Genomic DNA, 224,096 nt, shown 5'->3' on the forward strand with positions numbered 1-224,096 from the left:
CCCGCCGCAAGGAACACCAGGCCGAACGCCCGCGCGCGGTCCGGGCGTTCGCGCCAGAACATCCAGGCCAGGCCCGCGGCAAAGAGCGGACATGCGCCCGCCATGAAGACGCCCATGTGCGCCGAAGGAGCGAACCTGGTGCCGCTCATCGCCACCAGCCCGAAAGGCAGCCCCGCGCCAAGCACCATCCCGGTCAGCCACCGCAGCGGCACCCCGCGCGGCAGCAGGCCGACGCGCAGCCACACGGGCATGAGCACGATCGCCGGTATGCCGTAGCGCAGGATCGCCAGGTCGGCCGGAGCGATGGTGGTGGTGGTCGAATGGCGCGTGGCCACCTGCCAGATGCCCGCGATCAGCGCCGAGGCCACGCCGGCGGCCAGGCCGGCTGAAAGGCGCACATTGACCGTCATCTGCTGGCTCCGTTGATTGCGAAGCCCGCAGTGTTCTGTCAATGCAGGCGGCGCGCTTCCAGATTCGTGCGCATCTGGCTCGGCGCCATGCCGAAGGCGCGCCGGAAGGCCACCGTGAAGTGCGCATGGCTTGCAAAGCCCAGGTCGGCCGCAAGCGCGCTGATGCTTGGCTCGCCTTCGCGCAGGCGATCGAGCGCGAGCGTCATGCGCAGCTGGTTGCGCAGGCCATGCAGGCTCGTTCCCGTGTGCATGCGGAAGCGGCGCGCCAGGTGGAAGGCCGAGCAGTGGACCGCCTTGGCGATTTCGTCGAGCGTGTCGCTGCGCTCCGGTGCCGCGGCGATGTAGTCGCGGGCGCGCTCGACCGCGCGGTGGACCTTTGGCGGCGCCGGCCGGTCGGCCGGCCGCACGCTCTGGACCAGGCCGGCCAGATGCTCCTGCACCTCGAGCGCATCGATCGCCTGCATCGCATGGGCCTGCAGGCATTGGCGCAGCAGCAGTTGGCCGCCCAGCGGCAGGAACACCCGGCCCGCCGGCGCCAGGTCTTCGACGAGCGTGACCACCACGCTGCGCTGGCCCGCCATCGGGTGCTTCAACTGGTAGGGTCCGTCGGGCGACAGCCACAGTGCGGCCGCGGGATCGCAGACGAAGGCGTCCGCGCCCAGCCGGCATTCGAAGCGCTGGCTCAGCGGCAGCAGCAGGCGCGGCCCCTGCACGCGATAAGGCGGGCTCCAGCCCGGCTCGGCCGCCTCCAGCGTGGCCAGCTGGCAGCTGATGGAGCCGCTTTCGAAGAGCAGGCTGCGAAGGTAGGTCATGGGTGTGAAGAGCAGCAGTGCCGCCCGTCCGGATTCTGCCAGCCGGGTCACAGGCCCTGGTGTTTACCCCGAAGGCGCTGAAGGCCGATTGACAGCCTCGCTGCCTACGATCGAGGGAATTTCATCCGGAGACACCATGAAGACCACCCCCACCTTCTCGCTCGCCCGCCTGACCCGCCGCGCCAGCCTGCTGGCTGCCGCATCCGTTCTTGCCGCATGCGGCAGCTTCGGCATCGCACCGCCCGCGGCCGGCGACATCCACGTGATGACCTCGGGCGGCTTCACGGCCGCGTACAACGATTTGCGCCCCGGCTTCGAACGCGGCAGCGGCCGCACGGTCAAGACCGCGTATGGCGCCTCCATGGGCAATGCCGAAGATTCCATTCCGAGCCGCCTCTCGCGCAACGAGCCGGCCGACGTGGTGATCCTCGCGCGGCCCGCGCTCGATTCGCTGGTGGCGCAAGGCAAGGTGGTGCCCGGCAGCCAGGTCGACCTGGTGCGCTCGTCGATCGGCTTTGCGGTGCGCAAGGGCGCGCCCAAGCCCGACATCTCGACGGTCGATGCGCTCAAGCGCACGCTGCTGGCAGCGCCTTCCATCGCCTATTCGGCCAGCGCCAGCGGCACCTACTACGAGACCGAACTGCTCAAGAAGCTCGGCATCGAGGACCAGGTCAAGCCCAAGAGCAAGCGCATCCTGAGCGAGCGCGTGGGCACCGTGGTGGCGCGCGGCGACGCGGCGCTCGGGCTGCAGCAGGTGAGCGAGCTGCTGCCGATCGCGGGCATCGACTACATCGGGCCGCTGCCCGCGGAGGTGCAGCAGGTGACGGTGTTCTCGGCCGGCATCGCCACCGCCTCCAAGCAGCCCGATGCGGCGCGCCAGCTGATCCGCTATCTCAATTCGCCCGAGGCGGCACCGACCATTGCAAAGACGGGGCTGGAGCCGCTGACGGCGCGCTGAGGCGGCAGCCCGGGCTCAGTAAACTGGCGTCCATCATCTTTCCCGGACGATGCACGCCATGAACCCAGCTGTTGCCCCTGCCCTTGTCTCCGCCTTCGCGCCCGGCGGCACGCTGCGCGCATCGATCAACCTCGGCAACCCGATCCTCGCGAACAAGGACGCGGCCACCGGCGAACCGGTGGGCGTATCGATCGATCTCGCGCGCGAGTTCGCGCGGCGGCTTGGCGTGGGCATCGAGCTGGTGGTGTTCGAGAAGGCGGCGGCCTCGGTCGACGCGGTGAAGAACGAGAAGGCCGACATCGGCTTCTTCGCGATCGACCCGGCGCGCAGCGAAGGGCTGCTGTTCACCGCGCCTTATGTGCTGATCGAAGGCAGCTATCTCGTGCGCGAGCCATCAGCGCTCACCAACAACGCGCAGGTCGATGCAAAGGGCCACCGCATCTCGGTCGGCGCGGGCAGCGCCTACGACCTGTTCCTCACGCGCGAGATCGAGCAGGCCGAGATCGTCCGGCTCCAGGGCGCGGCCGCCGCATTGGCGGCGCTGCGTTCAGGCGCGGTCGAGGTGGCCGCCGGCATTCGCCAGCTGCTCGAAGCCGAGGCGCGGCGCGAGCCGGGCGTGCGCCTGCTGCCCGGCCGCTTCATGGTGATCCAGCAGGCCATGGGCACGCCCGCGAGCCGCGGTGCGCAGGCGCAGGCGCTGCTGTCTTCCTTTGTCGAGGAGATGAAGGCGAGTGGCTTTGTTGCCGATGCACTCCAACGTCATCGCATTGAAGGTGCGATCGTGGCGCCGGCTTCAACTGGCCCTTAGTTCTCGGCGCTGTTTTTCAACGCGCGTGCACAGGCCACCGGGTACTCCCCTCCGCGAATGTCCCCCGGGGCTACGCCCCTCCTCCTTGATTTCGCTGCGGGGAGCACCCGATGCCCTGTGCACCGGGGCACGCTGCTGGTGTATCGCTGATCAACCAGTGCCCTGATCACGCTCCCCGCGCCCCTCAACGCAGGCGCCGCATCACAGCTTGTACGCCTCCACCGGCCCCTGCGAATAGAACAGGAAGTAGCCGGTCTCCGTCTTGAAGCTGTTCTTCTGCCACCCCGGCGGCACCTTGAAGATCGCGAGCTGGTCGCTCGACACGCCGACGAACTCCGTGTTCGCGGTGTCGGTGGTGATCCGGTTCCAGCGCTCGCGCGTCACCGGCTGCATCTGCATCTTCGGCTCGCTCCACTCGGGGGTGCGTACCTTGTCTCGCATGATGTAGCGGCCGCCCTGGCGCTCGATCTTGACCAGCTCGCGCAGCGTGCCGTTCGTCTTCACGGCGTAGACGCCGACCAGCTGCGCCTCCGGCTCGGCGCGCGGGCCGCAGCCGGCCAGCAACAGCAGCGACGACAGGCCGGCCGCAACACAGTTGAGTGCATTTTTCATGATCGTGCGGCCTCGACTCAGCGCTTCTCGTTCTCGCGCAGCTTCATGCTGCCCTGGTAGCGCAGCGCGTGCGGATAGTCTTCCTTGCCGCCGGCCTCCTGCGCCACCATCTTCTGCTGGCTTGCCTCGGTCTTCGCGAGCAGCGTCGTCGGCAGATTGAGAACGCCCTTGATCTGGTCGTACTGCCCCTGCGTGATGCGCCCCACCGACAGCAGCCGGAACGCGTCGCGCTCGATGTTGAGCAGGAGCGGCTTGTTGTCTGCAAAGTTCTGCGCCTTGGCCAGCAGGTCGCTCCACGACTGCGTGCTGTAGTTGCTCACGTAGTAGTCCTGCCCCGTGGGCCCGGCCAGCACCGCGGTGCAGCCCGGGAGCTCCAGCTGCGTGGTACTGGTGGCCATGACGAAGGTCTTGCGCTGCTCCATCGCGTCGCCGTAGGCCAGCGTCACGGGAATGGTCCAGGTCGAGGCCGGATAGGCGTTCTGGTTCGGGAACGACTCCTGGCTGATCGACACGAAGGTGCGGTCGCCCGCGCATTGCGCGTCCACCGTCAGCAGCGGCACGCCGGTCTGGCGAATGAAGCTGTCGCCGATGTCCGCCACCTTCTTGCCGCCGCTCGCCTTCTCCAGCGAGGTCCACAGCCGCGACGGCGTCGCGTTGCCGAAGGCATAGTCCTTCAGGTAGATCTGCAGGCCCTTCTGCATCGCCTCCTCGCCGATGTAGTTCTGCACCGTCTCCAGCACGTGGCTGCCCTTGTTGTAGACGAAGATCGACGGGCTGATGAAGCCGAACGAGCCCGCATCGTTGAGGTTGCGCTGCACCGGCACCGCCGTGTCCTTCAGGTCGGCCACGATCACGGTGTGCTTGTCGAGCACGTAGTCGGAAAAGCTGTAGTAGTCGGGATGGAATTTGATCGTGGTGCGGCGGTCGAACCAGCGCGCGAACGATTCGTTGAGCCACACGTTGTCCCACCAGTCGAGCGTGACGAGGTCGCCGAACCACTGGTGCGCAATCTCGTGCGTCACCACCGTCACCGAATACAGCGTGGGCGTTTCGCCCGGCTTGGTCAGCACGCGGTCGGCAAACTCGAAGATCGAACCCCAGTTCTCCATGCCGCCAAAGCCGGTGTTGGGCTTGTTGTTGTAGCTGTCGTTGGCCGCCACGGTGTCGAACTTCTTGAACGGCAGCGCAATGCCGGTGTAGTTGTAGTAGTAGTCCATCGCCACCTTGGTCCACTCCATCGCAAAGTTGGCCCAGGTGGAGCGGCCCGGCGGCGTGAACCAGCGCAGCGGCATCTCGCTGCCGTCGAGCGGGTTCTTGAAGGTGTCCGACAGAACGTCGAACTTGCCGCCGCCGAAGAACGCGAGGTACATCGGCATCGACGGCGTCTTCTCGAACGACACCTGCTGGTAGCCGTCGGGCAGCTTGACGGCCGACTTCTGCGCGGCGTTCGACACGGTCTGCCAATCGCCCGGCACCTCGGCGGAGATCTCGAAGCTGTGGCGGAAGGCCGGCTCGTCCCAGCCCGGGAACCACTGCCGCGCATAGTTGGTTTCGCCCTGCGTCACGATCGCGTCGCTGCTCACGCCCTCGGGCGTGGAAAGGCCCACCTTGAAGATGCCGGTCGCCGCCGAGCAGAACGGATTGCGGGCCATCTCCTCGGGCGGGCAATATTCCGCATCGGAGAACTGGATCTTGCCGTCCCACTCCATGTGCAGCAGGTACTTGCCCTTGGCGATCTGCCCGTCGTTGCGCCGCAACTGTACGAAATCTCCCAACGTCTGCGGCGTGGGCACCAGCGCAATCACCTCCGAAGGATTCGACAGCTTGCGCAAGGTGGTGCGGCCGTTCGCAAACTTGAGGTTGTGCGCGGCAACCACGATGGCATCCACCGGCTTGAGCACCTCGATCTCCACGTCGCCGCGCCCCACGAAGGTCTTCAGCGCCGCATCGGGCCTGAACCACAGCTTGTAGTTGACGGGCCAGACGGTGTCGGGCAGCTCCATCGGCTTCACCGAGCGGTCGACCGCGGCCACGGCCGATTCCTGCGCCGAGGGCGCGCCGTCCTCGGGTGCCTTGGCGGGATCCTGCGCGCCGGCCGTGAGCGTCGACGACGCGCCAAGGCCGGCGCCGCCAAGCGATGCGCCGCCGCCGCCGCCGCCGTCTCCGCCACCGCCGCACGCCGTCAAGGCGGCAAGCATCACGGCGGAGAGGGCCAGGTGGTGAACGACGGGTGTATTCAGTTTTTTCATGATCGCCTCTGGGTGCTCTGGGTAAGGAACATGCGCAGCACTGCGAACGCCAGCGGATAGCCGGCGCTGCACATGGCACGCGGGATGAGATGAAAAGCCAACCGCGGAAAACGGCGGGCGGCACGGCGCCCTCCCGCCGAACACCGGGTTCGTCAGGAACGCACGCTCAGGCCGGATCGCACCGCTCGGGCTTCGGCGGTCCCAGGATGCGCGGAGTGACCGGAGCCATTTCCGTCAAGGCGCGGTGATGGAAGGAGTGCGGGCGCGGATGGCGGCGCGTGGGAGCGGGCTCAGTGCCCGCGCATCGATGCGACGCTCTGCCGCGTCGAAGGAAGAACGGCCGGCGCCGAAACGGCAGGCCTGCAAGCGGCTCTTGTCTTTGTTTTCACGCGCATTCCCTCGTCCGTTGAAGTGCGCACAGTTGTAGCTGATCGAATCTGGCAGCTCAACGACCCGCGGAACTTTTCTCTCTCAAAATGTTCGCGCGCCATAAGTCGAATGGCGTCATGGCCCGCGCTGCGGGCCATGCGATACGAAGATGGTTCTGCGCCCGCAGCATCGGCTCGCGTGGTCTGCAGGCACGGGGCCTGTTCGCTGTGACGCAACAGCCACAGTACGAAGGTTCCAGCGCGCGCCGCCGCTACGAAAGCTGTGAACCAGAGACTGCAGTCATGCGCTGCGCGCGTTCGCGCCACCACAGCAGCAGTCCGCAGGCGAACACCACCGCCTGCGTGCCGATGAGCAGCGCAAAGCCCGCGAAGAAGCCCGCCGCCGACGAAGCTGCGGTGACGGCCGCACCCGCGCCGCCGCCATGCGACACCGCGCTGATCACGCCGCCCATCAGCGCCGGCATGAAGGCCGCCACCAGGCTGCCCGCGCCGTTCGTCACGCCGAAGGCGCTGGCCGTGTGCTCGGGCCGCGAGCAATGCTGCACCGTGCTCGGAATGGCCGGGCTCTGCAGGCCCCAGAAGAAATTGGCCGCCACCAGGCAGCATGCGGCCGCATACGGATCGCGTGCGTTGATGGCCATGAGCACCGACAGCGCCACGCCCGCGCTCGCGCCCATGAAGATGAACGGCACGCGGTCGCGCCCGAGCCTGTCGATCAGCACGCCGCCCACGAACACCGCAAGCACCGTGGCGTACTGCGGCGCCGACGCGATCCAGCCCATCTCGCGCAGCGAGAAGCCGCGCGCCTCGCGCAGGTAGGTCGGCAGCCAGTTGCTGCTGCCCCAGAGATAGGCCAGCGCCGCCGAAGTGAGCAGCGTGATGATGAACAGGTTGCGCGTGTGCAGCGCACCCCGCACGATGCCGCCGACGCGCGCCATCGCCTCGCCAAGGGAAGACGGCCTGGCCCCGTCTTCATGCCCCGCCGGCATGCGCACGAAGGCCAGCACCAGCGGAATGCCCAGTGCGATGTTGAGCACCCCCAGCACATGGAAGGAGCTGTCCCACGCGAAGCGCGTGAGCAGGTAGCCCACCAGCGGATAGCCCACCGCCAGCCCGAGCCCCGTGCCCATGTTCACGAGCGCATTGGGCTTGCCGTTCTCGTCGCTCCTGAAGTGCGCCTTGATGTAGGACGACGCGAGCGAGAACAGCGGTCCTTCCGACACGCCCAGCAGCACGCGCGAGGCCAGCAGCAGGCCGTAGCTGTCGAACAGGGGCGAGGCCCAGGTCACCACGCCCCACAAGATGAGGCCGTAGACCAGGCTGCGGCGCACGCCGAACAAGGCCGAGCAGAACGGCGTGAGCACGAAGGCCGATACGCCGTAGCCCAGCATGAAGGCCGTGGCCAAAAAACCCTGGCTCACGCGGTCGGAAGCGGCAATGCCCGCGTGGCTGAGAAACGCGGCGTCGGTGATCAGCACCGCGATGTTGATGCGGTCCACGTAGGAGATCGCGACGATCACGAACAGCGTGGCGACGCCGTACCAACGAAAGTTCTTGCTGTGCATGGCCCGGGCCTTTTTTGCGTGGATGGTGCTGGCGCGCCCTGCGCCTAGAACATGTGCCGCATGCCCAGCTCGATGCCGCTGGACGAGCGGCCCGGCATGGTGATGGCACCCGCCAGCGCCTGCGCGGCGCCGTTCCTGTTGCTGATGCGCGCGAGCGTGCCGTACAGCGCGCTGCGCCTGGACAGGTTGTGCACGTAGCCGATGGCCAGTTTCGACGAGGTGGGCTCGCGCACCGCGTTCGCGGGTTCCAGCTTGTAGCGTGCATACGAGGCCTTGATCTCGCCCGGCCCGATGGGCAGCTGGAAGCCGACGAGCACGCCCTTGGCGTCGGTGCTGCCTTTCGATTCCTTGTACAGCTCGCTCGTGAGCTTGAGGTTCATGAGCGAAGGGCCGAAGCTGTAGGCCGCGCCCAGGTTGGTCACGCGCAGGTCGCCGCTCGCATAGCGCGTGCGGCCGGTGGCAATGGCCACGTGCAGGCCGCCGCTCTGGTAGCCGAAGCGCGCGCCGGTGTGTTCGCCGTCATGCTTGCTTGGCACCCTGGTGCCCGGCAGCAGCGCGTTCGAATCGTTCTCGCCCATCGCATACATCACCTGCCCGTAAAAGCCGCCGAGGTTCGCGGGCAGGAAGTAGCCGATGCTGTTCGAGGCGCGCGTGCCTGTCGGTGCGGCCAGGCCGCCCAGGCCCGAGAAATAGATCTGGTTGGCGCCGATGCCGCCGCCCGTGCCAAAGGGATCGAAGATGGCCGTGTTCCAGAATGCCGGCACGTAGTCGCGGCCCAGGCGCACTTCGCCGAACGGGCCCGCGAGGCTCACCGTCGAGCGGCGGTTGAAGCTCAGCACGCCCGCCGGGCCGTTGCCGCTGGCCTGGTTGTTCGAGTTCGACGGAAAGCCCGTGCCGCTGTCGTTCTGCAGGCCCATCTCCATCCAGAAGTTGGCCGAGTACCCGCCGCCCAGGTCTTCCGTGCCGCGAAAGCCGAGGCGGCTGAACATGTTGCCGCTGTTGGTCAGCTGCGCCTTGTGGGCCGACCCATCGCCGCTGCCGCGCGTGTAGGTGACGGCCGCGTCGACCACGCCGAAGAGCGTGACGGAAGATTGGGCCAGCGCTCCGCCAGCCGCGCTGGCCGCGGCCAGCGTGATCAAGTATTTTTTCATCGGATTTTTGGGTTGGTTTTTCTCTGGCCGGCGGCCTCAGATGTCGAGCACCAGCCGCTCGCCCTTGCAGCGAGAGACGCAGATCATCATGGTCTTGTTGGACGCGCGTTCGATCTTGGTGAGGATGCCGTCGTGGTGGTCGATCTCGCCTTCGAGCACCGCGGTTTCGCAGGCGCCGCAGACGCCTTCCTTGCAGCTGTGGTCGGGGTTCAGGCCGGCATCGATCAGGCTGTCGAGGATCGACTTGCCGGGCGGCACCTCGACGCTCCTTCCGCTCTTGGCGCACTCGACCACGCAGCTTTGCGTCGCGCTCGGCGCCTCCACGTGCACCGCGGCAAAGCGCTCGATGTGGGCATGGGCATAGCCCAGCGTCTCGCAGCTCTTCTCGAAGGCATCGAGCATCGGCGTGGGGCCGCAGCAGTAGTAGTGGCTCGCGGCACCCTTGCCGGCCAGCAGCGCGGCCAGGTCGGGCGGCGCGCCCTTCTCTTCGTCGAAATGCCAGGTGACCGGCACCGCATGCTCGCGCGCCAGCGCCTCGATCGCATCGCAGAAGGCGGCCTCCTTGCGGGTGCGCGCGCAGTAGACCAGTTCCACCGGCCTGCCCAGGGCCGCGAGCCGCTGCAGCATGCACCAGATGGGCGTCACGCCGATGCCGCCGGCCACCAGCACCGAATGGTCCGCGCCCTCTTCGAGCTTGAAGTTGTTGCGCGGCACCGAAATCGGCAGCGTCATGCCCACGCGCAATTGCTGGTGCACATAGCGCGAGCCGCCGCGGCTCTTGCGGTCGTTGAGCACGCCGACCACGTAGCGCTGGCGGTCGCTCGCCGGGTTGCACAGCGAGTAGCTGCGCACCAGCCCGTTGGGCAGGTGCAGGTCGATGTGGGAGCCGGCCTCGAAGGCGGGAAACTCCGTCTCGGGCGAAGCCGGCCGGAACTCGACGCTGACGATGCCGTCGGCCTCGTAGCGCATCGTGTGCACCAGGGCGTTCAGCGTGGGGGAAGACATGGCAAGGCTTTCTATGGATCAGGCCGCGGCCGCGGCAGCTTCTGCGAGCTGTGCTTGCGCGAGATTGCGCATGTGGCGGCGCAGCCGCACGATGCCCAGGTCGTGCTGGTAGAGGTTCTCGTGCTGGTTGGCGTCGGGCTCCATCTCTTCGAGCATCACGCGGTCCTGCTCGAGCACGTGCCAGTGGCGCGCCTCGAGGCGGTTCTTGTAGAGGAAGCGCCAGGTGTCGCGCTCCCAGCCCCGCGGCAGCTTGCGCACGCGCCAGAAGAAGGTGGCCGTCATGCCCTTCACGATCGGCGAGAAGGCGCCGATGATGATGAAGTTGCCGCCGGGGCCGCCGGTCTTCGGATATGGAATTTCCAGGCGCATCCAGTGGATGCCGGTGTCGGCCCATTCGGTCCAGTCGAAGTTGACGTTGCGCTGGCCTTCCTTCTCGAACACGAAGCCGGCGTCGGTCTGGCGGATGCCGAACTTGGCCGTCGAATCGCCCTCGGCCATCGAATGCGACTGCTTGTGCAGGTAGGTGCCGTGCATCGGGTCCATCACGTTGTCGAGCACATAGCGATAGTCGCCCTTCCACTCGGTGTAGCAAAGGAAGCTCGAATACTCCGCATCGTCCGTGAGCTGCTCGGGCAGCACGAGCGGCGGCGGCACGTCGACCGGCTCCTTCCCGTTGTAGAGGAACACCGCGCCCGCGCGTTCCTGCACATGGAAGTGCCGCGTGGCCTGCGAGCCTTCGAGCTTGCAGCCCGGGCTGCCGGGCACGCGCGTGACGACGCCGTCATGGCGCACTTCCACGCCGTGGTAGGGGCACGAGAGCCGGTCGCCCAGCACCACGCCCTGCGACAGCGGCGCGCCGCGGTGCGGGCAGCGGTCTTCCAGCGCGTGCAGCACGCCTTCGCCGTCGCGCCACAGCGCGATCTTGCGGCCCAGGCGGCGCAGCGAGACGGGGTTCTCCTTGATGAAGTGCGAGGGGCAGATCGGGTACCAGAGATCCTTCAGGCCGATCTCGAGCAGGTGGTCGACCGGGTCTGCGGCAACGGGGGTGATGGCGATGGTCATGGTGTGATGCTCCTCAGGCGGCCAGCGTGGCCATTTCCTTGCGGTACAGCGCCTCGGTCCAGGGCTGGCCGCCGGGGGTGGCCAGGCCGCTGTCGTTCAGGCGCTGTACGAGGCCGGGCAGGTCGTGGATGCCGTCGGCAAAGGCGCGCTCGATCACGTCGCCCAGCAGGTCTTCATAGGTGGTCGCGGGGCGCTGGCGCGCCTGGTGCGGTTGCAGGTAGCGGTCTTGTTGCATGGTTGCCTCCGTGGGGTGAGGTGGATGTGAATCAGGCGGTGGCAGTGGCGCCGGCGGGGGCGCCCAACGGCACGGCCCAGGCGTCGTAGCCATAGACCCAGTCGGCATTGCCGCCTTCGCGCAGCCAGTTGTTGCCGCGCGAGCCAAGCTGCACCTGGCTGGCGCGCTCGATGCGCGCGGTCTGGTAGGCCTGCAGCGCAGAGGGCACATCGGCCATGGCAATGCCTTCGAGGTGGCGCGACAGCACCACGGCGTCTTCGATCGCCATGCCCGCACCCTGCGCCATGAAGGGCAGCATCGGGTGCGCGGCATCGCCGAGCAGGGCCATGCGGCCGGCGGCCCAGGCCGGCATCGGGTCGCGCTCGTACAGCGCGGTCTTCAGCACCGTGTCGCAGGCGTCGAGCAGGGCGCGCGCCTCGGGGTGGTAGGCCACGTACTGCTCGCGCAGTTCGTCGACGCTGCCGGGCGCGGTCCAGGATTCGAGGTGCCAGGTGTCCTGCGGCGTGGTCGCGAAGATGAAGATGTCCCTGCCGCGGTTGAGCGGGAACGTGACGATCTGGCTCTGCGGATTCGGGCCCCACCACTTGGTGAAGGCACCGAGGTTGGGCACGCCCGCCACACGCTCGGCAGGCACCACGGCGCGGTAGGCGACGATGCCGGTGAAGCGCGGGCTCTCGGCGCCGAACATCGCGGTGCGCACGCACGAGTGGATGCCGTCGGCGCCGAGCAGCGCGCCGACGCGGGCGCCGGTGCCGTCGCTGAACGAGAGGCTCACGCCCTTCTCGTCCGCCGCGATGGTCTGCGCGCGCTTGCCCAGCGCCACGCACTCGGCCGGGAACATGTCGGCCAGCGCAGCCAGCAGATCGGCGCGGTGGATGGTGAGCTGCGGCGCACCGTAGCGCTGCTCGGCCGAATCGGCCATCTCCAGGCGCGAGGTTTCCTCGCCCGTGTCGTAGGTGCGGCTGATGCGGTGCGAAGGCCGGGCCGCCGTGATCCGCGCGGCCTCGCCCACGCCGAGGCCGTCCAGCGCACGCACCGCATTGGGCGTGAGGTTGATGTCCGCACCGACGCGGGCGAACTGCTTCGCCTGCTCGAACACGGCCACGTCGTGCCCGGCGCGGCGCAGCGCGATGGCCGCCACCAGACCGCCGATGCCCGCGCCGACGATGCCGATGGTGGATTCGCTTGTCTTCATGGGTTCTCCCCTTTTTGTTGTTCGCGGCTCACTCGGCCACGATGTTGCGGGCCTTGATGATCCTGGCCCACACGGCTGTTTCTTCGCGGATGTGCGCGGCAAACGCGGCCGGCTTCATCGCTGCATCCGTCATGCCTTGCGCTTTCAGGCGCTCGCGCACGTCGGGCTGCGCCAGCATCTCCGCGGCGTCTTTCGCGAGCTGCTCGACCACGGCGGGCGGCGTGCCCTTGGGCGCCAGCAGGCCATACCACGAGGTCACGGCCACGCCCTGGATGCCCTGCTCCGCCAGCGTCGGAATGTCGGGCGCGGCCGGGCTGCGCGCGGCCTCGGTCACGCCCAGCGCCACCAGCTTGCCGTTCTTGATGAAGGGCATGGTCGCGGGCAGGTTGCTGAACATCAGCGGCACCGCGCCGCCGAGCACGTCGTTGAGCGCGGGCGCGGTGCCCTTGTAGGGTACGTGCAGCATCTCGATGCCGGCCTGCTGCTTGAACAGCTCGCCCGCCAGGTGCAGGCCGCTGCCCACGCCGGGCGAGGCGTACGAGAGCGAATCGGGCTTGGCCTTGGCCCGCGCCACCAGCTCCTTCGCGCTCCTGATGCCCGACGAGGGCGAGGCCACCAGCACGTTGGGCGCCTTGGCCAGCATGGTGACGGGCACGAAGTCCTTCTCGATGTCGAACGGGAAGTTCGGCATCAAGGTGGGGTTGATCGTGAGGTTGCCCGCGGGCACCACGAGCAGCGTGTGGCCGTCGCCCTTGGCGCGCTTGACCTTGTCGATGCCGATGTTGCCGGCCGCGCCGACCAGGTTCTCGACCACCGCGGCCTGGCCGTAGCGCTTGGCGAGCCCGTCTGAAAGCACGCGCGCCAGCGTGTCGACCGGACCGCCGGGCGGGAACGGCGAGACGATGGTGAAGCGCTCGCTCGAGAGTTGCTTCTGCACCTCGCCCTGCGCCTGCGCGGGCGAGGCGATGGCAAAGGCCGACAGCGCGGCGGACACAAGGGAAAGGGAAAGGCGTCGTTGCATGGTGGTGGTTGTGGGATTCACTTTTTCTCCGTGAGGAAGGCGCCCTTCGGCCCTTCAGCGTTCTTCTGGCGGCGGGTGTTGCCGTCGAGGCCGCCGTCGACCGCCCATTCGGCGAACACCGTAGGCCCCGGCTCGAACTCGCGCGGCTGCCAGTCGGCCGTGAGCTGGTCTTCGTCCGCGTAGTACTCGATCAAGCCGCCGGCCGGATTCTTGAAGTACCAGAAGTAGGCCGACGACACCGGATGCCGCCCCGGGCCCAGCTGCGTTTCCCAGCCGCGGCGCGAAAAGTGCAGGCCGCCGCCGAACACCTCGTGGATGTCGCGCACGGTGAAGGCCACGTGGTTGAGTCCGCGCTTGCCCGAAGGGATCTGCAGCAGGAACAGGTCGTGGTGGCCGCCCTCCGGCGCGCAGCGCATGAAGGCGCCGCGCTTCGGATAGCTGTCGGACGAAATGAAGCCGAAGCGCTGCGCGTAGAACGCGCTGGTGGCCGCCACGTCGCTCACGAAGAACACCACGTGGCCGACCTCGATCGGCGTCGCGCGTTCGTAGACCGGTGCGGGCTGGTTGACGCGCGGCTTGGCATTCCAGGTGTTCATCGCGCCGCAGTCGACTTCGACCGCATGCTTGCGGCTGACCTGCAGCCGCACGGCCAGGCCGTTGGGATCGATGCAGCCGATGCGGCGCGCGCCGTCGACCGTGCCATCGAAGAAGGCCGGGTCCCTTGCGATGGCGGCGGCGTAGCGATCGAGGTCCGCCTCGCTTTCGACGCCCCACACCACTTCGCGCAGCGTCGGGCCCTCTTCCATCGCGCTCGGCAGGCCCGCCTTGTCCAACGCCGCGACGACCACCTTGCAGCCGTTGAGGCATTCGAAGACGAGTTCGTCGGCCGCTTCCGACTTGAGCGCCAAGCCCCAGTCTTCGAAGAAACGGCGGCAGGTGGGCAGGTCGTCCGCCCCGTAGGTGATCTGGTCGATGCCAAGTACGCTCATGTCAGTGCCCAGGGCAGAGGTTGTTCGTTGGTGCCCCAGTACATGCTCTTTTGCTCCATGTACTGGAAGATGCCTTCGCGGCCTTTCTCGCGGCCGAGGCCGCTGTCGCGCCAGCCGCCGAAGGGGGTGGAGACCGAGAACTGCTTGTAGGTGTTGACCCAGACGGTGCCGGCCTGCACTGCGCGGCCGAGCTTCCAGGCGCGCTTGAAGTCGCGGCTCCAGACGCCCGCGGCCAGCGCGTAGACGCTGTCGTTGGCCTGCGCGATCAGCGACTCCTCGCCGTCGAAGGGCATCGCGACCAGGACCGGGCCGAAGATCTCTTCCTGGCTGATGCGTGCGCTGTTGTCCAGGCCCTCGATGATGGTCGGCCGGTAGAAGTAGCCCTTGTCGTAGTCGCCGCCATGGGGCCGCACGCCGCCGGTGCGGATGCGCCCGCCTTCGGACACGCCCAGCTCCACATAGCGCTCGATGCCCTCGCGGTGCCTGGCGGTGATGAGCGGGCCCATCTGCGTGCGCTCCGAAGCCGGGTCGCCCACGCGCAAGGCATTGGCGCCTTCGGCCAGCCGCGTGAGGAACTCGTCGTAGATGCCGCGTGCCACAAAGAGGCGCGAGCCCGCGATGCACGATTCGCCCGACGAGCTGAAGATGCCGTAGAGCACGCCGCTCACCGCATGGTCGAGGTCCGCATCGTCGAGCACCATGGTGGGCGACTTGCCGCCCAGCTCCAGCGACACCGGCATCATCTTGTCGGCCGCGATGTGCGCGATGTGCTTGCCGGTGGTGGTGCCGCCCGTGAACGACACGCGCTTGACCAGCGGATGCTTCGTGATCGCATCGCCGATGACCGAGCCCTTGCCTGGCAGCACGCTGACGATGCCCTTGGGCACGCCGGCCTGCTCGCAGATGCGCGCGAGCTCCAGCGCCATCAGCGGCGTGACCTCGGCGGGCTTCACGACCACCGCATTGCCGGCCGCCAGCGCCGGCGCGAGCTTCTGCGCTTCGCTCGCGATCGGCGAGTTCCACGGCGTGATCGCGGCGACGACGCCCATGGGCTCGTGCAGGCTCATCGTGATGAAGGCGCCGCGCGAAGGCGTGATGGTTTCTTCGAGCGTTTCGAGCGCAGCCGCGAAGAACTGGAAGGTGCCCGCGGCGCTGGCCACGAGGTTGCGCGTTTCGTTGATCGGCTTGCCGTTGTCCAGGCGCTGCTTCTGCGCAAGGCTTTCGCTCTCTTCGCGGATCAGCTGCGCCACGCGGTGCAGTACCGCGGCGCGCTCGTGCGGCAGGCGCTGGGCCCAGCCGCTGTTGCGGAACGCGTGGTCGGCGCGCGTGATGGCCTCCTCGACATCGGCCAGGCTCGCGGCCCTGAGGCGCGCGATCGGCTCGCCCGTGGCGGGATAGAGGCTCTCGTACACGTCGCCGCCGCCCAGGCGCCATTCGCCGGCAACGCAGATCGGAAGAAGTTCGGAAGAAATCATGGTGGGGAATGGCTCAGATGGCGAGCGCCGCGGCCCGGTTGCGCAGCGCGCGCACCGCGCTGTAGACGGTGAGCGCGGAGGTCTTGGGATTGGCCGCAAGCGGCTTGTTGCGCATGGTCAGCTCGAAGCTGCCGAAGGCGCCCTCGGCCTCGACCGTGTGCACGTTGTCGGCGATGGCCGGATCGGCAATGAGCCGCACCATCGTCCTGTCGAGCCCCAGCCCCGCGAGCGACACGGTGGCCGCGACGTTGGCGTTCTTGGGATAGAGCTGCGCCGCCTCGCGCGCGCTGCCTTCGAAGATGACGGTTTCCTGCGTGAGCGCATCGAGGTCGCGGCCCTGCTCGGCCGGCGTGCCCTTCCAGGCCTGCGGCGGCTTGCGGCCCGTGTAGCGCACGCTGCCCAGCCCGCCGATGCGCGCGGCCGCCAGCGCGTCGATGGCACCGATCGCGCCCGCGATCAGCTGCACCTGGGTGCGGCCGGCAGTGGCGGCGGCTTCGAGCCTTTCGGCAAGGCCCGCGGCCGACAGCGCGCCCACCGAGGCCACGATGCACGGCGTGCCGCGTGCGAGCGCCGGCAGCACATGCTCCTCGATGGCCGCATGCCCGGCCGTCTCGACCACGAGGTCGATGCCCGCAACCGGCACGCGGCTTGCAACCGGCACGCCGGGCACAAGCCTCTGCGCAGCGGCCACGCCTTCTTCAGGCACGACGATGGCCGCCACCGCCAGGGCCGTGTCGCCCTCGAGCAGTTCGAGCACCGAGGTGCCGATGGCACCGCAGCCGATGAGTGCAACGCGCAGCGCGGTCACGCCCGTCACTCCACCGACGTGGCCGCAGCCTTGCCGAGCGCCGGGATCTGCGTCACGGTGTTGGTCGGCGGGCCGGCGAAGGCGCTCTTGAATTCGCCGATCGACAGCATGTCGATCTCGAGCAGGAACGGGCCCTTCTTGGCCAGCGCCTCGCCGAGCTTCGCCCTCAGTTCGTCGATGCGCTGCACGCGCGCATGCGGCAGCGCCAGCGAGGCGCACAGCATCGCGTAGTCGGGCGTGTGCAGGTCGGCATAGCAGCGGCGGCCGCCATACTGCGCGTCCTGGATGTTCTTGATGACGCCGTAGCCCTTGTCGTTCATGAGCACGATCAGCATGTCGGCCTGCTCCTGCACCGCCGTTGCGAGTTCGCCGAGGTTCAGGATGAAGCCGCCGTCGCCGGCCAGGCAGAAGGTCTTGCGGCCCGAGCCCGTCTCGGCCGCGCCAATGGCCGCGCCAATGGCCATCGGCATGCCTTGGCCGATGCCGCCGCCCGTGGCATGCACGCCCGCGCTCGGCTCGAAGATGCGCAGCTCGCGGTTGCCCCAGGTGCTGTTCGACACCGTGACATCGCGCACCCAGTTGAAGTTGCGGCCGGCTGCGGCCTGCAGTTCCTTCACGAGCGCGGCATAGGGGCCGAGGCCGTCGGTCAGCGAGGCCACGGCCTGTTCGTGCGCGGCGCGCAGGTCGGCGAGCAGTTCGGGGTCGGCCTTGTACTTCGCGGCCTCGAGGCGGTCGGCCAGGCCTTCGAGCGCCAGCGCGGAATCGCCGCAGACGAACAGGTCGGTGGCGTAGCCGCGGCCTTCGGCGGCGGCGTCGGCATCGATGCGCAGCAGCGGGCGCGGCAGCTTCAATTCGTACTTGAGCGTTTCATTGCCGCGCAGCCGCGAGCCGACGACCAGCATTGCGTCGCAGCGCTGGTACAGCGCCTCGACCGGCTTGTGGATGTTGTAGGAGCCGAGCGAACCCGCTTCGTCCTCGGGCACCGTGCCGCGGCCCTGCGTGGTCGTGACCACGCCGAAGCCGAGCTTCTGCAGCCGGCGGATGGCAGCGCCCGCATGGCGCGCGCCGCCGCCGACCCACAGCATCGGGCGCCTGGCGGCTGCAAGGCGAGCGGCCAGCGCGTCGAGCGAGGCCGCGGAAGGCACGGGCCGCTCGATGGGCAGCGGCGACAGGTCGGCAGGCATGGTCGTGAGCGCCGACTGGATGTCGATTGGAATCTCCACGCTCACCGGGCCGGTCGGCGCCGTCAACGCAAGCTGCACCGCGCGCTTGAGCGTGCCGAGCACCGTCTCCACGCTGCGCACGCGCAGGGCCGCCTTCGACACCGCCTTGAGCATGGTCAGCTGGTCGGGTGCCTCGTGGATGTACGACATGCCCTTGTCGAGATACGGCGTCTCGATCTGCCCCGTGATGTGCAAGAGCGGCGCACCGGCCGTCAAAGCCTCGACCATGCTGCCCGCGATGTTGCCGGCCGCCGGGCCCGTGCTCGTGAGGCACACGCCCAGGCTGGCCGTGGAGCGCGCATAGGCGTCGGCCATGTTGCCGGCGCCGGCCTCGCCGCGCGCGGGCACGAAGCGGATCGCGCCGCGCTGCGCGAAGGCATCGAGGATCGGCATGTTGTGGATCGAGATCACGCCGAAGGCCGCCTTGACGCCGCACTGTTCGAGAAAGGCCGCGACGACTGCGCCGACCGTGACCGTGTTGTTGTTGTTGGGGTTATGCATGGCGCGAAAGGCCTCCAGAGATATCGATGTGGCTGCCGGTCGTGTACGACGCGAGCGGTGAAGCAAGAAAAAGAATGGCGCGCGCGGCTTCGGTCGGAAGCCCCAGGCGGCCCAGCGGAATGTGCTTGTTCTGCGCGAGCTGGCCGCTCCATGCGGCCCAGTCCTGCGACTTGTCTTCGCGCGCCTCGAAGCGGCGGCGCCACTGGCCCGACTCGACCAGGCCGATCAGGATGCCGTTCACGCGCACGCCCTGCGGCGCGAATTCGGTGGCCATCGAGCGCACGAGGTTCAGCAGGCCGGCGCGCGCGGCCGAGGTGGCGACCATGTGCGGCTCGGGCTGGCGCGCGAGCAGCGAGTTGGCGCAGACGATGGCGGCGTCGCCGTGCACGATGCGCTGCGCCGCGAGCTGCGGCAGGAAGGCACGCGTGGGGTTGATGACCGAGAAGAACTTGAGCTTGAGCTCTTCGGTCCAGGCCGCGTCGTCGGTGTCGGCGAAGGTGGAGACGCGCCCCTGCCCCGCGTTGTTGACCAGCATCGAGGCCGGGCCGAGCGCGGCCTCGCTGGCGGCCGCAAAGGCGCGCACCGAGGGGCCGTCGAGCACGTCGCAGGGCTGCGCGAAGAGCCGCGCGCCCGCGTGCTTCTCGCGCAGGCCGGCCACCGCGCTGTCGAGCCGCCCGGCATTGCGGCCGCACAGCGCCACCGCGGCGCCGCATTCGAGCAGCAGCTCGACCGTGGCCAGGCCGATGCCCGAGGAACCGCCCGTGACCACGGCCACGCGGCCCGCCAGTGCGTCGGCGGCAAAGAAGGAAGAAGAAGTAGATGGCTGTGTCATGGCGTGGTTCATGCGCTGCGAAGCGGCACCACCTTTTGCGCGCGGGCGGGCGAATAGTTCAGGAGGCCCGAAATTTCTTCGGCGGTGGCGCGCACGCGCTGCACCATCTCGTCCATGCGGTTCTCCTCGATGTGGCCCGAGGTGATGGTGGCGCCCAGCGCCGCCACGATGTGGCCGCTGTGGTCGCGCACCGGCGCCGCGATGCTGGAGATGTTCGATTCGAAGAAGCCTTCGCCCAGCACGTAGCCGCGCGTGCGGTCGGCCTGCACCATGTCGAACAGCTCGCTCACGGTGGTGGGCGTGCTCGGCGAGAAGGTCTCGAGCCTGTCTTCCGGGTAGAGCGCGCGCAGCTGCGGCAGCGTGAGGTCTTCGAGCAGCACGCGGCCGAGCACCGTGGCATGGGCCGGCAGGCGCGTGCCCACGGTGACCGAGCTTGCGAACGGCGTGGGCGGCGCCACCTTGGCCACGTAGACGATGGAGCGGCCGTCGCGCACCACCAGGTTGCAGGGCGTGCGCAGCTCGTCGCACAGGCGGTTGAGCAGCGGCGCGCCCAGCTGCGTGAGCTCCAGCGAGGCCAGGTATTCGAAGCCCAGGCGCAGCACGGCCAGGCCCAGGCGGTAGTCGCGCCCGCCTTCGGCGCGCTCGAGGAAACCCATGTTCTCCAGCGTGGTGAGAAGCCGGAACACGGTCGAGCGCGGCAGGTCGAGGCGGCGCCCCAGTTCAGGCGCGGAGAGCGTGCGGCTCTCGCGGCTGAACTCGCACAGCACGCGCAGGCCCCGTTCGAGCGCCGGCACGTTGTAGCGCTCGCCGCCCTCTTCCATTGTCTCGTTGTCGTGGGTGGCCATGGTGGTTCGTTCTTCCCTTTGGTTGTCTTGTCGTGTGTCTTCTGTCAGGCGGCCAGCACTTCGCGCAGCAATGCGGCAACGGCCTGCGGCTGCTCCACGTAGCTCGCATGGCCGGCATCGGCAATCGATTCGAGCGGCACGCCGCAGCGGCGCGCGACTTCGGCGCAGGCCTCTGGCGTGGTGACGGCATCGAGCGCGCCGCAGGCCACGCGCACCGGCATGGCGGGCGGCAGGTCGGCCAGCAGGTCGGCATTGCACAGCAGCTCGACGGCCTGGCGATAACCGCCGTCGCTCAGCTGCGCCATGTTCCATTGCACCCACTGGCGCGCGCGTTCGCTGGCGCCGGCGGACACGAGCCGGCCTGCGCGCTTCGCGGCCATGCCGGCAATGCCGAGTTCGTCGAGCGTGGCAAGCCGCTCGGCGCGCACCTTGCGGCGGGCTTCCTCGCGCTGCGGGGCGCCATAGCCGGCCGCGGGGCTGACGAGCACGAGGCGCCGGATGCGCGAAGCCAGGGCAGAATCCTTGCCCGCCGCGCAGCCCGCCGTGATCGCGCCGAGCGAATGGCCGACCAGCACGCAGGACTGGATGTCGAGCGCATCGAAGAGGCCGTGCAGCCGCTGCGCGTAGTCGGCCGCGGAAGGCGCCGCAGGCGCGAGCGGCGTCGATGCGCCATAGCCCGGCGCATCCCACGCGATCACGCGGGCCTGCGGCGCGAGCTGCAAGGCAAGGCCGAGCCACGAGGCCGCACCCGAGCCGATGCCGTGCAGGCAGACGATGGCCGGGCCCGCGCCGCATTCGCGCACCGACACCACGGCACCGCCGCCGACCGGCACGGCGCGCGCCGGAAAGCGGGCCTCCAGCAGCGCCAGCTCGGAAGCGGGCAAGGCGCTCTGCGCGTGGGTGGCGGTGGCGTCGTTCATGGCCTCTTTCTTTTTCTTCAGCGCTTGATCTTCGCGAGCGGATGGTCGGCCGGATAAGTCGGCGTCACGGGCTTCTTGGCGCCGAGCATCACGCACATCAGCGCGTCTTCGTCGCCGATGTTGATTTCTTCGCGGTACACGCCGGGCGGCACCGAGATCAGGTCGCGGTCCGTCATGATGGTTTCGAAGCGTTCGCCGTCTTTTTCGATCACCACCTTGAGCTTGCCGCGGATCAGGAAGAACACTTCCTCCACGTCGGTGTGCAGGTGCGGCGGGCCTTCATGGCCGGCCGGGATCACCATGGTGGAGAAGGTGAAGTGCTCGGCCGGCACGGTGTTGACGTCCTTCGCAACGCCGGTGCCGCCGGTGCCCACGTAGCGCATCTGCGCGCGGCGGAACTTGGGGTCGAGGTCGGCCTGGAACTTGAGCGCATCCCAGTCGTACTTGCGGGTTTCGTAGCGCGCGATGCGGCTGTTCATCCACTCGGCCAGGCTGCTGCCTTCGGGCTGCGCCAGCGTGCTGCCGGCGGTATCGGTGATCTTCTGCTGTTCGGACAAATCGCTCATCGTGTTCACTCCATTCGTCGGAAAAAAATTTGAATCAGTGCATCGCAAAGCCGCCGTTGACGGCCAGCAGCTGGCCCGTCACGAAGCGCGCGAGGCCGGAAAGCAGGTACAGCGTGGCACCGCAGACATCGGCGGCCTGCTGCTCGCGCGGGATGGCGCGGCCTTCGAGGTACTTCTGGTGGCGGGCCATCGGCACGTACTCGGTGGCTTCCACCAGCGTGAGGCCGGGCGCCACGGCGTTCACCGTGATGTTGTCGCCGCCCCACTCGCGCGCCAGCGAGCGCGTCATGGAAATGACGGCGCCCTTGCTCGACGCATAGGCCAGCAGGTTGGGCGCGCCCCACAGCGCGGTGTCGGACGCGAGGTTGACCACCGCGCCGCGCCCGCTGGCAGCAAGCGCGGGGCGGCAGGCCCGGCCCATGAGCCAGGTGCCGCGCACGTTGACGTTCATCACGCGGTCCCAGGTGCCGACGTCGAGCTGGTGCGCATCGCGTCCGCCCGAGTTGGTGATGGCCGCGTTGTTGACGAGGCCGTCGAGCCCACCGAGCAGGCGAAGCGCTTCCGCGGCGCAGGCTTCGATCGAGGCCGGCTCCGACAGGTCGACTTCCAGCGCATGCGCCCGGTGGCCGGCATCGCGCAGCGCCTTGGCTTCGCCCTGGGCCAGCTCGCCGAGGATGTCGGCCAGCACCACCTGCGCGCCGGCCGCCGCGATGCACTGCGCAAACGCAAGCCCCAGCCCGCGCGCGCCGCCGGTCACGAGGATGCGGCGGCCCGCCAGCAGGTTGGCGGGCAGCTCGGCCAGCAGGGCTTGCAGGCTCGAGGGATCGGGAACGGCTTTGGGTTCGGTCATGGTGCTTTTTCAGTCGGCCTGGATGCCGAGCTCCTTGATGACCTTGCCGAAGCGCGCAAAGTCCGCGGCGTTGGTCTTGCCGAGCACGTCGGCGCTGCCGCCCACGGGCGTGGTGCCCAGCACGGCCATGCGCGAGACGATCTCGGGCATCTTCAGGATCTCGTTGAAGTGGGCGTTGAGCGTCTTGACGATCTCGGGCGGCAGGTTGCGCGGGCCCCAGAGGCCGTTCCAGGCCGTGACCTCCACGTCCTTGTAGCCGAGCTCCTGCAGCGTCGGCACCTTGGGCGCGAGCGCCGAGCGCTCGTGCGAGGCCACCGCGAGCGGCAGCATCTTGCCGTTGGCAAGGTACGGCGCCACCGGGCCCAGCGTGATGAAGGTGGCGGGCACGTGGCCGCCCAGCACGTCGTTGACCGCCGGCGCCACGCCCTTGTAGGGCACGTGCCCGAGGCTCACGCCCGCGGCGCGGTTGAACATCTCGCCCAGGATGTGCATCGGCGAGCCGCTGCCCGGGCTCGCAAAGGTCAGCGGCTTGCCGCCCTTGGCCGCGGCCACCAGGTCCTTGGCGCTTGCGAGGCCGCTGGCGCCGCCCGCCACCAGGAACAGCGGCTGGCTGCCGGTCTGCACGATCGGCGTGAAGCCGTTCAGCACGTCGTAGCCCGAGGTGCCGCCCGTCTTGAGCACCAGCTGCGCGATCGAGAAGGTGCTGGGCGAAAGCAGCAGCGTGTAGCCGTCGGGCTGCGCCTTCGAGACATAGGCGCTGCCGATGATGCCGCTGGCGCCGGGGCGGTTGTCGACCACCACGGGCTGGCCCACGCGCGCCGACAGCTTCTCGGCGAAGAGCCGCGCCAGCGCGTCGGTGTCGCCGCCGGCCGGATAGGCGACGACCAGCGTGATCGGCTTGCTCGGATAGCTGCTCTCGGCCCTGGCGGGCCCCGTGGCGCAGGCGACGCCGAGGGCGAGCGCGGCTGCAATGGCTTGTCGGCGTGTGGATGGCATGGCGTTCGTGGGGTGGATCTGTATGTTTCACTAATGAAACAGTGATTTATTAATGGAACGAGACGAAGAATACCGAGTACCAATGGCTTCGTCAATCTAGGTACAAACCCTTGAATCCGGCGCGCACGGCCGCGGCCCGCCGCGCGGACGGCGGGTGGTTTTCAGGCGGGTTGTCCGGCTGCCCGGCTCAGGCGCCGTAGCGCGCCACCGTCAGGCCTTCCATGTCGATGGCGGGGTTTCGGCCATCGATCAGGTCGGCCATCACGCGGCCGGTGCCGGCCGCCATGGTCCAGCCGAGCGTGCCGTGGCCGGTGCTCAGCATCAGGTTGGGAATGCGCGTGGCACCGATCACCGGCGTGCCGTCGGGCGTCATGGGGCGCAGGCCGGTCCAGAAGGAGGCGTCGCGCACATTGCCGCCCTTCGGAAAGAGATCGGTCACGACGTGCTCGAGCGTGTCGCGCCGCTTCGCATCGAGCCGCAGGTCGAAGCCCGAGAGCTGCGCGGTGCCGCCCACGCGGATGCGCTCGCCCAGCCGCGTGACGGCCACCTTGAAGGTCTCGTCCATCACGGTGGATTCGGGCGCGCCGCTGACGTCGGAGATGGGCACGGTGATCGAGAAGCCCTTGACCGGGTACACCGGCAGGTCGATGCCCAGTGGCTTGACCATGGCCGGCGAGTAGCTGCCGAGCGCCACCACGTAGCGGTCGGCCGTGAAGCGGCCGGCATCGGTGCGCACGGCCGTGACGCCGCCGGCATCGTGCTCGATGGCCTGGATGGCCACGCCAAAGCGGAACTTCGCGCCGGCCGCCTCGGCCAGCACGGCCAGCGCCTGCGTGAACTTGAAGCAGTCGCCGGTCTCGTCGCCCGGCAGGCGCAGCCCGCCGACGAACTTGCTCTTGACGGCCGCGAGCGCCGGCTCGTACTGCACGCAGCCTTCGCGGTCGAGCACCTGGTAGGGTACGCCGGAGGCCTGGAGCACCTCCACGTCCTTGGCGATGCCGTCGAGCTGCTGCTGGGTCCGAAAGAGCTGCAGGGTGCCGAGCGCACGCTCGTCATAGCGGATGCCGGTGTCGGTGCGCAGCGCCTTCAGGCAGTCGCGGCTGTATTCGGCAAGCCGCACCATGCGGCCCTTGTTGAGCTCGTAGCGCGCCTGCGTGCAATTGCACAGCATCGACAGGCCCCAGCGCCACATGGCCGGATCGAGCATGGGCTTGATCACCAGCGGGCTGTGCTGCATGAGCATCCACTTGATGGCCTTGAGCGGCACGCCGGGCCCGGCCCAGGGCGCGGAGTAGCCGGGCGACACCTCGCCCGCGTTGCCGAAGCTGGTTTCGAGCGCGGGCGCGGGCTGGCGCTCGAGCACCGTCACGTCATGGCCGGCGCGCGCCAGGTAGTACGCCACCGAGGTGCCGATGACACCGCTGCCGAGGATCAGAACCTGCATGAAAACACTCCCTTGAAACCATGCGCACCGATGGCCCCAGAGGGTACAGCGTCCGCGCTACGACAGGCCCAGTGCGTCTTGCAATTGCCGTGCCGTCCAGCGCCGGGGCTGCGCGGGCCACTCCTCGAGCAGCGCGAACATCCTTGCGTTGCGCGGCGCCTCCAAGTCCTGGTCCTGCGCAAGGCGCACGACCTCGCCGCTGAGCGCATCGATCTCGGTGCGGCGCCCGAGCGCCAGGTCGTCGGCCATGCTCGAGCGGGCCTTGGCATCGATGCGCAGCATGCGCGCCGCCACGATGCGAAACAGCCAGTCGGGCAGCCGCAGCACCGCCGACAGCCGCTGCGCCGGCACCGCGGCCACCTGCGCGGGCGCGATGCCGGCGCTGCCCAGCACGCCGAGCGCCTCGTCGATCAGCGCCGCAAAGCAGCGCCGGTAGCCGCGCTGCAGCAGCTCGTCGCGCAGCGGCAGGCCCGAGAGCGCATTGACCGGGTTGTTGAGGTTGAGCAGCAGCTTGCCCCACTGCACGGGCAGCAGGTCAGGGTAAAGGTCGAGCGGTACGCCGGCCCGCGCGAAGACTGGCAGCCAGGGCCGCAGCGCCGCATCGTCCTGCGCCGCCAGCCGGCCGGCCGTTCCGCGGTGGAAGGCACCGGGCCCGATCTCGGCCACGTTGTAGGGCACCATGCCCGGCAGCACCTGGAGCGTGGGCCCCACGCGCGACGCCGAGGCGCAGTTGGAGATGCCGTTCTGCAGCGAGACGACCAGCGTGCCCGCGGGCAGCGCAAAAGCCAGTTCGGCGGCGGCACTGGCCGTGGCACCGCTCTTCACGCACAGCAGCACCAGCGACGGCATCGCGCCGACGGGCACCTGCTCGCTCAGCCGAAGGCTCGCGGCCGGCAGGCGGCGCGTGCCGCCTTCCAGGTCGCTGAGCGCCAGGCCGTGTTCGGCCAGGCCCTGCAGCACGCGCGGACGGCCGACGAAAGTGACCGGCACGCCGGCCGCCGCCAGGCTGCCGCCCACGAAGCAGCCGATGGTGCCCGCCCCCATCACCAGCACTTCGCCGGGAGGCCGGCCGGGCACCTCGGCTCGGGCCATCAGGTGCGTTCCGCCACCCAGGCTTGCACCGATTGGAGCGCCGCCGGCAAGCCCGCGGCATCGGTGCCGCCGGCCATGGCCATGTCGGCCTTGCCGCCGCCCTTGCCGCCCACCTGCTGCGCGACAAAGTTGACCAGCTCGCCGGCCTTGACCTTGCCGACCGTGTCGCTCGTGACGCCCGCAGCCACCTGCACCTTGGCGCCGTCGACCGCGGCCAGCACGACCACCGCCGTCTTGAGCTTGTCCTTGAGCTTGTCCATGGTGTCGCGCAGCGTCTTGGCGTCGGCGCCGTCGAGCTTGGCCGCCAGCACCTTGATGCCGTTGACGTCGACCGCCTGCGCCAGGAGCTCGTCGCCCTTGGACGACGCGAGCTTGCCCTTGAGCGAACCCACTTCGCGCTCCAGCGCCCTCACCTGCTCCAGCACCTGCACGAGCCGGCCCTGCAGCTCGGCAGCGGGCGACTTGAGCGTGGCGGCCACGCTCTGCACCGTGGCTTCGAGCTCCTGCAGGTAGCCGAGCGCATTGGCGCCGGTGACGGCCTCGATGCGGCGCACGCCGGCGGCCACGCCGCCTTCGCTCACGATCTTGAACAGGCCGATGTCGCCCGTGCGGCCCACGTGGGTGCCGCCGCAGAGCTCGCGGCTGGAGCCGATGTCGAGCACGCGCACGCTCTCGCCGTACTTCTCGCCGAACAGCATCATGGCGCCGGTCTTCTGGGCCGACTCCATGTCCATCACGCGCGCATGCGTCTCGGTGTTGGCCAGGATCTCGGCGTTCACGCGCTTCTCGATCTCGAGGATCTGGTCGTGCGTGACGGCCGCGTTGTGCGCGAAGTCGAAGCGCGTCTTGTCGGCATCGACTAGCGAGCCCTTCTGCTGCACGTGCGCGCCCAGCACTTCGCGCAGGGCCTTGTGCATCAGGTGCGTGACCGAGTGGTTGCGCATGGTGGCGGCGCGGCGCGCGGTGTCGACCGCGGCCTTGACCGTGTCGCCCACCTTGAGCGTGCCCTGGGTCTGCGTGCCGTGGTGGCCGAACACGTCGGCCTTGATCTTCTGCGTGTCATCCACGCCGAACTGCACGCCCTCGGCCACCAGCACGCCCTGGTCGCCGACCTGGCCGCCGCTCTCCGAATAGAAAGGCGTGGTGTCGAGCACCACGATGCCGGGCTGGCCTTCCTTCAGTTGCTGCACGGCCGCGCCTTCGAAGTACAGCGCCACGACCTTGGCGTTTTCTTCGAGGTGTTCGTAGCCCGTGAAGACGTTGCCCGCGCCGCCGTATTCGACGTTGCGGTCCATCTTGAACTTGCCGGCGGCGCGGCCTGCGGCCTTCTGCTTTTCCATGGCGGCATTGAAGCCGGCCTCGTCCACGCTCACGCCGCGCTCGCGGCACACGTCGGCCGACAGGTCGAGCGGAAAGCCGTAGGTGTCGTGCAGCTTGAAGGCGACCTCGCCCGGCAGCGTCCTGGCGTCGCCGGCCAGGGCCGCGTCGAGGATTTCCATGCCGTTGGCCAGCGTCTCGAAGAAGCGTTCTTCCTCGGCCTTGAGGGTTTCGGTGATGCGCTTCTCGTCGGCCACCAGCTTGGGGTAGGCCTCGCCCATGAGCTTCACGAGGTCGGGCACCAGCTTGTGGAAGAAGGGCTTCTTCTGGCCCAGCTTGTAGCCGTGGCGAATGGCGCGGCGCACGATGCGGCGCTGCACGTAGCCGCGGCCTTCGTTCGACGGAATGACGCCGTCGGCCACCAGGAACGAGGTGGCGCGGATGTGGTCGGCAATCACCTTGAGCGAGTTGTTGCCCAGGTCCTTCTCGCCCGTCTCGCGCGCGGCGGCCTTGATGAGCGCGTCGAAGATGTCGATCTCGTAGTTGCTGTGCACGTGCTGCAGGATCGCGGCCAGGCGCTCCAGGCCCATGCCGGTGTCGACGCAGGGCGCGGGCAGCTTCTTGACCGAGCCGTCGGGCTGCATGTCGAACTGCATGAACACGTTGTTCCAGATCTCGATGTAGCGGTCGCCGTCTTCATCGGGCGAACCGGGCGGACCGCCGGGGATCTCGGGACCGTGGTCGTAGAAGATCTCGGAGCACGGCCCGCAGGGACCCGTGTCGGCCATCATCCAGAAGTTGTCGGACATGTAGCGCCCGCCCTTGTTGTCGCCGATGCGCACCACGCGCTCGGGCGGCAGGCCGATGTCCTTGGTCCAGATGTCGTAGGCCTCGTCGTCCTCGATGTAGACCGTGGCCCAGAGCTTCTCGGCCGGCAGCTTGTAGACCTTGGTGAGCAGCTCGAAGGCCCAGGTGAGCGATTCGCGCTTGAAGTAGTCGCCGAAGCTCCAGTTGCCCAACATCTCGAAGAAGGTGTGGTGGCGCGCGGTGTAGCCCACGTTCTCCAGGTCGTTGTGCTTGCCGCCGGCGCGAAGGCACGCCTGGACCGAGGCGGCGCGCACGTAGGGGCGCTTGTCTTCGCCGAGGAACACGTCCTTGAACTGCACCATGCCCGAGTTGGTGAACATGAGCGTGGGATCGTTGCCCGGCACCAGCGAGCTGGAGGCCACCACCGTGTGGCCCTTGGAAGCGAAGAAATCGAGAAAGGTCTTGCGGATGTCCGCGACCGTGATTGTGGGCTGGCTCATCTTTGGATTTCGTCTTCTGTCGAGGGCGGCCTGGCGATGGCGACCCTCTCGTCGAAACCACTGCGGCGAACCGACCTGACTGCTTGATTTGCTTGAACAATCGATTATAGGTTTCGCTTGCGGGCCGCGCCTTCGCCAGGAGGCGCCAGCGCCGCCCGGGTGCCAAAGCTAATATGGGAATTAGCGCGCAGAACCAAATGCGCCCGGCTTCGTCCCATTCATTTCAACGTGAATCAAGGAGCATGCATGGCAGGCCATGAGGCAGCACACTGGAAGATCGAGGACCTGGATTTCTCCCGCATCGCGCGGCCGGAGGTCCGCCGGGACGAAAATCTCTTCTATCTCGTGGCCTGCGCCTCGTTCGTCGAAAGCGGCTCGGACCTGTACACCCAGAACCTGGTCGACTTCTTCCGCGGCGACGACGAGGTCACCGCCTGGCTCACCCACCAATGGGAAGCCGAGGAACTGCAGCATGGCCGGGCCTTGCGCGCCTACGTGTCCCACGTCTGGCCCGAATTCGACTGGGAAGGCGCCTACCGCAGCTTCCTGGAGGAATACGCCACCTACTGCAAGGTGGAGCTGCTCGCGCCGACGCGCGGGCTCGAGCTGGCCGCGCGCTGCGTGATCGAGACCGGCACCGCCAGCTACTACCGGGCGCTGGCGCGCAGCACCACCGAACCGGTGCTGCGTGACCTGGCAAGCCGCATCGCGGCCGACGAAGTCAGCCACTACAAGCACTTCTACCGTTTTTTCCGGCGCTACCGGCAACAGGAAGGGCTGGGCCGCTTCCGCGTGCTGGGCACCATCGGCCGGCGCACGCTGGAACTCAAGAGCGAGGACGCCGACTGCGCCATCCGCCACGTGGTGCGCGCCCGCTCGCCCGGGCGGGCCGCCGACACGGCCTACATCCAGCAGCTGAGCGCGCGCATGAACAGCACCGTGCGCACCCACCTGAGCCCGGGCGCCACGCTCAAGATGCTGATGCGGCCGCTGGAACTGCCGGCCGGCGTGCAGGCCGTGGTGCAATACCCGATCCGGCAGTTCATGGAGCACGTCTTCCTGCGCTGAGGGTTCACGACCGCAAACTTTCTTTGCAATTAGTGAAAAAATTCACACTTTTTGCCTCTTTCATGTCTTCACTTGCGAGGCCGGGAAAGGGATGCTTCGCCCTTTGCCAACCAATGTGAGCGGAGCAATGGTCCATCAGGTCATTCACAACGCAACAGTCACGTTGCAGTTGTCCTTCTACTTGAGCGTCGACGAGAGGGTCGAGGCGCTTCGGGCAGCCGGCATACCGGTCGATGAAACGGGAAACGCGACAGCGGGCTACCTGTTCGTGCGAACCACGGGCCGCGTCGGCAAACGTAAGAATACCTACCGCTGGTTTGCCGCCGGCATCGGCGAAGAGGCCCACGCCGGGAACATACAGCCCCAGCCGGCATGGGCCGAGGAACAGTTCGCGCATGCGGACGAGATCGATATCGGCGCCGACCTCGTCCCGGGTGCGCCGGGTGCGCCGGCTGCACCGGAGCTCGTGCCCGCCACCGTCGCGTACCTGCGGCTGTGGAAGGAACTGGAGCAGCGCTCCCGCGACGCGGCGAGCGACCTGCACAGGAAGCAGATCGCCTACTTCCGCGACCTCGGGCCCGCGCCCGACGCGCTCGATCAGCAACTGAGGCAGGAGGCTGCGGAGGCGGCGAGCAAGTGCCTTGCAGCGGCACGGGGGCAGAACGAGCCTTCGGTTTTCCGGCGCTGACCCGGTGGCGCGCGGCGGGGCGACCTGCCCCGGGGCGCCTTCCCTTCACTGCCCTTCGCGCACGAGCGGCTGTTCCGCGGTTTGCACGGCGGCAGCCAGCTGCTTTTCGGTGCGCCACCAGGCCAGCAGCCGGTCGAAGCTGCCGTCGAAGGCGCGATCCTGCAGTGCTTCGCCAATGAACGAGCAGCGCGCCGCGGATTCCATGTCCAGCATCTGGCGGGTCGCCGTGCGGTCGCAGGCCAGGTAGGCCTGCTTGAGTTCGGCAAGCGGCATCGAGGCCGGTTTGTCCATGCCCGACTGCGCAGCTGCCATCGACGCGGCCAGGGCCAGCGGCACGGCCGCAAAAAGCATCATGCGGGAGCAATCGGGCTTCATGGCTCGCCTCCTCTCAAAAGCCCGGGGCGTCCGGCTCCGGCGCCTTGAGGGAAAGTGCCTGCTGCTGCTGCGAGAAGACCGCGCCGATGTAGCTGTCCACGCGCTCCGCGGCCACCTTCGCGTTCACTGCCGCCACCACGTGGCCGGCCTCGGCACCCGCAGGCCCGGCCGATGGCTGGCCCTGCCCGCACCCGGCGCCGGCCGCGCCGAGCCCCAAGAGTGCTGCTGCGTGAAAGATCCTGAGGAAGTCCATGTCTGCTCCTGGTGATGTCGGCATTGCCTGGGGAATCACTCGCCCTCGACGCAGAACCAGTGCCAGCGCACCACGCGCTGCCCACAGTAGCGGTCGACGACGCGCGCGATCAGTTGCGCATTGCCGGACACATCCCGGCGCCTCTCCATCCAGATCAGGGCCTCGTAGAGATCGTCGGCCTCGCCGCTCGCGTCGTACCTGTCGAACAAGGCATTGGAGAGTTGCCAGTTCGAAAGCTCGTCCCCGCTGGCCGCTTCGTTGCGCAGCAGACCGAGCCGGGACGCTCCTGCAACGGCCGGCAGCGGCACCGCGGCCATGCTGCGCGGGGCCACGACGTTGGAAGGCGGACTGCCTGCCGCGAACGCCAGCAAGGCGCCGGAGGCCAGCGCACCCGCAGCAAAGGAGCCGGCGAGCTGAATGACGCGGTCGTACATGGCGGGCTTCCTTGCGGCAACGGGATGCGCCAGCGTAGGCAATCCAAGCCGCCGCCGCGTCATCCGAAGCAATGAGGCCCGCCCTCGGGACTGACGGTAGAATCCGCGCCTGCTGCGGGTGTAGTTCAATGGTAGAACGGCAGCTTCCCAAGCTTCATACGAGGGTTCGATTCCCTTCACCCGCTCCACCAGCCCCGCACTCCTGCGCGGCCTGCACGCCGCTCACAGCCGCCGCGCAAGCTTCGACCGGCTCTCCTCGGTCCGCATCCTGTTGATCTCGGCCATCCCCTCCTTGGTGATGCGCTTCACGATGGCGTTGCGTGCGTTCTTGTATTTGCCCGAGCCGTCCAGCGCCGGCGCTATTTCAGCTTCGATCAGGCCCGTTGCCTTGAGGACGGACACGTGTCGAACGTCTGCGGGAGTCACTACTTTCTTGGGCAGCGGTACGTGCTGGAGGCTCATCAGGAAAGTCAAAGGCATGCGGATCCCTCGATTGGTGTTGTTGCCGAAATGTTCCTTCGCGTGAATTTCGAAAAAAGTCTTTCCCTGCCGCGTTGGCTTGTCGGACGCAAGCCAGCCGCGTTGTAGCGAAGACGCCAACTTAAGCACTAAAGCAAGGAGGCCCTCCGAAGCGGGTCGGAAGGCCGGGGGCTCGGGCCGCCGAGGCTGGCGCAACCAGGGGGCCGAGTAACAGATGGAGATGGTACCTAGGTACCCACTATCCCGCCAGATCGAAGCAGCAGCCCGCGTAGTAGGGCTTGTCGCCGCCCTCGACGAACGGCACCTCGATCGGCTTGCCTTCGTTGCGCCAGGCATCGCGGCGCTTGTAGCCGGCATCCCTGAGTTCGGCCCACAGCTCCTCGACGTGCTGGATGCGGTAGGGGCAGAACGCGATGCCGATGCTGTTGATCGTGTAGATGGTGCGCTCGGGGTGCACGGCCGTCGTGTTCAGCACGATGCGCCTGGGCTTCACGGCAAGCCCCGACAGGATCTCGGCGATGCGCTGCGGCAAATACTGCAGGCTGCCCGAGGCAAAGAGCACGTCGCAGCCGCTGGCGCCCTGGTAGTCGGTGGTGAAGTCCAGCTGCGCGGTGGCGTCGCGCTGCACGGCCAGCTCCTTGCCTGACTGCACCACCCCGGGCACGTCGCAGACCGTCCAGCGCAGGCTGTCGGGGTAAGGCAGGACGCGGCGGAATGCGTAGTACTTGATGCCCACGTGGCCGCCCAGGTCGAACACGCGCCGCATGCCCTCGTCGAACGATCTCCCGAGCCAGAAAAGGCCGGGGTAGTCGTAGAAGTAGATCTGGTGGGTGTAGAGCTCGCCGGCCGCCTTGGCGTTGCTGTAGCCGACGGCCTTCGACTCCGGCGCGCCGGCCTCGGCGGCGGCAAAGCTCTCGAAGGAGCCCATGAAGAGGTTCTCGGTCTCGTTGACCAGGAACTTGCGCCTGTAGGCTTCGGCGCGGTGACGCAAGGGCAGCAGGTTGGGAAGCATGGGCTGGTTTCCTCATTGGCTGAAATGCACCCCTGGCGATTCGGGTGCCGCACGGACGAACTCCCGGCAAGAGCCGGCGCTTTTCGGATTTGCTGCGGACCTCCAGGCCTTGAATTGCTATCAAAACGCCACAAACCCGATTGATTTATTAAATTTACAAAAAAATCGGCCTGAATCCTGTCAATCGGCGAGGCAGCCGACCACCCTGGAGTTACACAACTGCGGCGCCCCCTCGGGGAATATCTTCATATTCACCCGAAGCCAAGTCAATTAATGGCTACCTTGCCCCGCGCGGGTAGCGATTACATCCATTGCGCTTCGCGGCCCCACCCAATCTGCTCCCGGCAGACCGGCTGCGGCATCTGGCGCAGGTGATGCCGGGCTGCCGGCACTCCCCTGTCTCGCCTCTACCCCGCCTCCCCATTTTGCAGATGTATTCGGCTTGCGCAGCAGCGGTTTGCCATGTTTTCGACAGGCGCTTTGTCATGGTCGCAAGCAGTGCGGCCGGGGGCGCTTGTCTCCCTCTGGAGGGGGCGCATTGCTCATGCGCGGCAGCGGCGCAATTCCTACAGTGAGTTCCCTGGGCCAATGCCTTCCGTGAAAACGCCTGCTCCTCCGTTCGGGCGGAATCGGGGAAAGGCGCCCGAAATGGGCGCTGGTTACCCTGTTCGAGCGATATGAGGTAGTACGAGTATGTAACGAATGATTCGGGAATGTAACCTGACAAACTTTGATCAACACCGCGCCAGACAAAGCCTCTAGGATTGCCTCGAAATAGAAACTAACGTACTAATGAATTTTTATTGGCCAATTGCCAATTCATGAATCCCATCTATTGCATGCATTCTTTCTTCCGTTTTTTCTATGAAAATTCAAATAGCCGATCCGGCGCCATCCGCGCCCCCCCGACTTTCATTGGATGATCTGTTCGTTTCGCGCCTCAATTCGGACAGGCCGGACGAACGGATCCAGGACTCGGTGGCGCTCGGGGAGCAGGGCACGCTGCGCTGGACGCAATGGCTCGACGCCACCGGCCAGCTGCCCGACGCCCCCTTTGCGGCGGCGTGGCTCCTGCTCCAGGCGCGCTGGCTCGGCGAACAGCAGCCGGATCCGTCCGAATCGGCCCGCACCTGGCTGGCCTCGCTCGACCAGGAACGGCGCCAGGCGGCTACCGCGGGCTCGGCAGGCTCGCCGGAGCCATCGCCGAAAGTTCTCTGGCTGGGCTGCGACCCCGGCGTCGACGGCGTCCAGGCCCCTCTCCTCCTCTGGCTGAGCACCACCGCATCGGATACGCCGCGCCTTCACGCCAGCGCGGCAGCAAGCCTGCTGGACGCGGCATCGGTGCAGCAGCTGCTGGCAGCCATTGTCGACACCGCCGCCGATCTGCTCGAGCGGCCCGAATGCCCGCTCCGCGAGATCCGCACCCTGCCCGCCGCCGACCGCGCGCGCCAGCTCGCCGACTGGAACACGCCCCCCGCTCCCCTTGACCCGAGCCTCACCGTGGTGGGCCTGTTCGCGCGCCAGGCCGCGGCCGCGCCCGATGCCATGGCGCTCGCGCAAGGCGATGCGCAGATGAGCTACGGCGAACTGGAGCGCCAGTCCGGCCAGCTCGCGCAGCGCCTGCAGCACCTGGGCGTGCGTGCGGGCGACAACGTGGGGCTGGTGCTCGACAGGTCGATCGAGGCCGTGGTGGCGCAGCTGGGCGTGCTCAAGGCCGGCGCGGCCTATGTGCCGGTGCCGACGGATTTCCCGCCCGAGCGCATCGCCTTCATGCTCGAGCAGGCGAACGCGCAGCAGGTGGTCAGCACCTCGGCGCTGCGCCACCTGGTGCCCGCCTCCCGTGCGCTGCTGCTGCTCGACGAAGCCGAGGACACCGAACCCGCGCCCTGGAGCGCTCCCGCCATCGACGGCGAATCGGTGGCCTACGTGATGTACACCTCGGGCTCCACGGGCACGCCCAAGGGCATCGAGATCTGCCACCGCGCGATCCTGCGGCTGGTCGTCGGCATCGACTATGCGCAGCTGGCGCCGGGCCGCAGCGTGCTGCACGCCGCGCCGCTGGGCTTCGATGCCGCCACCTTCGAGATCTGGGGCCCGCTGCTCAACGGCGGCTGCTGCGTGGTGCATGGCGAGCGCGTGCCCACGGGCGCGGGCCTGGCCGGCACCATTGCGCGCCACCAGGTGCACACCGCCTGGCTCACGGCGGCGCTGTTCAACGCGGTGATCGACGACGACCCGGCGCATCTTTCGGGCCTGCGGCATCTCATCACCGGCGGCGAAGCGCTGTCGGTGCCGCACGTGCGGCGCGCGCTGGCCGCGCTGCCGGCGCTTGCGCTCAGCAACGGCTACGGGCCGACCGAATGCACCACCTTCGCGGCCACCCACCGCATTCCGGCGGCGCTGCCCGCCGACCTGCGCTCAGTGCCGCTCGGCCGGCCGATCAAGGACACCGTGCTGCGCGTGCTGAGCCCTTCGATGGACCTGCTGCCTAGCGGCCTGGTGGGCGAGCTGTGCATCGGTGGCCATGGGCTCGCGCGCGGCTACCTGCGGCAGCCGCAATTGACCGAAGAGCGCTTCGTGCCCGATCCGTTCGGCGCGCCGGGCGATCGCCTCTACCGCACCGGCGACCTGGCGCGCTGGCTGCCCGACGGCACCATCGAATTCATCGGCCGGCGCGACGGCCAGGTCAAGATCCACGGCCACCGCATCGAGACCGGCGAGGTCGAGGCGGCCATCCTCTCGCACCTCGCGATCCAGGCCTGCGCCGTCGATGCGCGGCCCGACGCCGATGGGCAGCTGCGCCTGGTGGCCTACCTCGTCGCACGCTCGCACAAGCTCTCGTGGGATGCGCTGCGCACGCACCTGGCCGCGCGCCTGCCCGCGGCGCTGCTGCCCTCCGCGCAGGTCTGGCTCGCGCAGCTGCCGGTCACGCCCAACGGCAAGCTCGACCGCCGCGCGCTGCCCGAACCGGCGGCCGAGCGGCCCGATCTGGCGCAGCCCTTCGAGGAAGCGCGCAGCGCCGCCGAGCAGCGCGTGTGCGAAGCCTTCGCCCGCGCGCTGCACATCGAGAAGGTCGGGCGCAACGACAACTTCTTCGACCTGGGCGGCGATTCGCTGCGCGTGCTGCAGGTGCTGGCCGAACTGCAGCAGGACAGCGCGCAGCCGCTGTCGACCAACCTGTTCTTCCGCCATCCGACGCCGAGCGCCATCGCGGCCGAGCTGGAGACGGCCGCCGCCGGCGATGCGGCGCCCGCAGCCGCCGCCGCGCCGCGCACAGTGCACGAGCAACAGCAACAGCAGCCCGCCGAGCCCGACGCCCACATGTCGGATGCGATTGCGCTGATCGCCACCGCGGGGCGCTTTCCGGGTGCGGCCGATGTCGAGCAGTTCTGGGAGAACCTCGTTGCCGGCCGCGACACCATCAGCTTCTTCGACGACGACACGCTCGATGCCGGCGTGAGCGACGCGCTGCGCAAGGACCCGGCCTACGTGCGGGCCCGCGGCGTGATCGAGGGCATCGAGAACTTCGACGCCGCCTTCTTCGGCATCGGCCCGAAGGACGCCGCGCTGATGGACCCGCAGCAGCGCGTGTTCCTGGAGATCTGCTGGGAATGCCTGGAGCGCGCGGGCTACGTGCCCGATGCCGCGCCGGGCCCGGTCGGCGTGTATGCCGGCATGTACAACGCCAGCTACTTCCAGCGCCACGTCGCCACGCGGCCCGACCTCATCGAAGCGGTGGGCGAGTTCCAGGTGATGCTGGCCAACGAGAAGGACTACATCACCACGCGCGTGGCCAACCGGCTCAACCTGACGGGGCCGGCGGTGAGCATCCATACCGCCTGCTCGACCTCGCTGGTGGCGGTGGCCCATGCCTTCCACGCACTGCGCACCGGCCAGTGCTACATGGCGCTGGCCGGCGGGGCCTCCGTCACCTGCCCGCCGCGCAGCGGCTACCTGTACCAGGAAGGCTCGATGCTCTCGCCCGACGGGCACACGCGCAGCTTCGACGCGCAGGCCCAGGGCACGGTCTTCAGCGACGGCGCCGCGGTGGTGCTGCTCAAGCGCCTGGCCGACGCGCAGGCCGACGGCGACACCATCTATGCGGTGCTGCGCAGCGCCTGCGTCAACAACGACGGCGGCACCAAGGCCAGCTTCACCGCGCCCAGCGTGGACGGGCAGGCCGCCGTGATCCGCGCGGCGCTGGCGGCAGCCAACGTGGACGCGCGCAGCATCTCCTACGTGGAGGCGCACGGCACCGCCACGCCGATGGGCGACCCGGTCGAGGTCGAGGCACTGACCTGCGCCTATGCCGAGCACACCGGCGCGCTGGGCTACTGCACGCTCGGCTCGCTCAAGAGCAACGTGGGCCACATGGTGACGGCCGCGGGGGCCGCCGGCCTCATCAAGGCCGCGCTCTCGCTGCACCACGAGGCGATTCCGCCGACCGCGCACTTCAGCGCACCCAACCCGGCGATCGACTTCGCGCGCACGCCCTTCTACGTGAGCGGCAGCCTGCAAGCCTGGCCGCGCACCGGCCAGCCGCGGCGCGCCGGCGTCAGCGCCTTCGGCGTGGGCGGCACCAACGCGCACATCATCCTCGAGGAAGCGCCCGCGCGGCCTGCCACGGCCAGCGCCGCGGGGCCGCAGGTGCTGCCGATCTCGGCCCGCTCGGAGGCCGCGCTGGCGGTGGCCACGGAACAGCTGGCCGCACACCTCGACGCGACGCCCGGCGTGCCGCTGGCCGATGTGGCGTACACGCTGAGCGTCGGCCGCAAGGCGCATGCCTTCCGCCGCGCGGTGGTGGCCGGCGATGCGGCGCAGGCCGTGGCCGCGCTGCGCGCGGGCGACAGCCCGTGGCGCGCCAGCGGCCGCGTCGATGCGCGCGCGCCGCAGCCGGTGCTGATGTTCCCGGGCCAGGGCGCGCAGTACACCGGCATGGGCAAGATCCTGCACGCCAACGATCCGGTGTTCGCAGCCGCCTTCGACACCTGCCTGAAGGCCTTCGGCAGCGCGGTGGACTTCGACCTGCGCGAGCGCATGTTCGGCGACGATCCGCAGGCGCTGCTGCCCACCGCCGTCACGCAGCCCGCGATCTTCGCCATCGAGTACGCGCTGGCGCGCCGGCTGCTCTCGCTGGGCGTGCGGCCGCATGCGCTGATCGGCCACAGCGTGGGCGAGTTCGTGGCCGCGGTGATCGCCGGCGTGATGCGGCTGGAAGACGCGGCCCGGCTGGTGGCCCGCCGCGGCGCGCTCATGCAGGCGCAGCCCGCGGGCGCGATGCTGTCGGTGCGCCTGGGCGCGGCCGAACTCTCGGCCCGGCTCGGGCCGCTGCTCTCGCTGGCCGCGGACAACGGACCCACGGCCTGCGTGGTGGCCGGCCCGTTCGACGCGATCGAAACGCTGCGCGCCTCGCTGCAGGAAGAAGACATCGCGAGCCGCCAGCTGCAGACCTCGCACGCCTTCCATTCCTCGATGATGGATGGCGCCGTCGCGCCCTTCGAGGCACTGGTCGGCGAAGTGGCGCTGCATGCGCCCACGGTGCCGATCTTCTCGACGCTCACGGGCCGCCTGCTCGAAGAGGCCGAGGCCACCAGCCCCGCCTACTGGGCCCGCCACCTGCGCAGCACCGTGCAGTTCTCGCCCGCCGTGCGCAGCGCCATGGCGCAGGCGGTGCGCCCGCTCTTCATCGAGGTGGGGCCCCGCAACACGCTGGCCACGCTGGTGCGCCAGCACGGCGCGGCCGAAGTGATGCCGCTGCTGCACGGCGAGCCCGCCGACGAGGCCCGCACGCTGCGCCTGGCGCTGGCCCGCCTCTGGACCTGCGGCGCGGACGTGGAGCTGTCGCGCCTTTCCGTTCGCACCGGCGCACAGCGCGTGCGCCTGCCCACCTACCCCTTCGAACGCAAGCGTTTCTGGGTCGACATCGCAGCGGCCGCGGCGAGCCCGGCCATCCCCTCGCCGGTTTTGCCGCCGGCCCAGCTGCCCGTTGCCCCATCCACGCCCGCGCTCTCCGTTCCACCCACCTTCTTGGAGCCGACCGTGACAGCTGCAGTGCCCCCGCCACTTCCCTCTTCTCCCGCGTCCCCCGCCCTTGCTGCGCCCACCGAATCCATGGACACGCGGCTGCGCTCCCTGTTCGAGGACATCTCCGGCATCGACATGATGCAGGCCGAGGGACATGCCGCCTTCGGCGAGCTGGGCCTGGATTCGCTCACGCTGACGCAGGTCGCCACGCAGATCAAGAAGCGCTTCAAGGTGAACCTGAGCTTTCGCCAGCTGATGGAGAACTACCGCAGCTTCGACACCCTGTCCGCCTTCCTGCGCGAGAGCCTGCCGCCCGAGCCCGTGGTTGCGGCTGTATCCGCACCTGCATCCGCTGCTGCGGTGCCGCTGGCGATGGCCGCGCCGGTGCAGGCAGCGGCCGCGCAGCCGCCGGCCGCGTTCCTCCCCGGGGTGACCGTGCCGGCCGCGGGCGGCGACATCGGCAGCGGGCCGATCGTCCAGCTGGTGGCGCAGCAGATGGAACTGATGCGGCGCCAGCTCGCGCTGCTGTCGGGCGCGGCCATCGAGACGCTGCCCGTTGCGTCCGCCATGCCGGCTGCCGCCGCAAGCACCGCGGCCGTGGCGGCGCAGCCCGCCGCCGACGAACCCGCCCCGGCCAGGGAGCCGCAGCGCTACGACGTCACCAAGGCCTTCGGCGCGATCGCGCGCATCCACACCCAACGCACCGCCGAGCCGAGCGGCCGGCAGAAGGCGCGGCTGGCGGCCTTCATGCGGCGCTATGTGGAACGCACGCAAAAGAGCAAGCAGTTCACCCAGGCCAACCGCCCGCACATGGCCGACCCGCGCGTGGTCAACGGCTTCCGGCCGCTGACCAAGGAGATCACCTACCAGATCGTGATCGAGCGCTCCAAGGGCTCCAGGCTCTGGGACCTGGACGGCAACGAATACGTCGATGCGCTCAACGGCTTCGGCATGAACATGTTCGGCTGGCAGCCCGATTTCGTGCAGGAAGCGGTGCGCAAGCAGCTCGACGCGGGCTACGAGATCGGCCCGCAGCATCCGCTGGCGGCCGAGGTCACCGCCCTCATCTGCGAGCTCACGGGCTGCGATCGCGCCGCCCTGTGCAACACCGGCTCCGAAGCCGTGATGGCCGCGCTGCGCATTGCGCGCACGGTCACCGGGCGCAGCACCGTGGTGGTGTTCACCGGCTCCTACCACGGCACCTTCGACGAGGTGCTGGTGCGCGCCGGCAAGGGCGGCAAGGGCTTGTCTGCGGCTCCGGGCGTGATGAGCGGCATGTTCGGCGACATCCGCGTGCTGGACTACGGCACGGCGGAGGCGCTGGCCTTCATCCGCGAGAACGCGGACGACCTGGCCGCGGTGCTGGCCGAGCCGGTGCAAAGCCGCCGGCCCGACTTCCAGCCGCGCGAGTTCCTGCAGGAGGTGCGCACCATCACCGAGAAGAGCGGCACCTGCTTCATCTTCGACGAGGTCATCACGGGCTTTCGCGTCGGCCTGGGCGGCGCGCAGGAACTGTTCGGCGTGCGCGCCGACCTCGCCACCTACGGCAAGGTGATCGGCGGCGGTTTTCCGGTGGGCGTGATCGCCGGCAAGCGGGCCTTCATGGACGCGCTCGACGGCGGCGCCTGGCAGTACGGCGACGACTCGATCCCGGGCGTGGGCGTGACCTACTTTGCCGGCACCTTCGTGCGGCACCCGCTCGCGCTGGCCGCGGCCAAGGCCTCGCTCACGCACCTGAAGGAAGCCGGCCCCTCGCTGCAGGCCGGCCTCACGGGCAGCACCGCCGCCATGGCCGACGAGCTCACGGCCTGGTGCGCCGAGGTGGGCGCGCCGATCGCGATCCGCCAGTTCGCCTCGCTCTGGCGCGTGAGCTGGCTCGAGGAGCATCCGCTGCAGGACCTGCTGTTCGCCATGATGCGCAGCCGCGGCGTGCACATCCTGGACAACTTCCCCTGCTTCCTCACTAGCGCGCACAGCGCCGAGGACATCGCCACCATCCAGCGCGTCTTCAAGGAGTCGGTGGCCGAGATGCAGGAATCGGGCTTCCTGCCGCGCCGCGCGACGGTGATCACGGGTTTCGACTACCGCAAGCGCTGCGAAGAAGACGGCTCCGTCCTCGCCCGCGACGTCGACGGCCAGCCCTTCTGGTACGTGCCCGACGCCGCGAGCCCCACCTCCCTCATCAATGGAAAGGCCGCAGCATGAACGCCGTTCTCCGCCCCGCCGCCACCGGCGGCCTCATCGAATGCGTCATACCGACAACCGAGTCGCAGCGCGAGATCTGGCTCGGCGCGTCGATGAGCACCGACGCCTCGCTGGCCTACAACGAATCGGTGCTGCTGCGCCTGCGCGGGCCGCTGGACACCGGCGCCATGGCGCGTGCCGTGGCGCAGCTGGTCGAACGGCACCAGGCGCTGCGCGCCACCATCTCGCCGGACGGCAGCTGCATGCTGGTCAGCCGGCCCGGCGAAGGCATGCTGGAGCAGCAGGACCTGAGCGGCCTCCTGCCCGAGGCCCGGGCGCTGGCGCTGAAGGCCGCGCATGACGACGCGGTCTGCACGCCCTTCGCGCTGGAGCACGGCCCGCTGTTCCGCGCGGTGCTCTTGCGGCTCGGCGATGCCGAGCATGAGCTCGTGATGTCGGCCCACCACGTGGTGTGCGACGGCTGGTCCTGGATGGTCATCAGCGAGCAGCTCGGCCATCTCTACGCCGAGCAGGCCGGCAGCGGGCAGCCGCTGAAGCCCGCGCCCAGCTATGCGGAATTCGCCGCCGAGGAAGCCGCCGAGGCTGCCCATCCCGACATGCAGCCGCACGTGGACTACTGGCTGGAGCGCTTCGCGGGCGGCACCCTGCCGGTGCTCGACCTGCCGGTGGACCATCCGCGGCCCGCCGTGCGCACCTTCCATTCGCGGCGCACCGAACGCCTGCTCGACCGCCGCCTCGTGAGCAGCCTGCGCTCCATGAGCGCGAAGACCGGCGCCAGCCTGTTCGCGGGCCTGTTCAGCGGCTTTGTCGCCACGCTGCACCGGCTCACGGGGCAGGACGACATCGTGGTGGGCATTCCCGCGTCGGGCCAGGTCGCGCGCGACATGCCCGGCCTGGTGGGCCACTGCGTGAACCTGCTGCCGCTGCGCGTGGCGGTCCATGCCCAGCTTCGCTTCGATGCCCTGCTGAGCGAATGCAGCACCACGGTGCTCGACGCCTTCGAGCACCAGGCTCTCACCTATGGCGCCTTGCTGGGCAAGCTGTCGCTGCAGCGCGACCCGAGCCGGCTGCCGCTGGTGAGCGTGGCGTTCAACGTCGACCCCGACGTGGCGAGCAGCGCGCAGACCTTCCCGGGCCTCGAAGTCGCGCAGGACACGATCGCGCGCCAGTACGAGAACTTCGAACTCTTCCTGAACCTGCGTCCGCTCGACGGCGGGCTGCAGATCGAGACGCAGTACAACACCGACCTGTTCGACGAGGCCACGGTGCAGCGCTGGCTCGACATCTTCGAATGCGTGCTGCGCTCGGCCGTGCGCAACCCCGGCGAGACGGTCGGCCGGCTCGAGGTGCTGTCGCCCGAGGCCGCGCAGGAACTGATCGCGCTGCAGCCGCCGCGCACGCCGCTGGAGGGCGCGCCGCATGCGCTGGCCCGCTTCCTGGCGCGCGTGCCGCTGCAGCCCGAGCGCCCCGCGGTGCGCGACGGTGCGCGGGTCTGCAGCTATGCCGAGCTCGATGCCGAGTCCAACCGCCTGGCGCGGGCGCTGCGCGCACGCGGCGTGCGCCGCGGCGAGCGCGTGGGGCTGTGCCTGGAACGCAGCATCGAGATGGTCACCGCGCTGGTGGCGGTGCTCAAGGCGGGCGCCGCCTACGTGCCGCTCGACCCCGGGTTTCCGCAGGCACGGCTGGAGCACTACGCCAAGGACGCCGGGCTCTGCCTGCTGCTGACTTCGTCGGACATCGCGGTGGCGCCGCGCAACTGGCGCGCCGACGCGGCCGAGCGGGTGTTCGAGATCGACCGCCACAGCGCCTGGCAGCAGGAAAGCGGCGAGCCGCTGCCGCCGAGCGGCGATGATGCCGGCCCCGACGACGGCGCCTACGTGATCTACACCTCGGGCTCCACCGGCCTGCCCAAGGGCGTGTGCGCGCGGCACCACTCGGTGGTGGTCCTGCTCCAGTGGATGCAGCGCAAATCGGCCCTGAGCCCGAACGACCGGATCGCCGCGGTGACCACCCTGTCCTTCGACATGGCGGTGCCGGAGCTGCTGCTGCCGCTGTCGGGCGGCTCCGAGATCGTGATGGTGCAGCGCGAGGTGGCCATGGACGGCAACCGCCTGTGCCGGCTGCTCAAGGAAGAGCGCATCACCTTCCTGCAGGCCACGCCCGGCATGTGGCAGCTGCTGCTCGATGCCCAGTGGCCCGGCGCGCCCGGCTTCCGCGGCTGGACTGGCGGCGAGCCGCTGCGGCCCAGCATGGCGTTCGCGCTGTGCGAGCGCATGGACGAGTTCTGGAATGGCTACGGACCGACCGAGACCACCGTGTATTCCACGGCCTGGCTGGTGCGGCCGGACATCGTCGCCTCGCGCGGCGTGTCGATCGGCCACCCCGTCGACAACACCGAGATCTGGATCCTCGACGGCGACCTGCAGCCCTGCCCGATCGGCGTTCCGGGCGAGATCTGCATCGCGGGCGACGGCCTGGCGCTGGGCTACATCGACCGCCCCGAACTCACGGCCGAGCGCTTCGTGGCCGCGCGCATCTTCGGCAGCGCCAAGACGGTGTACCGCACCGGCGACCGCGGCCGCTGGCGCAACGACGGGCTCATCGAGCACCTGGGCCGGCTCGACTTCCAGCTCAAGGTGCGCGGCTACCGCATCGAGCCCGGCGAGATCGAGGCGCGCTGCTGCGAGGTGGCCGGCGTCTCGCGCTGCGTGGTGGTGGCGCGCGAAGACAGCCCCGGCGATGTCCGGCTGGTGGCCTACCTGGCGCTGACGCCCGGCGTCGACTTCGAGCTGGACGTGCTGATGGCGCACCTGCGCGAGAGCCTGCCGGCCTTCATGCTGCCGCAGCACGTGGTGGCGCTGGACGCGCTGCCCACGCTGCCCAACGGCAAGGTCGACCGGGTCTCGCTGCCCGCGCCGCAGGCGGTGTCGCGCGACGAGGCACGGCGCGGCGCCGGCCCGCGCACCGAATGCGAACGCAAGGTGCTCGCCACCATGGAAAAGGTGCTGAGCCTGCCGGGCCTGGACATGCGCGACGACTTCTTCACGATGGGCGGGCATTCGCTTTTGGCCTCGCGCCTGACCACGCTCCTGAGCCGCGAGTTCCAGATCACGCTGCCGCTGCGCTCGCTGTTCGAAGCGCCCACGGCCGAGAAGCTGGCCGCCGTGGTCGAGGGCCTGCAGCGCGTGGGCGCCGGCGCGCAGGCGCCGCTGCCCTGCCGCATCGACCGCAAGACGGCGCCGCTCACGCCCGCGCAGGAGCGCATCCGCTTCATGGAAGACCTGCACCCGGACCGCTCGGTCTACAACGCGCCCGCGGCGCAGCGCCTGACCGGCGTCTTCGATGCCGAGCGCTTCGAGGCCGCGTTCAAGGAAATCATCCGCCGCCAGCCCGCCATGCGCACCCGCATGGGGACCGATCCGCACACCGGCCAGCCGGTCCAGCTGATCGCGGAAGCGGTGGATTTCTCGCTGCCCTTCGTCGACCTGCGCGGCCTGCCGGCCGACCAGCGCGAGGCCGAGCTGGCCGAACGCATGCAGGAGCTCGCCGACCGGCCGATCGACATCCACCGCGCGCCGATGCTGCATGCGGCGGTGTTCCAGCTCGACGTGCACGAGCATGTGTTCGTCTTCGTGCCGCACCACCTGATCTGGGATGGCTGGTCCTTCGACCTGCTGCAGCGCGAACTCTCCGCCATCTACGACGCGGCGGAGCGCGGCCGGCCGCACGGGCTGGCGCCCATCGCCACCACGCAGGGCGACTATGCCGAGTGGCTGGCCCACTGGATGAAGGAGCCCTCGTTCCAGGACCAGCTCGACTTCTGGCTCAAGCGCTTTGCGAGCGCGCCGATGCCGCGCCAGCCCAACACCGACATGCCGCGGCGCGCCGGCAAGAGCGGCCAGGGCGGCGCCCACTGGATCCGCGTCGACCTGGCCACCACGCAGCAGCTGCGCAAGGTGGCGCGCGACATGGACGTGACGCTCAGCATGCTGACCTTCGGCGTGTATGCGTTTGCCATGAGCAGCATCATCGGCTCTGAGACCATCGTCATCGCCAACCCGGTGCGCGGCCGCCAGCAGCCCGAGACGGAAGACGTGATCGGCTTCTTCAACAACGTGCTGCCGGTGTCGCTGCAGGTCGGCCTGCAGCAGCCGCTCGCGGAGTTCATGCGCTACGTGAAGCGCGAGCTGCTCTCGCTCATGAACTACCAGCAGGTGCCGTTCGAGCGCCTCATGGCGGAGCCCGCGCTGGCCGCGCGCATCCGCGCGGTCGGGCCCTACCAGGCGATGTTCTCGTTCCAGGATGCGCGCGACCGTGCGCGCCGGCTCGGCAGCCTGCAGACGCGGCAGCTGCACCTGATGCAGCGCGGCGCCACCGACGACATCGGCGTGTGGCTGATGGACAAGCCGCACGGGCTGGAAGGCGCGCTGATCTACAACGCCGACATCTACCTGCGCGAGACCGGGGCGCAACTGCGCGACCGCTATCTCGAGCTGCTGCAGAAAGTGGCTGAACGTCCCGAGGCCTCGCTGGCCGAGCTCGCGAGCGAAGAAGGCTCCGCGAGCGCCGCCTACCTGCGCAGGCTCGCGGCCGTCGATCCGCTCAGGGCCGCGGCGCCGGTGGATGCGCCGGCCGGTGCCGCGGCCGCGGAGGAAGGCAGCATCCTGATCCCCGAGCACGCGCGGCTCGCGCAGATCTGGGCCTCGGTGATCGGGATCGACGTCAACGACATCCGCTCGAGCGACAACTTCTTCGACCTCGGCGGAGATTCGCTGCTGGTGCTGCGCGCGATCCAGCAGGCCGAGAAGACGCTGGGCTACCGCGTGCAGCCGCGCCGCTACCTGTTCGAGAACCTCGGGCAGATCGCCTCGTCCGCGCAGCAGGCCGCGGAGGACGCGGAGCTCTCGGATCTCGGAAAACTGCCGCTCGGCAACCTGAAGGGCACGGCGCGCAGCGACGGCCTGCTGAGCCGCGCCTTCGGCAACTGGCTGCGCAAGGAGTGATTCATCATGGTCTCCGCAGCTTTCTCCCTGACTTCCGTCGATGCGCCGGTCTGCCGGTATCTCGAACTGGACGGCGAACCCGGCCCCGAGGCCGAGCGGCTCCTCTCCGACGAGGAACTGGAGCGCGCCGCGCAGTTCCGGTTCGCGGCCGACCGGCAGCGCTTCGTGGCCGCGCATGCCGCGCTGCGCTGCGCGCTGGCTGCGCAGACGGGCGAACGCCCCGAGGCGCTGCGCTTCACCCGCAGCGCATTCGGTAAGCCTTCGCTGTCGGGCTGGCCGCGGCTGCGGTTCTCGCTGAGCCACAGCCTGGGGCTGGGACTGCTCGCCATCGGCGAGCGCGGTCCGCTGGGGGCCGACGTCGAGCTGCTGCGGCCGATTCCCGACGCGCTCGCGCTGGCCGCGCAGCATTTCACGGACAGCGAGAGCGAGGCGCTGCTGGCCCTGCCCGCCGCCGAGCGCGAGCATGCCTTCCTGACCTGCTGGACGCGCAAGGAAGCCTGCCTCAAGGCCATCGGCCTCGGGCTGATCGTGCCGACCGAGCGCTTCGAGGTGGGGCTGGAGCCGGACTGCCGGAGCGTGGAAGTGCCCGTGGCCGGCCGCATCCTGTGGCTCGTGCTGCAGCCCGCGCCGCCGCGCGTGGACAGCGTGGGAGCGATTGCGGAATGGCGGCAGACGCACGTGCGCGCCAGCGTGCCGAGTTTCGCGGCGCAGACCTGCACCCGCTCCCGCTCGGCGGAAAGGCGCGCAGCGCAAAGGGTGCCGCAATGAACGCACACCCCTTCATGTTCGGACCGGCGTCGCGCCAGATCTTCGGTGTGTTCCATGCCGCCGGCGACGGACGGCACGGCAGTACCGCGGTGCTCGTGTGCCCGCCCTTCGGCCAGGAGGGCCTGCGGACCCACCGCTTCTTCAAGGTGCTGGCCGAGCGCCTCGCGCGCTCGGGCATTGCCACGCTGCGCTTCGACTTCCACGGCGCGGGCGACTCGCCCGGCGATGAAAGCGAAGGCGAGCTCGACGGCTGGCGCCGGGACCTGTGCTCGGCCCACGAGGAGCTGCGCCGCAGGGCCCCGGGAAGCCGCATCGTCTGGGTCGGCGCGCGGCTGGGCGCCACCCTGGCCGTGCTGGCGGCGCGCAACGGGCGCTGCGACCCGGCGCGGCTCGTGCTGTGGGAGCCGGTGATCGACGGCCGGCGCTATGCGCGCCACCTGCGCGAGCAGCATGTGGCGGCCATCGACACGACCTTCTGCATTCCGGACCTGGTCTGGCGCCGCAACCTTGCGCAGGACCCCGACGCGCTGCCCGAAGAAGCGTTGGGCACCGTGCTGTCGCCCGCGCTGCGCACGCAGCTCGGTGCGCTGGCGCCCGAATCGCTGCCGCTCACGGCCCTGCACGACACGCTGGTGCTGACCTCGCCCGACGACCAGCACACCGCGCAGTGGGCGGCCGAGCAGCAGTCGCGCCACATGCCGGTGCGGCTCGCCTACTTCCAGCACCGGCTCGACTGGACCGCCGATCCCTATCCCAACAGCGCCATGGTTCCGGCCGACGCGCTCAACCGCCTGCAGGGGGCCCTCCATGAATGACATGACGCAATGCCCCGTCCGCTTCGGACCAGGAGACGCACTGATGGGCATGATCACCATTCCCATGTACCGGGCGCCGGCCGACGTCGCCTGCCTGATGCTCAACATGGGCGCCAACCACCGGGTCGGGCCGCGCCGCATCAACGTGAAGCTGGCGCACGTGCTGGCCGCGCGCGGCGTGAGCAGTCTGCGCTTCGACCTTGGCGGCGTGGGGGACAGCGACGCGTCCGACGCCTCGTCCGACCTGCAGGCCCGCGCGGTGCGCGACCTGCGCGCCGGCATGGACCTTCTCGAGAACATGCTGGGCATCCGCAAGTTCGCGATCGTGGGCATGTGTTCGGGCGTGGAGCACGCCATGACCGCGGCCGCGACGGACACGCGCGTGGTGGCGCTCTCGCTGTTCGACGGCTTCGCCTTTCCGGACCGGCGCTCGCGCTGGGAACGCACGCTGCGGCGCGCGCTGGCGGCGCCTGCGCATCCGTCGTTCGCGGGCAAGGCCAAGCGTTGGCTGCAGCGCCACCTGCTGCCCAGCCATTCGACCAAGCCGCTGCCCGGCTTCTTCGCCGAACGCAAGCCGCCCGAGGTCAACGCCGTGTGGTTCGGCGCCACCATGCGGCGCCTGGTCGAGCGCAAGGTGGCGGTGCAGCTGCTCTATTCGGGCTCGCTGCATGTCTGCGACCACGACCGCGACCAGCTCGGCCCGTTCCGCAGCGAACCGTTCGCGCAGGCCGTGCAGTACGAATTCATGCGCGAAGCCGACCACACGCTGTGCACGGCGCGGGGACAGCAGCTGTTCCTGCGCTCCGTCGGCGGCTGGGTGGCCGCCTGCGCCATCGGCGCCGGCCCGGAACGCCGCAGCCCCAGCACCAGCCCGAGCCCGCTCGCACCCGTCGTGGAGCGCCCCGAGCACGGCGCCTACGTCCCGCAGTGAACTGATTCCCCAGGAAGAAAGGACACACCCCATGGCACACCCCGCTCCGGCCAGTTCCTTGCGCATCGCCCGCGCCGTTCCCGCCCGCACCCGCCCCCGCATCCGATCGGCGGCACTGCTGCTGCTGCCGCTGTGCCTGGCCGGCTGCGGGGTTCCGGGGTTCGGTCCGCCCGACAGCGGCAACTGGGGCGCCTACCGCTCGAGCGGCGACGCGAAGGGCGAGCCGAAGATCGTCTCCATCACGCCCGAGCTGATCCGCACGATGGCAACGCGCAACCCCGCCGCGCTGCCGGCCGATGTGCGGCAGCTGTTCGGCAAGGCGCCGGCCTACACGATCGCCCCGGGCGACGTGGTCGGCATCGTGGTCTACCGCCATCCCGAGCTGATGCCCACCGCGGGCGCGGTCATCTCGCAGCAGACGGACCCGACCGGGGTGAGCGTGGCGCCCGGCTTCATCGTCGATGCCGAGGGCGAGATCAGCTTTCCCTACATCGGCCGCACCAAGATCGAGGGCATGACGGAGAGGTCCGCCGCCGAGATGATCTCCAGCAAGATCTCGCCCTTCGTCAAGGATCCGCTCGTGAGCGTCAGGATCCAGTCGTTCCGCAGCCGGCGCGTCTATGTGGAGGGCGAGGTCCGCACGCCGGGCCTGCAGATCTTCACCGACGTGCCGATGACGCTGGCCGAGGCCATCAACCGCGCCGGCAGCATCACGCAGGCGGGCGACCGTTCGCGCGTGACCCTGACGCGCGGGGAGCGCACGATGGTGATCGACCTGCCGCTGCTTCGGCGCCTGGGGCTCGACCCGACCCGCATCCCGCTGCAGAACGGCGACATCGTGAACGTGGGCAGCCGCGACGACAGCCGCATCTACGTGATGGGCGAGATCCAGCGCCCGACGGCCCTGACGATGCGCGACGGCCGCCTGAGCCTGAACGAGGCGCTGGGCGATGCGGGCGGCCCGGCGCTGCAGACCGCGTCGACCGACCAGATCTACGTGGTGCGCAATTCGAGCGGCGACGTGCCCGAGGTGTTCCACCTCGATGCGAAGAACCCGGTGGCGCTGGCGCTGGCCGACCGCTTCGAGCTGCAGCCGCGCGACGTGGTCTACATCGACCCCGTGCCGCTGGCGCGCTGGAACCGCGTGATCAGCCTGATCCTTCCCGCCGCGCAGGTCGTGAACCTCGGCGGCACCACCAGCCGCCGCTGAAGCCGCGCCCCCAACCCGTCCAGGCAACACACAAAGGTGATCCCCATGAATGCGCACTGGCAACCTGCACTCCCCGCTCCCTCGGTCCCCGATGCCGCGGCATCCGACAACCCTCCTTCCAGGCTCAGGGAGCATGTCGACCTGCTGCTGGACAACCGGTGGAGGATCGCGGGCATCACCGCTGTCGCGCTGCTGCTGGGCGCGGCCTACGCCATGTTCGGGCCGCGCGTGTACGAGGCCAACGTGCTGATCCAGGTCGAGGACCCGGACCGCTCGGGCGGCACGCTGGTCGGCGACTCCGCGAGCAACGCGCTCAATGCCAAGACGCCGACCGCGGGCGAGGCCGAGATCCTCAAGTCGCGCCTGGTGCTCGAGCAGGCGATCGAGAACACCAAGCTCTACATCGAGGCGCAGCCGCTGTACGTGCCGATCGTCGGCGCCTGGTTGGCGCGCCACGCCAAGGCGCTCTCCGAGCCGGGCTTCGCAGGCCTGTCGGGCTACGTGAGCGGCAAGGAGCAGATCGTGGTCGCGCAGATGGACGTGCCGGTGGATCTCGAAGGCAAGCGCTTCCTGCTGACCGCGGGCGCGAACGGCAGCTACACACTGACCCACCCCAAGCTGGACAAGCCGATCGCCGGCACCGTCGGCGTGCCGCTCGACGCGCAGACCCCGCTCGGCCCGATCCACCTGCTGGTCGGCTCGATCTCGGGCCTGCCCGGCGCGGCCTTCGAGCTGGTGCGCCAGTCCAAGCAGCTGGTGCTGCTCGACCTGCAGCGCGAGCTGCGCGTGATCGAGAAGGGCAAGCAGTCGTCGGTCGTGGAAGTGAGCTGGCGCGACGGCAACCGGACGCAGCTGGCGAACCTGCTCAATGAGGTCGCGCAGCTCTACGTGCGCGTGAACATCGACCAGAAGACGGCCCAGGCGCAGCGCGCCCTCAACTTCCTGGGCACCGAGCTGCCCAAGCTCAAGCTGCAGCTGGAGCAGTCCGAGGAAATCTACAACCAGTACCGCAACCAGAACGGAACCATCAGCCTGGACGACGAGGCGCGCAACGCGCTGTCGCAGAACCTGGAGCTGCAGACGAAGCTGTTCGATGCCACGCAAAAGCGCATCGAGCTCTCCGAGCGCTTCACATCCAGGGACCCGAGCGTGATGACTGTCGACGCGCAGATCGCCTCGCTCAAGAAGGCGATGGGCACCGTGGAGCAGCGCATCCGCCGCATGCCCATGCTGCAGCAGAACTCGCTGCGCATGCAGCGGGACATCAAGGTCAACACCGACCTGTACGTGTCGCTGCTCAACAGCTCGCTGCAGATGCGCCTGGCCAAGGAAGGCCGCATCGGCAACGTGCGCGTGCTCGACCAGGCGCTGCTCCCGGAAAAGCCGATCCGGCCCAAGCCCTCGATCGTCATGGGCATCGCGCTGATCGCGGGCCTTTCGTTCGGGGCGGGCTCGGCGTTCCTGCGCAGGTCGTGGCGCAAGACCATCGCCAGCCCGGCCGAGATCGAGACCCACACGGGCCTGGACGTCTACAGCACCGTGACGCTCAGCACGAACCAGCCCCTGCTCGACCGCGCCATTCGCCACGCCAAGCCCGGCGTGCACCTGCTGGCGGCGCAGCATCCGAACGACCCGGCGCTGGAGGGGCTGCGGCGGCTGCGCACCGCGCTGAAGTTCGCCATGCCCAAGGCGTCGAACAACCGCGTCATGATCTCCAGCGCCACGCCGGGCGCCGGCAAGACCTTCGTGGCGGGCAACCTGGCGGCCGTGCTCGCCTCGACCGGCCGCCGCGTGCTGCTGATCGACGCCGACCTGCGGCGCAGCAGCCTGGCAAGCATGTTCGGGCTGAAGCGCCGCGGCGGCCTGTCGGAACTGATCCGCGGCTCGATCGAATTCCAGAACGCCGTCCACACGGGCGTGCTCGGGCACCTGGACGTGATGACCACCGGGGCGCTGCCCTCGGACCCGAGCGCGCTCCTGACGAGCGACGCCTTTGCCGAGGTTCTCGAAAAAGCCTCGGAACACTACGACGTGGTGATCGTGGACACGCCGCCGATGCTGCTGGCTTCCGAGACCGCCGAGCTGGCGCCCTGGATGGGCACGCTGCTGATGGTGGCGCGCGCCGGGGACAACGAACTGGGCGACCTGTCGGAAAGCGCGAACCAGCTGCGGCATTCCGGCTCGCAGTTCCAGGGCGTGGTGCTGAACGCGATGGACACCAGCCGCCGCTACTACGGCAAGCTGGCCTACCGCTACGGCGGCTACCAGCCGCGGGTGCACGAGTACCCGAGCGCGGTGGCCGAGCTTCCCCAACCTGCCCGTGCGAGCGCCGCATCATGAACACACTGCGATCGGATGCCGCCGTCCATTCGCCTGGCAATTCACGGCTGCTGATGGGCACCAAGCGGGCCGTGGACGTGCTGCTGGCAGGCGGCTTCTTCCTTCTGCTGGGGTGGGCGTTCGCGCTGGTCTGGATCGGCGTGCTGCTGACTTCCGGCAAGCCCGGCATCTACAAGCAGCCGCGCTACGGCCGGGACGGGCGCGTCTTCAGCTTCTACAAGTTCCGCACCATGGTGCCCGATGCCGACGCCGTGCTGGAGCGCTACCTGCGCGGCAACGAGGCGGCCCGGCGGCAATGGGAGATGTACCAGAAGCTGGACCGTGATCCGCGCATCACGCGCTTCGGCGCGGTGCTGCGCAAGTACAGCCTGGACGAGCTGCCCCAGTTCTGGAACGTGCTCAAGGGCGACATGAGCGTGGTCGGCCCGAGGCCCTGCATGTTCGCCCAGAAGGAGCTGTACGGCGTCTATTGGAGCAGCTACTGCGCCGTGCGGCCCGGCATCACCGGGCTGTGGCAGGTGAGCGGGCGCAACGAGATCAGCTACCGGCGCCGCGCGGCGATGGATGCGGACTACGTCGCCACCCTCTCGATCCGCCAGGACATCGCAATTCTCCTGAAGACCTTTCTCGTGGTGGCCGGGGCACGCGGCTCGCGCTAGGCGCCACATCCCTCAACCCTCAACCTTTAACCGAAAGAACATATGCGTATCTACGTTGCTGGTCATCGCGGCATGGTGGGGCAGTCGCTCGTGAAGCGCCTGGGCAGCCTCGGGCACGAGGTCGTCACGCGCAGCCACGAGGAACTCGATCTGCTCGACCAGGAGGCCGTTCGCCGTTTCTTCGCCACCGAGCGCGTCGACCAGGTGTACCTGGCGGCAGCGAAGGTCGGCGGCATCCACGCCAACATGACCTATCCGGCGGAGTTCATCTACCAGAACCTGCTGATCGCCGCCAATGTCACGCACCAGGCCTTCCTTGCGAACGTCAAGCGCCTGCTGTTCCTCGGCTCCAGCTGCATCTATCCACGGATCACCGAGCAGCCGATCCGCGAGGACGCGCTGCTCGGCGGCCAGCTCGAGCCCACCAACGAGCCCTATGCCATCGCCAAGATCGCCGGCATCAAGCTGTGCGAGAGCTACAACCGCCAGTACGGCGCCTCGCACGGCATCGACTACCGCAGCGTGATGCCGTGCAACCTGTACGGCCCCGGCGACAACTACCACGCCGAGAACAGCCACGTGGTGCCGGCGCTGATCCGGCGCTTCCACCTTGCCAAGACCACCAATGCGCCCGAGGTGCTGATCTGGGGTACGGGCCAGGCCAGGCGCGAGTTCCTCTACGTGGACGACATGGCCGAAGGCTGCACCACCGTGATGGGCCTGAGCCGCGCGGGCTACGAGCAGCACACCACGCCGATGTGCGCCCACATCAACCTGGGCATGGGCGAGGACCAGACGATCGCCGAGCTGGCGCGGCTGGTCGGCGAGGTCGTGGGCTACCGGGGCCGCATCCGCTTCGATCCCTCGCGGCCGGACGGCGCGCCCAGGAAGCTGCTCGACGTGTCGTGCGCCGCCGCCATCGGATGGCACCCCACGGTGTCGCTGGCCGAGGGCTTGCAGCGCACCTATGCGGACTACCAGAAGTCGCTGCAGCCCGCCGCGCAGGAACTGGCGCACGCCTGAGCCCGCGCCGGCTCCCGCACGCAACAACAAACAAGCACAAGGCCTCCCATGAGAGCGCTCTCCTTCTGGTCGGGCATCGCCATCGCCTTCCTGTGCGGCCTGCTCGAGCCGGCCTGGGGCTATGCGGCGGTGTGCGCGCTGTCGCTGGTCCAGCTGTCGATGCTCCGCACGCCGGGGGCCAGCGTCTTCCTGCTGATCCACTACGCCACGATCCTGACCTACTTCTCGGTGGCACCGGCGATGCAGATCGCCGCCGACGTCTCGTTCTGGGACACGGGGGTGATCGGCCCGGTGGCGCACATGCAGGCGCTCACGCTGCTGCTGCTGTACATGGCGGGTGTCGAAGCAGCCCGGCTGGGCCTGCCTGACGCAACGGCACCGGCGCCGGCGCGCGCGCGCGCGCCGGCGCCCGAGCTGCCGGTGGCCGGCGTGGCCCACCCGGCGCTGCTGCTGCTGAGCGGCGCGGTCTCGGCCTTCGGCTCGCTGTTCATCCGCCCCGACCTGAACTTCATCGCGCGCGGCATGCCGGGGACCGAGGAAAACCTGCCGGTCGACTACATCGTCTATTCGACGCTGCCCAAGCTGATCGTGCTGGTCTGCTTCGTGGCGCTGGCGATCCATGCCATGCGCCGCGGCACGCTCTGGGCGTGGTGCGCCGCGGGCCTTTCGCTGGCAATGGCTGCCTTCGCCGCGAACCCGGTCAACACGGCGCGGCAGGTCCTGCTGATCGGCCTGCTGCCTCTTTTCATCCATCTCTTCGGCCGGGGCCGGCGCTGGATGCTGGCCCTGCTGATCTTCGGCGCCATCGCCGGCCTGGGCCCGGTGCTCAACCTGGTGTCGCGCGGCAGCTTCTGGGGCGAGACGCTCGCCACCTTTCCCTTCAGCCCGGACTTCGACGCGATGTACGTCGTGGCCGGCATCCTGGAGCGCGCATCCGAGCCCGAGCTCGGATGGGGGCGCTACCTGCTGTCGGCGTTCTCGTTCATCCTGCCGCGCGACCTGAAGCTGTTTCCGGACTTCGATCCGCTGGGGTGGCCTGCCATCCTGGGCAACTTCTCGCAGTCCAACCTGTCGCTGCCGCCCTTCACCACGGCGTACTTCGACTTCGGGCTGGCCGGGCCCGTGATGTTCGGCCTTGCGATCTCGGCCGGCTTCCGGGTGCTGGACAGGATGGTGGATCCGCGCGCCGCGCTGTCCGGCAGCTATCTGTGCGCGCTGGTGCTGCTGGCCGCCTACGTGCCGTTCCTGCGCGGGCCGATCCTCGGCTGGGGGCCGTTCGCGGCATCGGGGCTGATTGCGGCGCTGCTCGCCGGCCTGCTGAGTTCGCGCTTCCGCCCGGTGCGCCGCGCGGCGCGCTACGCCGCGCGCGCAGCCTGAGGTCCAGCATGTACAAGTACCTGTTCTACGACACGATCCGCCTGAACCGCGGCGCGGGCGGCGTGCTGAACGTGTCGGACCTGCTGCTGCGCAGGATGCGCCTGTGCAAGGGCGACCACATCCAGCCGGCCAGCGAACGGCATCCGCGCCTCTTCGCGGTGGCACGGCGCCTGCGCATCAGCCGGTTCCTGGTCGAGATACTGCTCTACAACTACCACCGGCTGCAGGCGCTGGTATCGGGCGAGCGGGTGTTCTCGCTGTTTCCCAACTACTTCCTGCCGTTCACGCTGTTCGGGCGCCACCGGGATTCGATCGTGATCGTCCACGACCTGCAGTACCGCTACTACCCCGCGTACTTCAGCCGCACCAAGCGCCTGTGGCTCGACTGGAACCTCAGGCGCGTGGCCCGCAGCGCGGCCGACGTGGTGTTCATCAGCAGGAGCAGCCAGCAGGATTTCGAGCGGTACTTCGGATGCTGCGAGCACGCGAGCGTCATCTTCAACCCGGTGGAGGCCACGCGCGCGGCCGGCTCGGCCAGCGCGTCCCGCGAGCCGCCCGTGGGCGAGCGCTACCTGATCGCGTCCTACCACTACTACCCGCACAAGAATTTCGGCGCCGCGCTGAAGCTCTTCGAGCGCATGAAGCGCGAGGGGCTGGTCGACTGGCTCGACATCACGGGCAACGGCGCGGCCGAGGTGAAACGGATGGTCGCCAGCATGGCACCCGAGCTCGGCAACTGCGTGCGGCACCGCGGGCTGGTCTCGCGCCAGGACCTGACGCGGCTTTATTGCGGCGCCACGGCCTTCATCTCGCTGTCGGCCTTCGAGGGCTTCAACCTCTCGGCCGCCGAAGCCGCCACCCTGGGCGTGCCGCTGCTGCTCTCGGACATTCCGGTGCACCGCGAGCTGTTCGGCGGCTACGCCTTCCTGATCGGCAGCGAGCCATGCGACATGGGCCGGCTGGCGCGCTACCTGGACGAGCACCGGGACACGCAGCCGCCCTGGCTGCATGCCGAAGCCTGCGCGCCCGGCGCGGTGGCCAGGCGCTATCTCATGCTCAAGCGCGAGGCCGTCTCGCTGGCCGGAGCCATGCAATGACGCGCACTGCAGGCGCTCTTCGGCAGCTGCTCGCGGCGGGGCTGCTCGGTGCCGCCTGCGCGGCAACTGCGGCAGCGGCGGACACCGGCTTTGGCGTGATGGTGCACTACCTGCCCGACAGGCAGTCGATCGCCGAGGCCGCCCGCTTCGACGTCGAGGCATTTGCGGCATCGCTCGCGCAGATGCGCGCCTCCCATCTCATCCTGACGCTCGGGCAGAACAACGGCCAGTACATCGCGCCGAATGCGGCGCTCGAGGCGCTGTGCCCGCACAGCGCCGCGGACCGGCCGCCGCGCGACCTGCCGCTGGAGATCGGCCGCGCGCTGCGCAGCCGCGGCATCGCCCTGGTGCTCTACCTGCCGTTTCGCGCGCCGCAGGCAGACCCCGAGCTGATGAATTGCCTGGGCGACATCTCCGAGCAGAAGCCGCCGCCGGCCGATTTCATCGCCGCATGGACCGCGGTGATCCGCGACTGGTCGCAGCACTACGGCGCGCTGGCCAGGGGCTGGTGGTTCGACGGCGTCTACAACACCCGGGGCATCTCGCCGTCCGGCTGGGACGCGCTGTGCGCCGCGGCGCGCAGCGGCGCTCCCGACCGCTGGCTGGCCTTCAATGCCGGCGAGGGCCCGGCGCGCTTCAGCGCCAAGGCCGCGCCCTGCCAGAACCTGATGGCCGGCGAATTCATGCAGCCTCCCGCGCAGCTGAACGCACCGCGCTCGGAGCTGAAGTTCCATCTGCTGACGCCGCTCGGCGCCTCCTGGGGCCAGCCGACGCCGCCGCGCTTCACGGCCGCCCAGGTGCGCGGCTGGATCGCGCAGGCGAACGCCCGCGGCGGGCTCTTCACGCTCGACCTGCCGCTGGACGACGACTTCCAGTTTCTTCCCGCGCACGTCGCGCTGGTCCGCAATGCGACGGCGCCCCGGCCCTGACCCCATGACCATGACCCATTCACTTGCCTTCATCGTGGTGGAAGACCGCCAGAACAAGCCCCTGCTGCTGTGCCGCGAATCCGCGGCGCGTGCCGAGGAGCCGCTGATCGTGCTGTCGGGCACCGACGCCGGGCCCGGCTACGAGCGCCTGTGCCGCACCTACGTGCACCTGTCGAGCAATCCGCCGGAGTTCGAGAAGATCTGCTTCCGGCGCTACTTCCTGCTGTCGGAATACCTGCGCGCCCACCCCGAGCACCGCGAATTCGTGCTGATCGACAGCGACGTGCTGCTGTTCCGCGGCATCGGCGCGCACATCCGGCGCGTGGCCGGCAAGGCGGATTTCTCTGGCTCCTACATGCGCACCAACGATGGCTGGGACCCCTGCCAGATATCGCCGCACGTCAGCTACTGGACCGCGGCGGGCCTGCAGCAGTTCATCGCCTTCCTGCTCAACACCTATGCATCGCCCAGCGGCCGCAGGAAGCTGCGCGCGATCGCGGCGCGGTTTGCCGCGCGGGGCGTGCGCGGCGGGGTGTCTGACATGACCCTGCTGCACCTCTGGGCCCATGCGAGCGGCAACGCGGCGCCCATCAACCGGGTGTTCGGCGGACGCGTGATCGACCACAACATCAACGGCGGGCACAACCTGCTCGTGAACGAATTCCAGGGCCGGGGCGGCGCCAAGCGCCTCGTGTTCGTCGGCGGCCAGCCCTGCGTGGTCACGCCGTCGGGCGAACTGGTGAACGTGCTGGCGCTGCACTTCCAGGGCAGCGCCAAGATCGCGATGGCGCACGTGCTGCACGGGCGGGTGCACACGGTCGCGCTGCTCACGGCCGCACTGCGGCTCGCGCGCCGGGCCAAGAACTGGGCCTTCGGCATGCGCCGGCTGGCGCAGCGCCCCGCGGGCGGCACGCGCTTCGCAGGCGCCGCCGGGCCGAAATGACGCCACCGCGCGCACGCACCCAGGCACGGCCATGAACATGCTCCACCGCACCGCCCAGCTCACCGGCATGCGCGCGGTGCAGCTCCACGGCCTGGGCGCGCTGGCTTCGCGGCTCTATGTGTACCTTGCGGGCTTCGCGGCGCTGTTCCTGATGGCCGCGCATGTCTCGCCATCGGATTTCGGCGAATACTCGATCTACCAGTCGGTGATGGAAGTGGCGCTGGTGGTGGCCACGCTGGGCAGCCCGCTGCTGTTCGCGCGCCATGCCGCCACCGTGCCGCCGGGCGTGCGCCGCGGCGACGTGGTCCGCACGCTGGCCATCGGGCTTCCGCTGGCCGCGCTGCTGAGCGCCGCCGTGCTGCGCATCCAGCACCTGCCGGTGGTGGGCGCGCCGTTCGCGCTGCTGATGGCGACGCTCGCGGTGTTCTCGCTCATGAGCCTGCGCCTGTCGTTCAGCCGGGGACTGGGCCGCGCCGGCCTGCTCAACCTGGAGGGCGGCATCCGCTCGACCATCCTGGTGATCGGCGTGGCGGCCTTCGCGGCCTGGGGCGCCGAGCTGCGCGCGACGCAGCTGCTGCTGATCAACCTGCTGGCCTTCGTGCTGGTGGGCGCGGCCTGCATGCAGACGCGCTGGGTCGCGGGCCCGCCGGCCGGGCCCGCCGCGCTCGAGCTGGCGTCGCAGGGCAGCGCCACCGTCTATTCGCTGCTGATCTTCCTGCTTCGCAAGTCGGACCTGCTGGTGGTGGCCTTCTTCATGCCGCTCGGCTACGTGGGCGCCTTCAAGATCGCCTTCCTGCTGGCGGAGGCGCCCTCGCAGTTCGTGCAGGCCTTCCTCTACACCAAGACGCGCCCCATGCTGGGCACCGATCCCGCCAACGCGGACGGCACCGACCTGCGGCTCGCCAGGCACTCCTTCCTGCTGGGCTGCGCGCTCTTCGCCGGGCTCGGCGTCGTGATCACGGCCGCCGCGCCGCTGCTGAAGGTGGGGCGCGAGGCGCTCGAGATCTTCCTGTGCATGGCGCCCTACTTCCTGCTGCGCACCTACACGGTCCACCACGAGATGCTGCTCGCGCTCAGGGCGTCGATGGGCTCGCTGGGCCGGTGGGCGCTGGCCGAGGTGCTGCTGCGGCTCATGGCCTACGGCGTGGTGGTGTCGATGTTTCCCGGCAAGCCGCACTACGTGTTCTTCATTGCCGCCGTGTCCGACCTGCTCCTCTACGAAGTGCGGATGCGCGCGCTGCTCGGCTTCTTTCCGCTCGCACGGCTGGTTCGCGGTTCCTTCCAGAGACCTTCATGAAAATCCTGCTCTATTCGATGAACTTCACACCCGAGCTCGTCGGCATCGGCAAGTACTCGGGCGAGATGGCCCAGTGGCTGCATGCCAAGGGCCACACGGTCCGGGTGATCGCCTCGCCGCCGTTCTTTCCGCACTGGGCGCCGTTCGAAGGGCACTCGGCCTGGGCCTACCGCAAGACCGACTGGAACGGCATCACGGTCTGGCGCGCCCCCACCTGGGTGCCGGCCAGGCCGCGCGCGCTGGCGCGCATGCTGCACCTGTTCTCCTTCATGCTGTCGAGCATGCCGCTGCTCTTCGGGCAGCTGCGCTGGAAGCCGGACCTGGTCTTCGTCGTGGAGCCGCCTCTTTTCTGCGCGCCGGCGGTGCTGTTCTTCTCGCGGATGCTGGGCATCAAGTCGTGGCTGCACATCCAGGACTACGAGGTGGACGCCGCCTTCGATCTGGGCCTGGTACGCGGCGCACGGGTGCGGCGCTTCGCGCTCTCGGCCGAGCGGTGGCTGCTGAGCCGCTTCAGCCGGGTGTCGACCATCTCCGCCGCCATGCTCGACAAGGCCAGGAACAAGGGCATCGACGCGGCGCGGCTGGTGCTTCTTCCCAACTGGGTGGACGTGCGCTCGATCTACCCGCACCCCGGCACCGCACCGGGCACGAACGGCTATCGGGCCATGCTCGGCATTCCGGACGATGCGGTCGTGGTGCTCTATGCGGGCAGCCTGGGCAACAAGCAGGGCATCGAGGTGCTGGCCGAGGCGGCGGGCCGGCTGGCGGCCGCCAGGCACATCCACTTCGTGCTCTGCGGCAACGGGCCGAGCCGCGAGCCGCTGAAGGCCGCCTGCGCAGGCCTGGACCACGTGCACTTCCTCGACCTGCAGCCGGCCGAGCGGCTCAACGAGCTGCTGGGCATGGCCGACATCCACGTGCTGCCGCAGCGCGCCGACGCGGCCGACCTGGTGATGCCCTCCAAGCTGGGCGGCATGCTCGCGAGCGGCAAGGCCGTGATCGTCACGGCCCATGCGGGCACCGAGCTGAGCAACGTGGTCTCCGGCCGCGGCCTGGTGGTTGCGCCCGGCGACGCCGATGCGCTGGCCGAGGCCATCGCGCAGCTCGCCACCTCGCGCCCGCAGCGCGAAGCCATGGGGGCGGCCGCCCGCTCGTTCGCCGAAACCGAGCTGGACCAGAACGCCATCCTGCAGCGCCTGGAGCGCGAGCTGCTGCGCTGCCTTGCCGACTGACACCGCCACATACACCACCCACGACATCCACTTCCTCCAACTCCAACCTGGGGATCCACATGTCCGACACCACTCCTCCTTCCGACGCGCCGGATGCCGACCACCTGCCGGAGCGCCGGAAAGCCAGCCCGCCTGGCCTGTGTCCACCGCCCGAACCGCTGTGGCCGCACTTCCTCACCGGGCAGGAAGACGCGCCGGTGCGCGTGCTGCTCATCGACGACGACGAATTCATGCGGCGCGTGATCGCCCAGGAACTGCTGTCGGACATGCGCATCCAGCTCGAAGGGCAAGGCAGCAGCGTGCGCGACGGCCGCCGCCTGCTGGCCACCCACGAGTTCGACGTGCTGATGGTCGACCTGCGGCTGGGCGACGGCTCGGGCTTCGACCTGATCCGCGAGGCGCGCAAGCTGCACCGCTACTGCGAGATCATCGTGATCTCCGCGCTGGAGGACGATGCCCACGTGATGCACGCCTTCGAGCTCGGCGCCACCGGCTACCTGCTCAAGCATGCCTGGCTGCAGAGCTTTGCCGAGGCCGTGCTGCAGGTGGTCAACGGCGGCGCGGCCATCACGCCCAAGCTGACGCGCCGGCTGCTCACGCGCATGAACCTGCAGGGCAGCGGCGAGCGGCCGCCAACGGAAACGCCGCTGCGCGAAGCCACGCTGACGGCGCGCGAACGCGAGGTGCTGCGCTTCGTGGCGCGCGGCTGCGTCTCCAAGGAGATCAGCGTGCGGCTCGGCATCTCGGGGCAGACCGTCAACGCCCACATCAAGAACATCTACAAGAAGCTGCATGTGCATTCGCGCGCGCAGGCCGTGAGCCTGGCCACCCACACCGGCCAGCTCTGACCGAAAGAAGCGCCCACCACACTTCACGAGGATGACGCCATGACCACCCCCACCATCCACCCCGTCGTGCTGTGCGGCGGCAGCGGCACGCGCCTGTGGCCTCTTTCGCGCAAGACCCTGCCCAAGCAGTTCGCACCGCTGATCGGCAACAAGAGCCTGCTGCAGCTGACGCTGGAGCGCCTGTGCAGCCTCAACCGCGACATCACCTGCGTGGCATCGGAAGACCACCGCTTCCTGGTGCGCGAGGCGGTCGACAAGGCCGGCGCCACCGGCCGCCAGATCCTGGAGCCGGTGGCACGCAACACGGCGGCCGCCATGGCCGCGGCGGCGCTGCGCGCAGGGCCTGACGACCTGCTGCTGTTCGCGCCGGCCGACCACCACATTCCCGACACCGCGCTTTTCGCGCACACGGTGCGAAGCGGCATCGACGCGGCGCTGGCCGGGCGCATCGTGACCTTCGGCGTGGCGCCCAGCTTCGCGAGCACGGCCTATGGCTACATCGAGGCCGGCGCGCCCGCGGCCGACGGCCACAGCCACGCCGTGGTGCGCTTCGTGGAAAAGCCCACGGCCGCCGTGGCCGAGTCGCTGATCCTGCACGGCGGCTACTGCTGGAATGCCGGCATCTTCCTGGCGCGCGCCGACATCCTCGTTGCGGCGCTGCGCACGCATGCGCCCGACATCCTCGAGGCCTGCGAACGCGCCACCGCCGCCATCACGGCCGACGGCAGCTTCGACCGGCTGGACCGCGAGGCCTTCGAGGCCTGCCGCAGCGACAGCATCGACTATGCGGTGCTCGAAAAGCACGACGCCATCTCGGTCGTCAAGTTCAACGGCAACTGGAGCGACGTCGGCAGCTGGAACGCGGTGGCCACGCTGCACCCGCAGGACGGCAGCGGCAACCGCCTGAGCGGCAACGCCAGCGCGCTGCGTTCGAGCGACACCTTCATCCACGCGCCGCACCGCCGCGTGGTGGCGCTGGGCACGCGCGGCCTGATCATCGTGGACACGCCCGATGCCGTGCTGGTGGCGGGCGCGGACTGCGCCGAGCAGGTCGGCGAGGTGGTGCGGATGCTCGCGGCCGAAGGCCAGGCCGAGGCCACCGAACACCGGCGCGTGGTGCGCCCCTGGGGCGCCTACGACAAGCTCGACTTCGGCGAGCGCTTCCAGGTGAAGCGGCTCACCGTCAAGCCCGGCGCCAAGCTGTCGCTGCAGATGCACCACCACCGCGCCGAGCACTGGATCGTGGTGCAGGGCACGGCCAAGGCCACCTGCGACGGGCAGGTCACGCTGGTGCGCGAGAACGAATCCATCTACCTGCCGCTGGGCGCCATCCACCGGCTGGAGAACCCGGGCAAGACGATGCTCGAAGTGATCGAGGTGCAGACCGGCGGCTACCTGGGCGAGGACGACATCGTGCGCTTCGACGACACCTATGGCCGCTGCCCTTCGCTCAAGGCGCGTGGCGGCGATGCATTGCCGCTGCCGGATGCCGCCGTGGCCGCCGTGGCCGCCGCGGCCTCGGTGCCCGTGGTGGCTGCCATGCCGGTGGCCGCGCCGCAGCTGGCGCCCGCCCCGTAGCACCGCACGGCCATCACGCAGCATCCGCCGTGACCAAGCTCTGGCCTGCGCTGCTGGCCGCCGCCCTGCTCTCGGGCTGCGCGGCGCCCGGCACCACGCTGCCGGCCACGCCCGCAGCGACGGCGCCCGCCGCCGGTGCGGTGGCGTGGCAGTACGTGCGCTCGACCTGGCACGAAGCGCGGCTGCCGGGCATGGGCGTGAGCCACCGCTACGAGAGCAGCATCGGCTGGGTCGACGTCTACCTGTACGACCTGAAGCAGGGCCACTGGCAGGCCGGTATCGACGACCCGCGCTTCGCAGCGCAGTTCGAGTCTTCCGTGAACGAGGTCCGGCTCGCGGTGGCGCGCGGCCTCTATGCCGAAGTGGAGGTCGGCCCCATCACCGACGTGCGGATCGAGGGGCAGGACTTTCGCCGCGTGAGCCTGCGCATCGTGCATGCCGTCACGCGCAAGGCCTACGAGTCGTTCACCTTTCTCACGGCCCGCAACGGCCGGCTGCTGAAGTACCGCATGTCCTTCGACACGCCGGCACCGGCCAACGTGGACGCCATTGCGCGCGAGTTCATCGAGCGCAACCTGCGCAGCGGGCCCGACATGCCGAGGGCCGCGCGGCCGCTCTTCGATACCTGAGCTGCCCTCCGCGCACCGCAAAAATACTGTTCTTTTGTACAGTGTTTCCTCTAGAATTACTCGTCTCCAAGAGCAAACATTCAAGGCGACACCATGACCACCGCCAGCCCGCCGGCGTCCTCAGCGCGAATCCTGTTTTTCTCGCCGCTGCGGCGTTCGCAGCCGCGCCAGCCCGTGGGCCGGGTCTCGACCTGGCCCTTTCGCGTGGCCACCGAAAAAGACCGCGACGGCGGCGGCCTTCCTGGCGATGGCAACGAGGTGCGCATGCATGCGGCGCGCGTGCTGCGCACCACGGCCGAGCACTGGTGGCCGCCGGCCGGCTGAATGGAGATTGCCTAGGCGCCGGGCTCGCCCAGCAGGTCCTGCGCGTCGTCGTCGAAGCCCGCGATCGGCTGGGCCTTGGCCAGCGCGAGCCACACGCCGAACGGAATGCGATCGAAGGCGCGGTGCACGGCGGCGCGCGCCACCACCAGCCTTTCGCCTTCGAGCACGAGCACGCCGCACTCTGGCGGAATCTCGTCGGGCGAGGCAATGCAGCGGCCGCGCGCATCGTTGCCCAGCACGTACCAGCACTCGCCGCCCAGGTCGAGGTAGGCCGCGCGCTTGTCGGGCTTGCGCAGGTCGCCCAGCAGGTCGGCGCGGCTCACCTTCACCTCGTGCACGATGGGGTGCGCATAGGCCTCGACGCTGGTATTGCGGATCGAGAACACGTCGGGCCTGGCGATGCACCAGCGCGGCTTGCCGCCCTCTTCGAGCGGCGGCAGGCGTGCCCGCAGGCCGAGGCCGCGCCAGGCGATGCGGCCGCCGCGCGTCATTTCGCGCGCCACGCGCTCGACCAGCGACTCGTGCGGCGAGAGCGCCGCGCGGTTGAGGGTGAGCGTGGTGGCAATGCGCGCAATGCCGGCATCGGTCACGCGCAGGGTCTCGTGGCCATGCGGCGTGCGCACGCGCTCGAGGAACCCGCCCGCGAGCAGCTCGACCTCGATGGCGTCGCAGCAGGGCCAGCCCGCCGAACGGTAGATCTCGCGCAGCCGCCGCGCATGCAGCTTGCCGAACGGCACCTCGCCGGCCTTCTGCATGGGCGGCGGAGGATCGATCACGGGCCGCGGAAAACCGGGGTCGGTGAACGGCGGCTCCACGGGCGGCGGATCGCCCTCGGGCGGGGGCCCGGGCGGCGGTGGCGGCGGCACGGGAATGGGCACGTCGGGTGCGGGCGGCGGCGGGCCGATCGGCGTGTCGACGACGGGATCGAGGGCGAGTGCGGGCATGGGAGAAACAGGTTAGCTAAAAGTCGTGGGGCGCGCGAGACATGGAACGATCGGTTGCATTCGATTGCCCTGCCCTCAATCAATGGAAGTCGCGGCTGGTGTTGCTCTGCGCCAGCCGGCCCATGAGCGGCGTCAGGTCCTTGAAGCCGGTGGCGATCAGGTGCTGCACCTTGCCGCCGCTGTCGTCGTCGCGCTGCCAGGTGCCCTGCACCGCGAGCAGGTGCGACTTCAGCAGCGGCTCGCGCCAGGCCTCGATGACATGGCTCCAGACGATCACGTTGACGTTGCCGGTCTCGTCCTCGAGCGTGACGAAGATGGTGCCGTTGGCAGTGCCCGGGCGCTGGCGGCCCTTGACGATGCCGCAGGCGCGCACGGTCTGGCCGCTGGGCTGCGCGCGCAGCTGCTCCGCGCTCATGAGCTTCATGCGCGCGAGGCGCGGGCGCAGCAGCGCGAGCGGATGGCGGCGCAGCGTGAGGCCGAGCGCGGCGTAGTCGCCGACGATCTCCTCGCCCTCGGGCGCCGCGGGCAGCTGCAGCACCGGCTCGTTGATCGGCACGCCCTTGAGCAGGGCCGGCGAGCGCCGCTGCGCGGTGGCGTCCCACACCTGCTGGCGGCGGTGGCCCGACAGCGACATCAGCGCATCGGCCGCGGCCAGCGCCGCCATGTCCTTGCCGTCGAGCTCGGCGCGCAGCGCGAGGTCTTCGGTGCTGGTGAAGGGCGCCTGGGCGCGCGCTTCGAGCAGGCGCTTGGCGCCCTCCTTGCTGAGGCTCGAAATGCGGTTCAGGCCAAGCCGCACCGCAGGCTGGTTCTCGCGGCCGAGGCGATCGGCATAGCGCGCATCGGTGCCCGGCGGCATGCGCGGCGCATCAGGGGCGCGGGCTTCGAGCGTGGTGTCGATGTCGCTGCAGGTCACGTCGGCCGGCCGCACCTCGACGCCGTGCCGCCGCGCATCCTGCACCAGCTGCGAGGGGCTGTAGAAGCCCATCGGCTGCGAGTCGAGCAGCGCCGCCAGGAAGCAGGCCGGCTCGTAGTTCTTGAGCCAGCTGCTCACGGTGACCAGCAGCGCAAAGCTCGCGGCGTGGCTTTCGGGAAAGCCGTAGTCGCCGAAGCCGAGGATCTGCTTGAAGATGGCTTCGGCGAACTCGGCCTTGTAGCCGTGGTCGGTCATGCCCTTCACGAGCTTGTGGTGGAACTTCTCGAGGCCGCCCTTGCGCTTCCATGCCGCCATCGCGCGGCGCAGCTGGTCGGCCTCGTCGGCGGTGAACCTGGCCGCGATCATCGCGATCTGCATCACCTGCTCCTGGAAGATCGGAATGCCCAGCGTGCGCTCCAGCGCGGGCTTGAGTTCTTCCTTCTCGTAATGGATCTCCAGGCCCTTGGCCACCCGCTCGCGCTGCTTGAGGTAGGGATGCACCATGCCGCCCTGGATGGGCCCGGGCCGCACGATCGCGACCTCGATCACCAGGTCTTCATAGCAGCGCGGCTTGAGCCGCGGCAGCATCGACATCTGCGCCCGGCTCTCGATCTGGAACACGCCGATGGTGTCGGCGTCGCAGATCATGTCGAACACCTTCTGGTCGTCGTTGGGGATGTGGTGCATCTGCACCATCGAGCCGCGCCAGCGGTTCATGTGGTCGAGCCCGCGCCGTATCGCGCTGAGCATGCCGAGCGCGAGCACGTCGACCTTGAGCATGCCCATGGCTTCGAGGTCGTCCTTCTCCCACTGGATGACGGAGCGGTCCTTCATGGACGCCTTCTCGACCGGCACCAGCCGCGTGAGCCGGGTGTGCGTGAGCACGAAGCCGCCCACGTGCTGGCTCAGGTGGCGCGGAAAGCCCTTGAGCCGCCGCGTCATCTCGATCCACTGCACCAGCTTGAGCTCGTCTTCCTGCACGCCGACGCGCGCGGCCGCCTTGAACAGCTGCTCGCCCAGCACGGTGTCATCGAACCAGTAGTGGTCCTTGGCGAATTCGTCGATCAGCCGCTCGTCGATGCCCATGGCCTTGCCCACGTCGCGCAAGGCGCTGCGGGCGCGGTAGCAGATCACGACGGCCGCGATGGCCGCTCGTTCGCGGCCGTACTTCTGGTAGATGTACTGGATGACTTCCTCGCGCCGCTGGTGCTCGAAGTCGACGTCGATGTCGGGCGGCTCGTGGCGGTGGCGGCTCAGGAAGCGCTCGAACAGCAGGTGGCCTTTTTCTGGATTGATCGCGGTGATGCCCAGGCAATAGCAGACCGCCGAATTGGCCGAGGAACCGCGGCCCTGGCAGAGGATGCTCTGCGACCTGGCGAAGCGCACGATGTCTTCCACCGTGAGAAAGAACATCTCGTACTTCATCTCGACGATCAGCGCGAGTTCCTTCTCGAGCTGCGCCCGCACCTTGTCCGGGATGCCCTCCGGAAAACGCACCTGCGCCCCTTCCCACGTCTTGCGCACCAGCGTCTCGGCCGGCGTTTCGCTGCTGCCCACGGTTTCGAGCGGGTACTTGTAGTTCTCGCGGATCACCTCGGGATCGAAGCGGCAGCGTTCGGCCACCACCAGCGTGTTCGCGAGCATCCGGGGCAGATAGAGCTCGGCCAGCCGCACGCGCTGCCGCAGGTGCCGCTCGGCATTGGACTGCAGCGCAAAGCCGCACTCGGCCACCGTCTTTCCTTCGCGCACGGCCGTCAGCACGTCGTGCAGCGGCTTGGCGGAGCGCGCATGCATGTGCACGTCGCCGGCTGCCACCAGCGGCACGCCCGTCTGCTCGCCCGCCTGCATCAGCGCGGCGAACCAGAGATCGTCGTCGAGCTCGTTGAGCATTTCCACCGCGAGCCACAGGTTGCCTGCGTAAAGCGCCTTGGCAGCCAGCAGGTCTTCATGCAGCGTGGCCGCGTCCACGGCGGCGCCCGGCTCGCGGTGCGGCACGAAGAGAACCTGGCAGTCCTGCAGCGAGGCCACGTCGCTGTGCTCCCAGCTCACGCGGTACTCGCCCTTGGGCAGCTCGGTGTTGCGCGCGGCCGTGATGAACTCGCAGAGGTTGCCCCAGCCTTCGGTGCCGTTCGCGATCACCACCAGCCTGAAGCGCTCGAAGCGGAACTCGCTGCCGAACAGCAGCCGGAAACCGGGGTTGCGCGGCAGCGGTGGTTCGCCTGGATGCTCGCGCTCGTATTCCTCGAGCTTGGCCGGCAGGTCGCGCAGGCAGACGTGCGCGCGCACGATGCCCGCCACCGAGCATTCGTCGGTGATGGCCAGCGCGGTGTAGCCGAGCTGGTAGGCGCGCTCGACCAGTTCCTCGGGCGTGGAGGCGCCGCGCTGAAAGCTGAAGTTGCTGAGGCAGTGCAGCTCGGCGTAGTCGGGCAGCGTGGGCGCAGGCTTCTTGCGCAAAGGCAAGGGCAGCGCATGCACCTTGGCCGAGTTGCGCCCGCGCAGCTGCTTTTCGCTGAGGTCAGGCATAGAACCCCTGCAGGTACCAGCGCACCTCGGCCGGAGAAAAACGCGCCGAGGGCCGCTCGCGAAAGATCCACACCAGGCCGGCCTCGGGGCTTTCCGCCACGTAGTAGTCGCGCATCGCGGGCTGGCCGCCGTCTTCCTTGCCGCCCCACCAGCCCGCCTCGATGCGCTGCGGCCCGACCAGCTTGCGCAGCGGGCCGCGGTAGCACGGGCTTTCGCCATCCATCTCGAGCAGCAGCGGTTCGGGCAGCAGCCAGGGCGGGTAGATGGCATCGGGCTGCAAGGCCGCGGCCCTCGCTTGCCTGCCGGCCTTGTCCGCCGGCGCCTTGTCCTGCTGCAGCGCGGGGCGCCAGGCCTGCTTGCGCTCGGGCCGGTGGTCGGCCTGCGCCGCGGGCACCACCACCTGGTGCGCTCCGAGCCGCACGCTGAGCCGCTCGACCATCTCGTGCAGCTTGTCGCCCTTGCGGTTGTCCTCGGGCAGGAAGCTGGTGCTGGCGCCGGCCCACGGATCGGTTTCGAGCGTGCGCAGCCGCAGCCAGCTCGCGGGCGCCGCGAGCGTGGTGAGGGCGAGCTTTTCGGACAGCAGGCGGCGCAGGTGCGCCATGTCCTGCGTGGGCTCGGCCGTGCGCACCGTGACCTGCTGGTGCGGCGGCAGGTTCACGCCGTTGAAGCGCTTGAGGTCGAGCGTCCATTGCAGTTCGAGCGCACGCGCGCCGCGCTGGCGCGCGCGCAGCCAGATCTGCAGCGCCGCGAGCAAACGGTTGGCCGACCACATCAATTCGGGCGCGGTCTCGGCCAGCGCGGGCAGCTCCAGCTTCTGCTCGAACACGTCGGGCAGCGTGAGCCAGTCGTGGCTTTCGGGGGAGAGGCCCCAGGCGGTGTCGAGCGCCTTGCGCAGTTCCGCGCCGAAGCGCCGCGTGAGGCCGCCGCGCGGCAGGGCCGCCACCTCGCCCCAGGTGCGGCAGCCCAGGCGCGCGAGCAGGTCGAGGTGGGGGTGCGCGGCCGTCAGCGTGTCCAGCGGCAGGCCGGCGGGAATGTCCTTGGGCCGGTTCTCGTTGCGCTCGAACAGGCGCAGCCGCGCCAGCGCGATCGGGCTCGTGGCGCCCTGCGCGCCGCGCATCACGGCACCGGGCGCGGGGTTCTCGTGGGCCAGCTGGCGCATCAGCGACGAGCGCCCGCCCCACAGCCGCTCGCAGGCCGAGACCTCGAGCATCAGCGCCTCGTCCTGCCAGGCGACGTGCGGCGTGTAGCGCAGCGCCCACCAGCCCAGCGCCTCGGGCGTGGGAAGCACCGGGGCATCGGGCGCGTCGGCATCAAGCGACCACCGCAACGCGATCCAGTGCATTCCCGTTTCCTTTCCACGCGTCGATGCGCACCACGGTGGCCGACCCCGCGGCCTCGGCGGCCGGCGCCGTGCCCTGCTGCTGCAGCCGCAGCTTGCGGCGCAGCCGGGCGGCGGCCAGCAACGCGGCCATGCGCTCGTTGCGCGCGGGCAGCATCACGGGCGCGGCCAGCGGCGGTCCGCGGCGCTTCAGGATGCGCAGTTCGATCTGCGATGCATCGGCCTCGCAGCTTTCCACCTGGAGGCGCAGCCGCGCCGGCGATGCGCCCTGCGCGGCCGATGCGGGCCGGCACACGAAGAGCAGCACGTCGTGCTGGGCGGCCGCCAGCTGCAGCCGGCGCAGCTCGCCCACCCGGGCCTGCGGCAGCCAGGCCAGCACGGCGGACACGTCGGCGCAGCGCAGCGCCTGCTCGCAGGCCCACAGCCGCGCGGCCGGCGCATCGCTGCGCACCCACATCAGCGCCTCCACCGGCAGCCCCTGCGCCGCGAGCGCCGCCGCGCAGGGCTCGTAGGGCGCGCCGACCAGCACCACCGGCCCGCCGTGCGCCTGCACCGCCTGCGCCAGCGCGGGCAGCAGCAGGCGCCAGACATGCGCCTCGGGCGCGGTCTGCAGCAGTTCCGTCATGGCGCCGACCGGCCAGCCGCCGCCCGGCAGCTGCGCGTCGAGCGCGGCATGGCCGGTGGCAACCACCTGCGCGTCGGCCAGGCCGAGCTCGTCGGCATGCCAGACGCCACGCCCCGCGGCAGCGGAAAAGGAGTCGAGGAAAGGGAGGCCCATGATTGAATCGTTAACTGTATTTTTATACAGTATTCCGATCCTCGCAAGGCAATGGAAATCCCGCCCTTCGAACAGTGGCCTATGCCCCGTGCGGCGCGCCTTCGCCCGGCGCCTGGCTCAGTTGTCCTTGACGATCTTCCAGCTCTTTCCTTCGTCCGTGGACCGCACGATCAGGTTTTCGGGCAGAAAGGCGATCAGAGAGCCATCGGCCCGGTCCACCATCATCTGGCGCACGGCGTAGGGATTCGTCATTCCCGGCGAGCTGCCGGTCTGTGACCAGCTCCTGCCGCCGTCCCGCGTGGTCATCAATCCCAGCTTTCCGGGCATCAGGCTGGGGGCGACAGGGCCCACCGCATATGCCGTCTGCCGGTCCTTGAAGGCGATCGTCACGACGAAACGGCTGGTGTCGAGATCGGCCCAGGTTTGCCCCCAATCGGGCGAAAGCAAGGTGGTTTTTGTCATCACCACCGTCTGGGACACCAGGGTGCCGTCGGGCAAGGCATTCACGTCGAGGGTGGAGCGACCATTGCTGGAGCGAAACAGCGTGCGGCCATCGGTGGCATGGAGGTCGCCGTTGGGCATCATCACGCCCGCGCGCTCCGGCTGGCCGAAGCTCATGCTGCGCTGCCATGGCACGTTGATCGAGCGGGAATCGGAAAACTCTCCGAGCTTTTGCCACACGCCGGCATCAAGATCCTTCGAGGCGTAGACGGTCCAGAGGCTGTCGCGGCGCGAGATCGCAACCACGCCCCCGTCGCGCATCGGCTGCGCCAGTTGGATCAGCCCGTCATCGGGCGGTACCAGGCTCTTCCAAGTCAACCCCTCGTCGGAAGAGTGGCGCAGAAGGCCTTCCTCGCCCGCTGCCAGCAGCCCGCCGCGGTAGGGGCGGACCGAGAGCACCTCGCGCCAGGAACCCACGTCGAGTTCCTTCCAACGGCTCTCTCCGCTCTTGCGCCACAGCACCTTCCCGAGCTTGCTGCCGGCCATGAATTCGCCGTCGGCCGTCTGCGTCAGGCCATGCCAGATGGACGCCAGGCGCTTGACCTGCGGCGCCAACGCAGCGCGGCGGTCGAGATCGAGCGTGGGAACGAAGCCATGCTGCGGACGGCCGCGGGTCTGCGCCGCCAATGCGGGATACAAGGTCTCGAAGGTCTTCTGCAGCTCAGCCTCCGGTGGCACATAGGCAACGACAAAGCGCGTGCCCAGGCGCGGCTGGATCAACAGCGTTCCAAGCAGCGTGACTTCGCCGCGCACCACGTCGAAGCTGCCGAACTTCGCATCGATGGGATAGAAGTAGCTCATGTTGCCACTCGCACCGGTGATGCTCTTGATGATGTAGCGCCCGGGCGCGACCATGCCGCTGAACACAGCGGTGGTGTAGGTGGCCTTGCGCGTGCGCGTCAGCACCACGATGTCGCGCCCGGTCTGCTTTTCACCGGACTCGAGCACGCGCTCGAGGCGCACGGCCGACAGCGTCTCCGCCGGGTCGGTCTCGCCAGGGCTGTTGGTAATCAGTTTCATGACCACCGCCCCCTCCTGCCCCGTGAGGGTCTGCTCGGGTGCGATCGGCGCAGCACTGCATGCAGCCAGCAGCAGTGCAGCCAGCAGCAGCACGAGCCCGTGCAGCAGGCGGGAGATGGAACGGGAGGTCGGATTCATAGATTGGCGATGGCCGGCGGTGCAGCTTGCGCACCGGCCGATGGTGTTCTTGTTGGAAGAGGCAGGCCCTCCGCCTGCGCGAAGCAGCGTAACATTGCGAAACATCCGCGGGCAAGCAATGGAAAGCGCGGTGTTGCATCGGCGCACGCGGTCGAAGCCTCGGTGCTATCGTCATTGCGGCTGCTCGTCCGACGCATGGCGACACCGCGCTTCCATGAAGAACTTCGGCCCGCCCGCTTTCTCGCCAGTTCCGTTTTTCGACGCGCGCTTGAACCGCGCACGCTTCCTGCAGCTTGTTGCAGTGCTGCCGATGACCTCCGCGATGACCGCGGCGGCACAACACCTGCCAGCCATCACGATGAACACCCGCCCCATCCCCTCCACGCAAGAAGCCCTGCCGGTGGTCGGCTGCGGCACCTGGATCGGCTTCGACCAGCGCCCCGGCAGCGACGAATACCAGCGCCTGCCCGGCGTGCTGGACGCGCTGTTCGCGGCCGGCGGCACGGTGATCGACAGCTCGCCGATGTACGGCCGCTCCGAGGAAACCACCGGCGAGCTGCTGGCCGCCGCAGCGAAGCCGCGCGGGACCAAGGCCTTTCTCGCCACCAAGGTCTGGACCTCGGGCCGCGAGGCCGGCATCGCGCAGATGGAGCAGTCGTTCGCGCGGCTGCGCACCCAGCGCATGGACCTGATGCAGGTGCACAACCTGATGGACTGGAAGACCCACTTGGCCACGCTGCGCAATTGGAAAGAAAAAGGCCGCGTGCGCTACCTCGGCATCACGCACTACACGGCCTCGGCCTACCGCGAAGTCGAGGCCGTGCTGCGCGCCGAGAAGCTCGACTTCCTGCAGATCAACTATTCGCTCGACGCGCGCGAGGCCGAGGAGCGCCTGCTGCCGCTCGCGGCCGAGCGCGGCGTGGCGGTGATCGTCAACATGCCCTTCGGCGGCGGCGGGCTCTTGCGCCGGCTGCGCGACAAGCCGCTGCCCGCCTGGGCCGGCGAGATCGGCTGCGCGAGCTGGGCGCAGGTGCTGCTGAAGTTCGTGCTGAGCCACCCGGCCGTGACCTGCACCATTCCCGGCACCAGCCGCGCCGAGCACATGGCCGACAACGCCGCGGCCGGCGCCGGCGCGTTTCCGGATGCGGCGTTCTGGCGCCGCAATGCAGCTTCGGTCGAGCGCTGAGCCGCCACCGCGGCTATTCGAACTTCACGTTGTGCTGCCGCACGGTGGCGCCGAAGGCCTCGTACTGCGCGCGGAAGAATTCGGCGAATTTCGCGGGACTCATGCCGTAGCCCTCGAAGCCCTGCTGCACCAGCTGCGTATGCACCTCGGGCCGCTTGAGCGTGTTCTGCAGTTCCTGCGACAGCTTGTCGGTGATGGCCTGCGGCAGCCCCGGCGGCCCGAAGAAGCCGGCCCAGGGCGTGATGGTGAGCTTGCCCAGTCCGAGCTCGCCGCCCGTGGGCACGTCGGGCAGCAAGGCGCTGCGCTGCGGCAGCAGCGTGGCCAGCGCGCGGATGCGCCCTTCCTTCACGAAGCCCGGCGCCAGCGTGCCGGTGGTGAACATCATATGGATCTGCCCGCTCAGCAGGTCGGTCATGGCCTGCATGTCGCCCTTGTAGCGCGCGTTGACCACCTTGCGGTCACCGAGCAGCTGCAGCATGGCCAGCTCCGACGCGCTGTTGCTCGAGGCCGAGTTGTAGGCCCCGGGCTTGGCCGCCACCATCGCGAGCAGCTCGTTCACGCTCTTCACCGGCAAGCTGGCCGGCACCACCAAGAACATCGAGAACTGGCCGGCCGAGCTGATCGGCGTGAAGGCCTTGAACGGGTCGTAGGGCGGCGTGGGCCGCAGCGTGGGCGCGGCCACCATCGCGGTGTTGGTGCCCATCAGCAAGGTGTAGCCGTCGGGCTTGGCGGACGAGGTGGCCTGAGCCGCCAGCACGCCGTCGGCGCCCGGGCGGTTCTCCACGATCACCTGCTGGCCGAGCTGCTTGGACAACCCCTCCGCGATGATGCGCGTGAGCGCGTCGGCGCCGCCGCCGGCCGCAAAGCCGACGATCAGGCGCAGCGGCTTGTCCGGATAGCTGCCTTCGGCGCTCCAGGCTGCCGCGCCGGGCAACATCGTCGTTGCAAGGGCCGCAAGGGCCAGGTCTCTGCGTCGCATGAAAGGCTCCTTTCAAAAAAGATGCCGCACACCGAACTCCCAGCCCGACGAGCGCCGCCCGCCCGCCGGCGCCACGCCGCCGCTCACCACGTAGCGCGCCTGGCCGCTGTTCATGAGCCGCGCGTAGGTGCCGTAGAGCGCGGTGCGCTTGGAGAGGTTGTGCACGTAGCCGATGCCGAACTGGCGCGCATCGTCGCGGTTGCGCGGCATGCCGTTGGCATTGCGCAGGCTCTCGTCGCTGCGGTCGTCCAGGTAGGCGTAGCTCAGGCGGATGCGGCCGACCTCGAAGGCCGGAATGTGCACGCCGATCTCGGCCGTGTTCTTGCGCACCGTGCCGGCGGCGAGCTTCACCGTCACCTTGTTGTAGAGCGCGAAGAACTTCGCAAAGCCCGCGTCCCAGGTGCCGCCGATGTTGGCGTGCGTGTAGTTGCCGATGGCGGCGGTGGCGTCGAAGTGCGTGCGCGTGACGGCCGCCGCAATGTCGAACGCGCCCGCGGCAAAGCCGAAGCGCGCACCGGCAAAGTTGCCGTCGTCGCGGTTGGGCGCGGTGGAGTCGTTCTCGCCGGTGCCGATCATCGCCATGCCGTAGAAGCCGCCGAGCCCGGCCGGCAGCCAGTAGCTCACGGTGTTGCTGCCCGTGATGCCGGTGGGCAGCGGCCCGGTACCCGCGCCCGCGAACGTGAGGTTGCCCGCGCGCGCCACGCCGTTGGCGTTGAAGGGATCGAAGTAGATGCTGTTGTAGTGCGTGGGAATGAAGTCGCGGCCCAGGCGCAGCTCGCCGAACTTCTGGTGCGACAGGCTCACGAAGGACATGCGGTCGAAGGTGATCGGGCCCGCCGCGCCCGCGCCGCTCGCCTGGTTGTTGCTGTTGCTCGGCCGGCCCGTGCCGTTGTCGGGGTTCAGGCTGCCTTCGAGCCAGAAGCCCGCGCGCAGGCCGCCGCCCAGGTCTTCGGTGCCGCGGAATCCGAGCCGGCTGGTCGAAAGGCCGCCGTTCGACAGCGCCTTGACCGAGCCGCCGCCCTCGCCTTTCGTGTACTGCACGCCAAGGTCCACCACGCCGAACACGGTGACGCTGGACTGCGCATGCACCGCGCCGCTGCAGGCCAGCGCCAGCGCCGACCCCATCAAGAATCTCTTCATGTTTTCTTGTCTCCTGCTTCTTCTCTTGGTTGAAAAACTCGGGAACGCGCGCAGGGCTGCGCCACCGGGTGCGCGCGGGGGTGCGCGCCGGTTGGCGAAGGCCGGGTGAAAAAAGCCTAGGGCTCGGGGCGTTCGGTGCGCACCAGCACGGCGCCCTTCGAGAGCGGGCTCACGTTGCGCCGGTACTGCTGCAGCCAGCCGGTGTCGAAGGCCGGCGGCGGCGCCTGCCAGTCGGCGCGGCGGGCGGCAAGTTCCGCATCGGCCAATGCGATGTCGAGGCGGCGCGCATCGAGGTCGATGGTGATCACGTCGCCATTGCGCACGAGGCCGAGCGGCCCGCCGAGCGCGGCCTCGGGCGACACCTCGGCCACCACGAGGCCCTTGCAGACCAGGCCCGAGAGATGCCCGTCGGTCAGGATCGCGACCTGGTCGCCCAGGCCCGCGCCGTCGATCGCGAACACCACGCGCGAGGCGCCGCCGCCCATGGCCGGGCCGCCGCAGGCGCCGGCGCCGCGCATCACCACCACCTGGCCCGGCAAGATCTCGCCCTTCTTGAGCGCCGCGATGGCCGCGTCCGAGGTCCAGAAGCACACGGCCGGGCCCGTGAAGCTGCGCACCTTGCGTTCCACGATGCCGGTCTTGATGAGCCCCGACTCGGGCGCGAGGTTGCCGCGCAGCAGCACGATGGCGGGATGCGGCGCGACCGGGCGCTCGATGGGGCGGATCACCTCGGCGCTGGCGACCTCGGCGCCGCGCAGGTTGTCGGCGACCGTGCCGCCCGTGACGGTGAGCGCACCGGTGTCGAGCAAGGGCGCGAGCTGCTTCATCAGCGCGCGGCAACCGCCCGCCGCCTCGAAGGCCTCGATGCTGTGCTCGCCGATCGGCCGCACGCCGGCCAGCACCGGCGTCTTCGGGCCGAGGCTTTCGAACAGGCCATACACGTCGACGCCGCACTCCCCCTCGGTCGACACGGCCTGCAGGTGCTTGGCCGTGTTGAGCGAGGCGCCGATGGCCAGCACCGCGCGCACCGCATTCGCAAAGGCGCCGGGCGTGAGGATGTCGCGCGGCTTGAGGTCGTCCCACACCATCTGCACGATGCGCGTGCCGGCGGCGCGCACGTCGGCCATCATCTTCGGGCTCAGCGCCGCCACCGGCGCGCTGCCCGGCAAGGCCATGCCGAGCGCCTCGCAGACGATGTGCATCGAGTTGGCCGTGCCCAGGCCCGAGCACACGCCCGGCCCGCGGATTGCCTCGCGGCTCATGCCCACGAGTTCTTCGACCGGCAGGTGGCCCGTGACCGCATGCATCGCGCCGATGAACACTTCCTCGATGTCCATGTGCTTGCCGCGGTACTCGCCGCTGGGCTGGTAGCCGCAGGGCACGAGCAGGGTCGGGATGTTGAGCCGCGCGGCCGCCATGAGCTGGCCCGGCACGGTCTTGTCGCACGAGGTGAGGCACACCATGCCATCGAGCTGCGCGCCTTCGACCGCCACCTCGATGTCGTTGGTCACGAGGTCGCGCGCGCCGAGCATGTAGGCACCGCGCGCACCGGCGCCGGTGATGAAGTCGCTGGGCGCGGCCGTGCGGATCTCGAAGGGCACGCCGCCCGCGGCGCGGATCGCGGTCTTGATTTCCGCCGCCACCTTGTCGAGGTGGCTGAAGCACGCAGCCAGCTCCGACGAGCTGTTGACGATGGCGATCTTCGGCTTCTCGCAATCCTCTTCCGGAATGCCGAGCGCACGCCAGTGCGCGTTGCGCACCGACCAGAGGTACGAGCCGCGCGGGAAGTTGCTGCGCAGGGGTCGGGTGGTCATGGGCGGTCTCCGGGCTTGTTCTTTTTGGTGATCTCGATCACGCCGCGGTCGGCGTCCACGCGCACCCAGTCGCCGGTTGCGATGCAGTCGAGCGGGTCGCGCTCGAAGTCGGTCATCGAGGGCGAATGCGTGACCACGGCGCCGAGCGCCATCTTGGTGGTCATCTCGTTGAACAGGAAGGCTGCGGGCGCCGAGTTCATGAGCCGCGTCATGTGGAACATCGCGGACCAGCCCGACGAGCCCTTGGCGCCTGGAAACACCAGCACCTTGCCCGCGAAGCTCTGGCCGCGCAGCTCGTGCCGCGTCTCGATGACGGTGCCGGTGCGCGGATCGATGCCGCCCCAGCCCGAGATGCGGTCGCGCGTGACGAGCGCCTCGCCTTCGGCGATGCCGCCGACGACCTTGCGGCCGCGGATGACCAGGGTGGATGTGTTGTCGCGTGCATTCATGGTTTTGCTCCTTCCCCTGCCGGGGCTGAGGGCTGCGGCTCCAGTTCCGCCTGCGCGGAACTGGACAGCCCGAAGAGCGGCAGCCTCTGGCTGCCTGCACCGAGGTTGGGATGGGGGCTGGCAGAGCGCTCGATGGATGCGACGCTGGCCCCCACCCCGGCCCTCCCCCGGGAGGGGAGGGAGAAAGACAAAGACATCGCAAGGCTGAAGCTCATTGCATTCCCCCGTTCCAGCGGCCGGTGCACGCCGCATCGATGCACTCCGCCGTGCTGCCGAACCACGCCTGCACGCCGAGGATCGCGGGCAGGTAGTGCGCCTGCTTGGCCGAATCGAGCGCCACGGTCTTCGTGCCCTTGGGCACGGCGCGGCTCATGGCCGAGCAGCTGTCGGTCATGAGGATGCCGCCGGCGTCCTCGATGATCTTCGTGTAGCCGTTGCGGTCGGCCAGCGACTTGATGGCGCGCGGCGTGAAGATCCACAGCTCGCAATCCGGGTGCACGCGGCGGCCCTCGATGAGCTGCGCGGCTTCCCAGATCTGCTCGATGGTGTAGTGCGGGCAGCCGAGCATCACGTACTGCACCTCGGCGTCCTTGCCGGTGGCGTTGATCTTCTCGTAGGTGGCGCGGCGCTCGGCTTCGCCAAAGCGCAGCACCTCCACCGGCGCGCGGCCGCCGAGCGCCTGCTCGAGCGTCAGCGCCTCGGGTGTGATGCCCGCGATGTGGTACATCTCCACGCCGCCCGACGACGATGCCGCCGCGCCGAAGTGCTTGAGCCGCGGCAGGTTGGGCACGCGGGCGATGCCGCGCTTGCTGTGCACCACCGGCACGCGCTCCTGCACATGCTCGCCGATGTAGTAGCCCAGGAGGCCCCAGTCCTGCACCGATTCCACTTCGACGTCGAGCTCGACCACGTGCGTGGCATGCCGGTTCTCGTCGAGGTGGTAGCCCCAGTACGGAATGCGCCCCGTGAGCATGGCGGCGCCGGTGCTCTCGCGGCCTTCGGTGTTGGTGCGCGCACCGAGCACCGAATTGCAATACACCACGGCCGACGATTCCATCCACGCGCAGTGCTCGCCGCGCGTCGGGATGTTGCCGACCTGGTAGGGCGTGCAGGTGTTCATGATCTGCGCGCCCAGGCCTGCCGCATGCCGCTCGCTCTTGTTGTAGAACTGCACGATCTCCTCGCTCACGCCCATGCGCTCGGGCTGGCCGGGGTCGAAGCCCAGCTGCAGGTGGCTCGTGAAGACCTTGAACTTCGGGATCTCGACGGTTTCCTGGCTGTCGAGGCTGAACTCGGAGAACACCGCGTCCATGCCGCCGCCCTTGGCCAGCGCGAAGTCGCGCTGGAACGGCGTGGTCGAGGTGATGGTGGCGCAGACGTTGCGCGTTTCCACCAGCCGCTCGGCGCCGAGCGCTTCGCCGTAGCGCATCAGGAGGTCCATCGCCTTCTGCACGGCCGGCCCGTCGCGGCCGTCCATCATGGCTTTTTCTTCATCGCTCAGGTGCATGGCCTTGTGTCTCCGTTTTTTTATGTCGTGGGGGTCGGCCGGGGCTAGCCCGGCAGAGGCGTCGGCACATGGCCGCCGATGTCGCGCGCAATGGTGAGCGCGATGTCGTGCAGGCGCGGTGCCAGTTCATTGCGCAGGCGCTCCTCGGTGAACACGAAGGCCGCGCCGCCGCCGTTGAGCGCCATCACTTCGCCATCGGGCCCGATGAGCGGCACCGACACCGAGTTGATCTCGCGGTGGAACTCGCCGAGCGAAAGGCAGTAGCCCAGCCGCCGGGCTTCGCCGATGGCGCGCGTCATGCCGGGCGCGATGCTGTCCCACTCGGGGCCGCGCAGGAGGCGCATCGAATCGACCAGCTGGTTGCGCTGCGCCTCGGGCAGCGCCGAAAGATAGGCGCGGCCCAGCGCCGAGTTGGCCAGCGGCGCGCGCGAGCCCACGTCGAGCCGCGCCGACAGCATCGACGAGCGCGGCCGGCAGGCCTCGATCAGCACCATCTCCATGCCGTCGCGTATCGCCAGGTAGACCGAGGCGCCCACCTCCTCGGCCATCGCCTGCATGCTGGGCCGCGCGGCGGCGCGCACGTCGAGGCTGCCGAGGAACACGCGCGACAGCGACACCACGCCGGGCCCGAGCATGAAGCGGTCGGCCACCTGCGCGGCCTTGAGCATGCCCAGCGAGAGCAGCGTGGCGACGAGCCGGTTGACGGTCGGCCGCGGGATGCCGGTCATGCGCGCGATGTCGGCATGGCCCAGCACGGGGCGCGCCTCGCTGAAGCAGCGCAGCACCGAGATGCCGCGCTCCAATGCGCTCACGGTGTCGGCGCGGTCGCCGCGCGCATCGGCGGCATCGGCGGCGGAAAAGGAGGCGTCGTTTTTGTCAGTGGACATGGAGGAACCCTTTGCAAGACTCTGCAATGTAGAGGCTGGCGAAAGCGCGTCGGCCGGGTTCATGCGACTCAGATCCCGGCTTCGGCCGCGGCCCGCGCCTGCGCGCCCTGCCCGGCGCCGGCGCGCAGGTACACGCCCTGCGCGAGCAGCGCCGACTGCAGCGCACCCACGTCGACGAAGCGCGGTTCGATGCCGCCCCGCGACGCCAGCGCCGCCGCCACGCCCGCGGCCTGGCCGGTGATCCAGCACTGCGGAATCTCGCGCATGAAGCCATGCGAGTTGCGGTCGCACGAGATGTGGCGCCCGCAGGCCAGCAGGCCGTCGAGCTGCTGCGGCACCAGCGCACCGTAGGGAATGGAGATGTTCGGAAACTTGGGCGACACCGCGGGCGTCACGCCCACCTCGTCGGCCAGCGCCACGCCGTCGGGCCACTGGCTGCGCAGCACCGCGCCCACGCCGGAGAGGCGCCGCGCATGGCGCACGCCGATCTGCGGCGCGCTCAGCATCAGGTAGGCCTCCTCGAAGCCCGGCGCATGCGCCTTGAAGTAGTCCAGGTGCGCGGCCATGGCGCGGTGCGAGCGCACTTCGACGGCCGTGAGGTCGTCCACGTCGAGCGCGGAATAGCCCGACTGCCGCGGCCCCATGAACAGCGCCACGTCGTTGCGCCACGAGACGAAGGGCCGCTCGAACAGGCCGCACACTTCGCGCCCGCGCGCCATGAAGGCGCTGAACGCCTCGGGCTGGCCGGCCTTGAATTCGATCCAGCGGTTCATGTCCACGCCGCCGAACAGCCACGAGGTGTTCATGCAGTGGTGCACGTCGGCCTCCTCGATGTCGTTCACGAAAGCCGCGCCGGCGCGCGCGAATAGGTCGCCGTCGCCGGTGGCGTCGACCACCACGTCGGCCATGATCGCCATGCGGCCTTCCTTGCTCTCGAACACCACGCCCTTCACTGTGCCGTCCTGCACGATGGGAATCGCGGCCCACGAGTGGTAGATGAGCTTGACCTTGCGCTCCAGCACGATCTCCTGCGAGAGCAGCTTGAGGCGCTCCGGGTCGATGGTGGGCGACCACGTGACCACGCCGTGGTAGGCGGCCGTGCGCTGCGACCAGTGGGCGGCCTTGGCCGCGTCCTGCGAGCCCCAGTCCTCGCGCGCGGGGCCGGCAATGGCATCGGCCGGCAGGCGGTCGAACAGCTCTTCGGCAAAGCCGCGGATCACGAGCTGGCCTTCCCAGTCGGTCATGCGGTCGATCCAGATCACGAGGCCGCCGGTGGAAAGCCCGCCCAGGTGGTTGTAGCGCTCGAGCAGCGCCACGTCGGCGCCGGCGCGCGCGGCGGCTGCGGCGGCCGCGGTGCCCGACGGCCCGCCGCCCACCACCAGCACGCCGCAGCGGTGATAGACCGGAATGTCCTTGGCGGGCTCGGACCAGGTGCCGTGGTCAGGCCGCTTGACGCGGCTGTCGCGGTCGAAGATGTCGGAGCTGAGGATGCGCTCGTCGGTGCGGACGACAGTTTTCATGGATGAGTGTCTTGGATGGTCTGTTGCATCGTATTTTGATTTCAATGTTCATTTTGTCAAACAAAAAAAGGCTGAAAATAGCATCTATTCGGGGTATTCCCTAGTCGATATGGATTTTTATGGTTTTCTAAACCAATATAAGAAGAACATTCCCAACGGAGACATCGATGAAGAAACCCTGCGGCACCCGCCGCGCATTCGGCGCGGCGCTCGGCGCGGCGGCCCTGCTGGGCGTGGCGCCCCTGGCGCTGGCGCAAGACTTTCCGGTGCGCGGCGGCAAGCCGATACGCATCGTGGTGGGCTTCACGGCCGGCGGCGGCACCGACGCGCAGGCGCGCATCGTGGCGCAGAAGCTCGGCGAGGTGCTGGGCACGGGCGTGATCGTCGACAACAAGCCCGGCGCCAGCACCATGCTGGCCGCAAGCGAGGTGGCGCGCGCGCTGCCGGACGGCTACACCCTGCTCTATGCGCCCTCCTCGACCATGGCGCAGAACCCGCACACCTTCTCGCAGGTGCCCTACGACCCGTTCAAGGACTTCACCGCCATCTCGATGGGCGGCCGCGGGCCGCTGGTGCTGTCGATGAGCACCACCGTGCCGGCCCGCAACGTGAAGGAGCTCATCGCCTACGTGAAGGCCAACCCCGGCAAGGTGAGCTACGCCTCGTTCGGCGCGGGCACCTCGTCGCACATCTACGGCGAGGCCTTCGTGAAGAAAGCCGGCATCGACGCGGTGCACATTCCCTACAAGGGCGGTTCGGACGCGGCCAAGGACCTGATCGGCGGCCGCGTGCAGTACATGTTCGATTCGGCCTCCTCGGCCATCATCACCTCGGGCACCGGCAAGGTGAAGATCCTGGCGATTGCCGCGAACGAGCGCATTGCCGCGCTGCCCGAGGTGCCGACCTTCGCCGAGCAGGGCCTGCCCGGCCTCGACCTGCCGAGCTGGCTCGGCTTCTACGGGCCGGCCCACATGCCCGCGCCGGTGGTCGCAAAGCTCAACGCCGCGCTCGCGCAGGTGCTGGCGATGCCGCAGGTGCGCGAGTTCTACCGCAGCGGCGGCTACGAAGCCGGGGCCAGCACGCCCGAGGAATTCGCCGGCGTCACGCGCTCGACCTACGAGCGCTGGGGCGCGATGGTGCAGCAGGTCGGGCTGGCGAAGCAATGAACGCCTGGCCGCACTCCTTCATCGGCCGCCGGCGCGTGGCCGCGTGGCTGGTGTTCGCGCTCGGCGCGGCCGCGCTGCCGTGCGGCGCGCTCGCGGCCGGGCCCGCGGCCTTCCCCGAGAAGGGCCGCAGCATCCGCATCGTGCTCGGCCTCGCGGCGGGCGGTGCCTCGGATGCACAGGCGCGCTTCGTCGCCAACAAGCTCGGCGAAGTGCTGCAGACGCCGGTCATCGTGGAGAACCGGCCGGGTGCGAGCTTCATCCTGGCCACCGAGGAAGTGATCCGCGCCGCGCCCGACGGCTACACGATGATGTACGCGCCCTCTTCCGTGGTGGCGCAGAACCCGCAGACGCTGGCGCAGGTGCGCTACGACCCGTTCAAGGACCTGACGCCCATCTCGCTCGGCGCGCGCGGGCCGCTGGTGCTCACGGTTCATGCGAGCGTGCCCGCGCGCACGGTGCAGGAGCTGGTGGCCTACATCAAGGCCAACCCCGGCAAGATGAGCTATGCCTCCTTCGGCACCGGCACCTCCTCGCACATCTACGGCGAGGCCTTTGCGAAGCAGGCGGGGCTGGACGTGGTGCACGTGCCCTACAAGGGCGGCGCCGATGCCGCGAAGGACTTTCTCGCGGGCCGCGTGCAGTACTACTTCGACGCGGCGCCCAATGCGATCCAGAACACCGCCACCGGCAAGGTCCGCATGCTCGCAGTGGCGGCGCCCAGGCGCAGCGCGATGCTGCCCGACGTACCCACCATGACAGAGCAGGGCGTGAGCGGGGTCGACATGCCGAGCTGGCTCGGTTTCTATGGGCCCGCGCGCATGCCCGCGCCGGTGGTCGCCAAACTCAACGCCGCGCTCGCGCAGGTGCTCGCGATGCCCGCCACGCGCGACTTCTTCCGCCAGGGCGCCTACGAGGCCGAGTCGTCGAGCCCCGCGCAACTGGCCGAGCTCACGCGCGCGACCTACGAGCAGTGGGGCGACATGATCCGCAAGCTGGGGCTGGCGAAGCAATAGCTAGGCCGCGCGGTTCAGCCCAGGAAGCGCAGCAGCAGCCTGTTGAAATCATCGGCGCGCTCGTACTGCGCCCAATGCCCTGCCCCGTCGATCACCACGCCTTCGCGCTGCGGATGGCCGGCCGTGAGCTGGGCCACCAGCGGGCGCGGATCGGCGGTGACGTCGTACTCGCCCCAGAGCAGCAACTGCGGTCCGCCCAGCGTGTCGAGCGCTGCCTGCAGGCCGCCCGCCTGCGACACCTCCTTGCTGCGAAAGCGCGTGCCGTGGCAGGAGATGTCGTGGATCTCGAAGGCCACCGGATCGATCGCGGCCTTGTCGTGCAGCATGAGCGCGGCCAGGTTGTGCAGCAGCGCGGCGCGTTCCTGCTCGCGATCGGGCGCGGCGCGCCAGTTGATCATCTCCACCGCCATGCGCCGCATCGTGCCGTGGCCGCCACTGCCCACGAGCGCGAGGCGCCGGATGGCGCCGCGCCGCACCGCGAAGCGCGCGGCGGTGAGCCCGCCGAAGGAGAAGCCGCCCAGGTCGATGGGCGTGCCCGCGCCGATCAGCTGGTCGAGCGATCCACCCAGCGCATCGAGCAGCGGGCCGAGCGGATCTTCGCCGGGCACGGCGCGCGGCGGCGCGTCGGAATCGTTGAAGCCGGGCATGTCGGGCAGCCACAGCGTGCGCCCGGCCGAGAGCGCCTCGACGTTGCGCAGCCAATGCATCCAGCTGCCATGGCCGCCGTGCAGCAGCACCAGCGGCGCATGGATGTTCTCATCGCCGAAGCGGCGCCAAGCAACGCGGACGCCGCCGTGCACCACGTCATGGCGCGTGCCGCGCGCGGCGATGCGTTCGATCAAGAGGCGGGCTTCTGTATTGAGATCTGGATCGGGAATGGAAGGCATCACCCGATTCTGCCAACGCGCCGCCTTTTCAGCTGGCGCCAGCGCCGAAGCGGTAGCTCGACACCACCAGCCCGCCCATGAACGCGTCTTCGTGATAGACGCGCTCGCCCGGCTCCTGCTCGGCCGCGCCGACCGCCACCATCAGCGGGATCAGGTGCTCCTCGCGCGGGTGCGCCATGCGCGCCGAAGGGGCTGCAGCCCAGTCCGCGAGGCGCTGCACGCGCTCCTGCGGCGGCGACTGCACGGCCGTGTGGTCGAGCCAGTCGCCGAAGGCCTGGGACACGCCATGCGCCTGCGGGCCGAAGTTGCGCAGGTTGTGATAGCTCAGGCCGCTGCCCACGATGAGCACGTTCTCGTCGCGCAGCGGCGCAAGCGCGCGGCCGAGCGCCAGGTGCTCCGCCGGATCGAGCCCGCGCTTGAGCGACAGCTGCACCACCGGCACGCCGGCATCGGGGTACATCGCCTTCATGGGCGAGAACATGCCGTGGTCGAAGCCGCGCTCCGGGTCGATGGCCGCGGGCAGCCCGGCCGCCTCGAGCAGCGACTGCACGCGCTGGGCCAGTTCGGGCGAGCCCGGTGCGTCGTAGCGCACTTCATAGGTGTGGGCGGGAAAGCCGCCGTAGTCGTAGATCATCGGCGGCCGCGGGTTGCCCTGCACCGTGAAGACCGGCGCCTCCCAATGGGCCGACACCATGAGGATGGCGTCCGGCGTGCGGCCGATCTGGCGCGGCATGTCGGCCAGCGCGGCGGCCAGCTGGTCGTAGGTGGCGCCCATTTCCTTCTTCATCCAGGGCCAGGGACCGCCGCCGTGCGAGATGAAATACGTGGGCAGGCGCGAGAGGGTGTTGTCGTGGGTCAAGCCGATGCTCCTTGAAGGCGTTGCATCGACTGTAGCCGCAGGCATTCCCATCAGGGAATCGAAGAACGGGAACCCCTCACAGTGCGGGGGGAAGGCATCGCAGGCGGGCTTCGTACGCCTCCCATTCACGCATGCGGTTCTCGAGATCTTCAGGATTGGCCGATTGCGCGAGGTAGCGTTCCCGCGGGTCGGCCGTTTCGGCAGCGCCGCGCCGCACAAGAGCGGAGATGGCACGCTTGAAAGTGCCGTGCACGGACGGGCTGGGCACCTTGGCTGCGTCGGCCGGCAGCGGGAGCGGGAGGATCGGGCTCATGTTCACGGTGAACTCCTCAAGTTGGAACCGCGAGTGAGGTCTTCCCAGGCGGAACGGTGAGGCCCCGAGCCTAGGGAGACCGCACGCTCAAGGAGTCATCGGAAACAATGACGCGCGGGATGGCCGCGCCATCGATCGATGCTCGGTCAGCGGGCTTCGGGCAGGCGCCCGAGCCAGAGCGAGGTCAGCGCCGCCCGGTTATGGACGCCGAACTTGGCATAGATCGACTTCACGTGGATGTGCGTCGTATTCGGGCTTTGGCCCAGGATGGCTGCAATCGCTTTCTCCGCCTTTCCTTCGAGCAATCCCAGCAGGACCCTGCGCTCCGTGGCGGTGAGCGGCGCGTTCGCGATGAGGAGCCCATGGCTGAGCAATTGCTGGCGATAGAACCAGCGCAGCCCGCGAAGCGCCAGGCCGAAAGGATTCTTGTCCGCCGATGAGAACCGGGGAGCTTCCGTGCTTCGGAAAATGAAAAGGTGCACCCGCACATCGTCATTGATTGCGCAGCGCATCGACATGCTGTCCGCGTGTCCGATGGCCAGGTAGTGGCGCTGGTAGTGCGGACCGCCGAACCACTCGGGAGGCAGCGCTTCGAACAGGAGCTGGGTGCGGAACGGTTCCTCGCCGGCCACGGCAAGGATCTGCGAGAGGTCGACGGACGGCGACCACAAGGAGTCGAACTGCTCCTGGACCGAAGCGGCCATCGGCGGCAAAGGCCGCAGGAGCCGGACGAAGAGAGGACGCCAGCCGTTCAGGGCGTCGCCCAGCGCGGGGCTCGGCAGCCGCACGACCACCGACCAGAGTGCGTTGTGCGCGCCGAAGATCGAGCAGAGGCTGCAGAGCAGGTGCTCGAGTGCTTCATCGCCATCGCAGACGGGGTAGTTCGCGAGCTTGTCCCACAGCGCGTAGATCGGCTCGGTGCCATCGTGCATTGAAGGCTGGGCGGGGGACGCAACTCCTGCATTCAATGGATCACCTGTTTAGGTTATTACGCAACGCAGCCCGCCTGCCTACGATCCGTCGATGGATCAGCCCCGCATCGTATGGCATTCGACGGACCTTGTGCCAGCGGTTCGGGCATCGTTTCGGGATCGTGTGCAATGACGGCCCCGCAACAGATTCCCGCCGCCGAGCTGTCGGAGCTGATCGGTGCGATCTACGACTGCTCCCTCGACCCGCAGCGGTGGGCTGCAACATGCAGAAAGATTGCGCAGCGCTGTGACAGCGCCGGGGGCGGCATCTGCGTGCACGACCTGAAGCAGATCCAGAACGACCAGTTGTACGTCTTCGGCTATGAGCCGGAGTTCCTGCAGAAATTCGGCGCCCGGTACGCCGAGAGCCCGATGGCCGCGGCGGACGTCCTCTCGAATGCCGGGGACGTGAGCGCGCTGTCGATGGAGCGTTTCCATCTGCATGACAGCGCTTTCTACCGCGAGGTGCTGCAGCCACACGGCGTGCTCGACATCATCTGGTTTCCGGCGCTGCGCACCGGCGGGCGCATGGCGTCCCTGCACGCGTCGCGCAGCGGCGAGTCGCTGCACTACCAGCAGAGCGACCTTGCCCTGTTCGAGCTCCTTGCGCCGCATGTCTGCCGCGCTCTGGCGATTTCCGACGCGCTCGACATCCAGGTGCTCAATTCCGAGGTGCTGAAGAGGACCCTTGACGGGCTGGCGGCCGGCGTGTTCCTCGCGGCGCGCGACGGCCGCGTCGTCTACATGAACACTGCGGCCGAGCGGCAGGTCCGCTCGGGCACGGCGATGCGCCTGATCGACAACCGGTTGTCCCCGGTCCACCCGGCCGCTCGTGCCGCGCTGACGCAGGCGATCCAGGATTCAGGCCGCGAGGGTGCCGACATGCGCACCAGGGACCATGCGATCGGAATCCCCGGTGGAACCGGCGGGGGCTACGTCGCCACCTTGCTGCCGATTGCCGATGGCCGGCGCGCCGGGGTCCTCGCACCGTTCGCGGCGAGCGTTGCGGTGTTCATCCAGGACCCTGTCCAGGCGCCGCTGATGCCCGGGGAGGCATTCGGACGGCTGCATGGGCTCACCGGCGGCGAACTGCGCGTGCTGATGGCGCTGTCGCAAGGCCTGGGCGGCATGGAGGCCGCCGGCGTGCTGGGCGTGGGCGAACCGACCATCCGCACCCACCTGCAAAGGATCTACTCCAAGACCGGCACCTCCAGGCAGGGAGACCTGCTGCGCCTGCTGCACCACTCGACACCCCCGACGCGGCACCAGACGCGCCTGGCGGATTGAGCGGCCGCAGGCCCTCTTCATCGCTTCCGACGGCGCCGGAACGCACCCTTTCGGGGCAAGGACATGCCACCCCGGGCTAAAGTCGCGGCTTCCCCTGGAGACCGCACGTCTTGTTCCGTTTCTTCGAAAAACTGCTCCATCCCTATCCCGCGGCCGAACCCGCGCCTCCGCCGACGGGCTTCTTCGCATTCCTGTGGGCCTGCACCCAGGGCCTGCGCCTCAAGATGGCCGTCATGGCGGCGCTCACCGCGGCCATCTCGGGCTTCGAGGCGCTGCTGTTCGCGATCCTCGGGCGCATCGTCGACTGGCTCGGCGGCCAGGTGCCGTCGCGGCTGTGGGCCGAACGCGGCGACACGCTGGCGTGGCTGGCCGCGCTGCTGGTGATCAGCATCGGCGTGGTCGCGCTGCAGACCATCGTCAAGCACCAGACGCTGGCGGTGAACCTGCCGATGCGCCTGCGCTGGAACTTCCACCGGGTGATGCTGGGCCAGAGCATGGCCTTCTACCAGGACGAGTTCGCGGGCCGCATCACGGCCAAGGTGATGCAGACCGCGCTGGCGGTGCGCGACACCCTGTTCGTGCTGGCCGACGTGGTGGTGGCCATGGGCGTGTACGTGGTGACCATCATCGTGCTGGTGACCGTGCTCGACGTGCAGCTGGTGCTGCCCTTCATCGTCTGGCTGGTGCTCTATGCGGCTGCGCTGATGTACTTCGTGCCGCGCCTGGGCAAGGTGGGCAAGGCGCAGGCCGACGCGCGCGCGCTGATGACCGGGCGCGTGACCGACGCCTACACCAACATCGCCACCGTCAAGCTGTTCTCGCACACCCAGCGCGAGGCCGGTTTCGCGCGCGAGGCGATGCGCGAGTTCATGTACACGGGCTACGGCCAGATGCGGCTGGTGAGCGCCTTCGAGATCGTCAACCACACGCTCAGCATGGGCCTGACCGCGGGCATGGCCGGCACCGCGCTGTGGCTCTGGTCGAACGGCACGGTGGGCGTGGGCGCGGTGGCTGCGGCCACCGCGATGGCGCTGCGCCTGCAGGGCATGTCGCACTGGATCATGTGGGAGATGACCAGCCTGTTCGAGAACATCGGCACCGTGCAGGACGGCATGAAGACGCTGTCGCGCCCGCGCACCGTGCTCGATGCGCCCGATGCCGGCGTGCTCGAGGTGCCGCACGGCGAGGTGCGCTTCGAGCACGCGAGCTTCCGCTATGCGGATGCGGGCCGCCGCGTCATCGACGATCTGAACCTGGTGGTGCGCCCGGGCGAGAAGATCGGCCTGGTCGGGCGCTCGGGCGCGGGCAAGTCGACGCTGGTCAACCTGCTGCTGCGCTTCCATGACCTGGAAAGCGGCCGCATCCTGATCGACGGGCGCGACATCGCGCAGGTGACGCAGGATTCGCTGCGCAGCCACATCGGCATGGTCACGCAGGACACCTCGCTGATGCACCGCTCGGTGGCCGACAACATCGCCTACGGCCGGCCCGATGCAACCCCGGCCCAGATCGAGGCCGCCGCGCGGCGCGCCGAGGCGCACGACTTCATCCAGACGCTGGGCGACGCCAGCGGCCGGCGCGGCTACGAGGCGCATGTGGGCGAGCGCGGCGTGAAGCTCTCGGGCGGCCAGCGCCAGCGCGTGGCCATTGCGCGCGTGATGCTCAAGGACGCGCCGATCCTGCTGCTCGACGAGGCCACCAGCGCGCTCGACTCCGAGGTGGAGGCCGCCATCCAGCAGAGCCTCTACCGGCTGATGGAAGGCAAGACCGTGATCGCGATCGCGCACCGGTTGTCGACCATCGCGGCCATGGACCGGCTCATCGTGCTCGACGAAGGCCGCGTGGTGGAAGAAGGCGACCACCGCACGCTGATGGCGCAGGGCGGGCTCTATGCGCGGCTGTGGGCGCACCAGAGCGGCGGCTTCCTGGGCGACGACCTCGAGGAAGAAGACGGCGAAGCGCTGCGGGCCTGAGCGCGGGCTATTTGTCAGCAAGCGTTACGGCGGCACGGCGCAAGCGCTCGGGGCGGCCTTGGCGAGTCCTACAGCACAGGCCGCCACTCGCCGACAGCAGCCCGCCACCCCGGGCGCGATGCTGAAGCTGTCGTCAACAACGAGGAGTCCTCGCGTGAATTCCATCATTTACATCGTCGGTCTGGTCGTCGTGGTCGTGGCCGTGCTTTCGTTCTTCGGCCTGCGCTGAAACCGGGCACGCGTTTTCGACTCGCCTGCTGAACAAGAACGGGGCCGTCCGCGCGGCCCCGTTTCTCATGGGTCCGCCCGAGCGCGCCGGGCATAATTCGCGCGCCCCGGCACTTGCGGGGAAACTTGCTGCGAAGGGACCCTGTTGACCAACACCGCGTTGCGCGAACCTGCCTTTACGGACGCGGTCGTCACCGAAGCGATCCGATGGACCGAGGAGAAAGGTCCGCTCGACGATGCAGAGGTCCTGCGCGCCGCCCTCTCCCGCAGCTCCGGCGCACCGGCACGCATCACCGCACGCGCGCTGTTGCTCGGTGAACGCATCGGGCTGCAATCCGAACTGGCACGCGCCCGCCAGTGGGCGCCATGGGTGCTGCTCGGGCTGGTGGCGCTCATCGTCACGGCAGGCCTGGGCCTCGCGGGCAACGTGGTCGGCGGCGGCGAACGGCACATCAACGTGATCGTGGCGCTTGCGAGCCTGCTCGGCCTGCACGCGCTCACGCTGCTGCTGTGGCTGGCCGGCCTGTGGCTGCCGCTGGGCGCGTTCTCCACCAGTTCGCTCGGCTGGATCTGGCTCTCGCTCACCGCGCGCGTGGCCGGCGGCAAGCGCGGCCAGGCGCCGGTGCTGGTGCGGGCCGCCACCGGGCTGCTGGCGCGCGCCAGGCTGCTGCCCTGGGCGCTGGGGCTGGTGAGCCACAGCATCTGGTCGCTCTCGTTCGCGGTGGTGCTGGCCGCGCTGCTGTTCGCGCTGGCGTTCCGCAGCTACACGCTGAGCTGGGAGACGACCATCCTCGACCCGGCCTTCTTCGTGCACGCCGTGCAGCTGCTGGGCTGGGCGCCGTCGCAGATCGGCTTTCCGGTTCCCGAAGCCGCGACCGTGCTCTCGCCTTCTCCCGGCGCCGCGGGCCAGCGCACGTGGGCGCTGTGGCTGACCGGCTGCATCGTGGTGTACGGGCTGCTGCCGCGCCTGGCGCTGGTGCTGCTGAGCGCGGCGGTGTGGCAGCGGCGCCGCGCCGCGCTGCAGCCCGACTGGAGCGAGCCCTACTACCGCAAGCTCGCGGCGCGCTTTGCCGCGCTCGCACCGCCCGCCATCGTCGATGCCGATCCGGGGCGCGCGCCGGGCGCGGCGCCGGCGGGCCTCGCGCCTTCTCAGTTGCAGGACGAACTGCTCGTCATCGGCTTCGAGCTGCCCGCGGATACGCCGTGGCCGCCCGAGGGCCTGCCCGCCATCGCCCCGGCCCAGGTGCAGCGCATCGACGGCAGCGCGCCCGCGCGGCGCGCGCTGCTCGACCGGCTGGCACAGGCCCGCCCGCGTGCCGTGCTGCTGGTGTGCCACGCCGCATCGAGCCCCGACCGCGGCACCGAACGCTTCCTGCGCGAAGTGCTGGCCCATTGCGGCGAATGCCGGCTCTGGCTGGCACCGGCCGCCAGGGACGCGGCCGGTGCGGACGCATCGCAGCGCTGGATCGACTGGCTGCAGGGCACCGGCCTTGCGCGCGTCGCGGCCACGCCGCGGCTCGAAGACGCATTGCAAGGCCTGGGAGCCGCCCCATGACACAGCAGCAGCATCAAGCCATCCGCATCGCCGTGGTCGGCCACACCAATGCGGGCAAGACCTCGCTGCTGCGCACGCTGACGCGGCGCGCCAACTTCGGCGAGGTGTCGCAGCGGCCCGGCACCACGCGCCATGTCGAATCGGTCGACCTGGAGGTGAACGGCCAGGCCGCGGTGCGCTTCTTCGACACGCCGGGCCTGGAAGATGCGGTGGCGCTGCGCGAGCACCTGGCCGGCCTCGATGGTGCGCAGGCCACGCCGCCCGAGCGCATCCGCCTGTTCCTGCAAGGGCCCGAGGCGCATGGCGTGTTCGAGCAGGAGGCCAAGGTGCTGCGCACCATGCAGGACATCGATGCGGCCTTTCTCGTGATCGACGTGCGCGAGCCGGTGCTGCCCAAGTTCCGCGACGAGATCGAGCTGCTCAACTCCTGCGCGCGGCCGGTGCTGCCGGTGCTCAACTTCGTGCGCGATGCGGCGAGCCGCGAGCCCGACTGGAAGGAACTGCTCTCGGCCTACGGCCTGCACGTGCAGGTGCGCTTCGATGCCGCGGCGCCTTTCGTGGGGGCCGAGCGCGAGCTCTACGGCGACCTGTCGACATTGCTGCGCGACCGGCGCGAGCAATTGCGCGCGGTGGCGGATTGGCTCGCCGCCGAAGCCGCCGAGCGCCGCCGCGCGGCCTGCGCGCGCATCGCCGAACTGCTGGTCGATGCGGCGGCGCTGCGCCGCACGGTGCCGGCCGAGGAATTCGCCGACACGGCGCGCCGCAAGGCCTTCGTCGCGGCCTTGCAGAAGGAGGTGTTCGACAAGGCGCAGCGCTGCACCGACGACCTGCTCGCGCTCCATGGCTTTCGCCAGGACGATGCGGGCGAGGCACCGCTGCCGCTCATCGAAGGCCGCTGGACGCTGGACTTCTTCAGCCCCGAAGCCATGAAGGACGCGGGCCTGCGGCTCGGCAAGGGCGCCGCCATCGGCGCGGCCGTGGGCGTGGTGGCGGACCTGGCGGTGGCCGGCATTTCGCTGGGCACGGGCGCGGCAGTGGGCGGCGCCATCGGCGGTGCCGTGTCGCAGGGCTGGGGCCCGTTCGGCCGCAAGCTGGCGAACCGGCTGCGCAACGTGCACGAGCTCACGGTGGAAGACGGCGTGCTGTTTGCGCTGGTGGCCTGGCAGCTGAAGCTCACGCGCGCGCTGGAGCAGCGCGGGCATGCGGCCACCGGGCGCATCGCGGCCGAAACGAGCGCGACGCAGGACGCGCCGACGCGCGCCACGGCCACCGCCGTGCGCGCGGTGCGGCCCGCGCGCAGCCACCCCGAATGGGAATCGGCGGGCCTGGCCACGCGCGGCTTCTGGCGCCCCGCGCCGCAGCGCGACACGCTCGCGGCCGATCTGGCGCGCACGCTGCAGGGCGCCTTCGAACCCTGAGCGCCGCTCCTGCCTTCGCTTGCAGGCGGAGGCGACCGATTCCTACGCGCCGGCGCTGCCGCGCGCCCCACCCTTTTTTCGAGGACATCGACGGCACGCGGGGTGCCGTTCGTCTTTTTGTCTTCATCGAAAAAAAGGAGCACCCATGGCCGTCGAATGCAAACTGCTCGCCACCCCCTTGATCGGACGCGTGTGGCAAGGCCGCACGCCGATTGCGCGGGCCGACGAATACCTGCGCTACAGCTTCGAGCACGGCATCCAGGAGATCGCGAAGAAGCCCGAATGCCTGGGCGTGCAGTACTTTCGCAAGCTGAACGGCGACGCCGCCGAATTCAGGACCGTCTCCTACTGGCAATCGATCGAGCACATGCATGCGATGCACGCGCAGCGCGGCGATCCGCTGCGCGTGGCGCCGCTGGCGCGCGACCCCGAGTTCCTGCTCGAGCTGCCGGAATTCGTGGACATCGTCGAGGTGCACGTCAACTCGTTCGGCACGCAGAAATAGCCGAGCCGCCGCGCCCATCGCGGTCACTGCGCAGTCACGCGGCCCGCCTAGCATCCGCAGGCCCTTGCCGCCATCCACCCAGACTGCACCCCACCCCACGCGATGTACCCCGGCGAACGGCTCAACGGATACAGCCATCTGCTGGGCCTGGTGCTTGCACTCGCGGCCACCGCGCTGCTGCTGGCCAAGACCCTGCCCACCGGCGACGCCGCGCGGATTGCCGGCGCGCTGGTGTTCTCGCTCTCGGCCGTGCTGTTGTATGCGGCCTCCACCCTGTTCCACAGCACCCGGGGACCGCGCAAGCGCTTCTGGGAGCGCGTGGACCACTGCGCCATCTACCTCTTGATCGCGGGCACCTACACGCCGTTCGCGCTGGTCACGCTGCACGGGCTCTGGGGCTGGCTGCTGATGGCCGCCGTGTGGGGCGCTGCGCTTTTCGGCATCGGACGCGAGCTGCTGCAGGCAGGCGGCGCGGACTCGAAGCCGCCGCTGGCGCTCTACATCGCGATGGGCTGGCTCGGCGTGCTGGCCGCGGTGCCGCTGGCCGCGCGGCTCGACAGCGGCGGCCTTGCGTGGCTGCTGGCCGGCGGCGTGCTCTACACCGTGGGCACGGTGTTCTATCGCAACCGGCGGGGCTTCCGGCATGCGCACGGCGCCTGGCACCTGTTCGTGCTCGCGGGCACTGCAAGCCACTTCGTGTCGGTGGGCTGGTTCGTGCTGTGATGCGCGGCCGCGGCCGTGCAGCCTCCCGGTGTAAGCGCCTGTTACCACCTCCCGTCAGGTTTTCGCTTCGTGAGATGTGCAAAATGCGCTCCATGCCAAATATCGCCTCCATCCTGAAATCCGAGATTTCCCGTGTCGCCCGCAAGGAAGTTCGCGCGGAGATCGAAACGCTCAGAAAAGCATCCACGCTGCACCGCGCCTCGATCGCCGCATTGCGCCGGCAGGTTGAAAAGCTCGAAAAGGAGCTGCGCCGCGCCACCAAAACCGTGGCGCGCGCCGCGCCCGCAGGCGATGCCGACGAGGCCGCCGAATCGGGCCCGCACCGGCGATTCAGCGCAAGCCGGCTGGCTGCGCACCGCGTCAAGCTCGGCCTCTCGGCCGCCGCCTACGGCAAGCTGGTGGGCGTGACGGGCCAGACCATCTACAAGTGGGAACAAGGCAAGGCCAGGCCGCGCAAGGCCCAGCTCGAAGGCCTGGCCGCTGTGCGGGGCCTCGGCCGGCGCGAAGTGGCCGAGCAGCTGAACGGATAAGCCGGCCGCGCTCTTCCTTCATGTCCAGCCTCATCGTGCACGGCGGCACGCCGCTTCGTGGGCGCATCACGCCTTCCGCCAACAAGAACGCCGTGCTGCCGGTGCTGTGCGCCACGCTGCTCACGCGCGAGCCGCTGCGCCTGCACGGCGTGCCCGACATCACCGACGTGCGCAAGATCCTCGAGATCTTCCGCAGCCTGGGCAGCCAGGTGCGCATGGACCACGCCACCGGCACGCTGGAGCTGCACCACCGCGACACGGCCTTCGATGCCGCACGCGACCGGCTGCCCGAGGAAATGCGCTCGTCGATCATGCTGGTGCCGCCGCTGCTCGCGCGCTTCGGCATCGCGCGGCTCGAAGACAACGTCAAGGGCTGCACGCTGGGCGTGCGCGAGATCGATCCGCACGTCGATGTGTTCCGGCGCTTCGGCGGCGTGGTGGAGCGTGCCAGCGGCTCGCTGCTGGTGCGCTGCGCCGGGCCGCTCGTGCCCGCGCAGCATTGGCTCGACTACGCCTCCGTCACCACCACCGAGAACTTCGTGCTGTGCGCAGCCGCAGCCAAGGGCAGCTCCACGCTCACCAATGCCGCCTCCGAGCCGCATGTGCAGGAGTTCTGCCGCTTCATGGCGATGCTGGGCGTGCGCATCGAGGGCATCGGCACCTCGCGGCTCACGGTGCACGGCGGCGGCGTGCTGGGCGGCGGGGAATTCCGCTTCGACGAGGACTTCCACGAGATCACCACCTTCCTTGCGCTGGGCGCCATCACGGGCGGCGACGTGGTCGTGCGCAACAGCGCGCCCGAGAACTTTCCGCTGATCGACCGCACCTTCGACAAGTTCGGCGTGACGGTCACGCACGCAGACGGCTGGTCGCGCGCCAGCAGCAACGGCCCGCTCAAGGTGCAGACGCCCTTCACCAGCAACGTGCTCACCAAGGTGGAAGCGGCGCCGTGGCCGTACTTTCCGGTCGACCTGCTTCCGATCTTCATTGCGCTGGGCGTGCGCGCCCAGGGCAACGCGATGTTCTGGAACAAGGTGTACGACGGCGCGCTGGGATGGACCGGCGAGCTGTCGAAGTTCGGCGCGCACGTGTTCTCCTCGGACCCGCACCGGCTCATCAGCTTCGGCGGCAGCCCGCTGACGCCGGCCGTGGTCGAGAGCCCCTACATCATCCGCGTGGCGATCGCGCTCTTCATGGTGGCGGCAAGCATCGAAGGCCGCTCCGAAATCCGCAACGCCGCGCCGATCCGCCGGGCCCACCCGCGCTTCGCCGAGAACCTGCGCAGCCTGGGCGCGCAGGTGGAGTGGACGAGCGAGGAGTGAGCCCAGCGAACGCGGGGCGGCTCAGCCCCGCAGCGCATCCGACGCAATGCGCGCCGCCGACGCGATGACGTCGTTGCGGCCCGGCGCATCCGGCGTGGGAAAGGTCAGGTAGACCGCCATCACCAGCGGCGCGCCGGCCGGCGGCCACAGCACGCCGATGTCGTTCACCGTGCCGTAGGAGCCGGCGCCGGTCTTGTCGCCCACCTTCCAGTCGGCCGGCACGCCCGCACGGATGCGCGTGGCGCCGGTGGTGTTGCCCAGCAGCCAGGCCTCGAGCTGGCTGCGCTGCGCCGCAGCGAGCCCATCGCCCAGCACCAGCCGCTGCAGGCTCGCGGCCATGGCCTCGGGCGAGGTGGTGTCGCGCGGATCGCCCGGAATGGCACTGTTGAGCTCGGTCTCCCAGCGGTCGAGCCTGAAGACCGCATCGCCGATGGAGCGCGCGAATTCGGTCACCGCGGAGGGGCCGCCGAGGATCTTCATCAGCAGGTTGGCCGCGGCGTTGTCGCTGTACTGGATGGTGGCGGCGCACAGCGCGGAAACCGCCATGCCCTGCCCCAGGTTCTTCTCGGTGATGGGCGAGTTGGGAAGGATGTCGCTCCTCGCGTAGCTCACGCGCTGCTCCAGCAGGCCGGGCTCGCGGCTGCTGCGCGCGAGGATGGCAGCGGACGCCATCATCTTGAAGGTGCTGCACATCGGAAAGCGCTCGGTGGCGCGGTGCTGCACGCGCGCGCCGGTGGCGGTGTCGAAGGCCGCGAGGCCAAGCCGCCCGCCCACGGAGCGTTCGAGGGCCGCGAGCTGCGCTTCGGCACTTGAAAGCGCGCTGGCCTGCGGCGCCTTGGCGGACCAGGCGGTACAGGCGCTGGCCAGGGGCAAGGCGGAGGCGGCGAGCAGGAAAGTGCGGCGATCGGCGATGGATGTCATTGGTTTTTTCTGCGAGTGGATGGAACGGCGGCCATCGTAGGAGCGCCATCGCGCAGGCTCCAGCGCCGGACGGCGCAGCCGCGTCTCGGCTGTATCGGGTGTAACCGGAAAAATCATTCAACTTATCGGTTGAATGATTTCCGGAGCACGACTATATTCAACCACATGGTTGAACTAGACGACAAACGGCTCGACGCCGTGTTCCACGCCCTGGCCGACAGCACCCGCCGCACCATGCTGCAGCTGCTGGCCCAGGGCGAATGCAGCGTGGGCGAGCTGGGCGCGCCGTTTCGCATGTCGTTTGCGGGCGCATCCAAGCACGTCAAGGCGCTGGAGCGCGCCGGGCTGGTTTCCCGCACCGTGCAGGGCCGCGCGCACGTCTGCCGGCTGGAGCCGGCGGCGCTCGCATCGGCCAACGCATGGCTGCGCTACTACGAAGGCTTCTGGAGCAACCATCTGGACGCGCTGGAGAAGGAACTGCGGCGCGAAGCATCCCGCGGCAAGTGAAGTCCCCATTCTTTTTCAAGGAGCAAGCCATGGCCAAGAGCCACCTCGGAACCCTGATCGAACCCGGTACCCTGCGCATGGAGCGCACCCTGCCCGCCCCCGTCGAGCGCGTGTGGGCCTATTTCGTCGACCCCGGCAAGCGCGCCGCCTGGCTGGCCGGCGGCACCATGGCCGAGGAGCCCGGCAGCGTGTTCGAGCTGCGCTTCGACCACACCCGGCTCTCCGGCGAAGTGGCCCCCGAGCGCTTCGCCGCCTGCCGCAGCCCCATCCTCCAGAAATCGCGGATCGTCGAATTCGAACCGCTGAAGCGCCTGACCATCAGCTGGGGCAGCGAAAGCGCCACCGCCTCCGAGGTCAGCTTCGAATTCACGCAAGAGGGCGACACCACCCGCCTCGTGCTCACGCACCGCCGCCTGCCCGATCGCAAGGACACGCTCAGCGTCGCCAGCGGCTGGCATGCCCACCTCGACGTGCTCGACGACGTGCTGCACGGCCGCAAGCCGCGGGGCTTCTGGACCCAGCACGCGGCGCTCGAGAAGGCCTACGACGAACGCCTGCCGGGCTGAGCGGCCCCCTTCCGGAGTCGGATGGCGACTACAGGCAAGCGAGCGCGCTTGCGTTAAGGTGCGGAGCATCCGCCGACTCCGAAGCACCCCATGGCCACCACCCCCTCCCCCGTACCGGTCCGCAAGCATTTCTCGATGATCCGCGGCTTTCACCTGGCCGATGCATTCACGCTCGGCAACGCGGCATGCGGGGTGGGCGCGGTGTTCCTTTCGATGGCCTTCATGGCGAGCCAGTCGCTCGCGCAATTCCTCTGGGCCGCCGCGCTCGCGCCGGCGGCCTTCGTGTTCGACGTGTTCGACGGGCGCATCGCGCGCTGGCGGCAAACGCATTCGGCGCTGGGGCGCGAACTCGATTCGCTGGCCGACGTGATCTCCTTTGGCGTGGCGCCGGCCGCGCTCGGCTTTGCCGCGGGCCTGGACGGCGGCTGGGATTGCGTGCTGCTGATCTATTTCGTGTGCTGCGGCGTGAGCCGGCTCGCGCGCTACAACGTCACGGCCGAGGCGCTGTCCGCGGGCGCCGACAAGGTCAAGTACTTCGAAGGCACGCCCATCCCGACTAGCGTGGTGCTGGTGGGCGTGCTGGCCTGGGCCGCCTGGCAGGGGCGCATCGGCGACGGGGTGTGGGGCGGCGCCTGGATGCTCGGCCCCTGGCAGCTGCATCCGCTCGCGCTGCTCTTCGCGCTCTCGGGCACGCTGATGATCAGCAAGACGCTGCGCATTCCCAAGTTTTGACCGTCCGCTCATTCACATCCCATCCCATGTCGAAGGCACCCTTCCCCCACGGCGCGGCCCCCGGCCTCGACCAGCTGGTGCGCATTGCCGCCGGGCAGCCGCTGTCACCGGCCTGCGACCATTTCTACTTCCTGCGCCACGGCCAGACCGGCCGCAATGCGCAGCGCATCTTCCAGGCCGTGGACGAGCCGCTGAGCGAGCTCGGCCTGCAGCAGGCTGCACGCGCCGCCCAGCTGCTGGCTGGCGAGCCGATCCGCACCATCGTCTGCAGCGACGCCCGCCGCGCGCACGACACCGCGCATGCCGTGGCCACCGTGCTGCGCCTCGAGCCCACGCCGCAGGCGGGCCTGCGCGAGCGCAACTTCGGCGCGCTCATCGGCACCTCGTCGGCCGAGATCGACTGGGCCTGCGAGCCCGAGGGCGGCGAAACCCTGGCCCAGTTCGTGGCCCGCAAGCGGCTCGCGCTGAACGCCGCGCTCGCGCAGCCTGCGCCGGTGCTGGTGGTGGCGCACGGGGGCACGCTCTATGCGCTGGCGGCGCTGATCGGCCTGCCGATCGACCTGGCCCTGCTCGGCAATGCGCAGCCATTGCGTTTTTCGCGCAGCGGCCCCACATGGACCGTGACGCCGCTGCTGCGGCATGCCGACGGCGGCTCGAGCCTGGCCTGAAGCGGCCGGCAGGCGTACCGTTCGGCATCCACACCACCGAAAAGCATGGAATTCAAGGACTACTACAGCGCCCTGGGCATCGACCGCACCGCGTCCGAGGACGACGTGCGCAAGGCCTACCGCAAGCTCGCGCGTAAGTACCACCCCGACGTCAGCAAGGAGCCCGACGCCGAGAAGCGCATGCGCGACATCAACGAAGCCAACGACGTGCTGCGCGACAAGGAAAAGCGCGCCGCCTACGACGCGCTGGCCGACCGCGTGGCGCGCGGCGGCCACGCGCAGGGCGACTTCCAGCCGCCGCCGGACTGGGACACGGGCTTCGAGTTCCACCGCGGCCCCAACCAGGGCCCGGCCGACCATGCCGACTTCAGCGAGTTCTTTTCGTCGCTGTTCGGCGAGGCCGAGCGCCGCGGCGCCGCAAGGCGCAACTACCGCGCGCGCGGCGAAGACCACCACGCGGCGATCGAGATCGCGCTCGAGGACGCGCTCAACGGCGCCGAGCGCGAGATCACGCTGCGCGCACAGGAGCTCGATGCAGAGGGCCGGCCCGTCTTCAAGACGCGCACGCTCAGCGTCAAGATCCCGCCGGGCGTGCATCCGGGGCAGTTCATCCGGCTCGCCGGCCAGGGCATGCCGGGCCATGGCGGCGAACCCGCGGGCGACCTGTACCTGGAGGTGCGCATCGCGCCGCACCGGCTCTACCGCGTCGAGGAACGCGACCTCTACATGACGCTGCCCGTCACGCCGACCGAGGCCGCGCTCGGTGCGCAGGTCCAGGTGCCCGTGCCTACCGGCGGCGTGGTCGAGGTGACCGTGCCGCGCAACGCGCGCAGCGGCCTCAAGCTGCGGCTCAAGGGCCGCGGGCTGGCCGGCAAGCAGCCTGGCGACCTGTACCTGCTGCTCGACATCGCCCTGCCCCCGGCCGACAGCGAGGCCGCGCGCAAGGCCTACGAGCAGCTGGCGCAGGCATCCGCTTCGTTCAACCCACGCCAGCATCTGGGAGTGTGAGCATGGCGACCGTTTCCGTGACAACCACAGCCATCAGCGCGTCGCAGCCGCTCGCGGCCAGCGAGCTGGCCCATGCCTGCGGCGCCGATACCGAATGGGTGGTGCAGCTCGTCGAAGTGGGCATCGTGCAGATATCCACGGCCGAGGCGCCGCCCGAGCACTGGCGGTTCTCGAGCACCGACCTGCAATGCGCGCTCGAGGCACGCCGCCTGGAGCGCGATTTTGGCGTGGGTCTCGATGCCGCTGCGCTGATCCTCGATCTGCAGCATGAGGTGCGGCGGCTCAAGGCCGTGATCCGCGCGCACGGGCTTCGCTAGCTGCCGCCGGGCAAGCGCCGCAGATCAGCCCGGCTTGCTGCGCGTTGTTTTCTTTTGGCCTTCGGCGCGCGGCGCATTCGCGGCCGCGGCCGGCCCGTTGCTGGCGTTCAGCTGATCGACCCACAGCAAGGTGTCGACGTACGACATGAACCGGTTGAGGTATTCGGGCGACAGCTCGTGCATCAGCATGAGCGACCGGTGCACCAGGTGGTGCGAGTTGAGCGGGCCCGCGTTCTCCGGCACCTTGGCCAGCGACTGCGTCAGCCGCCGGTCGGCACTGAGCCGCGACCAGGTGCTCCTGAAGTAGCGCAGCGTCTTGAGCTCGGGGGTGGCGGGTGCGGCTTCGTCGGCCGCCGCGCCGTCATCGCCTTGCGGCGGCGCCTGCCGTGCCATGTGCTCGACGAGTTCCGCGAGCGGACCGCGGGGAGGACGGGCTGCGTGTTTCGTGCTGGTGTCTGGAACGGCCGAAGCACCGTCAACGCACCGGGCCTCTTCGATCTTCTCGCGATACGCCGCCAGCAGCGCGGCCAGCCGCTCGTCGAGAATGCGTCGCGCATCGCCTTCATGGGCGGCCGCGCGCTTCGCAAGCGCCTCGATGAAGCGAAAGCGCACAGGATCCCGGCGATGGCCGCCCTGTGCGCGCCAGGCGTCGAGCACCGCCGCCGGGTCCATGCGACTGCCGCTATTCACGGGACTTGGTGCCGGCGCCGGCCTGCCGCGGCGTGGGCGCCATCTCGACGCGCCGGTTCTTCGCGCGCCCTTCGGCATCGGCATTGGATGCCACCGCCTGTTCGGAGCCGAAGGCCGCGGCAAACACCGATGACGATGGAACGCCCTCCTCGATCAAGGCCCGCGTCACCGTCAACGCGCGCTGGGCCGAGAGCTCCCAGTTGTCGGCGAACGGACGGTTGCCGTCCTTCGACTGACGCATCTGCCGGTCGTCGGTGAAGCCGCTCACCATCAGCACCTCGTCGCGCGCGCGCAGGTAGCTGGCCACGGGCGCAGCCAGGCTCTTGAGCACCTGTCGGCCTTCGGGCTGCAGCTCGGCCGAGTTGAAGGCGAACAGCACGCTGCCGCTGATGCCGATGCGACCGTTGTTCAGCGTGACGCGGCCCGCCGCGAGCGGCCCGGCCAGCGCCTGTTCGAGCGCCTCGCGGCGCTGCGTCTCGGCCTGGCGCTGCTGCACTTCGGCCTGCAGCTTGGCGGCCAGGTCCAGCTGCATGCCGAGTGCGCCCACGAGGATCAGCACGAAGGCCCCGACCAGCCCCGACATCAGGTCGCCGAAGACCGCCCACACCGGCACGCTCGGCTCCAGGCCGGCGTCGAGATCGTCGCGCATCACGCCTCGCTGCCCACGGCGGCCTGCCGGCTCGCGATCTGCCGCAGGTCTTCGACGATCTGCTTCTGCGACATGATGCTCAGGTCGATGACCTCCCTCGCCTGCGCCACGTAGTAGGCCAGCTGCTCGTCGCTGCGCGCGATGGATTTACCGAGCGCGCCCTCGACGCGCTGCAGGTGGGCCACCAGCTTGTCGTTCGATTCGCTGAACAGCTGCACGGCAAAGCCGAAGGCCTCGCCAAGGCTGGCCACTTCGACGGCGCTGCCGGTGATCTGCGCGGCGACCGCGGCCATCTTGCCGGTTTCCTCGTCGACCTTCTCGGTGAAGCGGCTGCCCACGCGGTCCAGCACATCCGCCGATGCACCGACCAGCGCATCGACCGCCGAGCGCTGCTCGGTGGAGGCGTGGTTCACGGCGTCGAGCAGGGTTCCCAGCGTTTCCATGATGCGGCTGCGTTCTTCCAGCATCGCGTTGTCGCGCGCCATGCTGTCCGACAGCTTCTGGCGCAGCTCGGCCACCACTTCGGCTGCAACCCGCGGCGCTTCCGACGCGGCCTGCAGCAGCCGCGCGATCTCGCCGACCGTGTTCTTCGCATGCGCCTCGGCCTGGGTCGACATGTCGCGCGCGGTCTGCGCGAGCGCATCGAAGAGCTGCCGCTGCTGGCTTGCCGTGTGCGCGCCCGCCTGCTGCCACTCCTGCTGCAGCGATGCGGACACCATGGCCAACTCCTCTGTCCAGGCCGACAGGCGCTGCTCGTCGCGCGCTGCGATGTCGCTCTGCAGCGTGGCATGCGCCTGCTCCACGGTGCGCAGCAGCGATGCCGAGTGCTGCTCGAAGCCGGCCGCCGCCGCCGCGAGCGACTGCTGCGCCTCCTGCGACAGCTTTTCGCTGACGCGCTGGTGCTGCGCGAGCGCGCTGCCCCAGGTGTCCGACACGCTACCTGCGGTGCTTTCCAGCCGGGCCGAGACGCCTTCCACCAGCGAGGCCGAGCGCTGCTCGAAGGTTTCGGCAAAGCGGTCATGCGAGGCGCGCAGGTCGCTCGACAGCGCCGCGGAGGTGCGCTGGTGATCGGCCAGCGCAGCCTGCCAGGTGCCCGCCACGCTGGCGGTGGTGGCCTCGAAGCGGCTCGAGAGGCCGTCGAGCTGCTGCTGCACCGTGCGCGCCACGGTGTCGTGCAGCGAGGCCGTCTCGCGCGCGATGCCCGCCATGGTGGCCTCGACCACCGGCTGGATCGTCGCGCCGGCGATGCGCGCGCTTTCGCTCAGGCTCTGCTTGAGCGACTGGTCGACCGAGGAAGCCAGCCCGGCATACACGGCCTCGGCCTGGGTGTGGAACTGCGCCTGGCCGGCGGCAAGGCGCTCGTTCAGGGCCTGGCTCTGCCGCTCCATTGCCGCCATCATGGCCTGCAGCTGGTCGACCAGCCGCGGCATCTGGTGGGCCTGCTGCTCGAGCAGCTGGAACGAGGCCTCGCGCTGGTGCGCCAGCGAATAAGCGCGCAGCGTGGTGGCAATCTTGCTGTCGAGCATCTGCCCGGCCTGCAGCCGCTCGCGCCGGCACAACGCCGAGGCCAGCCCCAGCATCGCGGAGGCGGCCACGCCGGCCACCGAGGTGCCGAATGCCAGCCCCAGGCCCTTCACGGGCGCCGACAGCGAGGCGCGGATGGCCGGCAGGTCCGTCGCGCTTTCCAGCGCCATGCCGGTGCCGTTCAGCGTGACCACCATGCCGAGGAAGGTGCCCAGCATGCCCAGCAGCACCAGCAGTCCGGCCAGGTAGGGCGTGAGCGCCGGGCCCGGCAGGCCGACGCGCTCGCCCTCGATGCGAAGGCGCACCGCGTTGCGCAGCGTGGGATGCAGCCGGTCGAGCCACGCACCCAGGCTCGCGGGCGGGTCGGAAAGATCCGCCACGGCACGCGACAAGGTGGCGGTGGCCTGCTGGAAGCGGTGCAGTTCCAGCGCCCCCATCAGGTAGAACGCGCCGACCAGCATCGTGACGGCGAGCGCCAGCGTGTGCGAGCCGACGTATCCGGCGCCGACCCAGCAGACGACGGCCAGGCCCGCAGCAAAAACAGCGTAGTGGAGGAATCTATTCATGGCACTCTGGTGGCCTCATGCGAAGGGCTTCAAGCAGCCCTTCGATCGGTTGGAATCGGAAATCGAGTTCGGCGAGCAGCACGTTCTTCATGTCCTTGCGGAACACATGCAGCCACTCGCCGGCCCCTGCCTCACTGTCGGGTTCGCCCGTCGTCTCCGGGCTGGCCTGGCGTAGGCGCGTGAAATGCTTTTCGAGCAGCGCGGGCACGGAAGCGAGCAGGCTGTGCTCGCGCGCCGCCAGCACCTGCTCCATCACCACGTCCACCGCCGCAAGCCGGGCCATGGCCGGCGACCTGGCCGCCAGCAGCGCCCGCAAACGGCCGCGCAGCGGGCCGATGCCCGCTTCCATGGCCTGTTGCAGCGTGAGATGGCGGCGGCGAAACGGCGTGAAGTCGACGGCTGCCGCGACAGCGCCGTCCTCGGCCACGGCCTTGGCCAACGCAGTTCGCGCACGGACGCATTCGCGCTCCTCGGCGCTCGCGGAAGCCCGCGCGCGCGAAGGCGCTGCGGCCGTCGCCACGGCGCCGTCCAGCGCGGCCGACAGCGAGATGGCATCGGTCCAGCCGAACCATTGGCTCAATCGATCCGCGGTGGCCTGCCGGGGTTCGCGAACGTCGGCATCGGTCAGCCGAGAGAGCAAGCGAACAAGCGCCGAGCCGTTGAAAACTGTGCGCTGTGAAACTTGCGCCATACCCGCCAGAACGAAAAACCTGGCAGTCTACACCGGCAGCTCCCCTCGGCCTTCCCCCTCCAGAGCCGCTGCCGGAAGGGAAAGTTCAAGCAAACGTTCCAATCGGTAACCAGGCGTTCCGCCGAGTTCAGCCTGCCGCTTCCGCGGGCCAGCCCGAGCGCGCCGCGCGTTCGAGCGCAGAACGCACCACCCGCCGGTGGAACGGCGCGATCAGCCGGATGTAGTTGCGGCCGAAGAGGTTGTGGCAGTGCACCACCGTGACCGCAGTGAGCGAATCCCCCGCCACGGAGCGCATCACCGAAACGCGGAAATCCAGGTGCCGGTCGTCCTCGCCCAGCACCACCTCGTTGGCATGCGTTTCGTAGATGCGAAAGATGCCGATGCGCGGCGCACCGTCCGGCGTGCCGGCGCGCAGCGCACTGGCCGTCTTGAGGCCGAAGCCGCCAACCAGCCGGTCGCGCAGCGCCAACAGTGCGCTGACCCAAGGCGCGGGACGCTCGAACGCAAAGCGCGCAAGCGCCAGCACGTCGCGGGTGGCGCCCGGCGGCAGGTCGATGGCGAAGGCGTCGGCCAGGAAGGCGCCGCGATAGAGGCCGGCCACGCGCGCGGCCAAGGGCAGCGTCTCGCGGCGTGACTTGTGCAATCGATGATGGTTTGTCATTGGAAGATCTCGAACACGTCGCCGTTGGTCGGCGTCGCCTGCTCGTGATAGATGTCGTAGAGATACTGCGACAGCTCGGCGCGAGAGACGTCGGATGGAATTGCCAGCTGGATCCTGCGGCGCTTGCCATCGGGCCCCATCAAATAGCCGTGCCACCGGTCCTCGGCTCTTTCAATGGCCATGACCTCGCCGAACACATTGAACAGGTGGCGCTCGCCGCTCATGGGTATTCACGCTGGACCGCGTGCGAGAAGACCAGCGGATCGGCCGCGAGCGAAGCCGGAAGAAAGGTCGGCCGCAGGTTGACGGCCGCCAGCTGCGCGATGGGAAACCAGCGGAATTCCAGATCCAGGTGGCTCTCGATGCCCCGGTAGCTTCGCGCCTTGTCGAGATGCGGCGAATCCTCGGGCAGCGAGACGAGAAAATAGAATCCGATCTCGTGGTTGCGCCGGCCCGCCAGGTCGAAGAAATTCTCCGCCACATGAAGCAGCCGGCCGCATTCGACTTCTTCGCCAAGCTCCTCCCTCATCTCCCGCACGATGGTGGCCGAGGCCTCTTCGCCGACTTCGACCCTGCCACCCGGCAAGGCCCAGTAGCCGTCGCCCGGTGCCCGGTGAAGCAGCGCATGGCCCGCATGAAGAATGACCGCGGCAGCCCGCACCTGGAAGCGCTGGCCGTGGAGATGGACTGAGATCATGAGGGCTCGAGTATCGGTGGTTAAAGTCCGAAGCACGCCGCGTAGAAGACGAACCCAACCCACCACCCGATGCCCCCCGAAACCAAGCCCCGCTGCACCTGGGCCCAGAGCGATCCGCTGCTGGCCTCCTACCACGACGCCGAATGGGGCGTGCCCGAGCGCGACAGCCGCGCGCTGTGGGAAAAGCTCATGCTCGACGGCTTCCAGGCGGGCCTCTCGTGGCTCACGATCCTGCGCAAGCGCGATGCGTTCCGTGCTTCATTCGAGGGCTTCGTGCCCGAAAAAGTGGCACGGTTCACCGCGGCCGACGTCGACCGGCTGATGCTGGACGCGGGCATCGTGCGCTCGCGCGCCAAGATCGAGGCCACCATCGGCAACGCCCGCGCCTACCTGGCGATGCAAGCCGCGGGCGAGGATTTTTCGGAATTCGTCTGGGGCATGGCCGGCGGCAAGCCGATCGTCAACAGGACCGGCGCAGTGCCGACGAAGACGCCGCTTTCGGAACAGATGTCGGCGGCCCTGAAGAAGCGCGGCTTCAAGTTCGTGGGGCCGGTGATCGTCTATGCATGGATGCAGGCCACCGGCATCGTCGACGACCACGCACCCGACTGCTTCTGCCACCACGCCGCGCCGCGGCAGCGCTGAAAAACGAAAAAAACCGGACGGCACCTGGGGCGCCGTCCGGCTTTTGTCTTGCAGAGGAAAGACGCGCGGCCGATGCCGCCGCCGTCCCTTCTCTTGTGCCCGCCTTCTTACAGGCCGGCTTGGCGCGTGAAGCTGCGTGCTTGCGAGGGAACCACGCTGCCGGCGAAAGCTTCGCGGCGCAGGTTCTGGCCGGGCGCGTGGGCGGCGGCAACAGCTTCGCTGCGGACTGCGGCGCGGTCGGTCGAGGCAGCCAGCACGGGAGCGACGGTGGCCGAAGCGGCGTCGCTGTAGACGTTGCCTTCGCGGGCAGCGGCGGCGGCCTGGGGAGCCACGTCGGCGCGGCTGTAGCCAGCGGTCAGGGGCTGCACGCCTTCGTAGGTTTCTGCCTGGGCGCCGGCAGCGGCGAGCAGGGACAGAGCGGCGGCGGCGAGGATGTTCGAGGTCTTCATTTCAATTTCCTTCTTGATCGGGCTTTGGATGCCCTGAAGTTTGCATCAGGATGACAAGGGAAAACCCTAGTCAAACTGAATCGCAGTGTTCATGAAACTGAAACAATGACGGGGAACTTTTTGGCGTGAGCGCCAAAGTGCACACTTGGCTTAAGAAATTCGTCCCAATCGGTGTGCTTTTTTCTCTGGCTCCGCCGGGCGGCGAGTATCGCGCAAGATGGCCCACGCATGTTGCGTGCCAGCCACTGCGGGCTCAGGAACGCGGCCAGCCGCGCACCAGCGTCCGGATCGCCACCGCGCCGCTCCCCTTGACCTCGGCGCGGTAGCTGCCCACCAGCGCTTCGCGTTCGGCCGCGGCCTGCGGGTCGTTGCGCCAGGCCAGCAAGGCGGCCACGTCCGCATCGGGCAGCGCCGCGAGCAGCGCCTGCGTGACCTGCCTTTCGAACTCGCGCGCCACCGTCAGCAGGTTGCGCGGCCGCGGCGAGGTGATGCCGCGCGACCACAGCGTGTCGACGGCCATGTCGAGCGTGCGGTCCGGCAGCGAGGTGAACTGGCCGGCGTTGCCGCGCGCCAGCTGCTTGGCGACCGAGCTCAGCAGCAGCTGGCTCGAAAAGTCGACTTCGCGCAGGTCGGCCACGGCCATGCGCTCGAGCAGTTCGGTGCGCGCGGGATCGGCTGGCTTCGCGCGTTCGCGGTTGAAGAATTCCTGCTTGCCTGCGTCGTCCATGGCGGCGTAGTCGGCACGCAGCTTCGAGAACCGGGCCACCGCGGCCTGCACCTGCGCACCCGGCGCCGCACCGCCCTTGCCCGCAGCCGCCACTTCCTGCTGGATGGCGGCCACGGATGCGGCCACGTCGAAGGACCGCGCGGCGGCCGCGTCCAGCGCCTGGAGCGCCTTGCCGGCAATGGCCTGGTCAGGAGGCTCGAGCAGCTGGCGCGCATCGCGCGACACCGCCCCCGGCGCATAGGCCGCCTGGTAGCGGGCCTGCACGCCCTCGAATTGCAGCAGGGCCTGGGCACGGTCTTGCGCAGAGGCAATGGCTGAGGCGAACAACAGCGACAGCAGCAGAAGAAAAGGCGCGCGAAAGAAGCGCCGCGAAGCGACTGAAGAGGCAAGCATGGCGCCATTATTGGCGCCCGCCATGATTGCCCGTCTCTGCCTCAGGCCGCCGCCAACTCAGCGCGCAGCAGCTTCGCCGCCGCCACCATGTTCGACAGCGCGGCCTCGGTCTCCGGCCAGCCGCGGGTCTTCAGGCCGCAGTCGGGGTTGATCCACAGGTTCCCGGGCGGCACCACGCCGGCGGCCTTGCGCATCAGGCGCACGATCTCGCCCACCGAGGGCACGCGCGGCGAATGGATGTCGTACACGCCGGGGCCGATCTCGTTCGGGTAGCGGAAGCCGCCCGCGCTGTTCTCGCCACCGAAGCCTCGCAGCAGCTCCATGTCGGAGCGGCTGGTCTCGATGGTGATCACGTCGGCGTCCATGGCCGCGATCTCGGGCAGGATGTCGTTGAACTCCGAATAGCACATGTGGGTGTGGACCTGCGTCTGGTCGCACACGCCCGAGGCGCTGATGCGGAAGGCGCGCGTGGCCGACTTCAGGTAGGCCGGCCAGCCGGCGCGGCGCAGCGGCAGGCCTTCGCGGATGGCGGGCTCGTCGATCTGGATGATGCCGATGCCGGCCGCCTCGAGGTCCACCACCTCGTCGCGGATCGCCCAGGCGATCTGCTCGCAGGTGACGCTGCGCGGCTGGTCGTCGCGCACGAAGGACCATTGCAGGATGGTGACGGGGCCCGTCAGCATGCCCTTCATCGGCAGTTGGGTGAGGCTCTGCGCATAGGCGGTCCACTCGACCGTCATCGGCGCGGGGCGCGCCACGTCGCCGAAGATGACCGGCGGCTTCACGCAGCGCGAGCCGTACGACTGCACCCAGCCATTGGCGGTGAAGGCAAAGCCGTCGAGCTGCTCGCCGAAGTACTCGACCATGTCGTTGCGCTCGGCCTCGCCATGCACCAGCACGTCGATGCCCAGTTCTTCCTGCTTGCGCACGGCCAGCGCGATCTCGGCGCGCATCTTCTCGCGGTAGCCCGCGGCATCGAGCTCTCCGCGCTTGAAGGCGGCGCGCGCGGCGCGGATCTCCTGGGTCTGCGGGAACGAGCCGATGGTGGTGGTGGGCAGCGCGGGCAATGCGAAGCGCGCGCGCTGCAGCCGCTGCCGCTGGCCGAAGGGGGATGCGCGCTGGTCGTCGCCGGCCACGCTGCGCGCGAGCCGCAGCGCCACGTCCGCGCGATGCACGCGCGGGCTGCTGCGCCTTGCAATCACTGCGGCGCGCGCGGCTTCGAGCTCTTCTGCAACCAAGTCTTCGCTGCCATCGAGCACGGCGCGCAGCACGCGCAGTTCGCCGAGCTTTTCGACGGCAAAGGCGAGCCAAGACCTGAGTTCCGCATCGAGCTTGTCTTCCGCGGCCAGGCTGAACGGCACGTGCAGCAGCGAGCACGATGGTGCGATCCAGAGCTCGCCGCGCCGCTTGTCGATCACCGGGCGCAGCGTGGCAAGCGCGGCGTCCAGGTCGGTGCGCCAGATGTTGCGGCCATCGACGATGCCGATCGACAGCACCTTGTGCGTGGCGAGCCAGTCGGCCACGCCGGTCAGCTCCTGCGGCGCGCGCACGGCGTCCACGTGCAGGCCTGCCACCGGCAGCTGGCAGGCCAGGCGCAGGTTGCCCAACAGCGGCGAGAAGTAGGTGGCCAGCAGCAGCTTGGACGCGCTGCGCGCCAGCTGCCAGTAGGCGCGCTCGAAGGCGTTGCGCCAGGCGTCGGGCAGGTCGAGCCCGAGGATGGGTTCGTCGATCTGCACCCATTCCACGCCCTGCTGCTTGAGCCGGTTCAACACCTGTTCGTACACGGGCAGCAGTGCATCGAGCAGCGACAGGCGGTCGAAGCCCTGTTGCTTCTCCTTGCCGAGGTACAGGAAGCTCAGCGGGCCGAGCAGCACGGCCTTGACCGCATGGCCGGCCTGCTGCGCCTCGGCCACCTCGTCGAAGAGCCGCGTCGAGGCGAGCCTGAACTGCGTGGCCGCGGTGAACTCGGGCACGAGGTAGTGGTAGTTGGTGTCGAACCACTTGGTCATCTCCAGCGCGAAGGCGCCCTCTGCGCCGTGCTTGCAGCCCGCATCGTGCGCATGGCCAGCCTCGTCTTCCACGCCGCGCGCCATCTTGAAATAGCGCGACAGCTCGGGCTCGTCGCCCTTGAAGCCGAAGCGCGCCGGCTCGCAGCCGAAGAGCTGGACGTGGTTGGCCACGTGGTCATAGCAGGCGAAGTCGCCCACCGTCACGTAGTCGAGCCCCGCGTCGCGCTGGGCCTGCCAGTGGCGTGCGCGCAGCTGGCCGCCAACTTCTTCCAGCGCGGCGCGGTCGATCTCGCCGCGCCAGTGCTTTTCGAGCGCGAACTTGAGTTCCCGGTGGGCGCCCATGCGCGGAAAGCCGAGGATGTGGGTACGGGTGGTCATTGCAGGTATTCCGGTCGCTGTATCTTGGAAATCGGCAATGGTCGGGCTTTTGGCTCTATGATTCAAACGAAACCTTTTGCCCATTCACTTGAAATTCATTCATGTTGCAGTCGATCCTGGAGATACGCCACCTGCGCACGCTCGTTGCGCTGCGCGACACCGGCAGCCTGGTGCGCGCGGCGCAGTTGCTGAACCTCACGCAGTCGGCGCTGTCGCACCAGATCAAGCTGCTCGAAGACCGCTACGGCGCGCAGCTCTTCGAGCGCAAGTCGGTGCCGCCGCAGTTCAGCACCACGGGACTGCGGCTGTTGCAGCTGGCCGATGCCGCGCTGCCGCTGGTGGAGGAAGCCGAGCGCGACGTGGCGCGTCTGGCGCTGGGCCGCAGCGGGCAGCTGCGCATCGTGGTCGAATGCCACACCTGCTTCGACTGGCTGATGCCGGCCATGGATGCCTTCCGCCAGCGCTGGCCCGAGATCGAGCTGGACATCGTCTCGGGCTTCCACCCTGACCCGATCGCGCTGGTGATGCAGAACCGCGCCGAGGTGGCGATCGTCTCCGAGCAGGACCCCGACGAAACCGTGGACTACCACGCGCTGTTCCGCTTCGAGATCGTCGCGCTGCTCGCCAACGACCATGCGCTGACAGCCAAGCCGCATCTCACGGCGCGCCACTTTGCCGGCCAGACGCTCATCACCTACCCCGTGCCCGACGAGATGCTGGACATCGTGCGCCAGGTGCTGGCGCCGGCCGGCGTGGCGCCCGCGCACCGGCGCACGACCGAACTCACGGTGGCGATGCTGCAGCTGGTGGCCAGCGGGCGCGGCGTAGCCACGCTGCCGTTGTGGGCGGTTCAGAACTACCTGGACCGCGGCTATGTCACGGCGCGGCGCGTGGGCGCCCGGGGCCTCACGGGGCGGCTGTACATGGCCTGCACGCAGGGCACGTCCAATCAGCCGTGGCTGGCGGACTTCGTGCGCATCACGCGCGAGAGCTGCTTCAAGAGCCTGCCCGGGATCGAGCTGCTTTGACAGGCGTCTTCCTGGGCGGCCTGGCAGCTTTTCTGCTGGACTCGGCAGCGATCCATTCGCGGAAGGCCGCCACCTTCGGCCTGTGGCGGCTGTCTTCGGGGTGCACGAGGTAGTAGGCAAAGTCTTCGAGCCACGCGGCTTCCGACAGCTGGACCAGCCGGCCTTCGGCCACCTCGTCCGCCACCAGCGCCGCCGGCAGCAAGCCCGCGCCCTGCCCTGCGAGCACCGCCTTCAGCAACAGGCCCGAATCATCGAAGGACGGGCCGCGTGCCGTCCTTGCATCTTCGATGCCCTGCGCCTCGAACCACATGGCCCAGCCCTTGCGCTCGGCATCGTTCACGCGCGGCCAGCGCGTGAGATCGGCCGGCGATGCAGGCATGCCGAGCTGCCTGACCAGGGCCGGCGTTGCAACCGGAACAATCTCCACCGTGAGCACGCGCTGGCTGATCAGGCCGGGATAGCGGCCGAGCCCATGGCGGATCGCCACGTCCACGCCGTCGCGCGAAAAATCGGCGAGCGCGGTGCTGCTCACCACCTGCAGGTCGATGTCCGGATGCGCATCGTGAAAGCTCTTCAGGCGCGGCACCAGCCAGGCTGACGCGAAGAACGGCGTGGTGCTCACCGTGAGGATGCCGGTTTCCGCGGGCATGGCGATGCGGCGCGTGGCGTCGCTGATCTGCCGGAAGGCATTGCGCACCGGCGGCAGGTAGGCCTGGCCCGCATCGGTCAGGAAGATGCCGCGGTTCGCGCGCCGGAACAGCGCAATGCCCAGGTGCAGCTCCAGCGACTTGATCAGCTGGCTCACGGCGCCGGCGGTCACGCACAGCTCGTCGGCCGCGTTCTTCACCGAAAGATGGCGGGCGGTCGCCTCGAAGGCGCGCAGCGCGTTGAGCGGCGGGAGCTGGTGTTCCATGGTTTAGCTGATCTGATCCGATTGCCTCAGAAAATCTGGTTTGCGAGGCCGCAAGGGAAGGAGGAGCATTCACTCTCCTGCGCCGGAGACCATTCTCCAGCCAATAGATATTCTGAGCAAACCCGGAGACCCGCCCTTGACTTCCTCTTCCCATCCATCACCGCGCACACGCCTCTTTCGCGGCTGGTTCGTGGTGGCCGGCGCCTTCGCCGTCACGCTCGTCGGCTTCGGCAGTGCCTACACCTTCAGCGCCTTCCTCGAATCGCTGCAGCGCGACTTCGGCGCCTCGCGCGGCTCGGCGTCGCTGGTGTTCTCGCTTGCGGGCTTTCTCTACTTCGGGCTTGGCGTGGTCAGCGGCCCGCTCGCGGACCGGTGGGGTGCGCGGCGGCTGTCGGTCGCGGGCATGGTGCTGGTCGGCCTGGGCCTGGCCGCCGCGGGACAGGCGCGCAGCCTGGCCGAGGCTTGCCTGGCCTATGGCCTGGGCGTCGGGCTCGGCATCGGCGCCTCCTATGTGCCGGTGCTGGGCGCGGTGCAGCGCTGGTTCGTCAGGCGGCGCGGATTCGCCTCGGGGCTGGCGGTGAGCGGCATCGGCGTGGGCACGCTGGCGATGCCGCCGCTGGCGTCGCTCCTCATCGAGGCGCTGGGGTGGCGCCACGCCTACCTGGCGCTGGGCGTGCTGGCCGTGGTGGTGGGCGCCGGCATGGCGCTGCTGATCGAGGACGATCCGCGCCATCGCGGGCTCGGGCCCGACGGCGATCCGCCGCAGCCGCAGGCGCCGTCGGCCGTGCCCGCAGGCTCCACGTTGCGGGACGCGATCAGCTCGCGCCGCTTCGCCGGCCTCTATGCGGCGTGCCTGATCAGTTCGTTCGGGCTGTTCGTTCCCTTCGTCCACCTGGTGCCCTACGCGCTCGACCACGGCCTGCCGGCCGGCTCGGCCGTGCTGCTGCTCGGCGCCATCGGCATCGGCAGCACCGCCGGGCGGTTTTTTCTTGGCGGGCTGGCCGACCGGCTCGGCCGGCAACTGGCGCTGCCGCTGATGTCGGCCGGCATGGCGCTTTCGCTGGTGGTGTGGGCGGTGTCCAGCGGGTTCTGGGGGCTGGCCGCATTCGCTTTTGCCTACGGCGTGTTCTATGGCGGCTTCGTCGCGCTGCTGCCCGCGCTGGTCATGGACTACTTCGGCGGCCGCAGCATCGGCGCGATCCTGGGCGTGCTGTACACCAGCGTGGCTTTCGGCACCCTGGTCGGCCCTAGCGCGGCGGGCTTTGCGTTCGACATCAGCCGCAGCTACCTGCTGCCGATCCTCGCCAGCATCGGCGCCAATCTGGTCGCGGCCGGGGTGCTGCTGGCCATGTCAAAGGCGCGTGCGGCGTCCAAACCGGGCGCGCGGGGTACAGTCGGGAATGAACCCACACACGCCCAGCGCTCCTAAGCCGCCCGAAACGGCTCCCGTCGAAGTCACGGAGACGCAGGCGTTCACCCGCGCATGGGCCGTGTTCCTGCTGCTGTTCCTGGGCGTGCTGGCGCTCCTGTGGGCCAGCGACGCCCTGTTCGGCTAGAAATTTGGAAGGCTAGGACGACGCCTTCTGCAGCAGCTTCAGCACGCTCGAGAAATCGAGCGCGCCATGGCCCGCGAGGCTGTGCGCGGCATAGAGGCTGCGCGCGAGCCCGCCCAGCGGCGTGGCGGCGCGCACGGCGGTGGCGTTTTCCTGTGCGAGGCCCAGGTCCTTGAGCATCAGGTCGGTGCCGAAGCCGCCTGCGTAGTTCTTCGATGCGGGCGCGGTTTCCATCACGCCGGGCATCGGGTTGTACTTTTCGAGCGCCCAGTTGCCGCCGGAACTGCGCCGCATGATCTCGGACAGCACCTTGGGATCGAGCCCGTTGGCCACGCCCAGCGCCAGCGCCTCCGAGGTGCCGATCATCAGGATGCCGAGCAGCATGTTGTTGCAGATCTTGGCGGTCTGGCCTGCGCCCACGCCGCCCGCGTGGAAGATGTTGGCACCCATCTTCTCGAGCACGGGACGTGCGCGTTCGAGGTCGTCGGCCTCGCCGCCCACCATGAAGGTCAGCGTGCCTGCAATCGCGCCGCCCGTGCCGCCGGAAACCGGCGCATCGATCATCGCGATGCCCTTGGCGGCGGCCGCATCGGCCACCTTGCGCGAGGTGGCGGCGGCGATGGTGCTGCTGTCGATCACGAGCGTGCCGGCGCGGATGCTGTCGAGCAGGCCGGGCTTGCTGCCGCCGCTACCGAGGAACAGGCCTTCCACGTGCGCACTGGCCGGCAGCATGCTGATGACCACGTCGGCATCGGTCACCGATTCAGCGGCCGATGCGGCAATGGCCAGGCCTTCGGCCGCGTATTTCTTGCAGGCCTCGTCCGACAGGTCGAAGGCCTTGACCGCAAAGCCCGCCTTGCGCAGGTTCAGGGCCATGGGTCCGCCCATGTGGCCGAGGCCGATGAATGCGATTTTCATTTGATGTTGTCTCCGTTGTATGTGTGGAAGAGGCTCAGGCCAGCGCAGCCAGCTCCGCGGGCATCTGGCCGCGCGGGCGCAGGTGGTCCTCGATGAAGGCGGGCGTGATCTCTTCGATGGTGGCGGGGTTCCAGCGCGGATTGCGGTCCTTGTCGATCAGCACCGCGCGGATGCCCTCGGCAAAGTCCTTGTGCGCGCAGAAGCCGAGCGACGCCCAGTATTCGAGCCGGAACACCTCCGCCAGCGACATGCGGTGCACGCGCTGCCAGAGCTCGAAGCTCAGCGCGGCCGAGCTGGATGCGCCCTTGGCGAAGGTCTTGGCGGCGGACTGCAGCCATGCATCGTCGCTCTGCAGGCTGCGCAGGCGCCTGGCGATGTCGAGCAGGTCGTCGCCGGCCATCAGCGCGTTGATGGTGTCGTAGTGTTCGCGCACCTTCGAGGGCGGCATCTCGGCGCCCTCGCCGGCGCGCGCGAGGATGCGCGAGAGCTCGGCGCGGTCGGCCTTTGGCTCGCCGCGCCATGGCGCGGCGGCAATCGCTTCGAGCACCTGGCCCTTGCGTTCGTGCGGCACCAGCACATCGGCCAGGCCGCAGAAGATGGCGTCGGCCGCATTGAGGTTGGCGGCCGTGAGCGCCAGGAACAGGCCCGTGCGGCCCGGCGTGCGGCGCAGGAACCAGCTGCCGCCCACGTCGGGGTACAGGCCGATGCTGATCTCTGGCATGGCAATGCGGCTCTGCGCCGTGACCACGCGGTGCGAGCAGCCCGCCATCAGCCCCACGCCGCCGCCCATCACGATGCCGTGGCCCCAGCAGAGGAATGGCTTGGGGAAGGTGTGGATGAGGTAGTCGAGCTCGTACTCCTCGCGGAAGAAGTCTTCGGCGTAGGTGTTGCGCGCGGGGCCGCACTCGAGCAGCGTCTGGTACAGCTGGCGCAGGTCGCCGCCGGCGCAGAAGGCCTTCTCGCCGGCTGCTTGCAGCAGCACGCCGATGATGCCGTCGTCGGCCGCCCATTCGCGCAGCTTGGGCGTGAGCAGGCGCACCATGTCCACCGACAGCGCGTTGAGCGAAGCGGGCGCGTTGAGCGTGGCGGTGGCAAAGCGCTTGCCGCCGGCGGTCTTGATTTCGTCGAAGAGAACTACGGAGTCGGTCATTGTCTTGAGAGGTTCTGGGTGCGGGGCTTCAGCGGATATCGCTGTCCCCTTCCAGCAATTTTCGCGCAACGATCACGCGCATGATCTCGTTGGTGCCTTCGAGGATCTGGTGCACGCGGGTGTCGCGCACCAGGCGCTCGAGCGGGAATTCGCTCAGGTAGCCGTAGCCGCCGTGCAGCTGCAGTGCGTCATTGCAGACGTTGAAGCCCGCATCGGTCGCAAAGCGCTTGGCCATGGCGCAGTAGGTGCTGGCATCGGCATGGCCCGCATCGAGCTTGCTTGCCGCGAGCCGCACCATCTGCCGCGCCGCAACCAGTTCGGTCGCCATGTCGGCCAGCTTGAACTGCAGCGCCTGGAAGCTCGCGATCGGCTTGCCGAACTGCTGGCGTTCGTGCAGGTAGCGGCGCGCCGCATCGAGCGCGCCCTGCGCCGCGCCCACCGAGCAGGTCGCGATGTTGATGCGCCCGCCATCGAGCCCCTTCATCGCAATGCGGAAGCCCTCGCCTTCCTTGCCCAGCAGGTTCTCGGCCGGCACGCGCACGTTGTCGAAGTTGATGGTGCGCGTGGGCTGGCTGTTCCAGCCCATCTTGTGCTCCTTCTTGCCATAGCTCACGCCGGGTGCATCGGCCGGCACCGCAAAGGCCGAGATGCCGCCCGCGCCGCCGCCGCCCGTGCGCGCCATGAGCACCAGCACGTCGGTCGAGCCGGCGCCCGAAATGAAGGCCTTGCCGCCATTGATGACGTACTCGGCGCCCTGCAGCTCGGCGCGCGTCTTGAGCGAGCCCGCATCCGACCCGGCGCCCGGCTCGGTGAGGCAGTAGGAAGCCAGCTTGCGCCCGCTCGTGAGGTCTTCGCCCCACTGCTGCGCCACCGCATCGGTCGCCCAGGTGCCGAGCATCCAGGTCGCCATGTTGTGGATCGTGATGAAGGCCGTGGTCGAGGGGTCGACCGCGGCCATCTCCTCGAACACCAGCGCCGAGTCGAGCCGCGGCAGGCCGAGGCCGCCGATGCGCTCGGGCGCGTACAGGCCGCAAAAGCCCAGCTCGCCGGCTTTGGCGATGGCCTCCTTCGGGAAGATGGCCTCGGCGTCCCACCGCGCCGCATGCGGTGCGAACTCGGCCTGTGCAAAATCGCGCGCGGTCTGCGCAAAGGCGTTCTGCTCTTCGGACAATTCGAAATTCATTGTTCGCGCCCCTTCCAGCGATCCAGTTCGGCAGTCCGTTGCCGGGTCGATTTCTCCAGACATGAATTGAACACCAGCGGCCAGATGGAGCCGCCTTCGTTCGCTTTCGAGGCCCGCTTGCAAGAGGGGTCGCGGCCCTTGAGCCAGGTGCGCTGCTCGGTGCGCAGCGCGACGCGCATCTGCGGCGAGAGCGTCTTCATCACCTCGCCGTAGCGGATGTTGAGCGCGGCGTCGGCGGCGCGAAAGTCGCGCACCGCGCAGGCGTTCATCTGCTGCTGGTTGCCGTCGGGCCTGCAGTCCAGCGGGTTGGCATCATCGGCCGCATGCGCGCCCGCGGCGAGCAGGAGAAGCACGGCCGATGCCGCGACAGCGCGAAACGCGCGGCTCACTTGAGGCTGATCGTGGTGTTGACGCCGTGCGAGACGGTGCTGTCGTCGAACCAGCGTGCCGTCACGGTCTTGGTCTGCGTGTAGAACATGATGACCTGCTTGCCGTACGGCCCCAGGTCGCCGAGCTTGGATGCGCGCGAACCGGTGAACGAGAACATCGGCACCGGCACCGGGATCGGCACGTTGATGCCGACCTGGCCCACGTCGATGTCTTCCTGGAAGCGGCGCGCCGCGGCGCCCGACTGCGTGAAGATCGCCGTGCCGTTGCCGTTCGGGTTGCTGTTGATCAGCTCGATGGCCTCGTCGATGTTCTCGGCATCGGCCACGCACAGCACCGGGCCGAACACTTCCTGGTCATAGATCGTCATGCCGGGCTTCACGCCCGAGAAGATCGTCGGGCCCACGAAGTTGCCCTTCTCGTAGCCTGGCACCGTGGGCTTGCGGCCGTCGAGTTCGAGCTTGGCGCCGTCGGCCACGCCGCGCTCGATCAGGCCGTTGACGCGCTCATAGGCGGCGCAAGAGACCAGCGGCCCCACGTCCACGCCCTTCTCGGTGCCGGCGCCGATCTTCAGCGTCCTGGCCTTGGCGATCAGTTCGGGCACCCAGTTGCGCGCCTCGCCCACCAGCACCGCGACCGACACCGCCATACAGCGCTGGCCGGCCGCGCCGAAGCTGGCGCCCGCCAGCGCGTTGAGCGTCTGCTCCTTGTTGGCGTCGGGCATCACGATGGCGTGGTTCTTCGCGCCCATCATGCATTGCACGCGCTTGCCGGCCAGCGTGGCGCGGTTGTAAACGTGCGTGCCGACCTTGGTCGAGCCGACGAAGCTGATCGCCTTGATGTCCTTGTGGTCGCAGATGCCGTTGACCACCGCTTCGCCGCCATGCACCACGTTGAGCACGCCGGGCGGAATGCCGGCTTCGAGCGCGAGCTCACACAGGCGCATCGTGACCATCGGGTCTTGCTCCGAGGGCTTGAGCACGAAGGTGTTGCCGGTGACGATGGCCATCGGGAACATCCACAGCGGGATCATGGCCGGGAAGTTGAACGGCGTGATGCCGGCGCACACGCCCAGCGGCTGCAGCAGCGTGTAGGTGTCGACGCCGTTGGCCACGTTGTTGGCCAGTTCGCCGAGTTGCAGGTTGCCGATGTTCGATGCGTGCTCGACCACTTCGAGGCCGCGGAACACGTCGCCCTCGGCATCGGGCAGCGTCTTGCCCTGCTCGGCGGTGAGGATGGCGGCCAGCTCGCCCATGTTCTCGCGGATGAGCTGCTGGTACTTCAGGAAGATGCGGGCACGCGCGCCGAGGGGCGTCTTGCGCCAGGTCTTGAAGGCGTCCTTGGCGGAGGCCACGGCGGCGTCGAGCTCGGCCTGCGTGGCAAAGGGCACGCGGGCCAGCACTTCCTGCGTGGCCGGGTTGACGATGTCGCGCCATTCGGTGGTCTTGGATTCGACGAACTTGCCGCCGATCAAGAGCTTGACGGTGGCGACCTGGGTCTTGGGGGTGGTGGTGGCGTCCATGGGGTTTTGTCTCCTGTGAATACGGGGCCTGCATGGCAGGTTCAACACGCATCCTAGCTTTGCAGATTTGCCATGACAATAGACAAATATGCGCTATCGCTTTGCGAAAATGCAGAGCCAACCCAAGGGAACGCGAGCACATGGACTGGGACAACCTTCGCTACTTTCTGGAGCTGGCCCGCTCGGGCACGCTGATGAGCGCCGCGCGCCGGCTCGAGGTGGACCACACCACGGTGGCGCGGCGCATCCAGGCGCTCGAAAAGGAAGTGGGCGCGCCGCTTTTCTCGCGCGAGTCGGGCGGCCACCGGCTCACCGAGGCGGGCCGCAAGCTGCAGCCGCAGGTCGAGGCGATGGAAAGCGCGTTCCAGGCGGTGGAAAGCACCGCGCCGGCCTCGCAGGAGGGCTTGTCGGGGTTGATCCGCATCGGCGCGACCGAAGGCTTCGGCACCGTCGTGCTGGCGCCGCAGCTGGCGCTTTTCGCGCAGCAGCACCCCAGGCTCACCATCGACCTGCTCGCGATGCCGCGGCTGGTGCACCTGTCGCGGCGCGAGGCCGACATCGTGATCTCGCTCGAACGCCCGGCGCGCGGGCCGGTGGTCGTGAGCAAGCTCACCGACTACACGCTCAGGCTCTATGCATCGAAGAAGTACCTGGCCGCGCACAAGCCCATCAAGACGCGCGAAGACCTGCGCGGCCACACCTTCATCAGCTACGTGGACGACCTGCTCTTCAGCAAGGAGCTGCAGTACCTGGACGAACTGCACCGCCCCGATGCCTTTGCTCTGCGCAGCACCAGCGTGCTCGCGCAGCACCGCGCGGTGCTGGCGGGCGCGGGCATCGCGGTGCTGCCGGCCTTCATCGCGGAGAACGACGGCGCGCTCAAGCCCGTGCTGCCGGGGCAGGCGAATTTCACGCGCACGTTCTGGATGTCGATGCCCGCGGAAACCAAGCACCTGGTGCGCATGCAGGCGGTGTGGGAGTTCCTGCGCGAGACGGTGCAGGCACAGCGGCAGCTGCTGCTGCCCGCGCCCGCGTGACGTCCAAGGCTCAGCGCCGCGGCGGAGCCAGGTCCGGAAAGTTCAGCGCCACGAACTCGATCACGAACTCCTGCGGGTCCGCGCGCAGCTGCTGCTCTTCTGCACGGTCGAGATAGCTGCGCCAGAACTGCCGGATCTGGTCTTGCACGTCATCGGCAAAGCCCATCTGGGTGCCGACCATCTCCTGCCAGGTGCCGCTCGCACTGAAGGTCTGGGCGAGCGTGGGCTCCAGCGCCTCGAGCTTGGCGCGCTTGGCGTCGTCGAGCTGGTCGATGGCGTCCAGCACCAGGCAATCCACCAGCCGCAGCAACGGCCTTCCTTCGTATCTGTTCGTCGTCTGCATGCGCCAAGTTTCTCACTGCCCGGGGCCGCCGGGCCAGGCCGGCGCATGGCTGCCCGGCGGCATCGAGGGGCGCGGCCATGCGGCCGGCGTGCGCGACAGCTGCGCGCTGTGGCGCAGCGCGGCCAGCTCGCCGAAGCCCGAGGCCGAGGTCTCCACGTAGGGCTTCAAGTCGGGCCTGGCGATCGACAGCCCGCCGGGCACGCGGCCGAGCCCGCGCAGCCATCGGCCGGTCTGCGCCAGCGACACCTGCACATGCCAGCTGCCGCCTTCCTGCTGCTGCCGCCAGAGCGCCGCGGCGGCGCCGAAGGCGATCAGGTAGCCCGTGGCCTCGTCGAGGATCTGCATCGGCAGCGGCCTGGGCTTGCCGTCGCCGGCTGCTTCGCCTTCGGCATGGTTGAAGCCCATGGCGGTCTGCACCAGCGAATCGAAGCCGCGGCGCTGCGCCCACGGGCCCTGCGTGCCATAGGCCGTGAGCGACACGCACACGATGCCGGGCGCGAGCCGCGCGAGTTCCGCCGGCCCGAAGCCCAGCGCCGCGATGCCGCCGGGCCGGTAGCCCTGCACGAAGACATGGGCCTCGCTGGCGAGCTGCCGCAGCGTGGCGCGACCCGCCTCGGTGCGCAGGTCCACATGCGCCGACAGCTTGCCGCGGCTGGTTTCGGCAATAGATTCGATGTTCGGCAGGTGCGGTGAATTGACGAGCATCACGTCGGCGCCATAGGCCGCCAGCGCGCGGCCTCCCACAGGGCCTGCGAGGATGCGCGTCAGGTCGAGCGCGCGCACGCCGGTGAGCGGCCGCTGGTCTTCGCGCAGCGGCGGCAGCGCGCGCGGCGGCGCGTCGCCGATGCGTTCGATGGTGAAGAGCGGCTGCGCTGCGATCGCCTGGCCTTGCGGCGTGGCATCCCATTCGTCGAAGCAGCGCAGTGCAGTCGCCACCAGGCCTTGTGCCGCGGCTGCATCTTCGAAGTCGAGTGCACGCCATGTCGCCATTACCGCCTCGGCCTCTGCGCGCGTGGCGGCGGCCGGGTCCAGCTTCATCAGCCGCAGCGCACCCTCCCGGTGATGCGCGAAGTTCGCGTGGATGCGCACCCAGCCGTCGGCGCAGCGGTACAGCCCGGAGAAGCTGTCCCACGGATCGGGCACGCGCCCGTCGAGGCTGAACCAGCCGGTGCAGTCGAGCGCCGCATGTTGCATGTCGACGGCCACCTGCTGGCGCGCGGCGCCGCGCAGATGCCCGAGCTCGCAGGCCGCGAGCGCCGCCGCCGCGATGGTGCTCTGCGCAGCCGCGCCCACCGCGAAGGACGACGGCAGCACCGGGTCTTCGCCCGTGAGCCGCACATGCTGCAGGGCCTCGGGCGGCAGGCCCGCCTGCTGCCAGATGCCGCTCAGGATTTCGCTCGCATTCATTTCATCTCTCCAGAACGTCCAAAGCAAAAAGGCAGGGCCCGCTCCCGCGGCCCTGCCCTTCGTCGTCGTTGCGTCGGCGCCTTACTGGATCAGCTTGGCGCCGGTCTTGGCCTGCAGCGCGTCGAAGCTCACGCCCGGCGCGAGCTCGACCACCTTGAGGCCTTCGGGCACCACGTCCATCACGGCCAGGTCGGTGATGATGCGGTCGACCACGCCCACGCCGGTCAGCGGCAGCGTGCACTTCTCGAGGATCTTGAGGTCCTCGGTGCCGTCCTTCTTCTTCGCGACGTGCTCCATCAGCACGATCACGCGCTTCACGCCGGCCACCAGGTCCATGGCGCCGCCCATGCCCTTGACCATCTTGCCGGGGATCATCCAGTTGGCGAGGTCGCCCTTCACGCTGACCTGCATGGCGCCGAGGATCGACAGGTTGATCTTGCCGCCGCGGATCATCGCGAAGCTGTCATGGCTGCCGAAGATGGCCGAGCCGGGGATGGTGGTCACGGTCTGCTTGCCGGCGTTGATCAGGTCGGCGTCGACCTGGTCTTCGGTGGGGAACGGGCCGATGCCGAGCATGCCGTTCTCGCTTTGCAGCCACACTTCCTTGTCGCCGACGAAGTTGGCCACCAGCGTGGGAATGCCGATGCCCAGGTTCACGTAGAAGCCGTCTTCGAGTTCTTGCGCCGCACGCGCGGCCATTTGGTCTTGGGTCCAGGGCATCTCAGGCTCCTTTGTTGTTCTTGACGGGGGCGGGCACTTCGCTGCCGGCGGCGGCCTGCGCGATGGCGGCCTGCGCTTCGACCTTGGCGGCGGCCGCATCGGCCGGCGCGGCTGCACTCACGGTGCGCTTCTCGATGCGCTTCTCGGGCTTGGCGTTGAGCACGATGCGGTGCACGTAGATGCCCGGCAGGTGGATGTCGTCAGGGGCCAGCTCGCCCACCTCGACGATCTTCTCGACCTCGACGATGCAGATCTTGCCGGCCATGGCGGCGGCCGGGTTGAAGTTGCGCGCCGTGAGGCGGAAGCGCAGGTTGCCCGACTTGTCGGCCACGTCGGCCTTGACCAGCGCCACGTCGGGCACCAGCGAGCGCTCCATCACGTAGGTTTCGCCGTCGAACTCGCGCAGTTCCTTGCCCTCGGCCACTTGCGTGCCGACGCCGGTCTTGGTGAAGAAGGCCGGAATGCCCGCGCCGCCCGCGCGCAGCTTCTCGGCCAGCGTGCCCTGGGGCGTGAATTCGAGCTGCAGTTCGCCCGCGAGGTACTGGCGCTCGAACTCCTTGTTCTCGCCCACGTAGGACGCGATCATCTTCTTGATCTGGCGCGTCTCGAGCAGCTTGCCGAGGCCGAAGCCGTCGACGCCCGCGTTGTTGGAGATGCAGGTGAGGTCCTTGGCGCCGGAGTCGCGCAGCGCGTCGATCAGCGCCTCGGGAATGCCGCACAGGCCGAAGCCGCCGACCGCGAGCGTCTGCCCGTCGGCCACGACCCCCTTGAGTGCCGCGTCTGCGGAGGGATAAATCTTGTTCACTCGGGCTCCTTGATGGATGGTGGAGAGTTGGCGAAAGCTTTGCAGAGCCTTGAACGATACTACGTAGTCGCATACGTAGTATTTCGTAATGGTGACCCCCGATGCCCGAGATCGATTACCGGCTGGCTTTTGAACAGGCACCCGTCGGCATGGTGGTGTCGAGCAACCGCACCATCGTGGCCTGCAACGAGCGGGTGTGCGAGATTTTCGGCGCAACGCCCAGTGCCTTGGTCGGGCATTCATTCAGCATCCTGTATCCGAGCGTGGCCGAGTTCGAGCGCATCGGCAAGCGCATGGAACCCTTCCTGAACGCCAGCGGCCGCTATGCCGACAACCGCATGATGAAGCGCCTGGGCGGCCTGCACGGCGCCATTGCCGGCGAGACCTTCTGGTGCCATGTCACGGGCCACGCCATGAACCGCGCCGCGCCGCACGAGGCCGGCATCTGGACCTTCGAAGACCTGGGATCGCGCCGCGCCGTGAAGGCCGAGCTCACGCCGCGCGAACGCGAGGTGGCCGCGCAGGTGATGCGCGGGCTCACGTCCAAGGAGATCGGCAAGGCGCTCGGCATCAGCCACCGCACAGTGGAGCTGCACCGGGCGCGGCTGATGCGCAAGTACGCGGCGGCGACCACGGCGGAGCTGGTGCAGAAGCTCATTGCGGGCTGATCGTTGCAAAAACGGAAACGCGGTGTCTTCGGAAGCCCCGTGCCGCTGCCCCTGCAGAGGTCTATCTTGGAGGCCATGCGAACAGATCGTTCGCGTTCATTCAGGAGCAGATGCCATGTCCACAGCCCTTCATTCCGAAAAGAACCTCCTTCAGCAAACCAGGCTGTCGGTGGCGCAGGCCCACGCCATCGCCACGCACCGGCTGCCGGTGACGCTGACCCTCGCGGCAATCATCCTGTCGATGCTCGGCGTCAAGCCCTGAGCACCGCAGGAGGCATCGGCCGGGCTCAGTCCGGCTTGATGTCCGCCGCCTTGATCACCTTCGCCCAGGCTGCCAGTTCCTGGTCGACGAACTTGCCCAGGGCCACCGGGTCCATGTAGGTGGCGAAGGCGCCCTGCTCGTCCACCTTCTTGCGGAACGGCTCGCTCTCGACGATCTTCTTGATCTCGGCGCTGAGCTTGTTGACAACGTCGGGCGGCGTCTTGGCCGGTGCGAACACCGCGAACCACGATTCCACCTCGTAGCCCGGCAGCCCCGCCTCGGCCGAGGTCGGCACGTCGGGCATCGACGGATGGCGCTTGCTGCCCGTGTAGGCGAGCGCCTTGATGCGCCCGCCCGCGAAATGGCCGATGACCGAGGGCGGCGTGGTGATGAACATGTCGACGTTGCCCGCGATCAGGTCGTTGATGGCCGGGCCCGAACCCTTGTAGGGCACGTGCGTCATGGGCTGCTTTGCCTGCCGCGACAGCAGCTCGCCCGCGATGTGCTGGATCGAGCCGTTGCCCGATGAGGCGTAGAACAGGCCGCCCTCTTTCTTCTTCTTGCCGTACTCGATCAGCTCCTTCATCGAATTGACGGGCAGCTTGCCGCTCACCGCGACCACGTGCGGCGCGCGCATCACTAGCGCCACCGGCACGAAGTCCTTGGTCGGGCTCCACTTGATCTGCGGAAAGAGCGCGGGGTTGCCGACGTGGTAGCCCGAGTACTGCATCAGCAGCGTGTAGCCGTCGGGCGCGGCGCGCGCCACGGCTTCGGTGCCGATGTTGCCGCTGGCGCCGGGCCTGTTGTCGACCACGATGGGCTGGCCCAGCGCGCGCTGCAGCGGGTCGGCCACCATGCGCGCCATGATGTCGGTGGACCCGGCGGGCGCGGTGGGCACGATGAAGGTGATCGGTTTCGAGGGCCAGGTGTCGGCGCTGGCCGCGGCGGCCGCCAGCGCGAGGCCTGCGGTGATCAGAAGGCGATGGGTGGGTTTCATGGTTTTGTCTCCAATGTTTTTTAGGTTGCATTCGAAGCCGGCACCTCAGGGCGCCAGCTCGGATATCTCGATGAGATTCAGGTCGGGGTCGCGCACGTAGACCGATCGGATGCGCGCGGTGGCGCCGGTCCGCATCACCGGGCCTTCGAGGATCGGCACGCCCTTGTCTTTGAGCCGCGCGATCACATCCTCCAGCGGCACGCCCGCGATGAAGCACAGGTCCAGCGAGCCCGGCGTCGGCAGCTGCGCCTTGGGCTCGAATTCGTGGCCCTTCACATGCAGGTTGATCTTCTGGTTGCCGAAGCGAAAGGCCTTGCGGTCGGCGCCGAAGGTCTCCAGCGCCATGCCCATCACCTCGACGTAGAAGCGGGTGCAGGCCTCCTCATGGGCGGTGGTGAGCACCAGGTGGTCCAAGTGGTCGATCATGGGTTCAGCTCCTTGGCTCGACGCGCATGCGCACGCGCCGCGATGTCGTTGAAATCCGCCGGCGGCGAATGCCGCGTGAGCCGGTGGCCGGCGCGCGAAACCTGGCTCGGCAAGTCGTGCTCCACCAGCGCTTCGAGTTCCGAGGCGGCAGCTATCAGTCCGCCCAGATCCATGCCGGTGTCGTAGCCCATGCATTGCAGCATGTGCACCACGTCCTCGGTGGCAACGTTGCCGGTGGCGCCGGGCGCATACGGGCAGCCGCCGATGCCGCCCAGCGACATGTCGAGCCGCTCGATGCCCGACTCGACCGCCGCCACCGTGTTCGCGAGCCCCATGCCGCGCGTGTTGTGGAAGTGCGCCGTCCATTGCAGCCCGGGGTGCCTTGCCATCACGGCTTCGCAGACGGCCTGCACCTGCGTCGGAAAAGCCATGCCCGTGGTGTCGCACAGCGTCACGCCCTGCACTTGCAGCGCCGCGAAGCGGTCGATCCATTCCTGGACTACGGCCAGGGGCACCTCGCCTTCCATCGGGCAGCCGAACACGCAAGAGAGCGACACGTTCACGGGCACGCCGGCCTGCCTGGCCAGCGCGATGACCTCGGCCAGCTGCGCGAACGACTGCTCGCGCGTCATGCGCAGGTTGCTGAGGTTGTGGGTTTCGCTCACCGACATGACGACGTTGAATTCGCCGATGCGGCTCTCCAGCGCACGCTCGGCACCGCGCAGGTTCGGCACCAGCGCGGTGTAGACCACGCCCGGCCGGCGCGCGATGCGCTGCATCACTTCCTCGCCGTCGCGCAGCGCCGGGATCGCCTTGGCGGAGGTGAACGAGGTCACCTCGATCTTGGCGTAGCCGAGCGTGCCGAGGCGGTCGATCAGCGCGATCTTGTCGTCGGTGGGAATGAAGCGGCTCTCCATCTGGAAGCCGTCGCGCGTGGCCACTTCGTTGATGAAGAGCCGCTTGCCCTTGCCTTCTTTCATACGGCCTCGCTTTCTTCGGTGCGGCGCGCCGGCCAGCCCAATCCCTGCAGGTCGGCCGTGTGTTCGCCGAGCCGCGGCGCGGGGTGCACGATGCGCCCCGGCGTGGCGCTGAGCTTGGGCACGACGCCCGGCACCTTGAGCATGTCGCCGTCGGCAGTGGTCGCCTCGACGATCATCTGGCGCGCCAGGTACTGCGGATCGGTGGCGATGTCGGCCACGGTGTAGATACGCCCGACCGGCACGCCGGCCGCGTCGAGCACCGCCAGCACCTCGTCGCGGCTGCGCTGCAGCGTCCAGGCCTCGATGGCGGCATCGATTTCTTCCACGCGCTGCACGCGGCCGTCGTTGTGCACGAGCTGCGGATCGTTCTCCAGGTCGGCGCGGCCGATGGCGCGCATCAGCCGGCGGAAGATGCTGTCGCCGTTGCCCGCCACCAGCACGTAGTGGCCGTCGCTGCATTTGTAGGCATTGGTCGGCGCAATGCCCGGCAAGGCGCTGCCGGCGCGCTCGCGCACCGCGCCGAACGCGTCGTATTCGGGCAGCAGGCTTTCCATCACATTGAAGACCGATTCGTAGAGCGCCACGTCGATGAACTGCCCCTGCCCGCCATGGGCCGTGCGATGGTGCAGCGCCGTGAGCACGCCGATCACGCCATGCAGCGCCGCCAGCGTGTCGCCCAGCGAAACGCCCACGCGCACGGGCACCCGGCCCGGCTCACCGCTCAGGTAGCGCAGCCCGCCCATCGATTCGCCGAGCACGCCGAAGCCCGGCTTGTCGCGGTAGGGCCCGGTCTGGCCGTAGCCCGAGATGCGCAGCATGATGAGCCGCGGGTTGAGCGCATGCAGTTGCTCCCAGCCCAGGCCCCAGCCTTCGAGCGTGCCGGGCTTGAAGTTCTCGATCAGCACGTCGGCTTCCAGCGCCAGCGCGCGCACCGCCTGCTGGCCTTCGGCGCTGCGCAGGTCCAGGCACACCGATCGCTTGTTGCGCGACTGCACCTCCCACCACACCGAAGTGCCTTCGCGCAGCAGCCGCCACTTGCGCAGCGGGTCGCCGACGCCGGCGGGCTCGACCTTGATCACGTCGGCGCCGAACTCGGCGAGCGTCTTGCCGGCGAACGGGCCGGCGATGAGCTGGCCGAGCTCCAGCACCTTGAGGCCTTCGAGTGCGTTCATCTTGTCTCCTGATGGGTTGCCCCAACTCTAGAAAAGGATCGCAGCGAACGGAATTGCTTTGACGGCAGCAGCCCTTCGCAAAATGCGAAGGCTTTCTAGAATGCAAGCATGGCCCTCCCCATCAACCCCGCCCGCGTCGACTTCGTCACGCTGCGCCTGTTCTGCGCCGTGGCCCAGTCGGGCAGCATCACCAAGGGCGCCGAGGCCTGCCACCTGGCGCTCTCGGCCGCCAGCCGGCGGCTGTCGGACTTCGAGGCCGCCACCGGATCGAAGCTGCTGGAGCGCAGCTCGCAAGGCATCGCGCTGACCCCGGCCGGCCACGTGGCCATGCAGCATGCGATGCGGCTGTTCCAGGGCTTCGAGCAGTTCAGCAACGAGCTCGGCGACTATTCGAGCGGAGTGCGCGGCCATGTGCGGCTGTGGGCCAACATGTCGGCGCTCACCGAGTTCCTGCCGGCCACGCTGGCCGCCTTCCTCGGCCGGCATCCGGACATCCGCGTCGAAGTGGAGGAGCAGCTGAGCGGCGACATCGTGCGCGCGCTGGTCGACGGCCTGGCCGACGTGGGCGTGTTCGCCGAGAACACGCCGGCCTACGGGCTCGACGTGGCGCCGTTCCAGACCGACGAGCTGGTGGTGCTGTGCGCCCGGCAGCATCCGCTCGCGCGCACGCGCCGGACCGATTTCAAGACCTGCCTCGCGCACGAGTTCGTGGGGCTGAACCGCAGCAGCTCGCTGCTAGAGCTCACCTCGCGCGCGGCCGAGCAGGCTGGCATTCCGATGCGCCTGCGCGTGCAGGTGCGCAGCTTCGATGCGATGTGCCACATGATCGCGGCCAACCTCGGCATCGGCGTGGTGCCGCTCGCAGCCTGCAAGGCGCAGGTGAGCGCGCTCGGCCTCAAGGTGGTGCGGCTCAGGGATGCCTGGGCCGTGCGCCGCCTGCTGATGGCCACCAAGACCGGCGAGACCTTGTCGCCGGCGGCGCAGCTGCTGGTGGGGCAGCTGATGGCGTCGTCGACTTGAAATCTGAAAGCGAGGCCGGAAGCCCGCCGGCCATCAGGCCTCGGGCAGCGGGAACCCCGCCTTCAGCGTCTCGCGCAGATGGCTCACGAACAGGTTGACCGCACGCGGAATGTGCAGCGAATAAGGCCGTATGGCGTAGATCTGGTCGGCGAAGGCGCCCGTGGGCTGCCAGTCGGGCAGCACCTCGACCAGCTTGCCCGCCTGCAGGCCCGACTGCGCGCTGAAGTCGGGCAGGAGCGCAATGCCGAGCCCCGCCTGGGCCGCGTCGCGCAGTGCCTCGCTGTTGTTGGCCGCCAGCGGGCCGGCGATGGGCACGGTCACGCGCTCGGCATGGCGCGCGCGGCCGCCGCGCCGCTCGAAGGACCACACGTTGGTTTCCTGCCCGCGGGGATAGTGCAGGCAGTCGTGCTCGGTCAGCATGGGCGGCGCCAGCGGCGTTCCCTTGCGGCGCAGGTAGGCGCGGCTTGCGACCAGCACCGAGCGCGTGTCGCACAGCCGCCAGGCCACGTGCGTGTCGGGCGGCGAAGCCGCGTGCCGCACCGCCAGGTCGAAGCCCTCCGTCGCCAGCGAGCTCAGCCGGTCGGAGAGTTCCATTTCGACTCGGATCGACGGATGCGCCAGCAGAAAGTCGGCGAGCCTCGGCAGCAATTGCTGCCGCCCCAGCGCCACCGGCGCGGTGACGCGCACCAGGCCGCGCGGCTCGCCCGCATGGTCCTGCGCCTGCAGGAAGCTGTGGGCGATCTGCTCGAAGGGCTCGCGCGTCTGGTCGACCAGCTGCTGCCCGGCTTCGGTCAGCCGCATGCTGCGGGTGGTGCGGCGCACCAGCGTGACGCCCACGGCGCGCTCCAGCTCGGCAATGCGCTGGCTCATGGCGGCCTTGCTCACGCCCAGGCGCGCGGCGGCGGCAGTGTAGCTGCCCTGCTGGCCGAGCACGATCAGCCAGTGCAGGTGCATCCAGAGCGATTCAGCTTTTTGCAGATCCATGGTGGGATTGTTCACTATAGCGAACAAACAGTTCAACCCTGGCGCCTAGGCAGGGACCCTTCCCTTTCCTAGACTGGCGCAATCACTTGACCTGGGACTCTCGATGACCACACAGATCGCGCATTTCATCGGCGGCCAGCACGCCGCCGGCAGCTCCACCCGCACGCAGGACGTCACCAACCCCGCGACCGGCAAGGTCACGGGCAAGGTGGCGCTGGCCGTCCAGGCCGACGTCGATGCCGCGGTGGCCGCCGCGCAGGCCGCCTTTCCCAAGTGGGCCGACACGCCGCCGATCCGCCGCGCCCGCGTGATGTTCAAGTTTTTGGAGCTGCTCAACCTGCACAAGGACGAACTCGCGCACATGATCACCGCCGAGCACGGCAAGGTGTTCACCGACGCGCAGGGCGAGGTCTCGCGCGGCATCGACATCGTCGAATTCGCCTGCGGCATTCCGCAGCTGCTCAAGGGCGACTTCACCGACCAGGTCTCCACCGGCATCGACAACTGGACGCTGCGCCAGCCGCTGGGCGTGGTGGCCGGCATCACGCCCTTCAACTTTCCGGTGATGGTGCCGATGTGGATGTTCCCGGTGGCCATTGCCGCGGGCAACACCTTCATTCTCAAGCCCAGCCCGACCGACCCGACCCCGTCGCTGCGCATGGCCGAACTGCTGAAGGAAGCGGGCCTGCCCGACGGCGTGTTCAACGTGGTGCAGGGCGACAAGGTGGCGGTCGATGCGCTGCTCGAGCACCCCGACGTCAAGGCCGTGAGCTTCGTGGGCTCCACGCCCATTGCCAACTACATCTACGAAACCGGCGCGCGCAACGGCAAGCGCGTGCAGGCCCTTGGCGGCGCGAAGAACCACATGGTGGTGATGCCCGACGCCGACATCGACCAGACGGTGGACGCACTGATCGGCGCGGGCTACGGCTCGGCCGGCGAGCGCTGCATGGCGATCAGCGTGGCGGTGCTGGTGGGCGACGTGGCCGACAAGATCATTCCCAAGCTCATCGAGCGCACGAAGACGCTCAAGGTGCTCGACGGCGAGAACCTCGCGGCCGAAATGGGCCCGATCGTCACGCGCGCGGCACACGAGCGCATCACCGGCTACATCGCCCAGGGCGAGAAGGAAGGCGCGAAGCTGCTGGTCGACGGCCGCCAGTTCGACGGCGGCCAGGCCGGTGCCGGCTGCGGCGACGGCTTCTGGATGGGCGGCACGCTGTTCGACCACGTCACGCCCGAGATGCGCATCTACAAGGAAGAGATCTTCGGCCCGGTGCTCTCCTGCGTGCGCGTGGCCAACTTCAAGGACGCGGTCGACCTGGTCAACGACCATGAATTCGGCAATGGCGTGAGCTGCTTCACGCGCGACGGCAATGTGGCGCGCGAGTTCAGCCGCCGCATCCAGGTGGGCATGGTCGGCATCAACGTGCCGATCCCGGTGCCGATGGCATGGCACGGCTTCGGCGGCTGGAAGCGCAGCCTGTTCGGCGACATGCATGCCTACGGCGAGGAAGGCGTGCGCTTCTACACCAAGCAGAAGTCGATCATGCAGCGCTGGCCCGAGAGCATTGGCAAGGGCGCCGAGTTCGTGATGCCCACCGCCAAGTAAAAGGTGTGACGGCCGGCACGGGGGCATGCCGGCCTGCCCCGGCTAACGAAAGCTGACTTGCTCCGCGGCGCAGGAGCGGCCAGACTTGCGCATGACCCGGTGCCTGCACCCATGACAGCAAGCAAGAGAGCCGCACGAAAACTTTCGGCCGTGCCGTCGACCTTGCGGATCCCGCTTGCCGCGCGCGCTTCCGGCGACGCGATGTTTCCGCAGATGGCCGTGCGCGACGCCTATGCCGCGTCGATCCTCGAGAAGATCCGCGACGAAGGCCATCCGCTGCCTGAGGACCGGGCCACCATCTACAGCATCCTGAGCCGCACGCGGCGCTTTCGCAGCCTCGCGCAGGAGTTCCTCAAGCAGCACCCGGGCGGCCGCGTGGTGAACATGGGCTGCGGCCTGAGCCACTACTTCCAATGGCTGGACGACGGAAGGTCGCGCATGACGGATGCCGACCTGCCCGAGGTGATGGCGCTGCGCCGCGAGCTGATCCCCGAGACCCATCCGCGCCACGATGCGCGCGACCTCGACCTCACGTCGCCCCGCTGGTGGGACGAACTCGAGCTGCCGCGCACGCGCCAGGCACAGCCGGTCTTCCTCTTCACCGAAGGCGTCCTGATGTACCTGCAGCCGCAGCAGGCGCAGGCCGTGCTCGCGACCTTCGGCGAGCGCGCGCCCGCGGGCTCGGTGCTGGCCTTCGATGCCGTCTGCTGGCTCGCCGTGGGCCGCGCCGCGCAGCATCCCTCGCTGCGCGCCACCGGGGCGCAGTTTCATTGGGGCCTGCGCCGGGCCGCCGAACTGACGCAGCCCCATCCGCGCCTGCGCCTCGACGCCACCTACCGCGTGTTCGAAGGCATCGGCCTGGCCTACACCCTGTTCGCGCCGCTGGTGCTGATGCTGGTCGGCGTGCCGCTCTATGCGGTCTACGCGCTGGGCGTGGCCGACACCGCCGATGACGGCGCCGATACATAAAAGCACAAATTTCTCAGGTCCCGGCCTTGTCCGGCTCGCGCTGCGCAGCTTGGCTGACGCGCCAAACCCCGCGGTCGCGGCATGCTCCCTGCTCTTGTGCGTGGAAAATCCCCGGCGCCGGCTGCATTAGGATGGTTTCTCCGGCCGCATCGCCTTCCGTGCATCCTTTTTTTTCGTACTCCACACGACGTACTCCCAAGACCGCAACCCTCAAGAAACACATGCTTGATCGCCGATCCTTCCTTGCCGCAGGTGGTGCCGCCGCCGCACTCGCCGCCCTTGGACTGCCCGAAGAGGCACTGGCCGCCAACGGCCTGAAGCTGAGCCAGCCTTCGCCCTTCTCGTTCGACCGCCTGGTGGCGCAGGCCAAGCGCCTGGCCGGGCAACCCTATGCCGCCGCCACGCCGCTCGCGCCCGAGGTGCTCGAGAAGATCGACTACGACGCGCACGGCAAGATCAAGTTCGACCCGGCCAACGCCCTCTTCCGCGACGGCCCGGGCGCCTTTCCCGTCACCTTCTTCCACCTCGGCCGTTTCTTCCAGACGCCGGTGCGCATGCACGTGCTCGAGAACTCCGATGGCGATGCCTTCGCGCGCGAGGTGCTCTACAGCCCTTCGTACTTCTCGATGCCGCCCGACAGCCCGGCGCGCGCGCTGCCGGCCGGCGCGGGCTTTGCGGGCTTTCGGCTGCAGGAAAGCCGCCTGGGCGACCAGGGCAAGCTCGACTGGCAGAAGAACGACTGGGTGGCTTTTCTGGGCGCCTCCTACTTCCGCGCGATCGGCGAGCTCTACCAGTACGGCCTGTCGGCGCGCGGCCTGGCGCTCGACGTGGCGGTGCCCGACAAGCCCGAGGAATTCCCCACTTTCACGCGCTTCTATTTCGAGACGCCGGCCGCCAACAACACCACCTCGATGACCGTCTACGCGCTGCTCGAAGGGCCGAGCGTCACGGGCGTGTTCAAGTTCGTGATGCAGCGCGGCAAGGCCGTGATCATGGACATCGACGCGCGCGTTTTCCTGCGCCGCGACGTCTCGCGCCTTGGCCTGGTGCCGCTCACCTCGATGTACTGGTATTCGGAAACCATCAAGCCCACCGCCATCGACTGGCGCCCCGAGGTACACGACTCCGACGGCCTGGCCATCTGGAACGGCGCGGGCGAGCGCATCTGGCGCCCGCTCAACAACCCGACGCAGACGCGCGCCTCGGCCTTTGCCGACACGCGGCCGCGCGGCTTCGGGCTGCTGCAGCGCGACCGCGCGTTCGACAACTACCAGGACGGCGTCAACTACGAGAAGCGCCCGAGCCTGTGGATCGAACCGCTGGGCGACTGGGGCGAAGGCTCGGTGCAGCTGATCGAGATCCCGACCGACGACGAGATCCACGACAACATCGTCGCCTTCTGGGTGCCCAAGGCCGACGCCAAGGCGGGCGCGAGCTACAGCCTGCAGTACCGGCTGCACTGGACCGACCAGGAGCCCTTTCCCTCGCCGCTCGCGCGCTGCGTGGCCACGCGCATCGGGCGCGGCGGACAGCCGGGCCAGCCGCGCCCGCCGGGCGTGCGCAAGTTCATGGTGGAGTTCGTCGGGCAGCCGCTCACCACCGTGCCCTTCGGCGTGAAGCCCGAGCTGGTGCTGACGGCGCCGCGCGGCAAGTTCTCCTACGTCTTTGCCGAGGCCGTGCCCAACGGCGTGCCGGGCCACTGGCGCGCCCAGTTCGACTTCACGCCCGAAGGCAACGAGCCGATCGACATGCGGCTCTACCTGAAGACCGGGGACAAGACGCTCACCGAAACCTGGCTGTTCCAGTTCCAGCCAGGTTGAGTTCTCGAGATCTGCCGCTCAGCGCTTCTTGACCGACACCAGCTCGACTTCGAAGTTGAGCGTGGCGTTCGGCGGAATCACGCCGCCCGCGCCGCGCGAACCGTAGGCAATCGATGGCGGGCAGGTCAGCTTGGCCTTGCCGCCGGGCTTCATCTTCTGCACGCCCTCGGTCCAGCAGGGGATCACGCCGTTGAGCGGAAACTCGGTCGGCTCGCCGCGGCTGTAGGAGCTGTCGAATTCCTTGCCGCTGTCGGGGAAGGTGCCGCGGTAGTGCACCTTGACCACGTCGGTGGCGGCGGGCGATGCGCCGGTGCCTTCCTTCAGCGACTGGTAGACCAGGCCGCTTGGCGTGGTGACCGGCGCCGATTGCGCCCAGGCGGCGGACACCGCGCACAGCGAGACCAGGGCGGCACAGAACAGAGACAAGGAAGAAGAGGAAGACTTCACTGAACACCTCGGGAGATTGAAAAGCACGATTATGGCCAGCGATGGAACGGGCCTTGCTTTGCCGGATACGCACTGTCAACATCCGCAAAAAGAGGAAGCCCCATGCAGCCCACCGCAGTCACGCCGGTCGCAGCCACTGTTCCCACAGGCACCGGCCATCTGAAGAAGGTCCTCGGCCCCATCCAGCTCTGGGGCATTGCCGTGGGCCTGGTCATCTCGGGCGAGTACTTTGGTTGGAGCTACGGCTGGAACACTGCCGGCACGCTCGGCTTCCTGGTGGCCACGGTGCTGGTGGCCACGATGTACACCACCTTCATCTTCAGCTTCACCGAGCTCTCCACCGCCATTCCGCATGCGGGCGGCCCGTTTGCCTATGCGCGCCGCGCCTTCGGGCCGACCGGCGGCTTCGTGGCGGGCTTTGCCACGCTGATCGAATTCGTCTTTGCGCCGCCGGCCATCGCGCTGGCCATCGGCGCCTACCTCAACGTGCAGTTCCCCGGCATCAACCCGAAGTGGTTCGCGCTGGGCGCGTACGTGATCTTCATCGCGCTCAATTGGATCGGCGTGGGCATTGCGGCGGCCTTCGAGCTGTTCGTGACGCTGCTGGCCATTGTCGAGCTGCTGGTGTTCATGGGCGTGGTCACGCCGGGCTGGACCATGGCCAACTTCGTCGCCAACGGCTGGGCCGGCGGCAGCGTGCTCAACGGCGCGGCCGTCTCGGGCATCTTCGCGTCGATACCGTTCGCGATCTGGTTCTTCCTGGCCATCGAGGGCGCGGCCATGGCCGCGGAGGAAGCGCGCGATCCGCACCGCACCATTCCCATCGCCTACACCACGGGTATCGTCACGCTGGTGGTGCTGGCCTTCGGCGTGATGATCTTCGCGGGCGGCGTGGGCGACTGGCGCAAGCTCGCCAACATCAACGACCCGCTGCCGCAGGCCATGAAGGCGGTGGTGGGCGACAACAGCGGCTGGCTGCATATGCTGGTGTGGATCGGCCTGTTTGGGCTGATCGCCTCGTTCCACGGGATCATCATGGGCTACTCGCGCCAGATCTTTGCGCTGGCGCGCGCCGGCTACCTGCCGCGCTACTTCGCGGGCCTGAGCCCGCGCTTCGACACGCCGCACCGCGCGCTGCTGGCCGGCGGTGTGATCGGCGTGGTGGCCATCTTCAGCGACGAGTGGGTGCAGTTCGGCGGCCAGACGCTCACCGCCAACATCGTGACCATGGCCGTGCTCGGCGCCATCGTGATGTACCTGATCTCGATGGCCGCGCTGTTCAGGCTGCGCAAGAGCGAGCCCGGCCTGCTGCGCACCTACCGCGCGCCCTTCTATCCGGTGTTTCCGGCCATTGCGCTCGGGCTTGGCGTGGTCTGCCTGGGCGCCATGGTCTGGTTCAACTTCATGCTGACCGTGCTGTTCCTGGTGCTGATGGCAGCGGCCTACGGCTACTTCCTGCTGACCTCGGCGCAGCGCAAGGCAGCGGCGCCCGACGAGATGCTGTCCTCCCGCACCATCGCGTGAACAAGAAGAGAGAAAGATGCGCTATCGCACCACCATTGCCGGCCAGGTCTTCGCCTTCGACGACCTCAAGCAGGTCATGGCCGTGGCCAGCCCGGCGCGTTCGGGCGACTACCTCGCGGAGATCGGCGCGGCCACCGCGCAGCAGCGCATGGCGGCGCGCCACGTGCTGGCCGAGACGCCGCTCAAGCAGTTCCTGACCGAGGCGCTGATTCCCTACGAGAGCGACAACATCACGCGCCTCATCATCGACACCCATGACGCAGAGGCCTTTGCGCCGGTGTCGCACCTCACGGTCGGCGACTTCCGCAACTGGCTGCTCTCGGAGCAGGCCACCACCCAGGCGCTGACGGCGCTGGCGCCGGGCCTCACGCCCGAGATGGTGGCCGCCGTGTCCAAGCTCATGCGCAACCAGGACCTGGTGTCGGTCGCCAGGAAGTGCAGCGTGGTCACGCGCTTTCGCGACACCATCGGCCTGCCCGGCCACCTGGCCGTGCGGCTGCAGCCCAACCATCCGACCGACGACCTGCGCGGCGTGGCGGCCTCCACGCTCGACGGCCTGCTCTACGGCGCGGGCGATGCGGTGATCGGCCTCAACCCGGTGTCCGACAGCATGCAGGTGCTCGGCCGCTTGCTGCACATGCTCGACGAGGTGATCCAGCGCTTCGAAATTCCCACGCAAAGCTGTGTGCTCACGCACGTGACCAACACGCTCAGGCTCGCGGAAGCCGGCGCGCCGGTGGACCTGGTGTTCCAGTCGATCGCGGGCACCGAGAAGGCGAACCTGTCCTTCGGCGTCACGCCCGAACTGCTGGCCGAGGCACACGCCGCGGCGCTGGCGCTGAACCGCGGCACGGTCGGCAACAACGTGATGTACTTCGAGACCGGCCAGGGCAGCGCGCTTTCGGCCAATGCCAACTTCGGCGTCGACCAGCAGACCTGCGAGGTGCGCGCCTATGCGCTGGCGCGGCGCTACAAGCCGCTGCTCATCAACACGGTGGTCGGCTTCATCGGGCCCGAATATCTTTTCGACGGCAAGCAGATCATCCGCGCCGGGCTCGAAGACCATTGCTGCGGCAAGCTGCTGGGCCTGCCCATCGGCTGCGACATCTGCTACACCAACCATGCCGAGGCCGACCAGGACGACATGGACAACCTGCTCGTGCTGCTGGGCACCGCGGGCATCAACTTCATCATGGGCATTCCAGGCGCCGACGACGTGATGCTCAACTACCAGAGCACCTCGTTCCACGATGCGCTGTTCCTGCGCCAGACGCTGGGCCTGAAGCGCGCGCCCGAATTCGAAGCCTGGCTGCAGCGCATGCAGATCACCGATGCGGCCGGCCGGCTCGCGCCGCCTTCGGCCAACCGCCTGCTGGCGGACATGAGCGGACTGGCCGCCCTCGCGCCATGAGCAAGGACGCCGTCACGCCGAATCCCTGGGCGCAGTGGCGTTCGGCCACGCCCGCGCGCCTGGCGCTGGGCCGCGCCGGCGCCGGCATACCGACGGACGAGACGCTGCGCTTCGGCTGGGCCCATGCGATGGCGCGCGATGCCATTCATGCGGCGCTCGACGTCGATGCACTCGAAGCCACGCTGCAACAACAGCATTGGCAGGTGATGCGGGCGCGCAGCCGCGCCGAAGACCGCACCACCTACCTGCGCCGCCCCGACCTGGGGCGGCAGCTCGACCCCGCGGATGCGCAGCGCCTGCGGGCCGCCGCAAAAGGCGATTGCGATGTCTGCCCTGTCATCGGCGACGGCCTCTCCTCGCTCGCGGTGGCGCGCCATGCCGCCCCGCTGCTGGCCGCGCTGCGCGCTCAATTGCCGCCCGAGACGCGCTTTTCTCCCGTGGTCATCGCCACCCAGGCGCGCGTGGCGCTGGCCGACGAGGTCGGCGAGCTGTTCGGCGCGGCGCTCTCGGTGATGCTGATTGGCGAGCGCCCGGGGCTCAGCTCGCCGGACAGCCTCGGCATCTACTTGACCCATTCGCCGAAGCGCGGCCGCCACGACGCCGAGCGCAACTGCATCTCGAACGTGCGCCCCGAAGGCCTGCCCTGCGAAGCCGCCGCATTCAAGCTGGCCTGGCTGATGCGCGAGGCCCTTCGCCGGGGGCTGACCGGCGTCGGGCTCAAGGACGAGAGCGATCTTGCGGTGCTCGAGCCGGGCCGTCCGGCAACGACCCTGCCTGGCTGACCGCAGCTTTGCGGTGATCGAAAATAGTCAATACAATGGTTATTAACTCGTTTAATAGCCATTTTATTGATGCCAAGAAGCAGCAACAGCCTTTCCGCCCTGCCCCAGCAGACCGCTGAGCCCCTGAGGAATCTCGGCCTGCGCCTTCGTGCGCACCGGGTGCATCGCGGCTGGACGATCGCGGAAATGGCCGAGCGCCTGCTGTGCTCGCCCACCACGCTGCGCTCGCTCGAATCGGGCAAGCCCGCCACCAGCATTGGCTTGCTGGCCCACGCGCTGTGGCTGTTCGGCGAGGTCGATTCGCTCGACGCATTGGCTCCCGCACCCGCGGGCTTGGCCGCCAGGCGCCGCGTCCGCAGGTCGGCTGCACGCGGGCCCGCCGGCGTGATCGCGGAGGACGAGCGTGACTTCTGACGAGGCCGGGGACGAACGGCGCATCTACGTCGGGCTCGCGCGCCATACGGGCGACGAGGTGCAGCCGGCCGGCCTGATGAAGCTCGTTCGCCGCGGCGTCGTGGAATCGGGCGAATTCGCCTATGGCCGGCGCTACCTCCAGGACCCCGCGGCCCTGCCGCTCAACCCCGAGCAACTGCCGCTGCGCGGTGCCGCTTTCACATTGCCGGAGCGGCGCATCCGCGAGGGTGGCGCCATGCCGCTCACGCTGCGCGACGCCCTGCCCGACAGCTGGGGGCGCAAGGTGCTCGAGATCCGCCACGGCAAGCCCCTGACGGACGTCGACGCGCTGCTGCTGACCAACGAGGACCGCATCGGCGCGATGGTGTTCGCCGAGGCATTGCCCATCCAGAGCGAAGAACCGCCCTCCATGCTCTGGTCGCTGGAGGAGCTTGCCGAAGCCTCGCGCCGCGTCGAGGAAGGCATGGAGATCGGGCCCGACATGCACCTGCTGCTGCGCGGCGGCAGCCTGGGCGGCGCGCGCCCCAAGGCGGCCTTTGCGCATGAAGGACGGCGCTACATCGCCAAGTTTTCCTCGCGCGGCGACGACCACGACGTGGAGGTGATCGAGGCCGCCACACTCTGGCTGGCCAGCGCCTGCAGCATCCGTGTGCCCGCCTTCCTGTTGCAGCCCCTGGCGTTCGGCCACGCCCTGCTGGTGGAGCGCTTCGATCGCACCGGCCCCGTGAACGACGAGCAGCGCCATCACTACCTGTCGGCCTCGGCACTGCTCGACGTGCCTTATGAATCCAGCCGCGGCAGCTATGTCGAACTCGCGCAGCTGCTGCGGCGCATCTCGGCGCGGCCGCAAGAAGACCTGACCGAGCTGTTTCGCCGCCTGGTGTTCAACCTGGCCGTGGGCAACAGCGACGACCACGTCAAGAACCATGGCGCCCTGCGGCAGGGCGACGGCCTCTGGCGCCTGGCGCCTGCCTTCGATCTTGTCATGCAGCTGGGCGGCCATACGGGCTACCAGGAGCTTGCCATCCTGCCGGGGCAGCATGCATCGAGCCTTGCGCTGGCGCGTGCCGCGGCGCCCCACTTCGGCCTGTCGGCGGCAGAGGCGGACCGCATCATCCGCCGGACCGAAGAGACCGTTTCGGTGCAGGCCGCGGCCAGCGTCGAAGCGTCCGGCGGCAACCGCGAGCTCGTGCGCCGCGTGGCGGCCTTCATCGAACAGCAGTACGACCGCATCCGTGCCCAGGGCCTGTGAAGCGGCCCCCGGCTGGCATGGCTGATGCGTAGGCCTTTGTCGAAGTGTCACGAGCGTTCTCTACGCTCGGCCTTCCATCAACGCCGCACAACAACAGGAACTCCATGCAACGCCGCCTGATTCTTCTCACGCCGCTCGCCGCCGCACTCGCCGCCACGGGCTGCGCGAGCCTGGCCCCCTCTGCGTCCACCACGCTCTCGCCCGCCCACTGGGACGCCTTCAACCGGGCACAGATCGAAGGCCTGATCGCCAGCCTCGGCAAATCGAGCCCGGGCTACAGCGCCGCCCGGCCGCCCTACGTGGTCTTCGACTGGGACAACACCAGCGTGTTCCTGGACATCGAGGAAGCCTCGCTGATCTACCAGCTCGAAAACCTGGTCTTCGGCGCCACGCCCGCGCAGCTCGAAGTGGCGCTGCGCAAGAACATCCCGAAGAAGGACTTCCTGCCGGCCTTCAACAATGCGGCCGGCCAGCCGGTCAGCATCGACCGCGTGGTGCCCGACATCGTGGCCAGCTACACCTGGCTCTACCAGAACTACAGCGGCCTCAAGGGCAGCCAGCCGCTGGCCGCGGTGAAGCTGAGCCCGCACTACGTCGCCTTCACCGCCAAGGTGCGCTACCTGTACGAGGCCATCGGCGACACCTTCGACCACGACACCGCCTACCCCTGGGTGACCTACCTCTTCGTCGGCATGACCGAAGCGCAGGTGCGCAAGCTCACGGCCGCCACGGTGGCCTGGCAGCTGAAGGAACCCGTGGCCAAGGTGAAATGGACCTCGCCGGCCGCGCTGCCGGGCCAGGCCGGCGTGGTCTCGGTCAGCTGGAAGAACGGCCTGCGGCTGCAGCCCGAGATGCAGGAGCTGTACGCCGCCTTCCGCAACGCGGGCTTCGACGTGTGGGTGTGCTCGGCCTCCTTCGTCGACGTGATCAAGGAGATTTCGTCGAACCCCGCCTTCGGCTACAACAACCCGCCCGAGCGCGTGCTGGCGATGGAGCTGGAGCGCGACGCCAACGGCGTGATCCAGCCCGAGTACCGGCGCGGCTACGACCAGACGCAGGGCCCCGGCAAGACGAAGAACATCCAGCGCTTCCTGGTCAGCAAGTACGGCTACGGCCCGAGCTTCATCGCCGGCGACAGCGAGGGCGACCAGAACATGATGGCCGACTTCGCAGACACGAAGAAGGTGCTGATCGTGAACCGGCTGCGCGATCCCAAGACCGACATCGGCAAGTTCTCGGCCATGGCGGTGCAGAACTACGGCAAGCCCGACACGCGCTACCTGCTGCAGGGCCGCGACGACAACACCGGCCAGTGGGTGGCTTCGCAGCTGCACACGCCTCTCGGCGCAGCCCAAGGCAAGGCATTGAAGTAGGCGCGAGCCCGGCGGCGGGCAGTTGCCTATGATCCTGGCATTGCCACCCAGGAGACAGAACATGGCCGACCGCTACCCCCTCGCCGAGCTCAAAGACCTGCCGGAAGACATCCGCACCGCGATCCTCGCGGTGCAGGAAAAAGCCGGCTTCGTGCCCAACGTGTTCCTCGCGCTGGCGCGCCGCCCGGCCGAGTGGCGCGCCTTCTTCGCCTACCACGACGCGCTGATGCTGAAGGAGGAAGGCTCGCTCACCAAGGGCGACCGCGAGATGATCGTCACCACCACCAGTGCGGCCAACCGGTGCCTCTACTGCGTGGTGGCGCACGGCGCGCTGCTGCGCATCTACGAGAAGAAGCCGCTGGTGGCCGACCAGGTGGCGGTGAATTACCGCAAGGCCGACATCACGCCGCGCCAGCGCGCCATGCTCGACTTTGCGATGAAGGTCTGCGAACGCTCGCATGAAGTCGAGGACGCGGACTTCGCCGCGCTGCATGCCCACGGCTTCGACGACGAGGACATCTGGGACATCGCCTCCATCACCGCCTTCTTCGGCCTGAGCAACCGCCTCGCGAGCTTCAGCGGCATGCAGCCGAACACCGAGTTCTTCCTGATGGGGCGGCTGCCGCGCGAGAAGAAGTAGCGCCTCAGGCCTTGCCTCGGCAGGATGCGAGCGCGTCCAGGCCGGGCTTGTAGGTGGGATTGCTCACGTCCATCAGCCCCAGCACCGTGTGGTAGAGGTTGTCGTGCGTGAGCGGCGCATCGAGCCCCGCTTCCATGCACGAGCGCGACAGCTTGCGGCGCTCGTTCATGCCGGGGCTGAACCAGGTGACCATGGGCACGTGCTTCTGCGCCTCGGGTGCGAAGCTGTAGGGCACGCCGTGCAGGAACAGGCCGTATTCGCCGAGCGATTCGCCATGGTCGCTCACGTAGAGCAGGGCCGGGTCGTACTGGCCGGACTGCGCCTTGAGCCAGTCGATGGTCTGGCCCAGGAAATGATCGGTCTGCGCAATCGAGTTGTCGTAGACGTTCTGCAGCTCCGCATGGCCGCATTCGGCCAGCGCATTGGTCTTGCACTCGGGCAGGAAGCGCTTGATCTCCGGCGCGGAGCGCTTGTAGTAGGCCGGCCCGTGGCTACCCATCTGGTGCATGACCAGCACCACGCCCTTGGCGCGGCGCTCGGCGGGCAGCGCGGCAATGCGCTCGTCCAGCCCCTTGAGCATGACGTCGTCCAGGCATTCCTCGCCGTCGCACAGCGCGCTCTTCTGCGCGGGCGTGAGGCTGTCGAAGGCGGAGGCGTTGGGAATGCGCGTGCACACGTCCTTGCAGCCGGCCTGGTTGTCGAGCCACAGCACCGCCAGCCCGGCGGCCTGCAGCACGTCGACCAGGTTTTCATAGTCGTCGCTGCGCGATTCGTAGCCCTGCTTGCCCAGCGGCGAGAACATGCACGGCACCGAAGCCAGTGTGTTGGTGCCGCACGAATGCACATCGCGATAGCTCAGCACGCCGCGCGCCGCCAGCTCGGGCGTGGTGTTGCGCGCATAGCCGTTGAGGCCGAAGTGGTCGGCCCGCGCCGTCTCGCCCACCACCAGCACGAACATCGGCGGCCGCGCCTGGCCCGCGTAGCTCGCGCCCAGCGCCGTTCCGGCCGTGATGGGAATCAGCTTGCGGCTGCGCTTGAACATCGGCTTGATGACCACCGAGCCGGCCGAATAGAGGCTTGCAACCGGGTTCATCATGTAGCGCAGGTGGACGTTGTTGCGCATCAGCGGGGCGAGCTGCCGGTTCATCGACACCGCGGCCACCAGGGCGAGCGCCACCGCCAGCAGCAGCAGCGCCACGTTGCGCCAGAGCTTGGAGAAAAAGCGCATCGGCACGATGCGCGCGCGCCAGAGCGCCAACGCAGGCAGCAGCGCCACCAGCAGCACGTGGTAGGCCATGCGCCAGCTCATGAGGTCGCGCGCCTCGTTCGGGTCGGTCTGCAGCACGTTGGCGATCATGGTCGGGTCCATCACCACGCGGTACTCGATCATGTAGTGCTGCACGAAGGCCGCCAGCAGCACCACCGCGAACCACAAGGGCTTCATCCAGCGCGACCAGGCCGTGAAGGACAGCAGCGCCACCGTGGCGCACACCATGAGCACCCCCATGGCGGCGCTCGTGGGCAGGTAGGTGCTGGGTGCGCCGCCGATGCGCGCAAGCTCGTTCCAGAGCGGCCAGTTGGCGGCCACGGCAAGGTAGAGGGCAAGCCAGACGACCACGCGCTGCGCCGAGCGGGGCCGCGCGAGCCACAGGTCGATGCGCGCCCACAGCGCGCGCGCGGGTGCCAGGAAGGAGGCGCCGGCCGCCAGCGCACCCACGTCCCGTACCGGCGTGGGTTCGATTCTTGAAAATGACATCTACCGACTGTAGAAAGCGCAACTGAAGCCAGCCTGAATTGCGCGTTCAGCCAGCGTTCAGGTTCGCGCCCGTCTCGCCCTCAAGCGGGGCCGCATGAAGGCCCTGAGCGCCAGGTTGAGCGGACGGCTGACGCCGCGCTCCACCACGATCGACACCAGGGCGGCCAGCATCACCCCCGCGACCACGTCGAACGGAAAGTGCAGCCCCAGGAACACACGGCTCCAGCCGACCACCGCGGCCACCGCCAGCGCCGCCAGCATGGGCGCGCGCCACGGCAGGCACCACAGCGAGAACGCCGCCGCGAAGGTGCAGGCGGCATGCAGACTCGGAAAGCCCGGCCGCGCGCCTTGCGGCGCCCACTGGATTCCCAGCCCGTAGAAGGCGGGCCGCTGGAACGGCATGGCCGAGCGGAACACGTTCACGAAGATCCAGACCGCCAGCACACTGACCAGCGCGGTGAAGCAGGCATAGCGCAGGCGGCGGTCGACCACCGCGGCGCCGATGATCGCGGCGGCCAGCAGCGCCGGCAGCACGTCGGACGCGAAGCGAGCGAAATGGATGCTCCACGCCGGCGCCGCGGCACTGGCGTTGATCAGCGCGAACAGGGCGACATCAAGGCCCTGCATGCAACACGGCGGCAGGTTCGGTTGCGGCCAGCCGCGAAGCGCGGGGTGCGACGACCAGGTCGATGGCAAAGCCCGCCACCCAGCAGATCCAGGCGGTCCAGAGCGTGTGGCTCATGTAGTGCGCGCCCCGCAGCTGCTGCGACAGGCCGAGCAGCAGTCCCGCGGCCAGCGACGCGCAAAGCCAGAGGACCGCGGCACGCGGCGACACCCGGCGCAGCACGAAATAGCCGCCGGCGTAGGCAAAGGCCGCCGAGGCATGGCCCGCCGGGAAGCACCCGCCCGCGCCGCCGTCATAGACCTTCCATGCCCAATGCGACACGTGGCTGGCCACACCGCCGAACTCCTTCAGGTCCCAGGGGCAGCTCGTGTGGCTCGCATGCTTGAGCAGGCTGACGGCGAGGACCGAGAGCAGCACCGTGAATGCCAATTGGGCCCGGGCGCGAACCGGCAGCCGGCGCAGGATGCCGAGCGGCCAGCGGATGCCGGCGAACAGCGCGATCACGAACAGCCAGCTCAGGTCCTTCGCGCCCTCGTGCATCACATGCACCAGGAAGGCGTTCTCGCGCCACGGAAAGCCCATGGGCGTGCCCGCGAGGCGCGCCAGGGCGAGATCGCCGCCTGTAGCGTCCCACGCGAGCAGCAGCGCCAATGCAAGGAGGGTCAGCACGCCCAGGCGAAGGTTCGAGGGATTCGGAGGATTCGGGACACGCGTCATGGACAGAGGGGGAGAGAAGCCGGCAAGCCTGAAACCCCTTTAGCCTACGTGCCTGGCCTGAACCGAGCCTGAAGCGGCCCTGAACGGGAACTGACGGCCGCGGTCCGGCCGCACGGTCGGCGCTAGACTGCGTTTTTTTCTGGAAAGACCCCATCGCGTGCGCATATTGCTCGTCGAAGATGACAGTGCGTTGGCAGACGCCGTCTGCAGCTACCTGGTTGCAAAGGCTTTCGTGGTCGACGTGGCGCCCAGCCTCGCCGATGCGCGCAGCGCCCTGCTTTCGGTGCAGTACGCCGCCGTGCTGCTCGACCTGCACCTGGGCGACGGCGACGGCCTGTCGCTGCTGCCCCAGGTGCGCGCGCTGCGCGAGCCGCCGATCGTCATCGTGCTGACGGCGCGCGACCAGGTCACCGACCGCATCCGCGGCCTCGACGCCGGCGCCGACGACTACCTCATCAAGCCCTACGACCCGGCCGAGCTGCTGGCGCGGCTGCGCGCCGTGGAGCGGCGGCGCAGCGCCGGCAGCTCGCCGGTGCTGCACCTGGGCACGCTGGAGATCGACCTGGCGCACGATCGGGTCCGCAAGGACGGCAACCCGGTCGTCCTCACGCAGAAGGAATGGGCCCTGCTGCGCGTGATGGCCACGCGGCCCGAGCGCATCCACACCCGCGAGAACCTGGCCGACGCGCTCTACGGCTTCGGCGACGAGGCCGACAGCAACACGCTCGAAGTGTTCATCAGCCGCCTGCGGCGCAAGCTGGGCAAGAACCACATCCAGACACTGCGCGGCCTCGGCTACCGGCTGTCGACCTCGTCGGGCGACGACGAATGAACGCGGCGCTTCCGAAGGACGGCCCCGACACGCTGGCCGGCCGCCTGACGCGCACCCTGATCCTCTGGGTCGGCGGCGTGTGGATGCTGTGCGTGCTGGCCGTGGTCTGGTATGTGGACCGCGAGATCAACCACAACTTCGACAACGAACTGGTCGAGGTCTCGCACCGCATGTTCGACATGGCGCTGCAGGAATTCGGCAAGATGCAGCATTCAGGCGCCACGCCGGACACGCCGGTGATCGCGCCCAAGCAGCTGTTCTCCGAGGACGCCGTGATGTACCAGGTGGTGGACATCCACGAGCACGTGCTGCTGCGCTCGGCCGAGGCGCCCGACGGCGCCTTCGACGTGCCACTGGCTCCCGGCTTCGCCAACAACCAGACCTGGCGCATCTATACGGTGCGGCATCCCACGCTGGGCCTTTACTTCCAGGTGGCCGATCCGCTCGACGAGCGGCGCTCGGCGCTGAACCGCACGCTGTTCGGGCTGATCATTCCGCTCGGTGCCGTGCTGCCGCTGCTGGCGCTGGTGCTGCGCAAGGTGGCGCGCAACGAGCTGCGCGTGCTGCAGCAGCTCGCGGGCGAGATCGAGAAGCGCAGCGGCTCCGACCTGCGCCCCATCACGCTGCCCGGCCTGCCGCGCGAGCTGCGCTCGGTCGGCGACCACGTCAACAGCCTGCTGGAGCGGCTGTCGCATTCGCTCGACGTCGAACGCGCGCTGGCCGCCAACGCGGCGCACGAGCTGCGGACCCCGCTGGCCGCGGCGCGGCTGCGGCTGCAGACCGCGCTCGAGCACGACCTGCGGCGCAACGACGTGCAGGCGGCGCTCGATGCGCTGCAGCTGCTCAGCCACCGCGCCGAGAAGCTGCTGCAGCTCTCGCGCGCGGAATCGGCCGCATCGCTCGCGCGCGCGCCGGTCGACCTGGTGCAGCTGGCCGGCGCCGTGGCGCAGGACTTCTGGAACGACCCGCAGATCAGCGAGCGGCTCGCGCTCAAGGTGCCCGACGACGCCGCGCCCATTGCCTCGGGCGACGTCGATGCGCTGGCGATCGCGCTGCGCAACCTGGTGGAAAACGCGCTGCGCTACGGCGGCAACGGCCGCGTGGTGATCGAGGTGATGGCGCCCTGCACGCTCGCGGTGCGCGACTTCGGCGCGGGCGTCAGCGCCGAACAGCTCGCCACGCTGCAGCAGCGCCACGTGCGCCACAGCTCCGATCGCGCAGGCTACGGCCTGGGGCTGTCGATCGTGGGCACCATCGTCGAGAAGCACGGCGCCAGGCTTGAGCTGGCATCGCCGCCGCCGGGTGCGGCCCATGGCTTCGAGGCGCGCATCGTGCTGCGGCCGGCGTAGCTGCGCGCCCTACTCGCTCACCACCGCGCGCAGCCAGTCGGGCAAGGGCAGCGCCTTCTGCTTCGGAAAATCGACCCAGATCGTGGTCGCCCCGCCGGCCGCGCAGATCACCTCGGGCGCCTCGGCCCGCGCCATGGTGGCCCAGCTCTCGAAGGTGGTGCGCGCCGGGTCGCTCACGTACATCTTGAGCAGCACGTCGCCGGGGTATTCGATCTGCCGGTAGAAATTGCAGAAGGCGTTGACGATCACCATGCCCTCGCCGCCCGGCGCGGGCTCGATGCCGAGCGAGCGGATCCAGTCGATGCGCGCGGTTTCGAGGTAGCGGAAATAGGTGCCGTTGTTCAGATGCCCCATGGCGTCCATGTCGCCCCAGCGGATGGGGATGGACATCTCGAACACGAACTTTTTCTTCTCGGGGATTTCGATTCTCATCGGTGGCTTTGATGGAGGGGATCAGAGCGCGAACCCGTCGTCGGCCGCAATGACCGCGCCGTTCACGAAATGGCTCTGGCCGCTGGCCAGCAGCACGATCAGGCCGTCCAGGTCTTCGGGCTTGCCCACGCGCTTGCGCGGCAGCATGCTCACGAGCTTGGCGCCGCCTTCGGAGGCCCAGTGGTCCTCGTTGAGCTCGGTCGCGATGTAGCCCGGGCACAGCGCGTTCACGTTGATGCCGAAGCGGCCCCATTCGAGCGCCATGGCTTTGGTCATCTGCACGACCGCGGCCTTGCTCATGCAGTAGGTGCCGATCTGCGGCAGCACCTTGAGCGCCGCCACCGAGGCGATGTTGATGATGCGCCCGCCGATGTAGGTGCCCGGCGCCGAACCGTCGGCGCGCGCCAGCATGCGCTTGCCCACCTCCTGTGCGACGAAGAAGGAGCCCTTCACGTTGGTGTCGAAGATGTAGTCGTAGTCGTCCGGCGTGACGTCCGAAAGGCGCTGGGTGGTGCTCACGCCCGAGTTGTTGACCAGGATGTCGATGGGGCCGACCTCGGTTTCGGCGCGCGCCACCGCGGCCTTGATGCTGCCGATGTCGGTGACGTCGAGCTCGACCGCATGCGCGTCGCCGCCCTCGCCCTCGATGCGGGCGCGCAGCTCCTTCAGTTTCTCGAGCCGGCGGCTCGCGAGCACCACCGCGGCGCCGGCACGCGCCAGCGTCTTGGCAAACTGCGCGCCCAGCCCGCTGGAAGCGCCGGTGATGAAGGCCACGCGGCCCGAAAGATCGATGCTGTAAGCCATGGGAAGGGGGTCCTGTTGAGCGGTTGCCGAGTCGCCGAGGCGACGCCCGGCACTCCACATAAAATGTTTCGCGCCCTCGAAGCGTCCGAGCCTCAAATCATTATCGACGAGACCCCACATGACCCACGACGAAATCCTCGCCCAGTTCGGCCCCCGCGAATCCATGGAATATGACGTGGTGGTCGTCGGCGGCGGCCCGGCCGGCCTCTCGACCGCCATCCGGCTCAAGCAGCTGGCGGCCCAGCACGACAAGGAAATCTCGGTGGTGGTGCTCGAGAAGGGCTCCGAGCCCGGCGCGCACATTCTCTCGGGCGCCATCATGGACCCGCGCGCGCTCAACGAGCTGCTGCCCGACTGGAAGGAGCTGGGCGCCCCGCTGAACCAGCCCGTGACCGACGACGCCATGGTGTTCCTCGGCGAAAAATCGGGCCTGCGCACGCCCAACCTGTTCCTTCCGGCCTGCTTCCAGAACCACGGCAACTACATCATCAGCCTGGGCGCCTTCACCAAGTGGCTGGCGCAGCAGGCCGAGAACCTGGGCGTGGAGATCTTTCCGGGCTTCCCGGCGGCCGAAGTGCTCTACAACGAGAACGGCTCGGTGCGCGGCGTGGCCACCGGCAACATGGGCGTGGGCAAGGACGGCGAACCCACCGAGAACTTCCAGCTCGGCATGGAGCTCTTGGGCAAGTACACGGTATTTGCCGAGGGCGCGCGCGGCCACCTGGGCCGCCAGCTGATCGCCAGATTCAAGCTCGACGAGGGCAAGGATCCGCAGACCTACGGCCTGGGCGTGAAGGAAGTATGGGAAATCGACCCCAAGCGCCACCAGCCCGGCTTCGTGCTGCACACGGCCGGCTGGCCGATGAAGAGCGACACCTACGGCGGCGCCTTCCTCTATCACATGGAGGACAACAAGGTCACGATGGGCTTCATCACGGGCCTGGACTACAGCAACCCGTACCTGAGCCCGTTCGAGGAAATGCAGCGCTGGAAGCTGCACCCCAACATCCGCTGGTACCTCGAAGGCGACGAGGCCCAGGGCATCAAGCCGGCCAAGCGCATCGGCTACGGCGCGCGCGCCATCACGGCCGGCGGCCTGATGTCGCTGCCCAAGACGGTGTTCCCGGGCGGCGCGCTGGTCGGCTGCGAGGCCGGCTACCTGAACGTGAGCCGCATCAAGGGCAGCCATGCCGCCATCAAGACCGGCATGCTGGCCGCCGAAGCGGCCTTCGTCGCGGTGCAGGCCGGCCGCCAGCACGACGAGCTCACGGCCTACCCGGCGGCGTTCGAGAAGAGCTGGCTCCACGCGGAACTGAACAAGTCACGCAACTTCAAGGCCTGGTTCAAGAAGGGGCTGGGCATTGCCACCTTCATGAACGGCATCGAGCAGTGGCTGCTCAAGGGCCACATTCCATGGACCCTGCGCCGCAACAAGCCGGACCACCTGTACCTCAAGCCGGCGGCGGAGTGCAAGCCCATCGCCTATCCGAAGCCGGACGGAAAGCTGACCTTCGACCGCCTCTCGAGCGTGTTCATCAGCAACACCAACCACGAGGAGCAGCAGCCTGCACACCTGACGCTCAAGGATGCGTCGGTGCCGGTGAACATCAACCTGTCGAAGTTCGCGGGCCCCGAAAGCCGCTACTGCCCGGCCGGCGTGTACGAGTTCGTGCCCGACGAGGCCAACGCCGGCAAGGAGCGCCTGCAGATCAACGCGCAGAACTGCGTGCACTGCAAGACCTGCGACATCAAGGATCCGACGCAGAACATCGTGTGGGTCACGCCTGAAGGGGGCGGCGGGCCGAATTACGTGGGGATGTAGTTCTCTCTCGTTTTTGGCGCTGTTGTTCGGGGCGCTGTTGTTCAGGGCGCGTGCACAGGCCACCGGGTACTCCCCTCCGCGAATGTCCCCCGGGGGCTGCGCCCCCTCCTCCTTGATTTCGCTGCGGGGAGCACTCGATGCCCTGTGCACTTGGGCACGCTGCTGGTGTACCGCTGATCAACGACTGCTCTGATCACGCTCCCGTCGATGGGGTGCCTTGCGCAGCGAAATTAAGGAGGAGGCCGCAGGCCGGGGGACATTCGCGGAGCAAGGTATCCCGTCGGCGGGAGCGCACCCTGGAAAGAGCGCCAAGTTCAGCGCCCTTCGCCCCATCCTCCCCCACCCGGCGTTTCGATCACGAACACGTCCCCCGGCGCCATCTGCACCTGTCCGATGTGGTCCAACGTCTCGACCGTCCCGTCGACCCGCTCGACACGGTTGACACCCACCGCGCCAGCCTCCCCACCCGCACCGCCGAATGCGCCGTAGAGCCGGCCATTGCTGAGGATCGACGCCGTCATCGGCGCCAGGAAGCGCACGCGCCGCACGCCGCCGTCGCCGCCGCGCCAGCGCCCGGCTCCCCCTGAACCGGTGCGCAGGCGGTAGCTCTCAAGGCGCACCGGGTAGCGGAACTCCAGCACCTCGGGGTCCGTGAGGCGCGAGTTGGTCATGTGGGTCTGCACCACGCTCGTGCCGTCGAAGCCCGGGCCCGCGCCCGAGCCGCCCGAGATGGTTTCGTAGTACTGGTGCTCGCCGTCGCCGAAGGTGAAGTTGTTCATCGTGCACTGGCTCGCGGCCATCACGCCCAGCGCGCCGTAGAGCGCATTGGTCACGCAGCTCGAGGTTTCGACGTTGCCCGCCACCACCGCGGCCGGCGGCAGCGGGTTGAGCATGCAGCCGCCCGGCACGATCACCTCGATGGGCTTGAGGCAGCCCGCGTTGAGCGGAATGTCGTCGTCCACCAGCGTGCGGAACACATACAGCACGGCCGCCATGGTGATGGCCCGCGGCGCATTGAAGTTGTTGGCCAGCTGCGCGCTGGTGCCCGTGAAGTCGACCGTGGCCGAGCGCGCGACGGCATCCACCGTGACCCGCACGCGGATCTGCGCGCCGTTGTCCAGCGGCAGCGTGAACTCGCCGTTCTTCAGCGCCGTGATGACGCGGCGCACCGACTCCTCGGCGTTGTCCTGCACGTGGCCCATGTAGGCCGCCACCGTCTCGCGGCCGAACTGGGCGACCATGGCCTGGAGCTCCTGCACGCCCTTTTCGTTGGCGGCGATCTGCGCGCGCAGGTCGGCCAGGTTCTGCTCGATGTTGCGCGACGGGTGGGCGCCGCTTCCGAGCAGCGCGCGCAGTTCGGCTTCGCAGAGGCGCCCGCCCTCCACCAGCTTGAAGTTGTCGATCAGCACGCCCTCGTCGCCGATGGTGGCCGAGAACGGCGGCATCGAGCCCGGCGTGATGCCGCCCACGTCGGCATGGTGGCCGCGCGAAGCCACGTAGAACGACGGCCGTGCGTCGCCCGACTCCAGGTACACCGGCGTGACCACCGTGATGTCGGGCAGGTGCGTGCCGCCGTGGTAGGGGTCGTTCAGCACGAAGACGTCGCCGGGCTTCATGCCGGGGTTGCCGTCGATCACGGTCTTGATCGACTCGCTCATCGAGCCCAGGTGCACCGGCATGTGCGGCGCGTTGGCGATCAGGTTGCCCTCGACGTCGAACAGCGCGCAGGAGAAGTCGAGCCGCTCCTTGATGTTGACCGAATAGGCGGTGTTCTGCAGCCGCAGGCCCATCTGCTCGGCGATGTTCATGAAGAGGTTGTTGAACACCTCGAGCATCACCGGATCGGCGCTGGTGCCCAGGGCCTGCGTGGCGACGCGCGGGCGCACGCGGTGCAGCTGGATGCCGGCCGTGGTGGCGCGCGCCTGCCAGCCGGGCTCGATCACCGTGGTGGCGTTGCGGCCCGCGAGGATGGCGGGGCCGTCGATGGAAGCGCCGGGCTTGAGCGCCGCTTCGTCGAACAGCGCGGCATCGCGCCAGCCTGCGGCTTTTTCGTCAGCCTCGCAGTACATGCGCACGGCCGCGAGCGGTTCGGGTGCATGACTGGCCGCATCGGCCTGTGCGGCTGCGGGCGCTGCGCGCTCGCCAGTGCCCACCGCTTCGACCGTCACGGCCTCGATCACGAGCGCCCGCTCGGCCATCAGGAAGGCGAAGCGGCGGCGATAGCTGGCCTCGAACTCGCTCCGCATCGCCGCGATCGCGTCGTCGGCCGAACCCGCCATCGGCAGCGCGCAGGCCAGCGCGGTGTCGGTGCCTTCGTAGCGCAGCTGCACGCGGTGCACCGTGGCAATGGCCGCATCGGCCACGCCCTGCTCGCACAGTTCTCCTTTGGCCTGCGCCGCAAGAGTGGCTGCCGCATCGCGCGCCGCGGCCAGCCCCTGCGCATCGAGCCGGCGTTCCAGCGCCAGCTCGCGCATCGCGAGCTGGTCGGCCAGCCCCATGCCGAAGGCCGAGAGCACGCCCGCGAGCGGATGCAGGTAGACGCTGCGCATGCCCAGTGCATCGGCCACCAGGCAGGCGTGCTGGCCGCCTGCGCCGCCGAAGCACTGCAGCGTGTATTGCGTGACGTCGTAGCCACGCGCCACCGAAATGCGCTTGATGGCATTGGCCATGCTGGCCACGGCGATGCGCAGCGCACCGCTCGCCACTTCTTCGGCACCCACGGTGCGGCCCGTGGCTTCCGCCATGCGGCGCGCCATGGCTTCGAAGCCGCGCCGCGCGGCCGCGAGGTCGAGCGCTTCATCGGCGTTCGGCCCGAAGACATGCGGAAAATGCGAGGGCTGGATCTTGCCGAGCAGCACGTTCGCATCGGTGGTGGTGAGCGGACCGCCGCGCCGGTAGCTGGCCGGCCCCGGGTTGGCGCCGGCCGACTCCGGCCCCACGCGCAGCCGCGCGCCGTCGAAGGCAATGACCGAGCCGCCGCCCGCAGCCACGGTGTGGATGCTCATCATCGGCGCGCGCATGCGCACGCCGGCCACCTGGGTTTCGAAGGAGCGCTCGAACTCGCCGGCGTAGTGCGACACGTCGGTGGAAGTGCCGCCCATGTCGAAGCCGATCACGCGCGGATGGCCGGCGTCGAGCGCGGTGCGCACCATGCCGACGATGCCGCCGGCCGGGCCCGAGAGAATCGCGTCCTTGCCCTGGAAGCGGTCGGCCTGCGTGAGCCCGCCCGAACTCTGCATGAAGAACAGCGGCACGCCCGGCATCTGGCGCGACACCTGCTCCACGTAGCGCCGCAGAATCGGGCTCAGGTAGGCGTCGACCACCGTGGTGTCGCCGCGCGGCACCAGCTTCATGAGCGGGCTGGTCTTGTGCGACACCGACACCTGCGTGAAACCGATGGCGCGCGCGATGCGCTCGGCCGCGAGTTCGTGCGCGGCGTAGCGCCAGCCGTGCATGAAGACGATGGCGCAGGCGCGCAGGCCGGCATCGAAGGCTTCCTGCAGCGCGGCGCGCAGCGCGGGCTCGTCCAGCGGCTGCACGACGCCGCCCTGCGCATCCATGCGCTCGCCGGCCTCGATCACGCGCTGGTAGAGCAGCTCGGGCAGCACGATGCGGCGGTCGAAGAGCCGTGGCCGCGCCTGCGTGGCAATGCGCAGTGCATCGCGAAAGCCGGCCGTGGCGACCAGCACCGTCGGCTCGCCCTTGCGTTCCAGCAGCGCGTTGGTGGCCACCGTGGTGCCCATCTTCACGCACTCGACGCGCTCGGGGGTCACGGCCTCGCCGGGCGCGAGCTTCAGCAGGCGGCGGATGCCTTCGACGGCGGCGTCCTTGTACTGCTCGGGGTTCTCCGACAGCAGCTTGAGCGTGTGCAGGCCGCCCTCGGGATCGCGGCCGACCAGGTCGGTGAAGGTGCCGCCGCGGTCGATCCAGAACTGCCAGCGGGACGGGAGAAGGGAATGCGTGGTCATGAAGTCTTCGCGAAAAAGGAGAAAGAGGTCCGGATCAGTTCTGCCGCAGGTCGCGCCCGCGCGTCTCGGGCAGGCAGAGCGCCACGATCACCACCATGGCGTAGGCCACCGCGGCGCACACGCCGATGGCCGTGCCCAGCGAAAGGTGCATGCGGTCGCTCAGCACGCCGACCAGCGCCGGAAAGGTGGCGCCGATGCCGCGCCCGAAGTTGTAGCAAAAGCCCTGCCCGGAGCCGCGCAGCTCATTGGGAAAGAGCTCGGCCAGGAAGGCGCCCGCGCCGCTGAAGATGCCCGACATGAAGAAGCCGAGCGGAAAGCCCAGCAGCAGCATCAGCCCGTCGGTGATGGGCAACAGCGTGTAGGCATAGACCAGCGATCCGGCCCCCACCGCAAACAGGATGAAGGCGCGGCGCCGTCCGAGCCGGTCCGACAGGTAGGCGCCGCACAGGTAGCCGATGAAAGCGCCGATGATGAACATGAACTGGTAGCCGCCCGAGCCCAGCACCGTGAGATGGCGTTCATTCTTCAGGAAGGTGGGCAGCCAGACGCCGATCGCGTAGTAGCCGCCCTGCATGCCGGTGAACAGCAGGCTCGCGAGCACCGTGGTGCCCAGCATGCCGGGCTTGAAGATCGCGAGGAAATTGCCGCTGCGCTCGCCGCGCGCCACGGCAGCGCGGCTCTGCACGTAGATCTCCGGGTCGCGGATCGAGCGGCGGATGAACACGATCAGGATCGCCGGCAGCAGCCCCAGCAGGAACATCGCGCGCCACGAATACTCCGGCGGCAGGAAGGAGAAAAGCGCCATCGACACCAGCACCGCCGCGCCCCATCCGATGGCCCAGCTGCTCTGCACCAGGCCCACCGCCTTGCCCCGGTAGGCCGGCCGGATCATCTCGGCAATGAGCACCGAGCCCACCGCCCATTCGCCGCCGAAGCCCAGGCCCTGCAGCGTGCGTGCGATCAGCAGTTCTTCCGGCGTGCGCGAAAGGCCGCAGGCAAAGGTGAAGATGGCAAAGACCAGGATCGTGAGCTGCAGGATGCGCACGCGCCCGTACATGTCGGCCAGGATGCCGGCCACCCAGCCGCCGATGGCCGAGGCCACCAGCGTGGCGGTGCCGATCAGCCCCACCTCGGTCTTGCTCATGCCCCACAGCGACAGCAGGATGGGCGTGACCAGCGGCAGCGTGTAGTAGTCGAAGGCATCGACCGCGTAGCCGCTGAACGATGCGGTGAGCGTGCGCTTCTCGTTCGGGTTGAGCGTGCGCAGCCAGCTGCCTCCGGCTGGCGTGGCGTCGCCCGCCTGGGTGGCGTCGAGGGTGGTCTTCATGTGCTTGTCTCCTTGGGTTTTGAATGGGTCGAAAGCGCCGCGTCTAGAACGCGGCCAGCTGGCGGTGCAGCAGGTCGGTCACGAGCATCGAGCCCGGCGCGTGCGTGATGGCGAACGGCAGCCGGGCGGCGGCCAGCGCGGCCTGGGGCGTGACGCCGCAGGCCCAGAACACGGGCAGCTCGTCGGGCATGACCTCGACGGCGTCGCCGTAGTCGGGATCGGCGATCGAGCGGATGCCGATCAGCGCCGGATCGCCGATGTGCACCGGCGCGCCGTGCACGGCCGGAAAGCGCGAAGTGATCTGCACCGCGCGGATGGCGTCGGCCGCGCGCAGCGGGCGCATCGACACCACCATCGGCCCATGGAAGGCGCCGGCCGGCACGGTGGCCATGGAGGTGCGGTACATCGCCACGTTGCGGCCCTGCGCCACGTGGCGCAGCGCAATGCCCTCGGCCATCAGCGCATGCTCGAAGGTGAAGGAGCAGCCGATGACGAAGCTCACCAGGTCGTCGCTCCAGAGCGCGCGCACGTCGGTGGGTTCGTCCGCCAGCACGCCGTCACGCCACACGCGGTAGCGCGGCAGGTCGGTGCGGATGTCGATGTCCTCGCCGAGCGCCGGCAGCGCCGGGTCGCCGGCTTCCGAGACGCCGAGCAAGGGGCAGGGCTTGGGGTTGGCCTGGCAGAAGCGCAGGAAGTCGGCCGCGTGCGCCCGCGGCAGGATCACGAGGTTGCCCTGCACATGGGCGCTTGCGAGCCCGCTGGTGTGGGCGTTCAGCGCACCGCTGCGGCAGGCCTGGCGCACGGCCAGCGCGCTGCTGCCGGCGCCGGGCTGTTCTGCGAAGGATGGACGGTTCGACATTTGGCGTTTCCGATGCCCGAGGCATCGCTGTGGTGTGATGCGCCGGATTGTGGGAATCCGCGCTCACGAACGCCAACGCAAATTTTCTTTCTCAACCCATCGATTTTTTCGATGAACCCATGCGGTGCGAAGCGTGCACCACGGCGGAGCCGAGCGCGGCCTCGGGCAGCGGCGACGAGGGGTCGTCGCGGTAGCTCGCATAGATGGGCAGCGGCTCCAGCGTCACGTCGCAAGGCAGCACGCGCAGCGGCAGGCGCCGCGCCAGCGGCTCGACCACCGCGCGCGGCAGCCCGGCCACGCCGAAGCCCGCCTCCACCAGCTGCGCCATCGCCGAGATCGACGAGATCGCATGCACCCGCGGCGGCGGGCTGCCGGCCTCGCGGAACAGCTCGAGCAGCGCCACGTGCGGCTGCGAGCCGCGCTGGAAGGTCAGGAGGTCGAGCGAGAGCAGGTCCGGCAGGCGGTAGCGCCGCTTCAGGTGCAGCTCGCGGTGGCCGACGAAGCACATCGGCATCGGCGGCACGGCCCGCGTGCGCACGCCGTCGCCGGTGGCCGGCAGCGCGCCAAACACCAGGTCCTGCTTGCCGCGCTGCAGTTGGTCGACCAGCACCGGCGTGGTTTCGACGGTGAGCTCCAGTTCGAAGTCCGGATGCGTGGCCTGCATGTGCTTGAGCCAGCCCGTGAGCCAGCTGTGCACCACCGACTCGATGGCGCCCACGCGCAGCACCGCCTCGCGCACCGCGCCCGAGCCCATCTCGGCCTTGATGTGCATCTGCATCTCGAGCAGCTTCTGCGCGAAGGCATGGAAGCGCTGCCCTGCCACCGTGAGGCGGAACTGCTTGTCGCGCCGGTCGAGCAGCAGCACGCCCAACTCGCGCTCGAGCGCGGCAATGCGGCTGGACAGCGCCGACTGCGTGAGGTGCAGCTTCTCGGCCGCACGGGTGACGCTCTTGAGTGCCACGGCCCAGTGGAAGGCTTCGACGAATCGCAAGTTCATGGCGCGAGTGTCGCCTGAGCCGCGCATTCCGCTGCGCTATGCTCGTTGGCGAAGGAGACAAGACCACCATGCAGATCGTCATCACGGGCGGCGCCGGCTTCCTGGGCGCACGCCTTGCCCGCACCCTGCTCAGGCAGGGCGAGCTTTCGCTGGCCGGTGCGCCGGCACGCGCCATTTCCCGCATCACGCTGGTCGACCGCGCCGCGCCGCCGGCCGACCTCGCGGCCGACCCGCGCATCGGCACCGCACTCGGCGACCTGAACGAGCAGCTGGCTTCGCCCGACGCCTCGCTCTGGACCGGGGCCGACGCCATCTTTCACCTGGCCGCCGCGGTCAGCGGCGAATGCGAGGCCGATTTCGACCTGGGCATGCGCAGCAACTTCGCCGCCACGCACGCGCTGCTCGAAAAGGCGCGCGCGGTGGGCACCCGGCCGCTCTTGGTGTTTGCCAGCTCGCTCGCGGTGTTCGGCGATTCACCCGAGCAGCCGCTGCCGCCGGTGATCGAGGACCACACGCTGCCGACGCCGCAGACCAGCTACGGCATCCAGAAATTCATCGGCGAACAGCTGGTGGCCGACTACACGCGCAAGGGCTTCATCCGCGGGCGCAGCGTGCGGCTCATGACGGTGAGCGTGCGCCCCGGCCGGCCCAACGGCGCGGCGTCGGGCTTTTTCAGCGGCATGATCCGCGAGCCGCTCGCGGGCATCCGCGCGGCCTGCCCGGTGCCCGACGAGACGCCGGTGGCGATTGCGTCGCCGGCGCGCACGGTCGAAGGCATCCTTCGCGCCGCCGAGGCCAGCGACGGCGAATGGGGACCGCGCACCGCGCTCAACCTGCCCTCGCTTTCCACCACGGTGGGCGACATGGCCGCAGCCCTCGAGCGCGTGGCCGGCAAGGCCGCCACCGCCCTGCTCGACCGCACGCCCGATCCGGCCATCCAGCGCATCGTGAAGACCTGGCCCGGGCGCATCGAGACCGTTCGCGCCGGCAAGCTCGGGCTCACGGCCGACGCCAGCTTCGAGGCGGTGATCCGCGACTACGTCCGTGAAAATCCCGACGCGGTCAAACTGGTTATTGCGGCATAGTCATCGGTTGCGCGCAGAGCCGACGCTTTGCGACACCCCCTTTCCATCTCAGGAGACAGAAGAATGAAATTGACCCGACTGGCCGCCGGCCTGGTTCTGGGCATGGGCATGGCCTGCGCGGCCTTTGCGCAGACGACCATGAAGATCAGCATCTCGACCGCGCAGAACTCGCACCAGGGCGTGGCCATCGACACCTTCGCCAAGGAAGTCGAAAAGCGCACGGGCGGCCGCTACAAGGTCCAGACCTTCTACAACGGCTCGCTCGGCGGCGAGCGCGAATCGATCGAGGCGGTGCAGCTGGGCACGCAGGAGCTGGCTTTCTCCTCGACCGGCCCGGTGCCCAACTTCGTGCCCGAAACCAAGATCCTCGACGTGCCCTTCCTGTTCCGCGACAAGGCCCATGCGCGCGCCGTGCTCGACGGCCCGATCGGCCAGGACCTGCTCACCAAGTTCGACGCCAAGGGCTTCAAGGCGCTGGCCTGGGCCGAGAACGGCTTCCGCCACATGACCAACAGCAAGCGCGACGTGAAGGCGCCCGAGGACCTCAAGGGCCTGAAGATGCGCACCATGGAGAACCCGGTGCACATCGCCGCCTACAAGGGCTTCGGCATCATCACCACGCCCATGGCCTTCCCCGAAGTGTTCACCGCGCTCCAGCAGGGCACGGTCGACGGCCAGGAGAACCCGCTGCCGGTGATCATCTCCGCCAAGTTCGACCAGGTGCAAAAGCACCTTTCGCTCACGGGCCACGTCTATTCGCCCTGCATCTTCCTGATGAACAAGGCCTCGTTCGACAAGCTCAGCGCGGCCGACAAGCAGGCCTTCCTGGACGCCGCCAAGGAAGGCACCAAGGCCAACCGCGCCCGCGTGGACGAGGACGACGCCAAGGGCGTGGCCGACCTGCGCGCCAAGGGCATGACCGTGATCGAGAACGTCGACAAGGCCAAGTTCGTGGCCGCGCTCGCACCGGTGAATGCGCAGTTCGAGAAGGACTTCGGCAAGGCCAACCTCGACAAGATCCGCGACTACAAGTGAAAGAAAAATTCCTTGGCATCGAGCGCTGGACCACCGGCGCCTCGATGCTTGCCGCCTGCCTGATGCTGGTCATTGCATCGGCCCTGGGCGTGTTCCAGATCGTGACGCGCTTCGTGCTCGAGCAGCCCGCGGAGTGGAGCGAGATCCTGATCCGCGTGAGCCTGATCTGGATGGTGTTCCTGGGCATTCCGATGGCGTTTCGCCAGGGTGCCATGGTGAGCGTGGACGTGCTCTACCGCTGGAGCCCGCCGCGCGTCAAGCGCGTGCTCGACGCCGTGGTGAGCATTGCCGCGCTCATCCTGATGCTGGTCATTCTCTGGTGGGGCTGGGACTACGCGATGCGCGGCCGCGTGCAGTCGATGGCCGGCCTCGAAAGCCTGTCGATGATGTGGTCGTACCTGGCGCTGCCGGTCGGTTCCGTCTTCTGCCTGTTCGGCATCGTTGGGAATTTTCTCGATCCCAAGCGGCTTGAGCTGGAGACTGCGCAATGACGCCCGTGATGGTTGCAACGATGGTGCTGTGTTTTGCACTGTCGGTTTCTGTTGCAGTGTCCATCGGGCTCGCCTCGATCCTGGGCATCCAGGTGGCCAATGCCAACATGCTGATCTCCGTCAAGGAGATGTTCAATTCGATCAACAAGTTTCCGCTGGCGGCCATTCCGTTCTTCATCCTGGCCGGCAACCTGATGGAAACGGGCGGCATCTCGCGGCGGCTGGTCGAGTTTGCCAAGAGCATCGTGGGCGGCGTGCAGGGCGGCCTGCCGATGACCTGCGTGCTCACCTGCATGATCTTTGCGGCGGTGTCGGGCTCGTCGGTGGCCACCACCTTCGCCATTGGCGCGATCCTGATTCCGGCGCTCATCAAGCACGGCTACCCCACCGCCTACGCGGCCGCGCTGCAGGCCACCAGCGCCGAGCTCGGCGTGATCATCCCGCCCTCGATCCCGATGATCCTGTACGGCGTGAGCGCCGAGGTGTCGATCGGCGAGCTGTTCATCGCGGGCTTCGGCCCCGGCATTCTCATCAGCCTGGCGCTCATGCTGTTCGTCTGGGCCTTCTGCAAGTGGAAGGGCTGGGGCAAAAACGACGGCGACGGCCGCATGCCGTTTGGCAAGGCGCTGTGGCAGGCCGGCTGGGCGCTGCTGATGCCCGTCATCATCCTGGGCGGCATCTACGGCGGCATCTTCACGCCGACCGAAGCCTCGGCCGTGGCGGTGTTCTATGCGCTGGTGGTGGGCGTGGTGATCTACCGCGAGATCAAGCCCAAGGACCTGTACGTGATCCTGCGCAAGTCGGTGCTGTCGTCGGCGGTGATCATGTTCATCATCGCCAACGCGGGCCTGTTCGCGTTCCTGATCACGCGCGCGGGGGTGCCCGACGCCATCGGCCACTGGCTGCAGGAAGTGCTGAAGTCGCCCGCGATGTTCCTTCTGGGCGTGAACGCGGCGCTGTTCATCATCGGCATGTTCATCGAGACCAGCGCGGCCATCATCGTGCTCGCGCCCATCCTTGCGCCGGTGGCGGTGCACTTCGGCATCGACCCGGTGCACTTCGGGCTCATCATGGTGGTGAACCTCGCCCTGGGCATGATCACCCCGCCCTTCGGCGTGAACCTGTTCGCGGCCTGCACGGTGGCGCGCATCTCGCTGGACCGGATCGTGAAGTACCTGGTGCCCTTCGTGCTCGTGATCCTGGCCTGCCTGCTGGTGATCACCTACGTGCCGTGGATATCGCTGGCGCTGCGCGACCTGGTGTATGCCAAGTAGCTGAGACGGCGCGAAAAACAAGGAAGAAACGGCAGCCTGTTCGCAGGCTGCTTTTTTTTTGCGCTGCCGGGGCGCTGTAAGGCAAACGTTTCATGAAGATGTCACCGCTTGCAACGATGCTTCAGCCCTCGATCCCCAAAAGCTGTGGCGCCATGTTTCCCACCAAGACCGACAAGGCACGCGACGAACTCCAGGGCCGCCAGCGCACGCTGAGCCAGCGCGAGCGCGCCTTGCTGCTGATGGCAGACGGCCGGCGTTCGCTGACCGATTTCAGCCCGCTGTTCGCCAGCCGCACCGAAGCCGAGCAGGCGATCCAGGCGCTGATGCGCCAGGGCTATCTGCAGGACGCGCAGCCGGTGGCTGCCGCGGCGGCGCAGGCCGCGGCCCAGCCGCCCGCCCCGGTACCCGCGGCCGACCCGATCCAACTCGCCACCGCCGCCGACAACTTCGACGGCAAGCGCTCCCTGGCCACCACGCGCATGTTCCTGTTCGACATCTGCGAGCGCATGTTCGTGCGGCGCGACCCCAAGTTCGCGCTGCAGATGCGCGATGCCCTGCGCGAGGCGCGCGACCGCGGCGCGATGCTGACCATCGCCGCGCTGATGCTCACCGAGGTCGAGAAAACCGCCGGCGCCGAGCGGGCCGAATCGCTGCGCGAGCGCATCGACCGGCTGCTGCCGCCGGCCGAGACCGTGCACTGAGCCGCAGACCGGCCGCCCGCGATCCACTACACTCCCATGGTCAGGAGAGAGCCCCGCCAGCCGGGGCCGCCGAAGGCGCAGGGGTTTCCCGAACGCTCAGGCAAAAGGACTGACACAGCGTTGGCGCATGCCGGCGCTTCCTTGCTGGAGAGAGGCTGTTGCTTGCATCGACGCGATGCGCCGGCCCACCGAAGGAGCAAACCCCGATCGTGGGGCGAATCTCTCAGGTAAAGCGGACAGCAGGGGTGGCCCATGGCTCGCGCCATGGAATTCGTCTGCCCCTTTGGAGTGCCCCGTGGCCGCTTCCTCCGATTCCTCTTCCGCCGAACAACTCCTGAAGACCCCGCTGTACGGCCTGCACGTGGAGCTCGGTGCCCGCATGGTGCCCTTTGCAGGCTATTCGATGCCGGTGCAATACCCCGCCGGCCTCATGGCCGAGCACAGGCACACGCGCAACGCCGCCGGCCTGTTCGACATCTCGCACATGGGCCAGCTGCGCCTGGTCGGACCGGACGCCGCGGCCGCCTTTGAAACCCTGATGCCGGTCGACGTGATCGACCTTGCGCCCGGCAAGCAGCGCTACGGGCTGCTGCTGAACGACGAGGGCGGCATCCTCGACGACCTGATGTTCTTCAACGAAGGCCACGGCTCGATCTTCGTGATCGTCAACGGCGCCTGCAAGGTGGCGGACATCGCCCACATCCAGCAGAAGATCGGCGCACGCTGCGATGTGCAGCCCATGCCCGACCACGCGCTGCTCGCGCTGCAGGGCCCGCAGGCGGCCGCGGTGCTGGCGCGGCTGTCGCCGGGCATCGAGCGCTTCGTGTTCATGACCGGCGGCGCGGTGCAGATCGGCGGCATTCCGGCCTTTGCCACGCGCAGCGGCTACACCGGCGAAGACGGCTTCGAGATCTCGGTGGCCGGCCAGAATGCCGAGGCGCTGGCCCGCCTGCTGCTGGCCCAGCCCGAGGTCGAGCCCATTGGCCTGGGCGCGCGCAATTCGCTGCGGCTGGAAGCGGGGCTGTGCCTCTACGGCAACGACATCGACACCACCACCACGCCGGTCGAGGCCTCGCTCAACTGGGCGATCCAGAAGGTGCGCCGCACCGGCGGCGCGCGCGAAGGCGGCTTTCCGGGCGCGGCCCGGGTGCTGGCCCAGCTCGCCGCCGCCACGGCCGGCGCCGCGGGCCACACCGACCACGACACGCTGAAGCGCAAGCGCGTCGGCCTCGTGGCGCTGGAACGCGTTCCGGTGCGCGACGGCACGGTGCTGCAGTCCTTCGAAGGCAAGGACATCGGCTTTGTCACGAGCGGCCTGCTCGGCCCGACGGCCGACCGCCCGATCGCCATGGGCTACGTGGCCACCGCGTATTCCGAGCCCGGCACGCGCGTGCAGGCCATCGTGCGCGGCAAGCCGGTGCCGATGGAAGTCTCGACGCTGCCTTTCGTGCCGACGCGCTACTACCGCGGCTAGGCGCTGCGCCCCCGATCATCTTTTTTTCCACGAGGAGTTTTCCACCATGAGCATCAAGTACACCAAGGACCACGAATGGGTCTCGGCCGAAGGCAGCGCAGCCACCGTCGGCATCACCGTGCATGCGCAGGACGCGCTCGGCGACGTGGTCTTTGTCGACCTGCCCGAAGTCGGCAAGACCTTTGCCCAGGGCGAGGTGGCCGGTGTCGTCGAATCGGTCAAGGCCGCAGCCGATGTGTTCATGCCCGTGTCGGGCGAGATCACCGAAGTGAACGAAGCCCTGCGCGCCGATCCCTCGCTCGCCAACACCGACCCGCTGGCCGCCGGCTGGTTCTTCAAGGTCAAGCTCAGCGAGCCCGCGCAGCTCGACGCGCTGCTCGACGCGGCCAGCTACGACAAGTTCGCTGCCGAGTCCTGATCCGCCGAGTTCGCAAGCCGCCTTTTCCTCATCCCGAGCCTTCACCGCCATGCCGATTCCCGCCCTTCCCTCTTTGCAACAACTGGAGAACGCCGAAGAGTTTCTCGCCCGCCACATCGGCATCGATGCGGCGGACGAGGCGCGCATGCTGCCGGTGATCGGTTCGGAAACGCGCGCCGAGCTCATCGACGGCATCGTGCCCGCAGCCATCCGCCGCGCCAAGCCGATGCGGCTGCCGGCGCCCGCCACCGAGGCCGATGCACTGGCCGAGCTCAAGGCGATCGCGGCAAAGAACAAGGTCTTCAGGAGCTTCATCGGCCAGGGCTACTACGGCACGCACACGCCGGGCGTCATCCTGCGCAACGTGCTCGAGAACCCCGCCTGGTACACGGCCTACACGCCCTACCAGGCCGAGATTTCGCAGGGCCGCATGGAAGCGCTGCTCAACTTCCAGACCATGGTGTGCGACCTCACGGGCATGGCCATCGCCAATGCCTCGATGCTCGACGAAGCCACGGCGGCAGCCGAGGCGATGACGCTCGCCAAGCGCAGCGTCAAGAGCAAGAGCAACGTGTTCCTGGTGTCGGGCGACTGCCATCCGCAGACCATCGAGGTCATCAAGACGCGCGCCGCGCCGCTGGGCATCGAGGTGAAGGTGAGCACCGTGTCCGAGACGCTGCCGCACCTGATGGTGAGCGGCGAATTCTTCGGCGTGCTCGCGCAGTACCCCGCCACCACCGGCCACGTGCACGACCTGCGTCCGCTCGCGGGCCATGCGCACCAGTGCGACGCCGCCTTCTGCGTGGCCGCCGACCTGCTCGCGCTCACCTTGCTCGCGCCGCCCGGCGAATGGGACGCCGACATCGTCTGCGGCACCACGCAGCGCTTCGGCATGCCGATGTGCAACGGCGGCCCGCACGCGGCCTACCTGGCCTGCCGCGACGAGTTCAAGCGCTCGCTGCCGGGCCGCCTGGTGGGCGTGAGCGTCGACACCCACGGCCAGCCCGCCTACCGCCTTGCGCTGCAGACGCGCGAGCAGCACATCCGCCGCGAGAAGGCCACCTCCAACATCTGCACCGCGCAGGTGTTGCCGGCCGTGGTGGCCAGCATGTACGCCGTGTACCACGGCCCCGACGGCCTCACGCGCATTGCACAGCGCGTGGCTGCGCTCACGGCCATCCTCGCGCAGGGCCTCGCGCAGATGGGCCGCGAGCCGGTCAACGGCACCGCCTTCGATTCGCTGACCATCCGCACCGGCGACGACACGCCCAAGATCATCGAACGCGCCCAGGCCGCGGGCGTCAACCTGCGCCAGCGGCTGCAGCAGCACCTGGGCATCTCGCTCGACGAGACCACCACGCGCGCCGACATCGAAACGCTCTGGGCGCTGTTCGTGCCCGCCGGCACGCCGATGCCGCGCTTCGACGACCTGGCCAACGCTGTGCCGCGCCTGCCCGAGGACCTGCGGCGCACCAGCGCCTTTCTCACGCACCCGGTGTTCAACACCCACAAGAGCGAAACCGCGATGCTGCGCTACATCCGCAGCCTGTCGGACAAGGACCTGGCGCTCGACCGCAGCATGATCCCGCTCGGCAGCTGCACCATGAAGCTCAACGCGACCAGCGAGATGATCCCGATCACCTGGCCCGAGTTCGCGAACATCCATCCCTTTGCGCCGGCCGAGCAGCTGGTGGGCTACGCCCAGCTCGACGCGCAGCTGCGCGCCTGGCTCTGCGAAGCCACCGGCTACGCGGGCATCAGCCTGCAGCCCAACGCGGGCTCGCAGGGCGAATACGCCGGCCTGCTGGCCATCCGCTCCTTCCATGAGGCCAACGGCCAGGGGCACCGCAACATCTGCCTCATTCCTTCGTCGGCGCACGGCACCAACCCCGCGAGCGCACAGATGGTGGGCCTGCAGGTGGTGGTGACGGCCTGCGACGCGCAGGGCAACGTCGACATGGACGACCTCAGGCGCGCCTGCGAGAAGCACAGCGACAAGCTCGCGGCCGTGATGATCACCTACCCGAGCACGCACGGCGTGTTCGAAACCCGCGTGAAGGAGCTCTGCGAACTGGTGCATGAGCACGGCGGCCGCGTGTACGTGGACGGCGCCAACATGAATGCGCTGGTCGGCGTGGCCGCGCCGGGCGAGTTCGGCGGCGACGTCAGCCACCTGAACCTGCACAAGACTTTCTGCATTCCGCACGGCGGCGGCGGCCCGGGCGTGGGCCCGGTGTGCGTGGTCGAAGACCTCGTGCCCTACCTGCCGGGGCATGCGACGGCCGGCGTGGCATCGAACGGCGTCGGCGCCGTCTCGGCCGCGCCGCTGGGCAATGCGGCGGTGCTGCCGATCAGCTGGATGTACTGCCGCATGATGGGCGCCAAGGGCCTGCAGGCAGCGACCGAAATCGCGATCCTGAGCGCCAACTACATCAGCGCGCGCCTGAAGGATCATTACCCCACGCTGTACGCGAGCCCCAACGGCCACGTCGCGCACGAGTGCATCCTCGACCTGCGCCCGCTCAAGGACAGCAGCGGCGTCACCGCCGAGGACGTGGCCAAGCGGCTGATCGACTACGGCTTCCATGCGCCCACGCTGAGCTTCCCGGTGCCCGGCACGCTGATGGTGGAACCCACCGAGAGCGAGCCGCTGGCCGAACTCGACCGCTTCATCGACGCGATGATCGCGATCCGCGGCGAGATCCGCCGCGTCGAGGAAGGCGTCTGGCCGAAGGACGACAACCCGCTCAAGCATGCGCCGCACACCGCGGCCAGCCTGATGGCGGCGGAATGGCCGCACCCCTATTCGCGCGAACTCGGGGCGTTTCCGCTGGCGGAACTCAAGCTGGCCAAGTACTGGCCGCCGATCGGCCGCGTCGACAACGTGTATGGCGACCGCAACCTGTTCTGCAGCTGCGTGCCGGTGGGCGACTACAAGGAAACCGAGGAGGCCTGAAAAAGGCCGCTCAGGCTTCGCGGCGGTACATCGCCCATTTCACGGTGAGGATGTCCGCCGCGATCTTCGCGGCGTTGACGCCCGCGTAGCTTTGGGACGGATCGAATTCGAAGCCTTCCTTGTAGCACCTGACATGCGCGAAATCGCGGTCGAAGGTCATCGGTCCCATGAGTTCGGCGGGGTCGGTGCCCGCGGGAAGCGCCAGGAATTTCTCGGGATCGGTGGCACTCTGGTAGAGGTCGACGCTCATCAGGTTCATACGGGTGTCCTCGAAATCTGGGGATCCCGCGAATCATCCCCGGCATCCGCGCCGCATGCAATCGGCCCGCGCCTACACGGCGGCGCGCCACCGGGTCAGCGCTGCTGCTGCTTCTTCTTCAGCATCTCGCCGGTGGCGATCTGCTCGCGGAAGCCTCGCAGGCTGGCCTTCATCCTGCGCTCGTTCTCCAGCCCCATGCGCACCATGATCTTCTGGCCTGACGAGAGCGACTCGAGCTGCGGATCGGCGTATTCGTAGCGCACCCATGGCCGCTGCGAAGACACGTTGCCCTTCACCTCGACGAGGCGAACCGGCACTGGGCCGGCGGGCTCGGGCGCCTGCAGCAGATGGTCGATCACGGCGATGAGCCGGTCATTGAAGTAGCGCCCCGGATAGCCGAGGTCCTCATAGGCTTTCTGAAACAGCGGATAGAGCTGGGCGTAGGTCTTGGCCGCCTTGGCCGGATTGATCGACTCGGCAAGCTGCACGATGGGGGTGTAGCGAGCGGCATTGCCGGGTGCGATGGTCTGCGCCTCGCCCTTGCCCTGGGTGGTGAAGCGCTGCTTCGTCGGCTGCACCGGCCAGGTGCTCGCGGGCGACTGCTCGCGCGCGAGGTTGTCGACCGTGGCCACGAAGCGGCGCACGATGCCTTCGAACTGCAGGAAGTCCGCCACGTTCTTGCTGCCCATCAGGTCGACCAGCGCCTTCATCACGCGCGTATCGGAATCGGCGAGCTTGGGCAGCCCCGAAGCGGGCAGCGCGATCGCGTCGATCGGGTTCTGGGGCTCCGGGGATTCGGGCAGCGAGGGCGGCGGCGGTGCGGGCGCAAGCCCGTCGTTGGGGGCGGCGGCCACCGGCGGTTCGACCGGCAGCGGCGGTTGCTGCTGCTGCTGGTACCAGCGCCAGCCCAGGAATCCGGCGGCGATCGCCAGCAGCACGATGACGACGATGGTTCCGGTCGAGGTCTCGCGCCGCGGCCTGTACGCGGGCGCATCGTGCGGATCGCGCACGTCGGGAATTTCGGGGATGTCTCGGTCGGACATGTCTGCGGTTTCCTTTTTTGGAGGATTGCAATGGGAGACGAGCGGCTATGGTGCACCAGATCGGCACCCCGCCGCGGCGTCATCCCGTAACGCCCTGTGACGCGCTCCCGGCGCGAAAGTTCGCCCGCTAGGAGGCGCCCGCCGCCGAGCCGAGCGACTGCAGCCACGCCAGTGCGCCCTGCAGCTCGGCCGGGCGGATCTCGTGGCCGCCCGGAAAATCGGCCCCCGACAGGGCCAGCGGCAGGCCGCGCGCGAGTTCGCGCGACGCCTCTGCGGCGCTTGGCGGAATCACGTTGTCGGCGCTGCCGTGGCTCACCCACAGTGCCTTGCCCTCGAAAGCCTCGGGCGCCGCGATGTGCGCCGCCGCCTGTTGCAGCAGCCGGCCGTGCCACACCATTGCGGCGCGAACTTTCGCGGGCTGTGTCAGCAGCAGCGACAGCGCCATGATGCCGCCCTGGCTGAAGCCGCCGACCACCACGCGCTCAGGCGGCACGCCGAGCTGCTGCGACGCCGAGGCCACCATCTCGCCCACCAGGAAGCGGCTTTCGCGCTCCTGCTCCTCGTTGATGCGCCGCTCGCCATCAGGCAGCACCTCGAACTCGAACCACGCGTACGCATCGGGCGACAGCACATACGGCGCGCGCAGGCTCAGCACGTGAAACTGCGGCGGCATGAGCCGCGCAAGGCCGAACAGGTCCTGCTCGTTGCTGCCGACGCCGTGCATCAGCACCAGCAGCCAGGGCTCGCGCACGTTCGGCCCTGCGGCCTGCTCGAGAAACTTGAAAGGCAGGTGGAGTTGCGTCATGAAGTCAGGCCGTAAGAGATTGAAAACCTTGCGCCAAGGCGCGCGTGATCTCGGCGGCCGGCAGCTCGCGGCAGCCGGTGGCATTCTGCCCCGACCACAGCGGAGAAAAATCGCCGCTGCCCTGCGCCTCGGCCTTGGCGCGCAAGGGCGCAATGCCCGAGGTGGCCAGCGGAAACTCGGGCGCCGCCGCACCGATCGGCCCCAGCTCGCGCATCACGCGGTTCACGATGCCGCGCGCGGGGCGGCCCGTGAAGAGATTGGTCAGCGCCGTGTGGCGCGCGGCCTGGCTCTTGAGCGCCGCGCGGTGCGCGGCGCTGGTGGTCGCCTCCGGCGCCAGCAGATAGGCGGTGCCGACCTGCACGCCCGCAGCGCCCAGCGCCATGGCCGCGGCCACGCCTGCTGCATCGGCAATGCCGCCGGCCGCGATCACCGGCACCTTCACGGCATGCACCAGCTGCGGCAGCAGCGCAAAGGTGCCGAGCTGCCTCGTCAGGTCGTGCGACAGGAAATGGCCGCGATGCCCGCCGGCCTCCAGCCCTTGCGCGATGACCGCATCCACGCCACGCGCTTCGAGCCACCGCGCCTCCTCGACCGTGGTGGCCGAGGCCAGCACCTTCGCACCCCAGCCGTGCACCTGCGCCATCAGCGCCTCCGAAGGCAGCCCGAAATGAAAGCTCACCACCTCCGGGCGGAACTCTGCCAGCACAGTGGCCACGTCGGCACTGAACGGGTTGCGCCCGGGGCCGGTGGGGATGCTCGCAGCATCGATGCCGAACTCGGTGTAGTACGGTGCCAGCGCGCTGCGCCATGCCGCCTCGCGCTCGGCGCTCGGCTCCGGCGGCGTGTGGCAGAAGAAGTTGACGTTGAAGGGCTTGCCGGTGCCGGCCCGGATTGCGGCGAGCTCGCTGCGCATGGTGTCGGGGCCCAGCATGGCGCAGGGCAGCGAGCCGAGGCCGCCGGCGTTGCTGACCGCAATGGCCATGGCGCTGCCCTGCACGCCCGCCATGGGTGCCTGGATCAGCGGCAGATCGGTGCCGAGGAGTTGCTGCAAGGGAGTGGTCATGTCGGATGTTCCTTCTGGATGCGCCGTGCGCGCCAGCGCCTATTTTGCGGCGAAGCCCAAAGCCCTGCGTTCAGCCGGCAGGCGCTGCGGGAAGCCGCTTCTCCAGCAGGCGCAGGCCGATGGCCATCGCGATGAAGACAGCCGCGACGGCCGCCGAATTGAGCGCTGCGCGTGCAAACCCGAGTTGGCCCACGTCCATGAACGGATACGGGTACCAGCTCACGAACGCACCGCGCACGAAGGTGTAGACGATCCATGCGAGCGGCAGCAGCACGGCCCGCCCGACGGTGCCGCGGTCGGTGCGCGGCCGCGGTCCGACCAGGGCCCAGCCGAGCACCGTGAACACCGGCGTCACCGTGTGAAGCAGGAAGTTGGCAAGCTGCCCCGAGGGCGTGAGCTCGCGCAGCCCCGTGAGCACCGTGTGGAACACGATGCCCGTGACCGCGATGCAGAGCACCGCCGTGAGCCGCAGCACCCGGAACAGCCGCCCGTCGTGCGCGGGACGAAAGGCGAGCAGCGCGCAGACGCCGCCGACGAGCAGGTTCGAATCGATGGTGAAGTAGCTGAACAGCCGAACGAAGCGCTCCAGATGCGTGGGCGCGATGCCGGGGCCGCCACTGATCGCCGCGCTCAGCTCGAGGCCGATTCCCCCGGCCGCGGCCAGCGCCACCACGCCGTGCAGAAAGCGCGCGAGCGCAATGGGGCCCCAGGCGGCTTGCGGTGCGGTCTTGGCGATATCCGGTTGTGGCGGCATGTGAACCTCCAAAGCTTGGCGCATCGAGAGTATGCCGAAGTGAATGCTTTCAATTTCTTGCCGCTTCGGCATGGATCCATTGCAGGAAGGCCGCGACCGATGACCGCTTGGCGTGCCGTGGTGGATACACCGCAAAGTGCGCCTTGACCTTGATCGCCTGATCAAGGCCGAACACGGGCCTGAGCTTGCGCTCGGCAATGTGCCTTGCGGCAATCGTCGCACTTTCAAGCGCAACGCCCAGGCCTTGGGTGGCTGCATCGAGCGACATCTGCGCCCGATCGAAACGAATGGCAAACCTGTCGGGCGCCCGCTTGTCGCTGAACTGTCCGAACCAGTCCGACCACTGCACCACGCTGACGTTGCTCTGGATCAGCTTCACGCCGCCGAGCTGTTCGATGCGCTTCAAGCCGTGCTGCCGGATGAATGCAGGACTCGCGAGCGGCACGATGCGCTCCTCGAACAGGGGTTCTACCACCAGGTCGGGCCAGTTCGGTATTCCATAGCGGATGTCGATGTCGGCCTGGCCCAGGGCGAAATCGCTGGTTGTGTGCGCGGCCGACAGGTTCAGCGAAATGTCCGGGTAAGCCTGCGCAAAGCCACGCAGCCGCGACATCAGCCAAAGGCTCGCAATGCTGGGCGCCGAGTGCACATACAGGCTGTTGCTCACGCCTTGGCGCAGATCGTCGGTTGCCGATGCGATGGCCAGCAACGCGCCGCCAACTTTCGACAAGTACATGTCGCCCGCGGCGCTGAGCCGCACGCCGTGGGCGCTGCGCTCGAACAGCCGCACACCGAGATGCGCTTCGAGGCGCGACACCTGATGGCTGATCGCCGAAGCAGTGAGGTGGAGTTCCGACGCCGCAAGGGCAAAGCTTCTTCTTCGTGCCACCGCTTCGAAGGCCTGCAGGTTGGTCACGGCGGGCAGTGTGGACATAGGGTCAACCCGGTCGTTAGATGACAAACTGTCATCTTAGGCTGAAAACACATCGCTTGTCGTCATGCATTGGTCCGACGACCATCGCCAACCACACCACTCTGGAGACAAATCGATGCTGCTCAAGGACAAGATCGTCGTCATTACCGGCGGCGCCGGCGTCAACGGCCTCGGGTTCGCCACGGCGCGCCTGATGGCGGCCCATGGCGCCCGTGTCGCGGTGCTCGACCTGGAGCGCGCCGCCCCTGCGGCGGCGGCCGCGCAACTCGGCCCCGCGCATCTTGGAATCGTTGCCGACGTGACCGACAAGGCCTCTTGCGATGCCGCCGCCGCGACTGTGCTGAAGGCATTCGGCCGCATCGACACGCTGGTCAACAACGCAGGCATCACACAGCCGGTCAAGACGCTCGAGATCAGCGGTGCGGACTATGACCGCATCCTCGACGTCAGCCTGCGGGGCACGCTGTACATGTCGCAGGCGGTTCTGCCTTCCATGCAGCAACAGGGCGGCGGATCGATCGTCTGCATCTCGTCGGTTTCCGCGCAGCGCGGCGGGGGCATCCTGGGCGGTCCGCACTACTCGGCGGCCAAGGCCGGCGTGCTTGGCCTGGCACGCGCCATGGCGCGGGAGTTCGGCCCCGAAGGCATCCGGATCAACAGCATCACGCCCGGCCTGATCGGCACCGACATCATCAAGGGCAGGCTCACCGAAGAGAAAAAGGCCGAGATCGCCGAGACCATTCCGCTCGGCCGGCTGGGCCGCGCCAACGACATCGCCGGCGCCTGCGTCTTCCTTGCCAGCGATCTGTCGCTGTACTGCACGGGGATCACGCTCGACGTGAATGGCGGCATGTTGATCCATTGAGCCCCTGCGCCCCTGAGCCAGCGATCCCTTTTCATTTCTACAACCAGGAGACGACAACCATGACCGAGCCCAAGCCCATCCCCGCGAAACTCAATCGCCGCCTACTGCTGGCCGCAGGCGCAGCGCTGCCCCTGTTTTCGATCGTCACGCGCCGCGCGGATGCTGCCGAGTTCGAACTCAAGTACGCCACCGGACAGGATCCGACCCACCCGGTCAACTTGCGCGCCAAGGAAGCGCATGACCGCATCCGGGAAGCCACCTCGGGCCGGGTCAACATCAAGCTCTTTCCGGCCAATCAATTGGGCAGCGACACGGACCTGCTGGCGCAAGTGCGAAACGGCTCGGTCGAGTTCTTCAATCTCTCCTCGCTGATCCTGTCGACCTTCGTGCCTGTCTCGGGCATCACGAGCGTGGGCTTTGCCTTCAAGGGCTACGACGATGTCTGGAAGGCGATGGACGGCGACCTGGGCAACCACATTCGAGCCGAGATCGCGAAGACACCCATCTTCACCGTCTCGCGGATCTGGGACAACGGCTTCCGCCACGTCACATCGTCCGGGCGCGAGATCAAGTCCGCAGCCGACCTGAAGGGCTTCAAGGTGCGGGTGCCTCCCGCACCTCCGCTGACCTCGCTGTTCAAGGCGCTGGACGCCGCTCCATCGCCGATCAACTTCAACGAGGTCTACACCGCCTTGCAGACCAAGGTGGTGGAAGGCCAGGAGAATCCGCTCGCCATCATCTCGACCGCGCGGCTCTACGAAGTCCAGAAGACCTGCAGCCTGACCGGCCATGTCTGGGACGGCTACTGGGTTCTTGGCAACAAGCGCGCATTCCAGAAGCTGCCATCGGACGTCCAGCAGGTCATCACGCGAGAGATCGACAAGTCCGCCATCGATCAGCGGGCCGACGTTGCCAGGCTCAGCAGCAGCCTGGTGTCCGACCTCAAGGCCAAGGGCGTCGGCTTCATCGACGTGCAGCAGGAAGACTTCCGCAACAAGCTGGCGAGCACGGGCTTCTACGGCGAATGGAAGTCGAAGTACGGCGCTGCGCCTTGGGATCTCCTGGAGAAAGTCTCCGGCAAGCTCGGCTGATCGACCGCCGTCCGCCGCGTGAAAGAAAACCATGAACATCCCTAGTGACGAGCCCGGCGCTGCCGGGAGCATGGCTGCGCCGGACCGGCGCGGACCGCTCGCATGGCTCGAGACCTTGAACAAGGCGCTGGCCATGCTGGTTGAGATCCCGGCCGCGCTGCTGGTGCTGGCCGAGGTCGTTGTGCTTCTTGCCGGCGTGACCAGCCGCTACGTGTTTCACGAGCCGCTGGTGTGGTCTGACGAACTGGCTTCGATCCTCTTCCTCTGGCTGGCGATGCTCGGCTCGATCGTTGCGTTCCAGCGCGGCGAGCACATGCGCATGACGGCGATCGTGGGCAAGCTCGATTCGCGCAAACGGGCCTTCCTGGACCTGATCGCCATCGCTGCGGCCATTGCCTTCCTTGCATTTGTCGTTCACCCTGCCTACGAGTTCGCGCAGGACGAGGTCTTCGTCACGACGCCGGCCATGGGCATCCCCAACTCCTGGCGGGCATCGGCGCTGCCGGTCGGCCTCGGACTGATGCTGCTGGTCGGCGTCATCCAGATCCTGCGCATCGGCCGATGGAAGGATGCGTGCCTGGCGCTGGGCCTGGTCGCCGTGGTCATTGGAGGAATGGCACTGGCCGGACCCCTGCTGGTGCCGCTGGGCAACTGGAATCTCCTCCTCTTCTTCGTGTTCGGCGTGGGTGCCATGGTGCTGCTGGGCCTGCCGATCGCGTTCTCGTTCGGACTGGCGACCTTTGGCTACATCGCGCTGACGACCGCCACGCCAACGGTGGTGGTCGTGGGCCGGATGGACGAAGGCATGAGCCATCTCATCCTGCTCGCGGTTCCGCTGTTCGTCCTGCTCGGCCTGCTCATCGAGATGACCGGGATCGCGCGCGCCATGGTCAGCTTCCTGGGCAGCCTGCTGGGACACGTGCGCGGCGGGCTCTCTTATGTGCTGATCGGCGCGATGTATCTGGTCTCGGGCATTTCGGGATCCAAGGCTGCCGACATGGCGGCCGTGGCACCGGCACTCTTCCCCGAGATGCGCAAGCGGGGCGCGAAGCCTGGCGATCTGGTCGCATTGCTCTCCGCAACCGGCGCGCAAACCGAAACGATTCCGCCCTCACTGGTGCTGATCACGATCGGTTCCGCGACGGGTGTCTCGATTGCGGCCCTCTTCACGGGCGGCCTGCTGCCCGGAGTGGTGGTCGGCGCGACCTTGGCCGCACTCGTGTGGTGGCGCTATCGGGGCGAGGACCTGTCGGGCGTGCGCAAGGCGAGCGGCCGCGAGATCGCCAGGTCGTTCCTGATCTCGATCCCTGCCCTTGCGCTGCCCGTCGTCATCCGCGCAGCGGTGGTCGAGGGCGTTGCAACGGCGACGGAAGTGTCCACCATCGGCATCGTCTACGCGGTGATCGCCGGACTTCTTGTGTACCGCCAGTTCGACTGGAAGCGGATCTATCCGATGCTGGTCAGCACTGCGTCGCTTTCCGGCTCGATCCTGTTCATCATCGGTGCTGCCACCGGCATGGCCTGGGCGCTGACTCAATCGGGATTCTCGAGCGCGCTGGCGGACACGATGAAGGCGCTGCCGGGCGGCGCCATCACCTTCATGGCGGTATCGGTTGTTGCCTTCATCATTCTCGGATCGGTGCTGGAGGGCATCCCGGCCATCGTGCTGTTGGGTCCTCTGCTGTTTCCCATTGCGCGCCAGGTCGGCATCCACGAAGTGCACTACGCGATGGTCGTGACCCTCGCGATGGGCATCGGCCTCTTCGCACCGCCGTTCGGCGTCGGGTACTACGCGGCCTGCGCCATCAGCCGGATCCATCCGAACGAGGGCATGAAGCCGATCGTCGGCTACATGGTCGCCTTGTTCATCGGAACGGTGGCCGTGGCCGCAATTCCCTGGATCTCGATCGGATTCCTCTGACATGCGCACGCAGGAACACGGACCGCCCGGGCGGCCGCCTCTCGCGATCGTCGCGCCCCACCTTTTCTACACACTTTTTCCAGGAGATTTCCGTGTCTGACTTATCAACGCTTCAACAAAGCGCCCGCCGCATTCGCGCCTACGCACTGCGCATGGGCGAAGTGCAAGGACAGGGCTATATCGGCCAGGCGCTCGGGTGGGCCGACGTCCTTGCGGTGGCCTACAAGCACGCGCTGGCGTACAGGCCGGAGGAGCCGAAGTGGGAAGGCCGCGACCGCTTCCTCCTGTCCCACGGCCACTATGCGATTGCCTTCTACGCGGCACTGATCGAGGCCGGGATCATTCCCGAGGAAGAGCTCGAAACCTACGGCAGCGACGACAGCCGGCTGCCGATGTCCGGCATGGCCACCTACACGCCGGGCATGGAAATGTCCGGCGGCTCGCTCGGGCAAGGCCTTCCGATTGCCGTCGGCATGGCGCTGGGGCTGCGTCTGAAGAACAACCCGGCCTTCGTCTACAACTCGATGTCGGACGGAGAACTGGACGAGGGATCGACCTGGGAGGCTGCGATGGGCGCCGCGCACCACCGCCTGCCCAACCTGATCTGCCTGGTCGATATCAACAACCAGCAGGCCGATGGCCCGTCCGGAAAGATCATGGGCTTCGAGCCGCTCGCCGCCAAATGGGAAGCGTTCGGCTGGCACGTGCAGCGCGTCGATGGCAACGACCTGCCGGCCGTCATGGCTGCCTTCGATGCCGCGCGCGCACTGAAGGAAGAAAAGCCGCGCGTCATCTTGTTCGACACATTGATGGGACGGGGCGTCCCCTTCCTCGAGACGCGGGACAAGAACCATTTCATCCGCGTCGACCCGCCGGAATGGCAGCAAGCCATCGCCCATGTCGACAGCGCGCAATCCGAAGGAGCCCTGTGATGAGTACCACCACCGAAAAGAAGCCGAGGCTCACGACCTCCGCGATGATCGCCTCCATCGCCAGCGAAGGCCAGCGCGTGACAGCGGCGCCGTTCGGCAAAGCCCTGGTCGAGTTGGGCCGCAGCCGTCCGGAGATCGTCGGGATGACGGCCGACCTTGCCAAGTACACCGACCTGCACCTGTTCGCGAAGGAGTATCCCGAGCGGTTCTTCCAGATGGGCATGGCCGAGCAGTTGCTGATGGCGGCCGCGGGTGGCATGGCCAAGGAAGGATTCATTCCCTTTGCGACGACGTACGCCGTCTTCGGCACCCGCCGGGCCTACGACTTCGTGCATCAGGTGATTGCGGAAGAGAACCTCAACGTCAAGATGTGCTGCGCGCTGCCGGGGCTGACCACCGGCTATGGACCGAGCCACCAGGCCACCGAAGACCTGGCATTGATGCGCGGCATCCCGGGCCTGACGATCATCGACCCTTGCGACGCGCTCGATATCGAGCAGGCCGTACCCCAGATGGCCGACCATCAGGGCCCCGTCTATATGCGGTTGCCGCGCGGCAATGTGCCGCGCGTATTGGACGAGTACGACTACAAGTTCGAACTCGGCAAGGCCAAGCTGATTCGCGACGGAAAAAGCGTACTGGTGATCGCCAGCGGCTTCATGACGATGCGCTCGCTCGAGGTCGCCGAGCAACTCAGGAATGACGGCGTCGATATTGCCGTGCTGCACGTGCCCACGATCAAGCCGCTGGATGAGGCAACGATCCTTGCCGAAGTCCGGCGGCTGGGCCGGCTGGTCGTGGTGGCGGAGAACCATTCGGTGATCGGCGGCCTTGGCGAGGCGGTGGCGGGCCTCCTGATGCGCTCGGGAGTCTCGACGGCCTATCGCCAGATCGGCTTGCCCGATGCGTTCCTCGACGCGGGCGCCCTGCCGACACTGCATGACCGCTACGGCATCTCGGCGCAGATGATGAGCCGGCAGATCAAGGGCTGGGTATGAGCCCGGCGGCCAAACAGTCTCCCTGCATAGACACGACTGCCAGGAAGAAGGTGGGGTTCATCGGGCTGGGCGCGATGGGCCGCGGCGCCGTCGGCAACCTGATTGCAAAGGGCTTCGACGTGGTGGGTTGCGACGTACGTCCCGAAGCACTCGAGTGGCTGCAAGCGCAAGGCGGCATTCCAGCAAGCTCGCTTGCCGAGATGGCCGGCCAGGTCAGCGTGGTGGTGTGCTTCGTCGTCAATTCGCGGCAGACCGAAACCGTGCTCTTTGGCGACAACGGCCTGGTCGGGAAGCTGGCGGCCGGAACCGTGTTCATCACTTGCAGCACCATGGATCCAGGCTATGTTCGTGCGCTTGAAGGGCGGCTGGCGCAGCACTCGATCTGGCTGGTCGATGCGCCGGTCACGGGGGGCGCCGTCGGCGCGGAACGCGGACAACTGACAATCATGGGTTCCGGAAAGCGCGAGGCCTTCGAGCTTGCGCGTCCTGTGCTCGAGACCTTCGGCACCCGCGTGCACTACCTGGGCGCGGCTGGCTGCGGTGCGCAGATGAAAATTCTCAACCAGCTGCTCTGCGGCGTCCATCTGGCTGCGGCGGGAGAAGCGCTCGCACTCGCAAGGCGCCAGGGGCTGCCGCTGGATCTCACGCTGGAGATTCTCTGCAGCGGAGCGGCCGGGTCCTGGATGCTCGCGGACCGGGGCCCCAGGATGATCGCGGGCAAGTTCGACGACATTACGTCGGCGGTCGATATCTTCGTCAAGGACATGTCCCTGGTGCTCGACGCGACGCGCGAATCGCGATTTCCTGCCGCGCTCGCACATGCTGCATACCTCGCCTTTCTCGGCACCGCGGCGCGGGGACTTGGTGCGCAAGACGACTCCGCCGTGACAACAGCCTACGAAGTCGCCACGAAGTCATGACGGCCGCAGGCCGGCCACCTCGCGCAGCCGCCGGTGCGCCGCATCGTCCCAGGCAACGGGCTGCTGGTTCTTCGCATGCAGATAGTGGTGCGTGAACACCGCGAGGTAGGCATCCAGCGTCTCTTCGGCAACAGGCTCGCCCGCCAGGCTCATGCACATCGCGGCCACCTCGCTGGTGCAGAAGTGGTCGTCGCGGCCGGAGTTGCGCAGCCTGTATTGCGTGATCCGCTCCGGCTGCAGGCTCAGGACCGGCAGCCGGTCGAGATAAGGGCTTCTGCGGAACATCTTGCGCGCCTCGGCCCATGTCGCGTCGAACAGGATGAAGAGCGGGCGTTTCGCGCTGCCACTGCCGTCCGTTCCCGGCGCCGGAACGGCCAGGACCACGCGCTCAGGCTCCGCATATTGCCCCGGGAACACCACGTAGGGCTGCCATTGCGGATCCTCCAGCAGCGCCAGCAGCGCGGGATCGGTCTCGGTGCGGGCCCAGCCGAAGGCGAAGGTATCGGCCACCACGTCGGCGACCAGCCACCCGGTGTTGGTGGGCTTGAGCGGCTCGATGTCGGCCATGAGCAGGCACACCCCCGCGCGCGTTGCCACCGAAGGACGCACGGCGCACATGCAATGGCTGGGCACCAGGCGGCAGCCCGCGCAGCGCTCGCGCTTGAAGCCGCCACGGGCGAGAACGGGTTTGGCGCTGCGCGCCAGGCGCGCGGCGCGAAGGAGGGAGACGGCGTGGGGCATGCACCGATTCTCGGCGGCTCCTGGACGCCCGGTGTGCAGGAATGCGCTGGGCGGGCTAGATCAACTGCAGATCCTTCGGCGCCACCCCGTCGAACACCCGCGCGAGCTGTGCCGGCGAAAGGCCGTACATGCGCCTGAACAGCCCGCCGAACACCGCGCGGTATTCGTTGAGCACCGGGTAGTCGCGGTTCTGGAACAGCGTGGCCTGCGCCACTTCCTGCTGCTCGCCCACGATGCGCCCGCCGGCCTGCGCCGAGAGTCCGCCGCCGAGCACCCAGTACACGCTGCCGTGCCCGTGGTCGGTGCCGCGGTTGCCGTTCTCGCGGAAGGTGCGGCCGAACTCGCTGATGACCACGACCACGGTCTGGCGCCAGGCGTCGTCGCCCATCTCCTCTGCGAAGCCGGCCACGCCGCGGCCCAGTTCCTCGAAGCGGTTGGCAAGGTAGCCGGTGGCGCCGCCCTGCCCCACGTGCGTGTCCCAGCCGCCGACGTCGACAAAGCCGAGGTCGAAGCGCTCGCGCATGAGCCGCGCCATGCGGCGCGCGACGAGTTCGAAGCCCTTGGCCGTCATGGCGTTGCGGCTGGCCGCGTCCATCTCGGCCTGCATGGCGCGCACCACGTCGTCGCGCACCTGGAAGCCCTCGGCCACCGGCTGTGCCAGCGCCGTGTTGCGGTACATCGCCGAAATCACCTCGCTCTGGCGTGCATCGATCGAGGGACGCGCGCTGCCCGCGAGCGCCATGTTGGCGGCCTTGGCGCTGCCGCGCATCGCGATCGGCAGCTGGTTGGTGAACGCCATGGGCGACACGCCGGCCAGCGGCCCGGCACCGAGCACGGAGGCCAGGCGGTTGAGAAAGCCCGAGCCATAGTCGCGGCGCTTGTCGAGCGCCTGGCCCAGCTCGATCGAGTCCTGCGTCTCGAAGTGGCTGCGCGTGAGGTCGTCGGTGCCGGCGAAGGCGATGAAGGAAGCCTGCTTCTGCTCGAACATCGGCATCAGGCTTTGTGCCAGCGCGGGGTGCAGGCCCCAGCTGCCGTCCAGCGGCAGCGCGCCGCCGGGCATGCCGGGCCGGGCAATGGCGATGTTGGGGCGCGAGGCGTAGTAGAAGTCGCTGTCCGTGGGCACGAGCAGGCTGGCGCAGTCGTAGGCGCCGCGCAGAAACACCACCAGCAGCTTGGCGCCTTCGGCCGCGGGCGCGGCCATCAGCCGGCCGGCGGCGCCCGCGAACGGAACGGCGGCCATGAGCTTGAGCAGTTCTCGGCGTTGCATGGCGGTGTGTCCTTTCCTCGTCATCAGCGGCGCATCAGTTCCGGCGACGCCAGCAGAAAGGTGTTCCACTCCTGCGGGTTCCTCGCCTGCACCAGCGCCTCGCGCGTGTCCGCGCCCAGCCCCGCCTGCATGGCGCGCACCGCGTGCGAATCGGCCAGTGGCGGGAATGCGGGTTTCTCCAGCGGCGCCTTGTCGTCCGTGCGGAACAGCACGGCGCCATTCGCACCGATGGCGCGCGCGATCTCGAAGCGCGTGTTCATCTGCCCCGCGCTGGCCCAGGCGGCTTCGTTGAGCGGATAGCCGTCGGGCGTCTCGTGGCCGTACAGCGGCTCGCCCATGCGGTTGATCCAGCCGAGCAGCGGGCCCACGTTCGTCACCACGCGGTCGTCGTACGCGAGCCGCACGCCGGCGATCACGTAGTGCACCGGGTCGCGGAACTTGCGCCCGAGCGAGGCGGCGAATTCGGGCGACTCGAACATCGCCTTGAGCGTGAGGGCGATGTCGCCGTCGCTGCGCGTGAAGGCCGCCGCCATGCGTTCGACCAAGGCCTGCGGCGGATCGTCGGAGACGAAGTACACGGCGAGCTTGCGCGAGATGAAGCGCGCGGTGGCCGGCGCGCGCGCCAGGCGGTCGAGCGCCTCGTCGGCCTCGGCCAACCCGCGGCTCTGGATCGGCTGGCCCAGCAGCGTCTTCGGCCCGTAGTCGTGCCGGTTGGGGTTGAACTCGAACAGGCCCCGGCGCACATAGTCGGCGCGCAGGGCCGGCCGCACGTTGGGCGGCGGCGCATCGAGCGGCTGGTAGCTCACGCCCACGCCGGTGAGCACGCGCGCCAGCTCCTGCACGTCGGCTTGCGAATAGCCGCCGCCCACGCCCATCGTGTGCAGCTCCATCAGCTCGCGCGCGTAGTTCTCGTTGATGCGGTTGGCGGCGTTCTGCGCGTTGTCGAGGTAGCGCAGCATCGCGGGGTGGTGCAGCGTGGCGCCGAGCAGGTCGCGGAAGCTGCCGAGCGCATGCGGGCGGATGGCGTTCTCTTCGTAGTCGCCCACCATCGCGCGGATGTTGTCCTTGCGCAGGTTGACGTTGAAGTGGTTCATCCAGAACCACGTCATCTGCTCCTGCAGTTGGTTGGGCGAATAGAGAGCGCGCAGCACGAAGCGCTGCTGCGCCTCGCGCGCCAGCTCGTTGAGCTGCCGCTGGTAGGCCTGGCGCGCGGCCTTCTTCTGGTCTTCGTCGGGCAGCGCGTCGGCGGCCTTGCGCTGCGCGTCGAGTCCGGTGACGAGCTGGTCGAGCGGCGTGCGCGAAACGGCCATGGCATCGATCTGCGCCTGCGCGGCCGGCGGCAGCGGCGCGGGCCGCGGATTGAGCTGGTCGCGCATCCACAGCGGCAGGCCGCGCCGCGCCAGCTGCGCCTCGCTGCTCGCATTGGCACCCCAGCCCACGCGGTCGAGCCAGCGCAGCCGCGCGGCTTCGTTCATGGGTGCAGAAGGCAGGGACACCGACACCAGCGGCCGATGGTTCCCCGGCGCGCCCGCGCAGGCCGCGAGCAGGGCCAGCGCGCATGCGCCCAGCGCCCTCGGCACGCGGCGCGGGGAGAACAACAACCACGGCGAAGCGGCGGCCGCCACCGCATTCACTCCGTGCGCAGGTCGTGGCGGCGCACGTCGCCAATGGCGTGCTGCGCGGTGCCGAGCGCCACGTCGACGTGCGCCAGGCCGCGCTGCTGGTATGGCCGCGAGCGCGGGTCGTCTTCTTCGCGCGCCACGTCGGAGCGCACCTTGCGCAGCAGGTCGACCGCCGCATGCAGGCGGCCCTGGCGCGGCAGCCACGCATCGGTGGGCTCGCGCCATTCGACGGGCTTGCCGTCGAGCCATGCCGCGTGCTGCAGCTCGCCGATGGCGGCGTGGATCTCGTCGAGCACCACCTGCTCGTCGCGCGAGACGTTCCCGTCTTCGGGGCGGCGGTGCTCCACCTTCCAGGCGGCCATGCGCAGGTCGGACAGGGCGTGCAGGTAGAACGGGTGCTTGCCGTATTCGTCGGCCAATGCGGGCAGCGAGGCCGCGGCCATGAGAACGAGTGCGGCGATGAGGCTTTTCTTCTTCATCTTCGGAGCTCCTGTGAGTGACGGCGGTTCAAGGACGCTTCCTCAACCGCCGTGCCCCGCTCCGCGTTGACGCACTTTACCTTCGCAGCGCCGTGCAAGGCAGTGCCTAAGCTCCAGCTAAGTCAGGCAACCGCCACGCTGGCAGGTGCAGCGCCGGCAATCTGGCGCAAGGCGCGCTCGAACACCTCGACCGGCTGGCCGCCCGAGATCAGGTGCTGGTCGTTGATGATGATCGCGGGCACCGAATGGATGCCGGCGTCGGTGTACATGCGTTCGCGCTCGCGGGTTTCGCGGGCGAATTCGTCGCTAGCCAGAATCTCGCGGGCCCGTGCCGCATCGAGCCCGGCCTCGGCGGCCAGGCGCACCAGCACCTCGTGGTCGGAGGGGTTCTGGCGGTCGGTGAAGTAGGCCTTCAAGAGCAGCTTCTTGAGTGCCGCCTGCCTGGCCGGGCTTTCGAGCTCGGCCCAGTGCAGCAGGCGGTGGGCGTCGAAGGTGTTGTAGATGCGCGGCCGGCCCTCGGGGCTGAACTCGAAGCCCACCTCGGCCCCGCGCTGGCGGATCATCTCGCGCGACTCTGCCTGCTGTTCACGCGTGGAGCCGTATTTCTGGCTCAGGTGCTCGAAGGTGTCCTGGCCTTCGGGCGGCATCTGCGGGTTCAGCTCGAAAGGCTGGAAGTGCAGCTCCGCCGTGATGCCGGGCGCGACGCGCCGCAGCGCCGCCTCGAGCGAACCCAGGCCGACGGCGCACCAGGGGCAGGAGACATCGGAAACGAAATCGATCTTGAGATGGGAGGTCATGCCCGCCATTCTTCATCGCGCCGACGCCCTTGGTGCGCGCAAGGTCTTCAGGCCGCTGCCTTGGCGATGCGTGCGGTGGCGAGCGTCTCTTCGCGCAGCCGGTCGTACTCGAGCTTGTCGACCGGCACCGCATCGGGCTTGCCCAGGTCGTTCATGTGCACGCGGTAGGTTTCGCGTGCGCTCAGGGCCGAGACCGCGGCAATGGCGCAGATCGCCAGCGTGATGGCGCCGACGGTCAGCGGGATGTTGGCGGCGCCGGGAGGCGCGACCGCCACGAACAGCGCGGGCAGCAGCGCGGTGATCGCGGTGCCGATGTTCTGCGAGATCGCCATGCCCGAGACGCGGGTGCGCGTGGGGAACATCTCCGGATAGAAGCTCGGGAACACGGCGTTGTAGCCCTGGTAGACCACGCCCCACATCAGCAGCGACATCACGATGGCCAGCGGCACGTTGTGGATGCTGATGGCATACAGGTAGCCGAACGACAGCAGGCCCGAACCGATGGCACCCACGGCGATCGGCAGGCGGCGCCCGACCTTGTCCGACAGGTTGCCGACGAACGGGATCACGATCACGGCCAGGATGTTGCCCATCACCGGAATCCAGAGGTAGATGTCCTTCTCGAAGTTGATGCCGTAGCCCGGCTGCACCGCGTAGGCGGCGCCGAAGATGGTCGCGACCACCGGGATCACGTTCATCAGCGAGCACAGCAGCACGCGCAGCATGTCGCCCCAGCTCTCGGTCACGGCTTGGATGACGGGCGCCTTCGGCACCTGCGCGCTCTTCTCGACTTCGGCAAAGGCGGGGGTCTCCTCCACTTCCCTGCGGATGATGTAGCCGGCCACGATGACGATGAAGCTCAGCAGGAACGGAATGCGCCAGCCCCAGGCGTTGAAAGCGTCCTTGTCCATGTAGTGCGCGAGCGGCAGGAACACCGCGGCCGCCATGATCTGGCCGGCCTGCACGCCCTGCAGCGTGAAGCTCGCGAAGAAGCCGCGGCGTCCGAACGGCGCGTGCTCTAGGATCATCGAGCTCGCGCCCGAGATCTCGCCAGCCACCGCAAAGCCCTGGATCAGGCGCAGCAGCACCAGCAGCGCGGGCGCCCACAGGCCGACCTGGTCGTAGGTGGGCAGCAGGCCGACGGCGACGGTGGAAAAGCCCATCAGGAACATGCACAAAATGAGCACCGTCTTGCGGCCGTGCGTGTCGCCCCAGTGGCCCAGCAGCAGCGCACCGATCGGCCGTGCGACGTAGCCCACGCCGTAGGTCGCGAGCGACGCGATGATCGCGATCTGCGGGTCGCCCTTGGGAAAGAAGATCTGCGGAAAGATCAGCGCCGCCGCAGTGGCGTAGATGAAGAAGTCGTAGTACTCCAGCGCCGAGCCGATCCAGCCGCTCGCGGTGGCCTTCTTCGACTGGTGCTTGCCTTTCGGCTCGTGGGCCGTGATGGTTGCCATGGTTTGTCTCCGGGTTGACGAAAAGAATCTTTATTGCTGCGCCTGCGATGCCATGCGCGCGGGTGCGTTGAGCGCGCCGTAGGCGTCGTAGCCCGCGGTGCGCTGTGCCAGTTCGAAGAAGAGTCCGCCTTCGATGTTCTCGGTGTAGATGTGCAGGTAGTCGCCCGTGGGGGAGCGGTCGAACAGCACGCCCGCGGCGCGCAGCTTTGCGAGCAGCACAGGGTCCAGGTCGATGCGCGTGGCCAGGTCGTCGTAGTAGTTGTCCGAAATGGGCACGAAGCGCGTGCCCGCGGCGCGCAGCCGCGCCACGCTCTCGAAGATGTCGTCGCAGCGCAGCGCAATGTGGTGCACCGCGCCGCCGCCGGTCAGGCTCAGCGTGCGCGCGGTGCGGGTGCGCTGGCTCAGCGACACGTTGAGCACCAGCCGCACGCTGCGATCGGCGTTGGCCACGCCGCGGCTGCGGATCAGGCCGAAGGGGTCGGCCAGCTCCAGGCTTTCGCCGGGCTCCAGCCCCAGCACGGCGCGCGTGAACAGCACCCAGGTGTCGAGCTGGTCGAGCGCAAGGCCGAGCGCCACGTGGTCGACCTGCGCGAGCCCGGCGCCGCGGACATCGGCCGCGGCGTCTTGCTCGAGGATGAAGTCGGCCTCGTACAGGCCGTTGGTGCCCAGGGCCTCGGGCACGAAGTGGATCAGGTTGCCGCCCGGCGCCACGATGGCCGGCACGCGCAATTCGTTCGGGCCGACCGGGCTGTCGTGGCGCTGCGAGCGCATGGCAGTGGCGCGCTCGACCGCGGCCTGCGGATCGGCGCAACGCACGCCCAGCGCGCACACCGAGGTGCCGTGCGCCTCGAAGCGGCTGCGCGCGAACGAATCCGGCTGCGCATTGACGATCAGGTTGATTTCGCCCTGGCGGTACAGCGCCACGGCCTTGGAGCGGTGCCGGCCGACGCGGCGGAAGCCGAGCTGCTCCAGCAGCGCGCCGAGCGTGCCGGCCGAGGCCTCGTCGGCCGCGAATTCGATGAACGACAGGCCCGAGAGCGCCGGCACGGGCGGCGGGCTGAACAGCTCGACCTGCGGCTTCAGTGCCGGCGCATCGGCAGCGGAAGCCAGCCGCTGCCGCGCCTCGCTTTCGAGGTACAGCAGCGAGCGCATGGCGTCCACCGCGGTGCGCCGGTTGGGCGTTTCGCGGAACAGGTCGTTGAAGATTTCCAGCGACAGCGCGCCGGTGTAGCCCGCGCGCAGCACCTGCTCGAAGAAGCCGATCACGTCGAGATCGCCCTGCCCCGGGAACGAGCGGTGGTGGCGCGCCCACTGCAGCACGTCCATCGACAGCAGCGGCGCGTCGGCCATCTGCAGGAAGAAGATCTTGTCGCCCGGAATGGCGGCAATGCCCGTGGCATCGTCCTTCAGCGACAGCGTGTGGAAGCTGTCGAGGATCAAACCAAGGTGCGGGTGGTCGGCCTGCTTCACGATGTTCCAGGCCTGGCCGTACAGCGAGGTGTGGCGGCCCCAGGCCAGCGCCTCGAAGCCCACGCGAAGGTTGCGGCGCGCGGCGCGTTCCGCGAGCTCGTGCAGCTGCGCGGCGGCCAGCGCCGGGTCGTTCACCGAGGGCGGCGAGGTGTTGGAGCAGCACAGCATCAGCGGCGCGCCCATGGCCTCCATCAGGTCGAACTTGCGCTCGGCGCGCTCCAGGCTGCGGCGGAACTGCGCCTCGGGCATGCCCTCGAAATCGCGGAACGGCTGGTACAGGTCGATCGAGAGGCCGAGGTCCGAGGCGATGCGGCCCAGCTCGGCGGCGCTGCCCTTGAAGTTGACGAAGTCGGCCTCGAACAGCTCGATGCCGTCGAAGCCTGCGGCCGAAACGGCTTCGAGCTTCTGGCGAAGCGTGCCGCTGAGGGAGACGGTGGCAATGGAGCGATGCATGGGGGTGACTGTAGGAACAGCCGCCGCCGCCCACAACGCTCCACATGTGCCCAGCGTTCGATCATCGGACGCGTGCGTGCATTGTTCGCACGGATTAGGGGTTAGACCTAGGGCCGTCCCCCGGGCTCGGAGCCCGCACTTCTCAAAGGCTGCGCCAGTAATCGATCAGCAGCTGCGTGAACTCGACCGGCCGCTCCACCGCGCTCAGGTGCGCCGCGTCGATGGTGGCCAGGCGCGCGCCGGGAATGGCGGCCGCAATGGCTTCGGACATCGCCAGCGGCGTGGCCTCGTCCTGCAGGCCCGCGATCACCAGCGTGGGCACGGCGATACGGCGGTTGCTGTCGCGGAAATCGATGGCGGCCACCGCGTTGCAGCTTTCGATGTAGCCCTGTGCATCGGTGCGCACCAGCACGTCGTGCAGCGCCTCGGCCGCGGCCTTGCCCTCCTGCGTGGTGACGTAGCCGTGCGTGAGCCAGCGCGCCACCGCGCCCGGCGCAATGGCGGCCACGCCCTTGGCGGCGACCGTCTCGGCGCGCGCGCGCCAGGGCGACTGGTCGGGGTAGTGGGCCGACGAATTCGCGATCACCACGCTGCGCAGCAGCTCGGGATGGCGCACCGCCAGCGCCTGCGCGGTCATGCCGCCCATCGACAGGCCGACGAAGTGCACCGGCTCCCCGCCGGCCTCGCGCTGGATGAGCTCGGCCGCGTCCTGCGCCAGCGTCTCCACGCGCAGCGCACCCGGCACCACCTGCGAGCCGCCATGGTTGCGGTGGTCGTAGCGGATCACGGTGTGGGCGCGCGCAAGCTGCTCGGCCACGCCGTCCCACATGTGCAGGTCGCAGCCCAGCGCATGGCTCAGCACGACAAAAGGACCGCTGCCTTCGCGGACGACGTTCAAACGGGTCATGTTGATTCCTTTTCTTTGATCGGATGTTGAAGACGGGGCAGCCAGAGGAACGCGATGGCCAGCAACCCGCAGCCCGCGAGCAGCATCGGAACGACCATCGGCCAGGCGCCGTTCGAAAAATTGGTGTCGACGAACTGCGCGGCCACCTGCCCGACGCTGAACGCCACCATCATCATGCCGAAACCCGACCACGACACGGCCCGCCCCGCAAGGTGCGGCAGGTCGCCCACGGCGCCGGCCTGGCCGCAGGGCTGGTGGATGCCGTGGCCCAGGCAATAGACCGCGTGGCCCGCGAGCAGCGGCAGCGCGCTGTGCGGCGCCAGCCAGCAGCCCAGCGCCTGGATCGCCGCGCCCGTGATGCTCAGCGTGGCGCCCAGCTGCACGGTGCCCACCGGCCCGTACCGGCGCAGCAGCCGCCGGCACATCGTGGTGCTGAAGATGTAGACCAGCGAGCCGCCGGCGGGAATCCAGCCGTACATCGCGGGCGACCAGCCCAGGTAGCCGATGTAGACCATCGGCGACAGCAGCAGGAAGCAGAAAAGGCCGCCGTAGGTGGTTGCGGCCACCGAGGCCCAGGCCCGGAAGCTGCGGCTCGCGAACACGGCGCGGGTGCTGCCGCGCGGCGCCGAAGGCTCGCCCGCCAGCGGCCGCCGCGTTTCCGCGAACGAGCGCCAGCAGAGGGCAAGCAGCACCAGCGCGTAGAGCGCCATCGACGCCATCACCCAGCGCCAGCCGGCGCCCTGCACCAGCCATGCGCCCAGGAGCGGCGCCAGCAGCCCCACCACGCCCAGGCCCGTGAGCCCGCGCGCCATCACGTGCGGACCTTCGTGCGCGGGATAGAGGTCGCGCACCGCGGCGCGCGCGCACACCAGGATGGCCGCCATCGAAAAGCCCTGCAGCGTGCGCCAGCCCGCGAGCACCGCCACGCTGCCGGCGAAGGCGCCGCCCAGCGCCGCGATCGCGTAGCAGCCGAGCCCCGCCAGCAGCACCGGCCGGCGGCCGAAGCGGTCGGCCAGCGGGCCGCACAGCAACTGTGCAAAACCGAAGGCCAGCACAAAGAGCGTGAGGCTGGTGCTGGCCGAGCCCAGCTCCTTGGCGATGGCGGGCAGCGCGGGCAGGTAGCTGTCGGTGGCCACGGGCTGCGCTGCGAGCAGCAGCGGCAGCAGCAGGCCGAAGCCGATCTCGAACCGGTCCTTGCGGATGCGCGGCCCGGTCACTGGGCGGCCGCGGCCAGCAAGCCCTTCTCGCGCAAGATGCCGGCCGCAATGCCGAAGGCGTGGTTCGCCACCGGCACGCCGCAGTAGATGGCCGCCATCATGATGACTTCCTTGATGTCCTCGGGCGTGAGGCGCGATTCGGGCGGGCCGTCGAGCGCGGCGCGCACGTGCATCGCGAATTCTTCATAGGCGTGGATGCCCAGCATCATCGACAGCACCATGTAGCGGCGCGTCTTGTCGCCGAGCGCGGGCCGGCCCCAGATGTCGTTCCAGGCATGGCGGGTGATGAGCTCCTGGAATTCGGCGTTGAACGCGTTGCGGTTGGCGAGCGACTTGTCGACCCAGGCGTCGCCGAGCACGCGGCGGCGGTTGACGAGGCCGGCTTCGTAGTCGTTGGAAGGTGGGGTGCTTGCTTCGTCGGTCATCAGGGGGTGTCTTTCGCAATCAGTTGGGCGCGCAGTGCCGCGACTTGCCGCAGCGCGGTTTCGCCGGCCGGGCCGGCCAGCGCGGGGTCGAACCATTCGTCCGCCGCCTCGCGCGGCAGCTCCGCGCGCAGGGTGTCGATGTTGGCGCGCATGCGCGCCGCGTCGATCTGCAGGCCGGGCAGCGCACTGGCCAACGCACGCGCGCTGCCGTGCGCCGACATCAGCAGCTGCGGCCATTCGGCCAGTTCGGCCTGCCAGCCGCCGAGCGCACGCTCGTGTTCCTGCGGCATCGCGGCCAACAGTGCGGCCACCCGCTGCGGCGCGCGCTGGGCCGCGGCCAGTGCCACCATCGCCGCCACCGGGTTGCGCTTGTGCGGCATTGCGGAGGAGCCGCCGCGGCCCGGCTCGGTGGGCTCTGCCACCTCGCCGACCTCGTACTGGCCCATGAGCGCGATGTCGCGCGCGATCTTGCCGAGGCTGCCCGTGAGCAGCCCCAGCTCGCAGCCGAGCGCGACCCATTCGTCGCGCTGCGTGTGCCAGGTGGCGCCGGCATTGCCGAGGCCGAGCTCGTCCGCCACGCGCTGCACGACGGCCGCGCCCTGCCCCTTCATCTGCGAGAGCGTGCCGACGGCGCCGCCGAGCTGCACGCTCAGCGCATGGCGCGCGGCGCCCCGCAGGCGGGCCCGGCTGCGCACCAGCGGCGCGGCCCAGCCGGCGCACTTGAGGCCGAAGCTCGTGACCGACGCAGGCTGCATCAGCGTGCGCGCAAGGATCGGCGTGGCCGCATGCTGCGTGGCGTGCTGCAGCAGCGCCTCGATGGCGCGGTCGACATCGGCCTCGATCAGCGCGATGCCTTCGCGCGTGACCAGCGCCATTGCGGTGTCGATCACGTCCTGGCTGGTGCTGCCGAAATGCACGAAGGGCACGGCGGCGGGATTGAACAGGCCCACGGCCTCCTTCAAGGCCTTGACCAGCGGAATCGCGACGCTGCCGGCGCGGCCGCTGTCGCGCACGATCTTGGCCACGTCGAACAGCTCGACCTTGCAGCTGCCGACGATCGAATGCGCGGCCGTCTCCGGCACCAGCCCGAGCGCGGCCTGCGCGCGGGTCAATGCGGCCTCGAAGCGCAGCATCGCGCCGACGAAGTTGTGGTCGCTGAAGGCGGAAAGCGTCTCGGACGTGGAAAGGAAGCCTTCGAAAATGCTCATGGTGAATGTGTTCTTGCGTCAAAAAAATCGAGCGAGCGCAACCGCATTACACCGCGTCTTCCCTCGCGCCGCACGGCAGCGGGCAGGCGTTGCACTCGCTCAGTAGCTGATCTTCGCCTCGGCGCGCAGCGCATCGGCCGTGGCGGTGCCGAAGCCGAAGAACTCGAGGTACGCGGGAATCATCTCGAACAGCATGTCGGTGCCCACCTGCACGGCGCAGCCCTTGTCGCGGACGGCACGCAGCAGCGGCGTGTATTCGGACTTCATGACCACTTCGCCGACGAAGGTCGAGGCCGCGATGCGGTCCACGTCGAAGGGCAGCGGATCGCCCTCCTTCATGCCCAGCGGCGTGGCATTGACGACGAGGTCGAAGCCGGCCGGATCGTTCGAGCCGGTGGACACGGCCAGCGCCGGGTAGTGCGTGCGCAGCCGCCCGGCCAGCGCTTCGGCCGAAGCCGCGTAGGCATCGAAGAGCGCGATTTCCGCCACGCCGGCCGCGGCCAGCGAAGCGGCAATTGCCGAGCCCACGCCGCCGCTGCCGGAGACCAGCACGCGCGCGCCCTCGAGCACGCAGCCCTTGCGCAGCACGCCGCGCACGAAGCCGGCGCCATCGAACTGGTCGCCCACCAGCGTGCCGTCGGCGCGCTTGAGCACCGCGTTGCAGGCGCCGGCGATCTTTGCCGTTGGCGTGACTTCGTCGACCAGGCCCATGGTCGTGATCTTGTGCGGCATGGTCACCAGCGCACCGCGGATGTTGGTGAGCCGGAACAGCGCGGCGAAGGTTGCCGGATAGTCCTCGGGCTTCACGCCCATCGGCACCACGACGGCGTCGATGCCCTGCTTCTCGAACCAGGGGTTGTAGATCATCGGCGCCTTGAAGCTTTCGGTGGGAAAGCCCAGGTGCGCGACGAGGGTGGTCTTGCCGGAAATCATGGAAATCGGCCCGCCCTTATTTGCGGACCTTGGCGATTTCGGCGTACAGCTCCTTGACCACGGCCTCGCCCACCAGGGCGCTGTGCTTGTCCACCACCGGCTTGACCTTGTCGCGCAGGCGCTGCATTTCGGCGGGGCTGAATTCGGTCACCTGCATGCCGGCCTTCTTCAGGTCCTCCAGCGCGGCTTGCGCCTGCCCGCGCGACGTTTCGCGCTCGAACCTGGTGGCTTCTGCGGCCGCCTCGGTCATGATTTTCTTCTCGGTATCGCTGAGGGAATCCCAGAGCTTCTTGCCGACGATCAGCGCCTGCGGGTTGTAGACGTGCTGCGTGAGCGCGAGGTGCTTCTGCACTTCGGCGAACTTCGACGTGCGGATGACCGTGTTCGGGTTCTCCTGGCCGTCGACCGCCTTCTGCTCGAGCGCCGGATAGAGCTCAGGAAAGGGCATCGGCGTGGCATTGGCGCCCAGCGCATTGAAGAGATCGATGTAGATCGGCGACTGGATCACGCGGATCTTCAGGCCCGCCAGGTCTTCCACCTTGTTGATCGGGCGCTTGCTGTTGGTCACGTTGCGGAAACCCAGGTCCCAGTAGCCCAGGCCGATGAGGTTCTTGGCCGCGAGTTCCGAGAACAGCTTCTTGCCGAAAGGCCCGTCGGTCACCGCATCGGCTTCCTGCGGATTGGCGAACAGGAACGGGAAGTCGAAGACCGCGAAGGCCTTGACCTGGTTGGAGAGGATGCCGGCGTTGAGCACGGTCATCTCGATGGTGCCGCCCTGGAGGGCCGACACGGTCTGCACGTCGCCGCCGAGCGTGCCGCCCGGGAACAGCTTGACCTGCATCTTGTTGCCCGACTTCTGCGCGACGAGTTCGCCGAACTTCTTCGCGCCCAGGGCCTGCGGATGGTCGCCCTGGTTCTGGAACGCGAACTTGATCGAACGCTCCTTGATGTCCTGCGCAACGGCGGCGGCCACGGGCAGCAGCAGTGCGATGCCGAGGCAAAGGGCCCGGGTGAGGGTCTTCTTCATGGATGGTCTCCTTGGGGATTGAGTCAAAAAAAGAAACGTGAAACGTGGGGTCAGCCGGCGAACCAGCGCATGGGCACCATCACCAGCGAGGGGAAAAATACGAGCAGGAACATCACGATGAACTGCGCCGTCATGAACGGCAGCACGCCGCGCGTCACCTCGTCCATCTTCATCTTGCCGACGCCCGCCACCACGTTGAGCACCGTGCCCACCGGCGGCGTGATCAGCCCGATGGCGTTGTTGATGATGAACAGCACGCCGAAGTACACCGGGTCGATGCCCGCGGCCTTGACCACCGGCATCAGGACAGGCGTGAGGATCAGGATGGTCGGCGTCATGTCCATGGCCGTGCCGACCGCCATCACGAGCACCATGATCGCGATCAGCAACAGGGTCTGGTTGCCCATGAAGGGCTCCAGCAGGCTGATGAGCTTGCTCGGCAGGTCGGCCACCGTGATGAGCCAGGCCGAAACCATGGCCGCCGCCACCAGGAACATGATCACGGCCGTGGTCTTGGCCGCGCTCACGAAGACCCGGTAGAGCTGCGCGAAGTTCATCTCGCGGTAGACCACCATCGCAACGAACAGCGCGTAGACCGCCGCGACCACGGCCGCCTCGGTGGGCGTGAACACGCCCATCTTGAGGCCGACCAGCACGATCACCGGCAGGAACAGCGCCCAGAGCGACTCCTTGAAGGCCTTCGCGCGCTCGGCGCCGGTGGCCTTGGGCGCAGGCTGGACGTTCTCGCGCTTGGCAACCCACCACCACGCGATGGCGATGCCCGCCCCCAGCATGATGCCGGGCACGATGCCGGCCAGGAACAGCTTGCTGATCGACACGTTGGCGGCCACGCCGAAGATCACGAAGCCGATCGAGGGCGGGATGACCGGCGCGATGATGCCGGCCGAAGCGATGAGCCCCCCGGCGCGCGCCTTGTCATGGCCCGCGCGCACCATCATCGGCAGCAGCAGCGCCGCGAGCGCGGCTGTGTCCGCCACCGCCGAGCCCGACAGCGCGGCCAGCAGGCAGGCCGCCAGGATGGCGACGAAGCCGAGCCCGCCGCGGCGATGGCCGACGAGCGTCAGCGCCAGGTGGACGATGCGCTTGGAAAGGCCGCCGACGTTCATGATCTCGCCGGCCAGCATGAAGAACGGCACGGCAAGCAGCGGAAAGCTGTCGGCGCCGTTCACCACGTTCTGCGCGAGGATCTGCGCATCGAACAGGTCGAGGTGGACCATCAGTGCCACGCCCGAAAGCAGCAGCGAATAGGCAATTGGAATGCCCAGCGCCATGGCGGCGAGCAGCGAGCCGAGGAAGATGAATACGGTCATTGGGGGCTCCGGCTCTCAGCGCTTGCCATGGGGGTTGCCGTCGTCGCGCCCGAGCTGCGCAAGGTCCTCCGACTCCTGCACCATCACGAGCTCCTCTTCGCCCAGCCGGCCGGTGAGCGCGCGCACCAGGTCGCTCAGCAGGAACACCGCCGCCGACACCGCGAACACGATGCCCGAGGCGTAGAAGATCGCCACCGATGCGCCGGTCACCGGCGCCTCCACGTCCCAATTGATTTTTGCCTGCGCCAGGCTGCCGCTGAACAGCAGCCAGGTCGCATACAGCATGAGCAGATGGCCCACCACCAGGCAGATCTTCTTGCCCAGCACCGGCAGGCGGGCCACCAGGAAGTCGGTGCCCAGGTGCCCGCGCTCCTTGACCGCGACCGCCGCCCCCAGGAACGTGACCCACACGAACAGCCAGCGCGACACTTCCTCCGACACGGTGATGCCCGAGTTGAAGGCATAGCGAAGCACCACGTTGCCGAACACCAGCACCACCATGATGGCAAGCGCCAGCGCGATCAGCATGTCGAGCAGCTTGCAGTAGCCGTCGAAAATCCTTGTCATTGCGTCTCCTCCTTGTAAATTGGTTTCCTCTGTCAGGCCACGCTCGGGGATTGGTAGCGCAGGGGCTGCCTGATCTCTGCGGCCATGGCCGGCGGATAGATCAGCTCGCGCAGGAAATCCGCATCCTTGCGCAGCGCTTCGGCCGCATCCTTGTGGCCGAAGTACCCGAAGTAGTGCGGCATCTGCTGGATCAGCATCTCGAAGCCGGCCTGCGCATTGAGGCCGCGCGCGCGCGCCGCGCGCACCAGCGGCGTCGGCTGGTTGCGCAGCAGGATGTCGAACAGCGCGGCATGGCCGTCCATGCGCGCGACGTCCACGGGCAGCGCGTCGGCTTCGTCCAGGCCCAGCGGCGTGGCGTTGATGACGAGGTCGTAGCCTTCGGGCGCATTGCTGTCGACCGCCACCACGTTGGCGTCGAAGAAGGCGTCGAGCTTGGCCGCCACGCCGGCCGCCCTGCCGGCCGAGGTGTCGTAGAAGGCGATGTGCTCGGCGCCGTCGACCGTGCCGCCTTCGGCCAGCGCCACGCCGATGGCCGCGGCGCTCACGCCGGCGCCCAGGATCAGCACCCGCTTGCCGCGGAACGGAATGTTGAAGTGGTCCAGCGCGCCCAAGAGGCCTTCGCCGTCGAACAGGTCGCCCTCCAGCTCGCTGTTCTCGATGCGGCGCACCACGTTGACCGAGCCCGCCACGCGGCCGAACAGGCCGCAGCCGTCGAGCAGGTCGACCGCCAGCGGCTTGTGCGGCGGCGCAATCACCATGCCGCGCACGTTGCGCGCGAGGAAGGCCGACTTGAAGAACACCGCGAAATCGCGCAGCGGCACCTGCACGGGCACCAGCACCGCGTCGATGCCGAAGCGCTCGAAGGCGGCGTTGAACATCCGCGGCAGGCGTACGTTGCGCACGGGGTCGCCGGGAATCAGGTAAGCCAGGGTGCTGCCGCTGATGGAGGTGGTCATGTCTTGCCTCTTTTTTGTACGGCAATCGCTCCAGGACCATTGCCAAGGCGAACTTTAGCCACCTCTCCGTGGATTTCGCTCGGGAATCAAGCCCCAATCGATCGACAATCATCCTTGTTCGTTCGATGATCGTACATAAACAGGGTTTGTCCTGATCCGGCCGAGCCGCCGCGCAGCCCGCCGCACGGCACACTTCGGCCATGAGCACCGATGCCACCGATCTTTCCCCCGCGCCCGCCGGCCTCGACAAGCGCGACTGGATCGCCGGGCTGGAACGCGGCGTGAGCATCATCGAAGCCTTCGACGACGCCCATCCGCGCCTCACCGCCAGCCAGGCCGGCGAACGCACCGGCATGACGCGCACGGCCGCGCGGCGCTACCTGCTGACCCTGCAGCACATGGGCTACGTGGCGAGCGACGGCAAATTGTTCTGGCTCACGCCGCGCGTGCTGCGGCTTGGGCAGTCGTACCTCGACTCGGCCCGGCTGCCGCGCATCGTCCAGCCCTTCCTGCAGCGCGTGGCCGCCGGCACCAGCGAGATCGCCTACCTCAGCGTGATGGACGGCGACGAGGTGGTCTACATCGCGCGCAACGGACCCAACCGCAGCATGAGCACCGGCTACGTGCTGGGCGCGCGGGTGCCGGCGCAGGTCACGGCCGCGGGCATGCTGATGCTCGCGCTGCGCAGCGACGCCGAGCTGGCCGGCTGGCTCGCCACGCGGCAGCTGCAGGTGTTCACCTCGCACACCATCGCGAGCATGGAGCGCATGAAGCTGGAGCTCGCGCGCATCCGGGCACAGGGCTGGGCGCTGTCGGAGCAGCAGCTGGACCTCAATTCGCGCGGCATCGCGGTGCCGCTGCGCGACCGCCACGGCACGCTGGTGGGCGCGCTCAACATCACCATGCCGATGGGCCACGAAAGCTCCGAGGACGCGGTGGCGCGCGTGCTGCCGGTCCTGCGTGAAACCGCGCAGGCCATGCGCAACCTGATCTGACCGACAGCTTTCCGACAGCATCCGTGGGGCAGGATGCGGGCTTTCTTTCACACAAGCGATGGAGACAAGCACCATGTTCGACGACTTCTTCCTGAACGATCCGCAGCCCACGCGCCGCCAATGGCTGCAAGGCGGCAGCGCCCTGGCCCTGGGCGGCCTGCTGCCTTCGCTGGCCTCGGCCCAGGCCGGCTGGCCGAGCAAGTCGGTGCGCTTCGTCGTGCCCTTTGCGCCGGGCGGCAGCTCGGAGATCGTGGCGCGCTCCACCGCCGCCGAGCTCTCGCGCACGCTGGGCCAGAGCGTGTTCGTCGACAACAAGCCGGGCGCGGCCGGCAACATCGCAATGAGCGAGGTGGCGCGCAGCACCGACCAGCACACGATCATCCTCGGCCACATCGGCACGCTGGCGGTCAATCCGTTCATCTTCGCCAAGCTGCCCTACGACCCCAACAAGGACTTCAAGCCCGTGAGCCTGCTGGCCAAGGTGCCCAGCCTCTACGTGGTGCACCCCGACGTGCCCGCGAAGAACCTCAAGGAATTCATCGCCTACGCCAAGTCGAAGCCGGGCAAGCTGAGCTACGGCTCCGCGGGCAACGGCAGCGCGGGCCACCTGGCCTTCGAATACCTGAAGATGACCGCGACGTGTTCATGCTGCACGTGCCCTACCGCGGCACCGGGCCGATGGTGACCGACCTGCTCTCGGGCCGGCTCGACGCCTCGGCCATCGGCGCCGCGGCCATCATTCCGTTCATCAAGGCCGGCAAGGTGCGCTGCATCGCCACCGGCTCGGCCAAGCGCCTGGCGCAGCTGCCCGACGTGGCCACGGTGGCCGAGCAGGGCTTCCCCGGCTTCGAGATGACGCAGTGGTACGGCATGCTCGCGCCGGCCAACATGGAGCCCGCGAACCTGGCCCGGCTCTCGGCCGAGACGATGAAGGCCGTGAAGTCGCCCGATTCGATGCAGCGGCTCACGGCCGATGCCGCCGAAGCCGTCGGCGGCACGCCCGAGCAGTTCGCGCAGTTCATCGCGGCCGAGCAGGCGCGCTGGAAGAAGGTCATTGCAAGGGCAAACATCAAGCCCGACTGACGGCGCAGCCCCTAGCATCGCGCCATGCGCATCCTGCTGGCCGAAGACGAACACACCCTGGGCACCTGGCTCTGCAAGGCGCTGGAGCATGCGGGCATCCAGGTCGAATGGGTGGACGATGGCCGGCTGGCAGACCGCGCCTTGCAGCAGCGCGACCACGACGCGCTGGTGCTCGACCTCGGCCTGCCGGGCATGGACGGCCACACGGTGCTGCAGCGGCTGCGCGAGCGCGACCAGCGGCTGCCCGCGCTGATCCTCACCGCGCGCGATTCGCTGAACGAGCGCGTGGCCTCGCTCAACGCGGGCGCCGACGACTTCCTCGCCAAGCCCTTTGCGCTGGCCGAGCTCGAGGCGCGGCTGCATGCGCTGGTGCGCCGCGCGCGCGGCGTGGAGCATCCGCGCCTGGCCTGCGGCCCGCTCGCGTACGACGGCGCGCGCCGCCAGTTCGTGCTGGGCGGCGAGGCGCTGGCGCTGTCGCCGCGCGAACAGGCGGTGCTGCGCGCGCTGGTGCAGCGCAGCGGCGAGCCGCTGTCCAAGCAGCAGATCCTCGACCGCGTGTTCTCCGACGACGACGAGGTGCATCTGGAAGCTGTCGAGGTGCTGGTCTACCGGCTGCGCAAGCGGCTCGACGGCAGCGGCGTGCGCATCGTGACGCTGCGCGGCCTGGGCTACGTGCTGGAGACCGAGTGAGCATTGCGGCTCGCCTGCGGCGCGCTAGCCTGTGGCAGCGGCTCGCGCTGCTGCTGTTCCCTGCCCTGCTGCTGGTGACCGGCATCGAGCTGTGGATGACGCGGCACGACGCGCTGGCCGCCGCCAATGCGGCCTACGACCGTTCGCTGCTCGGCGCGCTCAAGTCGATCGACGCCAACATCTCCACGGCCTCGGGCGGCCTCTCGGTCGAGCTGCCCTACACGATGTTCGAGTTCTTCGAGCTCACGGCCAGCGGCCAGGTGTTCTTTCGCGTGGCGACCTCCGACGGGCTGGTCGAACTCGGCAGCGCCGACCTGCCCGCGCCGCCCGCCACGCTGGCCATGGGCGTGCCGGCCTTTTACGACGCAACCTACTTCGGCGAGTCCGTGCGGCTGGCGGCCTACCGGCGCGACCTCGACCGCGCGCCGGCCGGCAGCACCGGACGCAGCGTGCTGATCCAGGTGGGCGAAAGCACGCGCTCGCGGCAGGAGTTCACCGCACGTTTTGTCCGCAGCGCCGCGCTGCGCGACGGGCTGGTGCTGGCGATGCTGCTGTGCGGCACCGCGCTTGCGCTTGCGGCGGCGCTGCGGCCGCTGTCGAGGCTGGCGCGCGAGGTGCAGGCCCGCACGCCGGACGACCTGACGCGCATCGCGGAGGCCGACCTGCCGGCCGAGGTACGCCCGCTCGTCGCAGCGGTCAACCAGCAGATGTCGCGCACGCAGGAACTGGTGGCGCAGCAGCGCCAGTTTCTCGACGATGCGTCCCACCAGCTGCGCACCCACCTCACCACGCTGCAGATGCAGGCCGACTACGCGAAGCGCGAGCAGGACCCGGCGCAGGTGCAGGCCACGCTCGATGCGCTCGGCACCGAGATCGGCCGAGCGACGCGCAGCGCGCAGCAGCTGCTTGCGCTGGGCCGCAGCGACACGGTGGCGGTGGAACCCGCCGAATTCGACCTTGCGGCGCTGCTGCGCGAAGTGGCCGTCGACCTGCTGCCGCTCGCGCGCGCCAAGCGCATCGACCTGGGCATCCATGCGCCCGCGCCGGAGTTCTTCGCGGTGGCGGACCGCGGGCTGCTGCGCGAGGCGTTGAGCAACCTTGTGGCAAACGCCGTCGCCTACACGCCGGCCGAAGGCACGATCACGCTCTTCGCGGCGGGCGATGCGGCGGGCTGGAGCCTCAACGTCGAAGACGACGGTCCGGGCCTGAGCGGCGAAGAGCGCGCCGCGCTGGGCCAGCGCTTTCGCCGCGGCGCCCGCGCGGGCAAGGGCGGCTTCGGCCTCGGCCTGGCCATTGCACGCTCCATCGCGCAGCGGCACCGGGGAGAGCTGCGGCTCGAGGCACGCGAGGCAGGCACGGGCCTGCATGCGATCATCTGGTGGCCTCGGCCGGCCGCCAGCTAGCCGGGCGCACACAGCCCATGCCGATCCCCTCTGCTACCCGCCGCCATGCGCTTCGCGCACTGTCGGCATTGCTGCTGCCCGGAAGTCTTCGCGCCACTGCGGCCTCGGCCAACGATCCGTCCGAGGCCGCGGCGGACTGCATCATTCCCGCCAAGGCCGGCGGCGGCTTCGACCTCACCTGCGCCCTCGCGCGCGACGCGCTGCAGGCGGTGCGCCCGAGGCGTCCGCCATTGGGCCAGCGCTACCTGCCGGGCGGCATCGGTGCGGTGGCCTTCGACCGCATTGCCACCGGCCGGCTCGGCGGACCGGGCACGCTGGTGGCGTTCTCGAGCGGCTCGCTGCTCAATCTTGCGCAAGGCCGCTTCGGGCCGCACCCGCCTACGGCGGTGCGCTGGATCGCCACGCTCGGCACCGACTACGGCGTGATCGCCGTTCACCGCGACTCCCCCTACAAGCGCCTGCCGGACCTGATCGCCGCCCTGCGGCAGGAGCCCTCGCGCGTGGCCTTCGGCGCGGGCGGCACGGTCGGCAGCCAGGACTGGGTGAAGGCCGCACTGCTGGTGCGCGCCGCGGGCCGCGACCACCGGGCCATGCGCTTCGTGTCCTTCGAAGGCGGTGGCGATGCGCTGGGCGCGCTGCAGGGAAGGCACGTCGATGTGTTCCCGGGCGATGCAGCCGAAGCGCTGCAGGCCATTGCGGGCGGCGCGGCGGTGCGCCTGCTGGCCGTGCTCTCGCAGGCGCGGCTGGGCGGTGCGCTCGCCGGCGTGCCGACCGCGCGCGAGCAAGGCGTGGACATCGTCTGGCCGACCGTGCGCGGCCTGTACCTGAGCGCGAACGTGCCCGATGCCGCCATGCGCGCCTGGACCGCGGCCTTCGCCGAAGCCGCGGCCGCGCCCGGCTATGCGGCGCTGCGCGAACGGCACGGCCTATATCCTTTCGCGCTCACCGGCGCCGCGCTCGACGACTACGTGCAGGCGCGCATCAAGACCTACCAGGCGCTCGCGGACGAACTCGGACTGCGCCGCTGGAAGCCCTGAGCACACGAAGCAGCACCGGCCGATGCCGCATCCCGTCAGCGGCCGGCCCCTGGGCGCGCTCACGCCAATGGGCGGGGCAGTGATCTTCTCCGTAGCGGTTTCGGGACGGATTCCGTCAAGACGCATGGCGCAGGCCTACAGATGCGCACGGTCCCTGCCGTTTACAACGGCTGGACACGAGCACGGAGCCTGGGCCATGAGCCTGCAACACAGGATCGACACCTTCAAGCCGCGCGAGGCCTCGCAGTCCCGCGGCGGCTCCGAACGGTACTGGGCCCCGTGCCTGGCGGTGGCGCTGGTGGCGGTGTCCCTCTTCTACGTGACGTTGAAAGACCTGGTGCACGAGAACGCGGCGCGCACGCCGGCTACGCCACCTGCGGTCATGCCAGCCTATGTCGAGGCCATCCAATCGGCCGGCCGCCTCGGGCTGCCGGATTCGGTGAAACGTTCATCGGTGGAGCCGGCCATGCCGGTGTTCCATCGCGCATCGCCGGCGAATGCGAACTTCGAAGCTCCCGTCGAGCCCGCCAGGGCGGCACCCGCCGTCACCGTGGTGAGCAAGTGCCTCATGCCCAATGGCAATCCGATCTATTCCGACGGCCCCTGCCCCGCGGGAGCCAGCGCGACCACGCTGCGGCTGCCGCGCGACCTGCACGCGTCGGCGAGCCAGTGAGCGCAGTCAGGCGGTGGGGAGCACGAATTCCTCGGCGCTGAAGACCGTATGGAAAACGGTCCCGTCGAACATGTCGAAGAGCGCCTTGGACGCTTCGCGGCTTTCGTAGCGAACGGGTGAATCGAGAGCGCGCGCGATGTCTTCGCGGGTCGCGTAGCGGATGGACAGCACCATCGCGAGCTCGGGATCGCCCACATCGCTTTCCAGCTGGCGCAGCACGCGCACTTCGAGCGCGCCGGGAAAGCGGGTCCACAGCGGCACAAGCGTCTCGTGCACATGGCGGTCGAAAGCCTGCTCCATGCCGGGCTTGACCCGCCCCTTGAAAAACGCGCAGCGGATGAACATGATTTTTCGTTTCCTTGATTGAGTTCGACGGGATGGGAATCGGCGCGTGTTCAGCCGCGGGCATAGCCGTCGAACTGCCGCATCATGGCCGCGGTGTCCTCGGGCCCGAGGCCGGCCGCCACGAAGGTGCGATGCAGCTCCGAGACGATGCCCGCAAGCGGCAACGGCAGCCGTTGGCCTTGCGCAAAACTCTGGACCGCCTCGAGATCCTTGAGCATGTTGTCGATGCGGCCTGTCGGCGTGTAGTCGCGCGCGGCCATCTTGGGCCCGAACTCGCGCAGGATCTGGCTGTCGGCGCGGCCGCCGGCGAGGGCCGCGGGCAGCTTCGAGGCATCGACGCCGCCGGCTTCGGCGATTCGCACCGCCTCGGCCACGGCCTGGAAGCCGATGGCACACAGCAGCTGGTTGACCAGCTTGGTGGTCTGCCCGGCGCCGCTCTCGCCCATGTGGGTGTAGTTGGCGCAGAGGCTGTCCATGACGGCGCGGGCGCGCGTCACGTCCTCCACGCTGCCGCCCGCCATCACCGTCAGTTGCCCGAGCAGCGCCTTGGGCGCGCCGCCCGAGAGCGGCGCATCCACGAAGCCCATGCCCGTGCGTTCGCGCAATGTCTGCGCGAGCCGGCGCGTGGACGGCGGATCGATGGAGGACATGTCGATCACCAGCCGCTGCGCGTCCGCCGGCGCATCGACCACGCCGTTTTCGCCGAACAGTGCGCGCTCGACCACGGCGGCCGCGTTGAGGCTCGTGATCACGAAGTCGCTCGCGGCCGCTGCGTCGGCCGCGGTGGGAGCGGCGTGGGCGCCCTGCGCCTGCAGCGCCTGGACCTTGGCCTTGTCGGGATCGAACACGCTCACTGCGTGCCCGCATTCGAGCAATCGGCGCGCAATCGCCGAGCCCATGATGCCCACGCCGATCACGGCGATGCGCTGGCGGTGGAATGTCATGGTCAGAGGCTGGCGGTGATGCCGCCGTCGACGTAGAGGATGTGGCCGTTGACGAAGCTCGAGGCATCCGAGGCCAGGAAGATGGCCGCGCCGCCCAGCTCCTGCACATCGCCCCATCGTCCGGCCGGCGTGCGGCCCGAGAGCCATGCGGTGAAGGCTTCGTCGTTCACCAGCGCCTCGGTGAGTTCGGTCTTGAAGTAGCCGGGGCCGAGGCCGTTGACCTGGATGCCGTGCTTGCCGAGATCGATCGCCATGCCCTTGGTGAGCATCTTCACCGCGCCCTTGGTGGCGGCGTAGGGCGCGATGTTGGGCCGCCCCAGTTCGCTCTGCACCGAGCACACGTTGATGATCTTGCCGCGCTTGCGCTCGATCATGCGCTGCGCCACGAAGCGGCCGACGAGGAACACGCTGTCGATGTTGGTGGTGGTGATCTTGTGCCAGGCATCGATCGGAAACTCCGCGAAGGGACCGCGATGCTGCATGCCGGCGTTGTTGACGAGGATCTCGATCGGGCCGATCTCCGCTTCGATGCGGGCCACGCCGGCTTCCACGGCAGCGGCGTCGGTGACGTCGAAGGACACGGCCTCGGCTGCCACGCCCTGGGTGCGCAGCGCATCGCGGGCCGCGGCGAGCGAAGCGGCATCGCGCGCATTGAGCACGACGCGAGCGCCGGCCGCACCGAGCGCCGCCGCCAGCGCGAAGCCGATGCCCTTGCTGGAGCCGGTAATGAGGGCGATACGCCCGGACAGGTCGAACAATTTCAAGAAAAGCTCCTTGGGGAGGAAAGCGGATGCGGATGGGTGTGTGACAGTCTCTTCAAGTTACCGGTATCTTTAATTATCGTCAATGGGTGAAACCTGTATTCCATCTCTCCTTCGCGGACTCTAGAGTTACCGATATCATATTTGCGATTCACCGCAGGAGAACCGTTTGACCGCTGCCACCCCATCCCCGCACGTGCTGATGCCCGGCACCTACCCCGAATGGGACATGGCACCCCTGCGGTCGCAGTACACGCTGCACCGCCTGTGGGAGGCACCCGACCGGCAGGCCTTCATCGCCGAACATGCGCCGAACATCCGCGCGGTCGCCACGCGCGGCGAACTGGGCGCGAACGCCGAGCTCATCGCCGCCCTGCCCGCTCTCGAACTGATCGCCTGCTACGGCGTGGGCACCGACGGCATCGACCTTGCGGCCTGCCGCGCCCGCGGCATCCGCGTGACCAACACGCCCGACGTGCTCAACGGCGACGTGGCCGACCTCGCTGTCGGGCTCACGCTGGCATTGCAGCGGCGCATTCCCGCGGGCGATGCCTTCGTGCGCAGCGGCGCCTGGGCCAACGGCGGCATGCCGCTGACCACGCGCGTCTTCGGCCAGCGCATCGGCATCGCCGGTTTCGGCCGCATCGGCAGCACCATCGCGCGGCGGCTTTCGGGCTTCGAGATGGAGCTGGGCTACTTCAGCCGCACGGCGCGCGAGGACAGCCCGCATCGCCACTTCGGCAGCCTCGCGGCCATGGCCGAATGGTGCGACGTGCTCATCGTCATCCTGCCCGGCGGCGAGGCCACGCGGGGCATCGTCAACGCGGAAGTGCTGCAGGCGCTGGGGCCCAATGGCTGGCTTGTGAACGTGTCGCGCGGCACCACGGTCGACGAGGGCGCGCTGCTGCAGGCGCTCGAGCAGCGCAGCATCGCAGGCGCGGCGCTCGACGTGTTCCAGAACGAGCCGCGCATCGACCCGCGCTTTGCGGCGCTCGACAATGTGGTGCTGCATCCGCACCATGGCAGCGGCACCGAGCAGACCCGCCGCGCCATGGGCGAGCTGGTGCGCCGCAACCTGCAGGCGCACTTCGGCGGCCTGCCTCTCATTACCCCCGTGGCCTGAAGGAGAAATTCCATGCGTATGCGTTGTATGTGCCTCGTGATCCATGCCCCCGACGACCTGCGGCTGGAGGAACAGGACGCGGGCGAGATCGGCCCGGGCCAGGTGCTGGTGAAGGTCGGCATGGGCGGCATCTGCGGCTCCGACCTGCACTACTTCCACAACGGCGGCTTCGGCACGGTGCGCATCAAGGAGCCGATGGTGCTGGGCCACGAGGTGGCCGGCACCGTGGTGGCCACGGCGCCCGGCGTCGACAGCGTGCGCATCGGCGACAAGGTCGCCATCAATCCGAGCCGCCCCTGCGGCGCCTGCAAGTTCTGTCTCGAAGGCCTGCCCAACCAGTGCCTGGAGATGCGCTTCTACGGCAGCGCCATGCGCATGCCGCACGTGCAGGGCGCATTCCGCAACATGCTGCTGTGCGAGGCCACGCAATGCGTGAAGGTGGCGGACCACGTGCCGCTGCGCCTCGCGGCGCTGGCCGAGCCGTTCTCGGTCGGGCTGCATGGCGTCTCGCGCGCAGGGCCGCTGCTGGGAAAGCGCGTGCTGGTGTCGGGCTGCGGGCCCATCGGCGTGCTGGCCATTGCGGCGGCGCGCGTGCACGGCGCGGCCGAGATCGTGGCGACCGACGTGGTCGACGAACCGCTCGCGATTGCACGCGCCATCGGCGCCGACCACGCCATCAACGTCGCGCAGGACAAGGCCTGGGTGTCGCGCTATTCGGCCGACAAGGGCACGTTCGACGTGATGCTCGAATGCTCGGGCAACGAACGCGCGCTGCGCGACGGGCTCGAGGTGATGCGCCCGCGCGGCGTGGTGGTGCAGCTGGGCCTGGGCGGCGACGTGAGCATTCCGCAGAACATGGTGGTGGCCAAGGAGCTCAGCATTTGCGGCTCGTTCCGCTTCCATGCGGAATTCGCGCTGGCGGTGCGGCTCATCAACGAAGGGCGGGTCGACCTGTCGCCGGTGGTGTCGCACACCTTTCCGATGCTGCAGGCGCGCGAGGCTTTCGAGCTGGCGAGCGACCGGAAGCAGGCGATGAAGGTGCTGATCGATTTTGCGGACGCCGGGGAAGCCGCAACCGCCTGAGCCTGCGCGGGAGCGGGCTCAGGAACTCTCGCGCTGGGTGATCTGGAACGGGATCAGCACCGTCTCCGGCGGTGGGCGATGGCCGTCGGCGGCACCGTCCATCACGCGCAGCAGCAGTTCGCCGGCCGCCTTGCCCAGGCCCACGCAATCCACCGCCACGGTCGTGATGCGCGGGTGCGAGGCGCGGGCCACCTCGAAGTCGCCGAAGCCCGCGATCGCGATGCGGCCCGGCACCTCCCAGCCGCGGCGCTGGCATTCCATCAAGGCGCCGAACGCCGACAGGTCGGACACGCAGAGCACCGCGTCCACGTCGGGCCACTGGCGGATCAATTGCGCCACCGCTTCGCCGCCCTGCGCCATCGAAATCGGCGGCTGGCCGAAGCTGATCACGCGGCCGTCGGGCAGGCCGAGTTCGCGGATCGCCTGCGCGTAGCCGCGCTGCCGGTCGGCCCCGCGCGTGTCGCGGTTCGAGGTGCCGCCGATGAAGGCGATGCGCCGGTAGCCCTGGCCGTGCAGGTGCCGCACCATCGCGCCGGCCGCCTCCGCATTGGAGAAGCCGACCGTGTGCTCGATGGGCGTGGCGGGCAGGTCCCAGGTCTCGACCACCGGCACGCCCGCCGCTTGCAGCATGGCGCGCGCGGCGGGGGTGTGCGAGCCGCCGGTGAGGATCACGCCTTCGGGCCGGCGCGCGAGCATGGCGCGCAGCAGGCGCTCCTCGTTCTCCACGCGGTAGTCGGTATAGCCCAGCAGCACCTGCAGGCCGCGCGCTTCGACGGCCGCGGTGATGCCCTGCGCGGTTTCGGAAAAATTGGAGTTGTTGAGCGACGGGATCAGCACCGCGATGAAGCCCGAGCGCTTGCTGGAGAAAGTGCGCGCGGTCTGGTCGATCACATAGCCCATCTCCTCGCAGGCCTGCAGGATGCGCTGGCGCAGCGCCTCGGAGGTCGCGCGGTCGCTGCCCGCGCTGCGGTTCAGCGCGCGCGACACCGTCATCTTCGAGACGCCGACGCGCGCGGCCACGTCGGCCATTGTTGCCGGGCGGGACGGGGGGGCGGGGGCTTTGGTCGGGGGCAAGTGCTCTCTCTGGAATGGGCTTGAGGATATGCGAGGGATTCGATGGATACCGATAACGAAAATTTCGCATCCGGATCGGATCTTCCGATGTCCGGCATGGTGGAAATTCTAGAGTGACGCCAGACCGCACTCCTGTTCGGGAAAAGCCTAGGTTACCGGTATCACACTCGATGCCAGACTTCGGCCATGACCATCGAAGTCTTCGACGCCCGTTTCGCATCCGTGGTCCATGGCGCCCCGCCGCTCGAACGCCTGTGCACCGGGGCGGCATGGAGCGAAGGCCCGGTGTGGATGCACGAAGACGGCGCGGTGCTCTGGAGCGACATTCCCAACAACCGCATGCTGCGCTGGCACGCCGACACCGGCATGAGCGTGTGGCGCGAAGGCGTGGAGTTCACCAACGGCCACACGCGCGAGGCCGATGGCGCCCTGCTCCATTGCTCGCACGGCCGGCGTGCCATCGTGCGCACCCGCTTCGGCCCGGGCTTCGTGCCGCTGGCCGACGAGGTCGTGGTCGACCGCTACCAGGGCCGGCGCCTCAACTCTCCGAACGACGTGGTCGTGAAGCGCGACGGCAGCATCTGGTTCACCGATCCGCCCTACGGCATCGTCTCGGACCATGAAGGCCACAAGGCCGAGAGCGAACTGGGCCGCAACCATGTCTTTCGCTTCGACCCCGCCACCGGTGCGCTGCGTGCGGTGAGCGACTTCATCGAAGAGCCGAACGGCCTGGCCTTCTCGCCCGACGAAAGCATCCTTTATGTGAGCGACACCTCGGCCGCGTTGCGCACCGACGGCTCGGGCCACCACCACATCGTCGCCTTCGACGTGATCGGCGGACAGGACCTCGCCAACCCGCGCGTGTTCGCCATGGTGAACCCGGGGCTTTCCGATGGCTTTCGCATCGACGTGAACGGGTTCCTCTACACGAGCAGCGCCGACAGCGTGCAGGTCTACCACCCCGACGGCACGCGCATGGCGCGCATCGCCGTGCCGGAAAAGGTGGGCAACCTCACCTTCGGCGGCAGCGGCGGCAGCGACGGCAACGCGCTCTACGTGTGCGCCTCCACTTCGCTCTATCGCATCCGCCTCCACACGCGCGGAGCGACCTGCCCATGAGCGCGCCCCTCCTGCAATTCCAGTCCCTCTGCAAACGCTTCGGCGGCACGCAGGCCGTGGACCACGTGACGCTCGATGTGCGCGCCGGCGAAATCCTCGCGCTGCTCGGCGAGAACGGCGCGGGCAAATCCACGCTCATCAAGCTGCTCGCGGGCATCTATCCCGCGGACCAGGGCGAGATTCTTTTCGACGGCCAGCCGCAAGCCGCCTGGCGGCGCACCGACCGACGCGAGCAACCCGTCGCCTTCATTCACCAGGACCTGGGCCTTGTCGAATGGATGACCGTGGCCGAGAACGTGTGCCTCGGCACCGGCTACCCGCGCCGCTTCGGCCTCATCGACTGGTCCGCCGCGAACGACACCGCACGCCGCGTGATGGCGCGCGTGGGCTGCGACATCGATCCCGGCCGCCGCGTGTTCTCGCTCACGCGGGCCGAGAAATCGTTGCTCGCCATCGGCCGTGCGCTCGAAGTCAAGGCGCGCCTGCTGGTGCTCGACGAGCCCTCGGCCAGCCTTCCGATGAGCGACGTGGAGCGCATGTTCGGCGTGCTGCGCGAACTGCGCCGGCAGGGCATGGCGATGCTCTACGTGTCGCACCGGCTCGACGAAGTGATGGCCATCTCCGACCGCGCAGCCGTGATGCGCGACGGCAAGCTGGTGGCGGTGAAGACCACGGCGCACACCAACGAAGGCGAGCTGGTCGGGCTGATCGTCGGCAAGGCGCTCTCGGCCTCGGTGCCCAAGGCGAGCGTTCCGGCAGCAAGCGTGCCGGTGCTGCAGCTGGACGGCGCGGCCAGCGGCAATGCCGGCCCGCTGAGCCTCTCTGTGCACCGCGGCGAAGTGCTGGGCCTCGTCGGCCTGCGCGGCGCGGGGCACGAGGCCATCAGCCGCGCGATCTTCGGGCGCGAGCCCTTGTCGGCCGGCCGCATGCGGCTGCTCGGCAAGGAATGCGATTTCACCTGCCCCGCCGATGCCATTCGCGCGGGCGTGGCCTATGTCGCCGGCGAACGCCTTGAAGAAAACCTCGCCGGCTCGATGACGGTGCTGGAGAACCTGTTCCCCAACGCCGCGCTGCATGGCGATCGCGGCCTGGCCTTCGATCGTCCGCGCCGCGAGAACGACAGCGCGCTCGCATTGATCCGCCGGTTCGACATCAACCCGCCCGCGCCGTCGGCCGAGGTGCAGCAGCTTTCGGGCGGCAACCAGCAGAAGGTGGTGCTGGCGCGCTGGTTCCACCTGGGCAAGCCGCTCGTGGTGCTCGAAGAGCCCACGGCCGGCGTCGATGTCGGCGCCAAGCGGCAGATCTACGGCGTGCTGCGCGAGCGCGCGGAGGCCGGCACCGCGCTGGTGGTGGTCTCCACCGACTTCGAGGAAATCGCGACCGTGTGCACCCGCGTGCTCGTCTTCCGCGACGGGCTGATCGCCGCCGAATTGACGGGCGATGCGATCACGGTGGAAAAACTTTTGGCATTGGCAGCAGGCGCCGCCGTGGCGCACGAGGAAATTTCCGCATGAGCAGTTCGATCAAATCCACCGCCCTGGAGCCCGACAAGTCGCTCGACGGCGAGGCCGTTTCCTTCGCGCAGCGCATCGGCCGCGCAATGCCGGTCTATGGCCTCGTGGCGCTGATGGCGGGCCTCGCCCTGCTGTTCTCGCTGCTGCTGCCCGACACCTTTCCAACGCTGTTCAACCTGCGCGCGATCCTGGCCGACAAGTCGGTGATCGCGCTGCTGGCGCTCGCCGCGACCATCCCGATGATCACCGGCAAGATCGACCTCACGGTGGGCTACGGCATCGTGCTGTGGCACATCCTCGCGATCAGCCTGCAGACGCAGTTCGGCTTGCCGTGGCCGGCCGCGGTGCTCATCGTGTTGCTGTGCGCGGCCTTGTTCGGCGTGCTCAACGGCCTCCTGGTCGAGCTTGCGCAGATCGACTCCTTCATTGCCACGCTGGGCACCGGCACCGTGATCTATGCGGTCGCGATGTGGCACAGCGGCGGACGCCAGGTGGTGGGCGACCTGCCCGATGGCTTCGTCGGCATCGCGGGCGGCAGCCTGCTGGGCCTGCCCGTCGGCGCCTTCTACGTGCTCGCGGTGAGCGTCACGCTCTGGGTCGTTACCGAGTTCACGCCGCTGGGCCGCGCGCTGTACGTGATCGGCGCCAACCCGAAGGCGGCGCAGCTCAACGGCATCGCGGTGCGCAAGCATGTGATGGGTGCCTTCGTCGCATCGGGCCTGCTCTCGGGCTTTGCGGGCGTGCTGCTCGCCTCGCGCCTGCAGATCGGCCAGGCCAGCGTGGGGCTGGAGTTTTTGCTGCCTGCGCTGGTCGGCGCCTTCCTCGGCTCCACCACCATCCGGCCGGGCCGCGTGAACGTGTGGGGCACGCTGGTGGGCGTGGCGATCCTGGCCATCGGCATCTCGGGCATCCAGCAGTTCGGCGGTGCCTTCTATGTCGAGCCGCTCTTCAACGGGCTCACGCTGCTGGTGTCCATCGGCATCGCGGGCTGGGCGCAGCAGCGGCGCAACCGCTCGATCAAGCGGCGCATCGCCGAGCGCCAGCTCGACCATGCGCAACAACCGGTTCCCTCAACGCCGTCGAAGTGACGGTTCACCGCAACGACTGGAGACAAGCATGAAGAAGAAGAGTGTGGTTCCCGCGCGCACCGTCGCCGCCGCCGTGCTGGCGCTGTGCGCCGCCGCGCTGGCGCCCAAGGCGATGGCCGACGACTTCCTGGATGCCGCGAAGAAGAAGGTCGAGATCGCCACCATGACCAAGGAGAAGTGGGACGGCCCCACCACCGGCCCCAAGGCCGCCGCGGGCAAGACCATCGTCTTCGTCGCGGGCGACATGAAGAACGGCGGCATCGTGGGCGTGAGCAAGGGCGTGGAGGAAGCGGCGCGCGCCATCGGCTGGACGGTGCGCGTCATCGACGGCCAGGGCACGGTCAGCGGGCGCACCGCGGCACTCAACCAGGCGCTGGCCGTGAAGCCCGCGGGCATCGTGGTCGGCGGCTTCGACACCACCGAGCAGAAGGCGGCGTTCTCGGGCGCGGCCAAGTCGGGCATTCCTCTGGTCGGCTGGCATTCGGGCGAGCAGCCGGGCCCGAACGACAAGGCGGGCCTCTTCGCCAACGTGACCACCGTGACAGACGACGTGGCCGACGTCGCCGCCTCGTGGGTGGTGGCCGATTCGGGCGGCAAGGCGGGCGTGGTGATCTTCACCGACTCGCAGTACGCGATTGCGCTCTACAAGGCGCGCGCGATGGAGGCCGTCATCAAGAAGTGCGGCGGCTGCACCGTGCTGAGCTTCGAGGACAGCCCGATCTCCGAAAGCTCGACCCGCATGCCGCAGCTCACCACCTCGCTGCTGCAGCGCTTTGGCGACAAGTGGACGCACTCGCTGGCCATCAACGACCTGTACTTCGACTTCATGGGCCCCTCGCTCACCGCGGCGGGCAAGAAGGGCGACGGATCGCCCAAGGCGGTGTCGGCCGGCGACGGCTCCGAGGCCGCCTACCAGCGCATCCGCACGCAGCGCTACCAGGCCGGCACGGTGCCCGAGCCGCTCAACATGCAGGGCTGGCAGATCGTCGACGAGCTCAACCGCGCCTTCGCCAAGGAGAAGTGGTCGGGCTACGTGCCCAAGGTGCACCTGGTGACGGCGGGCAACGTGGGCAAGGACGGCGGGCCGAAGAATGTGTTCGATCCGGACAACGGCTATCGGACGCAGTACAAGGCTCTGTGGGGCAAGTAGGCCGTGCCGCCGCTCGACTGGCTCATGGCACCGTTGAGTGGTGCGACAACCCACGAGATCGCATCCTGGGCCGCCTGGCACGCACGTCTCATGGTGCTGGGATGGGGCCTGTTGCTGCCTCTGGGGGCACTGGTGGCCCGCTTCTGCAAGGTCATGCCGTCGCAGGGATGGCCGCACCGGCTCGACAACCCCTTCTGGTGGCGTGCGCACCGCGTGCTGCAGTGGAGCGGCGTGTTGGCGATGACGGTAGGCGCGCTGCTCGCGTGGCGCGGTGCCCAGGGGGCTGGAGGTAGCGGGCTCGTGCGCCTCCATGCAGTGGCGGGTTGGGCGCTGTGCCTGGCCGGGTGGGCGCAGGTGGCCGGTGGTTTTCTGCGCGGCAGCAAGGGCGGCCCGACCGATCACCGGCTTCGCGGCGACCACTACGACATGACGCCGTGGCGGCTGGCCTTCGAGCGCATCCACAAAACAGTCGGCTGGCTCGCGGTGGCCGTGGCCGTCGGCGTCATCGCGCTCGGGCTGGTGGTGGCCGATGCGCCGCGCTGGATGCTCCTGGTACTGGGCTTCTGGTGGATAGCCCTGGGGGTTGCATTCTCGGCACTGCAACGGCGGGGGCGCTGCATCGACACCTACCAGGCGATCTGGGGCCCCGACCCCATGCACCCTGGCAATCGAATACCACCGGTCGGCTGGGGCGTGCGTCGGCCCTTTCATTGAATCGAAATAAAAAAGGGAGTGTGTTCATGGCAGGTCTGGAATTGAGCAACGTCGCCAAGCGGTTCGGCGATGTCACGGTCGTGCAGCAGCTCGACCTTGCGGTGCATGAAGGCGAGTTCGTCGTGCTGCTGGGCGAGTCGGGCTGCGGCAAGAGCACCACGCTGCGCATGGTGGCGGGCCTGGAGAGCGTGAGCGAAGGGCAGATTCGTATCGGTGGGCGAGACGTGACCGCACTGCCTCCGATGTCGCGCGACATCGCGATGGTGTTCCAGAACTATGCGCTGTACCCGCACATGGACGTGGCGCAGAACATGAGCTTTGCGCTCAGCCTCGCAGGCCGGCCCGCAGCGGAGATCCGCGCCAAGGTGGCGGTCGCGGCCAAGGTGTTGAACATCGAACACCTGCTCAACCGCCGGCCGAAGGAGCTGTCGGGTGGGCAGCGCCAGCGCGTGGCCATCGGCCGCGCCATCGTGCGCGAGCCCAAGGTGTTCCTGTTCGACGAGCCGTTGTCGAACCTCGATGCCAAGCTGCGCGGCCACATGCGCGCCGAGTTGGCACTGCTGCACGAGCGCCTGGCCAAGACCACCGTGTATGTCACGCACGACCAGGTGGAGGCGATGACGCTGGCCGACCGGATCGTCATCTTCGACAAGGGGCGCATCCAGCAGGTCGGCACGCCGGCGGAGGTTTTCAACCGGCCGGCGACGCTGTTCGTCGCGGCATTCATCGGCATGCCGGGCATGAACCTGCTGCCGGTGCGCTTCGCCGACCGGCCAGCGGGCCACGGCACGTTGTGCGGCGAAGGCTTCGAGCTGCCCGCGCCCGCCTGGCTGCGTGAAAGAGTGAGCTCGGCGGACCAGGCGCTCACGCTCGGCATCCGACCGCAGGCCCTGCACGTGGCCAACGGCGCACCGCTGAACGTCAAGGTCGACATCGTCGAGTACCTCGGCACCGAGAGCCAGGTCGTCGGTCACCTGGCATCGCCGGGTGGCGCGCGCATTACAGCCACGGTGCAGGGCGATGCGCATGGACTGCTGCACGGCCCCCGCTGGGGCTGAACGCCCACGTTGAAGACATGCACCTGTTCGACACGGCCAGCGGCCAATCGCTGCGGCCCTGACGGTTTTCGCTTTTTTCCCAAGGAGAGGTTCCATGCAACGCAGAGACATCATCAAGCGCACCGCGATCACCGTGTTCGGCGCCGGCCTGCCATTCAGTGGCGCGCTCGCGCAGAACCGCTATGCAAAATACGCGGGCCAGACAGTCACCCTCAACGTGCCTTCGCATCCGCACTACGACGCAATGGCGAAGATACTGCCCGAGTTCACGCGCGAGACCGGCATCAAGGTCGAGATCGACAAGCTCGCGATGGCGCGCCTCAAGGACAAGCAACTGCTCGAAATGGCCAAGCCCCAGGGCGACTACGACTTGGTGAGCTACGTCGTCATGTGGAAGGGCGAGTACGCAGCCAAGAACCTGGTACGCCCGCTGGAGCCTTACCTGTCGGACGCGGCGCTCGCCGATCCGGCCTACGACATCAAGGACATCATTCCGATCTACCTGGAGAACCTCGGCCTCGTCGGCGGCCCCAAGGGCTATCTGCCCGGCGCAGGCGCCAAGCTCTATGGCCTGCCGTACGGCGCCGAGACTTCGGTGCTGGCCTACCGCCGCGACATCTTCGCCAAGCACAACCTGCAGCCGCCCGAGAACTACGAGCAGTTCGGCAAGCTGCTGCGCCTGATCAAGGACAAGGAAGGCATGGGCGCGCTGGCCTCGCGCGGCCAGGCCGGCCACCAGTGCGTGCATGCCTGGCTGCTGCACCTGAACCCGATGGGCGGCGCGATCTTCGACGCCAGATGGGAGCCGCGCTTCAACGATTCGGTAGGCGTGGCCGCGCTGAAGTTCCTGCAGGAAGTGGTCGCCACCGGCCCGGCGGGCATCGCGGGCTATGGGCAGGGCGAGAGCAATACGGCCTTCCTGCAGGGGCAGGCCTCGATGTACCTCGACTCGACACTGCTGGCCGGCTTGGTCAACGACCCCGCCAAGAGCCGCGTCGCAGGCAAAGTGAGCTGGGCGCTGCATCCTGCGGGGACGCGGCGTTCGTCGCAATCGGGCGGGCTGGGCCTTGCGATTCCGAAGAACGCGAAGAACGCCGATGCCGGTTTCCTGCTGATGCAGTGGCTGACTTCGAAGGCGCAGGACAAGGCGGTCGCGCGCGCGGGCGGCGTGCCGATCCGCAATTCGACGATGGCCGATGCCGACCTGGTGCGCCAGTACCCCGAGTACATCGTCTTTCGCGAAGCGCTGAAGTATTCCAATCCCGACTGGCGCCCGATCATCGCGGCCTGGGACAAGATCAACGTGCAGGCGCTTGGCGTGGGCATTTCCGAAGCACTGATCGGCAAGAAGACAGCCGAGGCCGCGCTCAACGAGCTGGTGCCGACGGTGAAGAAGATCATGCGCGAATCCGGCTACGCGGTCTGACGCCACGGCACGATCCCCGATGCGCAGACCCGCCTGGCTTCCTGTCTTCTACGTCGGCCCCGCCGTGCTCGTCATGGCGGCCGCTTGCCTCTATCCGGTCGTCTCGGCCATCCAGCTCGGCTTCTTCGACTGGGGCCTGGGCACGCCCTGGTCTGGCGCGCGCTGGGCCGGCCTGGACAACTTCGTCTCGGCCTTCTCCAACCCACGCGTGTGGTCGTCGCTGTGGACCACGCTGATGTTCGCGGCCGTGTGCGTGAGCGCCGAGATGGTGCTGGGCATTGCGCTGGCCCTGGCGCTGGAGCACCCGGTGCGCGGGACAGCCTTGTTTCGCACGCTGTTCATCCTGCCGATGATGATCGCGCCCATTGCCGTGGGGCTCGCGTGGCGCTACATCTTCGATGCGCAGTTCGGCCTGCTCAACGCGTTGCTGGGCATATTCGGCGTGGCGCCGATGGGCTGGCTGGCCGACCCGACGCTGGCCTTCATTGCCATCGTCATTGCCGACGTCTGGCAGTGGACGCCCTTCGTCTTCATCATGATGGTGGCGGCACTGGCGAACGTCGACGGCGCGGTCATCGAGGCCTCGCGCATCGACGGCGCGCGCTGGTGGCAGATGACCTTCAAGGTCAAGCTGCCGATGGTGATGAACGTCATTGCCATCACGCTGGTGATGCGGCTCATCGACGCCTTCCGCGTGCTGGAGGTGATCTACGTGTTGACCTTCGGCGGGCCGGGCGACAGCACCGAGATACTGTCGCTGCACATCTACAAGACCGCGTTTGTGGGACAGCAGCTCGGCGTGGCGGCTGCGGTGTCGGTTCTGCTGCTGGTCGTGGTGGCGGCACTGTCGTGGGGCGCACTACGGTTGTCCAACCCGCTGAAGGAGTCGGCATGAAGCGGCCTTTGCTCCTGGTGGTGGCGCACTACGCGATGCTTGTTGCGCTGGGCCTGCTGTGCGTGGCGCCCATTGCGCTGATCTTCACGACCAGCCTGCGCCAACAGGTGCATATCTTCGCGGAGCCGCTGAATTTCATCTTCATGCCCACGCTGGAGAACTACCGCGCGGTGCTCACTGAAGACAACCTGGGGCGCTATCTGGGCAACAGTCTGTTCGTCGGCGTGATCGCCACAGCCATTACCCTGGTGCTGGGCTGCATGGCTGCCTATGGGCTGGCGCGCTTTCGCTTTCCGGGCCGTTCGGCAGTGGGCTACACCACTTTGCTGCTGCGTACCGTGCCTCTGGCCGTGCTCGCGATTCCGGTGTTCATGATCTGGAGCCAATGGCAACTGGTGAACAGCCTGTGGGGACTGATCCTTCTGTACGTCGCGGTGAATCTACCGTTCACCATCTGGCTGCTCTATGGCTTCGTACTGCAGGTGCCGGTCGAACTGGAGGAGGCCGCGGCGATCGACGGCTGTGGGCCGGTGCGGGTGTTCACCAAGGTGCTGCTGCCGCTGATGGGGCCGGGTCTCGCGGCGGCGTCCATCTTCACCTTCCGCATCGCGTGGAACGAATTCATCCTCGCGCTGGTGCTGACCGACCGGCAGACACGCACGCTCCCAGTGGCTGCGTCGCTGTTCATCACCGACATGGGCGTGGATTGGGGCAAGGTGATGGCGATGGGCAGCCTGATCGCCATCCCGCCTCTGATCTTCACCTTCGTAGCAGCGCGGCAGATCATCACGGGGATGACCGCGGGGGCGGTAAAAGGCTGAACCTTCACCCAAAGAAGGGGTCGGCCCGCCAAGGCGTGCATGAGGTACGTTGCGACGGCAGCAACGGCTTCTCAACCAGCCTTGAGGAACACGTCATGGTCGGGCGCGAAGTTGGCGTGCAGCGGCAGCATCGCCCCGCCGAGCGCACAGGCCTGCGCCCCCACCCTGCCCCCGTGCAACTGCGGCGGCCACAGGCCCTCCCAGTTGCATTGCGCGAGCGCGGCGCGCGTCTGTTCCAGAAGGGCCTGGAGCAATGCGCGCGACATGGAACCGTCCATCACCACGTCGGCCAGATCGAGCACTGCGGTGCCGCTGACGATGGCGTGCGCCAATGCCAGCGATGCGGAGCCGAGCCATGACTGCGTTGCGGCGGCAAACGGGGGCTGCAACGCGCGGTCGTCGTAGGCCGCGGCAGGATCGAGCCCTTCGCCTTGCAGGCGCTGCTCCAGCTCCCACAGCGAGGCCTCGGCCATCACCTGCGGCGGCAGCGCGCCATCGGCTCGCACCGACTGCATCGGCAACGAAGCCAACGCGCCCGCGTTGCTGTGCGCGCCCGTGTGCAGGTGCGAGTTGATGACCAGCCCGCCGCCCACGAAGGTGTCGACGAAGATGTAGAGAAAGCTCTTCAGGTCATGGCCGCGCCCGCCCACCAACTCGGCCACGCAGGCCGCCACGGTGTCGCGCGCAAAGCTCACGGGCACCTCGGTGCGCGCGCGCACCTCGGCCGCCAGGTCCATCTGGTTCCAGAGGTCGGCCTGTGCCTTCGACAAGCCCAGCGTGCGGTGCCAGCCGCCCAGCTGGAACGGCGCGGCCAGCCCCGCGCCCACGTTGCGCACGGCCAGCGGCCCGAGGCCCTCGCGCAGCCGGTGGATGTGCTGCGCGATGGCGGGCAGCAGCTCGTCCGCATCGGGAAAGTCGTAGCTGATCGCATGCCGCTCGCGCACCTTCGCGGTGAAGTCGATCAGCAGCCATTCGGCGCCGCGCCGGCCCACCTTGATGCCGATGGCAAAGGCCCCGTCGGGGTTGAGCGCGAGCGGCACCGAAGGCTGCCCGATGCGGCCGCGCACGCGCCCCTGCTTGACGATGAGCCCGTCTTCCTCGAGCCGCGCGGTGATGAGCCCGATGGTCTGCGCGCTCAGCCCGGTGAGCCGCGCGAGGTCGGCCTTGGGCAGGCTGGTGTGGACGCGCAGCGCCTGCAGCACCGTGCGCTCGTTGAACTGGCGCATGCCGACCTGGTTGGACCCGCGGGGCCGCAGCAGGTCGGGCGAGCGCGCAGGGGCTTCTGCATCAGGCATGCGCCTCCGCGGGCAGCTGGTCGGCGGTCATGGCGCCGGTCATCACGGCCACCGTGTCGCTCATGCTGATGTTCTTGGGGTTGAGCACCGCCGCTCGCCTGCCCAGGCGCGCCACGTGGATGCGGTCGGCCACCTCGAACACATGCGGCATGTTGTGGCTGATGAGCACCACCGGCAGGCCGCGGTCGCGCACGCGGCGGATCAGCTCGAGCACCATGTTGCCCTCCTTCACGCCAAGCGCGGCGGTGGGCTCGTCCATGATGACCACGTGCCGCGCGAAGGCCGCGCTGCGCGCCACCGCCACGCACTGGCGCTGGCCGCCCGAGAGCGTTTCCACCGCCTGCGTCATCGACTGGATGCCGACCTTCAGGTCCGCCATGCGGGCCGCGCTTTCGTGCAGCATCTTCTTCTTGTCGAGCATGCGCAGCATGTTGCCCAGGAAGCCCGGGCGACGCAGCTCGCGGCCGAGAAAGAGGTTCTCGTAGATGGTCATGGCGGGCGCCACGGCCAGGTCCTGGTAGACCGTCTCGATGCCCGCGCGCCGCGCATCGAGCGGGTTGCGGAAGTGCACCGGCGAGCCGTCGAGCAGGATCTCGCCCTCGTCGGGCACGATGGCGCCCGACAGCGCCTTGATCAGCGACGACTTGCCCGCGCCGTTGTCGCCGATCACCGCGAGGATTTCTCCTTCGCGCAGCTCGAAGTCGACACCGTCGAGCGCCGTGACCTGGCCATAGCGCTTCACCAGGCCCCGGGCCTGCATCACGATCTTGGGGTTTGCGACGGCATTCATCAGCGGGCTCCCCGGCGCGACAGCTGGTCTGCCGCCACCGCCAAAATCACGAGCACGCCCGTCACCAGCACCTGGTAGATCGAGGACACGCCCATCAGCGTGAGCCCGTTGCGGAACACGCCCACGATCAGCACGCCGATCAGCGAGCCCAGCACCACGCCGCGGCCGCCGAACAGGCTGGTGCCGCCGAGCACCACCGCCGTGATGGCGTCGAGGTTCTCGGTCTGCCCCGCGTTCGGGTCGCCCACGCCGGTGCGCGCCACCGACAGCAGCGAGGCAATGCCGTAGAGCGCGCCCGCCGCCACGTAAACGCCCAGCAGCACGCGCTGCGTGGGAATGCCCACCAGGCGCGTGGCTTCTGCGTTGTTTCCCACCGCGTAGATATGCCGCCCCGCGGCCGTCTCGCGCAACACGAACCACGCGAGCGCATAGAGCACCAGCATCAGCACCGCGCCCCAGGCCACCGCGGCGCCGCCGACGGCAAAGGTGGTGCCCAGGCCCGTGAGGCCGGCGGGCAGGTCGGTGACGGTCTGCGAGGACGAATACAGCTGCGTGATCGCGAAGGCGATGTTCAGCGTGCCCAAGGTCACGATGAAGGGCGGCAGCTTGATGCGCGTGACCAAGAGGCCGTTGACCAGGCCGAACAGCGTGGTCACGCCGATGCCGCAAAGAATGGCCACCGGCACCGGCAGCCCGAGCTCGGTCGCGAACTTGCTCATGATGATGCCGCCCAGCGCCATCACCATGCCGCACGACAGGTCGATGCCCGCCGTGAGGATGATCAGCGTCTGGCCGATGGCGATCACGCCGACCACCATCACCTGCTGCAGGATCAGCGAGAGGTTGTCCCCCGTGAGGAAACGGTCGGACTGGGTCGCAAAGAAGATGCATGCGCCAAGCAGAGCCAGCCACGGCCCCAGGGCGCCCCACGGGATGTGGTGCTTCGGAGATTTCGCCATCAAAACGCTCCGATGCTTACTTCTTGCCCCAGCACAGCTCGGCACCGGTCTTGGTGTCCTTGCTGTCGACGCCCGGCACGCTCTTGCCGGCGATCAGGGTCACGCCCGTGTCGACGTAGCCCGAGGCCTTCTTGCCCGTCTTGGCAAACTCCACGCCCGCCGCCACGCCCATGGCGGCCATCTTGAGCGGGTATTGCTGCGAGGTGGCGGCGATGATGCCGGCGCTGGTGTCCTTGATGCCCTGGCAGCCGCCGTCCACCGAGACGATCAGCACGCCCTTCTCCTTGCCCGCGCGCTTCAGCGCGTTGTAGGCACCGGCCGCGGCGGGTTCGTTGATGGTGTAGACCAGGTTCACCTCGGGCGCCTTCTGCAGGCAGTTTTCCATTGCGGTCTGCGCCTTGGCCTGGTCGCCGAAGCTGTCGGCCATGCAGACGATCTCGGGCGCCTTCGACAGCTCGTTCGACTTGGCGTCGTTGGCCGGCAGGCCGAAGCCCTTCATGAAGCCGTTGTGCCGCTGCGCGCCCACCGGGTGGCCCGGCAGCAGGTCGAGCGCGACGATCTTGGCGGGCTTGCCGGCCATCGCGGCCTTGGCGTATTCGCCGATCAGCACGCCGGCCGTGTAGTTGTTGGTGGCAAAGAGTGCATCGGTCGCATCTGGCGGATCGGCCGGGCTGTCGAGCGCGATCACCATCACGCCCTTGTCGCGCGCCTTCTTGATCGCCGGCACGATGGCCTTGGCATCGCTCGGCGTGATCAGGATGGTCTTGGCACCCGCGGCAATCATGTTTTCCATGGCGGTGATCTGGCCCGCGTTGTCGCCGTCGGCCTTGCCCGAGCCGGAGAGCAGCTTGGCGCCGAGCTTCTTGGCTTCTTCCTGCGCGCCCTCCTTCATCTTGACGAAGAAGGGATTGGTCTCGGTCTTGGTGACCAGGCCGATGACGGGCTGGTCGGCGGCAAAGGCGGCGGACGATGCAGCCAGGGACATGGCCGCCATGGCCAGGATGGAGCGGGAGCTGAACATGGTTTGTCTCCGTACGTTCGTTGGCGGGCGGCAGGCGCCCGCAGGGCTGGATAACCGGCCGCGTGCCCTCTGTGCAATGGAGCGGCGGCCGGACGCAGGGAGACTATCGATGAGGGGAGCGACTAAATCAAGTGGTTTTAGTTATCGAAAACCCGGGGTTGCGGGGCTCGGCCGCGTCCCCCGTTTCCGGCCCCTTCACCGGCTGTTGTTGAGCAAGGCGCCCTCGAATTCGAGCTGCTCGAAATAGCTGTTCGTGAAGTCGACCTGCTCGCCGCGCAGGTTCCTGGCGTGCACGTCCGTTCCCTTGCATTCCAGCACCTGCACGTTCCGCCAGTCGCTGCCGTCGAAGTTCATGCCGTTCCATGTGCACTGGACAAAGCGGCAGCCGCGAAGCGAGCTCTGGCTGAATTGCGCATGGTCGAAGGCGCAGCGCGTGAACACGCAATCCACCATGGCAATGTGCTCGAAATTGCAGCGCGTGAAGCTGCAGCCGTCGAACTGGCAGGCGATCCAGCCGGCGTGCCGGAAGACCGTGTCCGTGAAGCTGCTGCCCGCGAAGGACGACGAGGCGAATTGCGCCGTCTCCAGGTCGAGCCCCGCATAGGCATTGGCATCGCTTTGGCCGGCCAGCCCCGCGGGCGCGCCGCCGAGGCCTTTGCGCCATTTGTCGTGGTCGAGGATGATTTGTTGGGCGCTCATGGTTTTTTATTTGCCCGGATTCTTGTATTGAGCGGCGATCCTGCAATTTGCGCAAATGCGCGCCGACGGCTTGGCGCCTCGCGCTTCAACAGCCAGCAAATCAGGAAATAAGATTTTTGTTTTCAATTTGAGCTTCATGCCCGCCTCCTTGTGTGCAATTATTTTAAGTATCGATTTATGGCAAGCGGCAATACGAAGACCCATCCAATTGCCGGCAAAGTCGACACCGCCTGCGCACCTCGGAGACGCGGATGAGACATCGTTCGGGATATCCCGAATGCCTATAAATTCTTACATTTCTCTGTATTCATTTACGATCTGACAGTCGAGGGGCCTGTCTTCCGATGGGTGGCGACATCAATCAAAAAATGGAATAAATGTAATGAAATGGTTTTATTTTTCCGCCGCGGCCGCTTTGGTCGGGGCGTTGGGGGGATGTGGAGGAGGTGGTGGTGGCGGCGGGGGCGGCGGATTGCCGTTTCCGATCCTGCCCGCGGCCACCTTGGGCGTGACGGTTCAGGTCAATGGCAGTTCCGCGACGGCCAATGGGGACGGCAAGTACTCCATCAAGCCGGGTGACGTGATCACGGTGACCCCGAACCTTGGCTCGGACTGGACCAGCAGTTCCGACCCTGCCGGTTCCGTGAGCCTGCGCAATGCGGATATTTCCAGCACCAAGTGGTCTGCGCAGATTGCGAACAACACCAATGCGGCCAGCGTGTTTACCGTCAGCGCGAAGGCGACGGCCAATGCAGCCTTGACCAAGGACACGGTCTTCAATGTTGCCGCAGGCGACGCCCGGAACCTGTCTTACAAGGTGTACGCGACGAACGGCAGCCAGCAGACGCTCGCGCTCAATTTCGACACGATGTCGTACGTGATGACCGACGAGACCGGCCTTGCCGTGTCGGACTCGTTCAGCGCCGATGCTGCGCAGACCGGAACCTATGTCTTCAAGAGTTCGCGCAATACCGCGGCGACGAACAACAGCCGTTTCCGGCTGATCACCGACGCCGTGGTGGGCTCGTTCCCGTTCCAGGTTGCACAGGTCCCGGGCAGCTACGCTGTCCAGCCGTTCATCGGGTCCCGCGCCATCGTGACGACCCAGAGTGCGCTCGACGGGATCTACATCCGCTTCGGCATCAATATGCGGCCGGGCGTGATCGACTCGCAGATCCGCCAGGTTCAAGTGACGGGAGGCGGTACATCGCTGCTCATGTGCAATGAGGTTGGCATCACCTCCATTGCAGCCTGCCCACCTGCCTCGATCGCAACCTACGCCATTTCGGCGGGTTCGTCCGCCGGGTCGTGGAGCACCGTGAACGTGGCCAATGCGAGCGACAAGGGTGCTCTGGCGGTCATCATGGTGGACGGAAAGAAGGTCTACGTCGCGGCGGGCATCAACTCCGTTGCGCCGAACGACTCCATCTTCCGCATCGGCCTTGTCGATTCGTCGACGTGGCTCAACACCACGGCGCGCGGTGGAGACAACAATGGCACCTGGGGCACTCTCGGCTTCGATGCGACGACGTATACCGCAGCGCTGACCAAGCCTGATGGCACCGTCTCCAACGTCAGCTATGGCCTCAATGTGGCGAGCGCCTCGATTCCCGCGCTGAAGGGCATCAACTTTGCAGGCACCGACCGCTATTTCGCGATGCAGGACGGTACGCTGTCGGTCGTCGTGGGTGCGCGCACCAACCCGGTCACCGGCTACCTCCAGATCGGCCTGGTGCCCTGATTGCACGGCGCCGGCATAGGCCGGTGCCGTTCACATCACGCACGCCGCGTCGTGCCGCAATTGCGGTGCAACGCGGCTTTCTTTTTGCGTGAGTGCTAGGCGGCGCGCGTTGCCGCCCCCTCCAGCCTCACCACCCGCCAGGCACAC

At 68.6% G+C, this 224,096-nt stretch carries 206 protein-coding genes, 1 tRNA gene, 1 pseudogene and 2 riboswitches (2 of these 210 cut by a window edge); of the genes and pseudogenes, 94 read left to right on the plus strand and 114 right to left on the minus strand.

All coding sequences use genetic code 11. From position 1 onward, the window contains the following. Window positions 1–410 carry the 5' end (the start) of a DMT family transporter gene (locus tag ACAM58_RS15215; protein ID WP_369663078.1) on the minus strand. 502 nt of this gene lie to the left of the window's left edge, so only the first 410 of its 912 coding nucleotides appear in the window; it begins with the start codon at window positions 408–410; its stop codon lies beyond the left edge, outside the window. 38 nt (window positions 411–448) lie between these two features. After that, window positions 449–1,222: a helix-turn-helix transcriptional regulator gene (locus ACAM58_RS15220; protein ID WP_012748250.1), complete on the minus strand. Its 774-nt coding sequence runs from the start codon at window positions 1,220–1,222 to the stop codon at window positions 449–451. Window positions 1,223–1,358: 136 nt separating this feature from the next. Here ACAM58_RS15220 and ACAM58_RS15225 point away from each other — a divergent pair, with 136 nt between their 5' ends. After that, window positions 1,359–2,180, plus strand: a complete 822-nt coding sequence (locus tag ACAM58_RS15225; protein WP_012748251.1) for a substrate-binding domain-containing protein — start codon at window positions 1,359–1,361, stop codon at window positions 2,178–2,180. A 58-nt stretch (window positions 2,181–2,238) separates the two neighbouring features. Continuing rightward, window positions 2,239–2,988, plus strand: a complete 750-nt coding sequence (locus ACAM58_RS15230; protein WP_012748252.1) for a transporter substrate-binding domain-containing protein — start codon at window positions 2,239–2,241, stop codon at window positions 2,986–2,988. Between the two features lie 201 nt (window positions 2,989–3,189). On the opposite strand, the gene ACAM58_RS15235 is transcribed toward ACAM58_RS15230, so the two are convergent. The 22 genes from ACAM58_RS15235 to alaS form a co-directional block, all read right to left on the minus strand. Then, window positions 3,190–3,600: a hypothetical protein gene (locus tag ACAM58_RS15235; protein ID WP_012748253.1), complete on the minus strand. Its 411-nt coding sequence runs from the start codon at window positions 3,598–3,600 to the stop codon at window positions 3,190–3,192. 17 nt (window positions 3,601–3,617) lie between these two features. Beyond that, entirely contained in the window at window positions 3,618–5,849 is a 2,232-nt protein-coding gene (locus tag ACAM58_RS15240) for a M1 family metallopeptidase (RefSeq protein WP_369663079.1), read from the minus strand. Between the two features lie 640 nt (window positions 5,850–6,489). Beyond that, window positions 6,490–7,803, minus strand: a complete 1,314-nt coding sequence (locus ACAM58_RS15245; protein WP_012748255.1) for an MFS transporter — start codon at window positions 7,801–7,803, stop codon at window positions 6,490–6,492. Window positions 7,804–7,847: 44 nt separating this feature from the next. Then, window positions 7,848–8,954: a porin gene (locus ACAM58_RS15250; RefSeq protein WP_012748256.1), complete on the minus strand. Its 1,107-nt coding sequence runs from the start codon at window positions 8,952–8,954 to the stop codon at window positions 7,848–7,850. A gap of 36 nt (window positions 8,955–8,990) precedes the next feature. Next, window positions 8,991–9,959 carry a PDR/VanB family oxidoreductase gene (locus ACAM58_RS15255; protein ID WP_012748257.1) on the minus strand — a complete coding sequence of 323 codons (969 nt, stop codon included), beginning with the start codon at window positions 9,957–9,959 and terminating at the stop codon, window positions 8,991–8,993. Between the two features lie 18 nt (window positions 9,960–9,977). Then, window positions 9,978–11,021: an aromatic ring-hydroxylating dioxygenase subunit alpha gene (locus tag ACAM58_RS15260; RefSeq protein WP_012748258.1), complete on the minus strand. Its 1,044-nt coding sequence runs from the start codon at window positions 11,019–11,021 to the stop codon at window positions 9,978–9,980. 13 nt (window positions 11,022–11,034) lie between these two features. Next, window positions 11,035–11,256, minus strand: a complete 222-nt coding sequence (locus ACAM58_RS15265; RefSeq protein ID WP_012748259.1) for a recombinase-like helix-turn-helix domain-containing protein — start codon at window positions 11,254–11,256, stop codon at window positions 11,035–11,037. Between the two features lie 31 nt (window positions 11,257–11,287). Beyond that, on the minus strand, window positions 11,288–12,451 hold the full coding sequence (locus ACAM58_RS15270) for an FAD-dependent monooxygenase (RefSeq protein WP_012748260.1): 1,164 nt from the start codon (window positions 12,449–12,451) through the stop codon (window positions 11,288–11,290). Window positions 12,452–12,479: 28 nt separating this feature from the next. Continuing rightward, a complete protein-coding gene (locus ACAM58_RS15275; protein WP_012748261.1) occupies window positions 12,480–13,472 on the minus strand; it encodes a tripartite tricarboxylate transporter substrate binding protein in 993 nt (330 codons plus the stop codon). Window positions 13,473–13,489: 17 nt separating this feature from the next. Further along, entirely contained in the window at window positions 13,490–14,461 is a 972-nt protein-coding gene (locus tag ACAM58_RS15280) for a VOC family protein (RefSeq protein ID WP_012748262.1), read from the minus strand. Further along, window positions 14,458–15,936 carry an aldehyde dehydrogenase gene (locus ACAM58_RS15285; RefSeq protein WP_012748263.1) on the minus strand — a complete coding sequence of 493 codons (1,479 nt, stop codon included), beginning with the start codon at window positions 15,934–15,936 and terminating at the stop codon, window positions 14,458–14,460. The genes ACAM58_RS15280 and ACAM58_RS15285 overlap by 4 nt, the downstream gene beginning before the upstream one ends. Window positions 15,937–15,949: 13 nt before the next feature. Then, window positions 15,950–16,744 carry an aspartate dehydrogenase gene (locus ACAM58_RS15290; RefSeq protein WP_012748264.1) on the minus strand — a complete coding sequence of 265 codons (795 nt, stop codon included), beginning with the start codon at window positions 16,742–16,744 and terminating at the stop codon, window positions 15,950–15,952. 5 nt (window positions 16,745–16,749) lie between these two features. Next, window positions 16,750–18,468 carry a thiamine pyrophosphate-binding protein gene (locus tag ACAM58_RS15295; protein WP_012748265.1) on the minus strand — a complete coding sequence of 573 codons (1,719 nt, stop codon included), beginning with the start codon at window positions 18,466–18,468 and terminating at the stop codon, window positions 16,750–16,752. Then, window positions 18,461–19,300, minus strand: a complete 840-nt coding sequence (locus tag ACAM58_RS15300) for an SDR family oxidoreductase (RefSeq protein WP_020610580.1) — start codon at window positions 19,298–19,300, stop codon at window positions 18,461–18,463. Before ACAM58_RS15300 ends, ACAM58_RS15295 begins: the two co-directional genes overlap by 8 nt. A gap of 8 nt (window positions 19,301–19,308) precedes the next feature. After that, window positions 19,309–20,145 carry an IclR family transcriptional regulator gene (locus ACAM58_RS15305; RefSeq protein WP_012748267.1) on the minus strand — a complete coding sequence of 279 codons (837 nt, stop codon included), beginning with the start codon at window positions 20,143–20,145 and terminating at the stop codon, window positions 19,309–19,311. 44 nt (window positions 20,146–20,189) lie between these two features. After that, the gene (locus ACAM58_RS15310) at window positions 20,190–21,065 is read right to left on the minus strand and encodes an alpha/beta fold hydrolase (protein ID WP_369663080.1); all 876 of its coding nucleotides are present in this window, start codon (window positions 21,063–21,065) and stop codon (window positions 20,190–20,192) included. 17 nt (window positions 21,066–21,082) lie between these two features. Further along, window positions 21,083–21,631 (minus strand): cupin domain-containing protein, encoded by a 549-nt coding sequence (locus ACAM58_RS15315; protein WP_012748269.1) that lies wholly within the window; start codon window positions 21,629–21,631, stop codon window positions 21,083–21,085. Window positions 21,632–21,665: 34 nt separating this feature from the next. Next, window positions 21,666–22,481: an SDR family oxidoreductase gene (locus ACAM58_RS15320; protein ID WP_012748270.1), complete on the minus strand. Its 816-nt coding sequence runs from the start codon at window positions 22,479–22,481 to the stop codon at window positions 21,666–21,668. A gap of 9 nt (window positions 22,482–22,490) precedes the next feature. After that, entirely contained in the window at window positions 22,491–23,477 is a 987-nt protein-coding gene (locus tag ACAM58_RS15325; protein ID WP_012748271.1) for a tripartite tricarboxylate transporter substrate binding protein, read from the minus strand. Window positions 23,478–23,664: 187 nt separating this feature from the next. Next, window positions 23,665–24,921 carry a D-amino acid dehydrogenase gene (locus ACAM58_RS15330; RefSeq protein ID WP_012748272.1) on the minus strand — a complete coding sequence of 419 codons (1,257 nt, stop codon included), beginning with the start codon at window positions 24,919–24,921 and terminating at the stop codon, window positions 23,665–23,667. 57 nt (window positions 24,922–24,978) lie between these two features. After that, window positions 24,979–26,013: a 2-dehydropantoate 2-reductase gene (locus ACAM58_RS15335; protein WP_012748273.1), complete on the minus strand. Its 1,035-nt coding sequence runs from the start codon at window positions 26,011–26,013 to the stop codon at window positions 24,979–24,981. Continuing rightward, complete coding sequence (gene alaS, locus ACAM58_RS15340) at window positions 26,013–28,637, minus strand: alanine--tRNA ligase (RefSeq protein ID WP_012748274.1); 2,625 nt, start codon at window positions 28,635–28,637, stop codon at window positions 26,013–26,015. The genes ACAM58_RS15335 and alaS overlap by 1 nt, the downstream gene beginning before the upstream one ends. 246 nt (window positions 28,638–28,883) lie before the next feature. Between alaS and ACAM58_RS15345 the strand changes: the two genes are divergently transcribed. Beyond that, on the plus strand, window positions 28,884–29,705 hold the full coding sequence (locus ACAM58_RS15345; RefSeq protein WP_369663081.1) for a ferritin-like domain-containing protein: 822 nt from the start codon (window positions 28,884–28,886) through the stop codon (window positions 29,703–29,705). A 127-nt stretch (window positions 29,706–29,832) separates the two neighbouring features. Next, a complete protein-coding gene (locus ACAM58_RS15350) occupies window positions 29,833–30,393 on the plus strand; it encodes a hypothetical protein (protein WP_012748276.1) in 561 nt (186 codons plus the stop codon). Between the two features lie 45 nt (window positions 30,394–30,438). Here ACAM58_RS15350 and ACAM58_RS15355 read toward each other — a convergent pair whose 3' ends face one another. From ACAM58_RS15355 to ACAM58_RS15365, 3 genes are read right to left on the minus strand one after another with little or no spacing between them, the layout of a single operon-like run. Further along, complete coding sequence (locus tag ACAM58_RS15355; protein ID WP_369663082.1) at window positions 30,439–30,768, minus strand: hypothetical protein; 330 nt, start codon at window positions 30,766–30,768, stop codon at window positions 30,439–30,441. Window positions 30,769–30,781: 13 nt separating this feature from the next. Beyond that, on the minus strand, window positions 30,782–31,021 hold the full coding sequence (locus ACAM58_RS15360; RefSeq protein WP_012748278.1) for a hypothetical protein: 240 nt from the start codon (window positions 31,019–31,021) through the stop codon (window positions 30,782–30,784). Between the two features lie 35 nt (window positions 31,022–31,056). Continuing rightward, entirely contained in the window at window positions 31,057–31,455 is a 399-nt protein-coding gene (locus ACAM58_RS15365; RefSeq protein ID WP_012748279.1) for a hypothetical protein, read from the minus strand. A gap of 114 nt (window positions 31,456–31,569) precedes the next feature. Here ACAM58_RS15365 and ACAM58_RS15370 point away from each other — a divergent pair. Beyond that, window positions 31,570–31,643, plus strand: a tRNA-Gly gene (locus ACAM58_RS15370). Window positions 31,644–31,677: 34 nt separating this feature from the next. On the opposite strand, the gene ACAM58_RS15375 is transcribed toward ACAM58_RS15370, so the two are convergent. Beyond that, window positions 31,678–31,935: a hypothetical protein gene (locus ACAM58_RS15375; RefSeq protein ID WP_012748280.1), complete on the minus strand. Its 258-nt coding sequence runs from the start codon at window positions 31,933–31,935 to the stop codon at window positions 31,678–31,680. Between the two features lie 238 nt (window positions 31,936–32,173). After that, a complete protein-coding gene (locus tag ACAM58_RS15380) occupies window positions 32,174–32,947 on the minus strand; it encodes a TIGR04325 family methyltransferase (protein WP_012748281.1) in 774 nt (257 codons plus the stop codon). Between the two features lie 915 nt (window positions 32,948–33,862). On the opposite strand from ACAM58_RS15380, the gene ACAM58_RS15385 reads away from it, so the two are divergent. From ACAM58_RS15385 to ACAM58_RS15475, 19 genes are all read left to right on the plus strand, one after another. After that, window positions 33,863–41,176: an amino acid adenylation domain-containing protein gene (locus ACAM58_RS15385; protein ID WP_369663083.1), complete on the plus strand. Its 7,314-nt coding sequence runs from the start codon at window positions 33,863–33,865 to the stop codon at window positions 41,174–41,176. Further along, window positions 41,173–46,179 carry a non-ribosomal peptide synthetase gene (locus ACAM58_RS15390; RefSeq protein ID WP_012748283.1) on the plus strand — a complete coding sequence of 1,669 codons (5,007 nt, stop codon included), beginning with the start codon at window positions 41,173–41,175 and terminating at the stop codon, window positions 46,177–46,179. The genes ACAM58_RS15385 and ACAM58_RS15390 overlap by 4 nt, the downstream gene beginning before the upstream one ends. A gap of 6 nt (window positions 46,180–46,185) precedes the next feature. Further along, on the plus strand, window positions 46,186–46,947 hold the full coding sequence (locus tag ACAM58_RS15395) for a 4'-phosphopantetheinyl transferase superfamily protein (RefSeq protein ID WP_012748284.1): 762 nt from the start codon (window positions 46,186–46,188) through the stop codon (window positions 46,945–46,947). Next, entirely contained in the window at window positions 46,944–47,762 is an 819-nt protein-coding gene (locus ACAM58_RS15400) for an alpha/beta hydrolase (protein ID WP_012748285.1), read from the plus strand. The genes ACAM58_RS15395 and ACAM58_RS15400 overlap by 4 nt, the downstream gene beginning before the upstream one ends. A 43-nt stretch (window positions 47,763–47,805) precedes the next feature. Further along, entirely contained in the window at window positions 47,806–48,693 is an 888-nt protein-coding gene (locus ACAM58_RS15405) for an alpha/beta fold hydrolase (protein WP_012748286.1), read from the plus strand. Window positions 48,694–48,724: 31 nt separating this feature from the next. Next, complete coding sequence (locus tag ACAM58_RS15410) at window positions 48,725–49,903, plus strand: polysaccharide biosynthesis/export family protein (protein WP_012748287.1); 1,179 nt, start codon at window positions 48,725–48,727, stop codon at window positions 49,901–49,903. 45 nt (window positions 49,904–49,948) lie between these two features. Continuing rightward, window positions 49,949–52,243 carry a polysaccharide biosynthesis tyrosine autokinase gene (locus ACAM58_RS15415; RefSeq protein ID WP_012748288.1) on the plus strand — a complete coding sequence of 765 codons (2,295 nt, stop codon included), beginning with the start codon at window positions 49,949–49,951 and terminating at the stop codon, window positions 52,241–52,243. Next, window positions 52,240–52,902, plus strand: coding sequence for a sugar transferase (locus ACAM58_RS15420; RefSeq protein ID WP_012748289.1), 663 nt, complete (start codon window positions 52,240–52,242; stop codon window positions 52,900–52,902). Before ACAM58_RS15415 ends, ACAM58_RS15420 begins: the two co-directional genes overlap by 4 nt. A 42-nt stretch (window positions 52,903–52,944) precedes the next feature. Beyond that, window positions 52,945–53,925 carry a GDP-L-fucose synthase gene (locus ACAM58_RS15425; protein ID WP_012748290.1) on the plus strand — a complete coding sequence of 327 codons (981 nt, stop codon included), beginning with the start codon at window positions 52,945–52,947 and terminating at the stop codon, window positions 53,923–53,925. Between the two features lie 48 nt (window positions 53,926–53,973). Beyond that, window positions 53,974–55,302, plus strand: coding sequence for a hypothetical protein (locus tag ACAM58_RS15430; protein WP_012748291.1), 1,329 nt, complete (start codon window positions 53,974–53,976; stop codon window positions 55,300–55,302). Between the two features lie 8 nt (window positions 55,303–55,310). Continuing rightward, window positions 55,311–56,399, plus strand: coding sequence for a glycosyltransferase (locus ACAM58_RS15435; RefSeq protein WP_012748292.1), 1,089 nt, complete (start codon window positions 55,311–55,313; stop codon window positions 56,397–56,399). Then, the gene (locus tag ACAM58_RS15440; RefSeq protein WP_012748293.1) at window positions 56,396–57,328 is read left to right on the plus strand and encodes a hypothetical protein; all 933 of its coding nucleotides are present in this window, start codon (window positions 56,396–56,398) and stop codon (window positions 57,326–57,328) included. Before ACAM58_RS15435 ends, ACAM58_RS15440 begins: the two co-directional genes overlap by 4 nt. A 10-nt stretch (window positions 57,329–57,338) precedes the next feature. Further along, a complete protein-coding gene (locus tag ACAM58_RS15445) occupies window positions 57,339–58,271 on the plus strand; it encodes a hypothetical protein (protein ID WP_230537796.1) in 933 nt (310 codons plus the stop codon). Between the two features lie 31 nt (window positions 58,272–58,302). Beyond that, window positions 58,303–59,568 (plus strand): lipopolysaccharide biosynthesis protein, encoded by a 1,266-nt coding sequence (locus tag ACAM58_RS15450; protein ID WP_012748295.1) that lies wholly within the window; start codon window positions 58,303–58,305, stop codon window positions 59,566–59,568. Continuing rightward, window positions 59,565–60,800 carry a glycosyltransferase WbuB gene (locus ACAM58_RS15455; protein WP_012748296.1) on the plus strand — a complete coding sequence of 412 codons (1,236 nt, stop codon included), beginning with the start codon at window positions 59,565–59,567 and terminating at the stop codon, window positions 60,798–60,800. The genes ACAM58_RS15450 and ACAM58_RS15455 overlap by 4 nt, the downstream gene beginning before the upstream one ends. A gap of 59 nt (window positions 60,801–60,859) precedes the next feature. Next, complete coding sequence (locus tag ACAM58_RS15460; protein WP_012748297.1) at window positions 60,860–61,648, plus strand: response regulator transcription factor; 789 nt, start codon at window positions 60,860–60,862, stop codon at window positions 61,646–61,648. 39 nt (window positions 61,649–61,687) lie between these two features. Beyond that, window positions 61,688–63,226: a mannose-1-phosphate guanylyltransferase/mannose-6-phosphate isomerase gene (locus ACAM58_RS15465; RefSeq protein ID WP_012748298.1), complete on the plus strand. Its 1,539-nt coding sequence runs from the start codon at window positions 61,688–61,690 to the stop codon at window positions 63,224–63,226. A 29-nt stretch (window positions 63,227–63,255) separates the two neighbouring features. Continuing rightward, window positions 63,256–63,855: a hypothetical protein gene (locus ACAM58_RS15470; protein ID WP_012748299.1), complete on the plus strand. Its 600-nt coding sequence runs from the start codon at window positions 63,256–63,258 to the stop codon at window positions 63,853–63,855. Between the two features lie 93 nt (window positions 63,856–63,948). Further along, window positions 63,949–64,179 (plus strand): hypothetical protein, encoded by a 231-nt coding sequence (locus ACAM58_RS15475; protein ID WP_012748300.1) that lies wholly within the window; start codon window positions 63,949–63,951, stop codon window positions 64,177–64,179. Between the two features lie 11 nt (window positions 64,180–64,190). Here the strand turns inward: ACAM58_RS15475 and ACAM58_RS15480 are convergent, their stop codons facing one another. The 5 genes from ACAM58_RS15480 to ACAM58_RS15500 all read right to left on the minus strand — a co-directional run bounded on the left by ACAM58_RS15480 (window position 64,191) and on the right by ACAM58_RS15500 (window position 72,290). Then, the gene (locus ACAM58_RS15480; RefSeq protein ID WP_012748301.1) at window positions 64,191–65,123 is read right to left on the minus strand and encodes a hypothetical protein; all 933 of its coding nucleotides are present in this window, start codon (window positions 65,121–65,123) and stop codon (window positions 64,191–64,193) included. Window positions 65,124–65,202: 79 nt separating this feature from the next. Next, window positions 65,203–68,559 (minus strand): error-prone DNA polymerase, encoded by a 3,357-nt coding sequence (locus tag ACAM58_RS15485; RefSeq protein ID WP_012748302.1) that lies wholly within the window; start codon window positions 68,557–68,559, stop codon window positions 65,203–65,205. Further along, window positions 68,552–69,901 carry a DNA polymerase Y family protein gene (locus ACAM58_RS15490; RefSeq protein ID WP_278876615.1) on the minus strand — a complete coding sequence of 450 codons (1,350 nt, stop codon included), beginning with the start codon at window positions 69,899–69,901 and terminating at the stop codon, window positions 68,552–68,554. Before ACAM58_RS15490 ends, ACAM58_RS15485 begins: the two co-directional genes overlap by 8 nt. Next, a complete protein-coding gene (gene imuA, locus ACAM58_RS15495; RefSeq protein ID WP_012748304.1) occupies window positions 69,870–70,676 on the minus strand; it encodes a translesion DNA synthesis-associated protein ImuA in 807 nt (268 codons plus the stop codon). The genes ACAM58_RS15490 and imuA overlap by 32 nt, the downstream gene beginning before the upstream one ends. A 117-nt stretch (window positions 70,677–70,793) precedes the next feature. Further along, on the minus strand, window positions 70,794–72,290 hold the full coding sequence (locus ACAM58_RS15500) for a hypothetical protein (RefSeq protein ID WP_278876613.1): 1,497 nt from the start codon (window positions 72,288–72,290) through the stop codon (window positions 70,794–70,796). Window positions 72,291–72,549: 259 nt separating this feature from the next. Between ACAM58_RS15500 and ACAM58_RS15505 the strand changes: the two genes are divergently transcribed. Further along, on the plus strand, window positions 72,550–73,521 hold the full coding sequence (locus tag ACAM58_RS15505; protein ID WP_012748306.1) for an aldo/keto reductase: 972 nt from the start codon (window positions 72,550–72,552) through the stop codon (window positions 73,519–73,521). A 13-nt stretch (window positions 73,522–73,534) separates the two neighbouring features. Here ACAM58_RS15505 and ACAM58_RS15510 read toward each other — a convergent pair whose 3' ends face one another. From ACAM58_RS15510 to ACAM58_RS15540, 7 genes are all read right to left on the minus strand, one after another. Next, a complete protein-coding gene (locus ACAM58_RS15510; protein ID WP_012748307.1) occupies window positions 73,535–74,500 on the minus strand; it encodes a tripartite tricarboxylate transporter substrate binding protein in 966 nt (321 codons plus the stop codon). A gap of 12 nt (window positions 74,501–74,512) precedes the next feature. Beyond that, window positions 74,513–75,640: a porin gene (locus ACAM58_RS15515; RefSeq protein WP_012748308.1), complete on the minus strand. Its 1,128-nt coding sequence runs from the start codon at window positions 75,638–75,640 to the stop codon at window positions 74,513–74,515. A gap of 116 nt (window positions 75,641–75,756) precedes the next feature. Further along, window positions 75,757–77,454, minus strand: a complete 1,698-nt coding sequence (locus tag ACAM58_RS15520; protein ID WP_369663084.1) for a dihydroxy-acid dehydratase — start codon at window positions 77,452–77,454, stop codon at window positions 75,757–75,759. Next, on the minus strand, window positions 77,451–77,903 hold the full coding sequence (locus ACAM58_RS15525; RefSeq protein WP_012748310.1) for a DUF126 domain-containing protein: 453 nt from the start codon (window positions 77,901–77,903) through the stop codon (window positions 77,451–77,453). The genes ACAM58_RS15520 and ACAM58_RS15525 overlap by 4 nt, the downstream gene beginning before the upstream one ends. 211 nt (window positions 77,904–78,114) lie before the next feature. Beyond that, a complete protein-coding gene (locus ACAM58_RS15530; RefSeq protein ID WP_012748311.1) occupies window positions 78,115–79,410 on the minus strand; it encodes an aconitase X catalytic domain-containing protein in 1,296 nt (431 codons plus the stop codon). Window positions 79,411–79,454: 44 nt separating this feature from the next. After that, the gene (locus tag ACAM58_RS15535) at window positions 79,455–80,297 is read right to left on the minus strand and encodes an IclR family transcriptional regulator (protein WP_012748312.1); all 843 of its coding nucleotides are present in this window, start codon (window positions 80,295–80,297) and stop codon (window positions 79,455–79,457) included. Between the two features lie 68 nt (window positions 80,298–80,365). After that, window positions 80,366–81,817 (minus strand): FAD-dependent oxidoreductase, encoded by a 1,452-nt coding sequence (locus ACAM58_RS15540; RefSeq protein WP_012748313.1) that lies wholly within the window; start codon window positions 81,815–81,817, stop codon window positions 80,366–80,368. A gap of 167 nt (window positions 81,818–81,984) precedes the next feature. Between ACAM58_RS15540 and ACAM58_RS15545 the strand changes: the two genes are divergently transcribed. After that, window positions 81,985–82,983 (plus strand): tripartite tricarboxylate transporter substrate binding protein, encoded by a 999-nt coding sequence (locus tag ACAM58_RS15545; RefSeq protein WP_012748314.1) that lies wholly within the window; start codon window positions 81,985–81,987, stop codon window positions 82,981–82,983. Continuing rightward, the gene (locus ACAM58_RS15550; protein WP_012748315.1) at window positions 82,980–83,996 is read left to right on the plus strand and encodes a tripartite tricarboxylate transporter substrate binding protein; all 1,017 of its coding nucleotides are present in this window, start codon (window positions 82,980–82,982) and stop codon (window positions 83,994–83,996) included. Before ACAM58_RS15545 ends, ACAM58_RS15550 begins: the two co-directional genes overlap by 4 nt. Before the next feature lie 14 nt (window positions 83,997–84,010). On the opposite strand, the gene ACAM58_RS15555 is transcribed toward ACAM58_RS15550, so the two are convergent. The 4 genes from ACAM58_RS15555 to ACAM58_RS15570 all read right to left on the minus strand — a co-directional run bounded on the left by ACAM58_RS15555 (window position 84,011) and on the right by ACAM58_RS15570 (window position 86,987). Next, on the minus strand, window positions 84,011–84,883 hold the full coding sequence (locus ACAM58_RS15555) for an alpha/beta fold hydrolase (RefSeq protein WP_012748316.1): 873 nt from the start codon (window positions 84,881–84,883) through the stop codon (window positions 84,011–84,013). Window positions 84,884–84,911: 28 nt separating this feature from the next. Continuing rightward, window positions 84,912–85,742: a class III extradiol ring-cleavage dioxygenase gene (locus ACAM58_RS15560; RefSeq protein ID WP_012748317.1), complete on the minus strand. Its 831-nt coding sequence runs from the start codon at window positions 85,740–85,742 to the stop codon at window positions 84,912–84,914. A 76-nt stretch (window positions 85,743–85,818) separates the two neighbouring features. Further along, on the minus strand, window positions 85,819–86,055 hold the full coding sequence (locus tag ACAM58_RS15565; protein WP_012748318.1) for a hypothetical protein: 237 nt from the start codon (window positions 86,053–86,055) through the stop codon (window positions 85,819–85,821). A gap of 146 nt (window positions 86,056–86,201) precedes the next feature. Beyond that, complete coding sequence (locus ACAM58_RS15570) at window positions 86,202–86,987, minus strand: helix-turn-helix transcriptional regulator (RefSeq protein ID WP_012748319.1); 786 nt, start codon at window positions 86,985–86,987, stop codon at window positions 86,202–86,204. A 168-nt stretch (window positions 86,988–87,155) separates the two neighbouring features. Between ACAM58_RS15570 and ACAM58_RS15575 the strand changes: the two genes are divergently transcribed. From ACAM58_RS15575 to ACAM58_RS15610, 8 genes are all read left to right on the plus strand, one after another. Continuing rightward, window positions 87,156–88,313 carry a PAS domain-containing protein gene (locus ACAM58_RS15575; RefSeq protein ID WP_012748320.1) on the plus strand — a complete coding sequence of 386 codons (1,158 nt, stop codon included), beginning with the start codon at window positions 87,156–87,158 and terminating at the stop codon, window positions 88,311–88,313. A 110-nt stretch (window positions 88,314–88,423) separates the two neighbouring features. After that, window positions 88,424–90,286, plus strand: coding sequence for an ABC transporter ATP-binding protein (locus ACAM58_RS15580; RefSeq protein ID WP_012748321.1), 1,863 nt, complete (start codon window positions 88,424–88,426; stop codon window positions 90,284–90,286). 373 nt (window positions 90,287–90,659) lie between these two features. Beyond that, on the plus strand, window positions 90,660–92,069 hold the full coding sequence (locus ACAM58_RS15585; RefSeq protein ID WP_012748323.1) for a DUF2868 domain-containing protein: 1,410 nt from the start codon (window positions 90,660–90,662) through the stop codon (window positions 92,067–92,069). Next, window positions 92,066–93,487: a GTPase/DUF3482 domain-containing protein gene (locus ACAM58_RS15590; RefSeq protein WP_012748324.1), complete on the plus strand. Its 1,422-nt coding sequence runs from the start codon at window positions 92,066–92,068 to the stop codon at window positions 93,485–93,487. The genes ACAM58_RS15585 and ACAM58_RS15590 overlap by 4 nt, the downstream gene beginning before the upstream one ends. A 145-nt stretch (window positions 93,488–93,632) precedes the next feature. Continuing rightward, window positions 93,633–93,992: a hypothetical protein gene (locus tag ACAM58_RS15595; protein ID WP_012748325.1), complete on the plus strand. Its 360-nt coding sequence runs from the start codon at window positions 93,633–93,635 to the stop codon at window positions 93,990–93,992. A 102-nt stretch (window positions 93,993–94,094) separates the two neighbouring features. After that, window positions 94,095–94,715, plus strand: coding sequence for a hemolysin III family protein (locus ACAM58_RS15600; RefSeq protein WP_012748326.1), 621 nt, complete (start codon window positions 94,095–94,097; stop codon window positions 94,713–94,715). 92 nt (window positions 94,716–94,807) lie between these two features. Beyond that, window positions 94,808–95,245: a DNA-binding transcriptional regulator gene (locus ACAM58_RS15605; protein WP_026284125.1), complete on the plus strand. Its 438-nt coding sequence runs from the start codon at window positions 94,808–94,810 to the stop codon at window positions 95,243–95,245. Window positions 95,246–95,265: 20 nt separating this feature from the next. Beyond that, entirely contained in the window at window positions 95,266–96,567 is a 1,302-nt protein-coding gene (locus tag ACAM58_RS15610) for a UDP-N-acetylglucosamine 1-carboxyvinyltransferase (RefSeq protein ID WP_012748328.1), read from the plus strand. Between the two features lie 21 nt (window positions 96,568–96,588). On the opposite strand, the gene bla is transcribed toward ACAM58_RS15610, so the two are convergent. After that, a complete protein-coding gene (gene bla, locus ACAM58_RS15615; protein WP_012748329.1) occupies window positions 96,589–97,488 on the minus strand; it encodes a class A beta-lactamase in 900 nt (299 codons plus the stop codon). A 165-nt stretch (window positions 97,489–97,653) separates the two neighbouring features. On the opposite strand from bla, the gene ACAM58_RS15620 reads away from it, so the two are divergent. The 6 genes from ACAM58_RS15620 (at window position 97,654) to ACAM58_RS15645 (ending at window position 101,286) form a co-directional block, all read left to right on the plus strand. Continuing rightward, window positions 97,654–97,995, plus strand: a complete 342-nt coding sequence (locus tag ACAM58_RS15620) for a metalloregulator ArsR/SmtB family transcription factor (protein WP_012748330.1) — start codon at window positions 97,654–97,656, stop codon at window positions 97,993–97,995. 29 nt (window positions 97,996–98,024) lie between these two features. Beyond that, window positions 98,025–98,561 (plus strand): SRPBCC family protein, encoded by a 537-nt coding sequence (locus tag ACAM58_RS15625; RefSeq protein ID WP_012748331.1) that lies wholly within the window; start codon window positions 98,025–98,027, stop codon window positions 98,559–98,561. Window positions 98,562–98,651: 90 nt separating this feature from the next. After that, window positions 98,652–99,293, plus strand: a complete 642-nt coding sequence (locus ACAM58_RS15630; protein ID WP_012748332.1) for a phosphatidylcholine/phosphatidylserine synthase — start codon at window positions 98,652–98,654, stop codon at window positions 99,291–99,293. Window positions 99,294–99,319: 26 nt separating this feature from the next. Next, a complete protein-coding gene (locus ACAM58_RS15635; protein ID WP_012748333.1) occupies window positions 99,320–99,961 on the plus strand; it encodes a histidine phosphatase family protein in 642 nt (213 codons plus the stop codon). A gap of 45 nt (window positions 99,962–100,006) precedes the next feature. Further along, window positions 100,007–100,969, plus strand: a complete 963-nt coding sequence (locus ACAM58_RS15640) for a DnaJ C-terminal domain-containing protein (RefSeq protein WP_012748334.1) — start codon at window positions 100,007–100,009, stop codon at window positions 100,967–100,969. 2 nt (window positions 100,970–100,971) lie between these two features. Beyond that, window positions 100,972–101,286, plus strand: coding sequence for a chaperone modulator CbpM (locus ACAM58_RS15645; protein WP_012748335.1), 315 nt, complete (start codon window positions 100,972–100,974; stop codon window positions 101,284–101,286). Between the two features lie 24 nt (window positions 101,287–101,310). Here ACAM58_RS15645 and ACAM58_RS15650 read toward each other — a convergent pair whose 3' ends face one another. From ACAM58_RS15650 to ACAM58_RS15680, 7 genes are all read right to left on the minus strand, one after another. Next, window positions 101,311–101,976, minus strand: coding sequence for a DUF2894 domain-containing protein (locus tag ACAM58_RS15650; protein ID WP_369663085.1), 666 nt, complete (start codon window positions 101,974–101,976; stop codon window positions 101,311–101,313). Next, window positions 101,969–102,625 (minus strand): OmpA family protein, encoded by a 657-nt coding sequence (locus ACAM58_RS15655; protein ID WP_012748337.1) that lies wholly within the window; start codon window positions 102,623–102,625, stop codon window positions 101,969–101,971. Before ACAM58_RS15655 ends, ACAM58_RS15650 begins: the two co-directional genes overlap by 8 nt. Further along, window positions 102,625–104,715: a DUF802 domain-containing protein gene (locus ACAM58_RS15660; RefSeq protein ID WP_012748338.1), complete on the minus strand. Its 2,091-nt coding sequence runs from the start codon at window positions 104,713–104,715 to the stop codon at window positions 102,625–102,627. Before ACAM58_RS15660 ends, ACAM58_RS15655 begins: the two co-directional genes overlap by 1 nt. Then, window positions 104,708–105,406: a DUF3348 domain-containing protein gene (locus tag ACAM58_RS15665; protein ID WP_012748339.1), complete on the minus strand. Its 699-nt coding sequence runs from the start codon at window positions 105,404–105,406 to the stop codon at window positions 104,708–104,710. Before ACAM58_RS15665 ends, ACAM58_RS15660 begins: the two co-directional genes overlap by 8 nt. A 127-nt stretch (window positions 105,407–105,533) precedes the next feature. Beyond that, window positions 105,534–106,067: a DUF2867 domain-containing protein gene (locus ACAM58_RS15670; RefSeq protein WP_012748340.1), complete on the minus strand. Its 534-nt coding sequence runs from the start codon at window positions 106,065–106,067 to the stop codon at window positions 105,534–105,536. Next, the gene (locus tag ACAM58_RS15675; RefSeq protein WP_012748341.1) at window positions 106,064–106,291 is read right to left on the minus strand and encodes a hypothetical protein; all 228 of its coding nucleotides are present in this window, start codon (window positions 106,289–106,291) and stop codon (window positions 106,064–106,066) included. The genes ACAM58_RS15670 and ACAM58_RS15675 overlap by 4 nt, the downstream gene beginning before the upstream one ends. Then, window positions 106,288–106,764: an NUDIX hydrolase gene (locus ACAM58_RS15680; RefSeq protein ID WP_012748342.1), complete on the minus strand. Its 477-nt coding sequence runs from the start codon at window positions 106,762–106,764 to the stop codon at window positions 106,288–106,290. Before ACAM58_RS15680 ends, ACAM58_RS15675 begins: the two co-directional genes overlap by 4 nt. A gap of 69 nt (window positions 106,765–106,833) precedes the next feature. Here ACAM58_RS15680 and ACAM58_RS15685 point away from each other — a divergent pair, with 69 nt between their 5' ends. After that, window positions 106,834–107,409: a DNA-3-methyladenine glycosylase I gene (locus ACAM58_RS15685; protein ID WP_012748343.1), complete on the plus strand. Its 576-nt coding sequence runs from the start codon at window positions 106,834–106,836 to the stop codon at window positions 107,407–107,409. A 107-nt stretch (window positions 107,410–107,516) separates the two neighbouring features. On the opposite strand, the gene ACAM58_RS15690 is transcribed toward ACAM58_RS15685, so the two are convergent. From ACAM58_RS15690 to metE, 3 genes are all read right to left on the minus strand, one after another. Next, window positions 107,517–107,858: a hypothetical protein gene (locus ACAM58_RS15690; RefSeq protein ID WP_012748344.1), complete on the minus strand. Its 342-nt coding sequence runs from the start codon at window positions 107,856–107,858 to the stop codon at window positions 107,517–107,519. 253 nt (window positions 107,859–108,111) lie between these two features. Further along, a complete protein-coding gene (locus tag ACAM58_RS15695) occupies window positions 108,112–108,978 on the minus strand; it encodes a hypothetical protein (RefSeq protein ID WP_150106790.1) in 867 nt (288 codons plus the stop codon). Between the two features lie 41 nt (window positions 108,979–109,019). Further along, window positions 109,020–111,365, minus strand: a complete 2,346-nt coding sequence (gene metE / locus ACAM58_RS15700) for a 5-methyltetrahydropteroyltriglutamate--homocysteine S-methyltransferase (protein ID WP_012748346.1) — start codon at window positions 111,363–111,365, stop codon at window positions 109,020–109,022. Window positions 111,366–111,466: 101 nt separating this feature from the next. Between metE and ACAM58_RS15705 the strand changes: the two genes are divergently transcribed. Beyond that, window positions 111,467–112,393 (plus strand): LysR family transcriptional regulator, encoded by a 927-nt coding sequence (locus ACAM58_RS15705; protein WP_012748347.1) that lies wholly within the window; start codon window positions 111,467–111,469, stop codon window positions 112,391–112,393. Here ACAM58_RS15705 and gcvA read toward each other — a convergent pair. Next, complete coding sequence (gene gcvA, locus ACAM58_RS15710) at window positions 112,362–113,306, minus strand: transcriptional regulator GcvA (protein WP_369663086.1); 945 nt, start codon at window positions 113,304–113,306, stop codon at window positions 112,362–112,364. The genes ACAM58_RS15705 and gcvA overlap by 32 nt on opposite strands. 136 nt (window positions 113,307–113,442) lie before the next feature. On the opposite strand from gcvA, the gene ACAM58_RS15715 reads away from it, so the two are divergent. Both ACAM58_RS15715 and ACAM58_RS15720 read left to right on the plus strand, forming a co-directional pair. Next, window positions 113,443–114,735 carry an MFS transporter gene (locus ACAM58_RS15715; RefSeq protein WP_012748349.1) on the plus strand — a complete coding sequence of 431 codons (1,293 nt, stop codon included), beginning with the start codon at window positions 113,443–113,445 and terminating at the stop codon, window positions 114,733–114,735. Continuing rightward, the gene (locus ACAM58_RS15720; protein WP_012748350.1) at window positions 114,707–114,862 is read left to right on the plus strand and encodes a hypothetical protein; all 156 of its coding nucleotides are present in this window, start codon (window positions 114,707–114,709) and stop codon (window positions 114,860–114,862) included. Before ACAM58_RS15715 ends, ACAM58_RS15720 begins: the two co-directional genes overlap by 29 nt. A gap of 12 nt (window positions 114,863–114,874) precedes the next feature. On the opposite strand, the gene mmsB is transcribed toward ACAM58_RS15720, so the two are convergent. The 5 genes from mmsB to ACAM58_RS15745 are packed head-to-tail and all read right to left on the minus strand — an operon-like array spanning window position 114,875 to window position 120,019. Continuing rightward, window positions 114,875–115,777 (minus strand): 3-hydroxyisobutyrate dehydrogenase, encoded by a 903-nt coding sequence (mmsB, locus tag ACAM58_RS15725; RefSeq protein ID WP_012748351.1) that lies wholly within the window; start codon window positions 115,775–115,777, stop codon window positions 114,875–114,877. Window positions 115,778–115,811: 34 nt separating this feature from the next. Next, a complete protein-coding gene (locus tag ACAM58_RS15730) occupies window positions 115,812–116,927 on the minus strand; it encodes an enoyl-CoA hydratase/isomerase family protein (protein WP_369663087.1) in 1,116 nt (371 codons plus the stop codon). A 28-nt stretch (window positions 116,928–116,955) separates the two neighbouring features. Then, window positions 116,956–118,110 (minus strand): acyl-CoA dehydrogenase family protein, encoded by a 1,155-nt coding sequence (locus ACAM58_RS15735; protein WP_012748353.1) that lies wholly within the window; start codon window positions 118,108–118,110, stop codon window positions 116,956–116,958. Beyond that, window positions 118,107–118,463: a lysozyme inhibitor LprI family protein gene (locus ACAM58_RS15740; protein WP_278881339.1), complete on the minus strand. Its 357-nt coding sequence runs from the start codon at window positions 118,461–118,463 to the stop codon at window positions 118,107–118,109. Before ACAM58_RS15740 ends, ACAM58_RS15735 begins: the two co-directional genes overlap by 4 nt. Before the next feature lie 32 nt (window positions 118,464–118,495). Continuing rightward, entirely contained in the window at window positions 118,496–120,019 is a 1,524-nt protein-coding gene (locus tag ACAM58_RS15745; protein WP_012748355.1) for a CoA-acylating methylmalonate-semialdehyde dehydrogenase, read from the minus strand. A 140-nt stretch (window positions 120,020–120,159) separates the two neighbouring features. Here ACAM58_RS15745 and ACAM58_RS15750 point away from each other — a divergent pair, with 140 nt between their 5' ends. Next, a complete protein-coding gene (locus tag ACAM58_RS15750; RefSeq protein WP_012748356.1) occupies window positions 120,160–121,056 on the plus strand; it encodes a LysR family transcriptional regulator in 897 nt (298 codons plus the stop codon). A 10-nt stretch (window positions 121,057–121,066) separates the two neighbouring features. On the opposite strand, the gene ACAM58_RS15755 is transcribed toward ACAM58_RS15750, so the two are convergent. From ACAM58_RS15755 to ACAM58_RS15770, 4 genes are all read right to left on the minus strand, one after another. Continuing rightward, window positions 121,067–121,399: a hypothetical protein gene (locus tag ACAM58_RS15755; protein WP_012748357.1), complete on the minus strand. Its 333-nt coding sequence runs from the start codon at window positions 121,397–121,399 to the stop codon at window positions 121,067–121,069. 12 nt (window positions 121,400–121,411) lie between these two features. Next, window positions 121,412–122,806: a CoA transferase gene (locus ACAM58_RS15760; RefSeq protein WP_012748358.1), complete on the minus strand. Its 1,395-nt coding sequence runs from the start codon at window positions 122,804–122,806 to the stop codon at window positions 121,412–121,414. 81 nt (window positions 122,807–122,887) lie between these two features. Continuing rightward, window positions 122,888–123,526 (minus strand): 3-oxoacid CoA-transferase subunit B, encoded by a 639-nt coding sequence (locus ACAM58_RS15765; RefSeq protein WP_012748359.1) that lies wholly within the window; start codon window positions 123,524–123,526, stop codon window positions 122,888–122,890. Window position 123,527: 1 nt separating this feature from the next. Next, window positions 123,528–124,331 (minus strand): CoA transferase subunit A, encoded by an 804-nt coding sequence (locus ACAM58_RS15770; protein ID WP_012748360.1) that lies wholly within the window; start codon window positions 124,329–124,331, stop codon window positions 123,528–123,530. Between the two features lie 101 nt (window positions 124,332–124,432). On the opposite strand from ACAM58_RS15770, the gene ACAM58_RS15775 reads away from it, so the two are divergent. Then, window positions 124,433–124,999: a LuxR C-terminal-related transcriptional regulator gene (locus ACAM58_RS15775; protein ID WP_012748361.1), complete on the plus strand. Its 567-nt coding sequence runs from the start codon at window positions 124,433–124,435 to the stop codon at window positions 124,997–124,999. A 115-nt stretch (window positions 125,000–125,114) separates the two neighbouring features. Next, complete coding sequence (locus ACAM58_RS15780) at window positions 125,115–125,261, plus strand: hypothetical protein (protein WP_012748362.1); 147 nt, start codon at window positions 125,115–125,117, stop codon at window positions 125,259–125,261. A 25-nt stretch (window positions 125,262–125,286) separates the two neighbouring features. Here the strand turns inward: ACAM58_RS15780 and ACAM58_RS15785 are convergent, their stop codons facing one another. From ACAM58_RS15785 to ACAM58_RS15800, 4 genes are read right to left on the minus strand one after another with little or no spacing between them, the layout of a single operon-like run. Next, the gene (locus ACAM58_RS15785; RefSeq protein ID WP_012748363.1) at window positions 125,287–126,258 is read right to left on the minus strand and encodes a tripartite tricarboxylate transporter substrate binding protein; all 972 of its coding nucleotides are present in this window, start codon (window positions 126,256–126,258) and stop codon (window positions 125,287–125,289) included. Between the two features lie 45 nt (window positions 126,259–126,303). Further along, window positions 126,304–126,684, minus strand: a complete 381-nt coding sequence (locus ACAM58_RS15790; RefSeq protein ID WP_012748364.1) for a VOC family protein — start codon at window positions 126,682–126,684, stop codon at window positions 126,304–126,306. Then, window positions 126,681–127,664 (minus strand): hydroxymethylglutaryl-CoA lyase, encoded by a 984-nt coding sequence (locus tag ACAM58_RS15795; RefSeq protein ID WP_012748365.1) that lies wholly within the window; start codon window positions 127,662–127,664, stop codon window positions 126,681–126,683. The genes ACAM58_RS15790 and ACAM58_RS15795 overlap by 4 nt, the downstream gene beginning before the upstream one ends. Continuing rightward, window positions 127,661–128,836, minus strand: a complete 1,176-nt coding sequence (locus ACAM58_RS15800; RefSeq protein ID WP_012748366.1) for a CoA transferase — start codon at window positions 128,834–128,836, stop codon at window positions 127,661–127,663. The genes ACAM58_RS15795 and ACAM58_RS15800 overlap by 4 nt, the downstream gene beginning before the upstream one ends. A 108-nt stretch (window positions 128,837–128,944) precedes the next feature. Between ACAM58_RS15800 and ACAM58_RS15805 the strand changes: the two genes are divergently transcribed. Further along, window positions 128,945–129,856: a LysR family transcriptional regulator gene (locus tag ACAM58_RS15805; protein ID WP_012748367.1), complete on the plus strand. Its 912-nt coding sequence runs from the start codon at window positions 128,945–128,947 to the stop codon at window positions 129,854–129,856. A gap of 33 nt (window positions 129,857–129,889) precedes the next feature. Here ACAM58_RS15805 and ACAM58_RS15810 read toward each other — a convergent pair whose 3' ends face one another. Next, entirely contained in the window at window positions 129,890–130,840 is a 951-nt protein-coding gene (locus ACAM58_RS15810) for a LysR family transcriptional regulator (RefSeq protein ID WP_012748368.1), read from the minus strand. Between the two features lie 103 nt (window positions 130,841–130,943). Between ACAM58_RS15810 and ACAM58_RS15815 the strand changes: the two genes are divergently transcribed. The 3 genes from ACAM58_RS15815 to ACAM58_RS15825 all read left to right on the plus strand — a co-directional run bounded on the left by ACAM58_RS15815 (window position 130,944) and on the right by ACAM58_RS15825 (window position 135,241). After that, window positions 130,944–132,452, plus strand: a complete 1,509-nt coding sequence (locus ACAM58_RS15815; RefSeq protein ID WP_012748369.1) for a CoA-acylating methylmalonate-semialdehyde dehydrogenase — start codon at window positions 130,944–130,946, stop codon at window positions 132,450–132,452. 111 nt (window positions 132,453–132,563) lie between these two features. Continuing rightward, window positions 132,564–133,421: a class I SAM-dependent methyltransferase gene (locus ACAM58_RS15820; protein WP_049826094.1), complete on the plus strand. Its 858-nt coding sequence runs from the start codon at window positions 132,564–132,566 to the stop codon at window positions 133,419–133,421. 221 nt (window positions 133,422–133,642) lie between these two features. Continuing rightward, the gene (locus tag ACAM58_RS15825) at window positions 133,643–135,241 is read left to right on the plus strand and encodes a glucan biosynthesis protein (protein WP_012748371.1); all 1,599 of its coding nucleotides are present in this window, start codon (window positions 133,643–133,645) and stop codon (window positions 135,239–135,241) included. Window positions 135,242–135,259: 18 nt separating this feature from the next. On the opposite strand, the gene ACAM58_RS15830 is transcribed toward ACAM58_RS15825, so the two are convergent. After that, the gene (locus ACAM58_RS15830; protein ID WP_369664495.1) at window positions 135,260–135,661 is read right to left on the minus strand and encodes an FKBP-type peptidyl-prolyl cis-trans isomerase; all 402 of its coding nucleotides are present in this window, start codon (window positions 135,659–135,661) and stop codon (window positions 135,260–135,262) included. A gap of 129 nt (window positions 135,662–135,790) precedes the next feature. Between ACAM58_RS15830 and eat the strand changes: the two genes are divergently transcribed. The 7 genes from eat (at window position 135,791) to ACAM58_RS15865 (ending at window position 143,084) form a co-directional block, all read left to right on the plus strand. Then, the gene (eat, locus tag ACAM58_RS15835; RefSeq protein WP_012748373.1) at window positions 135,791–137,212 is read left to right on the plus strand and encodes an ethanolamine permease; all 1,422 of its coding nucleotides are present in this window, start codon (window positions 135,791–135,793) and stop codon (window positions 137,210–137,212) included. 16 nt (window positions 137,213–137,228) lie between these two features. Next, window positions 137,229–138,623, plus strand: a complete 1,395-nt coding sequence (locus tag ACAM58_RS15840) for an ethanolamine ammonia-lyase subunit EutB (protein ID WP_012748374.1) — start codon at window positions 137,229–137,231, stop codon at window positions 138,621–138,623. After that, complete coding sequence (gene eutC / locus ACAM58_RS15845) at window positions 138,620–139,405, plus strand: ethanolamine ammonia-lyase subunit EutC (RefSeq protein ID WP_012748375.1); 786 nt, start codon at window positions 138,620–138,622, stop codon at window positions 139,403–139,405. Before ACAM58_RS15840 ends, eutC begins: the two co-directional genes overlap by 4 nt. A 69-nt stretch (window positions 139,406–139,474) precedes the next feature. Then, window positions 139,475–139,819, plus strand: a complete 345-nt coding sequence (locus ACAM58_RS15850; protein ID WP_012748376.1) for a helix-turn-helix domain-containing protein — start codon at window positions 139,475–139,477, stop codon at window positions 139,817–139,819. After that, complete coding sequence (locus ACAM58_RS15855) at window positions 139,809–141,071, plus strand: HipA domain-containing protein (protein WP_012748377.1); 1,263 nt, start codon at window positions 139,809–139,811, stop codon at window positions 141,069–141,071. The genes ACAM58_RS15850 and ACAM58_RS15855 overlap by 11 nt, the downstream gene beginning before the upstream one ends. Before the next feature lie 104 nt (window positions 141,072–141,175). Continuing rightward, window positions 141,176–142,444 carry an HAD family hydrolase gene (locus ACAM58_RS15860; protein WP_012748378.1) on the plus strand — a complete coding sequence of 423 codons (1,269 nt, stop codon included), beginning with the start codon at window positions 141,176–141,178 and terminating at the stop codon, window positions 142,442–142,444. Window positions 142,445–142,505: 61 nt separating this feature from the next. Beyond that, window positions 142,506–143,084 carry a peroxidase-related enzyme gene (locus ACAM58_RS15865; protein WP_012748379.1) on the plus strand — a complete coding sequence of 193 codons (579 nt, stop codon included), beginning with the start codon at window positions 142,506–142,508 and terminating at the stop codon, window positions 143,082–143,084. Window positions 143,085–143,088: 4 nt separating this feature from the next. Here the strand turns inward: ACAM58_RS15865 and ACAM58_RS15870 are convergent, their stop codons facing one another. Genes ACAM58_RS15870 through ACAM58_RS15880 form a run of 3 tightly spaced genes read right to left on the minus strand, consistent with a single transcriptional unit; the run spans window position 143,089 to window position 146,182 of the window. Then, complete coding sequence (locus tag ACAM58_RS15870) at window positions 143,089–144,840, minus strand: phosphoethanolamine--lipid A transferase (protein WP_012748380.1); 1,752 nt, start codon at window positions 144,838–144,840, stop codon at window positions 143,089–143,091. 57 nt (window positions 144,841–144,897) lie between these two features. Continuing rightward, window positions 144,898–145,467 (minus strand): phosphatase PAP2 family protein, encoded by a 570-nt coding sequence (locus ACAM58_RS15875; RefSeq protein ID WP_012748381.1) that lies wholly within the window; start codon window positions 145,465–145,467, stop codon window positions 144,898–144,900. Then, window positions 145,454–146,182 (minus strand): phosphatase PAP2 family protein, encoded by a 729-nt coding sequence (locus ACAM58_RS15880; protein WP_012748382.1) that lies wholly within the window; start codon window positions 146,180–146,182, stop codon window positions 145,454–145,456. The genes ACAM58_RS15875 and ACAM58_RS15880 overlap by 14 nt, the downstream gene beginning before the upstream one ends. Before the next feature lie 157 nt (window positions 146,183–146,339). Here ACAM58_RS15880 and ACAM58_RS15885 point away from each other — a divergent pair, with 157 nt between their 5' ends. Together ACAM58_RS15885 and ACAM58_RS15890 are read left to right on the plus strand one after the other, a co-directional pair. Next, window positions 146,340–147,014: a response regulator transcription factor gene (locus tag ACAM58_RS15885; RefSeq protein WP_012748383.1), complete on the plus strand. Its 675-nt coding sequence runs from the start codon at window positions 146,340–146,342 to the stop codon at window positions 147,012–147,014. Further along, window positions 147,011–148,363: a HAMP domain-containing sensor histidine kinase gene (locus ACAM58_RS15890; protein ID WP_012748384.1), complete on the plus strand. Its 1,353-nt coding sequence runs from the start codon at window positions 147,011–147,013 to the stop codon at window positions 148,361–148,363. The genes ACAM58_RS15885 and ACAM58_RS15890 overlap by 4 nt, the downstream gene beginning before the upstream one ends. Window positions 148,364–148,372: 9 nt before the next feature. Here ACAM58_RS15890 and ACAM58_RS15895 read toward each other — a convergent pair whose 3' ends face one another. Beyond that, on the minus strand, window positions 148,373–148,795 hold the full coding sequence (locus ACAM58_RS15895) for a thioesterase family protein (RefSeq protein ID WP_012748385.1): 423 nt from the start codon (window positions 148,793–148,795) through the stop codon (window positions 148,373–148,375). 21 nt (window positions 148,796–148,816) lie between these two features. After that, window positions 148,817–149,599: an SDR family oxidoreductase gene (locus ACAM58_RS15900; protein WP_012748386.1), complete on the minus strand. Its 783-nt coding sequence runs from the start codon at window positions 149,597–149,599 to the stop codon at window positions 148,817–148,819. 118 nt (window positions 149,600–149,717) lie between these two features. On the opposite strand from ACAM58_RS15900, the gene ACAM58_RS15905 reads away from it, so the two are divergent. Next, window positions 149,718–151,421 (plus strand): electron transfer flavoprotein-ubiquinone oxidoreductase, encoded by a 1,704-nt coding sequence (locus ACAM58_RS15905; RefSeq protein ID WP_012748387.1) that lies wholly within the window; start codon window positions 149,718–149,720, stop codon window positions 151,419–151,421. A 314-nt stretch (window positions 151,422–151,735) separates the two neighbouring features. Here ACAM58_RS15905 and ACAM58_RS15910 read toward each other — a convergent pair whose 3' ends face one another. From ACAM58_RS15910 to ACAM58_RS15925, 4 genes are all read right to left on the minus strand, one after another. Next, window positions 151,736–155,389 carry a hydantoinase B/oxoprolinase family protein gene (locus ACAM58_RS15910; protein WP_012748388.1) on the minus strand — a complete coding sequence of 1,218 codons (3,654 nt, stop codon included), beginning with the start codon at window positions 155,387–155,389 and terminating at the stop codon, window positions 151,736–151,738. A 34-nt stretch (window positions 155,390–155,423) separates the two neighbouring features. Then, complete coding sequence (locus tag ACAM58_RS15915; RefSeq protein WP_012748389.1) at window positions 155,424–156,716, minus strand: MFS transporter; 1,293 nt, start codon at window positions 156,714–156,716, stop codon at window positions 155,424–155,426. 43 nt (window positions 156,717–156,759) lie between these two features. Then, window positions 156,760–157,575, minus strand: a complete 816-nt coding sequence (locus ACAM58_RS15920; protein ID WP_012748390.1) for a putative hydro-lyase — start codon at window positions 157,573–157,575, stop codon at window positions 156,760–156,762. Between the two features lie 91 nt (window positions 157,576–157,666). After that, entirely contained in the window at window positions 157,667–158,572 is a 906-nt protein-coding gene (locus ACAM58_RS15925; protein ID WP_012748391.1) for a LysR family transcriptional regulator, read from the minus strand. A gap of 68 nt (window positions 158,573–158,640) precedes the next feature. Between ACAM58_RS15925 and denD the strand changes: the two genes are divergently transcribed. From denD to gcvP, 8 genes are all read left to right on the plus strand, one after another. Next, entirely contained in the window at window positions 158,641–159,657 is a 1,017-nt protein-coding gene (denD, locus tag ACAM58_RS15930) for a D-erythronate dehydrogenase (protein WP_041945701.1), read from the plus strand. A 63-nt stretch (window positions 159,658–159,720) separates the two neighbouring features. Further along, window positions 159,721–160,692, plus strand: a complete 972-nt coding sequence (locus ACAM58_RS15935) for a TRAP transporter substrate-binding protein (RefSeq protein ID WP_012748393.1) — start codon at window positions 159,721–159,723, stop codon at window positions 160,690–160,692. Next, window positions 160,689–161,183, plus strand: a complete 495-nt coding sequence (locus tag ACAM58_RS15940) for a TRAP transporter small permease (RefSeq protein ID WP_012748394.1) — start codon at window positions 160,689–160,691, stop codon at window positions 161,181–161,183. Before ACAM58_RS15935 ends, ACAM58_RS15940 begins: the two co-directional genes overlap by 4 nt. Continuing rightward, window positions 161,180–162,457, plus strand: a complete 1,278-nt coding sequence (locus tag ACAM58_RS15945; protein ID WP_012748395.1) for a TRAP transporter large permease — start codon at window positions 161,180–161,182, stop codon at window positions 162,455–162,457. The genes ACAM58_RS15940 and ACAM58_RS15945 overlap by 4 nt, the downstream gene beginning before the upstream one ends. Before the next feature lie 152 nt (window positions 162,458–162,609). Then, on the plus strand, window positions 162,610–163,158 hold the full coding sequence (locus ACAM58_RS15950) for a hypothetical protein (protein ID WP_369663088.1): 549 nt from the start codon (window positions 162,610–162,612) through the stop codon (window positions 163,156–163,158). A 31-nt stretch (window positions 163,159–163,189) separates the two neighbouring features. Further along, window positions 163,190–163,280: riboswitch (glycine riboswitch) on the plus strand. A gap of 12 nt (window positions 163,281–163,292) precedes the next feature. Beyond that, a riboswitch (glycine riboswitch) is annotated at window positions 163,293–163,408 on the plus strand. A gap of 45 nt (window positions 163,409–163,453) precedes the next feature. Beyond that, the gene (gene gcvT, locus ACAM58_RS15955; RefSeq protein WP_012748397.1) at window positions 163,454–164,632 is read left to right on the plus strand and encodes a glycine cleavage system aminomethyltransferase GcvT; all 1,179 of its coding nucleotides are present in this window, start codon (window positions 163,454–163,456) and stop codon (window positions 164,630–164,632) included. Window positions 164,633–164,678: 46 nt separating this feature from the next. Further along, window positions 164,679–165,050 (plus strand): glycine cleavage system protein GcvH, encoded by a 372-nt coding sequence (gene gcvH, locus ACAM58_RS15960; RefSeq protein WP_012748398.1) that lies wholly within the window; start codon window positions 164,679–164,681, stop codon window positions 165,048–165,050. Window positions 165,051–165,099: 49 nt separating this feature from the next. Then, complete coding sequence (gene gcvP / locus ACAM58_RS15965) at window positions 165,100–168,006, plus strand: aminomethyl-transferring glycine dehydrogenase (RefSeq protein ID WP_012748399.1); 2,907 nt, start codon at window positions 165,100–165,102, stop codon at window positions 168,004–168,006. Window positions 168,007–168,016: 10 nt separating this feature from the next. On the opposite strand, the gene ACAM58_RS15970 is transcribed toward gcvP, so the two are convergent. The 6 genes from ACAM58_RS15970 to ACAM58_RS15995 all read right to left on the minus strand — a co-directional run bounded on the left by ACAM58_RS15970 (window position 168,017) and on the right by ACAM58_RS15995 (window position 172,864). Next, entirely contained in the window at window positions 168,017–168,265 is a 249-nt protein-coding gene (locus ACAM58_RS15970; protein WP_012748400.1) for a hypothetical protein, read from the minus strand. A 95-nt stretch (window positions 168,266–168,360) separates the two neighbouring features. After that, complete coding sequence (locus tag ACAM58_RS15975; protein ID WP_012748401.1) at window positions 168,361–169,308, minus strand: DUF3014 domain-containing protein; 948 nt, start codon at window positions 169,306–169,308, stop codon at window positions 168,361–168,363. A 127-nt stretch (window positions 169,309–169,435) separates the two neighbouring features. Next, window positions 169,436–170,113, minus strand: coding sequence for an alpha/beta hydrolase (locus ACAM58_RS15980; protein ID WP_012748402.1), 678 nt, complete (start codon window positions 170,111–170,113; stop codon window positions 169,436–169,438). Between the two features lie 4 nt (window positions 170,114–170,117). Continuing rightward, entirely contained in the window at window positions 170,118–171,176 is a 1,059-nt protein-coding gene (locus ACAM58_RS15985) for an NAD(P)H-dependent flavin oxidoreductase (RefSeq protein WP_369663089.1), read from the minus strand. Between the two features lie 70 nt (window positions 171,177–171,246). Beyond that, on the minus strand, window positions 171,247–171,930 hold the full coding sequence (locus tag ACAM58_RS15990; RefSeq protein ID WP_012748404.1) for a Pr6Pr family membrane protein: 684 nt from the start codon (window positions 171,928–171,930) through the stop codon (window positions 171,247–171,249). A 49-nt stretch (window positions 171,931–171,979) separates the two neighbouring features. Beyond that, a complete protein-coding gene (locus ACAM58_RS15995) occupies window positions 171,980–172,864 on the minus strand; it encodes a LysR substrate-binding domain-containing protein (RefSeq protein ID WP_012748405.1) in 885 nt (294 codons plus the stop codon). 115 nt (window positions 172,865–172,979) lie between these two features. On the opposite strand from ACAM58_RS15995, the gene ACAM58_RS16000 reads away from it, so the two are divergent. From ACAM58_RS16000 to ACAM58_RS16025, 6 genes are all read left to right on the plus strand, one after another. After that, a complete protein-coding gene (locus ACAM58_RS16000; protein ID WP_012748406.1) occupies window positions 172,980–173,729 on the plus strand; it encodes an SDR family NAD(P)-dependent oxidoreductase in 750 nt (249 codons plus the stop codon). Window positions 173,730–173,788: 59 nt separating this feature from the next. Further along, the gene (locus ACAM58_RS16005) at window positions 173,789–174,820 is read left to right on the plus strand and encodes a TRAP transporter substrate-binding protein (protein ID WP_369663090.1); all 1,032 of its coding nucleotides are present in this window, start codon (window positions 173,789–173,791) and stop codon (window positions 174,818–174,820) included. A 31-nt stretch (window positions 174,821–174,851) separates the two neighbouring features. Beyond that, window positions 174,852–176,741, plus strand: coding sequence for a TRAP transporter large permease subunit (locus ACAM58_RS16010; protein ID WP_012748408.1), 1,890 nt, complete (start codon window positions 174,852–174,854; stop codon window positions 176,739–176,741). Between the two features lie 92 nt (window positions 176,742–176,833). After that, complete coding sequence (locus ACAM58_RS16015; RefSeq protein WP_012748409.1) at window positions 176,834–177,673, plus strand: transketolase; 840 nt, start codon at window positions 176,834–176,836, stop codon at window positions 177,671–177,673. Beyond that, window positions 177,673–178,671, plus strand: coding sequence for a transketolase family protein (locus tag ACAM58_RS16020; protein ID WP_012748410.1), 999 nt, complete (start codon window positions 177,673–177,675; stop codon window positions 178,669–178,671). The genes ACAM58_RS16015 and ACAM58_RS16020 overlap by 1 nt, the downstream gene beginning before the upstream one ends. Beyond that, on the plus strand, window positions 178,668–179,591 hold the full coding sequence (locus ACAM58_RS16025; protein ID WP_369663091.1) for an NAD(P)-dependent oxidoreductase: 924 nt from the start codon (window positions 178,668–178,670) through the stop codon (window positions 179,589–179,591). Before ACAM58_RS16020 ends, ACAM58_RS16025 begins: the two co-directional genes overlap by 4 nt. Here ACAM58_RS16025 and ACAM58_RS16030 read toward each other — a convergent pair. The 16 genes from ACAM58_RS16030 to ACAM58_RS16105 all read right to left on the minus strand — a co-directional run bounded on the left by ACAM58_RS16030 (window position 179,586) and on the right by ACAM58_RS16105 (window position 196,448). Then, window positions 179,586–180,332, minus strand: a complete 747-nt coding sequence (locus ACAM58_RS16030) for a tRNA-uridine aminocarboxypropyltransferase (protein WP_012748412.1) — start codon at window positions 180,330–180,332, stop codon at window positions 179,586–179,588. The genes ACAM58_RS16025 and ACAM58_RS16030 overlap by 6 nt on opposite strands. A 55-nt stretch (window positions 180,333–180,387) precedes the next feature. Next, complete coding sequence (locus ACAM58_RS16035) at window positions 180,388–181,599, minus strand: DUF1501 domain-containing protein (RefSeq protein ID WP_012748413.1); 1,212 nt, start codon at window positions 181,597–181,599, stop codon at window positions 180,388–180,390. Between the two features lie 23 nt (window positions 181,600–181,622). Then, window positions 181,623–183,224, minus strand: a complete 1,602-nt coding sequence (locus tag ACAM58_RS16040; protein ID WP_369663092.1) for a DUF1800 domain-containing protein — start codon at window positions 183,222–183,224, stop codon at window positions 181,623–181,625. Window positions 183,225–183,229: 5 nt separating this feature from the next. Continuing rightward, on the minus strand, window positions 183,230–183,700 hold the full coding sequence (locus tag ACAM58_RS16045; RefSeq protein ID WP_012748415.1) for a hypothetical protein: 471 nt from the start codon (window positions 183,698–183,700) through the stop codon (window positions 183,230–183,232). Window positions 183,701–183,822: 122 nt separating this feature from the next. Continuing rightward, entirely contained in the window at window positions 183,823–184,506 is a 684-nt protein-coding gene (locus ACAM58_RS16050; RefSeq protein WP_012748416.1) for a DsbA family oxidoreductase, read from the minus strand. A 38-nt stretch (window positions 184,507–184,544) separates the two neighbouring features. Continuing rightward, window positions 184,545–185,954 (minus strand): MFS transporter, encoded by a 1,410-nt coding sequence (locus ACAM58_RS16055; protein ID WP_012748417.1) that lies wholly within the window; start codon window positions 185,952–185,954, stop codon window positions 184,545–184,547. 30 nt (window positions 185,955–185,984) lie between these two features. Then, window positions 185,985–187,877, minus strand: a complete 1,893-nt coding sequence (locus ACAM58_RS16060) for a sugar phosphate isomerase/epimerase and 4-hydroxyphenylpyruvate domain-containing protein (protein WP_012748418.1) — start codon at window positions 187,875–187,877, stop codon at window positions 185,985–185,987. A gap of 142 nt (window positions 187,878–188,019) precedes the next feature. After that, the gene (locus tag ACAM58_RS16065) at window positions 188,020–188,784 is read right to left on the minus strand and encodes an alpha/beta fold hydrolase (protein WP_012748419.1); all 765 of its coding nucleotides are present in this window, start codon (window positions 188,782–188,784) and stop codon (window positions 188,020–188,022) included. Further along, on the minus strand, window positions 188,781–190,001 hold the full coding sequence (locus ACAM58_RS16070; RefSeq protein WP_012748420.1) for a multidrug effflux MFS transporter: 1,221 nt from the start codon (window positions 189,999–190,001) through the stop codon (window positions 188,781–188,783). The genes ACAM58_RS16065 and ACAM58_RS16070 overlap by 4 nt, the downstream gene beginning before the upstream one ends. Then, entirely contained in the window at window positions 189,998–190,426 is a 429-nt protein-coding gene (locus ACAM58_RS16075; RefSeq protein WP_012748421.1) for a carboxymuconolactone decarboxylase family protein, read from the minus strand. Before ACAM58_RS16075 ends, ACAM58_RS16070 begins: the two co-directional genes overlap by 4 nt. After that, window positions 190,426–191,634 (minus strand): 3-carboxy-cis,cis-muconate cycloisomerase, encoded by a 1,209-nt coding sequence (gene pcaB, locus ACAM58_RS16080; protein ID WP_012748422.1) that lies wholly within the window; start codon window positions 191,632–191,634, stop codon window positions 190,426–190,428. The genes ACAM58_RS16075 and pcaB overlap by 1 nt, the downstream gene beginning before the upstream one ends. Before the next feature lie 99 nt (window positions 191,635–191,733). Beyond that, on the minus strand, window positions 191,734–192,567 hold the full coding sequence (locus tag ACAM58_RS16085) for a shikimate dehydrogenase (RefSeq protein ID WP_012748423.1): 834 nt from the start codon (window positions 192,565–192,567) through the stop codon (window positions 191,734–191,736). A 16-nt stretch (window positions 192,568–192,583) separates the two neighbouring features. Then, complete coding sequence (locus tag ACAM58_RS16090) at window positions 192,584–193,594, minus strand: TRAP transporter substrate-binding protein (protein WP_012748424.1); 1,011 nt, start codon at window positions 193,592–193,594, stop codon at window positions 192,584–192,586. A 50-nt stretch (window positions 193,595–193,644) separates the two neighbouring features. Continuing rightward, on the minus strand, window positions 193,645–194,925 hold the full coding sequence (locus ACAM58_RS16095) for a TRAP transporter large permease subunit (RefSeq protein WP_012748425.1): 1,281 nt from the start codon (window positions 194,923–194,925) through the stop codon (window positions 193,645–193,647). 15 nt (window positions 194,926–194,940) lie between these two features. After that, on the minus strand, window positions 194,941–195,492 hold the full coding sequence (locus ACAM58_RS16100; RefSeq protein ID WP_012748426.1) for a TRAP transporter small permease: 552 nt from the start codon (window positions 195,490–195,492) through the stop codon (window positions 194,941–194,943). Window positions 195,493–195,524: 32 nt separating this feature from the next. After that, window positions 195,525–196,448: a shikimate dehydrogenase gene (locus ACAM58_RS16105; protein ID WP_012748427.1), complete on the minus strand. Its 924-nt coding sequence runs from the start codon at window positions 196,446–196,448 to the stop codon at window positions 195,525–195,527. A gap of 200 nt (window positions 196,449–196,648) precedes the next feature. On the opposite strand from ACAM58_RS16105, the gene ACAM58_RS16110 reads away from it, so the two are divergent. From ACAM58_RS16110 to ACAM58_RS16135, 6 genes and pseudogenes are all read left to right on the plus strand, one after another. Further along, the gene (locus ACAM58_RS16110) at window positions 196,649–197,443 is read left to right on the plus strand and encodes an IclR family transcriptional regulator C-terminal domain-containing protein (RefSeq protein ID WP_012748428.1); all 795 of its coding nucleotides are present in this window, start codon (window positions 196,649–196,651) and stop codon (window positions 197,441–197,443) included. 73 nt (window positions 197,444–197,516) lie between these two features. After that, window positions 197,517–198,526: pseudogene (locus tag ACAM58_RS16115) on the plus strand (Bug family tripartite tricarboxylate transporter substrate binding protein). Between the two features lie 24 nt (window positions 198,527–198,550). Further along, window positions 198,551–199,216: a response regulator gene (locus ACAM58_RS16120; RefSeq protein ID WP_012748430.1), complete on the plus strand. Its 666-nt coding sequence runs from the start codon at window positions 198,551–198,553 to the stop codon at window positions 199,214–199,216. Next, window positions 199,213–200,619, plus strand: coding sequence for a sensor histidine kinase (locus ACAM58_RS16125; protein ID WP_012748431.1), 1,407 nt, complete (start codon window positions 199,213–199,215; stop codon window positions 200,617–200,619). The genes ACAM58_RS16120 and ACAM58_RS16125 overlap by 4 nt, the downstream gene beginning before the upstream one ends. A 17-nt stretch (window positions 200,620–200,636) precedes the next feature. Continuing rightward, entirely contained in the window at window positions 200,637–201,656 is a 1,020-nt protein-coding gene (locus ACAM58_RS16130) for a tripartite tricarboxylate transporter substrate-binding protein (RefSeq protein WP_012748432.1), read from the plus strand. 196 nt (window positions 201,657–201,852) lie between these two features. Beyond that, window positions 201,853–202,329 carry a hypothetical protein gene (locus tag ACAM58_RS16135; protein WP_012748433.1) on the plus strand — a complete coding sequence of 159 codons (477 nt, stop codon included), beginning with the start codon at window positions 201,853–201,855 and terminating at the stop codon, window positions 202,327–202,329. Between the two features lie 6 nt (window positions 202,330–202,335). Here the strand turns inward: ACAM58_RS16135 and ACAM58_RS16140 are convergent, their stop codons facing one another. From ACAM58_RS16140 to ACAM58_RS16150, 3 genes are read right to left on the minus strand one after another with little or no spacing between them, the layout of a single operon-like run. Next, window positions 202,336–202,674, minus strand: coding sequence for a hypothetical protein (locus ACAM58_RS16140; RefSeq protein WP_012748434.1), 339 nt, complete (start codon window positions 202,672–202,674; stop codon window positions 202,336–202,338). A 50-nt stretch (window positions 202,675–202,724) separates the two neighbouring features. Beyond that, window positions 202,725–203,618: an NAD(P)-dependent oxidoreductase gene (locus tag ACAM58_RS16145; protein ID WP_012748435.1), complete on the minus strand. Its 894-nt coding sequence runs from the start codon at window positions 203,616–203,618 to the stop codon at window positions 202,725–202,727. 2 nt (window positions 203,619–203,620) lie between these two features. After that, complete coding sequence (locus tag ACAM58_RS16150; RefSeq protein ID WP_012748436.1) at window positions 203,621–204,382, minus strand: glucose 1-dehydrogenase; 762 nt, start codon at window positions 204,380–204,382, stop codon at window positions 203,621–203,623. 166 nt (window positions 204,383–204,548) lie between these two features. On the opposite strand from ACAM58_RS16150, the gene ACAM58_RS16155 reads away from it, so the two are divergent. Next, window positions 204,549–205,502, plus strand: a complete 954-nt coding sequence (locus ACAM58_RS16155) for a 2-hydroxyacid dehydrogenase (RefSeq protein WP_012748437.1) — start codon at window positions 204,549–204,551, stop codon at window positions 205,500–205,502. Between the two features lie 12 nt (window positions 205,503–205,514). Then, complete coding sequence (locus ACAM58_RS16160; RefSeq protein WP_012748438.1) at window positions 205,515–206,585, plus strand: L-idonate 5-dehydrogenase; 1,071 nt, start codon at window positions 205,515–205,517, stop codon at window positions 206,583–206,585. Window positions 206,586–206,603: 18 nt separating this feature from the next. Here the strand turns inward: ACAM58_RS16160 and ACAM58_RS16165 are convergent, their stop codons facing one another. Then, window positions 206,604–207,614, minus strand: coding sequence for a LacI family DNA-binding transcriptional regulator (locus tag ACAM58_RS16165; RefSeq protein WP_012748439.1), 1,011 nt, complete (start codon window positions 207,612–207,614; stop codon window positions 206,604–206,606). A gap of 231 nt (window positions 207,615–207,845) precedes the next feature. Between ACAM58_RS16165 and ACAM58_RS16170 the strand changes: the two genes are divergently transcribed. From ACAM58_RS16170 to ACAM58_RS16210, 9 genes are all read left to right on the plus strand, one after another. Further along, window positions 207,846–208,778 carry an SMP-30/gluconolactonase/LRE family protein gene (locus ACAM58_RS16170; protein WP_012748440.1) on the plus strand — a complete coding sequence of 311 codons (933 nt, stop codon included), beginning with the start codon at window positions 207,846–207,848 and terminating at the stop codon, window positions 208,776–208,778. After that, a complete protein-coding gene (locus ACAM58_RS16175) occupies window positions 208,775–210,292 on the plus strand; it encodes a sugar ABC transporter ATP-binding protein (RefSeq protein ID WP_012748441.1) in 1,518 nt (505 codons plus the stop codon). Before ACAM58_RS16170 ends, ACAM58_RS16175 begins: the two co-directional genes overlap by 4 nt. Beyond that, the gene (locus ACAM58_RS16180) at window positions 210,289–211,380 is read left to right on the plus strand and encodes an ABC transporter permease (RefSeq protein ID WP_012748442.1); all 1,092 of its coding nucleotides are present in this window, start codon (window positions 210,289–210,291) and stop codon (window positions 211,378–211,380) included. The genes ACAM58_RS16175 and ACAM58_RS16180 overlap by 4 nt, the downstream gene beginning before the upstream one ends. A 28-nt stretch (window positions 211,381–211,408) precedes the next feature. After that, a complete protein-coding gene (locus ACAM58_RS16185; RefSeq protein WP_012748443.1) occupies window positions 211,409–212,530 on the plus strand; it encodes a substrate-binding domain-containing protein in 1,122 nt (373 codons plus the stop codon). A 24-nt stretch (window positions 212,531–212,554) separates the two neighbouring features. Continuing rightward, a complete protein-coding gene (locus ACAM58_RS16190; protein WP_041945705.1) occupies window positions 212,555–213,244 on the plus strand; it encodes a cytochrome b561 in 690 nt (229 codons plus the stop codon). A 26-nt stretch (window positions 213,245–213,270) separates the two neighbouring features. After that, window positions 213,271–214,302, plus strand: a complete 1,032-nt coding sequence (locus ACAM58_RS16195) for a sn-glycerol-3-phosphate ABC transporter ATP-binding protein UgpC (protein WP_012748445.1) — start codon at window positions 213,271–213,273, stop codon at window positions 214,300–214,302. Window positions 214,303–214,396: 94 nt separating this feature from the next. Next, complete coding sequence (locus ACAM58_RS16200; protein WP_012748446.1) at window positions 214,397–215,728, plus strand: extracellular solute-binding protein; 1,332 nt, start codon at window positions 214,397–214,399, stop codon at window positions 215,726–215,728. Window positions 215,729–215,747: 19 nt separating this feature from the next. Next, on the plus strand, window positions 215,748–216,623 hold the full coding sequence (locus tag ACAM58_RS16205; RefSeq protein ID WP_012748447.1) for a carbohydrate ABC transporter permease: 876 nt from the start codon (window positions 215,748–215,750) through the stop codon (window positions 216,621–216,623). Then, on the plus strand, window positions 216,620–217,444 hold the full coding sequence (locus ACAM58_RS16210; RefSeq protein WP_012748448.1) for a carbohydrate ABC transporter permease: 825 nt from the start codon (window positions 216,620–216,622) through the stop codon (window positions 217,442–217,444). Before ACAM58_RS16205 ends, ACAM58_RS16210 begins: the two co-directional genes overlap by 4 nt. A 71-nt stretch (window positions 217,445–217,515) precedes the next feature. Here the strand turns inward: ACAM58_RS16210 and ACAM58_RS16215 are convergent, their stop codons facing one another. The 6 genes from ACAM58_RS16215 to ACAM58_RS16240 all read right to left on the minus strand — a co-directional run bounded on the left by ACAM58_RS16215 (window position 217,516) and on the right by ACAM58_RS16240 (window position 222,346). After that, window positions 217,516–218,739, minus strand: a complete 1,224-nt coding sequence (locus ACAM58_RS16215; RefSeq protein WP_012748449.1) for an ROK family transcriptional regulator — start codon at window positions 218,737–218,739, stop codon at window positions 217,516–217,518. Beyond that, the gene (locus tag ACAM58_RS16220) at window positions 218,732–219,529 is read right to left on the minus strand and encodes an ATP-binding cassette domain-containing protein (RefSeq protein WP_012748450.1); all 798 of its coding nucleotides are present in this window, start codon (window positions 219,527–219,529) and stop codon (window positions 218,732–218,734) included. The genes ACAM58_RS16215 and ACAM58_RS16220 overlap by 8 nt, the downstream gene beginning before the upstream one ends. After that, on the minus strand, window positions 219,529–220,488 hold the full coding sequence (locus ACAM58_RS16225; protein ID WP_012748451.1) for an ABC transporter permease: 960 nt from the start codon (window positions 220,486–220,488) through the stop codon (window positions 219,529–219,531). Before ACAM58_RS16225 ends, ACAM58_RS16220 begins: the two co-directional genes overlap by 1 nt. A 16-nt stretch (window positions 220,489–220,504) precedes the next feature. After that, window positions 220,505–221,509 (minus strand): sugar ABC transporter substrate-binding protein, encoded by a 1,005-nt coding sequence (locus ACAM58_RS16230; protein WP_012748452.1) that lies wholly within the window; start codon window positions 221,507–221,509, stop codon window positions 220,505–220,507. Between the two features lie 195 nt (window positions 221,510–221,704). Continuing rightward, a complete protein-coding gene (locus tag ACAM58_RS16235) occupies window positions 221,705–222,208 on the minus strand; it encodes a pentapeptide repeat-containing protein (protein ID WP_369663093.1) in 504 nt (167 codons plus the stop codon). 6 nt (window positions 222,209–222,214) lie between these two features. After that, window positions 222,215–222,346, minus strand: coding sequence for a hypothetical protein (locus ACAM58_RS16240; RefSeq protein ID WP_369663094.1), 132 nt, complete (start codon window positions 222,344–222,346; stop codon window positions 222,215–222,217). 244 nt (window positions 222,347–222,590) lie between these two features. Here ACAM58_RS16240 and ACAM58_RS16245 point away from each other — a divergent pair, with 244 nt between their 5' ends. Further along, window positions 222,591–223,949 (plus strand): hypothetical protein, encoded by a 1,359-nt coding sequence (locus ACAM58_RS16245; RefSeq protein ID WP_012748454.1) that lies wholly within the window; start codon window positions 222,591–222,593, stop codon window positions 223,947–223,949. A gap of 95 nt (window positions 223,950–224,044) precedes the next feature. Here the strand turns inward: ACAM58_RS16245 and ACAM58_RS16250 are convergent, their stop codons facing one another. Beyond that, a protein-coding gene (locus ACAM58_RS16250) for an MFS transporter (protein WP_012748455.1) crosses the window boundary here: on the minus strand, window positions 224,045–224,096 show its 3' portion. It continues 1,139 nt past the right edge of the window; 52 of the gene's 1,191 nt are visible here — the last part of the coding sequence; its start codon lies beyond the right edge, outside the window — the gene reads right to left on this strand; it ends in the stop codon at window positions 224,045–224,047.

Source organism: Variovorax sp. V116 (assembly GCF_041154435.1).
Taxonomy (GTDB): Bacteria; Pseudomonadota; Gammaproteobacteria; order Burkholderiales; family Burkholderiaceae_C; genus Variovorax; species Variovorax paradoxus.

Bases quoted from the DNA above. Each gene is read 5' to 3' on its own strand.
- ACAM58_RS15620 (WP_012748330.1), top strand. From the start codon at position 97,654: ATGGTTGAACTAGACGACAAACGGCTCGACGCCGTGTTCCACGCCCTG.
- ACAM58_RS15475 (WP_012748300.1), top strand. From the start codon at position 63,949: ATGACCACCGCCAGCCCGCCGGCGTCCTCAGCGCGAATCCTGTTTTTC.
- ACAM58_RS15630 (WP_012748332.1), top strand. From the start codon at position 98,652: ATGGCCACCACCCCCTCCCCCGTACCGGTCCGCAAGCATTTCTCGATG.
- ACAM58_RS15405 (WP_012748286.1), top strand. From the start codon at position 47,806: ATGGGCATGATCACCATTCCCATGTACCGGGCGCCGGCCGACGTCGCC.
- gcvA (WP_369663086.1), bottom strand. From the start codon at position 113,306: ATGGAACACCAGCTCCCGCCGCTCAACGCGCTGCGCGCCTTCGAGGCG.
- ACAM58_RS15575 (WP_012748320.1), top strand. From the start codon at position 87,156: ATGACGGCCCCGCAACAGATTCCCGCCGCCGAGCTGTCGGAGCTGATC.
- ACAM58_RS15595 (WP_012748325.1), top strand. From the start codon at position 93,633: ATGGCCGTCGAATGCAAACTGCTCGCCACCCCCTTGATCGGACGCGTG.
- ACAM58_RS15670 (WP_012748340.1), bottom strand. From the start codon at position 106,067: ATGACAAACCATCATCGATTGCACAAGTCACGCCGCGAGACGCTGCCC.
- ACAM58_RS15465 (WP_012748298.1), top strand. From the start codon at position 61,688: ATGACCACCCCCACCATCCACCCCGTCGTGCTGTGCGGCGGCAGCGGC.
- ACAM58_RS15605 (WP_026284125.1), top strand. From the start codon at position 94,808: ATGCCAAATATCGCCTCCATCCTGAAATCCGAGATTTCCCGTGTCGCC.
- alaS (WP_012748274.1), bottom strand. From the start codon at position 28,637: ATGAGCCAGCCCACAATCACGGTCGCGGACATCCGCAAGACCTTTCTC.
- ACAM58_RS15810 (WP_012748368.1), bottom strand. From the start codon at position 130,840: ATGGATCTGCAAAAAGCTGAATCGCTCTGGATGCACCTGCACTGGCTG.
- ACAM58_RS15730 (WP_369663087.1), bottom strand. From the start codon at position 116,927: ATGACCGACTCCGTAGTTCTCTTCGACGAAATCAAGACCGCCGGCGGC.
- metE (WP_012748346.1), bottom strand. From the start codon at position 111,365: ATGACCACCCGTACCCACATCCTCGGCTTTCCGCGCATGGGCGCCCAC.
- ACAM58_RS15305 (WP_012748267.1), bottom strand. From the start codon at position 20,145: ATGGCCACCCACGACAACGAGACAATGGAAGAGGGCGGCGAGCGCTAC.
- ACAM58_RS15870 (WP_012748380.1), bottom strand. From the start codon at position 144,840: ATGTCATTTTCAAGAATCGAACCCACGCCGGTACGGGACGTGGGTGCG.
- ACAM58_RS15245 (WP_012748255.1), bottom strand. From the start codon at position 7,803: ATGCACAGCAAGAACTTTCGTTGGTACGGCGTCGCCACGCTGTTCGTG.
- ACAM58_RS15310 (WP_369663080.1), bottom strand. From the start codon at position 21,065: ATGAACGACGCCACCGCCACCCACGCGCAGAGCGCCTTGCCCGCTTCC.
- ACAM58_RS16175 (WP_012748441.1), top strand. From the start codon at position 208,775: ATGAGCGCGCCCCTCCTGCAATTCCAGTCCCTCTGCAAACGCTTCGGC.
- ACAM58_RS16055 (WP_012748417.1), bottom strand. From the start codon at position 185,954: ATGGCAACCATCACGGCCCACGAGCCGAAAGGCAAGCACCAGTCGAAG.
- ACAM58_RS16195 (WP_012748445.1), top strand. From the start codon at position 213,271: ATGGCAGGTCTGGAATTGAGCAACGTCGCCAAGCGGTTCGGCGATGTC.
- ACAM58_RS16120 (WP_012748430.1), top strand. From the start codon at position 198,551: ATGCGCATCCTGCTGGCCGAAGACGAACACACCCTGGGCACCTGGCTC.
- ACAM58_RS15735 (WP_012748353.1), bottom strand. From the start codon at position 118,110: ATGAATTTCGAATTGTCCGAAGAGCAGAACGCCTTTGCGCAGACCGCG.
- ACAM58_RS15545 (WP_012748314.1), top strand. From the start codon at position 81,985: ATGAAGAAACCCTGCGGCACCCGCCGCGCATTCGGCGCGGCGCTCGGC.
- ACAM58_RS16000 (WP_012748406.1), top strand. From the start codon at position 172,980: ATGCTGCTCAAGGACAAGATCGTCGTCATTACCGGCGGCGCCGGCGTC.
- ACAM58_RS15800 (WP_012748366.1), bottom strand. From the start codon at position 128,836: ATGAACGCACTCGAAGGCCTCAAGGTGCTGGAGCTCGGCCAGCTCATC.
- ACAM58_RS15270 (WP_012748260.1), bottom strand. From the start codon at position 12,451: ATGAAGACAAGCGAATCCACCATCGGCATCGTCGGCGCGGGCATCGGC.
- ACAM58_RS15905 (WP_012748387.1), top strand. From the start codon at position 149,718: ATGACCCACGACGAAATCCTCGCCCAGTTCGGCCCCCGCGAATCCATG.
- ACAM58_RS15720 (WP_012748350.1), top strand. From the start codon at position 114,707: ATGAACCCACACACGCCCAGCGCTCCTAAGCCGCCCGAAACGGCTCCC.
- ACAM58_RS15805 (WP_012748367.1), top strand. From the start codon at position 128,945: ATGGCCCTCCCCATCAACCCCGCCCGCGTCGACTTCGTCACGCTGCGC.
- ACAM58_RS15880 (WP_012748382.1), bottom strand. From the start codon at position 146,182: ATGACGCGTGTCCCGAATCCTCCGAATCCCTCGAACCTTCGCCTGGGC.
- ACAM58_RS15680 (WP_012748342.1), bottom strand. From the start codon at position 106,764: ATGATCTCAGTCCATCTCCACGGCCAGCGCTTCCAGGTGCGGGCTGCC.
- ACAM58_RS15350 (WP_012748276.1), top strand. From the start codon at position 29,833: ATGGTCCATCAGGTCATTCACAACGCAACAGTCACGTTGCAGTTGTCC.
- ACAM58_RS15685 (WP_012748343.1), top strand. From the start codon at position 106,834: ATGCCCCCCGAAACCAAGCCCCGCTGCACCTGGGCCCAGAGCGATCCG.
- ACAM58_RS16165 (WP_012748439.1), bottom strand. From the start codon at position 207,614: ATGGCCGACGTGGCCGCGCGCGTCGGCGTCTCGAAGATGACGGTGTCG.
- ACAM58_RS16095 (WP_012748425.1), bottom strand. From the start codon at position 194,925: ATGACCGTATTCATCTTCCTCGGCTCGCTGCTCGCCGCCATGGCGCTG.
- ACAM58_RS15485 (WP_012748302.1), bottom strand. From the start codon at position 68,559: ATGCCTGACCTCAGCGAAAAGCAGCTGCGCGGGCGCAACTCGGCCAAG.
- ACAM58_RS15625 (WP_012748331.1), top strand. From the start codon at position 98,025: ATGGCCAAGAGCCACCTCGGAACCCTGATCGAACCCGGTACCCTGCGC.
- ACAM58_RS15920 (WP_012748390.1), bottom strand. From the start codon at position 157,575: ATGTCGAACCGTCCATCCTTCGCAGAACAGCCCGGCGCCGGCAGCAGC.
- ACAM58_RS15430 (WP_012748291.1), top strand. From the start codon at position 53,974: ATGAGAGCGCTCTCCTTCTGGTCGGGCATCGCCATCGCCTTCCTGTGC.
- ACAM58_RS16085 (WP_012748423.1), bottom strand. From the start codon at position 192,567: ATGATTTCCGGCAAGACCACCCTCGTCGCGCACCTGGGCTTTCCCACC.
- ACAM58_RS15265 (WP_012748259.1), bottom strand. From the start codon at position 11,256: ATGCAACAAGACCGCTACCTGCAACCGCACCAGGCGCGCCAGCGCCCC.
- ACAM58_RS15985 (WP_369663089.1), bottom strand. From the start codon at position 171,176: ATGACCACTCCCTTGCAGCAACTCCTCGGCACCGATCTGCCGCTGATC.
- ACAM58_RS15275 (WP_012748261.1), bottom strand. From the start codon at position 13,472: ATGCAACGACGCCTTTCCCTTTCCCTTGTGTCCGCCGCGCTGTCGGCC.
- ACAM58_RS16045 (WP_012748415.1), bottom strand. From the start codon at position 183,700: ATGAAGAAGAAAAGCCTCATCGCCGCACTCGTTCTCATGGCCGCGGCC.
- ACAM58_RS15825 (WP_012748371.1), top strand. From the start codon at position 133,643: ATGCTTGATCGCCGATCCTTCCTTGCCGCAGGTGGTGCCGCCGCCGCA.
- ACAM58_RS15875 (WP_012748381.1), bottom strand. From the start codon at position 145,467: ATGCAGGGCCTTGATGTCGCCCTGTTCGCGCTGATCAACGCCAGTGCC.
- ACAM58_RS15660 (WP_012748338.1), bottom strand. From the start codon at position 104,715: ATGAATAGATTCCTCCACTACGCTGTTTTTGCTGCGGGCCTGGCCGTC.
- ACAM58_RS15525 (WP_012748310.1), bottom strand. From the start codon at position 77,903: ATGAATGCACGCGACAACACATCCACCCTGGTCATCCGCGGCCGCAAG.
- ACAM58_RS16035 (WP_012748413.1), bottom strand. From the start codon at position 181,599: ATGCAACGCCGAGAACTGCTCAAGCTCATGGCCGCCGTTCCGTTCGCG.
- ACAM58_RS15910 (WP_012748388.1), bottom strand. From the start codon at position 155,389: ATGACCACGCATTCCCTTCTCCCGTCCCGCTGGCAGTTCTGGATCGAC.
- ACAM58_RS15490 (WP_278876615.1), bottom strand. From the start codon at position 69,901: ATGCACTGGATCGCGTTGCGGTGGTCGCTTGATGCCGACGCGCCCGAT.
- ACAM58_RS15220 (WP_012748250.1), bottom strand. From the start codon at position 1,222: ATGACCTACCTTCGCAGCCTGCTCTTCGAAAGCGGCTCCATCAGCTGC.
- ACAM58_RS15365 (WP_012748279.1), bottom strand. From the start codon at position 31,455: ATGTACGACCGCGTCATTCAGCTCGCCGGCTCCTTTGCTGCGGGTGCG.
- ACAM58_RS15320 (WP_012748270.1), bottom strand. From the start codon at position 22,481: ATGACCGAACCCAAAGCCGTTCCCGATCCCTCGAGCCTGCAAGCCCTG.
- ACAM58_RS15895 (WP_012748385.1), bottom strand. From the start codon at position 148,795: ATGAGAATCGAAATCCCCGAGAAGAAAAAGTTCGTGTTCGAGATGTCC.
- ACAM58_RS16110 (WP_012748428.1), top strand. From the start codon at position 196,649: ATGAGCACCGATGCCACCGATCTTTCCCCCGCGCCCGCCGGCCTCGAC.
- ACAM58_RS15610 (WP_012748328.1), top strand. From the start codon at position 95,266: ATGTCCAGCCTCATCGTGCACGGCGGCACGCCGCTTCGTGGGCGCATC.
- ACAM58_RS15510 (WP_012748307.1), bottom strand. From the start codon at position 74,500: ATGCGACGCAGAGACCTGGCCCTTGCGGCCCTTGCAACGACGATGTTG.
- ACAM58_RS15945 (WP_012748395.1), top strand. From the start codon at position 161,180: ATGACGCCCGTGATGGTTGCAACGATGGTGCTGTGTTTTGCACTGTCG.
- ACAM58_RS15705 (WP_012748347.1), top strand. From the start codon at position 111,467: ATGTTGCAGTCGATCCTGGAGATACGCCACCTGCGCACGCTCGTTGCG.
- ACAM58_RS15785 (WP_012748363.1), bottom strand. From the start codon at position 126,258: ATGAAACCCACCCATCGCCTTCTGATCACCGCAGGCCTCGCGCTGGCG.
- ACAM58_RS15900 (WP_012748386.1), bottom strand. From the start codon at position 149,599: ATGGCTTACAGCATCGATCTTTCGGGCCGCGTGGCCTTCATCACCGGC.
- ACAM58_RS15250 (WP_012748256.1), bottom strand. From the start codon at position 8,954: ATGAAAAAATACTTGATCACGCTGGCCGCGGCCAGCGCGGCTGGCGGA.
- ACAM58_RS15655 (WP_012748337.1), bottom strand. From the start codon at position 102,625: ATGCGCGACGATCTCGACGCCGGCCTGGAGCCGAGCGTGCCGGTGTGG.
- ACAM58_RS15635 (WP_012748333.1), top strand. From the start codon at position 99,320: ATGTCGAAGGCACCCTTCCCCCACGGCGCGGCCCCCGGCCTCGACCAG.
- ACAM58_RS15590 (WP_012748324.1), top strand. From the start codon at position 92,066: ATGACACAGCAGCAGCATCAAGCCATCCGCATCGCCGTGGTCGGCCAC.
- ACAM58_RS15765 (WP_012748359.1), bottom strand. From the start codon at position 123,526: ATGCCCTGGACCCAAGACCAAATGGCCGCGCGTGCGGCGCAAGAACTC.
- ACAM58_RS16075 (WP_012748421.1), bottom strand. From the start codon at position 190,426: ATGACCGACGAAGCAAGCACCCCACCTTCCAACGACTACGAAGCCGGC.
- ACAM58_RS15600 (WP_012748326.1), top strand. From the start codon at position 94,095: ATGTACCCCGGCGAACGGCTCAACGGATACAGCCATCTGCTGGGCCTG.
- ACAM58_RS15975 (WP_012748401.1), bottom strand. From the start codon at position 169,308: ATGTCCGACCGAGACATCCCCGAAATTCCCGACGTGCGCGATCCGCAC.
- ACAM58_RS16200 (WP_012748446.1), top strand. From the start codon at position 214,397: ATGCAACGCAGAGACATCATCAAGCGCACCGCGATCACCGTGTTCGGC.
- ACAM58_RS15535 (WP_012748312.1), bottom strand. From the start codon at position 80,297: ATGTCCACTGACAAAAACGACGCCTCCTTTTCCGCCGCCGATGCCGCC.
- ACAM58_RS16220 (WP_012748450.1), bottom strand. From the start codon at position 219,529: ATGAATGCCGTCGCAAACCCCAAGATCGTGATGCAGGCCCGGGGCCTG.
- ACAM58_RS16005 (WP_369663090.1), top strand. From the start codon at position 173,789: ATGACCGAGCCCAAGCCCATCCCCGCGAAACTCAATCGCCGCCTACTG.
- ACAM58_RS15435 (WP_012748292.1), top strand. From the start codon at position 55,311: ATGTACAAGTACCTGTTCTACGACACGATCCGCCTGAACCGCGGCGCG.
- eutC (WP_012748375.1), top strand. From the start codon at position 138,620: ATGAGCAAGGACGCCGTCACGCCGAATCCCTGGGCGCAGTGGCGTTCG.
- ACAM58_RS15425 (WP_012748290.1), top strand. From the start codon at position 52,945: ATGCGTATCTACGTTGCTGGTCATCGCGGCATGGTGGGGCAGTCGCTC.
- ACAM58_RS15570 (WP_012748319.1), bottom strand. From the start codon at position 86,987: ATGCACGATGGCACCGAGCCGATCTACGCGCTGTGGGACAAGCTCGCG.
- ACAM58_RS15450 (WP_012748295.1), top strand. From the start codon at position 58,303: ATGAACATGCTCCACCGCACCGCCCAGCTCACCGGCATGCGCGCGGTG.
- ACAM58_RS15380 (WP_012748281.1), bottom strand. From the start codon at position 32,947: ATGCTTCCCAACCTGCTGCCCTTGCGTCACCGCGCCGAAGCCTACAGG.
- ACAM58_RS16065 (WP_012748419.1), bottom strand. From the start codon at position 188,784: ATGACCCGTTTGAACGTCGTCCGCGAAGGCAGCGGTCCTTTTGTCGTG.
- ACAM58_RS15285 (WP_012748263.1), bottom strand. From the start codon at position 15,936: ATGATTTCTTCCGAACTTCTTCCGATCTGCGTTGCCGGCGAATGGCGC.
- ACAM58_RS15925 (WP_012748391.1), bottom strand. From the start codon at position 158,572: ATGAACTTGCGATTCGTCGAAGCCTTCCACTGGGCCGTGGCACTCAAG.
- ACAM58_RS15505 (WP_012748306.1), top strand. From the start codon at position 72,550: ATGAAGAACTTCGGCCCGCCCGCTTTCTCGCCAGTTCCGTTTTTCGAC.
- mmsB (WP_012748351.1), bottom strand. From the start codon at position 115,777: ATGAAAATCGCATTCATCGGCCTCGGCCACATGGGCGGACCCATGGCC.
- ACAM58_RS16180 (WP_012748442.1), top strand. From the start codon at position 210,289: ATGAGCAGTTCGATCAAATCCACCGCCCTGGAGCCCGACAAGTCGCTC.
- ACAM58_RS16140 (WP_012748434.1), bottom strand. From the start codon at position 202,674: ATGTTCATCCGCTGCGCGTTTTTCAAGGGGCGGGTCAAGCCCGGCATG.
- ACAM58_RS15550 (WP_012748315.1), top strand. From the start codon at position 82,980: ATGAACGCCTGGCCGCACTCCTTCATCGGCCGCCGGCGCGTGGCCGCG.
- ACAM58_RS15540 (WP_012748313.1), bottom strand. From the start codon at position 81,817: ATGAAAACTGTCGTCCGCACCGACGAGCGCATCCTCAGCTCCGACATC.
- ACAM58_RS15840 (WP_012748374.1), top strand. From the start codon at position 137,229: ATGCGCTATCGCACCACCATTGCCGGCCAGGTCTTCGCCTTCGACGAC.
- ACAM58_RS15395 (WP_012748284.1), top strand. From the start codon at position 46,186: ATGGTCTCCGCAGCTTTCTCCCTGACTTCCGTCGATGCGCCGGTCTGC.
- ACAM58_RS15745 (WP_012748355.1), bottom strand. From the start codon at position 120,019: ATGGACGCCACCACCACCCCCAAGACCCAGGTCGCCACCGTCAAGCTC.
- ACAM58_RS16050 (WP_012748416.1), bottom strand. From the start codon at position 184,506: ATGGCGGGCATGACCTCCCATCTCAAGATCGATTTCGTTTCCGATGTC.
- ACAM58_RS16090 (WP_012748424.1), bottom strand. From the start codon at position 193,594: ATGAAGAAGACCCTCACCCGGGCCCTTTGCCTCGGCATCGCACTGCTG.
- gcvP (WP_012748399.1), top strand. From the start codon at position 165,100: ATGCCGATTCCCGCCCTTCCCTCTTTGCAACAACTGGAGAACGCCGAA.
- ACAM58_RS15460 (WP_012748297.1), top strand. From the start codon at position 60,860: ATGTCCGACACCACTCCTCCTTCCGACGCGCCGGATGCCGACCACCTG.
- ACAM58_RS15415 (WP_012748288.1), top strand. From the start codon at position 49,949: ATGAATGCGCACTGGCAACCTGCACTCCCCGCTCCCTCGGTCCCCGAT.
- ACAM58_RS16105 (WP_012748427.1), bottom strand. From the start codon at position 196,448: ATGACCACCTCCATCAGCGGCAGCACCCTGGCTTACCTGATTCCCGGC.
- ACAM58_RS15935 (WP_012748393.1), top strand. From the start codon at position 159,721: ATGAAATTGACCCGACTGGCCGCCGGCCTGGTTCTGGGCATGGGCATG.
- ACAM58_RS15690 (WP_012748344.1), bottom strand. From the start codon at position 107,858: ATGAAGACCTCGAACATCCTCGCCGCCGCCGCTCTGTCCCTGCTCGCC.
- ACAM58_RS16190 (WP_041945705.1), top strand. From the start codon at position 212,555: ATGGCACCGTTGAGTGGTGCGACAACCCACGAGATCGCATCCTGGGCC.
- ACAM58_RS15990 (WP_012748404.1), bottom strand. From the start codon at position 171,930: ATGCCGCCACAACCGGATATCGCCAAGACCGCACCGCAAGCCGCCTGG.
- ACAM58_RS15480 (WP_012748301.1), bottom strand. From the start codon at position 65,123: ATGCCCGCACTCGCCCTCGATCCCGTCGTCGACACGCCGATCGGCCCG.
- ACAM58_RS15325 (WP_012748271.1), bottom strand. From the start codon at position 23,477: ATGCCATCCACACGCCGACAAGCCATTGCAGCCGCGCTCGCCCTCGGC.
- ACAM58_RS15315 (WP_012748269.1), bottom strand. From the start codon at position 21,631: ATGAGCGATTTGTCCGAACAGCAGAAGATCACCGATACCGCCGGCAGC.
- ACAM58_RS15230 (WP_012748252.1), top strand. From the start codon at position 2,239: ATGAACCCAGCTGTTGCCCCTGCCCTTGTCTCCGCCTTCGCGCCCGGC.
- ACAM58_RS15850 (WP_012748376.1), top strand. From the start codon at position 139,475: ATGCCAAGAAGCAGCAACAGCCTTTCCGCCCTGCCCCAGCAGACCGCT.
- ACAM58_RS15950 (WP_369663088.1), top strand. From the start codon at position 162,610: ATGTTTCCCACCAAGACCGACAAGGCACGCGACGAACTCCAGGGCCGC.
- ACAM58_RS15295 (WP_012748265.1), bottom strand. From the start codon at position 18,468: ATGCATAACCCCAACAACAACAACACGGTCACGGTCGGCGCAGTCGTC.
- ACAM58_RS15980 (WP_012748402.1), bottom strand. From the start codon at position 170,113: ATGACGCAACTCCACCTGCCTTTCAAGTTTCTCGAGCAGGCCGCAGGG.
- ACAM58_RS15860 (WP_012748378.1), top strand. From the start codon at position 141,176: ATGCAACGCCGCCTGATTCTTCTCACGCCGCTCGCCGCCGCACTCGCC.
- ACAM58_RS15360 (WP_012748278.1), bottom strand. From the start codon at position 31,021: ATGGACTTCCTCAGGATCTTTCACGCAGCAGCACTCTTGGGGCTCGGC.
- ACAM58_RS16240 (WP_369663094.1), bottom strand. From the start codon at position 222,346: ATGAAGCTCAAATTGAAAACAAAAATCTTATTTCCTGATTTGCTGGCT.
- ACAM58_RS15255 (WP_012748257.1), bottom strand. From the start codon at position 9,959: ATGTCTTCCCCCACGCTGAACGCCCTGGTGCACACGATGCGCTACGAG.
- ACAM58_RS15760 (WP_012748358.1), bottom strand. From the start codon at position 122,806: ATGAATGCGAGCGAAATCCTGAGCGGCATCTGGCAGCAGGCGGGCCTG.
- ACAM58_RS16245 (WP_012748454.1), top strand. From the start codon at position 222,591: ATGAAATGGTTTTATTTTTCCGCCGCGGCCGCTTTGGTCGGGGCGTTG.
- ACAM58_RS16135 (WP_012748433.1), top strand. From the start codon at position 201,853: ATGAGCCTGCAACACAGGATCGACACCTTCAAGCCGCGCGAGGCCTCG.
- ACAM58_RS15865 (WP_012748379.1), top strand. From the start codon at position 142,506: ATGGCCGACCGCTACCCCCTCGCCGAGCTCAAAGACCTGCCGGAAGAC.
- ACAM58_RS15520 (WP_369663084.1), bottom strand. From the start codon at position 77,454: ATGACCACCCGACCCCTGCGCAGCAACTTCCCGCGCGGCTCGTACCTC.
- ACAM58_RS15225 (WP_012748251.1), top strand. From the start codon at position 1,359: ATGAAGACCACCCCCACCTTCTCGCTCGCCCGCCTGACCCGCCGCGCC.
- ACAM58_RS16160 (WP_012748438.1), top strand. From the start codon at position 205,515: ATGCGTATGCGTTGTATGTGCCTCGTGATCCATGCCCCCGACGACCTG.
- ACAM58_RS16130 (WP_012748432.1), top strand. From the start codon at position 200,637: ATGCCGATCCCCTCTGCTACCCGCCGCCATGCGCTTCGCGCACTGTCG.
- ACAM58_RS15890 (WP_012748384.1), top strand. From the start codon at position 147,011: ATGAACGCGGCGCTTCCGAAGGACGGCCCCGACACGCTGGCCGGCCGC.
- ACAM58_RS15665 (WP_012748339.1), bottom strand. From the start codon at position 105,406: ATGGCGCAAGTTTCACAGCGCACAGTTTTCAACGGCTCGGCGCTTGTT.
- ACAM58_RS15390 (WP_012748283.1), top strand. From the start codon at position 41,173: ATGAACGCCGTTCTCCGCCCCGCCGCCACCGGCGGCCTCATCGAATGC.
- ACAM58_RS15755 (WP_012748357.1), bottom strand. From the start codon at position 121,399: ATGCAGACGACGAACAGATACGAAGGAAGGCCGTTGCTGCGGCTGGTG.
- ACAM58_RS15695 (WP_150106790.1), bottom strand. From the start codon at position 108,978: ATGCTTGCCTCTTCAGTCGCTTCGCGGCGCTTCTTTCGCGCGCCTTTT.
- ACAM58_RS15640 (WP_012748334.1), top strand. From the start codon at position 100,007: ATGGAATTCAAGGACTACTACAGCGCCCTGGGCATCGACCGCACCGCG.
- ACAM58_RS15440 (WP_012748293.1), top strand. From the start codon at position 56,396: ATGACGCGCACTGCAGGCGCTCTTCGGCAGCTGCTCGCGGCGGGGCTG.
- ACAM58_RS15530 (WP_012748311.1), bottom strand. From the start codon at position 79,410: ATGCACCTGAGCGATGAAGAAAAAGCCATGATGGACGGCCGCGACGGG.
- ACAM58_RS15675 (WP_012748341.1), bottom strand. From the start codon at position 106,291: ATGAGCGGCGAGCGCCACCTGTTCAATGTGTTCGGCGAGGTCATGGCC.
- ACAM58_RS15815 (WP_012748369.1), top strand. From the start codon at position 130,944: ATGACCACACAGATCGCGCATTTCATCGGCGGCCAGCACGCCGCCGGC.
- ACAM58_RS15515 (WP_012748308.1), bottom strand. From the start codon at position 75,640: ATGAAGAGATTCTTGATGGGGTCGGCGCTGGCGCTGGCCTGCAGCGGC.
- ACAM58_RS16020 (WP_012748410.1), top strand. From the start codon at position 177,673: ATGAGTACCACCACCGAAAAGAAGCCGAGGCTCACGACCTCCGCGATG.
- imuA (WP_012748304.1), bottom strand. From the start codon at position 70,676: ATGGGCCTCCCTTTCCTCGACTCCTTTTCCGCTGCCGCGGGGCGTGGC.
- ACAM58_RS15400 (WP_012748285.1), top strand. From the start codon at position 46,944: ATGAACGCACACCCCTTCATGTTCGGACCGGCGTCGCGCCAGATCTTC.
- ACAM58_RS15375 (WP_012748280.1), bottom strand. From the start codon at position 31,935: ATGCCTTTGACTTTCCTGATGAGCCTCCAGCACGTACCGCTGCCCAAG.
- ACAM58_RS16100 (WP_012748426.1), bottom strand. From the start codon at position 195,492: ATGACAAGGATTTTCGACGGCTACTGCAAGCTGCTCGACATGCTGATC.
- ACAM58_RS16230 (WP_012748452.1), bottom strand. From the start codon at position 221,509: ATGTTCAGCTCCCGCTCCATCCTGGCCATGGCGGCCATGTCCCTGGCT.
- ACAM58_RS15565 (WP_012748318.1), bottom strand. From the start codon at position 86,055: ATGAGCCCGATCCTCCCGCTCCCGCTGCCGGCCGACGCAGCCAAGGTG.
- ACAM58_RS15555 (WP_012748316.1), bottom strand. From the start codon at position 84,883: ATGCCTTCCATTCCCGATCCAGATCTCAATACAGAAGCCCGCCTCTTG.
- pcaB (WP_012748422.1), bottom strand. From the start codon at position 191,634: ATGAGCATTTTCGAAGGCTTCCTTTCCACGTCCGAGACGCTTTCCGCC.
- ACAM58_RS15355 (WP_369663082.1), bottom strand. From the start codon at position 30,768: ATGAAGCCCGATTGCTCCCGCATGATGCTTTTTGCGGCCGTGCCGCTG.
- ACAM58_RS16170 (WP_012748440.1), top strand. From the start codon at position 207,846: ATGACCATCGAAGTCTTCGACGCCCGTTTCGCATCCGTGGTCCATGGC.
- ACAM58_RS16205 (WP_012748447.1), top strand. From the start codon at position 215,748: ATGCGCAGACCCGCCTGGCTTCCTGTCTTCTACGTCGGCCCCGCCGTG.
- ACAM58_RS15420 (WP_012748289.1), top strand. From the start codon at position 52,240: ATGAACACACTGCGATCGGATGCCGCCGTCCATTCGCCTGGCAATTCA.
- ACAM58_RS15445 (WP_230537796.1), top strand. From the start codon at position 57,339: ATGACCCATTCACTTGCCTTCATCGTGGTGGAAGACCGCCAGAACAAG.
- ACAM58_RS15345 (WP_369663081.1), top strand. From the start codon at position 28,884: ATGGCAGGCCATGAGGCAGCACACTGGAAGATCGAGGACCTGGATTTC.
- ACAM58_RS15455 (WP_012748296.1), top strand. From the start codon at position 59,565: ATGAAAATCCTGCTCTATTCGATGAACTTCACACCCGAGCTCGTCGGC.
- ACAM58_RS15330 (WP_012748272.1), bottom strand. From the start codon at position 24,921: ATGCAGGTTCTGATCCTCGGCAGCGGTGTCATCGGCACCTCGGTGGCG.
- ACAM58_RS15780 (WP_012748362.1), top strand. From the start codon at position 125,115: ATGTCCACAGCCCTTCATTCCGAAAAGAACCTCCTTCAGCAAACCAGG.
- ACAM58_RS16235 (WP_369663093.1), bottom strand. From the start codon at position 222,208: ATGAGCGCCCAACAAATCATCCTCGACCACGACAAATGGCGCAAAGGC.
- ACAM58_RS15915 (WP_012748389.1), bottom strand. From the start codon at position 156,716: ATGAAGACCACCCTCGACGCCACCCAGGCGGGCGACGCCACGCCAGCC.
- bla (WP_012748329.1), bottom strand. From the start codon at position 97,488: ATGACATCCATCGCCGATCGCCGCACTTTCCTGCTCGCCGCCTCCGCC.
- eat (WP_012748373.1), top strand. From the start codon at position 135,791: ATGCAGCCCACCGCAGTCACGCCGGTCGCAGCCACTGTTCCCACAGGC.
- ACAM58_RS15970 (WP_012748400.1), bottom strand. From the start codon at position 168,265: ATGAACCTGATGAGCGTCGACCTCTACCAGAGTGCCACCGATCCCGAG.
- ACAM58_RS16025 (WP_369663091.1), top strand. From the start codon at position 178,668: ATGAGCCCGGCGGCCAAACAGTCTCCCTGCATAGACACGACTGCCAGG.
- ACAM58_RS15260 (WP_012748258.1), bottom strand. From the start codon at position 11,021: ATGACCATCGCCATCACCCCCGTTGCCGCAGACCCGGTCGACCACCTG.
- ACAM58_RS16060 (WP_012748418.1), bottom strand. From the start codon at position 187,877: ATGCATCGCTCCATTGCCACCGTCTCCCTCAGCGGCACGCTTCGCCAG.
- ACAM58_RS15795 (WP_012748365.1), bottom strand. From the start codon at position 127,664: ATGAAAGAAGGCAAGGGCAAGCGGCTCTTCATCAACGAAGTGGCCACG.
- ACAM58_RS15240 (WP_369663079.1), bottom strand. From the start codon at position 5,849: ATGAAAAAACTGAATACACCCGTCGTTCACCACCTGGCCCTCTCCGCC.
- ACAM58_RS15820 (WP_049826094.1), top strand. From the start codon at position 132,564: ATGACAGCAAGCAAGAGAGCCGCACGAAAACTTTCGGCCGTGCCGTCG.
- ACAM58_RS15645 (WP_012748335.1), top strand. From the start codon at position 100,972: ATGGCGACCGTTTCCGTGACAACCACAGCCATCAGCGCGTCGCAGCCG.
- ACAM58_RS15750 (WP_012748356.1), top strand. From the start codon at position 120,160: ATGGACTGGGACAACCTTCGCTACTTTCTGGAGCTGGCCCGCTCGGGC.
- ACAM58_RS16215 (WP_012748449.1), bottom strand. From the start codon at position 218,739: ATGCCTGATGCAGAAGCCCCTGCGCGCTCGCCCGACCTGCTGCGGCCC.
- ACAM58_RS16145 (WP_012748435.1), bottom strand. From the start codon at position 203,618: ATGACATTCCACCGCCAGCGCATCGCCGTGATCGGCGTGGGCATCATG.
- gcvH (WP_012748398.1), top strand. From the start codon at position 164,679: ATGAGCATCAAGTACACCAAGGACCACGAATGGGTCTCGGCCGAAGGC.
- ACAM58_RS15300 (WP_020610580.1), bottom strand. From the start codon at position 19,300: ATGACACAGCCATCTACTTCTTCTTCCTTCTTTGCCGCCGACGCACTG.
- ACAM58_RS15775 (WP_012748361.1), top strand. From the start codon at position 124,433: ATGCCCGAGATCGATTACCGGCTGGCTTTTGAACAGGCACCCGTCGGC.
- ACAM58_RS15335 (WP_012748273.1), bottom strand. From the start codon at position 26,013: ATGGCCCGAGCCGAGGTGCCCGGCCGGCCTCCCGGCGAAGTGCTGGTG.
- denD (WP_041945701.1), top strand. From the start codon at position 158,641: ATGCAGATCGTCATCACGGGCGGCGCCGGCTTCCTGGGCGCACGCCTT.
- ACAM58_RS15280 (WP_012748262.1), bottom strand. From the start codon at position 14,461: ATGAGCGTACTTGGCATCGACCAGATCACCTACGGGGCGGACGACCTG.
- ACAM58_RS16210 (WP_012748448.1), top strand. From the start codon at position 216,620: ATGAAGCGGCCTTTGCTCCTGGTGGTGGCGCACTACGCGATGCTTGTT.
- ACAM58_RS15995 (WP_012748405.1), bottom strand. From the start codon at position 172,864: ATGTCCACACTGCCCGCCGTGACCAACCTGCAGGCCTTCGAAGCGGTG.
- ACAM58_RS16225 (WP_012748451.1), bottom strand. From the start codon at position 220,488: ATGGCGAAATCTCCGAAGCACCACATCCCGTGGGGCGCCCTGGGGCCG.
- ACAM58_RS15790 (WP_012748364.1), bottom strand. From the start codon at position 126,684: ATGATCGACCACTTGGACCACCTGGTGCTCACCACCGCCCATGAGGAG.
- ACAM58_RS16185 (WP_012748443.1), top strand. From the start codon at position 211,409: ATGAAGAAGAAGAGTGTGGTTCCCGCGCGCACCGTCGCCGCCGCCGTG.
- ACAM58_RS16030 (WP_012748412.1), bottom strand. From the start codon at position 180,332: ATGCCCCACGCCGTCTCCCTCCTTCGCGCCGCGCGCCTGGCGCGCAGC.
- ACAM58_RS15235 (WP_012748253.1), bottom strand. From the start codon at position 3,600: ATGAAAAATGCACTCAACTGTGTTGCGGCCGGCCTGTCGTCGCTGCTG.
- ACAM58_RS16010 (WP_012748408.1), top strand. From the start codon at position 174,852: ATGAACATCCCTAGTGACGAGCCCGGCGCTGCCGGGAGCATGGCTGCG.
- ACAM58_RS15410 (WP_012748287.1), top strand. From the start codon at position 48,725: ATGGCACACCCCGCTCCGGCCAGTTCCTTGCGCATCGCCCGCGCCGTT.